This window comes from Desulfovibrio sp. Fe33 (assembly GCF_028532725.1).
In the GTDB taxonomy this organism is placed as follows: Bacteria; Desulfobacterota; Desulfovibrionia; order Desulfovibrionales; family Desulfovibrionaceae; genus Pseudodesulfovibrio.
Genome location: NZ_JAQKGU010000004.1, coordinates 57,672 through 253,825, shown reverse-complemented (window position 1 = coordinate 253,825; position 196,154 = coordinate 57,672). Strand labels below are relative to the sequence as shown.

At 60.6% G+C, this 196,154-nt stretch carries 182 protein-coding genes, 5 tRNA genes, 1 other RNA gene, 1 pseudogene and 1 riboswitch; of the genes and pseudogenes, 67 read left to right on the top strand and 122 right to left on the bottom strand.

Annotated elements, in window-relative coordinates; genetic code table 11:
* Window positions 1-146: 146 nt before the first annotated feature.
* The 5 genes from PSN43_RS08150 to PSN43_RS08130 all read right to left on the bottom strand — a co-directional run bounded on the left by PSN43_RS08150 (window position 147) and on the right by PSN43_RS08130 (window position 6,763).
* The gene (locus tag PSN43_RS08150; RefSeq protein ID WP_272700230.1) at window positions 147-1,118 is read right to left on the bottom strand and encodes a hypothetical protein; all 972 of its coding nucleotides are present in this window, start codon (window positions 1,116-1,118) and stop codon (window positions 147-149) included.
* 108 nt (window positions 1,119-1,226) lie between these two features.
* The gene (gene mutY, locus PSN43_RS08145) at window positions 1,227-2,321 is read right to left on the bottom strand and encodes an A/G-specific adenine glycosylase (RefSeq protein WP_272700229.1); all 1,095 of its coding nucleotides are present in this window, start codon (window positions 2,319-2,321) and stop codon (window positions 1,227-1,229) included.
* A 12-nt stretch (window positions 2,322-2,333) separates the two neighbouring features.
* Window positions 2,334-3,080, bottom strand: coding sequence for a 2,3-diphosphoglycerate-dependent phosphoglycerate mutase (gene gpmA / locus PSN43_RS08140; RefSeq protein ID WP_272700228.1), 747 nt, complete (start codon window positions 3,078-3,080; stop codon window positions 2,334-2,336).
* Between the two features lie 82 nt (window positions 3,081-3,162).
* Window positions 3,163-5,823: a tetratricopeptide repeat protein gene (locus tag PSN43_RS08135; protein ID WP_272700227.1), complete on the bottom strand. Its 2,661-nt coding sequence runs from the start codon at window positions 5,821-5,823 to the stop codon at window positions 3,163-3,165.
* A gap of 79 nt (window positions 5,824-5,902) precedes the next feature.
* The gene (locus PSN43_RS08130) at window positions 5,903-6,763 is read right to left on the bottom strand and encodes a glycosyltransferase family 2 protein (RefSeq protein ID WP_272700226.1); all 861 of its coding nucleotides are present in this window, start codon (window positions 6,761-6,763) and stop codon (window positions 5,903-5,905) included.
* A gap of 72 nt (window positions 6,764-6,835) precedes the next feature.
* Here PSN43_RS08130 and PSN43_RS08125 point away from each other — a divergent pair, with 72 nt between their 5' ends.
* Window positions 6,836-7,945 (top strand): glycosyltransferase family 4 protein, encoded by a 1,110-nt coding sequence (locus tag PSN43_RS08125; protein WP_272700225.1) that lies wholly within the window; start codon window positions 6,836-6,838, stop codon window positions 7,943-7,945.
* 6 nt (window positions 7,946-7,951) lie between these two features.
* Here PSN43_RS08125 and PSN43_RS08120 read toward each other — a convergent pair whose 3' ends face one another.
* The 5 genes from PSN43_RS08120 to PSN43_RS08100 all read right to left on the bottom strand — a co-directional run bounded on the left by PSN43_RS08120 (window position 7,952) and on the right by PSN43_RS08100 (window position 12,093).
* Window positions 7,952-8,863 (bottom strand): lytic murein transglycosylase, encoded by a 912-nt coding sequence (locus tag PSN43_RS08120; RefSeq protein WP_272700224.1) that lies wholly within the window; start codon window positions 8,861-8,863, stop codon window positions 7,952-7,954.
* A gap of 19 nt (window positions 8,864-8,882) precedes the next feature.
* Window positions 8,883-9,089 (bottom strand): dual CXXC motif small (seleno)protein, encoded by a 207-nt coding sequence (locus tag PSN43_RS08115; protein WP_272700223.1) that lies wholly within the window; start codon window positions 9,087-9,089, stop codon window positions 8,883-8,885.
* Window positions 9,090-9,093: 4 nt separating this feature from the next.
* Window positions 9,094-10,455, bottom strand: a complete 1,362-nt coding sequence (locus tag PSN43_RS08110) for a TolC family protein (protein ID WP_272700222.1) — start codon at window positions 10,453-10,455, stop codon at window positions 9,094-9,096.
* 98 nt (window positions 10,456-10,553) lie between these two features.
* Entirely contained in the window at window positions 10,554-11,345 is a 792-nt protein-coding gene (locus tag PSN43_RS08105; RefSeq protein WP_272700221.1) for a MogA/MoaB family molybdenum cofactor biosynthesis protein, read from the bottom strand.
* 16 nt (window positions 11,346-11,361) lie between these two features.
* Complete coding sequence (locus PSN43_RS08100) at window positions 11,362-12,093, bottom strand: DUF1614 domain-containing protein (RefSeq protein ID WP_272700220.1); 732 nt, start codon at window positions 12,091-12,093, stop codon at window positions 11,362-11,364.
* Window positions 12,094-12,231: 138 nt separating this feature from the next.
* Here PSN43_RS08100 and rfbA point away from each other — a divergent pair, with 138 nt between their 5' ends.
* Window positions 12,232-13,113, top strand: a complete 882-nt coding sequence (gene rfbA, locus PSN43_RS08095) for a glucose-1-phosphate thymidylyltransferase RfbA (protein ID WP_272700219.1) — start codon at window positions 12,232-12,234, stop codon at window positions 13,111-13,113.
* Between the two features lie 110 nt (window positions 13,114-13,223).
* On the opposite strand, the gene PSN43_RS08090 is transcribed toward rfbA, so the two are convergent.
* Window positions 13,224-13,367, bottom strand: a complete 144-nt coding sequence (locus tag PSN43_RS08090; RefSeq protein ID WP_272700218.1) for a hypothetical protein — start codon at window positions 13,365-13,367, stop codon at window positions 13,224-13,226.
* A gap of 253 nt (window positions 13,368-13,620) precedes the next feature.
* Between PSN43_RS08090 and PSN43_RS08085 the strand changes: the two genes are divergently transcribed.
* Window positions 13,621-14,184, top strand: a complete 564-nt coding sequence (locus PSN43_RS08085; protein WP_272700217.1) for a PilZ domain-containing protein — start codon at window positions 13,621-13,623, stop codon at window positions 14,182-14,184.
* On the opposite strand, the gene PSN43_RS08080 is transcribed toward PSN43_RS08085, so the two are convergent.
* Window positions 14,181-14,594: a hypothetical protein gene (locus tag PSN43_RS08080; protein WP_272700216.1), complete on the bottom strand. Its 414-nt coding sequence runs from the start codon at window positions 14,592-14,594 to the stop codon at window positions 14,181-14,183. The two genes, PSN43_RS08085 and PSN43_RS08080, sit on opposite strands and share 4 nt — an antisense overlap.
* Before the next feature lie 135 nt (window positions 14,595-14,729).
* On the opposite strand from PSN43_RS08080, the gene PSN43_RS08075 reads away from it, so the two are divergent.
* From PSN43_RS08075 to PSN43_RS08060, 4 genes are all read left to right on the top strand, one after another.
* Window positions 14,730-15,344 (top strand): recombination-associated protein RdgC, encoded by a 615-nt coding sequence (locus PSN43_RS08075; RefSeq protein ID WP_272700215.1) that lies wholly within the window; start codon window positions 14,730-14,732, stop codon window positions 15,342-15,344.
* A gap of 9 nt (window positions 15,345-15,353) precedes the next feature.
* On the top strand, window positions 15,354-15,875 hold the full coding sequence (locus tag PSN43_RS08070) for a hypothetical protein (RefSeq protein ID WP_272700214.1): 522 nt from the start codon (window positions 15,354-15,356) through the stop codon (window positions 15,873-15,875).
* Between the two features lie 3 nt (window positions 15,876-15,878).
* A complete protein-coding gene (locus PSN43_RS08065; protein WP_272700213.1) occupies window positions 15,879-16,445 on the top strand; it encodes a GDSL-type esterase/lipase family protein in 567 nt (188 codons plus the stop codon).
* Between the two features lie 244 nt (window positions 16,446-16,689).
* Window positions 16,690-18,360 carry a YcaO-like family protein gene (locus PSN43_RS08060; protein ID WP_272700212.1) on the top strand — a complete coding sequence of 557 codons (1,671 nt, stop codon included), beginning with the start codon at window positions 16,690-16,692 and terminating at the stop codon, window positions 18,358-18,360.
* Here the strand turns inward: PSN43_RS08060 and PSN43_RS08055 are convergent.
* A complete protein-coding gene (locus PSN43_RS08055; protein ID WP_272700211.1) occupies window positions 18,344-19,660 on the bottom strand; it encodes an APC family permease in 1,317 nt (438 codons plus the stop codon). The two genes, PSN43_RS08060 and PSN43_RS08055, sit on opposite strands and share 17 nt — an antisense overlap.
* Window positions 19,661-19,920: 260 nt before the next feature.
* Between PSN43_RS08055 and PSN43_RS08050 the strand changes: the two genes are divergently transcribed.
* Window positions 19,921-20,007: transfer RNA gene (locus PSN43_RS08050), tRNA-Leu, on the top strand.
* A 236-nt stretch (window positions 20,008-20,243) separates the two neighbouring features.
* Here PSN43_RS08050 and PSN43_RS08045 read toward each other — a convergent pair.
* The 11 genes from PSN43_RS08045 to PSN43_RS07995 form a co-directional block, all read right to left on the bottom strand.
* A complete protein-coding gene (locus PSN43_RS08045; RefSeq protein ID WP_272700210.1) occupies window positions 20,244-20,948 on the bottom strand; it encodes a hypothetical protein in 705 nt (234 codons plus the stop codon).
* A gap of 54 nt (window positions 20,949-21,002) precedes the next feature.
* A complete protein-coding gene (locus PSN43_RS08040; protein ID WP_272700209.1) occupies window positions 21,003-23,414 on the bottom strand; it encodes an acetate--CoA ligase family protein in 2,412 nt (803 codons plus the stop codon).
* An 88-nt stretch (window positions 23,415-23,502) separates the two neighbouring features.
* On the bottom strand, window positions 23,503-26,001 hold the full coding sequence (locus tag PSN43_RS08035) for a 2-oxoacid:acceptor oxidoreductase family protein (RefSeq protein ID WP_272700208.1): 2,499 nt from the start codon (window positions 25,999-26,001) through the stop codon (window positions 23,503-23,505).
* A gap of 64 nt (window positions 26,002-26,065) precedes the next feature.
* Window positions 26,066-27,295, bottom strand: coding sequence for a Glu/Leu/Phe/Val dehydrogenase dimerization domain-containing protein (locus PSN43_RS08030; protein WP_272700207.1), 1,230 nt, complete (start codon window positions 27,293-27,295; stop codon window positions 26,066-26,068).
* 292 nt (window positions 27,296-27,587) lie between these two features.
* Window positions 27,588-28,502 (bottom strand): NAD(P)/FAD-dependent oxidoreductase, encoded by a 915-nt coding sequence (locus PSN43_RS08025; RefSeq protein ID WP_272700206.1) that lies wholly within the window; start codon window positions 28,500-28,502, stop codon window positions 27,588-27,590.
* A 17-nt stretch (window positions 28,503-28,519) separates the two neighbouring features.
* Window positions 28,520-28,834 (bottom strand): thioredoxin family protein, encoded by a 315-nt coding sequence (locus PSN43_RS08020; RefSeq protein WP_272700205.1) that lies wholly within the window; start codon window positions 28,832-28,834, stop codon window positions 28,520-28,522.
* Window positions 28,835-28,851: 17 nt separating this feature from the next.
* A complete protein-coding gene (locus PSN43_RS08015) occupies window positions 28,852-29,529 on the bottom strand; it encodes a Crp/Fnr family transcriptional regulator (RefSeq protein WP_272700204.1) in 678 nt (225 codons plus the stop codon).
* Between the two features lie 39 nt (window positions 29,530-29,568).
* Window positions 29,569-31,128, bottom strand: coding sequence for a sulfatase (locus PSN43_RS08010; protein ID WP_272700203.1), 1,560 nt, complete (start codon window positions 31,126-31,128; stop codon window positions 29,569-29,571).
* A gap of 17 nt (window positions 31,129-31,145) precedes the next feature.
* A complete protein-coding gene (gene nhaC / locus PSN43_RS08005; RefSeq protein ID WP_272700202.1) occupies window positions 31,146-32,573 on the bottom strand; it encodes a Na+/H+ antiporter NhaC in 1,428 nt (475 codons plus the stop codon).
* Window positions 32,574-33,650: 1,077 nt separating this feature from the next.
* Window positions 33,651-34,331, bottom strand: coding sequence for a PEP-CTERM sorting domain-containing protein (locus PSN43_RS08000; protein WP_272700201.1), 681 nt, complete (start codon window positions 34,329-34,331; stop codon window positions 33,651-33,653).
* Between the two features lie 409 nt (window positions 34,332-34,740).
* Window positions 34,741-35,802, bottom strand: a complete 1,062-nt coding sequence (locus tag PSN43_RS07995; protein WP_272700200.1) for a TOBE domain-containing protein — start codon at window positions 35,800-35,802, stop codon at window positions 34,741-34,743.
* Window positions 35,803-35,959: 157 nt separating this feature from the next.
* Here PSN43_RS07995 and modA point away from each other — a divergent pair, with 157 nt between their 5' ends.
* The 4 genes from modA (at window position 35,960) to PSN43_RS07975 (ending at window position 38,973) form a co-directional block, all read left to right on the top strand.
* A complete protein-coding gene (gene modA, locus PSN43_RS07990; protein ID WP_272700199.1) occupies window positions 35,960-36,694 on the top strand; it encodes a molybdate ABC transporter substrate-binding protein in 735 nt (244 codons plus the stop codon).
* Between the two features lie 3 nt (window positions 36,695-36,697).
* A complete protein-coding gene (locus PSN43_RS07985; protein WP_272700198.1) occupies window positions 36,698-37,366 on the top strand; it encodes a molybdate ABC transporter permease subunit in 669 nt (222 codons plus the stop codon).
* Window positions 37,367-37,374: 8 nt separating this feature from the next.
* Entirely contained in the window at window positions 37,375-38,100 is a 726-nt protein-coding gene (locus PSN43_RS07980) for a Rossmann-like domain-containing protein (protein ID WP_272700197.1), read from the top strand.
* Window positions 38,101-38,400: 300 nt separating this feature from the next.
* Complete coding sequence (locus tag PSN43_RS07975; protein ID WP_272700196.1) at window positions 38,401-38,973, top strand: DUF922 domain-containing Zn-dependent protease; 573 nt, start codon at window positions 38,401-38,403, stop codon at window positions 38,971-38,973.
* Between the two features lie 341 nt (window positions 38,974-39,314).
* Here PSN43_RS07975 and PSN43_RS07970 read toward each other — a convergent pair whose 3' ends face one another.
* The 6 genes from PSN43_RS07970 to PSN43_RS07945 all read right to left on the bottom strand — a co-directional run bounded on the left by PSN43_RS07970 (window position 39,315) and on the right by PSN43_RS07945 (window position 47,627).
* Window positions 39,315-41,645, bottom strand: a complete 2,331-nt coding sequence (locus PSN43_RS07970) for an FAD-dependent oxidoreductase (protein ID WP_272700195.1) — start codon at window positions 41,643-41,645, stop codon at window positions 39,315-39,317.
* A 30-nt stretch (window positions 41,646-41,675) separates the two neighbouring features.
* Window positions 41,676-43,310 carry a glutamate synthase-related protein gene (locus tag PSN43_RS07965; protein ID WP_272700194.1) on the bottom strand — a complete coding sequence of 545 codons (1,635 nt, stop codon included), beginning with the start codon at window positions 43,308-43,310 and terminating at the stop codon, window positions 41,676-41,678.
* A complete protein-coding gene (locus PSN43_RS07960) occupies window positions 43,274-44,410 on the bottom strand; it encodes a glutamate synthase (protein ID WP_272700193.1) in 1,137 nt (378 codons plus the stop codon). The genes PSN43_RS07965 and PSN43_RS07960 overlap by 37 nt, the downstream gene beginning before the upstream one ends.
* Before the next feature lie 449 nt (window positions 44,411-44,859).
* Window positions 44,860-45,261 carry a type II toxin-antitoxin system HicB family antitoxin gene (locus tag PSN43_RS07955; RefSeq protein ID WP_272700192.1) on the bottom strand — a complete coding sequence of 134 codons (402 nt, stop codon included), beginning with the start codon at window positions 45,259-45,261 and terminating at the stop codon, window positions 44,860-44,862.
* Window positions 45,262-45,294: 33 nt separating this feature from the next.
* Complete coding sequence (gene mltA / locus PSN43_RS07950; protein ID WP_272700191.1) at window positions 45,295-46,485, bottom strand: murein transglycosylase A; 1,191 nt, start codon at window positions 46,483-46,485, stop codon at window positions 45,295-45,297.
* A 32-nt stretch (window positions 46,486-46,517) separates the two neighbouring features.
* Window positions 46,518-47,627 carry an AI-2E family transporter gene (locus PSN43_RS07945; RefSeq protein ID WP_272700190.1) on the bottom strand — a complete coding sequence of 370 codons (1,110 nt, stop codon included), beginning with the start codon at window positions 47,625-47,627 and terminating at the stop codon, window positions 46,518-46,520.
* Between the two features lie 650 nt (window positions 47,628-48,277).
* Between PSN43_RS07945 and PSN43_RS07940 the strand changes: the two genes are divergently transcribed.
* The 3 genes from PSN43_RS07940 (at window position 48,278) to PSN43_RS07930 (ending at window position 50,921) form a co-directional block, all read left to right on the top strand.
* A complete protein-coding gene (locus tag PSN43_RS07940; protein ID WP_272700189.1) occupies window positions 48,278-49,102 on the top strand; it encodes a transporter substrate-binding domain-containing protein in 825 nt (274 codons plus the stop codon).
* 74 nt (window positions 49,103-49,176) lie between these two features.
* Entirely contained in the window at window positions 49,177-50,187 is a 1,011-nt protein-coding gene (locus PSN43_RS07935) for an amino acid ABC transporter permease (protein ID WP_272700188.1), read from the top strand.
* A 2-nt stretch (window positions 50,188-50,189) separates the two neighbouring features.
* Window positions 50,190-50,921: an amino acid ABC transporter ATP-binding protein gene (locus PSN43_RS07930; RefSeq protein WP_272700187.1), complete on the top strand. Its 732-nt coding sequence runs from the start codon at window positions 50,190-50,192 to the stop codon at window positions 50,919-50,921.
* 311 nt (window positions 50,922-51,232) lie between these two features.
* Here the strand turns inward: PSN43_RS07930 and PSN43_RS07925 are convergent, their stop codons facing one another.
* A complete protein-coding gene (locus PSN43_RS07925; RefSeq protein WP_272700186.1) occupies window positions 51,233-51,979 on the bottom strand; it encodes a glycosyltransferase family 9 protein in 747 nt (248 codons plus the stop codon).
* Between PSN43_RS07925 and PSN43_RS07920 the strand changes: the two genes are divergently transcribed.
* Entirely contained in the window at window positions 51,962-52,663 is a 702-nt protein-coding gene (locus tag PSN43_RS07920; protein WP_272700185.1) for a hypothetical protein, read from the top strand. The genes PSN43_RS07925 and PSN43_RS07920 overlap by 18 nt on opposite strands.
* A 251-nt stretch (window positions 52,664-52,914) precedes the next feature.
* On the opposite strand, the gene PSN43_RS07915 is transcribed toward PSN43_RS07920, so the two are convergent.
* Window positions 52,915-53,133: a hypothetical protein gene (locus PSN43_RS07915; RefSeq protein WP_272700184.1), complete on the bottom strand. Its 219-nt coding sequence runs from the start codon at window positions 53,131-53,133 to the stop codon at window positions 52,915-52,917.
* Window positions 53,134-53,373: 240 nt separating this feature from the next.
* On the opposite strand from PSN43_RS07915, the gene PSN43_RS07910 reads away from it, so the two are divergent.
* From PSN43_RS07910 to PSN43_RS07880, 7 genes are all read left to right on the top strand, one after another.
* Window positions 53,374-53,556: a FeoB-associated Cys-rich membrane protein gene (locus PSN43_RS07910; RefSeq protein WP_272700183.1), complete on the top strand. Its 183-nt coding sequence runs from the start codon at window positions 53,374-53,376 to the stop codon at window positions 53,554-53,556.
* A gap of 62 nt (window positions 53,557-53,618) precedes the next feature.
* Window positions 53,619-53,861 (top strand): FeoA family protein, encoded by a 243-nt coding sequence (locus tag PSN43_RS07905; RefSeq protein ID WP_207259712.1) that lies wholly within the window; start codon window positions 53,619-53,621, stop codon window positions 53,859-53,861.
* A gap of 3 nt (window positions 53,862-53,864) precedes the next feature.
* Entirely contained in the window at window positions 53,865-56,000 is a 2,136-nt protein-coding gene (feoB, locus tag PSN43_RS07900; RefSeq protein ID WP_272700182.1) for a ferrous iron transport protein B, read from the top strand.
* A 243-nt stretch (window positions 56,001-56,243) separates the two neighbouring features.
* Entirely contained in the window at window positions 56,244-57,377 is a 1,134-nt protein-coding gene (locus PSN43_RS07895; protein ID WP_272700181.1) for a glycosyltransferase family 2 protein, read from the top strand.
* A 151-nt stretch (window positions 57,378-57,528) separates the two neighbouring features.
* Window positions 57,529-58,494: a nucleoside recognition domain-containing protein gene (locus tag PSN43_RS07890; RefSeq protein WP_272700180.1), complete on the top strand. Its 966-nt coding sequence runs from the start codon at window positions 57,529-57,531 to the stop codon at window positions 58,492-58,494.
* Window positions 58,495-58,513: 19 nt separating this feature from the next.
* The gene (locus PSN43_RS07885; protein ID WP_272700179.1) at window positions 58,514-58,897 is read left to right on the top strand and encodes a Rid family detoxifying hydrolase; all 384 of its coding nucleotides are present in this window, start codon (window positions 58,514-58,516) and stop codon (window positions 58,895-58,897) included.
* A gap of 239 nt (window positions 58,898-59,136) precedes the next feature.
* Window positions 59,137-59,928, top strand: a complete 792-nt coding sequence (locus tag PSN43_RS07880; protein ID WP_272700178.1) for a 2-amino-3,7-dideoxy-D-threo-hept-6-ulosonate synthase — start codon at window positions 59,137-59,139, stop codon at window positions 59,926-59,928.
* Between the two features lie 266 nt (window positions 59,929-60,194).
* Here the strand turns inward: PSN43_RS07880 and PSN43_RS07875 are convergent, their stop codons facing one another.
* The gene (locus tag PSN43_RS07875) at window positions 60,195-60,503 is read right to left on the bottom strand and encodes an Hpt domain-containing protein (protein ID WP_272700177.1); all 309 of its coding nucleotides are present in this window, start codon (window positions 60,501-60,503) and stop codon (window positions 60,195-60,197) included.
* 119 nt (window positions 60,504-60,622) lie between these two features.
* Between PSN43_RS07875 and mltC the strand changes: the two genes are divergently transcribed.
* On the top strand, window positions 60,623-61,798 hold the full coding sequence (mltC, locus tag PSN43_RS07870) for a membrane-bound lytic murein transglycosylase MltC (protein ID WP_272700176.1): 1,176 nt from the start codon (window positions 60,623-60,625) through the stop codon (window positions 61,796-61,798).
* 12 nt (window positions 61,799-61,810) lie between these two features.
* Window positions 61,811-62,737: a hypothetical protein gene (locus PSN43_RS07865; RefSeq protein WP_272700175.1), complete on the top strand. Its 927-nt coding sequence runs from the start codon at window positions 61,811-61,813 to the stop codon at window positions 62,735-62,737.
* 107 nt (window positions 62,738-62,844) lie between these two features.
* On the opposite strand, the gene PSN43_RS07860 is transcribed toward PSN43_RS07865, so the two are convergent.
* From PSN43_RS07860 to PSN43_RS07845, 4 genes are all read right to left on the bottom strand, one after another.
* Complete coding sequence (locus PSN43_RS07860) at window positions 62,845-63,201, bottom strand: hypothetical protein (RefSeq protein WP_272700174.1); 357 nt, start codon at window positions 63,199-63,201, stop codon at window positions 62,845-62,847.
* A gap of 2 nt (window positions 63,202-63,203) precedes the next feature.
* Entirely contained in the window at window positions 63,204-63,806 is a 603-nt protein-coding gene (locus tag PSN43_RS07855; RefSeq protein WP_272700173.1) for a hypothetical protein, read from the bottom strand.
* Between the two features lie 78 nt (window positions 63,807-63,884).
* Window positions 63,885-65,429: a glycosyltransferase family 9 protein gene (locus PSN43_RS07850; RefSeq protein WP_272700172.1), complete on the bottom strand. Its 1,545-nt coding sequence runs from the start codon at window positions 65,427-65,429 to the stop codon at window positions 63,885-63,887.
* Between the two features lie 79 nt (window positions 65,430-65,508).
* A complete protein-coding gene (locus tag PSN43_RS07845; RefSeq protein WP_272700171.1) occupies window positions 65,509-66,567 on the bottom strand; it encodes a putative nucleotidyltransferase substrate binding domain-containing protein in 1,059 nt (352 codons plus the stop codon).
* A 194-nt stretch (window positions 66,568-66,761) separates the two neighbouring features.
* On the opposite strand from PSN43_RS07845, the gene PSN43_RS07840 reads away from it, so the two are divergent.
* The 4 genes from PSN43_RS07840 (at window position 66,762) to PSN43_RS07825 (ending at window position 71,839) form a co-directional block, all read left to right on the top strand.
* Window positions 66,762-67,028, top strand: coding sequence for a hypothetical protein (locus PSN43_RS07840; protein WP_272700170.1), 267 nt, complete (start codon window positions 66,762-66,764; stop codon window positions 67,026-67,028).
* A 1-nt stretch (window position 67,029) separates the two neighbouring features.
* On the top strand, window positions 67,030-68,604 hold the full coding sequence (locus tag PSN43_RS07835) for a sodium/solute symporter (RefSeq protein WP_272700169.1): 1,575 nt from the start codon (window positions 67,030-67,032) through the stop codon (window positions 68,602-68,604).
* A gap of 274 nt (window positions 68,605-68,878) precedes the next feature.
* Window positions 68,879-69,205: a hypothetical protein gene (locus PSN43_RS07830; RefSeq protein WP_272700168.1), complete on the top strand. Its 327-nt coding sequence runs from the start codon at window positions 68,879-68,881 to the stop codon at window positions 69,203-69,205.
* A gap of 87 nt (window positions 69,206-69,292) precedes the next feature.
* Entirely contained in the window at window positions 69,293-71,839 is a 2,547-nt protein-coding gene (locus tag PSN43_RS07825) for a TIGR03960 family B12-binding radical SAM protein (protein WP_272700167.1), read from the top strand.
* On the opposite strand, the gene PSN43_RS07820 is transcribed toward PSN43_RS07825, so the two are convergent.
* Complete coding sequence (locus PSN43_RS07820) at window positions 71,836-72,141, bottom strand: hypothetical protein (RefSeq protein WP_272700166.1); 306 nt, start codon at window positions 72,139-72,141, stop codon at window positions 71,836-71,838. The two genes, PSN43_RS07825 and PSN43_RS07820, sit on opposite strands and share 4 nt — an antisense overlap.
* A 339-nt stretch (window positions 72,142-72,480) precedes the next feature.
* On the opposite strand from PSN43_RS07820, the gene PSN43_RS07815 reads away from it, so the two are divergent.
* The 5 genes from PSN43_RS07815 (at window position 72,481) to PSN43_RS07795 (ending at window position 78,154) form a co-directional block, all read left to right on the top strand.
* On the top strand, window positions 72,481-74,106 hold the full coding sequence (locus PSN43_RS07815) for an ABC transporter substrate-binding protein (protein WP_272700165.1): 1,626 nt from the start codon (window positions 72,481-72,483) through the stop codon (window positions 74,104-74,106).
* A 166-nt stretch (window positions 74,107-74,272) separates the two neighbouring features.
* Complete coding sequence (locus PSN43_RS07810; protein WP_272700164.1) at window positions 74,273-75,250, top strand: ABC transporter permease; 978 nt, start codon at window positions 74,273-74,275, stop codon at window positions 75,248-75,250.
* 1 nt (window position 75,251) lies between these two features.
* Entirely contained in the window at window positions 75,252-76,169 is a 918-nt protein-coding gene (locus PSN43_RS07805; RefSeq protein ID WP_272700163.1) for an ABC transporter permease, read from the top strand.
* Window positions 76,170-76,172: 3 nt separating this feature from the next.
* Window positions 76,173-77,144, top strand: a complete 972-nt coding sequence (locus tag PSN43_RS07800; RefSeq protein WP_272700162.1) for an ABC transporter ATP-binding protein — start codon at window positions 76,173-76,175, stop codon at window positions 77,142-77,144.
* Between the two features lie 2 nt (window positions 77,145-77,146).
* On the top strand, window positions 77,147-78,154 hold the full coding sequence (locus PSN43_RS07795) for an ABC transporter ATP-binding protein (RefSeq protein ID WP_272700161.1): 1,008 nt from the start codon (window positions 77,147-77,149) through the stop codon (window positions 78,152-78,154).
* A 190-nt stretch (window positions 78,155-78,344) separates the two neighbouring features.
* On the opposite strand, the gene PSN43_RS07790 is transcribed toward PSN43_RS07795, so the two are convergent.
* Together PSN43_RS07790 and PSN43_RS07785 are read right to left on the bottom strand one after the other, a co-directional pair.
* A complete protein-coding gene (locus PSN43_RS07790; RefSeq protein WP_272700160.1) occupies window positions 78,345-80,054 on the bottom strand; it encodes an FAD-dependent oxidoreductase in 1,710 nt (569 codons plus the stop codon).
* A gap of 51 nt (window positions 80,055-80,105) precedes the next feature.
* On the bottom strand, window positions 80,106-81,284 hold the full coding sequence (locus tag PSN43_RS07785) for an aminotransferase-like domain-containing protein (protein ID WP_272700159.1): 1,179 nt from the start codon (window positions 81,282-81,284) through the stop codon (window positions 80,106-80,108).
* Window positions 81,285-81,644: 360 nt separating this feature from the next.
* Here PSN43_RS07785 and PSN43_RS07780 point away from each other — a divergent pair, with 360 nt between their 5' ends.
* Window positions 81,645-82,397, top strand: coding sequence for a substrate-binding periplasmic protein (locus PSN43_RS07780; RefSeq protein ID WP_272700158.1), 753 nt, complete (start codon window positions 81,645-81,647; stop codon window positions 82,395-82,397).
* A 108-nt stretch (window positions 82,398-82,505) separates the two neighbouring features.
* Here PSN43_RS07780 and PSN43_RS07775 read toward each other — a convergent pair whose 3' ends face one another.
* The 6 genes from PSN43_RS07775 to PSN43_RS07750 all read right to left on the bottom strand — a co-directional run bounded on the left by PSN43_RS07775 (window position 82,506) and on the right by PSN43_RS07750 (window position 87,622).
* A complete protein-coding gene (locus PSN43_RS07775; protein WP_272700157.1) occupies window positions 82,506-82,676 on the bottom strand; it encodes a hypothetical protein in 171 nt (56 codons plus the stop codon).
* Window positions 82,677-82,767: 91 nt separating this feature from the next.
* Window positions 82,768-83,319 (bottom strand): Fe-S-containing hydro-lyase, encoded by a 552-nt coding sequence (locus PSN43_RS07770; RefSeq protein ID WP_272700156.1) that lies wholly within the window; start codon window positions 83,317-83,319, stop codon window positions 82,768-82,770.
* Window positions 83,319-84,158: a fumarate hydratase gene (locus PSN43_RS07765; RefSeq protein WP_272700155.1), complete on the bottom strand. Its 840-nt coding sequence runs from the start codon at window positions 84,156-84,158 to the stop codon at window positions 83,319-83,321. Before PSN43_RS07765 ends, PSN43_RS07770 begins: the two co-directional genes overlap by 1 nt.
* Before the next feature lie 223 nt (window positions 84,159-84,381).
* Window positions 84,382-85,119, bottom strand: coding sequence for a fumarate reductase iron-sulfur subunit (locus PSN43_RS07760; protein ID WP_272700154.1), 738 nt, complete (start codon window positions 85,117-85,119; stop codon window positions 84,382-84,384).
* A gap of 3 nt (window positions 85,120-85,122) precedes the next feature.
* The gene (locus tag PSN43_RS07755) at window positions 85,123-86,958 is read right to left on the bottom strand and encodes a fumarate reductase flavoprotein subunit (protein ID WP_272700153.1); all 1,836 of its coding nucleotides are present in this window, start codon (window positions 86,956-86,958) and stop codon (window positions 85,123-85,125) included.
* Window positions 86,959-86,971: 13 nt separating this feature from the next.
* Window positions 86,972-87,622 (bottom strand): succinate dehydrogenase/fumarate reductase cytochrome b subunit, encoded by a 651-nt coding sequence (locus tag PSN43_RS07750; protein WP_272700152.1) that lies wholly within the window; start codon window positions 87,620-87,622, stop codon window positions 86,972-86,974.
* A 369-nt stretch (window positions 87,623-87,991) separates the two neighbouring features.
* On the opposite strand from PSN43_RS07750, the gene PSN43_RS07745 reads away from it, so the two are divergent.
* The 3 genes from PSN43_RS07745 to PSN43_RS07735 all read left to right on the top strand — a co-directional run bounded on the left by PSN43_RS07745 (window position 87,992) and on the right by PSN43_RS07735 (window position 91,909).
* The gene (locus PSN43_RS07745) at window positions 87,992-90,706 is read left to right on the top strand and encodes a M16 family metallopeptidase (protein ID WP_442874866.1); all 2,715 of its coding nucleotides are present in this window, start codon (window positions 87,992-87,994) and stop codon (window positions 90,704-90,706) included.
* A 249-nt stretch (window positions 90,707-90,955) separates the two neighbouring features.
* The gene (locus PSN43_RS07740; protein WP_272700150.1) at window positions 90,956-91,294 is read left to right on the top strand and encodes a hypothetical protein; all 339 of its coding nucleotides are present in this window, start codon (window positions 90,956-90,958) and stop codon (window positions 91,292-91,294) included.
* Window positions 91,295-91,297: 3 nt separating this feature from the next.
* Window positions 91,298-91,909 carry a DUF2238 domain-containing protein gene (locus tag PSN43_RS07735; RefSeq protein ID WP_272700149.1) on the top strand — a complete coding sequence of 204 codons (612 nt, stop codon included), beginning with the start codon at window positions 91,298-91,300 and terminating at the stop codon, window positions 91,907-91,909.
* Window positions 91,910-91,986: 77 nt separating this feature from the next.
* Here PSN43_RS07735 and aroC read toward each other — a convergent pair whose 3' ends face one another.
* The 4 genes from aroC to aroL are packed head-to-tail and all read right to left on the bottom strand — an operon-like array spanning window position 91,987 to window position 95,679.
* On the bottom strand, window positions 91,987-93,051 hold the full coding sequence (aroC, locus tag PSN43_RS07730; protein ID WP_272700148.1) for a chorismate synthase: 1,065 nt from the start codon (window positions 93,049-93,051) through the stop codon (window positions 91,987-91,989).
* A 17-nt stretch (window positions 93,052-93,068) separates the two neighbouring features.
* Entirely contained in the window at window positions 93,069-93,728 is a 660-nt protein-coding gene (locus PSN43_RS07725; protein WP_272700147.1) for a potassium channel family protein, read from the bottom strand.
* A 19-nt stretch (window positions 93,729-93,747) separates the two neighbouring features.
* A complete protein-coding gene (locus PSN43_RS07720; RefSeq protein WP_272700146.1) occupies window positions 93,748-95,112 on the bottom strand; it encodes a TrkH family potassium uptake protein in 1,365 nt (454 codons plus the stop codon).
* Window positions 95,113-95,148: 36 nt separating this feature from the next.
* Entirely contained in the window at window positions 95,149-95,679 is a 531-nt protein-coding gene (gene aroL / locus PSN43_RS07715) for a shikimate kinase AroL (protein ID WP_272700145.1), read from the bottom strand.
* 144 nt (window positions 95,680-95,823) lie between these two features.
* Here aroL and PSN43_RS07710 point away from each other — a divergent pair, with 144 nt between their 5' ends.
* A complete protein-coding gene (locus PSN43_RS07710) occupies window positions 95,824-96,837 on the top strand; it encodes a DUF933 domain-containing protein (RefSeq protein WP_272700144.1) in 1,014 nt (337 codons plus the stop codon).
* 94 nt (window positions 96,838-96,931) lie between these two features.
* Window positions 96,932-97,150, top strand: a complete 219-nt coding sequence (locus PSN43_RS07705) for a 4Fe-4S domain-containing protein (RefSeq protein ID WP_272700143.1) — start codon at window positions 96,932-96,934, stop codon at window positions 97,148-97,150.
* Window positions 97,151-97,186: 36 nt separating this feature from the next.
* On the opposite strand, the gene PSN43_RS07700 is transcribed toward PSN43_RS07705, so the two are convergent.
* From PSN43_RS07700 to PSN43_RS07615, 18 genes are all read right to left on the bottom strand, one after another.
* Window positions 97,187-97,432: a hypothetical protein gene (locus PSN43_RS07700; protein WP_272700142.1), complete on the bottom strand. Its 246-nt coding sequence runs from the start codon at window positions 97,430-97,432 to the stop codon at window positions 97,187-97,189.
* 291 nt (window positions 97,433-97,723) lie between these two features.
* Window positions 97,724-98,299, bottom strand: a complete 576-nt coding sequence (locus tag PSN43_RS07695) for a type I restriction enzyme HsdR N-terminal domain-containing protein (RefSeq protein ID WP_272700141.1) — start codon at window positions 98,297-98,299, stop codon at window positions 97,724-97,726.
* Window positions 98,300-98,362: 63 nt separating this feature from the next.
* Window positions 98,363-99,166: an EFR1 family ferrodoxin gene (locus PSN43_RS07690; RefSeq protein WP_272700140.1), complete on the bottom strand. Its 804-nt coding sequence runs from the start codon at window positions 99,164-99,166 to the stop codon at window positions 98,363-98,365.
* A 785-nt stretch (window positions 99,167-99,951) separates the two neighbouring features.
* Entirely contained in the window at window positions 99,952-101,409 is a 1,458-nt protein-coding gene (locus PSN43_RS07685; RefSeq protein WP_272700139.1) for an NADH-quinone oxidoreductase subunit N, read from the bottom strand.
* Window positions 101,410-101,421: 12 nt separating this feature from the next.
* Window positions 101,422-102,957 carry a complex I subunit 4 family protein gene (locus tag PSN43_RS07680; RefSeq protein WP_272700234.1) on the bottom strand — a complete coding sequence of 512 codons (1,536 nt, stop codon included), beginning with the start codon at window positions 102,955-102,957 and terminating at the stop codon, window positions 101,422-101,424.
* Window positions 102,958-102,980: 23 nt separating this feature from the next.
* Window positions 102,981-104,777: a Na(+)/H(+) antiporter subunit D gene (locus tag PSN43_RS07675; RefSeq protein ID WP_272700138.1), complete on the bottom strand. Its 1,797-nt coding sequence runs from the start codon at window positions 104,775-104,777 to the stop codon at window positions 102,981-102,983.
* Window positions 104,767-105,027 carry a hypothetical protein gene (locus PSN43_RS07670; protein WP_272700137.1) on the bottom strand — a complete coding sequence of 87 codons (261 nt, stop codon included), beginning with the start codon at window positions 105,025-105,027 and terminating at the stop codon, window positions 104,767-104,769. The genes PSN43_RS07675 and PSN43_RS07670 overlap by 11 nt, the downstream gene beginning before the upstream one ends.
* A 9-nt stretch (window positions 105,028-105,036) precedes the next feature.
* Window positions 105,037-106,584: a monovalent cation/H+ antiporter subunit D family protein gene (locus tag PSN43_RS07665; protein ID WP_272700136.1), complete on the bottom strand. Its 1,548-nt coding sequence runs from the start codon at window positions 106,582-106,584 to the stop codon at window positions 105,037-105,039.
* Between the two features lie 2 nt (window positions 106,585-106,586).
* On the bottom strand, window positions 106,587-106,895 hold the full coding sequence (gene nuoK / locus PSN43_RS07660; RefSeq protein WP_272700135.1) for an NADH-quinone oxidoreductase subunit NuoK: 309 nt from the start codon (window positions 106,893-106,895) through the stop codon (window positions 106,587-106,589).
* Window positions 106,896-107,405, bottom strand: a complete 510-nt coding sequence (locus PSN43_RS07655; RefSeq protein ID WP_272700134.1) for an NADH-quinone oxidoreductase subunit J family protein — start codon at window positions 107,403-107,405, stop codon at window positions 106,896-106,898. It lies immediately after the preceding gene.
* A 1-nt stretch (window position 107,406) separates the two neighbouring features.
* Window positions 107,407-107,994, bottom strand: coding sequence for a 4Fe-4S binding protein (locus tag PSN43_RS07650; RefSeq protein WP_272700133.1), 588 nt, complete (start codon window positions 107,992-107,994; stop codon window positions 107,407-107,409).
* 11 nt (window positions 107,995-108,005) lie between these two features.
* Window positions 108,006-108,980 carry an NADH-quinone oxidoreductase subunit NuoH gene (gene nuoH / locus PSN43_RS07645; RefSeq protein ID WP_272700132.1) on the bottom strand — a complete coding sequence of 325 codons (975 nt, stop codon included), beginning with the start codon at window positions 108,978-108,980 and terminating at the stop codon, window positions 108,006-108,008.
* A gap of 10 nt (window positions 108,981-108,990) precedes the next feature.
* A complete protein-coding gene (locus tag PSN43_RS07640) occupies window positions 108,991-110,163 on the bottom strand; it encodes an NADH-quinone oxidoreductase subunit D (protein WP_272700131.1) in 1,173 nt (390 codons plus the stop codon).
* 42 nt (window positions 110,164-110,205) lie between these two features.
* Window positions 110,206-110,733, bottom strand: a complete 528-nt coding sequence (locus tag PSN43_RS07635) for an NADH-quinone oxidoreductase subunit C (protein ID WP_272700130.1) — start codon at window positions 110,731-110,733, stop codon at window positions 110,206-110,208.
* 2 nt (window positions 110,734-110,735) lie between these two features.
* Window positions 110,736-111,281 carry an NADH-quinone oxidoreductase subunit B gene (locus PSN43_RS07630; protein WP_269942339.1) on the bottom strand — a complete coding sequence of 182 codons (546 nt, stop codon included), beginning with the start codon at window positions 111,279-111,281 and terminating at the stop codon, window positions 110,736-110,738.
* Window positions 111,260-111,637, bottom strand: a complete 378-nt coding sequence (locus tag PSN43_RS07625) for an NADH-quinone oxidoreductase subunit A (RefSeq protein WP_272700129.1) — start codon at window positions 111,635-111,637, stop codon at window positions 111,260-111,262. The genes PSN43_RS07630 and PSN43_RS07625 overlap by 22 nt, the downstream gene beginning before the upstream one ends.
* Window positions 111,638-111,926: 289 nt before the next feature.
* Window positions 111,927-113,261 carry a GGDEF domain-containing response regulator gene (locus tag PSN43_RS07620; protein ID WP_272700128.1) on the bottom strand — a complete coding sequence of 445 codons (1,335 nt, stop codon included), beginning with the start codon at window positions 113,259-113,261 and terminating at the stop codon, window positions 111,927-111,929.
* A gap of 8 nt (window positions 113,262-113,269) precedes the next feature.
* Window positions 113,270-113,974: a 2-phosphosulfolactate phosphatase gene (locus tag PSN43_RS07615; RefSeq protein ID WP_272700127.1), complete on the bottom strand. Its 705-nt coding sequence runs from the start codon at window positions 113,972-113,974 to the stop codon at window positions 113,270-113,272.
* A gap of 185 nt (window positions 113,975-114,159) precedes the next feature.
* Between PSN43_RS07615 and PSN43_RS07610 the strand changes: the two genes are divergently transcribed.
* Window positions 114,160-115,110, top strand: coding sequence for a UDP-glucuronic acid decarboxylase family protein (locus PSN43_RS07610; RefSeq protein ID WP_272700126.1), 951 nt, complete (start codon window positions 114,160-114,162; stop codon window positions 115,108-115,110).
* A gap of 89 nt (window positions 115,111-115,199) precedes the next feature.
* Here PSN43_RS07610 and PSN43_RS07605 read toward each other — a convergent pair whose 3' ends face one another.
* Entirely contained in the window at window positions 115,200-116,333 is a 1,134-nt protein-coding gene (locus PSN43_RS07605; protein ID WP_272700125.1) for a glycosyltransferase family 4 protein, read from the bottom strand.
* 96 nt (window positions 116,334-116,429) lie between these two features.
* Between PSN43_RS07605 and PSN43_RS07600 the strand changes: the two genes are divergently transcribed.
* The gene (locus PSN43_RS07600; RefSeq protein WP_272700124.1) at window positions 116,430-117,026 is read left to right on the top strand and encodes a phosphatase PAP2 family protein; all 597 of its coding nucleotides are present in this window, start codon (window positions 116,430-116,432) and stop codon (window positions 117,024-117,026) included.
* Here the strand turns inward: PSN43_RS07600 and PSN43_RS07595 are convergent.
* The 3 genes from PSN43_RS07595 to PSN43_RS07585 are packed head-to-tail and all read right to left on the bottom strand — an operon-like array spanning window position 117,023 to window position 118,708.
* The gene (locus PSN43_RS07595) at window positions 117,023-117,736 is read right to left on the bottom strand and encodes a TVP38/TMEM64 family protein (protein WP_272700123.1); all 714 of its coding nucleotides are present in this window, start codon (window positions 117,734-117,736) and stop codon (window positions 117,023-117,025) included. The genes PSN43_RS07600 and PSN43_RS07595 overlap by 4 nt on opposite strands.
* On the bottom strand, window positions 117,723-117,983 hold the full coding sequence (locus tag PSN43_RS07590; RefSeq protein ID WP_272700122.1) for a lipid A biosynthesis domain-containing protein: 261 nt from the start codon (window positions 117,981-117,983) through the stop codon (window positions 117,723-117,725). Before PSN43_RS07590 ends, PSN43_RS07595 begins: the two co-directional genes overlap by 14 nt.
* A 2-nt stretch (window positions 117,984-117,985) precedes the next feature.
* Entirely contained in the window at window positions 117,986-118,708 is a 723-nt protein-coding gene (locus tag PSN43_RS07585) for a glycosyltransferase family 2 protein (protein ID WP_272700121.1), read from the bottom strand.
* A gap of 161 nt (window positions 118,709-118,869) precedes the next feature.
* Between PSN43_RS07585 and PSN43_RS07580 the strand changes: the two genes are divergently transcribed.
* From PSN43_RS07580 to PSN43_RS07570, 3 genes are all read left to right on the top strand, one after another.
* A tRNA-Met gene (locus PSN43_RS07580) sits at window positions 118,870-118,946 on the top strand.
* Between the two features lie 264 nt (window positions 118,947-119,210).
* Window positions 119,211-119,287: transfer RNA gene (locus PSN43_RS07575), tRNA-Met, on the top strand.
* 259 nt (window positions 119,288-119,546) lie between these two features.
* A complete protein-coding gene (locus PSN43_RS07570) occupies window positions 119,547-120,950 on the top strand; it encodes an anion permease (RefSeq protein WP_272700120.1) in 1,404 nt (467 codons plus the stop codon).
* A gap of 102 nt (window positions 120,951-121,052) precedes the next feature.
* On the opposite strand, the gene PSN43_RS07565 is transcribed toward PSN43_RS07570, so the two are convergent.
* On the bottom strand, window positions 121,053-121,712 hold the full coding sequence (locus PSN43_RS07565; RefSeq protein WP_272700119.1) for a hypothetical protein: 660 nt from the start codon (window positions 121,710-121,712) through the stop codon (window positions 121,053-121,055).
* A gap of 410 nt (window positions 121,713-122,122) precedes the next feature.
* Between PSN43_RS07565 and PSN43_RS07560 the strand changes: the two genes are divergently transcribed.
* Complete coding sequence (locus tag PSN43_RS07560) at window positions 122,123-123,187, top strand: hypothetical protein (protein WP_272700118.1); 1,065 nt, start codon at window positions 122,123-122,125, stop codon at window positions 123,185-123,187.
* Window positions 123,188-123,340: 153 nt separating this feature from the next.
* Here the strand turns inward: PSN43_RS07560 and thiC are convergent, their stop codons facing one another.
* Genes thiC through thiS form a run of 6 tightly spaced genes read right to left on the bottom strand, consistent with a single transcriptional unit; the run spans window position 123,341 to window position 128,048 of the window.
* The gene (gene thiC / locus PSN43_RS07555; RefSeq protein WP_272700117.1) at window positions 123,341-124,645 is read right to left on the bottom strand and encodes a phosphomethylpyrimidine synthase ThiC; all 1,305 of its coding nucleotides are present in this window, start codon (window positions 124,643-124,645) and stop codon (window positions 123,341-123,343) included.
* A gap of 2 nt (window positions 124,646-124,647) precedes the next feature.
* A complete protein-coding gene (gene thiE, locus PSN43_RS07550; protein ID WP_272700116.1) occupies window positions 124,648-125,301 on the bottom strand; it encodes a thiamine phosphate synthase in 654 nt (217 codons plus the stop codon).
* A complete protein-coding gene (gene thiF / locus PSN43_RS07545; protein ID WP_272700115.1) occupies window positions 125,298-125,927 on the bottom strand; it encodes a sulfur carrier protein ThiS adenylyltransferase ThiF in 630 nt (209 codons plus the stop codon). Before thiF ends, thiE begins: the two co-directional genes overlap by 4 nt.
* On the bottom strand, window positions 125,924-127,060 hold the full coding sequence (gene thiH, locus PSN43_RS07540) for a 2-iminoacetate synthase ThiH (protein WP_272700114.1): 1,137 nt from the start codon (window positions 127,058-127,060) through the stop codon (window positions 125,924-125,926). Before thiH ends, thiF begins: the two co-directional genes overlap by 4 nt.
* Window positions 127,057-127,839: a thiazole synthase gene (locus PSN43_RS07535; protein WP_272700113.1), complete on the bottom strand. Its 783-nt coding sequence runs from the start codon at window positions 127,837-127,839 to the stop codon at window positions 127,057-127,059. The genes thiH and PSN43_RS07535 overlap by 4 nt, the downstream gene beginning before the upstream one ends.
* A gap of 8 nt (window positions 127,840-127,847) precedes the next feature.
* Entirely contained in the window at window positions 127,848-128,048 is a 201-nt protein-coding gene (gene thiS / locus PSN43_RS07530) for a sulfur carrier protein ThiS (RefSeq protein WP_272700112.1), read from the bottom strand.
* 78 nt (window positions 128,049-128,126) lie between these two features.
* Window positions 128,127-128,230: riboswitch (TPP riboswitch) on the bottom strand.
* A 112-nt stretch (window positions 128,231-128,342) separates the two neighbouring features.
* Between thiS and PSN43_RS07525 the strand changes: the two genes are divergently transcribed.
* A complete protein-coding gene (locus PSN43_RS07525; protein WP_272700111.1) occupies window positions 128,343-128,783 on the top strand; it encodes a hypothetical protein in 441 nt (146 codons plus the stop codon).
* A 174-nt stretch (window positions 128,784-128,957) separates the two neighbouring features.
* Here the strand turns inward: PSN43_RS07525 and PSN43_RS07520 are convergent, their stop codons facing one another.
* From PSN43_RS07520 to PSN43_RS07415, 22 genes are all read right to left on the bottom strand, one after another.
* Window positions 128,958-130,349, bottom strand: coding sequence for an SH3 domain-containing protein (locus tag PSN43_RS07520; protein WP_272700110.1), 1,392 nt, complete (start codon window positions 130,347-130,349; stop codon window positions 128,958-128,960).
* A gap of 12 nt (window positions 130,350-130,361) precedes the next feature.
* Window positions 130,362-130,871 (bottom strand): OmpH family outer membrane protein, encoded by a 510-nt coding sequence (locus PSN43_RS07515; protein WP_272700109.1) that lies wholly within the window; start codon window positions 130,869-130,871, stop codon window positions 130,362-130,364.
* A 69-nt stretch (window positions 130,872-130,940) separates the two neighbouring features.
* Window positions 130,941-133,304 carry a replication restart helicase PriA gene (gene priA, locus PSN43_RS07510; RefSeq protein WP_272700108.1) on the bottom strand — a complete coding sequence of 788 codons (2,364 nt, stop codon included), beginning with the start codon at window positions 133,302-133,304 and terminating at the stop codon, window positions 130,941-130,943.
* Between the two features lie 7 nt (window positions 133,305-133,311).
* Window positions 133,312-134,037: a hypothetical protein gene (locus tag PSN43_RS07505; protein ID WP_272700107.1), complete on the bottom strand. Its 726-nt coding sequence runs from the start codon at window positions 134,035-134,037 to the stop codon at window positions 133,312-133,314.
* A 61-nt stretch (window positions 134,038-134,098) separates the two neighbouring features.
* Window positions 134,099-134,971 carry a UTP--glucose-1-phosphate uridylyltransferase GalU gene (gene galU / locus PSN43_RS07500; protein ID WP_272700106.1) on the bottom strand — a complete coding sequence of 291 codons (873 nt, stop codon included), beginning with the start codon at window positions 134,969-134,971 and terminating at the stop codon, window positions 134,099-134,101.
* 25 nt (window positions 134,972-134,996) lie between these two features.
* Complete coding sequence (gene glmM / locus PSN43_RS07495) at window positions 134,997-136,349, bottom strand: phosphoglucosamine mutase (RefSeq protein ID WP_272700105.1); 1,353 nt, start codon at window positions 136,347-136,349, stop codon at window positions 134,997-134,999.
* A 29-nt stretch (window positions 136,350-136,378) separates the two neighbouring features.
* Window positions 136,379-137,284 (bottom strand): CdaR family protein, encoded by a 906-nt coding sequence (locus PSN43_RS07490; protein WP_272700104.1) that lies wholly within the window; start codon window positions 137,282-137,284, stop codon window positions 136,379-136,381.
* Window position 137,285: 1 nt separating this feature from the next.
* Complete coding sequence (gene cdaA / locus PSN43_RS07485; protein WP_272700103.1) at window positions 137,286-138,035, bottom strand: diadenylate cyclase CdaA; 750 nt, start codon at window positions 138,033-138,035, stop codon at window positions 137,286-137,288.
* Between the two features lie 9 nt (window positions 138,036-138,044).
* Window positions 138,045-138,887 (bottom strand): dihydropteroate synthase, encoded by an 843-nt coding sequence (gene folP / locus PSN43_RS07480; RefSeq protein ID WP_272700102.1) that lies wholly within the window; start codon window positions 138,885-138,887, stop codon window positions 138,045-138,047.
* 15 nt (window positions 138,888-138,902) lie between these two features.
* Window positions 138,903-140,927, bottom strand: a complete 2,025-nt coding sequence (gene ftsH, locus PSN43_RS07475; protein WP_272700101.1) for an ATP-dependent zinc metalloprotease FtsH — start codon at window positions 140,925-140,927, stop codon at window positions 138,903-138,905.
* 142 nt (window positions 140,928-141,069) lie between these two features.
* Window positions 141,070-142,455, bottom strand: a complete 1,386-nt coding sequence (gene argH, locus PSN43_RS07470; RefSeq protein ID WP_272700100.1) for an argininosuccinate lyase — start codon at window positions 142,453-142,455, stop codon at window positions 141,070-141,072.
* Window positions 142,456-142,458: 3 nt separating this feature from the next.
* Window positions 142,459-143,691 (bottom strand): argininosuccinate synthase, encoded by a 1,233-nt coding sequence (locus tag PSN43_RS07465; RefSeq protein WP_272700099.1) that lies wholly within the window; start codon window positions 143,689-143,691, stop codon window positions 142,459-142,461.
* Between the two features lie 25 nt (window positions 143,692-143,716).
* Window positions 143,717-144,616 (bottom strand): ornithine carbamoyltransferase, encoded by a 900-nt coding sequence (gene argF / locus PSN43_RS07460; RefSeq protein WP_272700098.1) that lies wholly within the window; start codon window positions 144,614-144,616, stop codon window positions 143,717-143,719.
* A gap of 130 nt (window positions 144,617-144,746) precedes the next feature.
* On the bottom strand, window positions 144,747-146,312 hold the full coding sequence (locus tag PSN43_RS07455; protein WP_272700097.1) for an AlbA family DNA-binding domain-containing protein: 1,566 nt from the start codon (window positions 146,310-146,312) through the stop codon (window positions 144,747-144,749).
* A 2-nt stretch (window positions 146,313-146,314) separates the two neighbouring features.
* Window positions 146,315-146,824 carry an rRNA maturation RNase YbeY gene (ybeY, locus tag PSN43_RS07450; RefSeq protein ID WP_272700096.1) on the bottom strand — a complete coding sequence of 170 codons (510 nt, stop codon included), beginning with the start codon at window positions 146,822-146,824 and terminating at the stop codon, window positions 146,315-146,317.
* Complete coding sequence (locus tag PSN43_RS07445) at window positions 146,821-147,753, bottom strand: PhoH family protein (RefSeq protein ID WP_272700095.1); 933 nt, start codon at window positions 147,751-147,753, stop codon at window positions 146,821-146,823. The genes ybeY and PSN43_RS07445 overlap by 4 nt, the downstream gene beginning before the upstream one ends.
* Before the next feature lie 52 nt (window positions 147,754-147,805).
* Window positions 147,806-148,549, bottom strand: coding sequence for an ABC transporter permease (locus PSN43_RS07440; protein ID WP_442874867.1), 744 nt, complete (start codon window positions 148,547-148,549; stop codon window positions 147,806-147,808).
* A gap of 14 nt (window positions 148,550-148,563) precedes the next feature.
* Complete coding sequence (locus PSN43_RS07435; RefSeq protein ID WP_272700093.1) at window positions 148,564-149,298, bottom strand: ABC transporter ATP-binding protein; 735 nt, start codon at window positions 149,296-149,298, stop codon at window positions 148,564-148,566.
* A 3-nt stretch (window positions 149,299-149,301) separates the two neighbouring features.
* Complete coding sequence (locus PSN43_RS07430) at window positions 149,302-150,228, bottom strand: ABC transporter substrate-binding protein (RefSeq protein WP_272700092.1); 927 nt, start codon at window positions 150,226-150,228, stop codon at window positions 149,302-149,304.
* Window positions 150,229-150,351: 123 nt separating this feature from the next.
* On the bottom strand, window positions 150,352-151,428 hold the full coding sequence (locus tag PSN43_RS07425) for an SO_0444 family Cu/Zn efflux transporter (RefSeq protein WP_272700233.1): 1,077 nt from the start codon (window positions 151,426-151,428) through the stop codon (window positions 150,352-150,354).
* Between the two features lie 80 nt (window positions 151,429-151,508).
* Window positions 151,509-151,865, bottom strand: a complete 357-nt coding sequence (locus PSN43_RS07420; protein ID WP_272700091.1) for an ArsR/SmtB family transcription factor — start codon at window positions 151,863-151,865, stop codon at window positions 151,509-151,511.
* Between the two features lie 112 nt (window positions 151,866-151,977).
* Window positions 151,978-154,935 (bottom strand): NAD-glutamate dehydrogenase domain-containing protein, encoded by a 2,958-nt coding sequence (locus PSN43_RS07415; protein ID WP_272700090.1) that lies wholly within the window; start codon window positions 154,933-154,935, stop codon window positions 151,978-151,980.
* Window positions 154,936-155,155: 220 nt separating this feature from the next.
* Here PSN43_RS07415 and PSN43_RS07410 point away from each other — a divergent pair, with 220 nt between their 5' ends.
* Complete coding sequence (locus tag PSN43_RS07410) at window positions 155,156-156,100, top strand: chemotaxis protein (protein WP_272700089.1); 945 nt, start codon at window positions 155,156-155,158, stop codon at window positions 156,098-156,100.
* The gene (locus PSN43_RS07405; RefSeq protein WP_272700088.1) at window positions 156,100-156,498 is read left to right on the top strand and encodes an Hpt domain-containing protein; all 399 of its coding nucleotides are present in this window, start codon (window positions 156,100-156,102) and stop codon (window positions 156,496-156,498) included. Before PSN43_RS07410 ends, PSN43_RS07405 begins: the two co-directional genes overlap by 1 nt.
* A gap of 126 nt (window positions 156,499-156,624) precedes the next feature.
* On the opposite strand, the gene PSN43_RS07400 is transcribed toward PSN43_RS07405, so the two are convergent.
* A complete protein-coding gene (locus PSN43_RS07400) occupies window positions 156,625-157,134 on the bottom strand; it encodes a hypothetical protein (protein WP_272700087.1) in 510 nt (169 codons plus the stop codon).
* 11 nt (window positions 157,135-157,145) lie between these two features.
* Window positions 157,146-158,990 carry a UbiD family decarboxylase gene (locus PSN43_RS07395; RefSeq protein WP_272700086.1) on the bottom strand — a complete coding sequence of 615 codons (1,845 nt, stop codon included), beginning with the start codon at window positions 158,988-158,990 and terminating at the stop codon, window positions 157,146-157,148.
* Window positions 158,991-159,606: 616 nt separating this feature from the next.
* Here PSN43_RS07395 and PSN43_RS07390 point away from each other — a divergent pair.
* Complete coding sequence (locus PSN43_RS07390; protein ID WP_272700085.1) at window positions 159,607-160,011, top strand: bacteriohemerythrin; 405 nt, start codon at window positions 159,607-159,609, stop codon at window positions 160,009-160,011.
* 285 nt (window positions 160,012-160,296) lie between these two features.
* Here the strand turns inward: PSN43_RS07390 and PSN43_RS07385 are convergent, their stop codons facing one another.
* From PSN43_RS07385 to PSN43_RS07370, 4 genes are all read right to left on the bottom strand, one after another.
* The gene (locus tag PSN43_RS07385) at window positions 160,297-160,713 is read right to left on the bottom strand and encodes a lipoprotein (RefSeq protein ID WP_272700084.1); all 417 of its coding nucleotides are present in this window, start codon (window positions 160,711-160,713) and stop codon (window positions 160,297-160,299) included.
* Window positions 160,710-161,414 (bottom strand): hypothetical protein, encoded by a 705-nt coding sequence (locus PSN43_RS07380; RefSeq protein ID WP_272700083.1) that lies wholly within the window; start codon window positions 161,412-161,414, stop codon window positions 160,710-160,712. Before PSN43_RS07380 ends, PSN43_RS07385 begins: the two co-directional genes overlap by 4 nt.
* 47 nt (window positions 161,415-161,461) lie before the next feature.
* Complete coding sequence (locus PSN43_RS07375) at window positions 161,462-161,908, bottom strand: hypothetical protein (RefSeq protein WP_272700082.1); 447 nt, start codon at window positions 161,906-161,908, stop codon at window positions 161,462-161,464.
* 306 nt (window positions 161,909-162,214) lie between these two features.
* Window positions 162,215-162,291: transfer RNA gene (locus PSN43_RS07370), tRNA-Arg, on the bottom strand.
* 164 nt (window positions 162,292-162,455) lie between these two features.
* Here PSN43_RS07370 and PSN43_RS07365 point away from each other — a divergent pair.
* The gene (locus PSN43_RS07365; RefSeq protein WP_272700081.1) at window positions 162,456-163,022 is read left to right on the top strand and encodes a UbiX family flavin prenyltransferase; all 567 of its coding nucleotides are present in this window, start codon (window positions 162,456-162,458) and stop codon (window positions 163,020-163,022) included.
* A gap of 10 nt (window positions 163,023-163,032) precedes the next feature.
* Window positions 163,033-163,710: a metal-dependent hydrolase gene (locus PSN43_RS07360; RefSeq protein WP_272700080.1), complete on the top strand. Its 678-nt coding sequence runs from the start codon at window positions 163,033-163,035 to the stop codon at window positions 163,708-163,710.
* Window positions 163,711-163,755: 45 nt separating this feature from the next.
* Here the strand turns inward: PSN43_RS07360 and uvrC are convergent, their stop codons facing one another.
* Window positions 163,756-165,570 (bottom strand): excinuclease ABC subunit UvrC, encoded by a 1,815-nt coding sequence (gene uvrC, locus PSN43_RS07355; protein WP_272700079.1) that lies wholly within the window; start codon window positions 165,568-165,570, stop codon window positions 163,756-163,758.
* 278 nt (window positions 165,571-165,848) lie between these two features.
* Here uvrC and PSN43_RS07350 point away from each other — a divergent pair, with 278 nt between their 5' ends.
* The 9 genes from PSN43_RS07350 (at window position 165,849) to PSN43_RS07310 (ending at window position 174,182) form a co-directional block, all read left to right on the top strand.
* Window positions 165,849-167,147: an outer membrane homotrimeric porin gene (locus PSN43_RS07350; RefSeq protein WP_272700078.1), complete on the top strand. Its 1,299-nt coding sequence runs from the start codon at window positions 165,849-165,851 to the stop codon at window positions 167,145-167,147.
* A gap of 174 nt (window positions 167,148-167,321) precedes the next feature.
* Window positions 167,322-168,626 carry a histidinol dehydrogenase gene (hisD, locus tag PSN43_RS07345; protein ID WP_272700077.1) on the top strand — a complete coding sequence of 435 codons (1,305 nt, stop codon included), beginning with the start codon at window positions 167,322-167,324 and terminating at the stop codon, window positions 168,624-168,626.
* Between the two features lie 24 nt (window positions 168,627-168,650).
* On the top strand, window positions 168,651-169,547 hold the full coding sequence (locus PSN43_RS07340; RefSeq protein ID WP_272700076.1) for a phosphoribosylaminoimidazolesuccinocarboxamide synthase: 897 nt from the start codon (window positions 168,651-168,653) through the stop codon (window positions 169,545-169,547).
* A gap of 264 nt (window positions 169,548-169,811) precedes the next feature.
* Window positions 169,812-170,102 (top strand): 30S ribosomal protein S6, encoded by a 291-nt coding sequence (rpsF, locus tag PSN43_RS07335; protein WP_272700075.1) that lies wholly within the window; start codon window positions 169,812-169,814, stop codon window positions 170,100-170,102.
* A gap of 11 nt (window positions 170,103-170,113) precedes the next feature.
* Complete coding sequence (rpsR, locus tag PSN43_RS07330) at window positions 170,114-170,377, top strand: 30S ribosomal protein S18 (RefSeq protein ID WP_014321549.1); 264 nt, start codon at window positions 170,114-170,116, stop codon at window positions 170,375-170,377.
* 12 nt (window positions 170,378-170,389) lie between these two features.
* Complete coding sequence (rplI, locus tag PSN43_RS07325) at window positions 170,390-170,941, top strand: 50S ribosomal protein L9 (RefSeq protein WP_272700074.1); 552 nt, start codon at window positions 170,390-170,392, stop codon at window positions 170,939-170,941.
* Window positions 170,910-172,364, top strand: coding sequence for a replicative DNA helicase (gene dnaB, locus PSN43_RS07320; RefSeq protein WP_272700073.1), 1,455 nt, complete (start codon window positions 170,910-170,912; stop codon window positions 172,362-172,364). Before rplI ends, dnaB begins: the two co-directional genes overlap by 32 nt.
* A 21-nt stretch (window positions 172,365-172,385) precedes the next feature.
* The gene (locus tag PSN43_RS07315; RefSeq protein ID WP_272700072.1) at window positions 172,386-173,675 is read left to right on the top strand and encodes a phenylacetate--CoA ligase family protein; all 1,290 of its coding nucleotides are present in this window, start codon (window positions 172,386-172,388) and stop codon (window positions 173,673-173,675) included.
* 9 nt (window positions 173,676-173,684) lie between these two features.
* Window positions 173,685-174,182 (top strand): DUF456 domain-containing protein, encoded by a 498-nt coding sequence (locus tag PSN43_RS07310; protein ID WP_272700071.1) that lies wholly within the window; start codon window positions 173,685-173,687, stop codon window positions 174,180-174,182.
* A gap of 178 nt (window positions 174,183-174,360) precedes the next feature.
* Here PSN43_RS07310 and PSN43_RS07305 read toward each other — a convergent pair whose 3' ends face one another.
* Complete coding sequence (locus PSN43_RS07305; RefSeq protein WP_272700070.1) at window positions 174,361-175,245, bottom strand: patatin-like phospholipase family protein; 885 nt, start codon at window positions 175,243-175,245, stop codon at window positions 174,361-174,363.
* A gap of 165 nt (window positions 175,246-175,410) precedes the next feature.
* Between PSN43_RS07305 and thrC the strand changes: the two genes are divergently transcribed.
* The 3 genes from thrC to PSN43_RS07290 all read left to right on the top strand — a co-directional run bounded on the left by thrC (window position 175,411) and on the right by PSN43_RS07290 (window position 178,635).
* Entirely contained in the window at window positions 175,411-176,859 is a 1,449-nt protein-coding gene (thrC, locus tag PSN43_RS07300) for a threonine synthase (protein WP_272700069.1), read from the top strand.
* A 146-nt stretch (window positions 176,860-177,005) separates the two neighbouring features.
* A complete protein-coding gene (locus PSN43_RS07295) occupies window positions 177,006-177,755 on the top strand; it encodes a TlyA family RNA methyltransferase (RefSeq protein WP_272700068.1) in 750 nt (249 codons plus the stop codon).
* Between the two features lie 4 nt (window positions 177,756-177,759).
* A complete protein-coding gene (locus PSN43_RS07290) occupies window positions 177,760-178,635 on the top strand; it encodes a DMT family transporter (RefSeq protein ID WP_272700067.1) in 876 nt (291 codons plus the stop codon).
* Between the two features lie 17 nt (window positions 178,636-178,652).
* Here PSN43_RS07290 and PSN43_RS07285 read toward each other — a convergent pair whose 3' ends face one another.
* The 4 genes from PSN43_RS07285 to PSN43_RS07270 all read right to left on the bottom strand — a co-directional run bounded on the left by PSN43_RS07285 (window position 178,653) and on the right by PSN43_RS07270 (window position 182,378).
* The gene (locus tag PSN43_RS07285; RefSeq protein ID WP_272700066.1) at window positions 178,653-179,477 is read right to left on the bottom strand and encodes a rhodanese-like domain-containing protein; all 825 of its coding nucleotides are present in this window, start codon (window positions 179,475-179,477) and stop codon (window positions 178,653-178,655) included.
* Between the two features lie 99 nt (window positions 179,478-179,576).
* The gene (locus tag PSN43_RS07280; RefSeq protein WP_272700232.1) at window positions 179,577-180,287 is read right to left on the bottom strand and encodes a cobalt transporter; all 711 of its coding nucleotides are present in this window, start codon (window positions 180,285-180,287) and stop codon (window positions 179,577-179,579) included.
* Window positions 180,287-181,027 carry an energy-coupling factor ABC transporter ATP-binding protein gene (locus tag PSN43_RS07275; protein WP_272700065.1) on the bottom strand — a complete coding sequence of 247 codons (741 nt, stop codon included), beginning with the start codon at window positions 181,025-181,027 and terminating at the stop codon, window positions 180,287-180,289. The genes PSN43_RS07280 and PSN43_RS07275 overlap by 1 nt, the downstream gene beginning before the upstream one ends.
* A gap of 139 nt (window positions 181,028-181,166) precedes the next feature.
* Window positions 181,167-182,378: an OmpP1/FadL family transporter gene (locus PSN43_RS07270; RefSeq protein ID WP_272700064.1), complete on the bottom strand. Its 1,212-nt coding sequence runs from the start codon at window positions 182,376-182,378 to the stop codon at window positions 181,167-181,169.
* A gap of 292 nt (window positions 182,379-182,670) precedes the next feature.
* On the opposite strand from PSN43_RS07270, the gene PSN43_RS07265 reads away from it, so the two are divergent.
* Window positions 182,671-183,108, top strand: coding sequence for a hypothetical protein (locus PSN43_RS07265; protein WP_272700063.1), 438 nt, complete (start codon window positions 182,671-182,673; stop codon window positions 183,106-183,108).
* A gap of 40 nt (window positions 183,109-183,148) precedes the next feature.
* Here PSN43_RS07265 and PSN43_RS07260 read toward each other — a convergent pair whose 3' ends face one another.
* Window positions 183,149-183,895, bottom strand: coding sequence for a DUF4198 domain-containing protein (locus PSN43_RS07260; RefSeq protein ID WP_272700062.1), 747 nt, complete (start codon window positions 183,893-183,895; stop codon window positions 183,149-183,151).
* Between the two features lie 132 nt (window positions 183,896-184,027).
* A complete protein-coding gene (locus PSN43_RS07255; protein WP_272700061.1) occupies window positions 184,028-184,951 on the bottom strand; it encodes a bile acid:sodium symporter family protein in 924 nt (307 codons plus the stop codon).
* Between the two features lie 237 nt (window positions 184,952-185,188).
* Between PSN43_RS07255 and ffs the strand changes: the two genes are divergently transcribed.
* An RNA gene (gene ffs, locus PSN43_RS07250) (signal recognition particle sRNA small type) lies at window positions 185,189-185,282 on the top strand.
* A gap of 41 nt (window positions 185,283-185,323) precedes the next feature.
* On the opposite strand, the gene PSN43_RS07245 is transcribed toward ffs, so the two are convergent.
* The 6 genes and pseudogenes from PSN43_RS07245 to PSN43_RS07225 form a co-directional block, all read right to left on the bottom strand.
* A complete protein-coding gene (locus tag PSN43_RS07245; protein WP_272700060.1) occupies window positions 185,324-188,743 on the bottom strand; it encodes a hybrid sensor histidine kinase/response regulator in 3,420 nt (1,139 codons plus the stop codon).
* Window positions 188,744-189,006: 263 nt separating this feature from the next.
* Window positions 189,007-189,726, bottom strand: coding sequence for a transporter substrate-binding domain-containing protein (locus PSN43_RS07240; RefSeq protein ID WP_272700059.1), 720 nt, complete (start codon window positions 189,724-189,726; stop codon window positions 189,007-189,009).
* Window positions 189,727-190,034: 308 nt separating this feature from the next.
* Window positions 190,035-190,112, bottom strand: a pseudogene (locus tag PSN43_RS15980) (DUF6538 domain-containing protein); the annotation flags it as partial.
* Between the two features lie 147 nt (window positions 190,113-190,259).
* Window positions 190,260-190,351: transfer RNA gene (locus PSN43_RS07235), tRNA-Ser, on the bottom strand.
* Between the two features lie 61 nt (window positions 190,352-190,412).
* Window positions 190,413-191,330, bottom strand: a complete 918-nt coding sequence (locus PSN43_RS07230; protein WP_272700058.1) for a dihydroorotate dehydrogenase — start codon at window positions 191,328-191,330, stop codon at window positions 190,413-190,415.
* A 9-nt stretch (window positions 191,331-191,339) separates the two neighbouring features.
* Window positions 191,340-192,125: an iron-sulfur cluster-binding protein gene (locus PSN43_RS07225; protein WP_272700057.1), complete on the bottom strand. Its 786-nt coding sequence runs from the start codon at window positions 192,123-192,125 to the stop codon at window positions 191,340-191,342.
* Between the two features lie 11 nt (window positions 192,126-192,136).
* Between PSN43_RS07225 and PSN43_RS07220 the strand changes: the two genes are divergently transcribed.
* The gene (locus tag PSN43_RS07220; protein ID WP_272700056.1) at window positions 192,137-194,125 is read left to right on the top strand and encodes a peptidase U32 family protein; all 1,989 of its coding nucleotides are present in this window, start codon (window positions 192,137-192,139) and stop codon (window positions 194,123-194,125) included.
* Window positions 194,126-194,172: 47 nt separating this feature from the next.
* Here PSN43_RS07220 and PSN43_RS07215 read toward each other — a convergent pair whose 3' ends face one another.
* On the bottom strand, window positions 194,173-195,957 hold the full coding sequence (locus PSN43_RS07215) for a methyl-accepting chemotaxis protein (RefSeq protein ID WP_272700231.1): 1,785 nt from the start codon (window positions 195,955-195,957) through the stop codon (window positions 194,173-194,175).
* Window positions 195,958-196,154 lie beyond the last annotated feature (197 nt).

The following is a 196,154-nucleotide window of genomic DNA, read 5'->3' as shown; positions in this document are numbered from 1 at the left end:
GGCCTGATCAGGCCCCCGGAGCCGAAACAGAAACGGTAAAAGTGTTACCTATGTTCCCGGGCAGAAGTGTTACCCATGTTCCTGGTTGCACAAAACCCTCTTCAAAGGGTTTTCCTTCCCCTTCCCCCGGCCGCCGGAGGCACCATCTACACAATGCGGTTGACGGACATTTTCTGGAGCATGTTGAGGGCGAGTTGTTTTTCGGAATCCATTCGATTGGCCACGCTGCGTTGGACGCGAGTGGTCGAGGAGCCGAACCGGCTTTTGCGGGATTCATAGACGCCCTTGATGAGTTGGGCGTTGAAATCGTCATTTTGGGGGGCTGCCAGGAACTTGTCGATGACCTTGTTGAAGATATCAGCCGCACCGGTGGGGCCGTGCTGAACCGAAGTGGACCAGAGGACCTCCTTGAGGGCCGGTGGAGCGTTGTCGAAATCGAGTCCGGTGCGTTCAAGGATCATGCTCCGGGCCGGGGCGTATGTCCGGCTGGCGATAAAGTCATGCTGTACCTTTTCGAATCCGGCCGGGTCCTCGTCGGCGAGGGTTTTCCAGACCGCGGGCATGTCGCCCTGTTTCGAGCCGGTGTCGGCGGGTCCGGCATCGCGCAGACGATTCGCCCATTCGGGATTGGCCTCGTCGAGATAATTCAGGAATTCGTCCATGGTGCCGGGTTTGGAGGCTATCTGGTACTTGCCGTAGGAAGTCCCGCCCACGCGATCATAGCCGATGGCCGCCCCACCCGCGTCGCCCGACTCGAACTGCGCCGAGAGTTGGCCGGGCACGTGGCTCGGCATGGCGGCTGAAGCCGTATTCCGAGTCGTCGAAGGAATGGATGGCGACGGGGCATTCGAACGTTGAAGCCCGGCCTCGTCACGCATAATTCGGGAGATGGCGGATAACGCTTCGAGAATTTGGGAATCATTGATGACGGAAACATCAAAGCTTCCGTTGCCGGAATCCGCGCCGGATTGCTCGGAACCGTCACCGAAAAGCGCCTTGGTCATACGCATCTGGTTGTCGAAGGAAGTCCGCAAAGCCAGTTGCCGGGCATCGCGTGCGGCGGAGGAATCCTGCGTTGCGTTAATGGTCTCGTAACCGTTTATCCTGCCGATGGACATGGGCTGCTCCTGCGCTGAAGACGTCAAAAAAATGGCCCCCGATTCGGGTCCGCAGAATGAGAAGCAAAGGCCGTGCCTACGGGCGCGGCATGGCGAATTGGATGGGGATCAATCCCGGAACAGGTGGACGAAGCGCATATCGGAGAGCATGTGGTCGACCAGCTTGCGATGGCCCGAAGGCAGCGCGTAGCCGGAAAGTTCGGCCGGACGCACAAAGCCGCCCCTGACCGCCTCGTGGAAGACTGGCTCGGTGGGGTCGCCGGAATACCGGCACAGAAAACAATCCATGGTTACGCGATAGCGGGTGTAGCTGTAGCGGACCACGGTGATTTTTTCGACGGGTTCCACGGCCAGCTCCACCTCTTCCAGATACTCGCGCCTGACGGCCTGTTCCGAGGTTTCGCCAGGCTCGACGCACCCGCCCGGGAACTCCCACAGGCCGGGCCAGACGTCGCTGAGCTTGCGCTTCTGGATGAGCACGCGGCCCTCGTGGACCAGGAAGCCGGTGGCCATGTCGATGCGGATGGGTTGCTTTGACGCGGGCAGCACGGGACGAAGCGGAACCGTCCCTCCCTCGTACGCCCGGCAGAATTCACGGACCGGACACGTTTCGCAAAGAGGATTCTTACGGCAGACCAGCGCGCCGAATTCCATGATCGCCTGGTTGAAATCACCGGGCCGATCGGCGGGAATAATCCGCCGGACGGCGTCCTCGATCATGTTGCGCCCGGCCCTGTCGCGGACCGGGATATCCATGTCCAGCAGACGGGCGAATACCCGCAGGACGTTGGCGTCCACAGCCGGTTCGCGCCGGTTGAAGGCGATGGACGCCACAGCCCCGGCCGTGTAGTCCCCGACTCCAGGCAGGGAGCGAATGCTATCGATGTCGGAGGGGAAATCGCCGTCGAACCGCTCCTCTATAAGCCGGGCGGCGCGGCGCATGTTGCGGGCGCGGGAGTAATAGCCAAGGCCTTCCCACAGATTGAGGACATCCTCCTCGTGCGCCTCGGCAAGGGAATGGATATCCGGGAAACGGTCCATCCACCGGGTGTGGTATTCCACCACCCGATCCATCTGGGTCTGCTGGGCCATTATCTCGGAAACCCACACGGCGTAGGGCTCGGGATGCCGCCGCCAGGGCAGGTCCCGTCCGTTGGCATCATACCAGCCCAGCAGCGCGCGAGTGAATCCGGTCTCATCCATGACCGGAGTTGTTTACCTTCCCTTCGCCTGGTTGGCAACCGCTTCGGCGGCCCTTGCCGCCTCCTCGGGATCTCCCAGATAGTAGCGCCTGACGGGACTCAAATCGTCGTTGAGCTCATAGACAAGAGGGAGTCCGGTGGGAATATTCAAGGCGGTGATCTCCTCGTCGGACATCCCGTCCAGGAACTTCACCAGCCCGCGCAGGGAGTTGCCGTGGGCCACGATGAGCACCCGCTTTCCGGCGCGCACCTGCGGAGCGACGGTGTCGAACCAATAGGGCATGGTCCTGTCGATGGTACGGCTGAGGCTTTCGCAACGGGGCAGGTCTTCCGGGGCGAGGGCCGCGTAACGCGGGTCTTTGCCGGGAAACCGGTCGTCGTCCGGGTCGAGTTCCGGAGGCGGGGTGTCGAAACTGCGACGCCATACGAAAACCTGTTCATCTCCGTACTTTTTCGCGGTCTCGGCCTTGTTCAACCCCTGCAACGCGCCGTAATGCCGCTCATTGAGCCGCCAGGTCTTGAAAACGGGCAGCCACATGAGGTCCATCACATCCTGAACGCGCCACAGAGTGCGGACGGCCCGCTTGAGCAGTGATGTATGGGCCACATCGAAGGTGAACCCCTGTTCGCGAAGCAGCCGCGCGCCATTCTCGGCCTCGCGCACGCCCTGTTCGGTCAGGTCCACGTCGGTCCAGCCGGTGAACCGGTTTTCCAGGTTCCACAAGCTCTGCCCATGCCGAATCAATACCAATTTATGCATGACGCCTCCGTTCCGCATTCGCTTAACGACATGACATCATAGCGCGGGAATGGAGGATTTGAAAAGAGACGGCGCGCCGAAGTCAATACCGCTTGGGAGCAGAACCGCGAATTTCCTTGTCGATCTGGTCGAAAAGCTCTCGCTTGCGCTTGTCGAAGGTCAGGGCGCTCTTGATGGCCGCCGCCGCCACGCACAGGATGCTCAAAATGATGACCAGTCCCTTGGATATTTCCCATCGCTGGCTCGGGTCCTTGATGGTGTCCAGGATGATGTTTCCCTCGATGCCTTGGGTAAAATAAATAAGCGAAGGTAAAGCGACGAGGAGGAACCCCAGGCCGATAAGTTCAAGCCAAATGAAACTGCGGCCGAGCATGAGGATGAACAACGTGGCGTCGCGGATGATGCGCAAGGTGACGAGACGGCCCTGAAGGCTGTCGATATGCTCTTCGATCTCATCGGAAAACCGCAGCGACTTGCGAAAATTGTCCGCATCCTGAAGCCGCTGGGTGCGAATCCAGTTGATCTTGTCCACGCAGTAGTTGAATTCCTTGTTGAATTCCCTAAGGAGCTTGGGAAACGGGAACCAGGCGGCCTCCCGCTGGATACCGCGCACACGCTCGGTCAGGTGGCCGATGTTCGCGTTGATCCGCTTGACCTCCCGCCGAATCTCGTCGTCGAGCCCGACCCGGAACTTTTCCGTTCCCTGGAGCAGTTGGTGATAGGCCACGTAGTTGTTGGTCCGTCCGTATCCGCGCAGCCGGTCCAGTTCCTCGTTGGCCGCTTCGAAAAAGGGATGGTTTTCGTCGAACCGTCTGGAAATATCGTCGGTCAGGTCCTCCACCCGCTTGCGGGTGCTCTCCACGGACTTCTCGGCATCGTTCCACTTCTCCCACATGGCGCTCAACAACTGCACCCGGCCCCGGTCCAATTCGGGATCGACGAGAATGCGGTTGAAGTAATTCGGATCGCGGTCCATGAGATCGAAGAGCGTGTCCATGGCCTGGCTGGTGAAGCCCATCTTGACCATGCAGACCGCTTGCCGATAGATGGGCTGGAGCCAACTCGGAGCCAAGCTGTTGACCCGCTTGTAGGTATTGATGGCGTCCTTGTAATCCCCCTCGACCTCCATGAGCCGCGCCTGGAGGAAAGCCATGCACCCCTGCTGCAACGGGGTGTAGCTCATGCGCTCGGCCTCCTGCCAATGGAACATGGCCCGAATCGGGTCGCCCTTCTCCAGGTACCAGTAGCCCCAAAGGGATTGAGGCTGATAACTCCTTGGATACTTGATCTGGGCGTCCTTGAGAAAATGTTCCGAATTGCCCATGTCGCCCTTCTCCAGGCACTCCAGGGCCTCCCAAATGTAATCCCCCTCCTGGGGGGCCAACTGCTTGAAGGCGCCGTCCCACTCCTTGCTCCGGCTGCGCCATACGAGCTTCAAGGTCCTGAGCTGAACCGGGACGTTGATTTCGAAAACCGCCCGCGCCAGGAGACTCTCCAGGTCGTCCCGGGACTCCATGACCTTGAGGATGCCGGAGACGAAATCCTCCTTGCTCAGATCGGCGTCAAGGCTGGCGAATCCGTCGGAAAAATCGTTGAAATCGGCCTTGGCCAACAACCGCCAGACCTGGGGTTGCGGAGTCGCAATATTTCTGCTCGGACAATGGGAGACCTCATGATTCTTGAGCCCGCAATAGAAGCATTCCCCACCCCCGTCGGAAGCCACCAGCGCATTGGGCAGAGCCACCTGCATGGTTCCATATCCGGTCTCCCCGTCGGCGTCCCTGAGGGACAGGGTGCACCACGAGTCCAGGGAAACCGGCCCGGCCCCGTAACGGGCCTCGTTCATGCGAAACCAGGCCGAAAGCAGAAACCCGTCCATGAAGCGCACATGGGGATAGTCAGGGGCGAGACGGTTCCAGTCCAGCCCGACCTTCCGGGGCAGATCGGCGGTAAAATGCAGATCGCCCTGGGGCACCGCGGCCATGACCACCGGCCAGTATTTCTTGTCCGGGGCTTCCTTGTTGCGGCGAATGAGATTCACCATCTCCGTGCAGAAGCTCTTGAGCAGCCGGAAATTGTCGAGAGGCAGGAAGAGCGCCCCTTCCTTGACGTCGGATATGTACTTGAGCCCGAGGCGTTGCAGCAGTTCGATGATATCGGTGGAAAAATCACGCCAACCAACGATGCTTTCCTTGTCCGACATGCGCCCCAGCGGCTTGACGATGAAGTACCAGCGCAGCACGGACTCATAGTCGAGCCCCTGGTCGACGACCAGCTTCAGCCACTTGACGTTGGCCAGCCCGTCCACGCTCCCGGCGGGTTCGGTGGACAGCCCGGCAACGGATTGAACGCGCTCCTTGAGGCCGGGATGGACAACCACTTCGAAATCGTTCGGCGGGGCCACCCGTTGGCGGTCCAGCTCCACGGACAAGGACACGGAATATTCAAGGTCGTAGCCCGCCAGAAAAGTCAGGGGCACCAACTGGCAGAAGACCGGCATGGGATTGACCCTTGCCCAGACCTGCAACCTTGCGACGGCCCGGAACACCTCCACGGTGTTGCAGAACCAAAGGGCCTGCTGGTCCTCCCGGGCCACGCACAAGGCTCCGAATTCCTGAAGCGTATTGTCCACCGCGCCGTGCAGGTCGCCCTTCCAGACCACCCATATGCCGAAGCCGGAGGCCACCAGCCGGGACTGGCTGATGACGGGCAGGGTCTCCAGAAGCTTGCTTATGTTCTGCACGGGGTCACCTCTCGCCGCTGACGGGCGCCGTTCTCCATGTGGACAAAGCATGTTGCGCGGCCGGACCGCGCGCCATGCGCTAACTCAACGTATTCAAGGGAATATCTTTCCCGTCGCGCACCATGCAAAACAGGTTCCAAACGCGTTCTGCCTCGTCCTTTTTCCCTCTTTTTTCACAGCCTTGCATGTATATCTCTACCTTTCTGCGCAAGGACTCCATGGCAAGTCCACGGTAGGCATCGTCAAGTTTTCGGCTTTGCAGGATTTTTACCAACGCCCGAATGCGATGCAAATCCGCGCAGGGCACGCAAACGGAGAGCTGATCCGGCCTGCCTCCATGCTTGATGGTCAGGGCTTCGCGAACCAGTCCCACCGGGAAATTCAGGCACGCCCGCAGCCACATGTCGTAATCCTCGCAGGAAGGCATGGCCGTATCGAAAGGTCCCATCACCTCCCACGCCTTCCGGGTGAACATGGTGCATGACGGGCTTATCAGGCACATTTCAAGGGAAGCCTCGAAGAACCATCCCTCGGGCTTGGCGTAACGCGCGGGCTGATTGACCCGCCTGCCGCCGCGATACCAGATTTCCTCGGTCTGGCAGATCTCATAGCCGTTCCCAGCCATATACGCGAGCTGTGTTTCAAGTTTGCGCGGCATCCACTCGTCGTCGGAATCGAGCAGAGCCACGACATCGCCGCGACACGCGGCGATACCCGTGTTGCGCGCTCCGGAGACCCCCTGGTTTTCCTGGCGGCTATAGTGAATGCGCGGGTCGTCGAACCCGGAAAGGACCGTTTCGGTTTCGTCCGTGGAGCCGTCGTCGATGATCCGACACTCCCAGTTGCCGTAGGTCTGCGACAGGACCGAATCGAGCGCCCTGCCTATGAATTCCGCCCGATTGTAGGTGGGCAGGATTATGGATACCAGACTGTTTTTCATGTATCAGAGCCCTTGCTTTCGCCGTCGTGAACTGTCATGTTGTGTATCCAACAGTCCACCCAGGCGCAATCAATGAGAATATTTCAAGTCATCAATGTCCGCTGGTTCAACGCGACGGCGTGGTACGCCATCACCCTGAGCAAACTCCTGGCCGATGCAGGCCATGAGGTCCTGGTCCTGACCCAGGCCGGAACGCAGTCCGAGGCCATGGCCCGTGAGGCCGGGCTCGAAACCGTGTCCGTCGACCTGAACACCACCAACCCCCTGCGTTTCGCCGCCGCCGCAAGGCATATCATACAACTCCTGCGGACGCACCGCCCTGAAATCGTCAATTGCCACCGGGGCGAAGGCTTTTTCCTGTGGGGGCTGCTCAAGCTCTTCGGTTTCCATTACCGGCTGGTGCGCACCAGGGGTGACCAACGCCCGCCCCGCTCCGACGCGGTCAACCGCTGGCTCCATTCGGGCGTAGCCGACGCCGTGGTGGTCACCAACCGGCGCATGGCCGAATATTTCCTGCAAAAAATGCGCACTCCCGGCCCCGGATTGTGGCTCATTCACGGCGGCGTGGACACTGCAAAATTTCATTTCGACCAGGCCGGACGCGACCGGGTGCGGGAAGAGTTCGGCTTCGTCCCGAACGATCTCGTCGTGGGGCTGGTCGGACGGTTCGACCGCGTCAAGGGACACAAGGAAACCATCGAGGCCGTCGCCGCCCTGAGACGGCGCGGCATGGAGAACATCCGCCTCCTGCTCATCGGTTTCGACACGGCCATGACCACCGACCAGATCGAAGAGCATATCCGGGATGCCGGGGTCGGGGACATCACCCGCATCAGCGGCAGGCGCGACGACGTTGCCGCCTGCATCTCCGCGCTGGACATCGGCGTGGTCGCCTCACTGTGGTCCGAGGCCATCGCCCGCTCCGCGCTGGAGATCATGGCCGCCGAACGGCCGCTGGTTTCCACCGACGTCGGCGTCATGCCCGATCTGGTGGACGCCTCCGTGCTGGTCAAACCCGAGGATGCGGATGGGCTGGCTGACGCCATAGAAGCCGTGGCGACCGATCCCGACCTGCGCGACCAGGTGCTGGCCGCCCAGAAGCGGACCATGTCCCAACTCACTCTGGACGAATTCCTCAAGCGGACGCTGAATCTTTACCAGAGTCTTCTGGAAGACGCCTGATCCGAATCAGCCCCCGAAGAGCTCCCGGGTCTTGGCGATCCTGTCCGCCACGGCCAGAACGGTCAGGGCGTAGCTCTCGGAGTGATTGTAGTGATAGATGACCCTGAGCTTCTGCTCCTGCGTCATGGAATCCTTCCAGCCATGCTCGGCCACGAAGTTGGCCATGCTGTAAAGGGCGTCCCTCGTCTCGAAAAGATCGATGCGTCCGTCTCCCGACCCGTCCCTGCCGTAATGCTCCACGCTGGTCGGCATGAACTGGCAGAGGCCGATAGCGCCATACACCGAACTGCGGATGGTCAGCGGGTCCTGCCCGTTGCGCTGTGCGTAGCGAATGAGCGCCTTGAGTTCCTCGTAGGCCCAATCGCCCTTCTCCCGGGTCCGCTTCCTGAGCCAATCCACGGTCTCGTCGGACAGGTCGGTCCGCTTGATGCGATCACTGATGAGATCAAAATCCCCAGCCAGGGCCATGGAGGCCAGAATGGTGAATCCATTGTGGTCGCCGACGCTCATGCCCAGCCGAGTCTCCAACAGCATGAGCGCGGTCAGAATCTCGCCCGGCACCCCGTATTTTTCGTGGATCAGGGTCAGGTCGGCGCGATGCTCGCGATAGAAGGCGTAGGCTCCGGCAATGAGCAGCGGATTCAGGTATCGGTCCATGACCTGCGGCTCCGGATGCGGCCCCGGCTCCCTGGAGGAAAGCCGGGTATTGAGCAGAACGTTCATCTTGCGGGACATGATCTCAGGCCGGAACTCAAGATCGGGGCTGGAAAACAGGTAGGCGATCTTGCGCCGCTCAAACCCATCGTCCGCGAGCCTATCCACCAGCGGGTCCCACAACCCGCCCGCCGCCGCAATGGACAAGCCGAAGGCGCATATGAAAACGGCGGCCAACGAGAATCCGATGGCCGCGCGTTTCATGCGCCTTTTTGGCGGAGAGTCAAATCCGGTCCATGGGCACAAAACCCATTTCCTCCTCGAAGTCCTCGTCCATCCTGGCCGAGAATTCCCTGAGATCATAGACCTCGCCGCAGGATGGACACTTCAGCGTCACCTCGCGGCATCCCCTGTACGTGGTCAGGTCAAGACCGCACTTCTCACATTTCATGCCCTTGGCGAGCCAGGTGCGCTTGCGCCCGAACGTCATGCGGCTACTTGACCTCCTTGAGGCCGAGATTCTTCTCGCCCATGGCCACGTAAAGCTTGGAAACGGCGGTACCGTAATCGGCCATTGCCTGGGAAAGCTGCGCTTCGGCCAGGCTCAGACGCTCCTGAGCGTTGAGCACGTCGGTGTTGGTGCCGACCTGCGCCTGATAGCGGGCCACGGCCATGCGGTAGGCCTCCTCGGCAGCCACCACGGACTTCTTGGCCACGGTAATGCGATCGGCCGCCTCCTGCAGATTCAGGATGGAGCTCTTGACCTCGAACCCTGCGTTGAGCCGGGTGTTTTCCAGGTCGGCCTGCATCTGATTGACCATCTCGTCGTAGCGCTTGGAATCGTAGTAGTCGGCTCCCCACTGGAAGATTTCCATGGAGGCGTCCACTCCGGCGGTCCAGTATTCACTGGCCGATTCGGAGTAGTAGCCGGAGCCGCTGACGGACGGATCGTCGCCGCGGGTGACGTAATCCCAACGACCGGTGACCGAGGGATAGAAGCTGCTCTCGGACATGGTCACGTCCTTCTGGGCAATTTCCACGCTCTTCTGGCCGATAATCAGGTCGGGACGGTTCGCGTAGGCCCTGGTCAGGCAATCCCTCAGGGTCAGATCAAAAGGAATGTATTTCAGTTCGCCCACGTACTGAACCGGGGATTCCAGGGGAATGTTCAGCAAGGTGTTGAGCTGGGCCTCCTGGGTGGAGACATTGTTGCGCGATTTGAGAAGCAACTGCTTGGCGGTGGCCAGGTCGACCTCCGCGTCCAGGACCTCGGCCTTGGGCCGCAGACCGACTTCGTAAAAAGCGTTGGTCACTTTGAGCTGAGACTCCAGGCGGGCAACCGAATCCTCGGCGCTCTTGACGTCCATGCGCGCCTTGAGCAGGGACAGGAAGTTGGCCTGGACGGACTCGATCAGGGTCAATTCCACATTGGTCAGCGAAGCCTCGGTGGACTCCCTGTTCAACTTGGCCTTCTGCCAGTTGGCCAGGAGGTTGAAGCCCTGGAAGATCGGCTGGGAAAGATTCAAGGAGGCGACCCAATCATCTTCCTTGCCGCTGTAGCTATTGCCCCGATTGTAATGGGTGTACCCGTAAGCGCCGCCCAAAGTCGGACCGAACTGGCCCAATGCGGACCTCTGGCCGAATTCCGCGCCCTTCAACTGGGCTCGGATGGCCTGCATGTTCGGATTGGCCGTCAAGGCCCGCTGAACGCATCGCTCAAGGTCGTACGGACCGGAGATGTCGTCCGTTGCCGCGCTGCTCATGGCGGGATCGGCATCCTGAGCGGAAACAATGCCGGCCGAAGCCAGGACGGTCGAGAGGATAAAAGCCAAAAACAAAAACCGGGTACGGTTCATATTCGGATTCCTGCCTGAAATTGCACGTTAAGTTGAACCATCAACAATCATCAATCCAACTATTTATCAACTCTCTTTGCTGGCTGCAACCCCAAAGGTCAATCGCGGCGCAACACAGCACAGTCGGACGGATCGCCCTGAAGCTTCTCCAATGTGTGGCGGAAGGTCGGCAGCAGCGGCGCGAGGCATTCGGCCACAGCCTTGGGACTGCCCGGCATGTTGACGATGACCGCGCGCCCCAGGGTTCCGGCCACGGCGCGGGAAATGGCCCCTTGCGGGGTCTTGGCCAGACTGGCCGCGGTCATGGCCCGCTCGTAGCCCGGCAGCCTTTTCTCGATGACCGCCAGTGTAGCTTCGGGAGAGACGTCCCGAGGAGCTACTCCGGTGCCGCCCGTGGTCAGGATGAGATCGAAGCCCTGGGTCAGGGCCAGATCGGCCAGGAGGGCTTTGAGCTCACCCTCCTCGTCCGGGATGACGAATCCCTGCACGCAATTCAGTTCCAAGGCCTCCGCCACGAGTCTGCCCACCAGCGGGCCGGACTCGTCCACCCGCTCGCCCCTGGCCCCCTTGTCGCTCAGGGTGATCCACGCCAGGGCGTAGCCGGTGCGCGAAACTTCGAAACGGCCTTCGCCAGGCGTCATGTCGTCGAGGGCCTCGACGAGATACAGGGGACGGGACGCGGCTTCCGCCCCCCCGGGCAGCCATCCCGACGAACGGACCAGGAATGCGCCGCCCTCTCCGGTCAGCCGGTCGCCCGCGCGCAGGCCGGGACGAATCGCATCCATGACCAGGGGGGCGGGAAAAGCTCCCCCGGCGGCGGAACAAAGATGAATAAGACCGCCCCGTTGTACGGGGGCCGCCAGCCGCAGATTCAGATTCTTGCAGGACATGATTCTCCTTTGCCTATCAGGCCAACAGAACCGACAGGATACCGGCCACGAACACGCCGCCGAAAGTGCCGGGACCGCCGATTGAGACCAACGGCGTGCCCACCTGGTTGCGGGTGCGCGGCACCAGAAGCGGGACGATATTGCCGCCGAGCACGGCCCCCATGGTTCCGGCCACATAGGCGGCCACGGGGCGGTACTCCTGGGGCACGAAGAAATATACGCACAGGAAGGTTATCAGGGCGGGCAGAACCAGGGGGATGCGTATGCCGGTGAACGGATCGGGCTTGGACATGGCGTAGCACCCGCCCGCGACCATGAGCATGACGAAACCGATCCACGGGTACACCCCGTCCGCCTGAAAAATCATGTGCTGGCGTATGATGAAGGTAATGCTCAAAAGCAGGGGCATGAGAAAACCGCCCACATTGATGGCGAAAACCTGCTTCTTCAGCTCGCTCTCACCACCCGCCTCGATGCGCACGGGACGGCCGCCCTCGTCCATGCCGAAGCTGACGGTGCGGGGCTTGCTGACCACCACCAGACGCTCGCTGGTATGGACCGGAATATTGACCATGCGCCCGAGCAGGATAGCGATGAACATGAGCACTCCCTGTGCCGGGGTCAGCCCCAGCTTGGAAAAGGCGTCGGCCACCAGAGACACGGGCAAAAAGACGAACAGAAAGAAAAGCGCCACCAGAAGAAGCAACGCGGGGAGGATGCCGCCGGAATATTGAAAATACGGATACATTATCTACACCTTGTATTGAGGATGCGCCCGGGCCTGTTGCTTTTGCTTTTATCCCGGCCCTATAGTAAGGCAACATTCACGCAGTTGGGATGTATCCTAACTCGAAATCGAAGTAAATCAAAGCACTCAGAGGCATACATGAAAGGCATCATCCTAGCAGGCGGCTCCGGCACCCGGCTCCATCCGCTGACCAGGGTAGTCAGCAAGCAACTGCTGCCCGTTTACGACAAGCCGATGATCTACTACCCCCTGTCCACCCTGATGCTGGCGGACATCCGGGACATACTGATAATCTCCACCCCCCACGACCTGCCCAATTTCCAAAAGCTCCTCGGCGACGGCTCCCAACTCGGCCTGAACCTGAGCTACCGCGAGCAGCCCAAACCGGAAGGGCTGGCCCAGGCGTTTCTCATCGGCGAGGAGTTCATCGGCGGCGACAACGTCTGCCTGGTGCTGGGCGACAACATTTTCCACGGCCACGGCCTCGGCTCCATCCTGAAATCCGCAGGCCGACTCCAAAAGGGCGGCCTGGTCTTCGCCTACATGGTCAAGGACCCGGAGCGCTACGGCGTGGTGGAATTCGACAAGAACTTCAAGGCGCTCTCCATCGAGGAAAAACCGGCCAATCCCAAATCGAAATACGCCGTCACGGGCCTCTACTTCTACGACAACGACGTCATCGACATGGCTCGCTCGCTCAAGCCGTCGGCACGCGGGGAGCTTGAAATCACGGACATCAACAAGCTCTACCTCGAACGCGGCGACCTGGAGGTCCAGACCTTGGGCCGGGGCTACGCCTGGCTCGACATGGGCACCCACGAGTCGCTGCACGGGGCGTCCGGCTTCGTGCGCGCGGTCCAGGCCCGGCAGGGATACGTCATCTCCAGCCCCGAGGAGATCGGCTACCGCATGGGCTTCATCTCACGCGACCAGCTCATGCGGCTGGCCTCGGAAATGAGCAACAACGACTATGGCCGCTACCTCATGGAGGTGGCCAAGGAAGCTCAGGGCATGTTCTGATCGGCCCTCCCGAATCTTGAAAACGACGAAGCCGCTTCCCCCGACAAAGGGAAGCGGCTTCTCAAAAATAGAGTCGGATACGCGATTCGAAAACCGCGTTTTCCTGCGTTCTAGTGGTGGCTGTCGTGCATGGCCTCGCGCACGCGGATGACGCCGATGGCGAGAATCCAGGCCAGATAAATGAAAATCAGGGACACGCCGACAAATCCGGCACCGGTGCTCTGAGTCATGCCGTGAAGCAGTTCGCCAATCATGTTATTCCTCCTCGATCGCCCAATTTACTTGAAAGATATACCTTATTGCCCCTCGAACAGGCTTGTTGTCAACCCCATATCGCCATTTGGGCGATTCCTCCGCCGCGCAACGGAACCGCAACCGTCCCCCGCTTGGCGCGGACAGACGGCAGGCTCCCCGCCGCGATAGTCCCCGCTGCCGTTCGCTTGTCAGAATCCGGGCTTTGGCCTAATATCGGCGACAGACGCGAAACCCTTCAACAAACGACAGCGCATGGGCATTCTCAACTCTCTGGGCAAGATATTCTCCCGATCCGGGAAAGACCGTCCTCAGGCCGCGCCCGATACGGTCAAACTTGCGGCAACCGACCGCAAAGGCAGCAAGAAGGCCGCGCCGCCGTCCGTAACGTCCCACGAAAACGAAAGTTCCCACTCCAAGCCGATCGACGATGCCGCCCTCGGTTTCAGCATCACCATAAAGGACGGCAGGATCACCAAGCGCAAGGCGTTCCGCGTCACGGTCAAGGGGCTTGCCGTCTTCATCCCCCGGTTGGGCAAGACGTATCCGGTGACGGACATCAGCTCGTCCGGCCTGGGCTTCCGCTTTGAGAAACCCCGAATCAAGACCGGAGCAAAGATCAAAATGGATTTGCTCTTGGACGGCGGGCGAGTGGTTGAGAGCGTCCCTTGCGAAGTCGTGCGCCACGAACGCGGCGTGGTCGGCTGCATATTCAAGGACATGGACCGGAAGCAGGAAGAAGCGGTTGACCACCTCGTCCTGGAAGGCGAAAAACAGCTCGCCGCCCGCAGGGTCGCCGCCAGGGGGACGAAAAGCTAGCCCTCGCCCCCGTTCAGCGCCCGCAATTCAGCAATATACGCCTCCAGGTCATTGGGCTCGCCCGGCTTGTGATCCTCGGGATAGAGCAGCGCCGTCATGAAAAAGACGCTGCCGATGCGAAGGGCCGTCGCCGCGCTCGCGGAGAACCGCTCAAGCCGCTCGGCTATATCGTCGCCCAGCGTTCCGGGTATCTCCTCCACGAATTCCCCTGCGTTTTCAGCCAGTCCGGCCAGCAACCCTGCCTTCCGTTCCAGGCAGGCCTGGAAGGCGGCCTGTCCCTCACCGGCCAAAGCGCGCTCTCCTTCCGCCTCGATGCGCCCGACCTCGCCGCTCACTTTTTCCAGATACGCTATCAATTCCGGCAACCCGTTGTTGGACATGATATTCTCCTGATTTTTAGCCTTGAGCATAGCCGCGAAACTCCTGGAAAACAAGGGAACGCGAAAGACGGCGGCCGTCTTCCCCCAGCTAAATCCGCTTTACACGAAGGCCAAGAGGTTTTACCTGAATGGGTCCCGGAACATGAACTCCCAAGGAGCCCTGAATTGAGCATTCTATCTTCCAGCCTCGGGCTGACACGATACCGCATCATAGAAGACGTGCCTACCGAACTTCTTCAGCAGGTGCCTGAAAAACTGAGGCAATTCTGCATGGTGGACATCGACGGCACAGCCGACGAGCGTTCCTTCGGATGGACCAACCTCGACGACATGCTGGACATGAACTGGACCGTGTCGCCGCCGGAAAAGGCCAACTATTTCGCCTTCTCCCTGCGGCTGGACACCCGGCGCATCCCGCCTTCCGTGCTCAAGAAGCACAACACCATCGCGGTGAACAAGGAACTCGCGTACAACAAGGAGCAGGGCAAGAACTTCGTCTCCCGCGACCGCAAACGCGAGATCAAGGAACAGGTAGCCCTCAAGCTTCGCGCCCGCACCCTGCCCATCCCGGCGGTCTTCGACATCATCTGGAACCCGACCGCCAACCGGATTTACCTGTCCACCACCAACGCCAAGGTCCGTTCCCTGTTCGAAGACCATTTCACCCTGACCTTCGACCTCCACCTGGAACCGCTGACCCCGTTCTTCATGGCCATGGACATCCTCGGCGAAGACGCCGCGCCCAGGCTGGAAAACCTCGACCCGACCATCTTCGTTTAGGAGCACGCCATGGATCTTTCACTCGTTGAACGCGAAAACACACTGCTCGGCCAGGACTTCCTGACCTGGCTCTGGTTCAAGACAGACCAGGATACCGTGCTCTTCAAGCTCGAAGACAACCGGACCTTCACCCTGCAAATGGAGCAGAAAGTCTCCGTTCAGGGCGGCGAGGGCGAAACCAAGGCCACGGCCACGGTATCCAGCCCGGCCGGCGAACTGTCCGAGGCCAAGACCGGCCTGCGTACCGGCAAAAAGGTCAACAAGGCGCAACTGCTCTTCTCCATGGACGAGGACGAATGGCTGGTCACGGTCAACTCCACGGACTTCGGCCTGTCCGGCCTGAAGACTCCGAAGATCAACACCAAGGACGACGAGGGCGACGACCCGGACGCCAAGTTCCTGGAAAAAATGTTCCTGCTGGAGCGTTGCCTCGAAATGATCGACGTGGCCTACACCCAATTCCTCAACCTGCGCCTGAGCAAGGACTGGGCCGAGGAATCCGCCAGGGTGAAGCTCTGGATCAACGGCTAGGCCATGCCCTCCCCGTTCCGTATAGCCTGCTTCGGCGACAGCCTGACCGAAGGCTACGGCCTCGCCCATGACGAAGCCCTGCCCGCCGTGCTGGAACGCTCCCTGCGCGATCGGGGAGTGGACGCCCGCTGTCTCAATTTCGGAGTGTCCGGCGATACCGCCGAAGACGGGCTGCGCCGTCTTGACCGGGTGATCGAGGCCGACCCGGACGGCGTGATCCTGGCCTTCGGGGCCAACGATTGCTTTCTGGACGAACCGGCCGAGGATGTCGAGTCGCGGCTCGCCCTCCTTATCGAGGCGTTCAGGAAGCGGAACATTCCGGTTCTGTTGGTGGGCGTAAACGCCGGTCTCAATCCGGACGAGGCCTACCGGACGGACTTTGAAGCCGTATTCCCGGCCCTGGCCGAGCGGTACGGCCTCCCCCTGTTCCCGGACATCCTCGCTCCGTATCAGGGCGACCCGTCCCTGACCCTGCTGGACGGCCTGCACCCCAATGCGGCCGGAGCTGCGGCCATCGGCCGCGCCCTGCTTCCCATGGCCGAGGAATTGGCCGTGTCCGCCAAGGCGTAGGCGGACTTCTCCGCCCGTTTCCATTTCCGCATCGTCAAGACAATTTCTTCCCGGTCCATGGTCGCGCGCTTCGATGACCATGGACCGGGAAGGGGGCGTCTTTCCCGGCCGCTTCATGTATCCCCCCGCCGGAACGGCCCTTGTACTCCATCGAGGAATGCCATAGCGTAGCGCCTTGCCCTGTGCGCCCCTCCTTCTCACGGGAACGGCGGCGAAAAACGAAGCGGGAAACCGGAGGAAGCCCATGCGCTACAAATTGCAGATGATGAATACGGATTTCGGGGTGGGGATGTTCGCCGCCCTGCCGGACGTGAACCTGAGCCACAACGAGATGCTCGACCACCTCCGCGCCCATCCCTTCGACGACTACATGCACGAATTCGTGCTCCAGGGCTTCAAGGAATTCCGTCCGCGCAAGCTGGAAAAGATGATTACGGAAATCATGCGCGACAAAGGCGAATCCGATCCGGCGGTCGCCGCAGTCATGTTTGAAGCGTGCATCTGCCACCAGCGGCTGAACCGGCTCCTGCCCCTGTTCGACGGCGTTGATCCCGAGTTTTTGCTGGACCATACACCGGCCATCCACATCCGTTCCCATCTACTCGAAGACCAGCCCCGGCACAGGGAATGGGCCCGCATCTTCGGCCGCAACATCTTCACTCTCGCGCCCCTGCCGACCCCGGAAGACGCGCCCGAGCCGCTTTTCGACGCGAAGGAGCTGGACGCGACCGAGCCGGTGAACGCCGCGACGATCCGAGCCGAAATGGACGGCGATCTTCCCGCGCCCCTGGCCCGCAGGCCGTTGCAGGAAACCATAGACACGGCCCTGCCCGCCTTGGACAAGGCCGACGCCTTCATGGGTCCCGCCATGGAGCACCGGGCCTCCCTGTCGCCCGTGGCCCGACTTCGCCACTGGTCCGTCAAGACGCGCACGGTCAACGGCAACCTGTCCAACTCCCTGCAAGGCTTGCAGACCTGCTACGGACGCGGGCTTTCCATGGAGCGGGCGGATGCCTCCTACGCCATGGAAATGGCTGAACGATTTTCCTCCTACGCCAGTTTCGGCCCCAAGGGAGTGCTGAACTACGCCCGCGAGTATCCGCTGACCTTCGCCGCCTTCGACGAACTGGACGCACCCGCCGTCAACCCCGCCGACATCCGTCTGGAAGTGCCCTATGCGGGCCAGAAACTCCACTGGATGGAGGGCCACGGCCACGGCGGCGAGCCCATTCTGGTTCCGGCCCAATTCGTGTTCCTGTTCTGCAACCTGGACGAACAGACCCTGTTCAGCGCGCTGGGCTCCACCGGTCTCGCTTCGGGCAACACCCTCTTCGAAGCCAAGGCCGCGGCCCTCACCGAAGTCATCGAGCGTGACTCGGACGCGACACAGCTTTTCGACCCCAAACGGTGTTTTCGCGTGCGGAGCTGCGACCCCGAAATCGGCTCGCTCCTGCAAAACTACCATGAGGACGGCATCGACGTCTGGTTCATGGACATGACCACCGAACTGGGCGTGCCGTGCTACAAATCCGTGGTGCTCGGCAAGCACGGCGACGTAAACAAGGGCGGCGGCTGTTCGCTGAACGGCAAGTCCGCCCTGATCTCGGCCATGACCGAAACGGCCTACCCCTACCCCGGCCCCAAGAGCGGCCCCGCGCCGGAAGGATTGCCCGTCCGCAACCTGGAGGACCTGCCCGATATGTCCACGGGCAGCGCCGAGGGCGATGTGATGGTGCTGGAAAAGACGCTCCTGGCCAACGGCTACCGGCCCACATACGTGGACCTGACCCGCAGGGACCTGAACATTCCCGTGGTCCGGGCCATCGTTCCCGGGCTGGAGCTGATATCCGACTTCGACCAATATTCGCGGATCAGCCCGAGGCTGTACCGGAACTACCTCAAAGCGTGCGAGTAACCCGGGCTTCCCGGCGGCGCTTGCGCGGCCCCTTCGTTCCGAGGGTCCGGTAGGTCACCTCCAGAACGCCCGCGCCGCCGAAGAGCGCGGCCAGCACCCAGGCATTGGCCGGATCGTCGCCGACGCTCTGCCAAACCATGGCCCCGAAAGCGGCGGCGCAGGCCACTACGCCCAGGGCGGACAGAGTCCGGCCCGCCCCGGCGTCCTCATCCTTGAAATTGGCCGCGTTGACCACGGCGAACACGGACAGGAACCCCGCGCTGCCCAGGGTGGAGATAAAAGAAAGATCGCCCACGTTGGCCAGAATGAGGGCGAGCGCGGACGTGACCAATAGGCCCTCGGCGGGCGCGCCCCACATCTGCCGTTCAAGCTGAACCGGCAGTTCCCCTTCCTTGGCTATGGTGTAGCAAAGCCGTGAGGAGCCGTAGAGGGTCGCGTTGATCGCGCTGAACGTGGACAGAAGCGCGGCTACGGCGATGAGGGTAAAACCGGTCTGTCCCAGGAACGGCCTGGCCGCTTCCGCCAAGGCGTAGTCACGGGCCCCCGCGATGGCGTCCAGCGGCAGGTTGCCCACCACCACGACGGCGATGGCCACATAAAGCAGGATCACGAAGCCCACGGATAGATAGAAGGCGAGCGGCAGGTTCCGCTCGGGATCGCGGATTTCCGCGCCGGTATTGGCAATGAGCTCGAACCCTTCGTAGGCCACGAAGATAATCATTCCCCCCGCCACCAGGGGCAGCATCGGAACCCAGGTGTCCGGGGCCAGCCGCGCGGGCTCCACGCCCTTGACGCCGACTGCCAGGAAGAAAAGCAAAATGGATATCTTGACGACCACCACGTAGGTCTCGGCCTTGCCGACCACTTTGGCGCTGGTCAAATTCAGGACTGCGGGCACGATGATCGCCAGGGATATCAGTCCGTGCCGCACCAGCCAACCGGTGTTCTCCGGAAAGAACACGACCCCGTATGAGCCAAAGGCGTGGGCATAGAGGGCGAGCATGACGACATAGGAAAACCACAGCAGCACATTGAGCGCGCCCACATGCATGGAGTTGCCGAAAATCCGATCCAGGAAGACCACGGTTCCGCCCGCCCCGGCGTATCGCACGGACAGCCGCGCATAGGAGGAGGCGGTGACGAGGGCGACCAGTCCGGCCAGCGCGAAAGCGACGGGTGTGCCGCCGCCCGCCAATTGCACGCTCAATCCCAGCACGGCGAATATGCCGCCGCCCACCATGCCTCCCACTCCGATGGAGACCGCTCCCCACAGGCCCATTTTGTTGTCCTTCACGACCATATCACGCTCCGTTTGCGGCTGTCGGCCGGGATTTCCCCGCTCCTGTGAGAGGACAGAATACTCCAATCCATCCCATCGATAAAGCCGACGCCGCCCTTCGCCTCGCCGCCCGGCCACAAACGGCCAAAAGCATTGACTCGCCGCAGGATTGCACGATACTGAAACTACCTCGCGCCGGGGGAAAATCCGATAGGCGAAACAAGCCGGTCCTTGAACCGGCCGGTTCGCATTTTCCTTCCCCGAGCGGATACCGACCATATGCCGGAGTGGTGGAATGGCAGACACACGGGACTTAAAATCCCGAGATCCTTAGGATCGTGAGGGTTCAACCCCCTCCTCCGGTACCATTTTTCATAACAAGTTAGGCCGGTTGCCCGGCCTAACTGCTTTTCTGCGACAGAAACGAAAACGTTCCGGTCCTGTTTTTCTCTTTCCCGTTCGGGAATGGCAACCGCTCTCCTTTTCAGACAAACGGAACAAGCCCGACGAGGGCCAAGTTGTTCTGTTCTTCGCCCAATGGCCGGTGCAAAGCTGCCGATCCGGCGGGATCGCGTTCACAGACTCATGAAGCCGCCGCCAAGCGCTATGCCCGCGCACGAACCGGCGTCTTGCTGCCAGCGAAAGCGAGAATCAGGCCCAGGGCGATGCCCAGCAGGGCCGCAAACAGAATGCGGAACTCGGCGGGGAGCATGAAAGTGATCGTGTGGGCGGGAATCCAGAAGAACGGGATCGTCTTCTTGAAAACGAATCCCCACATTACCCCCCAATCCATCCTTTGGAGAATTCCCGCCATGTCGACGGGCGACAGGGCACCGGCGAGCGTGCCGCCGGTGTCGTGGATGTGGGTGTCGGTGATCTTGTGCAACGTCATCATCCAGGGGGCGAAGATGATGTTGGTGAAGCAACTGATGGTGAACGCAGTGGCCGCCTTCGTTCCCAGCGATCCGGAGGACAAGCCGTCGACGCTCGGTAAAAGCCCGAACGAGGCGAGAACATGGGGCGTTCCCGCGGTGAATATGGTGAAGGCCGCGTTGATGCACATGCCCAGCCCTCCCCATACGATCATTTTAGGAAGGAGCCCGAACCCGGGCTTGCTGTATCGGCCGGTTGTAAGGCGCAGGGCGAGGCATTCGCCGAAAGTCGCCAGTATGGCGAACTTCACGAAGCTCATGCCGTACCCGTAGCGCCTGCTCAAAGAGGCAAAGATGTCGAGCGCGCCGGGAACCAGCCCCATAAAGGCGAGAACGCCGACAACGGCTGCCGCAACAATAATATCTGATCGTTTCATGATGAGGATATGCTTTTGGAGGGCGGCGGAGACTGTCCGCCGCCCCGGTGACGATTAACGGCCAACCCCGATGCGGATGGCCTCCGCATAGAGACGGGCTTCGATATATTGGGACAATGCCGCCACGGCTCGGTCGCACACTGAGAAGATCGGCACGCCGCTGTTGTTCAGCGCGTCGCGCATGGGGTCATACAGTCTGCCGCCGTCTATGACGCCGATAACGGGCTTGTCGCAGCGGCCGACTATTTCAGCCAGGCGCGGCACAATGCCGTCTTCCGCCTTCATGTCGAAGGCCGGGACATCCGTCTCCAACAGCGTGTGCATGGCCGGGGAAAGCGGATCAAGCCCGATGACGACGGCATCGACGCCCTCGTCATGCGCGAGGATGTCGGCAATCTCGGCATGGGCCTCGTCGTCGGCCGAAGGATTGATGTCCAGAGGATTGTGTACGGTGACAAGCCCGGACAGCCTCTTGGCGTCCAGGATCGCCGTGATCTTTCGATGAGACTCCTCGGAAAACGAAGCCAACTGCATCTGATAGTCGTCGGATTGAATGGAGTCCGCCATGCCGACGGTTTCGAATCCCGCGCCGGATACGGCCGCAAGACGATTGCCGTTGATGCGCTTACCGGCCATGTTCTCCGCCAGCAGGAAGAGGTCCTGGAATTCCGTGAAATTGCGGGCCACAATCGCGCCGGCCTGCCGTACGCATGATTCGCAGACCATGTAATCACCGGCCAGCGAGGCAGTATGTCCGGAGGTCGCGGTTTTACCCTCGGGGGTGCGCCCCGCCTTGTAGAAAACCACCTCCTTGCCCGCCAGCACGGCTTCCCGCACTGCTGTGCAAAATTCCAACCCATCGAGATCGTTGAATCCCTCAGCGTAGACGGCGATAACATCCACTTCTTCGGAATCCTTGAAGTGTTTGACCATGTCCCCCAGCGTCAAGTCGGTCTGATTGCCCATGGAAATCATGTAGGCGGGGTTCAGTTCCGGGCACTGGGAAGAACGATGCAGCATGAATGCGCCGGACTGGGACACCAACGCGGCGCGCCGATATGTGGATTCGCGATCCTTGGGCAGCTTTTCCTCGGGGATAAACCAGGTGTCATAGTTGCCGGGACGGGAAACCACGCCCATGCAGTTTGCGCCGATAAAAACCGGGCCGCCGTCGCCGTTCCCGTGGGCCTCGTCGATGGCCTCGATGACTTTTTGCGCACGCTCGCGGCTCTCTTCGGTCTCGCCCATGCCGCCAGGGATAAGCATGACGGCATTGGCGGCGTCCAGACGAATGACTTCATCCACCAAATCCGGCACCTGATTCGCCCCCACTGCCACGACGAACATGTCCATCTTTTCGGGCAGCGCCTCCAGGTTCGGATAGCACTTCACGCCGTCGATTTCGTCCTCGCCCTCCCTAAGCAGGAAGATGTCCTCCCTGGCGAATCCCTCGGCCAGGACGTTGTCGAGAATGATGCGGCCAAAATTCCTGCGCTTGGTGGAAGCGCCGATCAGGCCTATCTTTTTCGGGTGCAGCAGATTGTCGATCTTGGCGATGGGACGTTGGTTTTCCCGCGCGCGGGGAGTCCCGAACTTGCACATACCGTCCAAGGGAACCATGAGGAAATCCGTGAAGGCGTATGGATTGATTTCCATTTCATTGATGACGAATTCGGCGTCCGGGTTCGTCGGGGAATAATGGCGGCCCATTTCAATGAAGGAGGAGAAGCACTCCACCAGTTGCTCATCCGTAACGACTCGACGCTGCCCCCGGGTCAGCCCCGCCAGCTTTCTGTAGGAAATGGTTTTGCGGAAAAGTTCGAAGAAGGCGTTGCCGTCGATCAACTCGCAGGAGGCCGCCACGATGGCCTGCCCCTTGCGGAAGCGTTCGGCATAAAGTTCCGTATCCGTGCCGCCCAGGCCCGCCGAAACGACCATGCCGAATTCCCGCGTATTGCGCAGGCCGACAATGAGCTCATTGCCGAACGCCGAGGAGTCCGGCGGCATGAACTGGACCATGAGCACGCCCTTGAGGTCCCTGCTGATGGCGGCGACCAACTCCTCTCCGGCGAGTCCCCGGTATTCCGCGGGGGCGTGCTCGGGGGCGAGATTTATCATATTCGCGTAATTTTCCGGGACCTCGTACAGCATTCTCCGAACGGCCGAACGGATTTTGTCCGGATTCTTGGGAACAATGCGGACGCCGCCGACCTCGGTCTTGTGGATGATGGTAGGAGAAACGATCTTGAGAACGACCTTCTCACCGGGCAAAGCGTTCAATTCGTCATCGGACGAACGCGCTCCGCGGGGAAGCAGGATGCACTTGGGAGGCGTTTCCGCCCCCGACCGGCCCAGCAGGTTGTATACTTCGTATTCAAGGAGATAGTCGCGGCCTTCCTCTCTGGCGGAGCGGAAAAGGCCGGTAATGGCGTCAAAGTCGATGGAGACGCTATTCTGTAATTCCATGGTGAAACCTTTTTGGTTGTTCATTCTTCACGGTGCGAGTGCATGAAATACATGCGGCCGGGGCGTGGCCCCGGCCGCAGAAAGGGAGTTAAAGAAGCCTCGTCCCCGCCTTGAACGCCGCGTGGTTGGCGGTCCAGATGGCCGGTTTCGGGCTGATATTCTTGAGAGCCTGAAGCCACAGTCCTTCCGGGAATCCATTGAACGGCGACAGCGTCGACAAAGCGCCCATCATGATTACGTTGGCGATGCGGCCGGTGGCGTCGCCCAATTCCAGCGCCGCCTTGAGCACATCCACGATGATAACGTTGTACGCCTTGAGCTCGTCGGCAATGGCCTCGCGTGTCGGGTAGGCGGATTCGTCCACGCCATAGGGCAGAACCCGCGTCTCCGCCATCAGCACCGTGCCGCCGGGACGCAGCATGTCCACGAACCCGGGGCGCAGCACTTCGCTCATCTCCATGGAGACAAGGCAGTCGACGGTCCCGGGCAGCAGGACGGGCGAAACGACCTTGCCGCAACTGAAGGTGGAGATGACGGGACCGCCCATCTGGGCCATGCCGTGCGTCTCGCCCTTGATGACATTGGTGTCGCCGTATCCCGCCAGAAAGGCGAACTGCGTCAGGGCCTTGCCGAAGAACAGGTTGCCCTGGCCGCCGACGCCGCGGATGGCCACGGCTATTTTTTCCGGCATTGCATAGGAACCGGCTTTCGGCATGGCGATTTCTTCGGGAGCTTCGGGGAGCTCCACGCGGACGGCAGCTTCGGCCTTGACCGGCTCGGCCACGGAGATGGCTCCAACAGGACACATCTGACCGCAGGCGGCGTTTTGGCTCACGCAACCGGAACAGAGGTTGTTGAAGGAGGGCAAACCATCCTTGTCCGCGGTGATGCCGGGGCAGATCTGACACATGCCGCACCGTTTGCACTTGTCCGCGTCTACGGTCATTTTCACGCCCCAGGCCGATTTGGGAACCTTGCGGATGCAGGCCCCTGTAACGACCAGGGTCACGAATTTACCCTCCTCGGCCAGGGCGAGGGCCTCTTTCAGGCCCTTGCGAATGCCCTTGCGGTCATAGCCGCTGACCGTCATGACGGTTGCGCCATGGGCCGCCAGGGAAGCTTGCAGATCGAAGACGTTCTCATCTCCCGCCAAATTGACTGGAGAGGTAGGTCCGGGCTGCCCGCCCGTCATGGCGGTCCAGTAATTGTCGAGAATGACCTTCACGCCGGGGACTTTGCGAAAAACCGTGTTCCGGGTCGCATCCATGCCGGAATGACACTCCGTGCCGTCGCCCAAAAGGGAAATGCACTTTGCAGCCTTGCCGGGATCGGCTTGGACAAACCCCATGCGGTTGCCTTCGGATGCGCCCATGGCCACGTTGGTGTCCAGAGCGTCCATGAAGTAGAGCAAGGTGTTGCAGCCGATGTCGCCGAACACGGCCTCTATATGGCCTTTCGCCCTCATCTGGCGGACGGTTTCCCCGAACAGACGGTACGGACACCCGGCGCAGATCATGGGCGGTCGGCCAAGGGGCGCGATCTTGGCGGCCATGGGCTTTTCCAGGCAGTATCCCATGAGCCCCGCCACGGAGCTCGGGGTCCACTCGGTAAGCGTCTCGTCGCTCTTCTTCCCTTTCACCTTCAGTCCCATGCGTTCCAGCTCGCCTTGCAGATAGCGATAGCCGTCTTCCACCACGTAGACGTCGCCGTCGATGGAGCCGTGGAATTCGCGGATCAGGCTCTCCGGCAAGGGGAATGTGAAGCCGAGGGAAAGGATGTCGATGTCCTCCCCAAGCGACTGTTTCAATTCCCTGACCATCATTTCACTGGCACCGCATGTGATGACGCCGACCTTGCCGCCGCCCTTCTCCCATTTGTTGAGCGCGCTTTTCGCAACCATTTCCTCAAGGGCGGGAATTCGCTCGGTAACGACCTTGTCGTAGTTGCCGCGAGCGAGCGGAGGAAGCGTGTTGAACGCTTTGAGCGGCGTGTCCACCTGGACGCGATCGCGCTTCCGGATGTCCGACAGGCGGACGAGACCTTCGGAATGGCAAAGGGTCCCGCTGGCCAGAATGACGCAAGGAGTCTTGTACTTGCGGCTTACATCCGCCGCTATTTCAGCCGCTTCATGCATTTCCTGATGATTGCGCGGCTCGAAAATGGGAGTGAAGCAGCTTTTGATGAAGGGACGGGGGTCCACCAGGTGCTGGGTGGAACTCGGGGTGAAATCGGACGCCAGATAATACACGAGCGCCCCTCTTTCACCGTTGAAGAACGCGGCGCTCGAAAACGGGTCGCCGGCCTGGAACAGTCCGGGAATCTTCATCGTGACGACGCAGTCCTCACCGGCCAGGGAATGCCCGTGCGCCACGGAGGCCGCGACCGCTTCGCTGACGGACCAGCCCACGGTTATCATGTCCTGCACGTTGCTCAAGCCCTTGTCTATGACCTCGGTGGACGGGGTCCCGGGGTAGCCGTCGACGGCGTGTATGCCGGAACGGACACACCCCACGGCAAAGGCGATGTTGCCTTGCAGCACGTTGGCTTTTCCGGCCTCATCGGTACAAAGTTGTTTTATCGGGTTCATACCTCTATCTCCTGTTTGAAGCCTGCGGCTCCGAATGATTGGGGGGAAGAGAACACGAGCCGCGCTAGGCCATCAGTTTATGCAGGACGTTTTCCATTGCGGCCGCCGACAGGTGATTCCTCTCGGGCACATGCTGCATGGTCTCTTCAAGCGCGTGGCGAATGGTGTCCGACACGTCCTGGAAGATGGCGTCCGCATCCAGGTCGACCTTGTTGCTCATGAGATAGTTGAAGGCGCGGGCCATGCCGCAGTTGGCGATGAAATCGGGAATGACGTCGACGACGCTGTCCGCGTACTCCGCCGTTTCACCGAAGAAGATGTCTTCATCGATGAAGGGAACGTTTGCGCCGCAGGCTATGACTTCGAGGCCGTGGTCCTTCATGGTCTCCACCTGCGCCCGCGTGACCAGACGCGAAGCGGCGCACGGCAGGAAAATGTCCGCTCCGACCGACCATACGCGGGCTTGTGTTTCTTCCGCAGTGAGGAGGTCGTCCCCGACGAGAGTGTTGCCGGTCCGCTTGAGCAGCAGTTCCCGGACCTCTTCCACGGTCAGGCCCTCCTCTTTCACCAGACCGGCGTTGCGGTCGATGATGCCCACTATCCTGGCACCATTGGCGGCAAGATAGTAGGCGGCGGTTCCGCCCACGTTCCCCCATCCCTGGACGATGACGCGCTTGCCTTCAAGGTCCTGCTTGCGGAAGCCGTACAGATGACGGACCGATTCAGCGACGCCCCATCCGGTAATCAGGTCGGCGACCAGATACTTCTTCTTGGAGTCGGGGGCGTATTTGGGAGAGGTCACCGGCATACTGACGCCGCCGCGGAGCTGGCTGATCTTCTGAATTCGCAACATGTCGGTGGGATGGAAGTGCCCATTGACGATGCCTTCCTGGGGATGCCAGAGGCCGTAGCCCTCGGTGATGGGGATAACGTCCTTCACTTCACAGATGTTCATGTCGCCGCCGGTCCCGTAATAATTCTTCAGCAGCGGCATCACGGCCTTGTACCAACGCTTGAGGACATCAACCTTGCGCGGGTCCGCCGGGTCGAAATCGATGCCGGACTTGGCGCCCCCGATCTGCGGACCGGACACGGCGAACTTGATTTCCATCGTTTTGGCGAGAGAAACGACCTCATGCTTGTCGAGGCCTTTGCGCATCCGGGTTCCGCCGCCGGCAGCTCCTCCGCGCAGGGAGTTGATGACGAGCCATCCCTTTGCCTCCGTCTCGGCATCATTCCATTCGAAAACGATCTCAGGTTGCTTTTGTTCAAAGGTCTTAAGCAGTTCTTTCATTTTCTCAACTCCAAATCAGTTTACATGATGATTTAAATATTGAGCCAATTTGGCCGCAAATCCGGCAAGCAGGGAATCGTCCAGATTTTTACATTGGAAGTTAGCGCCATCTACTGAAATAACAGGCGTTTTACCTTTCAACCCCTGCCTTGCTATCTCCAGGTAACAGGTGGTTACTCGAACACAAACCGAGACCCCTTCGTTTTTCAGAAGGCTCCGGAGCCGCTTGGCGGCCCGTTCAGCTCGGTTTGTGTCAGGGTCCAGGATCGTGATCGTTAACCCTGACATGGACCTACCGCGTACTGTGTATGAAGCGTTCGGCTTCCAGCGCCGCTATAGTGCCATCCGCCATCGCCGTGGTGATCTGACGATATTTCTTGGGCCGCACATCTCCGGCTGCGAACACGCCGGGCAGGGAAGTCGCCATGACGTCATTCGTAATGATATAGCCATGTTCGTCGAGAAGCAGTTGCCCGGAAAAGGCGTCGGTGCCGGGCTGTTGCCCCAGGAACACGAACACGCCGTCACATTCCAGCTCCCTCTTTTCACCGGTCTTCATATCGCGAAGGGTAACGGATTCGAGTTTGCCGTTTCCGTTCAGCGACAGGACTTCCGTGGAGTGCAGCGTGGTGGCGTTTCCCCTGGCCGCCAATGCGGACTGCGTGGACTGTGCGGCGAAAAAGCAATCCATTCTTTCCACCAGGGTCAGCTCGCTGACGCCGAGATCGAGCAAGGAGATCGCCTCGTCGAACCCGCTGTTGCCGCCTCCCACGATGAGCACTTTTTTGCCGACGTAGGGCGCACCGTCGCAGATGGCGCAGTAATGAACCTGTTCACAGTCTCCGGCCGCCGGAAGAGGAACCGGCTTGCGGCCGGTGGCGACAATGACCGCCTTCGCCGTATAGGTCTCGTCGTCCGCCATGATTTTCTTTACACGCCCGGCAAGCTCCATGGAGTCGATGCAAGCGGCTTCCTCGACGGTCACTCCGAACGATTCCACCTGATTTTGCATTCTCTCCATGAGTTCCATGCCGCCGACGGAGACATAGGAAGGCATGTTCTCCACCACTCTTGTCCAGTTGACCAGCCCGCCACAGGCGTTTTCATCCAACAGCAGGACGTCCAGATTCGCCCGGGCCGCATATACGGCCGCGGTCATGCCCGCGACGCCGCCGCCAAGTATTATCACGTCATATTCGTTGTTCATGATCGACTCCGCCGCGATTACAGGGATGCATGGAGCGCTTTCAGCTCACGCGGATTCATGAGGCCGGAATGAATGTTCGCCACTTCGCCGTTCCGGATGAAGACCAGCGTGGGAACCCGCTCGAAACCAAGTTCCGCCATCAGCTCTCCCCTGACTTCGCTGTCGACGCTGTACAGTTCGGTTTCAGGGGACTTGTCGCCGAATTTCATCAACGCCTTTTCCATGTTCTTGCAGTGCGGGCAAAGCTCCTTGAAAAAGATGACGATGGCGTCATTGTAGGAACTGAAAAGCCCGGAAGAGGCCTGCTCTGTGATATTTTTTATTTCACTCATTGCTTTATCTTTTTCTGTTAATGGTATGCGATGGCAGTAAGGGCATCGATGTCCAGGATCTGCAATTTATTCTCGCGCAATATCCTTATGAGCCCATGGCTCTCCAGCGATTTGAACGTCTTGTACAAAGTGGCTCGGTGCACTCCCAATATGGAGGCAATATCCTGCATACGAAGCGAACCGAGCGAAACGATGTCATTTGAAGGCAACTCCATCGAGTTGAACCGCAGAAGCACGAACTTCACGATCCGCTGCTCCAGAGTGTCGAGCCCCAGCGAAGCCAACTGATTGCTGAGAACGTTCACCTTATGGGAAAGCGTGTGGATGATGTCCTTCGCAATGCAGGGGTGCGTTTCCAACATCCTGTCCACCGTCTCCTTGCAGAAGGAGTAGACCACGGCATCCTTGTGGCAAATAAAAGAACTGTCGATCGGTTCCCTGGTGAAAAAGGGCACTTCACTGAAGAGGGAATTCTGTTCCACATGCATGATGATCTTCTCATTGCCGTCCACGGACGTTCGCTTCATGGACACGGTGCCAGACTGAAGATACCGCAGCTCCGTCACCAGCTCCCCCGCAAAGACAATATGTTCACCGTGCTTGAACTCCTTGCGAACACCCAGGCCCAAAACCTTGTTCCAGGCGTCACTATTGACCTGGATTCGCCAGAACTCGTTTATGTGCGGCGTCTGCATATTGTCTCCTGTGCGGGGAAGCCTGCCTTGCGCGGATTCTTAGGTGGTTCGCAGTTCCCCGATGTACAATTTCAGTTTCTGAAGCAATTCCTTGGCCTTCTCGGGATTGCTCTTGATGATGTTCTCCAACTGGAAGGGGTCCTTGCGGCGATCAAAGAGTTCGTCGGTATGCGGCACCGAGACTTTCGCCCCGGGAACGCAAGTCCACATTTCCTCTTTCATCTCCAATTTCGCGGACTGCGCGCCCGCATTGCCGCCGGAACCGGAACCATCGTAGAATATCTTGTTCATGGAGTCCGTGTCGATTTCCTTTTGTATCCAGTGTATATAGCTGTAATCATGGTCAATAATAGACCAGGACATGCCATAGTAACCGGCAATGGCGAAGTCGCGGACCGTATCGGTCTGGCCGCGCATAATCGGCAGCAGGCTGATGCCGTGCATGTCGTCGGCATCGTAAGTGGAGATGCCCTCGTGTCCGGTCTGCTCCACCGCATCGGTGCCGAGGCCCAAGCCGTCGAGCACGGTGGCGGTAATATCCACGTTCTGGACGAAGGAATCGATGCGCTTGCCGCCCTTCAAACCGGGGACATGAACCATGAGGGGAACATGCACCAGCTCTTCATAAGGCCAGGGACGGCATTTACGCATCAGGCCATGGCCGTGTTCGCCGGCTCCCATGGGCTGGCCGTGGTCGGAAGTGACGATGACCATGGTATCGTCCCAGAGCCCCTGGGCCTTGAGCGAGTCGAAAAGCTTGCCGAGCCACTTGTCGACCAGGGTGACTTTTTCCGCGTAGAGCGCGCGGATGTGGGAGCATTCCTCTTCGGTCATGACCCCCTTGATCTCGGTCCACGGGGCGAGCAGCAGCGGATTGCCCTCGTAATCCGGATCGTACGGGCATGGCTCTTTCTCCCATACGGACGGCGGATCCCACGGCTCGTGGGGATCGAAGGAATCGAGCCAAAGGAAGAACGGCCGTTTGGGATCACGCTTTTCCTTCAGCCAACTGTCCGCCTCGGAGATAACCACCGAAGCATAGTTGTCCGCATCGGAGTTCCAGTTCTGGCGCTGTTTCAGATAGCACTCGGCTTCCCGGATCAAGGATTTGCTGGAGTCGTCGTACTCGCCGTCCTCGCCCTTCTTGAGCCAGTTGGGAGAAAGGTAGTCCTCTCCCTTGAATTCGGCCTTGAGCGGAACATGGCTGAAAGTTTCGTGATCCAGTTCATGGCCGTTACAAAAACGGACATAGTCGAATCCACGGGAATAACCATATTTGGGAAGACGCATCGGCGGAGTGTCATAGACCAACGCCGTCTGCACGTCGCGGCACCAGAGCACGTCGGTTATGGAGGTATCCTCCGTGGTCAGCGGACGCCACCCGCTCTCCGGCAAAGTGTACCGCCCGGTGAGCAGGGCTCGGCGGACCGGAATGGTCGGCAGTCCCTCGCTGTACGCGTTTTCAAACAGGAAACCGTCTTCGGCGAACTTGTCCATGTTCGGCGTTTTGACTTCCTTGTTCCCGTAACAGCCCAAGTAATTGAACTGTAGGGTGTCCAGCATGATGAACAGAACGTTTTTGATTTGGGATTTTGACATTGAACTACCTTATTGAGTTAAGCTGATTCGGAATCGGCCGAGGACTTCAACGAACGAACAGAAGTACCGTCAGTCTTCATGATTCCAAAACCGGTTGCGGCCAAGACCAGAGAGATGAAGGGAATGGTCACGTTAAAAAAGGCGAAGGGAACGTAATCCACCGCGCCTACTCCGAGTATGCCCAGAATATAAAAGGCATGGACCGACCAGGGGACCAAGGGACACCCCAGGGTACCGGCGTCTTCACAAGTGCGGGAAAGCACCTGGGGAGCGATCTTCGCGTCTTTGTAATTCTGGCCGAACGCCCTGCCCGGGACCACCACGGCGAGAATCTGGCTGCCGGTGCCCAGCAGGATGATGTAGGCGGCGCCCAGAGTCGCGCCGACAAGCGAAAGCGCGGAATTCGCGCCCCGCAGCATCGCGTCCAGCAAGACTTCGAGCACGCGGGCCTTTTCGAGAATACCGCCGAAAGCCATACCGCTGGTAAGCAGCAGGATCGTGACCATGACGGACATAAGTCCGCCGCGGGAAAGCAGCGCATTCAATTCCTGGGAGGGAGTCGCCGCCTTGTAGCCCGTCGTCAATTGCTTGGCCAAAACGGAGATGGAGGCTCCGTCATACAAAGCGATGGCCAATGCGCTGACAATACAGATGACCATGACGGGCAGGACGGGCATCCTTTTATAGGCCAGCACCACCATCAATATGGGAGGCAGAAAGGCAATGGGCGAAAGCGAGTAGGTCGCTTCCAGCGATGTGAGGATCGTGTTGATGTTCCCCACGCTGACAAGGTCCCCGGTGTGCATGGAGCCAAGGATGGCGTAACCTGCGATGGAGATGATGGCAGCCGGGACCGTGGTCCACAACATCGAGGCTATATGCGTGAAGAGCGGAACCTCGCAAACGGTGGCGGTGATGTTCGTCGAGTCGGACACGGGCGACATCTTATCCCCGAAGTATGCGCCGGAAACAATGGCCCCCACGGTCCACGCCGGGTTGAATCCCATCGCTCCCCCGACTCCGAGCAGGGCCACGCCGATGGTGCCCATGGTGCCGAAAGAGGTTCCCGTGGCCAACGAGGCCACGCAACACAACACGAAGGTGGACACGAGGAAATGTTCCGGGGCGATGAGCTTGAGCCCCCAGTAGATGATGGCTGGAATCGTGCCGGACGCCATCCAGGAAGCGATGATCATGCCGACAAGCATCAGAATAGCCACGGCGATTTGGATACGCCCCACGGCCGCGAGCATTCCTTCCTGCAACTCCTCCCACTTATAACCGATTTTCAGAGCCATGATGCCTGCGACGGCTACGGCCACAAGCAAAGGCAACACAGGCGGACGCACTCCAACCACGACCGTCCCATACAGAATAATTGCGACAGGAACTGCGAAGGTTAAGAAAGCCCACAGTAGAGATGGTTTTTTCCCGTCTGAACTCATTTCCTCTCCCTTTTTTGGCATATAGGTTACTGATTTCCCACAACATTATTTTGAGCAAATTGCCAAAACGCTTGTAAGATCCATGCAGTTCAGTTGCCTAGTCTTGCCTGTACGATAGGTCCAATTACAGAGTGTGTCTGTTGCCTAGGCAACATAGACTGAACAATCGGACTTTTTTTTTGCAGGCGCACAGCTTCAATCTTGAAAACGTGCGGCACTGCGGCAACCCACTGCGCAGCCAAGCCATCTGCTTCGGCTTGGCCGGGATAAAACGACGTCCCCCAAGAGGTATTCAATACGACCGAAAAGCCCGCCCCAAGTCTTTGGCGACAGCCCTTGCCCGCAAGACCTCGGCCGAACGCAGCAGGCCAAGGAATACTTCCCTTGGCTCTCTCGTTACGTGCAGTGCCGGGCACTTGCAGACTTTAATGGTATGGTATGCGCTGACGCGGAGGCTTAACCTGAAGTCGTTCTGATCTGACAAGTCCTCTTAAAAACGAAAGGTTCCCTCTTTTGATGAAAAGAGCAAAGAACCATCAAACCGAGCTCGTGGCTCGAAGGAAAACGCCGTGTCAGTTTCAATCACAACGACATAAAACACAAGGACGGCTTGCACTATCCCGAGGGGAAAACCAATCTCATCCCCGGGACATGCCGACCGAAATACATCATTTCACTTTTGAACCGACGGTTCGGCCCCAAGGGGCCGAAAAAGACTTGAAAGCAAAGGCATGACTAAGGGAAATTCAATTCCTCCATATCCGGCATCATCCCGCCAAAGCGGTCGTTTCCCGACGAGGCATTCCATGCGGCAGCCTCCCCCGATGGACAGGAAGAGGGAATTACCTTCAGCTTCCTGGAAAGGAGAATCAGGCGTTGAAAGCCGCTTCGCGGCAATAATCGGGTGATTTCGCCTCCGGCGGGCAAGGGTTCGCACCCTTGCATCCCATGTAAGCGCCTTTGGCGCGGGCTATTTTCGTCCCGCGGCGTTCCACCGCGCAAGCAAGGATTTGGATATATAGGTTCAAAAAAAAAGGGCTCCAACGAGTTGGAGCCCTTTGAATTCTTTTCGAATGACTAGGCGTTGCGACGCTTACGGGCGTAAGCCAGGAACCCGAGCAGGCCGATTCCCATCAGGATGAACGAACCCGGTTCGGGAACGGGAGCGCCCGGATCGCCGGGGGTAACGGCGCCAAAGGTGATGTCGTCAAAACCGATCTGATTGATGACACCCGCGAAGCTGACCGAATAGGCGGTTCCTTCAAAACCGACGCCGATGGGCACGAAGGGGCTGAAGGAGCCGTTGGGATCGCCTCCGTCCTGCGGAGTGATGGCCAAATCCAAGGTGGCGAGCAGGTCGCCGGTGCCGCCGAGACCGCTCCACACGCTCACTTGGCCAGGGTTGCTGATCGCGGAATAGAAGAAGGAGAAGCCGGTATCGAATCCCGCGGCGAGACTCATGACGGCCGCGTCACCGTTCAGGAAAAAAAGAATGGTGTCGGGACTGGGCTCGTTGCCGAAATTGCCGCTGCCGCCCGCGTCGGAATCGATGAGGCTCAAGGCGTTGTCGCTGAAAGAAACGCCGTAGTCCGTTCCGGAATACCCCATGGAACTTGTTCCACCGTTGTAGAAATCAAGAACCTGGTCCTGATTCCCCAAGCCCTCAAAATCGAGAACGAGCGCGTGGGAAGGCGTCACGAGAAACAAACACATGACCAATGAAGAGAACAATGTAGCAGCACAGTATACCTTATTCATAGCAGCCTCCTGGCGGTAGTATTCCCCAACTACCGACAGTTAAAGCAATCACTATACCAAAAATGAATACCATTTTATTTCAATTAGTTATCACGAAAAAAATAAAGACAACGCGTCGAATTTCTTTACATTTAAACAGAAAACTTTACTTTGTCGGCTGAATGCCATCCTCTTGAAGTCGGAAACCGACGGATATTCCTTGGACGGAATCCCCTGGACTGAGGATATATGGACTGCAACGAGGCATCTTTCCTTATAAACCAGCCGAGTTAGCCAATTCACCCGGGGCCCCATTCTCCGCTCACGCCAAACAGCGCAGGACAGCCGGGCGCGCCGAAAGGTCATTCGCCGTGTCCGACAAAACGCCGCTCGGGCACAATCTCGAAATGGGATTAACGTCCGTAACCGTCTATAATTGCACGGTATTCAAAACGACCGACATGGCTTTGAACCAAAACTCGACCTCGTCGCCGGGCTGAAGCGCCAGGTCCCGGGCGCTGAGGGCGGAAATAAGGGCGCAGACGTCGGTGCCGTCCGAAAGACGGCCCAGGACCTCGGTCAGGACAGGGGTATCCGTGACCCGGATAATTTGGGCCTCCAGCCGATTTCGCGCGCTGCCGGAAATTTGCTCGGCCCGACGCAGGACATTGACCAAAGGGGCCTTGACCGTGGCGACGACGGGGCTGCCCGGCTGAATTTTCAGGTTGCGCAAGGAATCCAGGGTGATAACCGCGCAAATCTTGAGATTGGAACGGGTCTCCAGGACCACCTGGGCCATGACCTGGTCCGTGTCGACCTCGATGACGTGTCCCAGGAAGGAGTTGCGGGCCGAAGTACGCCTGCGCATGGCCTCGTAGGCGGTGCGCACGATGGACTGTACATCACCCGGCGAGAACTGCTGGAAGTTGGCGGTCAAGTCCAGGGAGGACTGGCCCAGGACCTCTTTGACGATGGTGATGGGCACGCCGCTGCGCAGCATCTCCACGGCCCTGGTGTTGCGCAGGGACTTGGGACAGACAAGGTCCTTGGACAGACCGCACTCCTTGCCGCGCTCGTAGCAGATGCGCCGGAAATAACCGGGGTCCACCCTGAACAGCTCCCCGTGAAGCCCACAGCCCATGGGGCTTTCCAGGAATGCGGCCAGTTCGGCGAAAAACTCTTCGGGCAGCGGGACCTCGCGGACCCGATCCTCCTTCCCCAACCGCACGAAAGGCCCCTTGGCGTCGAACGCTTCGGCATCATCCAGGGACAGGATTTCCCCGAGGCGGGCGCCGGTATGGCGGACAAGCTGGAAGACCAGCCAAAGCCTGGTCCTGGCCCGAACGCTGTCCATGCGCCGGGCCGAATCCTTCCATTTCCTGAAGGATTCCTCCAGAGCATTCATCTGCGACGGCTCAAGGTAACTCACTTGATCCGAAACACTGAAAAATTCGCGGGGGCACACCTTGCCCGAAACCCTGTCTTCTCGCATGAAACGATCACCTGCCGTAGTATCACGCCTTTATCCATTCGCGTGACTTGGTTGCGACATAACAGCACAGAACATAGGTAATTTAACGACGGGGCACAACCCGTTCGCGAACCGCACACCCCGCCGCGTTCGGCGCGGCGACGCAAGGAGAACCGCCATGTACCGCTTTCGTATCTGTGCCGTCATGCTCACCCTGCTTCTCGCCCTGCCCACGAGCGCCTTTTCCGGCGACAAACTCGTCCTGGCGGCCGGAGCGGGCTACAAAAAAATGGTCAACGCGCTCAACGCGGCCTACGAGAAAAAAACCGGCCGGTCCATGGACCTCATTTACGGAAACATGGGGAGAGTGACCACGCTGGCCAAGGAAAGCGGCAAGGTGGACATCGTGCTGGGCGACCGACAGTTCCTCATTGTTCGCGCGGCCCTGCCCGTGACCGACGAAACCGAGTTGGGCCGGGGCAAACTGGTCCTGGCATTCGCCAAGGGGTCCGAATTCTCGAAGGAATCCGACCTGGACAATCCCAAGGCCGGGCGCATCGCCCTGCCCGACACGAGCAAGGCCATCTACGGGAAGGCGGCGCGGGAATATCTGCTGACGACCGGCAGGCTCCCGGACATCAAGCCGAGACTGGTGGAAGTCGCCACCGTGCCCCAGGTATTTTCCTACCTCGCCACCAACGAAGTGGACATGGGCTTCATCAATCTGACCCACGCCCTCAACGTCCAGGACAAGCTCGGCGGCTACATGGTCATCGACGAGAAGAACTACTCGCCCATCAGCATCATCGCCGCCGTTCTTGAAAGTTCCGCCAACAAGGAACAGGCCAGGGCGTTCCTCGATTTCGTCAAGACCGCCGAGGCCCAGGCCATCGTCAGGGCGAACGGCCTGTAACACATGGATTTCCTCGGAATACTGGCCCAGCCGGAAACCATCAACCCACTCCGGCTCACTCTGAAGGCGCTGGCCGCTTCCGGCGTCCTGCACCTGGTGGGCGGCGTGCTCATCGCCTACTACCTGACATCAGGCAAGGGACCGTTGCGCTCGGCCGTGGATTTCCTGGTCACGCTGCCCCTGGTCTTTCCGCCCGTGGCCACCGGGTTCATCCTGCTCATGCTCCTGGGCCGGGCCGGATGGCTCGGGCAGTACTCGCCGGTGGACATCGTCTTCAACTTCCCGGGCGTGGTCCTGGCGTCTTTCGTGTCCGGGCTGCCGCTCATGGTCAAGCCCGTGGAGGCCGCCCTCAGGGGCGATGTGCGCAGGCTGGGAGAGATATCCCAGGTCCTGGGCAAAAACGATTGGCAAACCTTCTGGCTGGTGCTGCTGCCCAACATCCGGCGCAACGTGACCGCGGGCTGGTTCCTGGCCCTCGGGCGATCCCTCGGCGAGGTCGGCGTCACGCTCATGCTCGGCGGCAACATCATCGGCAAGACGAACACCCTGTCCCTTGAAATCTACAACGCGGTCTTCAGCGGCGAATTCGATCGCGCCATGGTCCTGGCCGTGGTCATCGGCCTGTTCTCGCTGACCATCTTCGCCGCCCTGAAGAAACTATCCGCAGTCTAGGAGACGCAATGAAAACCATACTCGAAACAGTGCATGAACGAGCCCTCGAACTCTGGACCAAAGAAGATATCCTGAACGAGAGCATCACCGTGACCGCCGCCCCCCTGAGCGTGAAGGACGCCATCGGAACCCCCGAAGGGAACGACTTCCCCATCCAAAAAGGCAAGGAAAAACTCATGGAGGCCAATTTCCGGGGAGCGCGTGGCCAGGCGTTCACCGATCACTACGGCAACTATTCCGGCACATTGGCCCGAATCGCCGAGCTTCCCCTGGACGACAACTTCCACCGCGCCGTGTTCGTCTCCACCACCAATGCCGTATGCAGCTCCCTGGGGTTAACCGGAAACACGGTCCACTGCCGCGACAAAGGCCCCGCCGAATGCGCCAAGGGCGTCTTCCGGTACATCGACGAGCGGTACGGCAAATGCCGCGTCACCATCATTGGATTCCAGCCCGCGCTGGCCCAGGCCGTGAACGCGGAAACCGACGTGAGGCTGGTGGATCTGGACCCTGACAACATAGGGCAAACCAAACGCGGCGTGCTGGTGGAAGGCGGGGAGACATCCGCCGACGCCATCGACTGGGCCGACCTGTTGCTCGTCACCGGCACGACCCTGGCCAACGGCACCATCGACATGTTCCTCACAGGCAAACCCGTGCTGTTCTACGGCACGACCATAGCCGGAGCGGCCGCACTCATGGGATTTGATCGCTACTGTCCGCAGAGCAGCTAGGGGGTCTCCTCCATCACCTCCCCGGCTGCGGGGAAGGGTTTCCGTTTGCCGCACGGAAACCCTTTCCCAAGGCGGACAACGCACCTTTTCCTTTTTCGCCTCGTCAAAATCGGCGGCCAGTTACGGCCCGCCCCGGCAAAACAGTAGCCCCCCTCTCGACCATCCCGGCCTTCGATGATACCATGCGATCAGGCAACGGACCGAATCCCGGGCCGGACGACAGACGCCGCGCCGCCTGCCATGCCGCCCGATGCGATCCCAGGACACGGCATTTAAAAACCAACCCACGGACCAGAAAACATGATGAAACGACTGTCCGTCGCCCTTGCAGCCCTTCTCCTCACAGCCGTCCCGGCCCTGGCCGACGTGGTGCGCACCGTGTCCACGGAATACTATCTGGTGGAAGGCCTTGTGCCCTCGACCATAGCCCGAAACCTCAGGCACAGCTCCCCCCTGAACGAAGGGAGCAAGGCATACCAGGCCAACACACGGACCGACATCAGCACTTCCTACGAGATCAAACAGGAGGGAGGGCAATGCAGGGTCACAAACGTGGTCGTGCATCTCCACCTGACCTACCTCTATCCCCGGCTCAAGCACAGCGTGGACTTCGATACCCGAAAATGGTGGAAGAAATTCTACCGCAAGCTTGAGAACCACGAACTCATTCACGGCGAGATATCCACCAAGGCCGCGCATGAAATCAGCGACACCCTGGAAAACCTTCCGCCCGGCGACTGCGACAACTTCAAGAAAGAGGTCAGAGCCGAAATCCGGCGGCTCATGGACAGGATGAAACAGGATCAGATCGACTACGACAGACTGACCCAGCACGGCCTCAAACAAGAACGGAATATGGGCCGCTATCCTTAGCCGCCCCACTCCCCATCCATTCCACCCCCTCAACTCCAAACTCTTTCTGCGCCGTCCTCCCTCAATGGAGGCGGCAACACGAATTTCGGAGAAGCCCCAAAAATAATCTATATCCCCCGCTTTCACGGCGGGACGACGCGGAATCGAAAAAGCCCGCGCCGAAGGCGCATACATGGGATGCAAGGGTGCGAACCCTTGCCCGCCGGAGGCGAAATCATCCGGCTATCGCCGCAAAGCGGCTTTCAATCCCTGTTTTTCGCCCCAGGGAGTTAAAGGGATAATTCCCAAAAAAAGCCGACGGGAGAACTCCCGTCGGCTTTCTGTTTGTATCAACCGCACCGCTATTCCATGGGGGCCGGATTTTTCATGTCCCAGATACCACAGGGACAGGCGTCGGCGCAGAACCCGCAGGCGATGCACTTGTCGGGGTCCACGACCCGCTCGAAACCGCCGTCGGGCAGCTCATTGCGCCTGATGGCGTTCTGCGGACAAAGCGTGTCGCAGATGTAACAGTCGCGGCAGGAGCCGCAACTGGAGCATTCCGCGCCGCATTGATTGGCGTCGCTGAACTCGATAACGCGCGGATCGAAGTATTCGAGCGTCATGCGGGTGTAATCGATCATCTCGCGGGTGTCGCTTTGCGGGCGGCGGTTGTTGAAGATGTCGTCGATCACTTCGGCGGCGCGGCGTCCGTGTCCGATGGCATGGGTCAACAGACCGGGCCTCACGGCGTCGCCGATGGCGAAGACGCGGGAATCGGTGGTCTGATAGTCGTCGTTGACCACTATGTGGCCGCGGTCCAGGGCGATGTTGTCCGGCAGGAATTCCACGTCCGGCTGATCGCCGATGGACATGATGACCGTATCCGCCGGGAGCAGTTCCCCGGACTGGAGCAGGACGCCCTCTTCGGTGATCTCCTTGGTGAAGCAGGGCCACTTGAAACGCGCGCCCACGGCTTCGGCCTCCTTGCGCTCCTTGCCGAAGGAGGCGGGTTCCTGGATGTCGATGAGGGTGATGTCCTCGGCGCCCACGGAGGCGGACACGGTGGCCACGTCGCAGCCCACGTTGCCCGCGCCGATGATGACCACGCGCTTGCCGGAGCGCATCTCGCCCTTCTTCACCTCCTGGAGGAAAGTCAGGGCCGGAATGATACGCTCATGGCCGGGCACGGGTATCATGCGCGGCTTCTGCGCGCCCACGGCCAGGATCACGAAGTCGTACTCCTCGCGAAGCTCCTCGAACTCCTTGGTCTTGAGCTGCTGTTGCAGATGGACATGGGGAATGACCTTGGCGGCGCGCTCGATCTCCTTTTCCACGACCTCCCTGGGCACGCGGGTATAGGGAATGGCCGAGGCGATCTTGCCGCCCAGGGTCTTGGCCATGTCGAAGACGACGGCTTCATGGCCCTTCATGCGAATCTGCCACGCCACGGATATACCGGCTGGGCCGCCGCCGATGACGGCGACGCGCTTGCCGGACAGGGGCGGCAGGGCCGGAATCTTGGACTTGTGCCCTTCCCGGCCGAGCTTGGTGATGTCCACTGCCGCCATGTTCTGCTGGGTGGACCGAGTGCAGCCGTCCATGCACAGGTTCGGACAAAGATAGCCGCAAACCGTAGCCGGGAACGGCGTGTAGGCCAGGGCGAGGTCCACGGCCTCGTCCACCAGCCCGTCGCGGACCAACTGCCAGCGTTTCTGCACGGGCATACCCGTGGGACAACTGGCCTGGCACGGCGCCATGTACTTGCGGTTCTCCCAGACAGGCACGCGGCGGCGAAGATCGCCGTGAACGATAAGCGGGACAGGGGAACGGTCGAGATCGGTCAGGTCGCCGATGATGCCGCCCCTGCCGAGTTCGGCGTCCCATACATTGACCCGGAAGTCGTGCATGGCGCGGCGAACCCTGCCTTTTTTCTCAAAGGGGGTCTTGGCCCGGATGAGCTGCCACTCCTCGCGCCGGGTCAACCGTTTCAGGAGACGCGACCGCTTGATCTTCTTGAGGAACTGCTCGATATGTTCGGTCAGCCACGCCCAGGTGGGGTCATCGATGGGCTCCATGAGGGCATCGGACTGGGAGAAACCGTCGATGGGGCCGCGCACGAAGATGCGGCCTCCGACCATGCCCACGCAGGGACGGTAGCCGATGATGTTGCCGGGGTTCTGGGCCTCGTGGCCGCAGACTACGGCGGTGCCTCCGGCCATGAATTCGGCGAAGTAGTCGCCCACCGAGCCGAGCACCCACAATTCGGGCGCGTCGAAACGGGGGTTGGTCTTGGTCATGGTCATGCCGCGCGAGCCGATATTGCCCGCGATGAAGACCTTGCCCTGCGCCATGGCGTTGCACACGCCGTTGGAGGCGTTGCCGTGAACGATGACTTCCGCGCCCGCGTTCAGCCAGGCCACGTCGTCCGAGGCGGGCCCCATTACCTCAATGGTCGTGCCCGGGAACCCCTTGGAGCCGATGCGCTGGCCCGGGGAGCCGGTAATGGTCACGGAAATGGGCTCTTCCTTGGAAATCCAGAGCCTGCCTCCGATGCCGTGCTGGCCCATGGCGTCAATCTCCAACCGGCGCGCCCCCTGACGGACCGCGTTCTGGATGCGCTCCTCCAGGATGCGGGATTCCACGCGGACACCGTTCTCGTGTCCGTTTATGCGCTGTATTTTCTTAGCCATTGTGTACTCCGATATGTCCTGAGGCTTCGATTAGATAACGTACTTGATGTCCAGGCGGTCCGCAGCGTCCTTGTCCGAGATGCCCAATGCGTCGGACATGCCGACGGGCAGGGATGTGGAGCGGCCGAGGGGCGCGAAGACCTTACGCAGTTCCGTGTCGAAGCTCAGGTAGAAGTCCACCACCCGTTCGGCGACCTTTTCGGGATCGAGACGGCGGTAGACCCTCGGGTCCTGGGAGGTGATGCCCTTGGGGCAGACGCCGATGTTGCAGACGTTGCAACGGTCCTTTTCGCTGCCGAGGCAACCCGCGCCCGCCTGCATGACATACTTGCCGATCTGGACCATGGACGCGCCGAGCATGATAAGGGCTGCGGCGTTGGCGGCCAGATTGCCGTGTTTGCCGATGCCGCCGCCCGCGATGAGCGGAATCTCGTTCTGGGCTCCGGCCACGCAGAGCGCCTTGTAGCAGTCGCGCAGATTGGAGGCGATGGGATGGCCCATGTGGTTCATGGACACGTTGTAGGCCGCGCCCGTACCGCCGTCCTCGCCGTCGATGGCCAGACCCGCCGCATAGGGATTGCGGACCAGGTTGTTGAGCACGGCGAGCGAGGTGGAGGAAGCCGATATCTTGGGATAGACCGGCACGCGGAAGCCCCAGGCCATGGACATGGACTGGATCATCTTGGCCACGGCCTCTTCAATGGAATACTTGGTCTGGTGCGTGGGCGGGCTGGGCAGGGAAACGCCCTTGGGCACGCCGCGGATGGCGGCGATGAGTTTGTTCACCTTGTACCACATGAGCAGGCCGCCGTCGCCGGGCTTGGCTCCCTGGCCGTACTTGATCTCGATGGCGCAGGGGTCTTCCTTCATCTCGGGGATGGCGTGGATGATCTCGTCCCAACCGAAATACCCCGATGCGATCTGGAGAATGACGTACTTGAGGAAGCGGGAACGCAGCAGGCGCGGCGGACAGCCGCCCTCGCCCGTGCACATGCGCACCGGCATGTTCATTTCCTCGTTGAGGTAGGCCACGCCCATCTGGAGCCCTTCCCACATATTCGGAGAAAGCGCGCCGAAGGACATACCGCCGATGACCAGGGGATAGATTTCGCGAACCGGCGGTTTCCAGCCGTTCTCGCGGTAGCACTTGATCTCGGCCTCGGGCGAGAGAACCCTGCCGAGCAGGGTGCGCACGTCGAATTCGTGACGGCCCGCGTCGAGCGCCGGGTCCGTGAGCATGGAGATGCGGATGAACTTGATCTGATCGAGCAAGGATTCGGAATTGTTCCTGCGTCCGCCGCGGGTCCGGGGCTGGCCGCCACGGTTGTTCTGGAACTCGAGCGTGGTGGAATCGTACTGACGGTTCGGCTCGATGGCGTTGTTCGGGCAGACCATGTTGCACATGGCGCAGCCGATGCAGGCATAGGCCGGGTCCGTGCGCTGACGGATGCCGTAATAAGTGGAGAATTCCGTGGTCGGCTTGGCGTTGAGGCCCATGGGCGGCCTGACGTCCCGCTTGCGGAACACGCCCAGCTCAATGGCGTTGACGGGACAGACCGAAGTACACCGGCCGCACTTGGTGCAGGTGTTGATGTCCCACTTGATCTGCCAGGGCAGGTCCTTGCGGCTTAAAGTTGAGGGCGTAATGGGTCTTTCTGGGAGCATTGGAGAACCTCCCGGCAATCGGGTCCGACGATCGCCGTGTCGAGATGCATGGGTTGAAAATCCTTGGTCCTGTCACGATCGGGGATGGCGGCGTTAAGCCCGCATATCTCGGAGGAAAACCCGTAAATGCCGAGCTCTGGATTGCCGCCGACCACGCCGGGCCGGAACTTCTTGCGGTCCTGCGCCATGAACATGGAGCCGTCGGGCAGACAGCCGATGACGCAGTTGGGGCCGTCGATAATCAGCTTGCGGCAGGCGCGCTTGAGATCGGACAGGAATTCGCGGTCCGGGTGATCGCGCATCTCGTCGTCATTCATGGGAGTGATGACGTGCTTGTAGGCGCTGATGTCGAGCCTCAGCCGCTTGGTGGTGTAATGGGCGATGTGGGTAAACACCTCGGAGTCGGACTGATAGCCCTGATACCCCGTGACCCCGCGCGACATGAGGTATTCGCGGATGGGCACGAAGGCGGTGTTCTCGCCGTTGGTCATGGTGGAAATGCCTTCGATAAAGAAGGGATGGCAGGCGTACAGGTTGATGGCGTAGTTGGTGTTCTGCCTGCCCTGCGCCAGGATATGGCGGGCCTGGAGCTCCTCGCGGTCGAGTTTGAGATAGTCGGCCATGGCGAGCGGGTCGCCCACTTCCTTTATCATTATGGTGTCGGGCCAGAAGGAGAAGACCATGATGTCGCCGGACTCCTCGCCCATGGCCCGCAGGCCCAGGCGCATCCGGACCAGATTCTGACTCACCTGCTCCTCGGCCATGCCCTTCCACCCGTCGGGAATCTTAAAGGCGATGGAGGCGTAGGCGCCGCGCCGGGGCGTCCCGGCAGGCGGTTCCACATCAGGGGTGAACGTCGCGGAATACTTGGGCTGGAACCCGTTCTTGGTCATGTAGTCGGACATCCGCGAAAGCCCCTCGTCGGTAAAGATGCCGGACAGGATGGGGTATTCCTTGAGTTCCTCCCACGGTCCTCCCAGACCGCTCAGGAACAATCCCACGCCGGAGCCGTCGTGCCCTTCCTTCATGACGTTCAGGGCATCGATGGCGCGCATGGGTGACACAGGGTCACGGCTTGTGAGCGCAAACAAACGGCACATGGTCTCGATTCACTCCGCTGTTAAAGGTCCCTCGCCCGCGCCGCTTGCAATCGGCAGGACGTAAGTGCGGCACCGGAAAAAATCCAATGATCCCAAAAAATCCGCATCTCGATGGAGCGCATCCGGCAAGGGCAAAAAAGCCTGCGGACCAATCGTCGAATCGGTCGCGGCAGGCTCTTCGGCTCTAACTTTTCACAATTATGCAACTTCCAAGGAGCTATTTACCGTTGAATTGTATTCAGTGTCGATACAAATCCCGGAAGTTAACCATAAGTCAAAACCGCAAGACCTGCAACCGCAACGCATTCATGGTGTTTTACAATTTTGTAATACAGCAAAAGAAACCCCCAAAAACCGACCCATAGCATCCACAAATGACAGGAGAATTTAATTCTCGTCACAAGAAAAGGCCGTCCAAAAAACGGCTACGAAATGGTGGATTAGAAGACTCAGGAGGCGAAAATATCGTTCTTGAGCGCCATTCTCGACGCAGCGGAAAGAAAATCGGCTGGCGAAACTCCATATTCCCGGCAATATTTCTCAATTCTGCCCAAAAGATGAACGTGCATGACCATTTCAAACTCTTCGAAGTCGCTGCCATCCCCTTCAACCGAGATATTGATCGCCTTTTTGCCCTGGTTATCGGGTTGAGCAAGCAAAACCTTCTTATTCGTGGACTCGGGAAGGACTTCGCCGCCCTCAAGCCGCTCTTCAACGAACATCGCCAGAGCTTCGTGGGCATTATCCACGGCTTCGTCCAAATCCTCACCAAAGCTGGTGCATTCCGGGAAATCAGGGAATGTCGCGGAAAAGCCGTGTTTTTCCTCTTCGAACAACGCTACATACTGCATCCGCCGCCTCCTTGGGTGCAAAACAGGTGTAAATTATTGGGAATCGCCGGGCAGGGTCGCGAGGACGCGCTTGCTCAGGGGCATGTAAACCACGGCCCCTTCCTGGAGATGACCGGCCAGATGCTCGGCCTCCTCGCCCGTGCCGCAGAAAAGATCCATGCGCGTGCCCTGGATGGCCCCGCCCGTGTCCTGCGCAAGGACAAGGGAAAAGAAAGGCTCAGACCCGCCGGTTTCGTAGTCCATGAGCGCCGTCTGGAGAGCAACCACGCTCCCGAGCGGGATCATGCTCCGGTCGACGGCCACGCTGACCCGCGGGGTCAGGATGGCGTTGATGGAACCGAACGGCCCCTCGTCGGCCAGCCTGAAAAAGACGTAGCTCGGGTTCCGAAACAGAATATCCCTGGCTACATCCGGGTTTTCGTTCAGGAACTTGCGGATGCGCTGCATACTCATCTCCTCCTTGGGGACAAACCCCTTGTCGATGAGCACGCGGCCTATGGAAACGTATTGGCGGCCGTTTTTGCCGCCGTACAGGATATGCTTGTATGTGCCGTCGGGCAGGTCAAGCCTGCCGGACCCCTGAATCTGCAGAAAGAACACGTCCACCGGGTCCGCGGCCCAGGCGATCTCGTCGCCTCCTCCTTCCAGCGCGCCCAATCCGTCGATGGCGGAACGGTCGTAATACGGCTCGATACGGTCGCCGTCCACGCGGTAGATGAGTTTCTGCCCCGCCCAACGCGGGTGGAACTGGCCCAGATCGGCCACCTTGAGGTCGCCGGGAACACCGTACAACGGGTATTTGTAATCCTTGTCCTGGGTGAGGGAAGCTTTGAGCCAAGGCTCGTAATAGCCTGTCAGGAGCGTCCCGGGCTCAAGCTTGAACCAGGAAAACCGCTCAGCCAGCAGGTTCGGCGCGTGGTCGAGTTGATCGAGCATGGAAGCGAGTTCGCTCACCGAGTCGTACAACTGCCCCCAGGTCAGGACCAAACCGGGCCGCCTGACGCAGACCGCGTCCCGCGAACGGGTGCGGATGTAGCGCAAATTCGCCTCAATCCCAGGCCGTAGGGCCGTCCAGGAGCCGAGATTCTGCGCCTTGACCGAAAGTTGGGCCACCAGGCCGCGGGCCTCTCGCTCGCTCAGCGGCGCATAGGCCGGGGTCTCGGATACGGCGGCGGGAGGCGGAGGCGTTTCCTTGGCGCAACCGGCAGCCAAGAGCGTAAACACGAGAATGAAATGAACGAATAACTTTCGGGAAATCATTGGGCAGCCTCTTCGTGGTCATCCAGGTCGTCGGCGTATTCCTCCAAGTATATCTGCAACATGACCATGACAAAGCTCAGGATCAGCGGGCCGTAGAAGATGCCCAGCATACCGAAGGAGTAAATGCCGCCGAGAATGGCGATGAAGATGTAGAAGGTCGAAACGCGCGACGCCTCGCGCATGAAAATCGGACGCAGGATGGTGTCGATGCTGACCACGAAAAGTCCGCACCACAGGGACAGGAATATGGCCATTTTCCACTGCCCGGAAAGGAACAGATAGATCACGGCGGGCACCCAGACCAGGCCGGTGCCAAGCACTGGGATGAGTGAGGACAGGGCCATCATGCCGCCCCAGAAGAAGGCGGGAATGCCGGCCACGGCCAGCCCGAAGCCGCCGGCGATGCCTTGAAGGACCGCCACCAGCAGACACCCCATGAGAACGCCCCGCGCTACCCGCTTCAGGCTGTCGATGATATAGTCCTCCTGCTTGGGCCGCAGAGGCGAAAGCCGCTTGATGTAGGCGACCATTTTGGTGCCGTCGCGCATGAAATAAAACAGGATGAAGACCATGAGCAGGAAATGCAGAACGAGCTTCGCCCCGTCCCTGGCCAGCGATGTGCCGAAGGACAGCATGGATTGGGCGAACTCACGGGAATACTGAAGAATCCCCGCCTGAATCTGGACCTCGTCGATACGCAGGAACGGCAACTGCTCATGGAGCAAGGCCACGTATTTGTCGAGCATCTCAAGGCTGAGAAAGGTCTTGTAGGTTCCCTGGGCGATCCAGGCGTTCAGGGCGACGAGGGATTCCACGCCTTGGCTGATGAGGGCCATGAACAGAAAGGCCATGGGCAACAGCAGGGCGAAGATGATGATCGCTACGGTCAGGGCCGAGGCCACGGTCCGGCGGCCGTTGCACAGCTTCAGGACCCAGTTGAAAACCGGAGTGAACAGGACGGCCAACACCGTGGAGAATATCATTGTGTGCATGAACGGCTGCACCAGCGAAAACCCCAGGTACAGGGAAAACAGCAGGAGAATGATCATGAACACCTTATAGATGCCGCCATTGATCAGGGGAGTCGGTCCTTTGATTTCGCTCATACTCGCTTGGGCTCCATGGGAGGGAACAGCAATACAGGATATATTCCGTCTGCCAAGAAGGATTGTATGATTGCGGCGACGGTGTCAACGTCAACCGCCCGGCGCACGCGTCCGTCGGGACGGCCGGACGCCTTTTCCATCCCGCCGCGCCATGGCGGAAGGTTCGGACTCGCCGCCGAAAATTCGGCGTGACGCCCGATCCCGTCCGGCCGCAGCCCCTTATGACGGGAATCGCGCAAGCGGACACGCGTTCTCTTCCCCGGACGGCCGGGAGCTTCTCCGTGACTTCCTGAATATGGATTATGCGCCCGGGGGAAAACACCGATACAATTAATCGCGCATTTTCTTTTTCCAGCCCCTTCCCGAATGACCTCCGCCCTCCCACGGCATGGAACCGAAGCATCCTGACTCATATTCTGGGAATTAACAAAAATGCCGCAAAACATTCTGTTTGCATGATGCCGGACAAACTGCGGGAATGGAAAGCTCCCTTGAATTTTCCAACCATAGAGGCTATGGATGACTGTCGATCTGTGAACAAAATCGTTCAATGCAAAAACGACACAGACGAACCCGAGCCCTGGAACCGTGTACCCGGACGGAACCAGAGCGGCGGATATCAACCAACTTATGTTTCATTGGAGGAAAGGATGAAACGCATCATTACCATCGTGGCCGTACTGTCCGTGCTGCTTTGCGCCGCAATGTCCGCACAGGCTGCCGACATCGAACTCGCCAAAAAATCCACCCTGGAGCAGATCGTCCAGCGCGGCACCCTGCGCGTCGGCCTCGAAGCAGGCTACATGCCCTTCGAGATGACCGACAAGAAGGGCAACATCGTCGGCTTCGACGTCGACATGGTCAGGGAAATGGCCAAGGCCATGGGCGTCAAGCTCGAACTCATCAACACCGCCTGGGACGGCATCATCCCCGGCCTGCTCTCCGGCAAGTACGACCTCATCGCCTCCGGCATGACCATCAACCAGGAGCGCAACCTCAAGGTCAACTTCGCCACGCCGTACATCGTCGTCGGCCAGACCGCGCTGGTATCCGCGAAATCCGCCGACAAGATCAAATCCTGGAAGGACCTGAACCAGAAGGACGTCGTCATCACCTCCAAGCTCGGCACCACCGGTGAACAGGCCGCCAAACGCCTCTTTCCCAAGGCCACCTACAAGTCTTTTGAAATGGAAGACCAGGCCATGCTGGAGACCATGAACGGCAAAGCCGACGCCACCGTCTACGACCTGCCCATGACTTCCATCTTCTACACCCAGCACGGCAAGGAAGCCGGCATGAAGTTCCTGGACGAGCCCTTCACCTACGAGCCGCTCGGATGGGCCATCAACAAGGGCGACCCGGATTTCCTGAACTGGCTGAACAACTTCATCGTCCAGATCAAGAACGACGGCCGTTACGAGCGGATCTACAACAAGTGGTTCGGCTCCAACGAATGGTACAACGACGTCCAGTAACAACCGAATGATTCCCGGGGGCCGCTCCAAGCGGCCCCCGGTTTTTTTCGCGCATCCATCCCATCGAGCACGCAATGAATGATACCAAGACGGTCGAACCCAAAAAGGAATTCGACAGAGACTTGTTTTGGAAGGCGGCATACGCGGTCACCGTAGTCTGTGTATGCCTGGGCTTCTACTGGGCCACCACCCAGACCGACTACATCTGGCGCTGGAACCGTATTCCCAAATATTTCTACTACATCGACAATGTGAATGTGACCGCCGAGATTGAAGGCGAGGTCACATCCATCACCAAAAAGGACGACGACTCCGTGGTCATCGTCTCCGACGGAACAGACTCCGAATACTACACGATCCCCGGTTCCGACCTCCAGGTCGACGTTGGCCAGACCGTGTACATGGGCGACACCATCGGCACCTACTCCGAAGGCAGGATGGGCCTGCTGGTGGAAGGCACGATCATCACCATCGAGGTCAGCATCGTGTCGATCTTCTTCGGCATTCTCATAGGCCTGTTCACAGGGTTGTCGAGGATATCGACCAACCCGTTCCTGAAGATGTCGGCCATCACCTACATCGAGATCATCCGAGGCACTCCCCTGCTCGTCCAGATCATGATCTGGTACTTCGTGCTCGGCACGATCATCAACAACCTGCTGGTCAAGGCGGGGCTGTTCCAGATTCCGGAACTGTGGTTCGGCATCGCTTCCCTGGCCATCTTTGCGGGGGCGTACGTGGCCGAAATCGTCCGCGCCGGCATCCAGTCCATCCACAAAGGGCAGATGGAAGCGGCCCGGTCCCTGGGCATGACCAAGACCCTGGCCATGCGCAAGATCATCCTTCCGCAGGCGTTCAAGCGCATCCTGCCGCCTCTGGCGGGCCAGTTCATCAGCCTTATCAAAGACTCCTCGCTGCTCGGCGTCATCGCCATCCGCGAGCTGACCAAAGCCACCCGCGAAGCGGTCACCACCAGCCTGATGCCCTACGAACTCTGGTTCGTATGCGGCGTGCTCTACCTGGTCATAACCTTCACCCTGTCCATGTTCGTCCAATACCTCGAAAGGCGAACCGCGGAGGCCTAGTCATGATCGACGTAAAAAACGTACACAAGACCTTCTTCGTCCCGCACGAGGTCCAGGCCCTGCACGACGTGTCCTATCACATCAATCCCGGAGAGGTGGTGGTCGTCATCGGACCGTCCGGCTCCGGCAAGTCCACCTTCCTGCGCTGCCTGAACCGCCTGGAAAAGGCCGATTCCGGCCACATCATGATCGACGGCGTGGACATTCTCGACTGCAAGACCAACATCAACAAAGTCCGCATGGAAGTGGGCATGGTCTTCCAGTCCTTCAACCTTTTCCCGCACCTGACCGTGCTGGAAAATGTCACCGTGGGCCAAACTTCCGTGCGCAAACGCGGCAAGAGGGAATCCGCGGAAAAGGCCATGACCCTGCTCAACAAGGTCGGCATCCACGCCAAGGCGAACAACTACCCGGCCCAGCTCTCCGGCGGCCAGATGCAGCGCGTGGCCATAGCCCGGGCGCTGGCCATGGACCCCAAGGTCATGCTCTTCGACGAGCCCACCTCGGCGCTGGACCCCGAAATGGTCGGCGAAGTCCTGGACGTTATGAAGGCCTTGGCGAAGGAAGGCATGACCATGGTCGTGGTCACTCACGAAATGGGCTTCGCCCGCGAAGTGGCCGACCAGGTGGTGTTCATGGACGAAGGCAAGATCGTCGAAGTGGGCACCCCCGAGCACTTCTTCACCGATCCGCAGCACGAACGGACCAAGCTCTTCCTGAGCCAGATACTGTAACCCCTTCCGCCCGGCGGCAGAGGCTCCACAAAAGCATCTCCGCCAACGAGGCCCATTGAGCGGTCTCCCTGAGCACGGGAAAACAGCTTACATCGCACTGCAAAACAAGGCCGGAGGGAGAAACTCCCTCCGGCCTTGTTCACATCTCACCTCCACAATACGGCCCCTCGCCCGGATACGGCAACACCGACGATTCCGGAGTTTTTCCCATTAACGAAGGGAGGCAATTGCGAACGCGCGAGGACTGACGCCGAATGCGCTGAAGAAGTTGTGGAAAAGACGAGATAAAAAACAGCGGCCGAGAGTATCCTTTATTCTCCGCCTTCCTGGCGCTTCAGGCAGTCCTCCAGGAAATCGGAGAATTCGGAGAGCACTTGCGCGGGCGCATACTCCTTGAGACATTCAAACGTCCCGAGCTTGCAGACATTCCGGTTGCACCCGTAGCACCCCTCCCGCCGGATGAGACTCAAATGGTCATCGCCGGGGAATCGCCAAGCGTTAGTGGTCGCGCCTTGAATGGTCACGCTCGGCGTGTTGACGGCCACCGCGAAATGACGGGGCGAAGAGCAGTTGCCCAGATGCAGCACGGCTTTCTCCATCACCGCCGCCATCTGCCGCAGGCTCAGCATCGTCTCGGAAAGCACGACATTGTCGCCGCTCTCCGAATGAATGCGCTCCGCCAGTTCCTTCTCGCCGGGACCGTAAAGAAGAAAGACCTTCAACTTCGGGTATCGCTCCTCAAGCAGCTTGAACAGGCCCGCATAATGTTCCGCAGGCCACCGCCTGGTCTCGCGCCGATGGCTTGGCCCGACAGTGATGTACGGCACCCCGGACAGCCCTTCACTTTCGAGGAAAAGGGACGCCTCGGCTCGTTCTTCGCCGGTGAGGAAAATTTCCGGTTTTTCCTTGTCCCACGTGATCCCGAGGGGAGCGAGAACACTCGCCTTGGCCTTGGCGGCATAACCGGGCATCATGTCCGACCAGTGCGTATAGAGAGGTTTGTTGTACCACGGAGGGGTAAACGTCAATTTTACGGGAGCATGGGAAAACAGAATCACCCACTTGCATCGGGGAAGCTGTTGAAAATCCACTATCAGGTCATACCCGGCTCCGCCGACTTTCGCATAATAGCGCAGGGCCGTGAGAGGATTCTTCAAGGCCCTTTTATCAATAGGCCAAATCCGGTCCAGGTGAGGGTTGTTTTCCAACACCGGCGCGCACTTTTTTTCGGTCAGCATATCTATCTTCGCTTCCGGATACTTTTCCTTGAGCAGCCGGATTGCGGGAGTAGACAGCAGCACGTCTCCGATCTGCCTCAATTGACAGACAAGTATACGCTGCGGATCAATAGTGATGATATCTTCTTTCGTCATATAGCCCATAAGCAACAAACAAACTTCCCAAGCTATCAGGCGGAGGGATTCCGGGCTGATTGCGAAAATGCGTTATTGATCGGCACTCGTCACACGAATTTTCCAAACCGGAAAGTCCGTCCGAAAGTGTTCCCGAAAAGCGTCCGGCAGGGCGGAAAGGTCGCCCTCACGCCGCGCGGCGCACAATATCCACAATTTTTTCCTTGCTTACAACCACAAATTTCGGACGCAGTCGCATCCCGCGTAGCCGGGAGCAGGCTCAAAAAAAACGGTTCCGATTTCGATTCAGGAAGCGGCGGCGATGTCGAGGAACCATACAACGCATGTTTTTTCCCCGCCTCCCCTTTTCAAACTGTTCGACTATATTGACGAAACCGAAGAGCCCAAGGAATACATACCGACTCGTGGAGTTCGACTATGCCCTATAAAGAGCTCTCGGTTGAAACGGAATGGTCGGCGAAGAGGAGCGGCCCGAATGTCCTTCAATTATTTTGGAAGCGAGACCGGCATGGGTGCCGTCTCCACGGTCAGTTCCAAATCGCGGATCACTTGGTGGGCGGACGAAGAAGCATTACATATGAAGAAGAACGCGAGTCGAGGAAAGTGCAAAAATTGCCGATCTAATCCTTGGGGTCATCCTTGCGGTCATTCTTGCGGTCATCCTGGCGATTTTTGAAGGTAATGGACGCGAGGCAACCGGCAAGCCCGCCGAGAACCACGGCCTTGCCCGGGGCCATCATTCCCGTGAAGCTGAAGAGATAGCCGATGGCCGCCCCCGCAATGATGCCCTTGGCGAGGACATCGATCCACTGCATGAATTCTTTTCCGCCATCATCCATGGGGACTCTCCGCGACTGTTGCAAGGTTAGTGGTTGCCGGACGAGGCCAATGTCTTTATCATCCGCGTCCAAGCATCGGCATCTGACCATAAAAAAAACCGGAAGACAAGGAATACCGGGTCGTTCCACCCGAAGACGGGAAAAGCTTTTTTTGAGGCTTCTTGCTTGACATTGATTCTCAACATCACTATCACGAGGTTGTCCGGCATTGATGTCGGATGAAACTTTGAGGGAATCGTCATGCTCGACACCATAGTCGTCATTGCAATCGTTGCGGTTGCGGCCTTTTTCGTGGGGCGCAGGCTGCTGAGGACATTCACGGCCAAGCAACCTTCCTGCGGATGCAGCGGTTGCGGCCAGTCCGGCTCCTGCTCCGGCGGGAAGGACGGCCCGGGCGGCAACTGCGGTTGCGGCCAGCACTAATTTTTTTTGACCAACCATTGATAACAGTTCTCAACCAAACCGCTTTTCGAGGAAATACTGAAATGGCTCAAGACATGTGTTTACGCAAAGCCAAGGTCAACCAGAAACTCAAGATCAGGACAGTAACCGCAGACGGCGAGCTCGGCCGCCGCATTCGCGACATGGGGCTCATCCCCGGCACCGAGGTCACGGTCATCGGCAAGGCGCCCCTTCGCGATCCCGTCGCCCTGCGGCTCCGCGACTTCACCCTGACCTTGCGCAACAGCGAGGCCGACCACATCACCGTCACCCCCCTGGAGGACTAGCGCATGGGTAAATACACCATAGGCATCGCGGGCAACCCGAACTGCGGCAAAACCACCATGTTCAACGCCTTGACCGGGGCACGGCAACACGTGGCCAACTGGCCCGGCGTAACCGTCGAAAAGAAGGTCGGCCACATCCACATGGGGGAAGACTCCGTCGAACTCGTGGACCTGCCCGGCACCTATTCCCTAACCGCCTATACCCAGGAAGAGCTGGTCGCGCGCAACTTTCTCGTGGATGACCGGCCGCAGGCGGTCATCGACATCATGAACGCCGACGCGCTTGAGCGGAACCTCTACCTTGCCGTGCAGATCATGGAGCTCGGCGTGCCGCTGGTCCTTGGCCTCAACATGATGGACGAAGTGCGCAAGTCCGGCAAACGGATCGACAGCGCCCGCCTCCAAGCGCTTTCCGGTTGCGCCGTCATCGAAACCGTGGCCCGGTCCGGCCATGGTGCCAAGGAGCTGTTGGCCTCCACCCTCGAAGTGGCCAAAGAACAGACCGGTGAATGGAAACCCCTGAATATCTCCTACGGGCCGGACCTCGACCCGGTCCTCGGCCAGATGGAAAAAATCATCCAAGAGGCGCAGTTCTTGACCGACAAGGCACCCGCCCGCTGGACCGGAATCAAGTACCTGGAGCGCGACGAGGACGTCATCGTCAAGGGCCGAATGGCCAACACCGCGATCTCCGAAAAGCTTGAAGCCATGGCCGCCGAGGTTGCCGACCATACACGGAAGACCCTCAACATGCGGCCTGACGCGCTCATCGCCGACTACCGATACGGGTTCATCGCCTCCATGATAAAGAACGTGGTCACCTACCCCGCCTCCAACGCGGACCGCATCAGCCGGTCCGACAAGATGGACAAGGTCCTGACCCACAGATTCCTCGGCCCCCTGATTATGCTCGGCATCGTCTACCTCATCTACCAGGTGACTTTCGCCGTGGGCGAAATCCCAATGGGCTGGCTTGAAGCCCTCTTCGGCTGGATCGGCGACACCGCCACCAACCTCCTGCCCGAGGGGTATCTCCAGTCCCTGATCGTCTCCGGCATCATCGACGGCGTGGGCGGCGTCATGGGCTTCGTGCCGCTCATCATGTTCATGTTCCTGATGATCTCCGCGCTTGAAGACTCCGGATACATCGCCCGCATGGCCTACATGCTCGACCGCGTCTTCAAGATTTTCGGACTGCACGGCACCTCGGTGCTCCCCTTCATCGTCTCCGGCGGCATCGCCGGCGGCTGCGCCGTGCCCGGCGTAATGGCCAGCCGCACCCTGCGCTCGCCCAAGGAGAAACTGGCCACCCTGTTCGTGGCCCCGTACATGACCTGCGGCGCCAAGGTGCCCGTTTTCCTCATGCTGGCCGCCGCGTTCTTCCCCGAAGATTCGGCCACGGTCATGCTGATAATCACCCTGTCCGCCTGGGGCATGGCCCTGCTCGTGGCCCGGCTGCTGCGTTCCACCGTCATTCGGGGCGCATCCACCCCGTTCGTCATGGAGCTGCCGCCCTATCGTATGCCCACACTTCAGGGCGTGCTCATCCACACCTGGGAACGCACCTGGGAATACATGAAGAAGGCCGGTACCGTCATTCTCGGCATCTCCATCCTCATCTGGGCCATGATGACCTTCCCCGAGCTGCCCGCCGACCGCGTGGCTCATTATGAAGCGCAACGCGCCGCCGCCCAGACCGAAGAGCAGGTCGCAGAGATCGACAACACCCAGGCCGAGGAAGCCGTCCGCCACACCCTGGCCGGGCGCATCGGCACCGCGCTCGAACCCATCTCGGAACTGGCAGGCTTCAACTGGCGCGTGAACATCGCCCTGACCGGCGGCTTCGCGGCCAAGGAAGTCATCGTTTCCACCCTGGGCACCGCCTACTCCCTCGGCGAAGTGGACGCGGAGGAATCCCAACCGCTGTCCGAACGGCTGGTGGCCGATCCGGCCTTCTCCCCGGCCACGGCGATAGCCCTCATCATCTTCACCATGCTCTACGCGCCCTGCTTCGTGACAGTGGTCACCATGGCGCGCGAATCGAGCTGGCGCTGGGCCGCCTTCAGCGTGGTAGGCTCCACCGGCCTGGCCTACGTCATGGCCGTCATCGGATACAACGTCTCCAAGGCGTTCCTGTAACGCCAGGGAAATACGCTCACTCAAAGGGGGCCCTTCGGGGCTCCCTTTTTTTGCATCCGGCAATCCTTGCTACACAAAGCTCGGGAGGCTCCACGGATACGAATCGCAGCCTCTTGGACATCAAGCCACCGTCACATGCGGAGTGCGCGTCTCTTGCTTTTTGCAGCAATCCAATTTATGCGATGCACCATATAATTTCGAATTATTCCGTGCGCCGCAACGTAAACAGGACAATCCTCACACATGCCCAAAGTCACATTTGCCATTCCGTGTTACAATATGGAGTCTTTCCTCCCCGTTGCCCTGGAATCCTGCCTTGCCCAGTCCGAACGGGACATTGAAATCCTGGTGGTCGACGACGGTTCCACGGATCGCTCCGGCGAAATAGCGGATCGCTACTCGACTTTCGACCCCCGGATACGCGTCATCCACCAACCCAACAAGGGACTCGGCTCCGCCCGCATGGTGGGACAAACAAACGCCACCGGCGAATACGTCACCTGGCTCGACGCCGACGACTTCCTCGACATTCATGCCGCCCGCGACATGCATGGGACGGCAATCAGGGACGGCGTGGACGCCGTTTGCGGCAATGCCGTGGTGTTCTCCCACAAGACGTTCAATAGCCGCCAATACTTTTACAAGCCTGGTGCCTCGCATTTAACATTCGCCACCTCTCCGAAGTACTGGAAAAGCAAGGTCGTCTGGCGATGGATTTACAAGCTGGAGACCTTGAACGCTCTGGGCGTCCAGCATACCCACTTCAAAATGGGGCAGGACGTCTGTTTCAACTTCGAGGTGCTCCCGAGAATCAAATCTTTCTCCCAATGCCCCAATTTCTTTTATTATTTCAGACAAGAGCACAAACCATGCTCCACCAGCTTGGAAGTGCTCATGGAACACGAGTTGGGCCACTTCACCTATTGCAAGAAAATCTTATTCGAACAGGGACTCTACAAGCCTTTGGTCAAATACCTGCAGGAAAACTTCTTCCGGGACACCCGCAAAGCGGCCATAGCCATCGGGACCGAACAAGGACACTGGCGCGACCGCTGGCTTGAACTCGGACTCGAAGTCTTCGACAAGCTGGACCCGTCCTGGTTTTCCGACGAATACCTGCGGCCCGAGGTCAAATGCGACAATCATTTCGTTCCCCTGGCGCAGGCCCTGTGCGGCAAGGACAAACAAAAGGCCCTGGAAATCTTCGACTCCTACGCCTTCCCCGCCAAGCAACTGGTCGCCGCCGTGACCGGAGACAAAAGCAACGCCTTCCACTCCTGGCGGCGCAAAATCAAAGCCCAATTCAAACCGCTTTCCCTCAAGGCCCGATTCAAGCTCCGCGCCCTGGAGAAAGCCGCGGCGCAACGTTTGGCATAATTTCCACAAGGCGACTCGACAATTTCTTCTCCTCCGGCCGAATCCAGAACGGAGAGGGAAAACGACGGATGGCCTAGAGGCAACCCCATAGACAGGCCTTTTCTTTCCGGGGCGGAGGCTCTATTGTCCGCACGGCAAAAGGAACCCGATAATGAAGAAGATGATCTCCATATTAAAAACCATCTTCCGTGAGACGACCGACGCCTGCCTGCAGTTGTTCAAGGTCATGATCCCGATACTCATCCTGGTCAAGATTCTCCAGGAACTCGATCTCATCAAGTATCTCGCCTGGCCGCTTGAGCCCCTCATGGGAATCCTCGGGCTGCCCGCCGAGATGGGACTTGTCTGGGCCACAACCCTCATCAACAACATTTACACCGGCATGATCGTCCTGGCGTCCTTCACCGGCGAAGCCCCGCTGACCTCGGCCCAGGCCACGGTCCTCGGCGTGCTGATGCTCGTGGCGCACGGCTTGCCCGTGGAGACCGCCATCGCCGACCGCTCCGGCGCGCGCTTCCTTTTCCAATGCTGCGTGCGCATGGCCGGGGCGTTCGTCCTAGCCTGGCTGCTTCACCTGATCTACTCGGCCACGGGTACGTTGAACACCCCGGCGGTCATGCTCTTCCAGTCCGACCCGACCGCGGGAACGGGCTCTCTCATGGCTTGGGCGATCGGTCAGGCCAAGAATCTGCTGTCCATCTTCTGCATCATCTTCGCTCTCATCTCCATCATGCGGGTGCTCCGCGCCATCGGCGCAATCGACCTCATGAACCGCATCCTCCGGCCCGTGCTCAACCTCATCGGCATCGGCCCCAAGGCCTCGGCCATCACCGTCATCGGCCTGACCATGGGGCTCTCCTACGGAGGCGGACTCATCATCAATGAAGCGCGCAACGGCGTCCTGAGCAAAGAAGACGTTTTCTATTCCCTGACTTTCATGGGCTTGTGCCATTCGCTCATCGAAGATACCCTGCTCATTGCGCTCATAGGCGGACACATGAGCGGAGCGTTCTGGGGACGTTTGATCTTCGCCGTGCTGGCCATGGCCCTCATCGTCCAAGTCGTCCGCCGCGTACCGGAACGGGCCCGCACCGCCTTTCTGTGGGCTGAAAAATAACCCCGACAAGGAGAACTCCATGTCCGATATCCAACTGATCCATACGGATAAGGCCCCGGCCGCCGTGGGCCCCTACTCCCAGGCAACCGCCGTCAACGGCATGATCCACGTGTCCGGCCAGCTCGGCATCATCCCTTCCGAAGGCAAACTGGCCGAAGGGTTCAAGGCCCAGACCCGCCAGGCGCTGGAAAACCTGAAGGCCATCCTGGAAGAGACCGGTTCCTCCCTGGACAAGGTCCTTGCCGTGGACGTGTTCATCATGGACATGGGCCGTTTCGCCGACCTCAACGCCATCTACGCCGAATTTTTCACCGGCCACAAGCCCGCCCGCGCCGCCATCCAGGTGGCGGGCCTGCCCCTGGGAGGCCTGGTCGAATTCAAATGCGTGGCCGTCATCGACTAACGCGATCCGGCACGTTGCGAAAACTCTACTTGACAGGCTCTTCGCAAAATGGATACCTGAAAATCATGCACAACATCACCGCCCGTTTCTTTTTCTTTTTTAGCTTTATCAGGAACGCCTGCGGTCTTGGTGTGCGCTAGTCTTTATTCAATAGGGATCTAAACCAAGAGGCCGCGGGCATAGTCCGCGGCCTCTTTTTTTGGGCCGCGCCGCAGCCGAAAGCAACAAGGAGAAACGCCATGCATCTCGGAAAAGCCATTCGGATGGAACGCATCATGAACCGCAACGACGGCCGGACCATCGTGGTCCCCCTGGACCACGGCGTGACCGTCGGCCCCATCTACGGCATCGTGGACCTGCGCGAGACCGTCAACCAGGTGGCCGACGGCGGCGCCAACGCCGTGCTCATGCACAAGGGGATTCCCCGCTGTTCCCACCGCGCGGGCGGCAAGGACATCGGCCTCATCATCCACCTTTCCGCCTCCACCTCCCTCTCGCCGCACCCCAACGCGAAGACCCTGGTCGGCTCCGTCACCGACGCGCTGAAACTCGGCGCGGACGCCGTGTCCGTGCACGTCAACCTCGGCGATGAGACCGAACCCAGAATGCTCTCGGACCTCGGCGAACTCTGTTCCGAAGCCTCGGAATGGGGGATGCCCGTCCTGGCCATGATGTATGCCCGCGGCCCCAAGGTCGAAAACGAGTACGATCCCAAGGTGGTCGCCCACTGCGCCCGGGTGGGCGTTGAACTCGGCGCGGACATCGTCAAGGTCAACTACACCGGCGATCCCGAATCCTTCGCCCGCGTGGTGGAAGGATGCTGCGTGCCCGTGGTCATCGCGGGCGGCCCCAAACTCGAAAGCGAACGCGACCTCGTTCAGATGGTCTATGATTCCATTCAGGCAGGCGGCAGCGGCCTGTCCGTGGGCCGGAACATCTTCCAGCACCCGACCCCGGCCAAAATCGTGGCCGCCCTCAACAAGGTCGTCCACGAAGGCTGGGATGTCGACGCCGCCATGGAGCTGCTGTAGGCTAAACCGCCGAAGCCGGAAAAGGGGAATGAAGAAACCGTTGAATCGGGGACTTCATTCCCTTTTTTCATAACTTTCCTGTAGCCGCGCCTTCAAGCGGCAGTGTATGGAACGCTCGGTCGTTTTATTTGAAGCGGGTTGGATAAAAACGGATGGCGGGAAGAAAAGTCGATCGGGCGCGGCCTACGCGAAACATGCCTGAAAAGAGGAAAGACGAAGGACGCCTCCGCACGATTCCGGCCTGCCGGGGCATGGCCGGACGGGAATCAGCCGTCGAATTCCACCTGGACGGTGTCGAGATACCGGGCCAGGCTGTCCACATGTCTTTCGAGAGCGTCCGAATCCTGTTCGAGAGCGGCCAGTTCGATGTCATGGCCTATCCTCCCCATTCCCTTGAACCCGTAGCCGCTGCCGGTTCCGCGGGCGGTATGCCCCAGGCGGACCAGGGTATTGTAATCCCGGCCTTGCAGCGCGTCGCGCATCTGCACCACCTCCTGACGGCAGACAACGAAAAAACGATCCAGCAATTCTTCCAGGTCGGACGGAATCCGCTCGACCTCCGGGTATTCGGGCATGACATGATCCTCGGTGCAAAACGGTGCACCCGGTTGAATATGTGCCGATAAAAACGTAGGATTCGGCGAACACTAAGGACAGCCATGACGCTGTCAAACAAAACATTCAACACAAAGATATGACACGAACCCTTCTCTTTCTGGCCCTGCTCGCCCTGACCGCCCTGACCGCCCTGACTGCCTCCTGCTCGCGGTATGACGCCGTGCGTATCGCCCGCGCCGCGGCGACAGGCAATCCCGCCGCCGCGGCCGAAGCCCTGGCTCGGGACAAGGCCATCGGCTACGCTTCCAACCCGGCCGCCCTGGGCAACGACCTGAAGAACTTCAAGGAACTCGTGGAGACCTTCGTCAAGACCGTCGCCGGGGTCTGGGGCGAGGACGACGCGCGCATACCCGCTCCCAAACAGTACGTGAAATACACCGACAACTATCTCTCTCGGGCGAGCGTGGACTTCGACACGGGGCAAATCATGGTCGAAACCGTGGCGGACGACAATCCCCTCGGGAGCCTGCGCAACGCCATCGTCACCACCCTTCTCACTCCCGCCGATCCGCGCTCCGTGGACCTCTATTCGGCCAGCGCGGTAAAACTCGGCGAAACCCCCTTCCTGCTCGGCGAGGTCAAGGACGCGGACGGCAAGGACATCCGCTGGGAATGGCGGGCCAGGCAGTACGCGGACCATCTCGTGGACACGGCCTTGCAAACCCGCAAGGTCAAGGGGAAAACCGCCCGGTACGTCACCTTCCACATGGTCAGGGACCACCTCAATGTCCGCGCCGCCAAGTATCGGGAGCTGGTAAAAAGTACCGCCAAGCGGTTCCAGGTGAGCCGAAACCTGATCTACGCGATCATGAAAGTGGAATCCGACTTCAACCCGTTCGCGGTCAGCTCAGCCTCGGCCGTGGGACTCATGCAGGTGGTTCCGTCAACAGCGGGCAGCGACGTATACCGTTTCCTGCACGGCAAATCCGGACAGCCCTCGCGCCGGGACCTGTTCGAACCGCTCGCCAACATCACCTACGGCACGGCGTACCTCCACCTTCTCGACACGCGCTTCCTGGGCGGCGTCTCCAACCCGGTGTCCAGAGAGTATTGCGTTATCGCCGGATACAACGGCGGCGCGGGCAACGTGCTGAAGACCTTCGACGGCAACAAGACCCGAGCGGTAAAGAAGATCAATGCGCTTCCGCCCGCCGACGTGTACGGCACCCTGCGCCGGGAGCTTCCCTTCGCCGAGACGCAACGCTATCTTGGCAAGGTTCTTGAAGCCAAGAAACAGTTCGTCAATTTCTAACCGCCGCGCATCATGGACTTGCAGGAACTCATATCATCCGCCGGGGAGCAACTGGACCAGCTCATCACGCAGCTCTTCCCGGGCCTCTCCCCCGAACACCTCGCCCCGGCCGGGGCCGCACTGCTCGGCGCTCCAGCCCTCGCCCTGCTGCTCCTCGGCCTGCGGCTCCTGCTGCGTCCCGCCCGCAACTCCGAGTCCACGCGCACAGGCATCCCGCGCGTCCTGCAACACAAGGGTGTCGTCGTGGACATACTGGCGGGACCGGACGACGAATCCGTGGCCGCGCGCTGCGTGATAACCTCCGTAAAATCGAACCGCATCCGATGCGAAATCATCGAGCGGCTGGACGCCATCAAGACCAGGCTGGGCAATGATCTGGTCTGCGTCTTCGCCCCCATGAAAACGCGCAGCGGCCGAGTCAACTCCTTCACGGCGACCCTGCTGAAGCCGGATCACGGGGATCGGAAGACGGACCGCCTCATCCTGGCCGGCCCCACGGACTACGCGCTCATTCCGCGCCGCAAGCACCAGCGCAAGCGGGTGGCCGACCAGCAGTTCATCCGGGTCAAACTGTGGACCGCCTCCCCCGGCGACTCGGAACTGGCGTTCGAGGACGCGGCTCCGCAGATCGGGGTCAACACGTTCGCCCCGAACGGGCACGACCATAACGCCAACGCCGTCATCAACATTTCCGACGGCGGGCTCGGCCTGTCCGTGCTCAGCCGCCTCGTCCCCGAGAGCTGCACCGTGTCAACGCCCGTGGTCGTCAACCTGTTCATGTTCAATTTTCTGGAAAAGACGTTCCGGCCGTACTGGTACGCGGGCGAAATCCGCTCGCTCGAAAACGGCATCCCGGGATTCACCCGCATGGGCATCGAATTCACGGCCACCGCCGAGGCGGACCGGAACACCGGCCGCCTTCACTGGATCAATCTATAGCCGGGAAAAGGCTGCGGTCAGCCGAAAGACGCTTTCTGCGCGGTCGCCGCACGCAAAAAGCCCCGACCTGACGGCCGGGGCTTGGACTTTGTTCATCGGGGGAAAAATCAGCCTTTCTTGTTGAGAAACCGCTCCTTGGCGAGCCTCGACATATTCCCGGCCCCGAAGCTGTATCCGGCGATGCGGCGATTTTGCCGCTTCATGCTGGTCAAGTCGTTCTTCAGGGTCTGCCTGAGCTTCCTGGCCTCACCGGTAATTTCGTCGTGCAAAGATTTCATATCCACGAGCTTGTCGGCAAGAAGCTCCAGGTTGTCCTTGGAGAGGCCGCGAACGGCCGCATCCAGAACCTCCTCCCTGGACCGGGCGAACCTTTCGGCCTCGAACACGTCTCCGGCCACGAGGGAATCAAGTTCCCTGCGGCCGATGGCGATGGCCTCGTCAAGCATGTGCCTGCGTTCGGCCATGTCTACTTTTTCGCTTTGCGGATGTCGTCCCGCAGGGACTTGATGACCTTTTTCCATTTTTCCACCGCGGGCAGGAATTCGTATTCGAGCAGATCGGCGAGCAGAATCCAGTCCTCGTTTTCGAGCACGGTGCTCATCTCGGTAAACATGGCGTTGAATTCCTCGGCGCTCTCCAGGTAAACATGATTGTCCTTGAGGGAATACTCGTCGCGCAGGATGCCTATCATGTTCAGGAAGTTGCGCATGACGTCGATGAGATCCTGGTAGGTCTCCAGCGCAGCGGCGTCGTCCGCCTGGCGGAACAGCTCGGCCACGCGCTTGCCGCCCTCGCTCATGAGATTGACGACCTTGTAGAGTTCCAGGGTGATTTCGACGGCCATGTCCTCGGTGGCCATGGTCACGATCTCCACGGACTCGACCTCGGATATGTCGATATCCTCGGCCTGGTGGGGGTAGATCTCGGTGAACGGCTCCTTGTTGACCATGACGTCGGTCACGATGCGGTCTTCCAGATGGCCGTCCTCGACCACCTTGTTGAAGACCTGCTCCAGGTTCTCGAAATTATGTTCCCCGATATCATATTGTTTTCCATCGATGATGATCATGTTGACCTTCTCCTCCGTGAGTAGATAAAATTTGCCGATTGTACCGGTGTGACCCTAACGATTCAAGATTCATGCCGGTCATGCCATGTCATCCAGCAGCGCGGAAAGAAGCCTCAAATGGCGCTCCGCCACAGCCAGCAGGGAGTCGAGGTCGCCGCCCCGTCGCTGGCTCTCGAACATCAACAATAACGACAATACTTTCAAGTGATTGTTTGACGAAAGAATATTCTGCACCCGTTGCCATGAGGCCAGGAACTTGGTCTTGGCCTGAGGCCGTGGGTTCACCCGCAGGAGCGCGCCCTGTCTGGTGAGCAGGAAAAGCATGTCCCTGGCGCTCGTCAAAGTTTTGGACAAGTCCGACTTGAAGGCCGGACCGAGCCGAAGTCCAAGGCCGGTCCGCACGGCATCGCCGCCGTCCAGGAAGGAACGGAAATGCGCCCGCTGAAGCCCTATCCACACGGCCCTGTCCGTGGCGTCGTGGCCGGAAAGTGATTCGAGTTCCATGAACCCGTCGTAGCCGGTCCTCGTGCGCCACAGGCGCGAGCCCGGCGCGGGCTTCGGTTCGCAGCCGCGCAACAGGGATGCGGCGCAGGCATACATCGCCTCCGGGGTGACGGCCCTGCGGCACGCCTCCCCGGTGGCGCAGGCTTCGCCGAATTCGCAAGGATGGCAGTCCATGTCCGGCTCCAGACAGATATCGCCCGCCCGGTACGGGCCCGTATCCCAGGGTTGGGCCGTGGCCAGAAAGACCGCGCACAGAGGCACGTCCAGTCCGGCGGCCAGATGCATGGTCCCCGTGTCGTTGGTCAAAAGCAGCCTGCAACGGGTCAGGACGGCGGCCAGTTCGGTCAAGGAAGTTCGGCCGACGCAGTCCACAAAGGGAAAATCCGAACCTGCGGCAAAACGTTCCGCCAATCCCCTCTCGCCTTTGGTCCCGAGCAGCACCGGCGTCAGGCCGTCACGCTCAGAAAGCAGCCGGGCCGTATTAATGAAATGGTCCACAGGCCAACGGCGACGGTCTTCGCTGGCTCCCAACTGCACGGCGGCGAAGCCTCCCGGCCCCTCCCGGCCCGCAAGCAATTCGTCGGCCCGGGCAAACGCCTGCCCATCCGGCCTGGCCAGGGAGGATTCGTTCCCCTCGCGGCCGAGCCCGGCGGCCCGGCGAAAAAGGTCGCAAACGTTGAACGGGCTGGCTCCACGATTGGCCCCGGCCATTTGCAAAAATGCGGCCCAGGATGAAGTATCCGCGTTGAAGCCGAATTCGTCCACGGTGAAACCGGTGGTACGCCCGGATTCCGGCGTCAGGGCATAGGCAAGCAACCGGGAGGAAACCGACGGCGTCAGGTTGACGGTCTCGTCCGGCGGGAACCCGGCGAACACGCTCCGCCTGAACTCGGCGGCATCCCGTACGGCCAGACGCCAATCGGCGTCCAGCTCCGCGAGCAGCGCCGCGCCGGAAAGGGGAAATACCCGGTCCACGCCTTCGAGCAGGCGGGCCGCCGGAGCGAAGTTGGCCAGGCAGACCAGCCCCACGGCATGGCCCCGGCTCTTGAAACCGGCGATCACGGGCTGGGTCTGGATGAGATCACCAAAGCGGGTCAAATTGACAATCAAAACATTCACGAACCAAATCCTCGGGCATAACAGGGTGCGCCGTCGAAAAATCGCCGGACGGGAAGGACATTGCAAAAAGGGAGCCGAATCAAAGGCCGGAACCGGCCTGGACCAGTCTGACGAATTTCTCCACCGCATGGATGGCGGCCTTGAGCCGGAGCTGCTCGATCCGATCCAATGCTGTGGGATTCACATAGTTGTGGGGCGGCAATCCGTTCCGGTCGCAGTCCAGCCCGATATCGAGCCGCTTGCGCTGGAGATATTCCCAGCCGTCCAAGAGAGAACTGCCGTGATTGGCGGCGATGTGCCCGGCATCGGCCAAGGCCCGGATGCGGTCGCAGGTATTATGCGGGCGAACGCCGTGCTTGAGCGCAAGGATGCGCGCGCTGTTGGTCAGATGAGCCAGGACTGAATTTTTGATGTTCAGCCAGCCGTGCCACGGCCCTTCCCGCTCGGTGATAAACGCCCCGAACAGGGTCAGGGGCAGGCGGTAGGCCGTCAGTTCACTGACCAGCAGAGACAGCGCGATAGGCTTGGTGCGCACGTGCTCCCACAACCTCTCGCGCAGCCGCCCGACCTCCTCCTCCGCGCCGAACACCGGCTGGAAATCGAGGATCAGGCCGGACTGCCACGGTCCCTTCTCGGCGGGATTGGAAAGCCAGCCGGTCAACCTGGACAGCCATGTGTCGAAGTCGCCGCGCCACTCGGCGTTGCTGACCATGACCCCGCCGTCGCACAGGGGCAGCCCCGCGCCGTCCAGAGCCATGACAATGGATTGGGTACAGTCGTCCACCTCGCCCTCGTCCACCTTGACGGGAATGAGCAGCCCGTTGTCCTGGTCGGAGCCGAGCACCATCTCCCCGCGGCCGCCCGAGCCGAACTCCATGAAGGTGCACTGCGAAAGCCATGGAAACTCCAGGGCATGAGCTTCCAGCACGGCGGAGGCCACTTCTCGGTTGAATAGGGTCAGCCGCTTGCAGGTCTCCTCGGCGGACATCCCATGGTCGAGCCATTCCCCGACGAGATCAAGCCGGGTCCGGCCGAGGCCGGTCAGCTTGCCCTCGCGCGCCATGACGCGCAATTCGGCGAAAAGGCCGTCCGGGACGCCCGATTCGCCGTTCACGGGGATTTCTCCGTTCAAAATCATGTCCAACCTCACGCTCCGTGGCCGAAAGGCCGACCGTTGACCGGAAGAAACCGTCCGTTCGCCGCAGACACGAAAAGCCCGAATCCCGCGACCGTCCGGGTTCGACCGCTTACCTGAAAAGGTGTGCTTGTCTCTGTTTACCTACTTTAAAAGGGCATCAACGGCAAACTTTCAACCGTATCGGGGGTACAAAAATGGATCAGATCGAAAGGATCAGAAAACGGCAACTTCAGTTCGCCCTGGGCGTGGGCGTGCCCTACTTCGCCTTCGTCATCGGCATTTTCCTGCTCGTCTATCTGGCGGGGGCATGGGCGGCCGGAGTATCCATCCTCGGCTTCCCCCTGCACTATTGGCTGGTGGCCGTCGCCATCTATCCCATCACCTGGGGACTGTTCATCTGGTACGTGGGCAAGGCCAACCGGATCGAAGACGAAATAGCCGAAACCATCGAAGGAGAATAACATGGAACTCGGATACCAAATACCGGTCACAGCCCTGATCCTCATCGGGTGCATGTTGGCCTTCACGGTGGTCACCACCTTCATGTTCCGCAGCCAGAAAACCTCGGCCGACTATTACCTCGCCGGACGCAAGGTCAATTCCTTCATCAACGCCTCGGCGATCTCCTCGGACTACCTGTCCGCGGCCTCCTTCCTCGGCGTGGCGGGCGTGGCCTTCCTCTTCGGTTTCGACGGCATCATCTACGCGCTGGGCTTCTTCGTTGGCTACATCGCCCTGCTCCTCTTCCTGGCCAGCCCCCTGCGCAAATTCGGGCGGTACACCGTGCCCGACTTCGTCTCGGAGCGGTTCCACTCCAAACCGGCCCGCGTCCTCGGGGTCATCGGCGTGCTCTTCATCTCCCTCTTCTACATGGCCCCGCAGATGCTCGGCGCGGGCAAGGTCATGGGGCTCCTGCTCAACCTCGACTACGCCACATCGATCATCATCATCGCCTGCATCATCACCTTCTACGTCACCGTGGGCGGAATGAAGGCGACCACCGTCAACCAGCTTGTCCAATTCTGGATTCTGTTCGGAGCCATGTTCCTGCTGGCCTTCATCCCCTTCATGGTAAAAGGCTACACCTACGCCGACGTGGTCAGGTTCCTGCATGAATTCAAAGGCCCCGCGCCCATCACCGGCAAGGAATTCGACGGTGCGGCCTACACCAGCCCGGCCTACTGGCTGACCAGTCTCAAGGACACGCTTTCCCTGCTCCTCGCGCTCATGTTCGGCACGGCCGGGCTGCCCCACATCCTGGTGCGGTTCTACACCGCCCCCGACGGCAAGGCCGCCCGCAAGACCGTCATCTACGTGCTGTTCCTCATCGGCATGTTCTACATCATGAGCCCCTATGTGGGCCACGTCATCCGCTACATCTTCCTCAACGGCGAAGCCATGGGCGTGTCTCCGCACCTCATGCAGTGGCTGGCCGACAACGGCAAGAACCTCGCCGTGCCCGTGGCGGGCTCCTACTTCGGCGGGCAGGTCCTCCTGGGCATCGTGGTGGCCGGAGCCTTCGCCGCCATCCTGTCCACCGTGGCCGGATTGATAATCGCCTGCGCCGGGGCCATCGGCCACGACCTCGTGGTCAACGTCTTCAATCCGAACATGCCCGAACGCTCGCGCGTCATGGTCGCCCGCGTGGCCTCCGTCGGAGTGGGGCTGCTCGGCATTCCGCTCGGCTTCTGGGCCGAATCCATGCAGATCGCCATCCTCGTGGGACTGGCCTTCGCCATCGCCGCCTCCACCTTCTTCCCGGTCCTGGTCATGGGCGTCTGGTGGCCGAAAATGACCAAGAACGGAGCCTGCGCCGGACTTGTCACCGGCATCGTCGGCTCATTCTTCATGATTCTGGGCAAGGACATGCTGCCGCACTTCCTGCAATACAACAATCCCGGCGGATTCGTCATGGTCCTGACCTTCATCGCCATCTACGTGGCCTCCAAGATGGAATATGCCGCCAAGGGCGAAGCCGCGATCCCGCCGGACACCATGGAAGTCATGGCCCTGCTCCACGGCCCCGAAAAAGCTTAACGCAACCACAACCCTTCCCCTCAAAAGGGCGGGCCCGGCACCCCCGGCCCGCCCTTTTCCCTGGACATATGCGGGATATGCCGGCGGCAGACGGCGAACGAATGCAATATTCCGACCTCGGCGCGCGCTCCAGCGGCTACACGCCGTTTCGGGGGGTGAAATGAATCGCGGGTTCCGTTTTTCCTTCCGACAGCCCAAGGCATCATCACGCATTGCTTGACAGTATTGATGCCGATACCTACTTAATGGCTCACCACAAACCAAGGAGACCCACATGAGTTATGATATTCGGCTCGTCAAACTGGTCAGCGGCGAGATGGTCGTCGGCAACTTCGCCGGGAACGACATCGAAGAACCCGCCATCCTGCAGGCCATGCCCACCCAACAGGGCACCCAGATGATCCTCCTGCCTTACGGATACCCCTTCGACCAGGAAATGCAGGGCAAGATAGCTCAGGGCCACGTGCTGTTCGAATACAAGAACTGCCCTGAAGAGCTGAAAACCAAATATATCGAAGCCAAGACCAACATTTCCATGTCCAGCGGCGGACTCGACCTGTCCGGCCTGGGCGGCAAGGGCGGCGGCCTCGATCTCGGCTAGCCGACCCTCGCGAAACCTGCTATTCCGAACGGGGCTGGTTCAGAGAAGCCAACCCCGTTTTTTCCGTTCAACGACCGACCTGCGACAATGAAAGAATTATTGCCTATCCTCCCCCGCCCCTCCCGCTACATCGGCAGCGAATGGGGGGCCGTGTTCAAGGACCCGAGCAAGGTGACCGTACGGTGCGCCCTGGCCTTTCCCGACATGTACGAGGTGGGCATGTCCTACCTCGGCCAGAAAATCCTGGCCCAGGCCCTCAACGCCCGGCCGGAATTCTGGGCCGAACGGGTCTTCACGCCCGATGAGGAGGCCGGAGCCGTCCTGCGCGAGCATGGAGTTCCGCTGGCCACCCTGGAATCGGACACCCCGCTGGGGGAGATGGACGTCATCGGCTTCAGCCTGACCCACGAGCTTTGCTACACCAACATTCTGTACATGCTCGATCTGGCAGGCATCCCCTTCCGCAGCGCGGACAGGGAGGCCCCTTTCCCGCTCATCGTGGCGGGCGGAGGCGCGGCCTTCAACGCCGAGCCCATGGCCCCGTTCTTCGACGCCATGGTCATCGGCGACGGCGAGGAGGCCATGCCGCAGGTCCTTTCCACCGTGGAACGCGCCAAGAAGGAAAATCTTTCCAAGGGGGAACTGCTTTCCGCCCTGGCCGAAATTCCCGGCCTCTACATCCCGTCGTTCTTCGAGGACCAGGGACGCGACAAGCCGCTGAAGCCGTTGCGCGAGGGATACGAGACAGTGGAAAAGGCCGTGGTCGACGACCTCAACCGCGCGCCCTTCCCCACGGGCCAGGTCATTCCCTTTGGAGCCATCCACGACAGGCTGACCATGGAAATCGCCCGGGGCTGCACTCGCGGCTGCCGGTTCTGCCAGGCGGGCATGATCTACCGTCCGGTCCGAGAACGGTCCCTTGATGGCCTGAACGACATCCTGACCCACGGACTGGCCGAAACCGGGTACGAGGAAACCTCCATGCTGTCGCTGTCCACCGGCGACTTCTCCGGCCTGGATTCCCTCTTCACCCGCAGCTTCGACAAATGCGCGGCCGAACAGATCGCCATTTCCCTGCCGTCCCTGCGTGTAGGCTCCCTTTCCGCGCCGATCATGGAGCGAATCTCGTCAATCCGGCGCACGGGCGCGACCATCGCTCCCGAGGCCGGCAGCCAGCGGTTGCGCGACGTCATCAACAAGGGCGTGGACGAGGAAGGCCTCCTGGAGCACGTCCGGCTGCTCTTCGAGAACGGCTGGCAGGGCGTGAAGCTCTATTTCATGATCGGCCTGCCCACCGAGACGGACGAGGACCTGGATGCCATTCTGGACCTTTGCCTCAAGGTGCGCGACGCTGCCGGACGGCACATAAAGAGGCTCCAGGTCACGGCGGCAGTCTCACCTTTCGTGCCCAAGCCGCATACCCCGTTCCAGTGGGAGCCGCAGATTCCCCTGGACGAAATATATCGGCGCATCGCCCATCTGCGAAATATCTTCCGCCCGCACAAACGTATTTCCATCAAGTACCACGAGCCGGAAATGACTTCGCTGGAAGGCGTGTTCTCGCGCGGCGACCGGCGGCTGGCCGAGGTCGTGGAGCGGGCCTACGCAAAGGGCGCGCTCTTCTCCAGTTGGAAAGATCACCTGCGCCTCGAACCGTACCGCGAGGCCATGGACGAGGCCGGACTCGACTGGAATGAATACACCGGCCCGCGCGACCCGGAAGGCCCCCTGCCCTGGGACCACCTGTCCAGCGGGCTGACCAAACGGTTTCTGCTCAAGGAGCGCGAACGCGCCCTTGGCGGGAAGATCACCAATGACTGCCGCTACGGGGCATGTCGCAACTGCGGCGTCTGCCAGTTCGACGGACGGGTTTCCACCCTGAAAAACCAGGCGAAATACAAGGATATCCGCCCGAGGCTGGTCTTCCACAAACGGGACCAGGAAGGCGAGCAGCCGCCCTACACCGTCGAGAAGCCCGACCTGACCGGCAAAGCCGCCCACTATCGCATCTGGTACGAAAAGACCGGCCCCGCCGCATTTCTCAGCCAACTGGAGTTGCAGGCCGTATTCGAACGGGCCTTCAGACGGGCCGTGTTGCCCATGACTTTCTCGGCCGGGTTCCATCCCATGCCCAGACTCTCCTTCGGCAAGGCGCTGCCGGTGGGCGTGGAAAGCCGCTGCGAGTGGATCAACGTATTCCTGCGCGAAGACTTCACGCCGGAAGAAGTGGTCGACAGGCTCGCCCGAAACGCGCCCAGGGGAATCGTCCCGTTCAAGGCGGAGCGGCTGTCCCTGGGACGCAAGCAGTCCCAGGCCGTGGAGGAAGTCTATACGCTGCGTTTCGTCGGCGAAGACGAACGCCGCAAGGCGCAATGGCGGGCGTTCATGGCCGCCGACAATCATTTTATCGAAAAAACGACCAAGAAGGGCAAACCCAAGCAGGTGGACCTGCGGCCCATGGTTCGCGAAGCGGTCGAAACCGGAGACGAGCTGACTCTGGTGCTCGACTGGCGGGAACAATACATGAGCCCGCTGGCCCTGTGCTTCGCCGTCATGGAGGACGCGGGCCCGCTGGACTTCGCCCTGATGAAGACCGAACAGCGTTTCGAATCGGAACCGGACGAAACGGCCTAATCGAACCAGGCGCCGCCGGAGCCGATGCTCACGGCGACCTGCCGGTATACGACAGCTTCGCCCCCGCCCTCGGGTGTCATCCTGATGAGCACGTCCGTCGCGCCTTCCACAAGGGCCGAAAAAAGATACCGCGCCCGCGGGCCGCTGTCGCCGTCATACTCCAGATAACGCTCCATCCGCAGCATCTCCGGGTCGAAAGCCGCCCCGGAGATGCGGTACCCCTTGGACGACGGGCTGCTCACATCCAGAGCAAACACGTCGTTCTTTTTCACGTTGACGGCCGCACCGTATTCGTCGTCCAAGACAATTGTTTCGACTGGAGAAATCCCCCCATCGACAGACGAAACTCCGGAACATGCGGCAAAAGTCAGAATAAAATACAAAGATGCTGCTAAAAATGCGATTTTTTTGAACAAGATTCGCTCCCGCAAGTATATCGACAAATTCATTACGCTATTGTTAAAGCCTGGCGAAGCGTGTATGAATACTCCGTTTACGCCCATCAAAACTACGCCGTCCCAAGGGTTGTACGCAACCCCTTGGACGGGGGCGATTTTTGTGGGTTGCGCCCGGTGTGGTGCAAGAGAGGTATGGATCGCGCCGTGCTGGCGCATTCGGATCAATTTACGGAGGAACAACCAATGAAAGTGTCGACGTTCAAAGCCGCCGGCAAATTCTCCCTGCTCGTTCTCTCGCTCCTGGTGGCCGCCCTCATGCTGGTCGGCTGCGGCGGTGAAGAGAAAAAAGAAGCAGCCGAGAAAGCCGCTCCCGCTGCCCCTGAAAAAATCACCCTCAAACTCGCCATGGATGCCGACCCGGTATCCCTTGACCCGCATGTCCAGCTTTCCGGCGGCATGCTGCAGTTCTCCCATCTGGTCTTCGACCCGCTGCTTCGCTACGACAAGGACATGAATTTCGTGCCCCGTCTGGCCGAGAGCTGGGAGCGCATCGACGATTTGACCATGCGTATGCATCTGCGCAAGGGCGTCAAGTTCCATTCCGGCAACGACTTCACCGCCAAGGATGTGGTCTTCACCGTTGAGCGCCTGAAGAAGTCCGAAGACTACAAGGGCCTCTTCGAGCCGTTCACCGGCGCCGTGGCCGTCGACGACTACACCGTGGACCTGGTCACCAAGAAGCCTTACGGCCTGGTGCTCAACATGGCCACCTACATCTTCCCCATGGACAGCAAGTTCTACTCCGGCACCGACGACAAGGGCAAGGCCAAGGACGCCATCGTCAAGACCGACTACTCCTTCGCCAACGTGAACGAGTCCGGCACCGGTCCCTTCACCGTCGTCAGCCGCGAACAGGGCGTGAAGACCGTCTTCGCCCGGTTCAAGGACTACTGGAACAAGGACACCGGCAACGTCGAGGAAATCGTCCTCGCCCCGATCAAGAATGACGCCACCCGCACCGCCGCCCTCATGTCCGGCGACGTGGACTTCGTCATGCCCGTGCCTCCGCAGGACCTGGAACGCCTCAAGACCACCGACGGTCTGCAGTTGGTCACCATGTCCGGTTCGCGCATCATCTGCATGCAGCTGAACCAGAAGCGCAACCCGGCCCTGGCAGACCCGAAGGTCCGCCTGGCCATGGCCTACGCCTATGACAACCAGGGCGTGGTCGAAAAGATCATGAACGGCTTCGCCACCGCGGCCGGCCAGATGTCCCCCAAGGGCTATGTCGGCCACCTCGAATCCCTGGCTCCCCGCTTCGACCTCGAAAAGGCCAAGGCCCTGATGGCCGAGTCCGGCTTCCCCAACGGTTTTGAAGCGACCATGATCTCCCCGAACAACCGCTACGTGAACGACGAGAAGATCGCCGAGGCCTTCGCTTCCATGATGTCCAAGATCGGCATCAAGGTTTCCCTGAAGACCATGCCCAAGGCTCAGTACTGGGATCAGTTCGACGCTCAGGTCGCCGACATCCAGCTGATCGGCTGGCACTCCGACACCGAGGACTCCGGCAACTTCTTCGAGTTCCTGTCCATGTGCCGCAACTCCGAGACCGGCTACGGCCAGTACAACTCCGGCAACTACTGCAACGCCAAGGTTGACGAGCTGACCCTGGCCGCCCAGACCGAGACCGATCCCGCCAAGCGCGCCGCCGACCTTCAGGAAGCTGAAAAGATTCAGTACGACGAAGCCGGCTACATCCCGCTGCACTGGCAGAACCTGTCCTGGGCTTCCAAGGCCAACATGAACACCGAAGACATCGTGAACGTCATGAACTTCCCGTACTTCGGCGACCTGGTCATCAAGTAGCGCCCAAGCGACTTGCATTAATCAAAAAATAACAATAAAGGGGAACCCCGGCCTCGCCTGGGTTCCCCTTTCATACAAGAGTGCGCCCGGGGCCGGGATTGTTGCGGTCCTCCCCAAACTCCGGTCACAACCCCGTGCCTGGACAACATAAAGTCAACGAGTCGACATGTTTGCATTCACTGTAAAACGAATCCTGCAAGCCGTGGTCGTCATGCTGATCATCAGCTTCATCGGATTCGCCATCAAACACAACTTCGGCGATCCGGTCCGCGATCTGGTGGGCCAGCGGGTCACGGCGGCCGAGCGTGCGGAAATCCGCGACCGCCTCGGTCTCAACGATCCTTTCCCCGTGCAATACGCAAGATTCCTGCGTGACGCCCTGCACGGCGACCTGGGTCAGAGCTATTTCTTCAAAAAGCCCGCCACGGAAGTCATCATCAAGAAGGCTCCGGCGACCTTGGAACTGGTTTTCTGTGCGGCATTCATTATCGTGGTCCTGTCCATTCCGCTCGGCATTTACGCGGCCATCCGCCCCAAAAGCCTTTTCTCGCGGTTCGTCATGGGCAGCTCCATCGTCGGTGTTTCCATGCCCGTCTTTCTCACGGCCATCCTGCTCATCTACATTTTTTCAGTGGAGCTGCACTGGCTGCCATCCTACGGACGAGGCGAAACCGTGCTCCTCTTCGGCTGGTGGGACAGCGGGTTGTTCACCGTTGACGGCATCCTGCATCTGATAATGCCTTCCATCGCCCTGTCCTCCATCATGCTCCCGCTGTTCATCCGGCTCATCCGTTCCGAGATGATGGAAGTCCTGGAAACCGAATACGTCAAGTTCGCCTGGGCCAAGGGCATCAAGCCCTGGCGCGTCTGGCTGGTGCACGCCTTCAAGAACACCCTGCTCCCGGTCATCACCGTGGGCGGCGTGCAGCTCGGCATCATGGTGGCCTTCACCATCCTCACCGAGACCGTGTTCCAATGGCAGGGAATGGGCTCCATGTTCATCGAGTCCGTGGAACGTTCCGACACCTCGCTCATGGTTGCATACCTTGTTTTCGTGGGCATCGTCTTCGTGCTTGTGAACACGTTTGTGGACATCATCTACGGCCTGGTCAATCCCACGGTCCGAGTGGCAGGGAGGCAGTAGCATGAGATCCCGCTGGCAACGTTTCAAAGACTCCTACATGCTCTACAGCTTCCTGCGCGACCCCATGGCCGTGACCTGCTTCGTCATCCTGGCCATATTGATGGTCACGGCGTTCACCGCGCCGATCATTGCGCCGCACGACCCGTACGACCCCAAAACCATCGACATCATGAACGCCCAGCTTCCGCCCGTCTGGTCCGCCGGCGGCAACGCCGACTTCCTGCTCGGCACCGATGCCCAGGGCCGCGACATGCTGTCGACCATGCTCTACGGTATGCGCGTGTCCATCATCATCGGCATCGGCGCAGTCTGTCTCCAGGCGTTCCTGGGTATCGTGGTGGGCCTGCTCTCCGGATACATCAAGCGGCTGGACAACATCCTCATGCGTGTCGCCGACGTTCAGCTCTCCTTCTCGACCTACATGGTGGCCATCTTCATCGGTGCCATCGTCCAGACCGCGTTCGGCGTGGCCGGATACGACAAAGTCGCCGTACCGCTGATCATCGTCATCATCGGTTTGGCCGAGTGGCCCCAGTACGCCCGGACCGTCCGCGCCTCGGTGCTGGCCGAGCGCAAGAAGGAATACGTCGAGGCGGCCCGGGTCATCGGCCTGTCGAAGTCCCGCATCATGTGGCGGCACATTCTGCCCAACACCCTCTCCCCGGTGCTCGTCATCTCCACCGTCCAGGTGGCCAACGCCATCATGAGCGAGGCGGCCCTCTCCTTCCTGGGACTGGGAATGCCCGTGAGCAAGCCCTCGCTGGGATCACTGATCACCGCCGGTTTCGAGTACATCTTCTCCGGCTCCTGGTGGATCACCATCTTCCCCGGCTTCCTGCTGGTCACCCTGATCCTGGTCATCAACCTCCTGGGCGACTGGGTCCGGGACTTCCTCAACCCCAAACTCTACAAGGGGTAAGGTGTGGAAAAACTCATAGACATAAAGAACCTGCGCGTGGATTTCGCCCTGCGTTCCGGCACCGTCCGGGCCGTGCGCGACGTCAGCCTGGTCATCAATAAGGGCGAACGCCTCGGCATTGTCGGCGAATCCGGCGCGGGCAAATCCGTGCTCGGCTTCTCCATCATCAACCTCATCTCCAAGCCCGGCCGCATCACCGGCGGGCAGATCCTCTTCGAGGGCATGGACCTGGTCAAAATCAACGCCGACCAGATGCGCCACGTCCGCGGCAATGAGATCTCCATGATCTTCCAGGACCCCATGATGACCCTCAATCCGGTGCTGACCATCGGCACCCAGATGAAGGAAACCATTCTGGCCCACATGGATGTATCCGAGAAGGAGGCCGAGGCAATCTGTCTGGACAAGCTGCGCAAGGTCTACATTCCCTCCCCGGAAAAACGGCTCAAGCAATACCCGCATGAGTTCTCCGGCGGTATGCGCCAGCGCATCGTCATCGCCATCTCGCTCCTGACCAACCCCAAGCTCATCATCGCCGACGAGCCCACCACGGCTCTCGACGTTACCATTCAGGCCGAAATCATGGACCTGCTTCTGGAGCTCTGCGAGAAGGAGAACATGGGGCTTATCCTCATCACCCATGATCTGGCCGTTGTCTCCGAAGTGACTCAGCGCATCGCCGTGCTCTACGCGGGCAAGGTTGTGGAGCTCGGCGCGGCAGACCAGCTCATCTCCAATCCGCAGCACCCCTACACCAAGGGTCTCATCCAGGCCTTGCCGCAGATGGCGGGCGGAGCGAGAAGGCTCAACCAGATTCCCGGAATGATGCCGTCCCTGTTGAACATGCCCAAGGGATGCCCCTTCGAACCGCGATGCACCGTCAGCAGCGAACGTTGCAAGACCGAGATCCCCAAACTCCACGCACTCGAAAACGGGACGCAAGTCGCCTGTTTCAAATGTGAAGGAGGCGAATAGCCATGAGCGCCATCCTCGAAGTCAAGGACATCGACAAACACTTCGACATATCCGGCTCGGTCATCGACCAGCTTCGGCTTACCGGCGGCAAGATCAGCCGCAAGAAGACCGTGGTCAAGGCGGTCAACAGCGTCTCCCTGGACGTCCAGGCGGGCGAAACCCTGAGCGTGGTCGGCGAATCCGGCTGCGGAAAATCCACCCTGGCCCGCACGGTCATGGGCCTGTACCGGCCCAACAAGGGTGAAATTCACTATCGGGGCGCTCGCATCGACAACCTGAGTTCCCACAAGATGCTCCCCTACCGGACCAAAATGCAGATGGTCTTTCAGGACCCTTACGCATCCCTCAACCCGCGCATGACCGTGCGGCAGATTCTTGAGGAGCCGGTTCGTTTCCACAACCCGGACATGACCCGCGACGAGGTCAGCGACCGCGTTGCCGAAGTCATGTGCCAGGTGGGCGTGGACCCGGTTTGGGCCACCAACTTCCCGCACGAATTCTCCGGCGGCCAGCGGCAGCGCATCTCCATCGCCCGCGCCCTGGTCCTCGATCCCGAATTCATCGCGGCCGACGAGCCCATCGCGGCCCTGGACGTTTCCATCCAGGCCCAGATTCTCAACCTGCTCATGGACGCCCAGGAGCAGCGCGGCCTGACCTACCTGTTCATCAGCCACGACCTGAGCGTGGTCGAGCACATCTCCAACCGCGTGCTGGTCATGTATCTCGGCTGTGTCTGCGAGCTGGCCACGGCCAAGGAGCTGTTCTCCAATCCGAAGCACCCCTACACCCAGGCGCTGCTTTCGGCCATTCCCAAGCTCGGCGGCATGGCCGGCGGCCATGTCAGACTGTCCGGCGACGTGCCCACTCCCATCAACCTGCCGACCGGCTGTGTTTTCCACGGCCGGTGTCAGCACGCCAACGAGCGTTGCTCCAGGGAGATTCCCCGGCAGCACACGCTCGCCAACGGCACCGTTGTCGCCTGTCACGGCGTCGAGGAAGGCCGTCTGTAACCCCACGTCGTGAGCCTGAGTTGCCCCTCGCCCCCCGCCCTACCGGGCGGGGCTTTGCTCGAAGCATGAGGGGAAACAAACGACAGATCGATACGAAATAAAAAAGCGGCGCACCATTTAAGGTGCGCCGCTTTTTTATTGTCGATGAGCCGGGCGGGTAGCTTTTTCGCCGCCCCGCAGGCAATCAACCCTACAGGTCAATGCCATATTTCTTGATGGCCGCCATGCCGCCGTGGATATTGGTCACATCCTTGTAGCCCTTGTCGTCGAGCATGATCTGCGCCTCGTAGGAACGTGCCCCGGTATTACAGATCAGCACGATGGGCCGATCCTTGGGAATCTCGTCCAAGCGGTCGTAAATCTCGCCCTGCGGGACATTGTGCCAGAACTCCGGATTGCGTTCCATGAACGGCCCGGCGTCCCCCTTCTCCCGGCAATCCAGGAAGAAGCAGGCGTCCTCGCCGCGATTCTCCCACAACTCCTTGAATCCGGCCGGACCAACGCCGCGGTTGATGCCGCGCAGCGCGTTGTCGGCCAAGTTGGCCAGGGTGTTGAGGATATCCATGGCCGCGGCAAACGGCGGGGAATAGGCCAGTTCCATGTTGGACACGTCGTCGATGGTCGGAGACGATTTGAGGATGGCGGCCACAGCGTTGATGCGGCCCACCATGGCGTCTCCGGAGGAACCGAAGCCCTGGACGCCGAGCACCCGGCGGGTGGGCTTGTCCACTACCATCTCAAGCGTCATCAATTCCTTGGTCGGATAGAAATGCGCCCGATCCAGCTGGATGAGCAGCACGGACATGGCGTCGAAACCGGCGGCCTTGGCGGATTCCAAGCTCAAGCCTGTGCCCGCCATGGAGGTTTCGAACAGCTTGACCACAAAGGAGCCGACCACGCCATCGAACTCAGCCGATCCGCCCGCCAGATTGGTGCCGATGATGCGGCCCTGGCGGTTGGCCATGGAACCCAACGGCAGGAAGGCATCCGCGTCGGTGACGAGATTCCTGACGATACAGCAGTCTCCGCCCGCATAGATGTCCGGATCGTTGGTGCGCAGATATTCATCCACGTACACCCCGCCGCGCTCGTGCACGGCCAATCCGGCCTCCTTGGCCAGATCCGAGTTGGGGACAACGCCCGCCGAGATAATCACGGCGTCGGCGTCAAGCACTCGCTTGTCCGTGACCACGCGCTTGACCACGCCGTCTTCGCCCTCGATAGCCTTGACGGTCTCGCCGAAATAGAAGGAAACGCCGTTCTCTTCCATGTGCTTCCGGCCCATGGTGGCCAGGGTCGGACTCACGAGGCGAGGCATTATCTGGCCGGTGATCTCCACCACGGAGGTCTCCACGCCCCACATATCGGCGAACGCCTCGGCCATCTCCAGGCCGATGAAGCCCGCGCCGATAATCACGGCGTTGCTCACCTCGCCCTTGGAAATGGACTCGCGGATGCGGGTGGCGTCGCCGGGATTGGCCACGTAGTTGACGCCCTTGAGGTCCTCGCCGGGCAAGCCCAGCCTGCGCGGGGAGGCACCGGTGGCGATGACCAGCTTGTCATACCCTATGCAGTCCTTTTCGCCGGTCTCGACGTTCTCCACCTCGACGCACTTTTTTTCGCGGTCGATGAGCGTGGCCTTGGTCAGGACGCGAACGTCCACTCCCTTGACCTCCTTGAAGAACTTCGGATCGCGCAACATGTGGAAACTGGTCGTGCACAGCTCGGACGCGTCCGACACGTCGCCGGACACGTAATAGGGAATGCCGCACCCGCCGTAGGAGATCATGGCGGTCTGGTCGATCATGGTCACCCGGGACTCGGGCTCCAGCCGCTTGAAGCGGCAGGCGGCCTTCGGCCCGAGGGCCACACCGCCGATGACTACGATATGCTGAGACATAAAACCAATCCTTGGAATCTTGGGCTCCGGGCGTCCCTCAAACCCGGGGCGTTACTTCAGGAACGAACCGATGGCCCTGCCGAGCCGCTTGATGCCTTCCTCGATACGGACCTCGTCCGAATTGGAGAAGTTCAGGCGCAGGGTGTTGTCGCCGGAACCGTCCACGTAGAACGGCTTGCCGGGAACAAAGGCCACCTTGTCTTTCACGGCCATATCCAGGAGCTTCATGCTGGAACATCCATCGGGCATGGTCACCCACAGGAACATGCCGCCCTCGGGGCGGGTGATGGTGACGCCTTCCGGGAAGTACTTGCCGATCATCTCCACCATGCATTCGCGCTGGCGGCCGTACCGCTCGCGGATAAGCTCCACATGGGAGTTGATGTCGTTGGTTTCAAGATAGCGGCGCATGATCGCCTGGGACACTGTGGAAGTGTGAAGATCGGCGGCCTGCTTGGCGATGACCAGTTTGTCGTACACTTCCTTATCCGGCGCGACGACCCAACCGATGCGGAAGCCCGGCGCGGCGATCTTGGAGAACGAACCGCACAGGAGGCCCTTGTGTTCGCAGAATGAGAAAACGCTCGGCAGATCCTCGCCCAGGAAGCGAAGTTCGCCGTACGGGTCGTCCTCGACGAAAAGCACGCCATACCGGTCGCACAATGCCGCAACACCCTTGCGTTTCTCAAGCGAGTAGCTCACGCCCGACGGATTCTGGAAGTTGGGCACAGCGTAAAAACACTTGGCTCCTTCCTTGAAAGCCGCTTCGAGTTCCGCGAGATTCGGCCCGTCATCCTCAAGGGACACGGTCACGAACTCGGGTTCAAACAGAGAAAACGCCTGAATGGCTCCGAGATAGCCGGGCCGTTCGATAACGACCCTGTCGCCCCGGTCCAGGAAGACCTTGGCGCTGATGTCGAGAATCTGCTGGGAACCGGAGGTCACCAGAATGGTGTCCGGGTCCACGTTCAGGCCGCGTTGCAGATATCGCTGTGCGATGATGGCGCGCAGGCCCGCATCGCCTTCGGTGGTTGAGTATTGCAGAGCGCTTGCCCCGATGTTCTTGAAAACTTCGTGGGCGGCCGCGTCCATGGCGGGGACGGGGAAAAGTTCGGGATTGGGCAAACCGCCCGCAAAGGAAATAATCTCCGGATCAGCCGTGACTTTCAGTATTTCCCGGATGAATGAACGATGAACGGTGCCCATTCTCCGAGCGAAATGTTGGGACATGTTTTTTCCTCCAAGCCCTTACGGGTACTCCGAAAGCTATTGCCTTGCAAGAGGATGCTTCCCAAAGAGCGGATAAAAAACACAGCCTTCCGCTCAAAAGAGTGAGGACCGGGGATCAAGCCGGTCCTCAGGGGGCAAGAAGAGGAGAATATGCATGTACCATGCGGTTCAGCCGCTCCGTCCAAACGGACACGCTCCGCTCGGGAGTGAAACGACTACAGATCAATAATAACTATTGTTGATATTCTGTCAAGCCCGTCCAGGGCTAGTTTGCACAGAAGCTCCCACGCATCCGCGAGGCATGGAACGAATATTGCTTTTCCGCTACCGCCATTGAAACACGGACAAAAGGATATGTTCATGAAATACATCCTCTCCCTCGTTCTGTGCATCGGCCTTTACTCGGCCGCGACAATCCCCGCGCACGCCGGGGGTTTTATCGCCATGGCCGCCCCCTATCCTCCCTACGCCGAAAGCAATGGGCTGTCCGTCAAAGGCATGACGGTGTCCACCCTGACCTTCATCATGGACAAGTGCGGCTCCCCCATCGACGCCAGAGAAATCAAGCTCATGCCGTGGGCTTACGCCTGCGAAAGCGCGGCCCGGCAACCGGGGCGCATTCTGCTCAACGCCAACCGGACGCAGGAAACCGAATCCCTGTACAAATGGGTCGGGCCGGTCGCCACGGCCAGAATCGTGCTCATCGGGCGCAAACGCGACCGGCTATGCATTCCCTCCCGGGCGCACCTGAACGGGTACCGCATCGCCACGGTCCGCTGGAGCCGACCGGAAAAGAACCTGCTGGCAGGCGGACTGAAGGAAGAGCAGCTCATACGAAGCCCGAGCCACGTCCAGGCCCTGCGACAGCTCGGCAGCGGCGAGGCCGACCTCTTCGCCTCGACGGAGCTTGACGCGCCTCGGCTGCTGGAAGGGCTGGGGATGCGCTGGGAGGACTACACGGTCTACTTCGTCTTCAACGAAGAGTCCTTGTATTTCGCCTTCAGCCGCGACACGGACGACGGCCTCATCCACAAACTCAATAAAGCGCTGGAAGAGATCAGGGCCTCAAGGGGGCAAGGCGTAAACCGATTCGAAATGACGTGCGCCGAATAGAAAAGCGAGACAGATTCGAGAAAACGGATCCGAGCAAAGTGCCGAGGGAACCCGGCGCGGAGGGCGAGGCGGCAGAACGGAGAAAGGGGCCTGGCGGCCCCTTGTCATTTATTCCTTATCCGGTGACCAGTTCGGGTCGCGATATTTGTCGGGATTGTAAAGACGCCAGTCGGAACCGTCATCATACTTCTCATCCGCACCGGGATACGGAGTATAAATATTGTCGGTCTTGCTGGTTTCTTCGCGGCTATCCACATCTTCAATGAATGAATGTTCCATGACAAACCTCTGATATCCTGGACTTTATTCACCTCGATACGGATTGCGTTTCGAGGCGGGACGCCATGCGTCCCGCCCTTTCGTGAATCAATTACCCGGCAGTGTCAAGCTTGGGCTTGACGTACAATTCGCCCCCGTGACAGTCGTTGATGACCAGCAGCGGGAAATCCTTGACCTTCATGGCGCGAATAGCCTCGGGGCCCAATTCGTCGAAGGCGATGACCTTGGATTCCACGATGGAGTTCGACAGCAGCGCTCCCGCCCCGCCCGTGGCCCCGAAATAAACGCCCTTGTATTCCTTCATGGCTTCCCGAACCTCGTCCGACCGTTTGCCCTTACCGATGGACGCCTTCATGCCCAGGGAGTGCAGCCGGGGCGCATAGGTGTCCATGCGATAGGAAGTGGTCGGCCCGGCGGAACCGATGGGACGGCCCGGAGGGGCCGGACTGGGCCCGACATAGTAAATTGCCGAACCCTGCAACTCGAAGGGCAGCTCCTTGCCCGCGTCCAGCAGTTCGAAAAGCTTCTTGTGGGCCGCATCTCGCGCGGAATGAATGGTGCCGGACAAGAATACGACGTCTCCTGCCCTCAACTGCTCTATAGCCTCGTCCGTAAGCGGCGTGTTCAGCTTGTATTCCGCCATTACAGCTCGACCTCCTCGTGTCGCTGGGAGTGACACTGGACATTGACCGCCAGCGGCAGGCTGGCGAGATGGCATGGTTCCATGGTGATCTTGACGCCGAGCACGGTGGTCTTGCCGCCCAGCCCCATGGGCCCGATGCCCAACGCGTTGAGCGCCTCTTCCAACTCCTTTTCCATGGCCGCGACCGCGGGATCGGGATGGGTGTCGTCCAACTTGCGCAACAACGACTTCTTGGCGATCTTGGCCGCGTGCTCGAAGGTCCCGCCGATACCGATGCCGATAACTGTCGGCGGACAAGGATTCGGTCCCGCCTCGGCCACCCGCTCGACCACGAACTTCTTGATGCCCGCCCATCCTTGGGCCGGGGCGAGCATGGTCACGCGGGACATGTTCTCGGCCCCGCCGCCCTTGGCCATGTAGGCGATCTTCAGCCTGTCGCCGGGGACCATGTCGAAATGGATAATGGCAGGCGTGCCGTCGCCGGTATTGGCGCGGGTCAGGGGGTCACACGCCGATTTCCGCAAGAATCCGTCCGCGTATCCCTTGCGCACGCCTTCGTTGATCAGTTCGCGCAGATTGCCGCCCACAACCCGGCAATCGTCGCCGATTTCCACGTAAAACACGGCCAGTCCGCAATCCTGGCACAGCGGCAATTTGGTGTCGTGAGCCAGGTCCGCGTTTTCCAGCAACTGGCGCAGGACCTCTTTGGCCGAAGGAGAGTCCTCCTCGGCCATGGCCTGTTCCAGCCGCCTGCGGACATCCTGCGGCAGCTCCGTGTTCGCCCTCATGCACATGGCGGCCACGGCCTCCACCACGTCCTTTCCGTCAATTTCTCGCATTGGTTAACCTCCGATGATTGCCTCCGGCGGCCAGAGGGGAAACTTTTGAAAAAGTTTCCCCTCTGGACTCCCCTTCAAAACTTTTGCCGCTCGCTTCGCTCGAAGCCGTGCGAGCGCGTTGGTTCAAACCGCATATCCACCCATTGAGACGGCAGCGCGCAACGAGCTGACCGCCCGTCCCCTCTCCCGCAAAGCGGCACCCAGGGGATGGGGGCCGGAGGCGCTATTTACGAAACAAGCGCTTTATGGAAGTGATGCCCATTTTGCGCCGCAGGAACCCGAGCTGGTTCTGAAGCGGCAGATGTTTGGGACAGACGTCTTCGCAGGCGAGCAGTCCCATGCAGCCGAATATGCCCATATCGTTGCCGATAATCTCGTAGTAGTCGCGGTCGGTGCGCTCGTCGCGCGGATCGATGAGGAACCGGGCCACGCGGTTGAGCGCGGCCGCTCCCAGGAAGTCCTCGCGCAGCCGGGCCGTGCCGCAGGCGGCGATGCAGCATCCGCACTCCACGCACCGCTCCAACTCGTATATGGCCACGGCGTCCTTATTGTCCATGCGCTCTTCCAACGCCGTGGGGTCGAATATCTTATTGGTGTGAATCCAGGATTCGGTCTTGGTGTACATCTCGCGGAACCAGGTGCCGGTATCGACGGACAGGTCGCCCACGAGCTTGAAGACCGGAAGCGGCAGAAGGGTTATCTCGCCCGGAAGGTCGCGGGTCTTGGTGTGGCAGGCCAGGCCGGGACGGCCGTTGATGACCATGCCGCAGGAACCGCAGATGCCCGCCCGGCAACAGAAATCGAACTGGAGGGACGGGTCCTGCTCCTCGCGGATGCGGTTGAGCGCGATGAACAGGGTCATGGAGTCGGTCTCTTCCAGAACGAACTCCTGCATGTGCGGCATGGACAGCTCGTCCTCGGGATTATACCGGAATATGTTGAGTTTCAGTAATCTGGACATGATCTATTCCTTCTTGTCGTCGGCGCTGATGATTTGCGAATGGCCGTATCCCCGATCGCCCGGCGGGATTTCCACAACGGTGGTGGCGGGCTCGTATTCAAGCGTCGGGAGGGTGTCCTCCGGCTTCTTCCAGTAGGCCAGGGTGCGCGTCAGCCAGTCGCGGTCGTTGCGCGCGGGGAAATCCTCGCGGTTGTGCGACCCTCTCGACTCGGTGCGCATGAGCGCACCATAGGCGATCATCAGGGCGAGCTTGACCTGGCCTTCAAGCTTGAGGGCTGCGGCCAGCTCCGGATTGACGCCCTTGCCGTTGGAACGCAAGCCGACCTTCTTGGCCCGGATGAGAGCCTCCTGCAATTCGGCCACGCATTTTTCGAGCCCTTCCTGAGTACGGAAGATGTTCGCGCCCTTGTGCAGGGCCTCCTGCATGGCGGCCCGGACCTTGTAGACGTTCTCCGAGCCGTTGGCCCCGGAGATCAGCGCTTCGATGCGGGCCTGCTGCCTGCCGACCTCGTCGTTGATGAGCCCGGTTTTGAACTCGGTCTCGCATCCTTCGAGATATTCGGCTACCTTGCGGCCGATAATGCCGCCCGCGACCACGGTTTCGGCCAGGGAGTTGCCGCCCAGCCGGTTGAAGCCGTGCATGTCCCAACAGGCGGCCTCGCCTGCGGCGAACAGCCCCTTGAGACCGTAGGCGGCCCCGTCCTTGTTGGTGCGCACCCCGCCCATCGAATAGTGATGGGTCGGGCGCACCGGGATAAGCTGATGAATGGGGTCCACGCCCAGGAACGAGGTACAGATTTCGTAAACCTCGCGCAGCTTGCCGGTGATATGTTCCGCGCCCAGGTGGCGGATGTCGAGCCAGAGATGCTCGCCGTAGGGCGACTTCACGCCGTGCCCTTCGCGCATGTGATGGGTCATCCAGCGGGAAACCACGTCGCGGGAGGCCAGCTCGGCTTTCTCCGGTTCATAGATGTGCATGAACCGTTTCTCGTCCACATCAAGCAAGGTGCCGCCATCACCCCGACAGCCCTCCGTAACCAGGATGTCGGTGGGCACGATGCCCGTTGGATGGAACTGGACGGCCTCCATGTTGCCCATGGGAACCACGCCGGTGCCGACGCACATGGTATGCGCCCCGCCGTCGCAGATGACCGCGTTGGTGGTGTTCGGGTAGATGCGGCCGAATCCGCCCGCCGCGATCATGGTCGCCTTGGACAGGTAGACGCGCAATTCGCCGGTGCGCAGGCAGCGGGCGACCACGCCGAAGCAGGTCTCGCCGTCCTGGAGCAGGGCTATGGCTTCGGTCTTGTCGTGGACCTCCACGCCCTTCTCGGCGCAACGGTTGTCCATGGTGCACATGACCGCATGGCCCGTGCCGTCCGAGGTGTAGCAGGTGCGCCATTTGGCCGTGCCGCCGAAGGAACGGGCCATAATCAGCCCCTCTTTTTCCTCGGCCTCGACCTTTTCATACTGCTTGCCGCCCTTGTAATAGATGGATTTACCCGGAACCACGCGGTTCCACGGCACGCCCCAATGGGCCAGGCGGCGCATCTCGATGGGAGCGGTGTCCGCGAACAACCGGGCGACTTCCTGGTCGCAGCCCCAGTCGGAGCCCTTGACCGTATCCGCGAAATGAACGTCGGGACAGTCGCCCTCGCCCATGACGGAGTTGCCCAGGGAGGCCTGCATCCCGCCCTGCGCGGCGGAGGAATGGGACCGCCGGGCCGGGACCAGACTCAGACAGACGACGGAGAAACCGGCTTCGGCCGCTTCCACGGCAGCGCGCTCGCCTGCCAAGCCCGCGCCGACAACAAGAAAATCGGTGTAGACAGTTTGCATGGCGTATTCTCCGTTAGTTGACGCTCAGGAAAAGGAAACGGCCCAGGGTAATCAGGCCGATGCCGATGAATATGAAGGTGAGCAGGTTCTCGCCGCGCTTGAACTTGCCGCGCTCCCGATCCTTGACGAATCCCCACTTGACCCCGATGCGATAGAAGCCGATGCCCACGTGCAGTTCGGCGAGGGGGAGCAGGAACAAATAAAAGACGGCCCAGAACCCGCTCTGGACGCGGGCTGCGGACTTGGCGGCCGTAATGGGCAGGTCGGTCAGGACCACCCACATATGAATGGAGCCCATGACCAGGATGAGCATGGCCGAAACCACCTGGATCACCCAAAGCCAGGTATCGCCATGGTGCATCATCCGGGCATGTTGCCAGATGGTCTTCTGTCCTTCGGAATGAAAGGGAATCTTGCGGGCGGCCAGAACGAAGTGCGTCAGGAAAACGAGAAAAATAAGCGGGCCGCCCACCTGGGCCATTCTGGTCGCTTCGAAAAACTCGGCAATGGCGTTCATGAGCCGGGGACTGATGACCACGCTGGAAACCAGCAGCATGTGGCACCACATGAATAGAATCAGGCTGACGCCGGACAGCATTTGCAGCCAATCCAGGACACCGTCCCACTTGCCGGTTTTGCCAGCCGGCGCGTAACTTATGGACATTCATTCCTCCGTTTGGTTGGATACGGAAACACCTTGGATAATCGTTTGCATACGTAGGCCGGAAAAAAGAATTCTGTCAATATCTCCAAGGTCATCTCATCGACTCCTCACCGCCGGGCGAGAAAACGAAAACGGAATACCCCTTCGGGAAACGCGCCGCGGCTCCCTTTTCCCGCTCCGGAAACGGCAACGCTTACCGTCCCCTTTTCCGGTTTCCATTTCAGGCAGGCTCGGGTAGGGTCACTCTGCTCCGGCTGTGGCCCCTTCCGCCGACTTGCCATTCCGGCACCAGGACTTACCTTATTGGCCGTATTGAAATCGATTCAATGCGACCGCAAAAAGTAAGACCAACTTTATGGAGTCGTATCCATGTTCCGAAAACTGTTACTGCTCGCAGGGCTCACGCTGATCCTTGCGGCCTGCCAAACCGCGACTATGAATAAAAGAACCGAAACCGTTTCCTCCCCGACCCCGGCATCCCAGACCGCCACAGCGGCTACCCTCCCCTCCCTGGACGGTGACGACCAGGGCGCGACGCACATCGTCAAGCTCAAGAACGGCCTGACCGTGCTCATCAAGGAGGACGACAGGTTTCCGCTGGTCAACGTCCGCCTCTACGTCCACGCGGGCAGCGCCTACGAAACGCCCGAAATCGCGGGCATCAGCCATCTGCTTGAGCACATGGTCTTCAAGGGCACCGACAACCGAGGCCCCGGCGAAACAGCCCGGCAGATCGAATCCGTGGGAGGCAGCCTGAACGCGGCCACCAGCTTCGACTACACCGTCTACTACGTCGAAGTGCCCGAAACCCAATGGAAACTCGGCATGGACGTGGTCACGGACATGGCCTTCCACCAGACCATTGATCCCAAGGAGCTGGAAAGCGAAAAGAAGGTCGTCCTCGAAGAGCTTGAGCGCGGCGAAGACACGCCCACCAGCAAGCTGTTCAAGACCCTCCAGTCCATGGTCTGGAAGGACACCAGCTACGAATGGCCGATCATCGGCTTCCGCGACACGGTATCGGGCCTCACCCGGCCGCAGATAAAGCAGTACATCGCCACCCACTACCAGCCGCAGTCCATGCTCCTGGCCGTGGTCGGCAAGGTCGATCCCGACAAGATCCTGGCCGAGGCGAACGAGTTGGTCGGCGGCCTCTCCAACACCCGCTCCTTCACCCCGCCCGCGCCCCTGCCCATCCCCGAGGCGGGCGAAGGTCCGCAGGCGGTCAAGCTGACCGGCAAGTGGAACAAGGTCTACATGGGGGCGGCCTTCCCCATCCCCTACGGGACCTCGGCCGAAATCCCGGGCCTGGAGATGCTCTGCCAGCTCATGGGCGGCGACGACACTTCGCGGCTCTACAGGACTTTCAAATATGAGAAGCAGATGGTGGACGACATCTCCATCGCGCCGCTCTCCCTCGAACGCGGCGGGATGCTCTACGTCCATGCCGTGCTCGACGCCGACAAGGTCGACGAGTTCTGGACCGAGCTTAACAAGGAGATGGCTTCCTTCGATCCGGCGGACTTCACCGACCGCGAAATCGAACGCGCCCGCCTGAACCTTGAAAACAGCCTGTTCCTGGCCAAGGAGACCCTGTCCGGCCTGGCGGGCAAGCTCGGCTATTTCCAATTCCTCGACAACGGCGAGCAGGCCGAAAAGAACTATCTCTTCGCGCTGAGCCAGGTGAACCGCGCCGAGCTCAAGCGGCTGTTCGACGAATACATCCGGCCGGACCGTCTCGCCCTGGCCGTGCTCACGCCCGAAAACGCCGAGGTATCCGCCGAAGGTTTGACCGGCATCACCAAGGCCAACTGGCCCAGCAAAAAGGCGGCCGAAGCCAAGCAGGCCGCGGAACAGGCCGCGGGTCCGGCCGAAGTCGCCCTGCCCGGCGGCTCCAAGCTGATCCTCCTGCCCGACGACACCCTGCCCTACACGGCCATGTCCATGTACTGGACCGGCGGCGACGGCGAACTCACCCCCTCCCAGCAGGGATTGGCCGCCCTGACCGCCAGCACCCTGACCAGGGGAACCTTGCAGATGTCCGCCACCGAATTGCAGGATTTCCTGTCCGACCATGCGGCCAGCCTCGGCTCCACCGCCGGACGCAACGTCTTCGCCCTGGAGGCCAAGTTCCCCACCCGGTTCACCGATCAGGTGCTCCCGGTCATCGCCGACACCCTGACCTCTCCGGCCTTCAACCAGACCGAGGTGGACCGGGCCAAGCAGGACCAGATCGCGGCCATCAAGCAAAGCGAGGACAGGCCCCTCGGCCTGGCCTTCCGGCATCTCTTCCCGTTCCTCTACAAGACCGGCCCTTACGCCCTGCTTCATCAGGGCACTCCCGAAGGCGTCGAGCAGTTCACCACCGCCGACATCATGCGGTTCTGGGGCATCCAGTCCATGCAACCCTTCACCCTGGCCGTGTGCGGCCGGTTCGATCAGGCGTCCATGGAGGCCTTTGCCGAGCGCATAGCCCAAACGCTGACCGCGCCCACCGGCGAATATACCTTCGCCAATCCCGAATGGGGAGCCGAGAAGGAAGAGGCCCTGCACCTGCCCGACCGGAACCAGGCGCACCTCCTGATGGTCTTCCCCACCCCGGGCAAGACCGACCTGGAGGCTTCGTCCAAGCTCGAACTGCTGCGCGCCGCCCTGGCGGGCCAGTCCGGGCTGCTCTTCCGCGACCTGCGCGACAAGCAGGGGCTTGCCTACACGGTCACCGCCATGCTCTGGCAGAGCCGCAACACCGGGTTCATGGCCCTTTACATCGGTACTGGCCCGGATAAGGTCGACCAGTCCATCGCCGGATTCCACAAGGTGCTGGGCGAACTGGCCGCCAATGCCCTGCCGCAGGACGAGATCGACCGTGCGCGAAACATCCTCACCGGCGATTACTACCAGGAACATCAATCCCTGCTTTCCCGCAGCCGCGAGGCCGCCAGCCTCCAATCGCGAGGCTTCGACCTCGACTACGAGCGGAAGCTCATCGAACGGGCCCAGACCGTCACCCCCGCCGAAATCCAGGCCATGGTCAAGGAATACCTCGATCCGGCCAAGGCGTACCTCATGAAGGTCACTCCGTAGTCGCCATGACAACAAAAAAAAGAGAGGCCGGTGATACCGGCCTCTCTTTTTTCTTGCCCAATCCAGACCGGCCCCGGCCGCTTTGCCTCGTCGAGGAAAACACGCCGAGAGCCTCAATGCCGTGGTCCCCGGACGCCATCAGGTCGGCCCCAAGCTTCCGGCAGCCCGTCCAAAGGGTTGCCCCCCGTCTCCCGGTGCGCTACAAATCGCGAACGACAACTTTCAGTTACCTACATCGAGGGGAGACGCATGGCGTTTATATTCGGTTCGCCCAGGAAACAGGCAACAGACAAGGACGACATCAGTACGGACCAGCGCCTGACTGTGGCCAGGGACATTTACATGGCCGGGAAGATGAAGATCGTCACCACCGAAGGCGTGCCGGGCCGCGACATCCAGTCCGCTTTCGGACTTCTGGTCTGCCGCAGCTACGTCTTCGACAACGCTTTCTACGGCCTCATGGCCCAGGCCGTGGACGTCAACGCCGACGCCATCGTCGGCTACCGCGAGTCCGTGGCCTTCCATCCCGAGGGCGACAAGTACTACTCCTGCTACGGCACGGCGGTCCGCCTGAAAAAGCTCAAGTAAGACATGGGAAACGAATCCGTCCTGTCTCGCTGGTTCCCCCACGGCCTGGCCGCCGCGTTTCTCGTTCTCTGGACGGCGCTGGCGGTGAACCCCGTCATGCGAGACGTATGGTGGGCCGAGAACATTCCGGTCATGGCGGCCTTCCTGCTCTTGGCCGCCACCTACCGGGCCTTCCGCTTCTCCAACCTAGCCTATGCCCTCATGGCCTGTTGGCTGGTCCTGCACACCATCGGCGGCCACTACACTTTCGCCAACGTGCCCTTCGACTTCATCACCGACCTGTTCGGCTTCGAGCGTAACCACTTCGACCGGCTGGGACACTACTCCATAGGCTTCTATGCCTTTCCCATCGCGGAATTCCTGACCCGCAGGAACCTGGCGAAGCCGGTGGTGGTCCATCTCTTCTCCCTGTTCGCCATCATGGCCCTGGCCGCCGGTTACGAGATCATCGAGTGGTGGTACGCCGTGCTGGCGGGCGGCGAAGCGGGCATCGAGTTTCTCGGCTCCCAGGGCGACATCTGGGACGCCCAGACCGACATGCTCTGCGACACGCTGGGCGCGGTCACGGCGCTGATTCTCTTCGTCTTTTCCGGCATCAAGCCCGAGAGAGCCTGAGTACGCACCAGGTAAAGAAAACGGGGCCGACGCATTGAGATGCGTCGGCCCCGTTTTTTACGTTCTGCAAACGACGATTACTCGCGCACGCCCAGCCGCCTGTCGAGGAGCAGAAGGTCCGCGACGGTCAGGGCCATCATGGCCTTGAGTACCGGGTTGATGCGAGGGATCGCGCTGATGTCGTGACGGCCGCCGACCATGATGAAAGTCGGTTCGCCCTTGGTGGTGACGGTCCGCTGTTCTTGGAGAATGGACGGGATGGGTTTGACGTAGGCCCTGGCGATGACGTCCTGGCCGGAAGATATGCCGCCGAGAATGCCGCCCGCGTTGTTGGAAAGGAAGCCGTCCGGACCGATGGGGTCATTGTTCAGGCTGCCCAGCGAACGCGCCGCGGCCATGCCGGAACCTATCTCCACGCCCTTGACGGCGCCCACGGACATCAACGCTCCGGCGACGCGGGCGTCGAACTTGCCGAAGACAGGCTCCCCGAGACCGGCGGGAAGACCGGTGACGCGGACCTCGACCACGCCGCCCAACGTGTCCTCGTCGTCGCGGACCTCGGTGACGCGCTCGTTCCACGTTTCGACCACATCCGGGTCCGGACTGAAATAGGGCCTGTCCTGCGCGTTTTCGTAATCCCTCACCTCGGCCGGAATACCGCCCAGTTCGACGGTATAGGCGTGGATGGAAATGCCTTCGAGCCGAAGCAGTTCCTGGGCGATGGCCCCGCCCGCCACGCGGGACACGGTCTCGCGTCCCGAGGAGCGTCCGCCACCGCGATAATCGCGAAAGCCGTACTTGGCATTGTAGGTGAAGTCCGCGTGGCCGGGGCGGAAAACGTCCTTGATCTTGGAATAATCGTGAGAACGCTGGTTGGTGTTCTCCACGAAAAAGCCGATGGGCGTGCCGGTGGTCCGGCCCTCGAACACGCCTGACAGGATGCGCACCTGGTCCGGCTCCCGGCGGGTTGTCGAGGCGAGTCCTCCCTGGCCCGGCTTGCGCCTGTCCAGCTCAAGCTGAATGATGGATTCGTCCAGGGGAATGCCCGGGGGACAGCCGTCCACCACGCCGCCCAGGCCCGCGCCATGGGACTCGCCGAAGGTGGTCAGCCGAAAAATGTGCCCGAAGGTGTTGCCGCTCATACTCGCTCCATGCCTGACTAATATTTTTCCACGCGCATGATGTCCTCGGTCCTGCCGAGAATGACCAGCACGTCCCCTGCCTTGAGCGCCCTGTCCGCCTGCGGAACGAAATGGAATTCCGACTCCCCGGCCAGCCGAAAGGCGATAACCTGCACCTGATATTTGTTGGTCAGCTCAAGATCACGCAAGGTCTTTCCAACCCAGTTGTCCACGATAATCTCGCGCACCGCCACATCCTTGCCGAGCCCGAAGTATTCCTGCAGGCCGGGCGCGGTAAGACGGTTCGCCATCTGAGCCGCGACAAACGCCTCCGGGAAAACCACAAAAGGCACCCCGAGCTTGTACAGCACCCGCTCATGGGCCTCGCTGATGGCCTTGACCCAGATATTCTTGACCCCCACGGCCTGGAGATTCAGGACCACCAGGATGCTCGCTTCCATGGAGTCGCCCGTGGAAACGATGACTCGGTCCAACTCCTGAATGCCGATCTGGCTGAGCATCTTCTCGTCGGTCGCGTCCGCCTCATAGGCCTGGGCGATGATGTCCTGCGCACGGCGCACATACTCGGGGTCGATATCCACACCGACCACGGAATGACCGAGCTCGGTCAGGGCCTTGGCCAGGGAGAACCCGAACTTGCCCAGGCCGATGACGGCGATTTCCTTTTTATCAGCCATTGAAACTTCTCCTTGTCGTCTAACCGAAGGGCAGCGTGGAGGTCGGCACCTTGAAACGCCGCTCGGTCTGCCAGCTCTGAAGGGCCGACAGCATCCAGATCGGTCCCAGCCGCCCCACGAACATGAGCACGATGAGCGCCACCCGCTCGACGTCGTTGAGCAACGGGGTCATGCCCGTGGACAGGCCCACCGTCGCAAAGGCGGAAATGGTTTCAAACATGTCGGCGATGAACTCGCCGCGCGCCATGAGATAGGAACTGTCCCCGCTTTCCAGCGCGGTCAGGACCATGGTGCCGGCTCCCACCAGGAGCAGACTCATGGTCACCAGGGAAACAACCTTGTTCATGGCCTTCTGGTCCAGGGCGAACCGGCCGATGCGCACCTGCTCCCATCCCCTGAACTCCGCCCAGACGAAGCCGACCAGGGCGCGGAAGGTGGTGGTCTTGATGCCGCCCGCGCAGGACCCCGGCGAGCCTCCTATGAACATCAGGACCATCATGAAGGCCAGAGACACATTTGTCATGCCGCCGATATCCACGGTGTTGAAACCCGCCGTGCGGCACGTCACCGACTGGAACAGGGCGTTCCAGAAATGTTCGAGAAAATTATCCGGCGCGTTGCCCGCCGCGCCCTCGGCCGCAAATATCACCACCGTCCCGACGACCACCAGGATAAGGGAGGTCTTGAGCACAATGGACGTATGCCAGCTCATGCGCGGTCGGCCCAGCCGGCGTCCGTTCCGCCTGAAAATCGCACTCCAGATCAGAATGCCGCACTCGTTGAGCACGTAGAATCCCAGCCCTCCGGCCGTGATAAGCACGATAAAGACCATGTTGACCCCGCCGTTCGCGGACCATTGGGTCAGGGAATCGGGATACAGGGAAAACCCGGCGTTGCAGAACGCCGACACCGAGTGAAACACCGCCGAATATGGGGAAAAACCCACCGGGTCCAAAAGCCACAGGCAGATGGCCCCCGCAGCTTCGAAGGAAAAGGCCCAGGCCACCACGCGGACAATAAACCGGGCAAGGCTGAAGGACGGGTCGTGCAGCAGGGATTGACCCACGGCAAGCCGGTCCGTCAGGGAAACGTGCCGTCCGAGCAGATGGATAATGAGGGTAGTGAAGGTCATGATCCCCAAGCCGCCGAGCTGGATGAGGACAAGGATGACGTCCAGACCGAGGGTGGAGAAATAGGAGCCGGTATCCACCACGGCCAGGCCGGTGACGCACATGGCCGAAGTCGCCGTGAACACGGCGTCCACAAAGGACAGCGAGCCGCCGGGGTGGCTCACGTCCAGGTGCAGAATGATTGCGCCGATCAGTATGGCCCCGGCAAAGAACCAGACCGGCATCCAGTACGGCGAAAAGACTTTAGTGCGCATGGTCCTCCACGCTTATATGCCTGACGGGCCAACCTGTCAAAAACGCTCGGGAAAGGTCTTCACGATCGCGTACGCCCGCTCCGCGACACTATCCAGGTCCCCGCCTTCGACGACGTGATGCGCGCATCCTTCGTACAGATGGGCGCGTTCTTCCAAGACCTCACGGACTTCGTCAGCCAGAGATTTGCCGGTCAGGGATGGACGCTGGGAAGCGATCGGATCGGCCGACAGCCGCCGCGCCAGCTCCTCCGGGGCGGTCTTGAGATAGAGGGTCAGTCCCCCGGCCAGCACGGCCCGGTTCTCCGCGCGCAGGACAATGCCGCCGCCGCAGCCGATAACCCGTCCGCCGGGCGCGGCTTCGCGTTCGAGCGTTCTTGACTCCTCGTCGCGAAAGGCGTCCCAACCGTTGGCCTCGACAAACGACGCGATGTCCATGCCCACGGCCTCGGCAAAGGCGTGGTCCGTGTCCACGAATTTCAGCCCCAACCGTTCGGCCAGAGCACGGCCCACGCTGGTCTTTCCGCAAGCGCGCGGCCCGATGAGATAGATGTTCCTCGCCTTGTGCATTCCGAGCACCGTAAGGGAAAACCGCCCCGCATTCAATGATTTGCCCGGCCCCATCCGCTTTGCATTCCCGCCGATAGCTGATACCTTCCGCCATGCCCCCCATGGGCATTTTCCCAGCCACCCGTTTCAGCGAGGAAGAATTACATGAAAACCGCCATCTTCGGTTTCTCAGGCTCAGGCAAAACCGACCTCTTCGCCGCCCTCGCGGGCCCCGATGCGGCCGCTTCGGGCAATCGGGCCATGGTCAAGGTCCCGGACGCCCGGCTCGACCCGCTCATCGCGCTCTTCAACCCCAAGAAAGTCACCTACAGCGAAATCGAATACCTGGACATCCCCGGCGGAGGCGGCAAGGGCACGGGACTGGGCGAGCGGGTGCTCAACGAGGTTCGTCCCTACGACTGCTTCATTGGGGTGCTCGACGGCTTCTCGGGCATGAACGATCCGCAAAACCAATGGCAGGCCATTGAGGCGGACATGATGGTTTCGGACATGGCCGTCATCGAGAAAAGGCTGGAAAAACTCGCTGCCGACGGCAAGAAGAACAAGGCCCTGGTGGACCCCAAGGAGGAGACCGCCCTGAAACGCGCGCTGGCCATGCTCGAAGAGGAACGCCCGCTGCGCGCGGATGCTGAGATTTGCGGACTGCCCGAACTCCGGGGCTACAAATTTCTCTCCGCCCGCCCCATCCTCTACGCCTGGAACTGCCCCGAGGGCGAAGAAGCCGATTGCAAACTTCCTGAGGACACCCTCGGCATGGCCCACATCGCGGTGTCGGCCAAACTCGAACGCGAATTGGCCGAGGTCGACGATCCCGAAGAGAAGGCCATGTTCCTGAGCGATCTGGGCATTACGGAATCCGCATTGGACAAGGTCATCGCCAAGACCTACCAGCTCCTCGGGCTGATATCCTTCCTGACGGCGGGCGAGGACGAATGCCGCACCTGGCCCCTGCGCGTCGGCTCCACAGCGCCCCAGGCGGCCGGCGTCATTCACACCGATTTCGAAAAGGGCTTCATCCGCGCCGAAGTCATCGGCTACGACGACTTCCTGACCTACGGCGATTTCAAAAAGGTCAAGGAAGCGGGCAAGGCCCGGCTGGAAGGCAAGGACTACATCGTTAAAGACGGCGACATCATCGAGTTCCGGTTCAACGTATAGCCTGACCGTGACGGGGAAAAGCTGGCTTGGCCCGAACCTCTTTTATGGTGCGATTGCGCTTGCCAAAACGATCGTTGATAACTATTATTAATTTATGAGCGATACCAATACCTGTACAAAGCATCGTGAAGTGGCCATCGAGTTGGGGGACTGCCGCTCCTGCATGGGGTGCATCGACCTCAACCCCGACGTTTTCCAGTGGGATGATGCCCTGGACATGCCTTACGTGTGCCGTTCCAAGGTCACCGAGGAGGAAGTCCGCGACATCATGAACTCATGCCCCGAAGGCTGTATCGTCTTCGTGGACTGCTGACCCGCTCCAACCTCATTTCCACCAAAAAAGCCGGGCTTATGCCCGGCTTTTCCGCATCCGGTCCAGCTCCAGTTTCCAGCGCTCACGCAAAGCGTCCGTCAGCCTGTTACAGGACCATGACGTGTACAGCCCCGGCATGAGGTCCACCGGCAATTCGCTGGTGAAGTCTTTGCGCAGCAGCCGGAGGGACAACTTGTCGGAATAGACATTGCCCGAATCCTTCAAACGGATGGCGCAAACATCCCCCTTGTCTTCATCGCGGCGAATGGAGATATCTTCCACGTTCTCCCAAGGAATATAGCAATGCAGGCCCGCGCCGACGAAATACCGTCCTCGCTCGTCTCCAGATACGGCTTACCTGAAGCCAGAGCACGTATCTTCCAGACCGCCCAGACCACGCCGAACGCACCAAACCCAATGAACGCCTCGGGATTGTCTCGCGGCCCGGGATGGTCCAGCGTTCCCCAGCCGAACACTATCATCGCGCCGCTTATCAGGCACACAAAGACGCAACCCGCGATCAAGGGAGCGCATGTTGTATTTGACGATGATTTCTTCGGACACCTGACCACTCTATTTTTTCAACGGAAAGGACGGCATGGGTGGAAGCGAGCATTCGCAATGATCGCCGCACACAAAGCCGCAATAGGTGTGGAAGACGCGGGTCTGCCGTTCCCGCTGCTCATCGGTTAGAGGCGTGATTTTCGCTTCGTCCACCATCCGCATGAGGCGCTCGTAATCGGGGACGGCGTCCATGCTCCGGGCGACCTCCTCGCCGGTGCGGACATCCAGAAGAGTGGCATCCATGGTATCGGTGACCAACGCATAGGGGACGGGACCGCCCTCAATGAGCCGGGCCGCGCACACGGTTTCGCGCTCGAAGGTGGCCACTTCACCCGCGCAGAAGAGAACTAGAAATACGGGCCTGCCCTGCTCGTCATAGAGCACGAAATCGATGGGCCGCTCATACTCCTCTCCTTCAACGCAATACTTCAACGGGACCTTGGCCTTGAGCCGGTCCTTGGGATAGCCCTTCTCCTCCACCAGAAGCCTCGCCAGAAGTTGGCGGAACTCCTCGAAGGTGGTCTCGTCTATCTCCTCACCGGAAAGGTAATCGCGGAGCGTGCCGCCCAGGCTTGTCTCGTGCATGAAAATCCTCCCTTTCCCTTTAGGATAAATCGCCCGGAAGTCCGACGCAAGGCGGGACGCTGACTAGAGGAACCACACCGGTTCCTTCCGCTCCGCGCACGAAGCCGTCAGCCGCCTGCCGAATTCTGCGACCTGACTGTCGGCCCTGGCTGTACGCGCGCCCTCGGGACAGAACTTGATGCAGGCGCAGCACTTGATGCATTTTTCGGCGTCGGTCCTGTCGTATCCGCCCTCGGCAATGGCTCCGACAGGACACCGTTCTGCGCAGGTGCCGCATTGGATACAGGCGTCGCTGACTTCGATGAAATCCACGGGGACGCCCTTCTTCAACTCCCGATAGGGACGGTTGCCCGGCACGGCGAGGTCCGAGGCCTCATCCACGGACGAAAGGGAGTCCACGAGTTCGCGCACTTTGCTGCCGAAGGTCTCGGCCAGCCGAAGATCCTCGCCGTCCGGCCTGGAGACGGCTACAGGCGTCGCCGGAGTCGAGAAGGAATGCTCGCCGATAAAGGCCGCACAGGCCACCGGAACGCCGCCACGCGACCGGATGATATCGGTCAGTTCGAGCAGCGCGTCGTCATAGTCGCGATTGCCGTACACGACCACGCAGACCACGGGCGTCCGGTCCAGGCGTACCCCTTCGAGCCACCGGCCCAAAAGAACGGGAACCCGCCCGCCATAAACCGGCACGGCCAGCACGAGAAGATCGTTTGCGGATGCGCTCAGCGACTGGCCGCGCGCGTCCTCCATAGTAATATCCAAGTCTTCCGCATCGCCGTACCGCAGTCCGCGCGACAAGGCTTCAATAATGGATGCAGTGGTTCCGGTGGGGGAGAAATAAGCCAGTTTCAGGGAATAGATACGCATGAAAAGCCTTCCTGTTATTGAAATAATCGCGCCAATTTTACTTTTCCAAAAAGCGCGATCCCTCAACGCGCTCCCGCCAATGTCTCAACCGCCATGTATTGCAGCCCCATAGTTCTAGCCCCTCTCCCCCATGAGGGTCAATCGCGCCACGAAGAGCCAGGCTCCCTCTTGAACTCCGGATGAAGAAAATCAGGAGTTGAAAGCCGCTTCGCGGCCATAGTCGGAGGATTTCGCCTCCGGCGGGCAAGGGCTCGCACCCTTGCATCCCTTGTTTGCGCCTTCGGCGCGGGCTTTTTCGCTCTGCTGTGTTCTGCCGCGAAAGTGGGGGAATATATCAGGGCCAGAATAAGGGAGGTACTGTTTTGATTCTCTGAAGAGAAAAATCAGGTGTTGAAAGCCGCTTTGCGGCCATAGTCGGATGATTTCGCCTCCGGCGGGCAAGGGCTCGCACCCTTGCATCCCTTGTTTGCGCCTTCGGCGCGGGCTTTTCGCTCCGTGGCGTTCTGCCGCGGAAGTGGGTGAATATGTTAGGGTCCGAATAAGGGAGGTACTGTTTTGATTCTCTGAAGAGAAAAATCAGGTGTTGAAAGCCGCTTCGCGGCCATAGTCGGGTGATTTCGCCTCCGGCGGGCAAGGGCTCGCACCCTTGCATCCCTTGTTTGCGCCTTCGGCGCGGGCTTTTTCGCTCCGTGGCGTTCTGCCGCGAAAGTGGGTGAATATAGAGGTCCCAGAAAAAAAGGGCGGAAGCTCTGCTTCCGCCCCTTTCCTATTGGTAACGCAACCTGTTAGTGACCGCCGCCGCTGAAGGTGACGGTGATGCCGTACAGGGTCTTGCCCGCGTTGATGGCGAAGTTGAACAAAGGAGCCGGGATCATGCCGATAACGAGCACGGCCGCAGCGAGCATCCCCGCGCCTGCGGAGGCGAACCAGCCGTTGTCGGGCGGGGCCACTTCTGTGGGCGTCTTCTCTTCCGTGAAGGCGTGGCGGAACAGGGACAGGTAGTAGTAGATGGCGATGGCCGAGTTCAACACCAGGGTAATGACCAGCCAGTTGTAGCCGTGGTCCCAAGCCGAGGTGATGAGGAAGAACTTGCCCATGAAGCCCATGGTCGGCGGCAGGCCGACAAGGGCAAAGGCCCCTGCGGCCAGCGAAAACGCCAGGGCCGGAGCCTTCTTGTACAGGCCGTTCAGGTCGGTCAGCTTGAGATTGCGGCCATCCGAGGCCACACGGCTGACGACCCAGAACACGAGCAGGTTCATCACGAGATAGGCCATGCCGTAGAAGGCGGCCGCGCCGATACCTTCGGGGGTGCCGGAGACCAGGCCGACCATGATGTAGCCCGCATGGGCCACGGACGAGAAGCCGAGCAGCCTCTTGATGTCCGTCTGGGCCAGGGCCGACAGGTTGCCGAAGGTCATGGACAGCGCACCCAGCACCGCCAGGATGGTGGTGATCTCCAGACCGGGCTTGAGAAGCACGGCCAGGCGGCACAGGACCACTATGGCGCCCATCTTGGGCATGGTCGCCACGAAAGCGGCGGTCTCGTTGCTGGCGCCCTGATAGACGTCCGGGCACCAGAAGTGGAACGGGAACAGGGCCAGCTTGAAGAACATGCCGCCCAGGAAGAGCGACAGGCCCACAACAGCCATGGGCTGGTCGGCGAACGACCAGGACTTGTTCATGAGCTCGGCGATGTAGGTCGTGTGCTGGGTGGCCATGATGTAGGACAAGCCGTACAGGGCCAGAGCCGTGGCGACCGCGCCGAACATGATGTACTTGATGCCCGCCTCGGCCGCGCCCTTGTCCTTGGCGCGCAGCGGGATGACCGCATACATGGAGTAGGAGGCCAGCTCCAGGGCCAGGTAGATGGTGATCAGCTCCACGGAGGAGGCGAGCAGCATCAGGCCAAGGGTGGAGAAGCCGAGCAACATGTAGTAATCGGCCCGTTTGCCCTCCTCAAGGGTGGGCTGGCGCGAGGCGTTGAGGACGACCACGTAGAAGCCGAACGTGATGACGATCTTGAAGAACTGGGACATGAGGTCCACTTTGTAGACGTCCCAGAACATGGTCCCGTGCAGATGGAAGCCGGTGATGGTCACGAAGAAGGCGGCGCAGGCGCCGAAAGGCAGCCACCGCTCGACAGGCGGTTTCCACTCCCTGCTGCCGAGGGACTGGACCATGAGGGCCAGCACCATGCAGAGGAAGAACAGCTCCGGGACAAGCGCAGTGATGTTGAAGTTCACGTCGTTATCCCCCTATTCCTTTTCCGCCGTAGCGTTCAAGACGTCAGCGGCGGCTGTTTGCAACGGTTGCACGATTTCCACGACAGCCACCTTCCGGCTGTCGAAGTCTTCGAGCAGCTTGTTCACGGAGGGATCGATGATCTTGAAGAACGGGGTGGGCGCAAGGCCGATCCAGAACACGAACACGGCCGGAATGGTCAGGTAGATCCACTCGCGGGCGTTGAGGTCGCGCCAGGTCTTGGCCGTGCTGGGCTTGCCCCAGGCCAACTTCAAAGACACTCGGAACATGTAGGCCGCCCCCAGGAGCGCACCGGGAACCAGGAGCATACCCAGAATCGTGGACTGCTCAAAAGCGCCGATGAACACCAGAATCTCGCCGACAAACCCGTTGGTTCCCGGGAAGCCGAAGGACGCAAGCGCCATCAGCCCCCAGAAGAACATGAAGGCGGGCAGGTACTTGCCCAGGCCCATGTTGTTCGAGATTTCACGGCTGTGGCTGCGTTCGTAGACCGCGCCGATCATCATAAAGAGCGCGCCCGTGACGATGCCGTGGTTGAGCATCTGGAAGAGCGCGCCTTCAACACCGCGCTGGTTGAACAGGAATATACCCAAGGTGACGAAGCCCATGTGGCCCACCGAAGAGTAGGCGACCAGCTTCTTGATGTCCGTCTGGCCCAGGGCGATGGCTCCGCCGTACAGGATGGACACGATGGAGATCGCGATCATCATGGGGGCGAAGTATTCCGAAGCCGCCGGGGTCAACGGCAGGCAGAAGCGCAGGAAACCGTAGGTTCCCATCTTCAGCAGGACTGCCGCCAGAATGACGGAACCCGCCGAAGGCGCCTGCACGTGAGCCGCGGGCAGCCAGGTATGGAACGGGAACATGGGGACCTTGATGGCGAAGGCGAGCGCCATTGCCAGGAAGGCCCAGAACTGGAAGCGGAAGCTGAAGTTCATCTGCATCAGGTCCGGAATGGAGAAGGTCCCGCCCGTGACCCTGAAGGCCACGATGGCCGCCAGGAGCAGAGTGGACCCCGCCAGGGTGTACAGGAAGAACTTGAGCGACGCGTACTTGCGGTCGTCGCCGCCCCAGACCGCGATGAGCAGGTACATGGGGATGAGCATGGCTTCCCAGAACACGTAGAACAGGACCAGGTCCAGGGCGCAGAACACGCCGAGCACCGCGGATGTCATGAACAGCAGGCAGAAGTGGAATTCCTTCACCCGCTTACCGATGTAGGTCCAGGAGCACATGACGCACAGCGGCAGGACCGCGATGGTCAGCAGGACCATGAGTATGCTGATTCCATCCACACCGAGGTAGTACTGCAGGCCCCACTGGTGGACCCAGTCTATCTTCTCGACGAACTGGAAATCGGCGTTGAGTTTGAAGCCCGTGAGCGGCACTGCGAGCAGACACTCGATGAGGGACACCGCCATGGTGTAGTATCTCACCACCTGCGGAGCCCGCAGGAAGAAGAGTCCGCACGCCGCAACGAGCGGGAATGCGATCAATATCGTGAGTACCGGATATCCGAAGTCCAAAATGAGCTCTCCTTAGATTGTCCGGCTTAGCCGAAGTACCATACCAGGGCGAAGATGCCCAAACCCAGAACGGCGGCCAACGCCAGGTAGTCCTGCAGGTTGGCTGTCTGGACCTTGGCCCCCAGCCTTCCGAGGTTCCTGACGGTGTAGGCGCTGCCGTCCACCACCGTATCGATGCCCTTCTTGTCGAACCAGGAAGTGCCGTCACCCATGCCGATGAGCGCCCGCAGGCCGACGGTCCGGTAGACCTCGGTCCAGATGTCGTCCACCTTGGCCGAAGGCCAGCAGAAGACCTTCATGGTCACCTTGCCTATGAGGCGGTAGAACCAGTCGAAGTCCAGGTTGAGCGCCTTGTGCGGGGTGATGATGTAGCGGGTCAGGTAGAAGGCCAGGCCGGAGAAACCGAGCAGCAGGCCCGAGTTGATGACCTTGTCCATGGTCCAGGGAACAAAGGCGTGCTCCACTTCCATGGGGAGGTAGCGATAGAGCATATCGGGGTAGACGCCCTGTGCGATGCACAGCAGGCCGCAGATGGCCATGCCCACGTACATGTTGACGGGCAGCGGCTTGACCTCGCCCGTGAACTCCTTCTTGCGTCCCCAGAACGCGAAGTACGGGAGCTTGATGCCCACCGAGATGAACGTACCGACAGCCGCGATCTCCATGCCCAGGGCAAGGAAGGTGCGGTGGTGTTCGGCTGCGCCGGCAATGGTCATGGTCTTCGAGATGAAGCCGTTGAACAGCGGCATTCCGGAGATGGAAAGAGCCGCGACCATGTACCAGACCATCACCCAGGGCAGCTTGGTGGCCAGGCCGCCCAGTTCGTCCAGTTTGGCCGTGCCGACCGAGTACAGAATCGCGCCGGTGCCCATGAAGAGCAGGCCCTTATACAGGATGTGCGCGTAGGCGTGGGCCACGGCGCCGTTGAGGGTCATGGCCGTACCGATGCCGATGCCGGCCACCATGTAACCGACCTGGGAAACGATGTGATAGGACAGAATGCGCCGGGCGTTGTTCTCGATGCACGCGAAGAGCACTCCGTAGATGGCCATGACCGTACCGGCTATGGCCAGAACCTCCCAACCGGCGAAGCCCCGGCAGAGGACGTAAACCGCGGTCTTGGTGGTGAAGGCGCACATGTAAACGGCACCCGCCACGGAGGCGCGGGGGTAGGCGTCGGGCAGCCATGCGTGCAGAGGCACCACGGCGGCGTTGACGCAGAATCCGGCCAGGATCAGCCAATCGTAGAGATGGGCCTCGGCCGGGTTGACGCCGTCAAAGGCGAATCCGCCGGTGGCCTTGTACTTGAGCAGCAGGCCGGCCAGCAGGAAAAGGCCGCCCACGGTGTGATACAGGAAGTAGCGGAAACCGGCGTTGACGGATTCCTTGGTTCTGGCCTGCCAGATAAGGAAGGTGGAACCGATGGACATCAGTTCCCAGAACAGGAAGACCGCCAGCAGATCGCCCGCGAACACGCAGCCGAATCCGCCCGCCACGTACAGGGAGGCGCAGACATAATGCCCCCTGTCCTCCACGTGCATCCCGTAGATGCAGCCGATGAAGGATATGACGGCGAAGACCTGGCCGAAGACGATGGACAGTTTGTCCACGCGCCCGAAGGTCAGCGTCTGGTCAAGGTAATGCAGGTTTCCATAAAGCCCCGGCTCCACCGAAAAGATGGAGTAGATGGCGACAAGCGGCGGTATGATGGCCAGCGCTCCCCGCAACGCCTTGTTCTTCCACAGGCTTGTGGGCACGAACGGCACCAGCAAGGCCAGAATGAGGAAGCCCGCGGCGGGGTGAATGAAGATATCAGTCCCCATAGTAGTCCTCCTTGCGGGCGATGAACGGCTGGACGATCTTCTTCATGATGATGACCATGGCCAGCCCGACGACAAGGCCGAATCCGGCAAAGAACCCGGGGTACTTATCGAGGCCGAAGTGCGGGTGATGCGTGACGAACGGGACGTTGAGCAGCAAAAGCACGCCCAGCGTGACGAAGAAGATGGTCCTCCACGTCTTCCAGTTGTCTCTCCATTTGGCGAGGATCTCGCCTAAACCTTTCTGACTCATATATACCCCCTAGAACTTGCCGAAAGCGTTGACGAAGTTCAGGAACGTCTGCGGATACAGACCCAAGAACACCGAGATGAACGCCGTTACGCACAGCGGAATGACCATGGTCATGGACGGCTCGTTGTACTGGCCGATATTGGCCTCGGGCCGGGGCTTCTTGAAGAAGGCCCGGTAGGTGATGGGCACGAAGTAGCCCGCGTTGAGCGCCGTCGAGAGGAGCAGCGCGCAGAGCAGCGGCCACTGGTGCGAATCAAGCGTGCCGTTGACCAGGTACCATTTGGAGACGAAGCCGCACGCCGGCGGCATACCGATCATGGACAGGGAGGCGATGCCGAATGCGCCGAAAGTCAGCGGCATACGGCGTCCCAGGCCGTCCATGAGGCTGATCTTCTTCAGGTGGCAGGCGACGTAGATGGCGCCTGCGGCCATAAAGAGCGTGATCTTGGAGAAGGCGTGGTGAGCGATGTGCATGACGCCGCCCTGCACCGCCGTATCCACCAGCATGGTCACGCCGATGACGACGTAAGAGAGCTGGGCCACGGTCGAGTAGGCCAGCCGCGCCTTGATGTCGTCCTTGGTCAGGGCGATGAACGAGGCCACGGTCAGGGTGAAGGCCGCGATGTAGGCCGTGCCCAAACCGATGCTCAGGTCGCCGAGCCAGGTGCCGGGCGAGCCGACGTAGATCTGGCTCATGGTCAGGGCCGCGGCGGTCTTGGTGCCGAAGGCCGATAGCACGATGCGGCTGACGCAGAAGACGCCCGCCTTGACGACCGCCACAGCGTGCAGCAAGGCCGAAACCGGAGTGGGCGCGACCATTGCCGACGGAAGCCAGTTATGGAACGGCATGAGAGCCGCCTTGCCGATGCCGAAGATGAACAGCCAGTAGGTGAGAGCCACCAGTCTGGGATGCTCGGCCACGACCTGGGCGGAGAACATGCCGTGCTGAATGTCGGTGAGGTTGAAGTCGAGGTTGCCGACCAGCACGTAGGTCAGGACCATGGCGGGCAGGAGGAAGAGCTTGGAGGTACCCATCAAGTAGATGATGTACTTGCGGGCTCCGATCTTGGCCTCCTGATCCTCATGGTGATAGACCAGCGGGTACGTGAACACGGTGATGACCTCGTAGAAGAGGTAGAGCGTGAACACGTTGGCCGACAGGGCCACGCCCACGGCGCCGAAGATGGCCACCGCGAAGCAGACGTAATAACGGGTCTGCGCGTGCTCGTTCAGCCCGCGCATGTAGCCGATGTTGTAGCTGGTCACGAAGAACCAGAGGAACGGGGCGATCAGGGCGAAGACCATGGACAGCCCGTCCGCCGCGAAGGCTATGTTGATGCCCGGCAGGATGGTGGTTACGTGGTAGTACAGGACCTGTCCGGAGAGGACTTTCGGCGCCATCCAAAGCACCGAAACGAAGGTCAGGAACGCACCGATGAAGCTGATCGCCTCACGCCGGTTATCATCCCCCCGACAAAGGTAGATGAAAAGAGGCGTGAGGAGCGTGAACACCACCGGCAGAAGAATTGGGCTGTATGTAGTTACACCTTCCATCATAGCTATTCCTTCAGGGTAGTGATGTCACTGGATTTGGCGGATTTGAAACGTCTTGCGACCACCACGATCATGGCCAGGACCAACGTGGCTTCGGCAGCGGCCAGCCCCATGACGAACAGGGTTCCGAGCTGCCCCAGGACCGCGCTGAAGTCGGTCAGTTGCGCCGCCGCCACCATGGACAGGCCCGCGCCGTTAAGCATCAGCTCCACCGAGATCAACATGCCGACAAGGCTCCTGCGCTGGGTCAGGCCGTACAGGCCCGCGCACAGGAGAATCAGTGCGACGATTTGGTATAAGGTCAATGCGCTCATTTATTTCTTCCCCCTCTTTTCCCAGACCAACAGGACGGCGCCGGACATGGCGACCATCAGGATGACCGAGATAAGTTCGAAGGGCAGGAAGTAGGATTCGAGCAACCCTTCACCGAGCTGCTTGATGGTCACTTCCACCGGCACGGACACGGACTCAGAGGGCCGGGTCAGGACCAGCCAGCCCAACAGGGCCGCCGGGGCCATGGTGGCAGCCAGTCCGTAGACATAGCGCTTCATGGGCGCTGCGCCCGCCTCGTCGCCGCCCTTCTCCGCCCGGGTCAGCATGACCGCGAAGAAGATCAGGACGCTGACCGCGCCGACATAGATGAGCAACTGCATGAAGGCCATGAACGGGGTCGCCAGAAGGAGATACATCCCGGCCACGCCGATGAGCGTGGTAATCAGGCCGATGAGGGCCCGCACCAGGCTGCTGCTCGACACGGCGAGAACGGCCCCGCCCAAAATGACGAGCGTGTACACGCCGAATGCTATTTTTGCCAAGACTTCCATATTACGCCTCCTTCTCCGCCGCGGCCGAAACGGCCTCGGTCTTGGGGACAGGCGCGGAAAGCTCCGTGGCCTGTTCCTTGAGCCGGGCGAGAAGATCGATTTTCATCTCTTTCCTGGAAGTCGCCACCCAATAGATATTATTGGAGAATTTGAGCGACTTTGCCGGGCAATTCTCAATGCAGGTGCCGCACAGCGAGCACAGGGAATAATCGTAGAGGAATTTGGCCGGATTCTTGGGGGCCTTGGGCTTCGAAACCTTTTCCCCCGCTTCCTCGGCCGCCTTCATGGCCGCTTCCTCCTCGGCGGTGAGCTTGGGAGGCTTGGACTTGACCACGGTCAGACATTTGCTCGGGCAGTTGGTCACGCACATCATGCAGGAGATGCACTTGGGCGTGGCCGGATCCTTGGGCTTGCCGATAAGCTCGACATGCCCGCCGTATGTTTCCAGATTCTCGTCGTCGATGACCTGGCGCGGATAGTGGACCGTGACCAGGGGCTTGCAAAAATACTTGCCCGTGATCTTGAGGCCGACAATCAGGGACCAGCAGTCAATGAGCGGCTGAATTACATTTTCCTTGAATTTACCCATTGTTACTCCCCCTACAACTTCATGATCAGCGCGGTGGCCAACAGGTTGGCGGTGGCCAGCGGCAGCAACCATTTCCAGTTGATGTTCAGCAGTTGGTCGAACCGAACGCGGGGGAAGGTCCAACGTGCCCAGACCATGAGCGTCAGCAGCGCGTAGGTCTTGATGAGCATCCACCACCATCCCTCAATGCCGGGGAAGGGGCCGTTAAACCCGCCCAGGAACAGGACGGAACAGACGGAACACATGACCACCATATAGCCATACTCGGCCATGAAGAAGAGGCCGAAGCCCATGGACGAATATTCGGTGTGGAAACCGGCGGTCAGCTCGGACTCGGCCTCGGCCAGGTCGAACGGAGCGCGGTTGGTTTCGCCGAACATGGCGATGATGAAGATGATGAAGGCCAGGGGTTGCTTCCAGATAAACCAGTTGCCGATATGGCCGTCCTGCATGTGAGTGATATCCAGCAGGCTCAGGCTGCCGGTCATGAAGGACACGGTCAACACGGTCAGCAGCAGCGGGATTTCGTAGGCCACGGTCTGCGACACGGCACGGGCCGCGCCGAGAACGCCCCACTTGTTGTTGGAGGCCCAGCCCGCCAGGATGACGGCCAGTCCGTTGAAGCTGGAGAAGGCCAGGATCAGGAGCAGGGCAAGGTTGACGTCCATGCCGATCAGCACCGGGCCGTACGGGATGGGCAGGAAGAGCAGCAGCACCGGCAGCATGGACAGGAGAGGCGCGAGCCAATAAAGGACGGCGTCCGCGTTGTCCGGGGTCAGGAGTTGCTTGCCCATGAGTTTCAAACCGTCGATGAGCGGCTGCAACACGCCGTGGGGGCCGACCTCGAAGGGACCGGGGCGGCGCTGGATGTGGCCCGCGAACTTACGCTCGCAGTAGACCCACACCAGGGCGTTGAGCCCCAGCCAGATCATGGCGGCAACCGCTGCAATGATCAACGGTATCAGATTACTTAAGAATGCATTCATTGATTTCCCCCTACCGGTCGATTTCAGGAATAATCAGGTCCAAGCTGCCCAGGATGGCAACGGCATCCGCCAGGAGCGTGCCGTTGGCGGCCTCGGCGAACGCGCTCAGGTTGGAAAAACCCGGTGCGCGCAGCTTGATACGGTACGGGACCTTGCCGCCGTCGGAAGCGACGTAGACGCCGATCTTCCCGCGGCCACCTTCCACATTGAAGTAGGCCTCGCCCGCCGGCGGTTTCATCGCCGGTTTGGGAGCCTTGTCCACGATGTAGCCGCCCTCGGCGGAGGGCAACTGTTCCAACGCCTGCTCGATGATGCGCATACTCTGCTCCATCTCGGCGAGACGGACCTTGTAGCGAGCCATGGAACAGCAGGAATCCTGCGTGGGAATCTCGAAATCGAAACGGTCGTAGACCGAATACGGTTCGGCCCTGCGCACGTCGTAGGGGACTCCGGCGCCACGCAGCACGGGACCGGTACAGCCGTAACGGCGGCACATGTCCTGGTCGATGATGCCGATATCCTCGACTCGACGCCGGAGGATAAGGTTTTCGGTGACGAGATCATGATACATGGGCAGTCTCGCGCGGAAGTGCGGGATGAATTCCTTCATCAACTCTATGCACTTGTCGTCGAGATCCATCTGCAGGCCGCCGACGCGGAAATTGCTGTAGGTCAGCCTGGAGGCCGACGGCCTCTGCAGGATGTCCAGAATCATTTCACGATCATCGAAGGCGTACATGATGGGCGTAAACGCCCCGAGGTCGAGGATGTAGGCGCCCCACCACAACAGGTGGGAGGTCAGACGGTTGAACTCGGTCATGATGACCCGCAGATACTCCGCCCTTTCCGGCACCTCGATGCCCATCAGTTTTTCGACAGCGCCCACGTAGGCCCAGTTCCAGGCCATGGCGTGGCCGTAGTCGACGCGGCCCATGTTGGGGATGAATCCTCCCCAGGTCTGGGTCTCGCCCATTTTTTCATGCATTCGGTGCAGGTAGCCCAGCACGGGCTCGGCGCGAACGATGTATTCGCCGTCAACCTCGATCACGATCCGCAAAACGCCGTGCGTGGACGGGTGTTGCGGACCCATGTTGATAATCAAGGTACCGTCCTGCTTCCCGGCCTCGAACTTCTGGGTGTAGAAATCACCCTTCATCTGTTCTAAATTTTGGTAAGCCGACATATACTCTCAGTCCGGTTTTTAATACCGACCGGTCGCCCCGGCCTACGCATCGGAGGCCTCCCCGGCCTCCGCTTCCGCAAACAATGCTTCCACTTCCCGTGAACAGGACACGACTTCACCCAAGGCGAGCACATCCTTGATGGATTTGCGCGTCTTGGCGTCCTTGCGCAACGGGGAGAGATCCTTGTCCTCCACCGCCAGGAGCAACGGCACGAGGTTCGGATTGCCCTCGAAGACCACGCCGTGGAAATCACGGGTCTCGCGTTCATGCCATTCGGCCCCGGAAAAAACGGAGTCGATGGACGGGACCACCGGATTGTCCTTGCTCAAGAGCACGCGGAGGACGATCCGTTCGTTTATGGTCCATCTGTTGAAATGGTACTGCACGAGGAACCCCTCCTCGAAGTCCATGGCGAATATATCCTCAAGGGAATACTCGGCTTCGCGCAGTTTCCTCGCGGCCTTGACGATCTGGCCCGGAGCCAGAAAGACCGACCACACATGCCCCGTAACGGCCGGGTCCTGTTTGGCAACGCACAGTGTCGCCACCCCTTCCAAAGCCTGCAACATGGCTAGCCCTCCACCTTGGCGGCGACGGGCCACCAGCGTTTACCTGTGATCAGGCGCTGCAGCTCGAAAAACCCTTCGAGAAGACCTTCGGGCCTGGGCGGACAGCCCGGCACGTAGACATCCACGGGAATGAGCGTGTCCACACCCTGGATCACGTTGTAGTTGTCCTTGATCTTGAAGGGACCGCCGGAGATGGCGCAGTTGCCCATGGCGATGACCCACTTGGGACCGGGCATCTGCTCATAGAGCCGGACCACGGACGGCGCCATCTTCTTGGTCACGGTGCCCGCCACGATCATCACGTCGGACTGGCGCGGCGAGGGCCTGAAGACCTCCGCCCCGAACCGGGCCATGTCGAACCGGGCCATGCCGGTGGCCATCATCTCGATGGCGCAGCAGGCCAGACCGAAGGTCATGGGCCACAGGGACATGGAACGGCAGACGTCGAAGATGTCCTGAGCCAGTTTCATGTTGACGATGGGCGGATCCATATGGTGACCGCCGGTCGTCAGCATATCCTGTTGCACTACTGAATCCTGCGCGGCCATGTGAACACCCCTTTCGCCCAAAAATAGATGACGGAAAGAATAAGGAAAAACAGGAAGATGAAAACCTTCACGAACGGAACCCAGCCCTCGGCGTCAGCATACGCCGTGGAAACCGGGAAGAGGTAAAGGACGTCAACGTCGAAGGCCAGGAAGATCAGGGCGTATACATAATAGGATACACCCCACCTAGCCCACGAACTGCCGTAGGGGACCATGCCGCACTCGTACGGCATTCCGATATCCCCTCCCCTCGCTTTGGGGGCGAGCAGTCCTGCCAGGATCAACGGCCCGATGGCAAAGAGCAAGCCAGCGAGCAAAAACAAAACGATTGCAAAATGCAGCCAGTCGAAAATCATACCCCATCCTTTGGCAGTAAAATTGCGGGAATCCTGAAACAAAAAATTTTCAAGAATTAACGAGTTCCATGCCCCGAAAAAAGGGCTAAGTCAAGCACCTTGCGCTTTTTTTCGTTTAGAACCCACCTCCTAAGTATGTAATTTTCCACAATCTGCTACGCGGTCCGCGGAACCGCAATCCAACGCTCTATTTCACCCCCGCCAAGGCGCTGAATATGGATTGCGGACAACAAAAAGGGCGTTTCCCACACACGAAACGCCCACGAAAATCCGCCGAAAAACAAACCGTCTATTTTGATGAATCATATTCGGCGAAGGTGCCGAAGTCCGCGCATCTCTTTTTCTTGGCTCCGTACATTGCCGCGTCAACGCGGCTGATGAGGGTCACGGTGTCCTTGCCGTCCTCAGGGTAGAAACTGATGCCGACGGTCGCGCCGATGGTCAGCGTCCGGCCGTCGATGTCGTAAGGCCGCCGGACCACGTCGAGGAGGCTGCGGGTGAAGTTGAAGACCCCTTCCTGATCCGTGATGCCGGACAGAAGAATGCCGAACTCGTCTCCGCCCAGACGCGCCAGCGTGTCGGATTCCCTGGTCCGGCGCTGCAGCCGCTCGGCGACCATGCGCAGCAGATCGTCCCCGGTCTGGTGCCCATAGGTGTCGTTGACGCTCTTGAAGGCGTCGAGATCGACGAACAACACGGCGGCCCTGGTTCCATACCGCTTCGCCACGGCCAGCGTGTGCTCCATCCGGTCGAAGAAACGGTACCGGTTGGCGACGCCGGTAAGGCTGTCGCGGGTGGCCAGCCGTTTGAGCTCCAGCTCGACCATCTTGCGTTCGGTGACGTCCTCTAGGACTCCTTCGACGAATTCGCCTTCGGCTGTCCGGATCAACCTGGAGGATTCCGAGCACCATACGACCTCGCCGTCACGCCTTCGCAGACGAAACTCGAAACCGCTCACGGCCCCTTGCCGGTGAAGGAGATCCTGATAAACGCTCTGCTCGCTCTCGTCCGCCATGAACAATTCCCTGAAGCCGGGTCTGCCGACCACATCCTCCACGCGCTCGTACCCAAGGATACGCAGCATGGCGGGGTTGACCTCCAGGAACTCGCCGTTCGCGCCGCTCTGGAAAATCCCCTCGATGGCCCGCTCGAAGATGGAGCGGTACTTTTCCTCGGCCACGATCAACGCGGCTTCGGTTTTGCGCCGCTGCTCCACTTCCCGCTCAAGCAACACCTTTCGGCGATGCATTTCCAGAAACGCTTTGACCTTGCTGAGGAGGATATTCCCGTCCACGGGCCGGAGAAGGTAGTCCACGGCCCCGGTTTCGTAGCCCTGGCGCACGTTGTCGTCATCCTGGAAGATGGCGGTGATGAAGATGATGGGCACGTGACGGCTGCGCTCGTGCTCCTTGATTTTCGACGCGGCTTCATACCCGTCCATGCCGGGCATCTGGATGTCGAGAAGAATCAACGCGAAATCGTTATCGCGCGCCAACTCCACGGCCTCGCCGCCGCTTTCCGCCGCGATCACCCGGCAATCAACGTCGCGCAGCATGTGGCCGAGCAGAGCGAGATTGGTCCGGGAATCGTCGACTATGAGAATTTTCTGCTCAAGGTCACTCATATTGCCCCCTAGGCGATTTGTCCTCCCGGCACGGGAACCTTTACGAGCCGCACGCCGCCCTCGATCGGCTCTCCCTTAAGCACAAAGTCGAAGCGGTCGAGATCCATGCACAAATCAAAGTCCTCTTCCGGGCAGTCCTCTCGGGCGTCGTCGAAGAACTTGGCGGCGGTGTCCACGTCGTGAAGAAAATTCTTCAATGTCTTGAAGCTGTTGGGATATCCTTCAATCTCATTTTTGATATACATGGCGCACATCATGTCTTCCTGGGCGCGCATGGTCCCGCCGGTGCCCATGGCCACCAGGGTGACGACTTCGGGCTGTTTGGCCCGAACGTACTCCACCACGGCATTGGCGTTGACGAAGGAGCCCATGAGGACCTCGTCCGCTTCGGTGCAGACCATGAGCCCCCGAGTGCCCGCGTTGGTCACATGCAGCAGGGTCTCGCCCCGGATGTCCACCTTTTCGATGAGCGCGGGAGAGTTGAGGTAATCGAATTCACTGGTCGGAACGTCGACCAGTTCGCCGATGACCTTGCCTCCGCGCTCGGCGGCCATGGCCCGCGCCCTGTCCAGACTGTCGGTGACGATGTATTCGGCCGCGCCGCCGGCGACCAGGAAGCAGCCCAGAGTGGTGGAACGGAAAACGTCCACGATTATGACCAGCCCCTTGGCGCGCTTTGCGCCGGATAAGCACTCAACAACATTTACTATCATCGGACAATCCTGTCGGTTTTGCGCCGGACCGCACCCGCTCCGAAAGACCTCGTCAACCAGTTGAATCCAAAGCGAAACACGGAGCCCGGAATTTATTTACAATTTCTCTTAAACCGTCCGCCCCCGAACAGTAAAGGGCTTTCCTCCCGGTTGACGGACCGCCGAATATCATGCAAACGGGCGGCATGATGAAAAATCGCGTACTCGTTACCGGCGGCTCGGGATTCCTCGGCTCGCACCTGTGCGAACGGCTTTTGGACATGGGCCGCGAGGTCATCTGCGTGGATAATTTCTTTACGGGAAGCAAAAGCAACATCCTGCACCTGCTGGACAACCCCTATTTTGAAGTGGTCCGGCACGACGTGACCTTCCCGCTCTACGTGGAAGTGGATGAAATCTACAACCTGGCCTGCCCGGCCTCGCCCATCCACTACCAACACGATCCGGTGCAAACCACCAAGACCTCGGTTCACGGGGCCATCAACATGCTCGGGCTGGCCAAACGGCTCAAGGCCAAGATTTTCCAGGCGTCCACCTCGGAGGTGTACGGCGACCCCGAAGTCCATCCCCAGCCCGAGGGATACTGGGGCAACGTCAATCCCATCGGCCTGCGGTCGTGCTACGACGAAGGCAAACGGTGCGCGGAGACCCTGTTTTTCGACTACCATCGCCAGCACAACCTGCGCATCAAGGTTTGCCGCATCTTCAACACCTATGGGCCGCACATGGCCATGGACGACGGGCGGGTGGTTTCCAACTTCGTCATCCAGGCGCTCAAGGGCCAGGACATCACGGTTTACGGAGGCGGAGAGCAAACCCGCAGCTTCTGCTACGTCACCGACATGGTTGACGGCATGATCCGGTTCATGGAGGACACGGACGACGAATTCATCGGCCCCATGAATCTGGGCAATCCCGACGAATTCACCATCCGCGAACTGGCGGAGGCGGTCATCGACCTGACCGGCTCGAAGTCAAAAATCGTCAACAGGCCCCTTCCCTCGGACGACCCCATGCAGCGCAGGCCCGACATCTCCCTGGCCCGGGAAACGCTGGGTTGGGAGCCCACCGTGGCCCTGCGAACCGGGCTTTCCCGGACCATCGAATACTTCGAGGGCAAGCTCAATTCCCTATAATCCGGAATTGAGAAGACGGATGACGAGGGTCCAACGCGAAGCGGCCGGGGGAGAATATCCCCCGGCCGCTTCGCGTTGGACCGGACCCGCTATTTTCCGGCGAGCTTCGCTTCTATCATCATTACATATGGTTCAAGGCCCGAAGGCAGGTCCTCCGGCCACTGGAAGAGCCCGGGCCTCGGTTCTCCGGCCACGCGGGCGACCACTTCCGCCATGGCGCGTTCGTCTGCCGGATCGGGGAAAATCCAACGCTGCGGCAGGAAATACGCGCTGCCGTTCATTGCGCTCGACACGGACCGGCAACCGCAGGCCAGGGCTTCAAGCACGGCGTTCGAACAGGCGTCGTAAAAGGAGGCCAGGATGAAGACGTCGGCGGCGCGGTAAAAGGCGGGCATATCGTCCACCCGGCCCAGGAACCGCACCCTGTCGGCCACCCCGAGCTCCCGGGCCTCCCGCTCATACTTGGCGGGGTTGCGCCCGCCAGCCACGTGCAGGACGAAGTTCTCGGGCAACAGGGACAGCATCCCCACGAGATGCCGCACGCCCTTGAGGGCGAAATTTGTTGCCGCCGTGGCCACGACCACCTGGTCCTCGCGGATGCCGGACGCGGCGCGCAACCGCAGCCGCTCCTGATCTTCGACCGGCGAAAACCGCTCAAGGTCGGGACGGTTGTAGATCACGTCGATACCCTCCGTGCGGAGGAAGGGATGGGCCTCGACCAGCCAGTCGCGGACCAAATGAGAGACGCAAACGATGCGCGGAGTCCGCTTCATGCGAATGCGGTCGATAGCGAAAATAGCCCAGTTGCCGGGAGAAAGTTTCCGGCGGAACATCTTGAAGGAACGGGCGAACCCCTCGGGCCACGCGCGCCGGGAGAGTTCCCAGAACTTGGAGATGGGGCCGCCGCCGATGCGCAGGATATCCTGATTCAGGGTTTTGCCCATGCCGAAAACCAGATCATAACCGCCCCGCCGACACGCCCTGTCCGCCGCATAGGCGAACCACAGCAGCTTGACCAGCCTGAAGGCCCCGAATCTGCCCAGCACCACGGGCTCCACTCCATCCGGCGGCTCGGTCTCGCAGCGGGCGCAGATGAAATCCACCTCATGCCCGCGCGCAGCCAGCGCCTCGCTCAAACGCCAGGCAAAGGATTCCGCGCCGCCGTACCGGCTCAGCCGGGGCATGGTCACAGCCAGCCGCCCTCGTTTCACCGCTTTATCCATAGATCGGACTCTCAGTCGTTTCTCGATGTTCGCCAACCCAAAGGTTGCCCGCCGGGCCAAAGACGGCTATGCATTCCCAAATTCGAGGGGAACGCCATGTTTTTCGCCACACCCGCCTGGGACCTGCAACTTTTTCTGCTCATCAACCAGCACTGGCATTCGGGTCTGCTGGATTTCATCATGCCGCTCTTTTCGTCCATGGCGGTGCTCATGGTCATTCTCGCCGCCGCCCTGATCGCGGCCGTAATCAAGGGCGGGAAAAAGCAGATCATATTCTTTCTCGTCCTGCTTGCGGGCATGGGCATGTCGGATTTCACCACCAAGCTGGCCAAGGACCAGATTTTCCGGCTCCGTCCGCTCAACGTCGTGGCCGGGACCCGCTTCGTCGAGAACGGGCGCTGGCAGGCGCGACCGGACAATTTCGTCCGCACGAAGGAACGCGGCACGTCTTATCCCTCGGCCCATTGCGCCAACACCATGACCCTCGCCATTCTCGCCCTGCTCCTGTGGCCGGGCCTCAAGGGATGGCCGATTCTCGTGTCGCTCCTGTCGGGCTATTCCCGCATCTATCTGGGCAAGCATTTTCCCACGGACGTCCTGGCCGGATGGCTATGGGGCGTGGTCGTCGCCGGGGCGGTCTGGCTTCTCTGGAAGGAGCTTTCGCGCCGATACCCGGCCCTGCGCCCGGACTAATCCTCTATATCATCCGGGACGCCTGCCTGCCTGCGATAACGCCGGTAGACACGAATGCCCAGCCACCCGGAGACCACGAAAAGCACGATGCTCATGCCCACGGACAAGGCCACGCCCGTGGCGGATTCACGGTTCATTCCCGCGCCGAACAGTGCGAAGATGAAATTCTGCGGAATGTAGCCCAGGGTCGAGCCTACCACAAACGGCATAAGGGGAATGGAGCTGACCCCGGCGGCCAGATTCGTAATCAGGTTGGAGCCCAGGGGAAACAGCCGAATGGCCAGGGCCGTGTTGAACGGTTCGTGCTGGAGAAAACGGTTGATCTTGTGCACGCGGGGGCCGAGCTTGCGCTCCACCAGATCCCGTCCGCCCATGCGGGCGTAGAGGGCGGCCGCGGCGCATCCCAGGCCCGCGCCCAACGTGGACAGCACCGTGCCTCCGATGGCGCCGAAAGCAAAGCCGCCCAGAAAGCCGACAAGCTGGCGGGGAAGCCCCACGGCAGTGAAAGCCGCGCCCACGGCAAGAAAGATGACGACAGAAAGCGGCCCGCTCCCGAGCACATGGTCGTTGAACCACTGGGTGTCCGAAAGCATATCGCCCAATCCGATGGCCCTGGAGAGATACACGGCTCCGCCGAGAGCGGCGAGCATGATCAAGCCCTTGGCCAGGGATTTGTAATTCAGATTGGATTCTCGTTTATCCAAGGTCATTTTGCTCCCGCTGTATGCGGTAGTAGAGAATCAGCAAACAAACCTGGCCCAGGAAAAACAGCGGATCGCGCTGCAACCATCCGTAGGCCAACCCGGCCAGACCGGAAACCGCCAGGGCCGCCTGCGCCGGACGCGACAGGGAATATACCTCTTTGCCGCGCATTCGTAAAATCATGATTCGCGCGAAAAAAAGTCCCTGAACGGCCGCGGCCAGAAACAGCAGCCACCAGTACTCGGGCAGGCTCATGCCTATTTTTGCTCTTTGACGGTATAGCCGATGTGCCGCTTGATGAGCCACTTGACGCCGATGAGGTCATAGATGCCCGCCATGGCCCGATCCAGGGTGCCGTACTTGGACACGCCCGCCCCACGCTCCCGGTGGTTGACCTTGACCTCGCGGATGCGCGCGCCTTCCATCTTCATCAGAATGGGGAAGTAACGGTGCATGTTCTTGAACCGGGGAAGTCGGCGCAGCAAATCCGTACGCATGACCTTGAGAGAACAGCCGGTGTCGTGCACGCCGTCGTCCACGATGGAATCGCGGATCTTGTTGGCGATCCTCGACGATATGCGTTTGATGAAGGTATCCCTGCGCCTGGCGCGCCAGCCGATGACCATCTCGCAGTCATGGCCGAATGCGGCGAGCATGTCGGGGATGTCCGCGGGATCGTTCTGTAAATCCGCGTCCATGGTGACCACTATTTCCGACTCGACCGCGTCGAACCCGGCGCAAAAGGCCGCGGACTGGCCGCGGTTCTCGGCAAAGGCGACATAGCGCACTTCGGGATGTCTCTCGGCCAGCTCCCGGATCATGGAAAGGCTTCGGTCCGTGCTGCAGTCGTCCACGAACACGGCCTCCCAGGGGCGGCCCGTGGAGTCGGCCGCAGCCCTGATCTCGGCGAACAGGGTCTGCAGGTTGTCCTGCTCGTTGAAAACAGGCAGGACCACGGAAAATTTTTCTGCGTTGCTCATAGGGGTGATTCTCTACGGAATTCGGCTGCGGTTGTAAACTTCTAGCTTGCCCTTCCCCGGCCGGACAACGGCTCCGCCGGTTCATAAAACTATTTTGGAATTTTCTAGATTTTGTTGTTGACAATTTTCCGTCACCAACCTAGAAACCTCTTCTCACGTGACGCGGGGTGGAGCAGTACGGTAGCTCGTCGGGCTCATAACCCGAAGGTCGTAGGTTCAAATCCTGCCCCCGCTACCAAGGAAATCAAGCGGTTGCATCAAATCTGATGCAACCGCTTTTTTCTTGCCCTCCCATTTTCGCCAGCCCGCAGCGATTTTTTCCCCAACAAAAAAACACCTCTGACGACGATCGAAAAAATGCCGCAACCGCCCGCCGTATCCGGCTCATTCCACACGGTTCCCGGCCCGCCCCGGATTGTTTCAACCTCTCCCCGCTCCAACATAACGTATTTTTCCTGTTGACAATTCCAGCTGCCCAACTTAGATACTCCTTCTTACATGACGCGGGGTGGAGCAGTACGGTAGCTCGTCGGGCTCATAACCCGAAGGTCGTAGGTTCAAATCCTGCCCCCGCTACCAGGAAATCAAGCGGTTGCATCAAATCCGATGCAACCGCTTTTTTCTTGCCCCCCGGCTAAGAACCGCCATCCCGCCCATTCCGGCACTATTCAGAGACCGACACACCCTGACAGATCTGGAAGACGCATTGACGCTCCAACTTGGTTCAGGCATGTAGGAAAATAGGGGCGCAGGGTGTTCCGCGCGTCTCGATGAGCCCCGTCAACAGGTCATCTCTTCAGCTTCACCGCCAAAAGCGCGCTAAATCGAGGTTGATGCCATGAAGACTCTCTTGAAATTCTCCCCGGTAATCGTGGCCGTCATTCTGGCCATCCTGCCGACGCCGGAAGGTCTGAGCCCCCAGGCGTGGTATTTTCTCGCCATATTTGCGGGCGTCGTGGTCGGACTCATCATAGAACCGGTCCCGGCCGCCCTGGTGGGCCTGTCCGGCGTCGCCCTGACTGCGGTTCTCGGACTCATCGGCCCCACTCCCGAGGTCAACCGCAGTTGGGCCTTGTCCGGCTTCTCCAACGGCGTCATCTGGCTCATCTTTTCCGCCTTCATGTTCGCCCTGGGCTATCAGAAGACAGGGCTGGGCCGAAGAATCAGCCTCCTGCTCATCCGCCATCTGGGACGGTCCACGCTGGGCCTGGGCTACGCCATCGCCTTCTCCGACGCCATCCTGGCCCCGTTCATGCCGTCCAACACGGCGCGCAGCGCGGGCACCATATACCCCATCGCCAGCAATATACCGCCCATGTTCAATTCAACCCCGGAAAACGAACCGCGCAAAATGGGCGCATACCTGACCTGGGTCGGCATCAGCTCCACCTGCGTGACAAGCTCAATGTTCCTGACCGCCCTCGCACCCAACCTGCTGGCCGTGGACATGATCCAGAAAAGCGCCGGAGTGGCCATTTCCTGGGGCGATTGGGCCGCGGTCATGATCCCCGCCATGCTGCCCCTGTTCATCCTGACCCCATGGCTGGGCTACGTGATCTACCCGCCCACATTGAAGCACTCTCCCGAAGCCCCGTCCTGGGCCGCCGAGGAGCTGCGCAAAATGGGCCGCATCAGCACCAAGGAATTGATGATGCTCGGCTATGCCCTCCTGGCCCTCGTCTTCTGGGTATTCGGCAAGCAACTGCATGTGGATTCCACCGTGGCCGCCATCTTCGTTCTCGTTCTCATGGTTCTCACGGGCATCATATCCTGGGAGGACGTCATCACCAACAAGGGGGCATGGAACGTCCTGACATGGTTCGCCACTCTGGTCGCCATGGCCGCCGGGCTCAAGCAGACCGGAGTACTCGCCTGGGTGGGCAACATGATATCCACCAACCTGGCGGGCATGGCCCCGGCGACGGTGGTGCTCCTGCTGGTCGTCCTCTTTTTCGTGCTCCACTACTTCTTCGCCAGCACCACGGCGCACACCACGGCCCTGCTTCCCCTGTTCATGGCCACGGCCGCCCCGCTGGTGCCGCCCGAAATGCTGCCCAAGATCGCCCTCATGCTGGCCGGTTCCCTGGGCCTCATGGGCATCATCACGCCCTACGCCACCGGGCCGTCGCCCATATGGTACGGCGCGGGCTACATCAGCCAGGCGCGCTGGTGGGCGCTGGGCGGCATATTCGGCCTATTCTACCTGCTGTCGATGATCGCGGTCACGGCAATCTATCTCTAATCGTCCGACGCGCCCGGCGGCTTCACCGGGACAACCGTCGAATTCACGACGAAAAAGGCCCGGTCCATGGCCGGGCCTCCGCTTGTTCGACAAAAAACGGCTCTAAAGGGAGTGGTGGAACTCGATCAGATGCTGCAACGCGTCATCCATGGGATCGAAAATATCGGACAGGGTGACGGCATAAAGGCCGGCCGCCGCCCCGTGGGGCTCCGCACCGAACAGCGAGGGCAGATAGCCCGGTTCGTCGATATGGCTGGAGGAAAAGTCGGAACGGCCGTCGGAAAAAAGTTCGTTGTAGGTCAGGATATCGCCCCCGCGCCCGCCTTGCACACCGTGAAGATGAACCCCGCCCGGCGCCGCATGGTCTTCCATTTCCGGAATCAGGCCGCCCTTGGAGTCCGTGTGGTCCTGAACCTCGACGCCCTGCGGCTTGCCCGCATCGGCCCCTGCGGCGGTCTCCACATCAAGGGAGCCGTCGGTGAAGGCGAAAAGATAGATGCTGCCGGGCACGATTTCCCCGCCGTGCAGCTCGAAATCGGGCAGAGCCCCTTCCCGGGCCATTGTCAGGTAATCCTTGAAGACGACCACACCGCCGTCTTCGCCGGTCAGAATGAGATCAGCGCCTTCGCTGGAAAAAACGACTTCGGAAACAAAGAAGCCGAAAACGACCGGCACTCCGGGATGAAGCGTAAACTCGGCCACCTTTCCGGGGGCGGGAAGCTCCACCAGCATAGGGTTGTAAGAAGGTACTGATTCCGCCACGAGAGCCTCCTGATAATCAGAGACGGCACCTCCCAAAAGATGCCTTTCTTGAACCCTTCCGCCGCTGTCGTCGACACAGGCCGTGTAATGAATTCAGTCTCTTGAAGGAAATGACCGCCGGGATACATGAATGACGTCATCCGACGGGAGACCGTTGCGCCAGGTTGAAGCGAGACCATGCATATCGACTACAGGATTGACACCATAAAACTCTATACCACTTTACGACTGGCGGCAACCCCGGGCGGTTTTCCCGGCGGCCCGATTCGATATTCGGCGAGAAAAAACGCAGTCAACTGATCCGTTCGCCCACGCAGTCGGGTGCGCTTACCCGGTGGATTGTCGGGGAATATCCATGACAGGGCTTGCAACCCCGCCTTTTTTATGTCCATTATCCGCGCATTATGATTGTGTTCAACGACAACGCTGTGGGTGCGCTGGAATTCACCGTCACCTGGGAACAGGACGGCGAACAGCATGAGGAACGGTTCCTGGGCCGCAAAGTCAACCCGGTGAACGACATCTTTCCGCGCGACATGCGCGACGCCCTCGAGGGCAAGCGGGCCGGTGAATCCGTACGGTTCACCTACGAGCCGCGCCTGTGCATACCCCGACGCAAGGAAAGCCTCGTCCTGACCCTCGGCCGCGACCGGCTGCGCCGCAAGACCGTCTCGGGAGAACCGATACTCCCCCGCGTGGGCCGCTTTTATCCCCAAGGGCACATCGACGGCCTCCTGGACATCTACCCTGAGACCCTCACCCCGTTCAGGCTGACGGATATCGACGACGACACCTTCACTGCCGACCGCAACCACCCGCTGGCCGATATTCCGGTGACCATCGAAGCCAGAATCCAGTATCTGGAACCGCGCGAGACCGGCTCTTACGGTTCCCTGACCCACTGGCGCGAAGCAATCTGCGACTGGGGGCCTGGAATGCAGGCCATGCTCGACGGCGAGCCACCGGACTTCTTCCACCCCGCCTTCTTCGACCGGGAAAGGGACTTGGACGAGAATTGCCGCATTTCCACCCCGGACGGTGCGGCCCTGCGCAACTACCAACGCGTTCTCGACAGGTTCATCACCCCGGACATGCGCGTCCTGGATCTTTCCCCGGAGTCCGAACGACCTTCCGGAAAATACGACGCCGCCGTCTGCCTCTGTACGCTCGAATACATGGATCGCCCCGTAGATATCCTGCGCTATATCGCTTACTTCCTGTCCCCCGACGCGCCCGTGATTCTGGCTTTCACGAACGACTTCGATCCGGCCTGCGCCATCCGGGGCTGGCGGGAACTCCATTCCTTCGAACGCATGGGGCTTGCCCTCGAATACCTGCGCATGGCCGGGTTCACCGGCAACCCCGGCACTATTTCCATCCGCAACGACTGGCGCGACCGCGACGATCCCAGGTTCCTCGAAACCAAGGGAGTCAGCGACCCGCTGTTCGTGGCTTACGCGCACAAGCCCGAGTAGAAACCGCCGTACAGGAAGGTCCTCCCATACTTGAAGGCGGAACGGGAAACCGCCTTCGGCGGGCTTGTCGGATGATTTCGCCTCAAGCGAAAATAAAAAACTCCCGGAGGACGAATCCTCCGGGAGTTTTCATATACGGTCTTCTGCGGACGACTAGTCGTCGAGCTGAATGTCCTTGCCTTCGAGAACGCGGTTCATATTGCGCACGGCGCACATCTTGCCGCACATGGTGCAGGAATCCTTGTGCTCCGGCTCGGAGGACTTGCGGTATTCGGTGGGACGGACCGGGTCAATGGCCAGCTTGAACTGGGCGTCCCAGTCCAGGGCGGCGCGGGCCTTGGCCATGTTGTTGTCCCAATCCACGGCACCGGGGTAGCCCTTGGCGATATCGGCGGCATGGGCGGCGATGCGGGTGGCGATGATGCCTTCTTTCATGTCTTCCAGGGTGGGCAGACGCAGATGCTCGGCCGGGGTGACGTAGCAGAGGAAGTCCGCTCCGGACGCGCCTGCGATGGCGCCGCCGATGGCGGAAGTGATGTGGTCATAGCCCGGAGCCACGTCGGTGACCAGGGGGCCGAGAACGTAGAACGGCGCGTTATGGCACAGCCGCTTTTCCATCATCATGTTGCCGGCGATTTCATTCATGGCCATGTGGCCGGGGCCTTCGATCATGACCTGGACGTTGCGCTCCCAGGCGCGCTTGGTCAGCTCGCCCAAGGTGATGAGCTCCTCCACCTGGCAGGCGTCGGTGGCATCGTACAGGCAGCCGGGACGGCAGCCGTCGCCGAGGCTCAAGGTGACGTCGTACTGCTCGCAGATGTCGAGCAGGCGGTCAAAATGCTCGTAGAACGGATTCTCGGCGTTGTTGATCTCCATCCAGGTGAACAGGAGGGAACCGCCGCGCGAAACGATGTTGGTCAGCCGCTTGGCGGACTTGACCTTTTCGGCGGTGTGCTTGTTCAAGCCCGCATGGATGGTCAGGAAGTCCACGCCGTCCTCGACATGACGCTCGACCACCTTGAAGAACTCGTCCACGGTGATGTCCTGGAGATTCTTGTCGTAGAAGCCCACGGCGTCATAGATGGGCACGGTGCCGATCATGGCCGGGGACATTTCGACCAGCCTTTTGCGAAATTCCTGGGTCTTGCCGTAGCAGGACAGGTCCATGATGGCCTCGGCCTTCATGTCCAGGGCGGCGCGAACCTTTTCCAGCTCGGGCTCGACGTCGCAGCAATCCTTGGAAATGCCGAGGTTGACGTTGATCTTGATGCGCATCCCCTCGCCCACCGCCTCGGCGTCGAGGCTCTTGTGGTTCTTGTTGGCGGGAATGATCACCGAGCCTTTGGCCATCCGCGCCATGAGATCCTCGATGCGGATATTCTCCTTGCGGGCCACAGTCTCCATTTGGGGGGTGACGATGCCCTTACGAGCGGCGTCCATCTGTGTAGTGTAAGACATGGTTACTCCTTCGCCGCTTCGATCTTGCTTCGGAGGGCGGTTATTTTCGCTTTGATATTCTTCTCGCCGACAATTTCGGTGACCAGCGCCACGCACCGCGCGCCGCGCCGGACCACCTCGCCGATATTGTGTTCCTTGATGCCGCCGATGGCCACGAAGGGAATGTCGTGGTTGGCGACCACGTGGTCGAGGTATTCGAACCCCACCGGGTCCACCACATCGTCCTTGGTGAAGGTGCGGAAGACCGGGCCGACGCCGATGTAATCCGCGCCGCGCCGTATGGCGTCCAGGGCCTGCTCGGGGCTGTGGGTGGACAGGCCGATGGCCATATCCTCGCCGACGAGCCTGCGCACATCCTCCACGGGGATGTCCTCCTGGCCGACGTGAACGCCGTCCGCGCCCACCAGGATGGCGATGTCGATGTCGTCGTTGACGATGAAGGCGGCCCCGGCCTCGCGGGTCATCTCCCGGATGGCGCGGCACTCATCGAGCTTCGCGCCCGCCTTCTTCTCCTTTTCCCGGTACTGGACCAGCTTGATGCCCGCGTCGAGCATCTCCCGGACAACCTCCACGTTGGAGCGGCCCAGCGAGAACTTCTCGGCGGTCAGGCAATAGATGTCCGTATCCAGAATATTTCGCCTCGTAAAAGCCGTCATGCTTTCTCCTTTTCATCGGAAAGGGACAGGAAATGAGACAGGATCACGTCCGCCTGCTTGGCCGCGGCGAGCCCGACCCGGGGCGACAGAGGCGGCGTTTCCGCATTGCACTCGGTAAGGCCGTCGCCGACGACGTAGAAGTTGTCCCGCACCCTGCGGGTAACGAGGGCGTCGGCATCACCGCAACCGCCGATACCGGAAGCGGAAACCAGCAGCCGTCCAAGGGGAAGCAAGGTTTCCACCAGCCGTTTCTTGGCTTCCACGCGGTCGAACGCTTCCACCACGGCGTCGCAGTCGCCGAACAGACGCTTCACGCGGGTCACGTCGACCCGCTCCACATACACATCCAGGTCGAGATCGGGGTTCACGGCGCACATGTTGGCGGCCAGGGCTTCGGCCTTGAACACCCCCACCTGGTCGCGGAAGAACGCCTGGCGGTTCAGGTTGGAGAACTCCACCCGATCGAAATCCACCAGGACGAAGCGGACGAATCCGCTCCGCACCAGGTGCATGGCGCAGTTGGAGCCGAGCCCGCCGCAACCGGCGATGCCGATTTTCACGGACCGCAGCCGACCAAGGGCGTCTTCGCCCAGGTACCGCGCAAAGCCCTGCTCCACCTCGTTCATGCGCCCTCTCCCTTGGTCTCGAATATAGGCTCCCAGTCCTTGAAGACCGGCTGGTACCCCCTGTCGCGCAGGGCGGCGCAGACTTCATCCACGCTGCGGCCGTCGCTGATATCGAACTGACCCGTATTTTCCTCGTCCCTGGTCTCGTCGGCATGGCCGCCCACGGCCGTGGACACGCCTGCCGACATGCGGGTCACGCCCAGCGGCAGGATATTCTCGCGGAACTCGGCGTCTTCCCGGGTGGAGATGGTGATTCCCACCCGAGGCATGAAGAGGCGCAACGCCATGAGGAATTGGACCATATCGTGATCGGAGACGATGGAAGCAGGCTCCCAGTCGCCCACATGCGGCCGCATACGCGGCAGCGAGACGGCGATATCCGTCTCCGGGTACCGATGCATGAGATACGCCGCGTGCAGGCCGGTCAGGAGCGCATCGCGCCGCCAGTCGCCGAGTCCGAGCAACGCGCCGATGTTGACCACGCGCATACCGGCCTTGCAGGCCCGCTCAGGAGCGTCCAGACGGAACCGGAAGTCCCGCTTGGGGCCTTTGGGATGCAGCACGGCATAGAGCTCCTCGTCGTAAGTCTCCTGGAACATGGTCATGCCGTCCACACCCGCCGCCACCAGCCGTCCGTACTCTTCCTCGGTCATGGCGAAGACCTCGATGGACACGGACGGAAAGTGCTTGTTCAGGACTCTGGTGCACGCTTCGAGATAGTCCACCCCGGTCTTCGCCGGGGCGTCTCCGGTGAGAATGAGCAGGTTCTTGAGTCCGGTGGAGGCGATGGCCTTGCCTTCGACGTCCACCTCTTCCAGGCTGAGCATGGAGCGGTGAATCGAGTTATTGCAGTTGAAACCGCAGTAGACACAGTGGTTGGTGCAGAAGTTGGCGAGATAAAGCGGCGTGAACAGGCTGACGGTCCGCCCGAAATGCTGCACGGTCAATCGGCTGGCCTTCTGCGCCATTTCTTCGAGCAGCCCTGATGCGGCCGGACTCATGAAAGCCATGAAGTCCTCCACCGTGGCCGTGGTCCGATGCAGGGCCCGGCGCACGTCCTCCTCGGTGAAGTCGTTGAAGCGCGCGTCGGGCAAGCCCTCCGCATACGCCTCTATCTGCGGGTAGAAGCTCATGCCCCTGCCCCCCCGAGGAAGCCCGTCAACGGCGAGGAAGCGGAGGCCAGGACCCTTTTCGCGCCGGGGCCAGAAAGGAACGCCTCGCGTCCGGCCCGGACCGCCCGGCCAAAGGCGCGGGCCATCATGACCGGGTCCGCGGCCGTGGCGATGGCCGTATTGACCAGCACCGCGTCCGCGCCCATCTCCATGGCTTCACAGGCTTCGGAAGGACGGCCGATGCCCGCGTCCACGACGATGGGCAAGTCGATCTCCTCGATAAGTATGCGGACCATCTCGCGGGTCTTCAGCCCCCGGTTGGTGCCGATGGGCGCACCGAGCGGCATGACCGCGGCCGCGCCCGCATCCGCCAGCGCCTTGGCGACGTAGAGGTCGGCATTGACGTACGGCAAAACCACGAACCCCTCCTTGGCGAGGATTTCGGTGGCCTTCACGGTCTCGTAGCCGTCGGGCAGCAGGTAGCGGTTGTCGGAGATGACCTCGATCTTGATCCAGTCGCCGCACCCCATGGCGCGGGCCAGCCTGGCGATGCGCACGGCCTCGTCGGCGGTACGGGCGCCCGAGGTGTTGGGCAAGAGCTGCATGTGTTTAGGGATGAAATCCATGACGTTGCCGGTGGTCGATTCCAGATCCACCCGGCGCAGGGCCACGGTGATGACCTCGGAGCCCGAGGCCTCGCAGACATCCGGAATGACGCTGTCGTCGCCGTATTTCCCGGTGCCTGTAAACAGACGGCTGGAAAAGCTCCGGCCGCCGATGGTGAGAATATCCTTGCTCATTTTCTCTCCTAGCCTCCGCCCACGAAGCGGAGGACCTCCAGATGGTCGCCGTCTTCCAGGCGCATCTCGCCGAACAGTTCGCCGGGAACGATTTCCCCGTTGCGCTCGACGACCACGGCCCGGGGCGCGATCTCTTTGGATTCAAGCAAGGCGAGAATGGTCAGGGGCTCGTCCAGCTCCGACGCCTTGCCGTTAATGGTGACGATCATAATTGTCTCCTTGCAGGCGCGTCGGTATAAAAAAAACGCCTGCCCCCGATGTGGGCAAGCGCGGCATGATGACGAGAATCCATCCTGTGGCAGCTTCCCTACGTCGGTATTGTCCGAATCAGGTTCGAAGGGTCAGATCGTTTCGATCCATCTCAGCCACAAGGGCCCCCCTAGCTGCAGGTGACCCTATGCGCTTTTGGCAGGCCTGTAAAGTTATTCATGAAGACTAAAGTCCTCCGCGGCACCGGCCGATAAGGACTTCGTGCCATGTCAACATAACGGGGGATGTCGTTCATGTTTTCCACACTGTTTCAGGCGACCGGCTTCAAGCGGGCTTTCGACCTGTTCGAGGCGGGCCGGTTCGACGAAGGCAAGGTGTTGCTGAAAAGCCTGCAAGACGAATTTATGGCTGTCTGCGACGAGAATGAAGCCTTGAAACGGCAATTGGCCGAGGTTGCGGAAGTCCTCGACCTCGCGGAAAAAGTCCGGTTCGACGGCCAGAAATACTGGCTGGAGGAGGACGGCGAACGCAAAGGACCGTTCTGCCAGGTCTGCTACGACCGCGACGGATTGCTCGTCCATCTGCACAAGCATGAAAACCACTGGGAGTGCCGGAGCTGCCACGGCCTGTACATGCTCCCCCGAGAGGCGGACACCAGCCATGACAAGAAGCCGCGCCTGCGTGCGGCCATGGAAAAGACGGTGCCCCTGTTCATGGAACGGGAAATGAGCTGACCTGTCCCAAGGCACGAAAAAGCCCCCGCGCGGCATTCCGCGCGGGGGCTTTTCTTTGGCAATTATTCCTTGGACTCACTGAAGCCGTATGCGCCTTCGGCGCGGACTTTCCCCGCTCCGCGGCGTCCTGCCGCGAAAGCGAGGGAATATATTGAGTCCTTTTCTTTTGTCGCGCTACATGAATTTAGTCCCGAACAACGTGGCCCGACGGACGAACAATTCGGTCATTCCGTCATAGTCGAACTTGGCCACTCCCCAGGCGAGGTCCTCCTGGTCCATGCCCGGCAGATAAACCTCCACAAGCACGTTCTTGGTCACCCGCCGGTGGTCCTTCCACAGGCTGGCGGCAAAGTCCTTGAGAGCCTCACGGTCGGGCACCTTGGTGGTGGACAGGAACACCTTGAGGGTTATCCAGACCTGGCCGTATTCGCGGGTCTCGGACTTTTCCAGAAACTTGAACCGATAGCCGTGCGCGGTCTGGTCCGGCGTGGGGTCGGGGCGCTTGGTCTTGTGGAAGGCGGACCGGTCTATGACCATGGTCTGTTGCGTTTCGGACCGGGCCGGAGCCGGGGCCGCAGATTTCACGGCTTCGGCCTTGATGTCCTCCACCGAAACAACGGGCCTGGCAGGCTCTGTCCGGGGCGCGGCAGGCTTGGCAGCGGGGGCGGCCTTGGCCCGGGGGGCGGCAGGCGCGGCAACGGGCGCGGGTGAAACGGCCACGGGCGCGGCCACGTCATCGGCCAGCCGCGAGTTGGCGTCCATGACGGTCTTGAGGGAATATCCCAGGGAACTGCTCTCGGAACGGATCATGTCGCTGGCCTTGAAAACCGCGTACCAGCCGTTCCCGAGCAGGCCGAGCTGCACCACGTCCCCCGGCCTCAGGGTGCGGACCAGCGGAGAGGTCGTGGTCCGGCTCTGGTGCACGTTGACCTCGTTGGTCAGGGCCACCCGCTGAAATACAGCGGCCTCAGACTGCGCGGCCCGGCTGAGGGACCGAGGCTCGGCCGGTGCGGGCGTAGCGGCCCGGGCCGGAACCGGAGCGGCTCCCGCCGGGACAGGCTCCAGATACTTGGCGCTGCAATAGCCGATGCCGTTCAGCTTGGAACGAATGGTCGCGTCGGCCGAAAACACCATTATCCATTCGTCTTCGGGAAAATCAATAAGCACGCGCTCCATGGGTTGCAGCTCGCCGACCTTCCCGCTCCGGGAGTCCGGTTTGGAGCGAATATTCAGCTTGGTGACCGAATAGGCCGTCTCGCCCCACGGCTGGGGTTCATACCGCCCCCGCGCCGGTTTGAGAAACTTTGCGTTGGAATAGCCGGCGGGACCGGCCGCATCCGGATCGGTCGCGCCGGGTTCGTACACGGCCACCCAGCCGTCCTCCTCGAAGGCGACCCGGACTTTCTGCCCGGCGTAGAGACTGCCGACCCACTCGGCCTTGGGCGAGCGTCCGTCACGCAGGTTGAGGGGACGGTCCGCATACACGATCTTGCCGAAGGCGAAGACGGGGGACGCGGACAGGATGAAAAAGACTGCGGCAACAATGGGGAAAAGTGTTTTACGCATGGGTATCACCGCCTACATCAGGGAGTTGAGTTCGCGGATGACCCGGTCGGTGATATCCATGGAATGGTCCACATAACCGATAATTTCCGGGTCGGTCAGGATCATGGTGAAGCCCTGTTCGGCGGCAATATTCCTGAGGATGGAATCGGCGTGGCGCATGACGAACCTGATGAGTCGGCGCTCCTCCGCCTGAATCTCCTGATTGCTGACCTGGACCAACTGCTCATAGTCGCGCACGGCCTGGCGCAGGCCGTTTTCGCGCGCCTGCTGCTCGCTCACGGACAGGGCGTCCTCCGTCAGCCCAGCCTGCAACTTGTTGACCTTGTCCAGGGCCTGGCGGACACGACGGTCCTTTTCCTTGCCGAGACCGGCCAGGTCCTCCTGGGCGATCTTGCCTATCTTGGATTCGTTGACGATCCGCTGCGGATTGACGAACCCAACCTTGGAGGGTTGAGCCGAGGCCGGAACCGCAAGCAGAAGCAGAACGGCCGCCAGCCACAGGGACGGAGTGATATGTTTCATCAGGATGATTACCTCATTGCGTTGAATAATGGCGACAGCGTAGCCGAGAACACCGTTCCCTGTCGACTCCTAGAGGGTGGACAGAGGATCGAGGTCGAGCGCGGTGCGCACCTCGCGCGGCTCGGGGTTGGCGCGGGCCATGGCCGCGTACAACCCGCGGACCTTGCCCCAATCGTCGGACTTGAGCAAACAGTTGAACCGCTTGCGGCCGCGTAACATGGAGAGCGGAGCCGGGGCCGGGCCGAGCACGGCGATGCCGAGCGCCCTGCCCTGCTCGCGCAGGATTTGGCCAAGAAGATTCACTGCGGCCTGCCCGTTCTCGGAATCCGCCGGATAACTGATGCGCACAAGGGCCATCCGCGAAAACGGCGGATAGTGGAAAAGAGTGCGCCGGGACACTTCCCGGGCGAAAAAGCCCTCGTAGTCGCCGCCCAGTATTTCCTTCCAGATCGGATGATTGGGATTGCGCGTCTGGATAAGCACCCTGCCCGGATGCTCCCCGCGACCGGCCCGGCCGGCCACCTGGACGAGGAGCTGGAATGTCCGCTCCGACGACCTGTAGTCGGGCAGGTTCAGGCCGAGATCGCCGTCGGCGACCACCACCAGGGTCACGCCGGGGAAATGATGGCCTTTCGAAATCATCTGGGTTCCCACCAAGACCTGTGCCTCGCCCCTGCCGAAGGAGCCGAGGATTTCCTCCAGCCGCTCCTGCCGCCGCGTGGCGTCCCGATCCAGGCGCAGGACCTTGGCGTCATCGGGCAGCAGGTCGCTCAGCGCCTCCTCCAACTGCTCGGTGCCTTCGCCCATGGGGATGAAGTTCGCGCCGCCGCACTTGCGGCAGGTCAGGGGATAGGAGTAGGTCCGCCCGCAATAGTGGCAAACCAGCCGCTCACGGCCCTTGTGGTAGGTCATGCCCACCTCGCAGTCGGGACAACGGACGGTCTCGCCGCAATCCAGGCAGTACATGAGCGGGGCGTAACCGCGCCGGTTGAGCATGACGATAACCTGCTCCCCGGCCGCAACGGTCTCGCGCACGGCCTCGCGCACGCGATTCGACAAAAGCTGTTTGGAACTGCCCAGGTCGGTGATGTTCACCAATTCCACCTCGGGCAGGCGGCTCTCCCCCACTCGCTCCTTCAGGGTGGACACGCGAATAAGCCCCTGGCTGGCGGCGTGGAAAGTCTTGACGTCGGGCGTCGCCGAACCGAGCAAAAGCAGCCCCTTGCTCCGCCCCGTCCGGAACCAGGCCACCTCCTTGGCGTGGTAGGCCAGCCGGTCCTCCTGCTTGAAGGACTCGTCGTGCTCCTCGTCCATGACCACCATGCCCAGGTCGGGCAGGGGCAGGAACACGGCGGACCGTGTGCCAACCACAATGACCGGGTCCGCGCTCCCGGCCAACTCGCGGAAGGACGCCTCCCGCTTTCCGGGGCTCTGGTAGCCGTGATAAAAAATGGTCCGGTACTGCGGGAAACGGCGGGCCACGGTGCGATAGAGCTGACAGGCAAGGGCCACCTCGGGTGCGAGAAACAGCACCGACCGTCCCTGCCGGAGCAGCCGGTCGGCCATTTCCATGTAGAGCACGGTCTTGCCGCTGCCCGTCACACCATGGACCAGATGCGCGCCGCCGCCCCCCTCAAGGGTCTCGGTCATTTCCCGCAACGCAACCTGCTGCTCGTCGGTCAGGGCATACTCGCAACCAGGATCGTCGCCGCCCTTTCCGACCTCGTCCATCTGCGCCAGAAGATCGGCGGTCGGCTCGCCCACGCGGACCACGCCGACCGCTTCGAGCGTGGAGGCCACATCGGGTGCCCAGTCGCCCAGGGTATGCCGCAGAGAATAGAGGCTCTGCGGCCCGTTCTCCATGAGATGCTCCAAAAGCCGGAGCTGCCGCTTGGCGTTGGGACGAACGGGCCACGGCGGGTCGGATTCGAGGGAGACGAACCGCTCCTCTGCCTCCTTCTTCGCATTGACGCGCACGCGCATACGGTCGCCAAGCCAAAGCTCCAACAGCGCGGCCCTGTCCTCGTCCCCCGCCCGCGCCAGGTCCGAAGGCCGCATGGACGCGGGCAGGTTGCGGCCGGTCATGTGCCGGTCCACCTTGAAAGTCACCGAGGCCGTGCGCAGGCCGCGCGGCAGGGCTATCTCCAGGATGCGGCCCACATGCACCATCTGTCGGGCAGCCAAATTCACGGCCATGTCCACGAAGTCGCCGTCGAGAAGCGGCGTGTGCTCAAGAGGCCAGATCATGTCCTTGATGGCGACACCCTTGGGGGCCTCGCCCGCCGGACCGACCACCACGCCAGCACGGTGCGACTTGCCGAAAGGAATGATTACGCGCTGTCCGGACGACAGGGAGGGGAAATGGGAGGGCCGCCCGTAGGTCCATGTCTCATAGGGCGGACTGACGAGCGTTACCTGCCAGAGATCGGCCATGACCGACCTACTCTGCCCCGGGATAGCGGAAGGACTCCCGCAGGATGCCGAACGGCTGCGGCGGCTCGGCGCACGGAGCGGAATCGAGCGCGTCCCCGGCGTACAGCTCCTCGCTGTCCGCGCCGTTGAGCCTGACCCAGTCCACATCGGCCGCAATCTCGACGCCGCCCGCCCGGACCGTGACCTTCCGGGGCACCCGGTATCCGGCAAAGGTCCGATAGTCCGAGAACGCCACGGAGATCATGCCCGCATTCGACGGGTAACGAATCAGGAGCGGAGCGAGGTCCTCGTTGTTGAGCTGGACCGAAGGACCGGTCCCGTCCGCCGGGGACGAGCCGAGCATGAGGCACGGCGCATCGCCGCAAAAGCCGTAGCTGCCCGAGGTCACGTCCACGCCCCAGGATTGCCAGGTCTGAACGGGATTGGGGACCATCCAGATAAACAGGGGCGACAACGGGAAATCGCCGGAAGTGCACGCCCCGGCCACGTTGCCGAGGGAACCCACGGCCGAGGCCTTGTCGCCCGCGCGCCACTCCTGCCGCCACCGGCCCCGCGCGAACCACAGGTCGACCGACACGCCGGGATAGTCCGGAAAAGTCATCTTGGCCTGCCAGGAATGCATGGGGCCGTAGTTCTTCCGCAGGCGCGCGGCCAGCTCCTCGCCGTCGGGCACGAAGGCGAGCGAAGGCAACGCGGTCAGACACACCAGCAATAGCGCGAAAAGAGTCTTCATGTTCTCTCTGGATTCCGGGTCGGAAAGGCGGGCGCTTTCGCGCCCGCCGATTCAAAACGCTTTAGGATGAACAGGGAAGCAGGTCCCGGAGCCGCTTGACGAGATCGTAGCGCAACTCCTCGTCCTGCAGGGCGAAGTAGATGTTGGCAGTAAGGTATTCCACCCAGTCGCCTGCGTCAAACCGCTGGCCGCCCAGCCTGACGGCGATAAGCTTATCCTGGTCGGCCAGTCCCTGCAGCGCGTCGGTAAGCTGAATCTCGCCGCCGACGCCCGCCCTCTGATCCTCAAGAATATCAAAGATTTCCGGCAGGAGCACGTAGCGGCCGATGATGGCCAGATTGGAAGGAGCCTCTTCGGGCTTGGGCTTCTCCACCAGATTGGTCACGCGGAAGGTGTGCGAATCGATGACATCGCCCTGGATAACGCCGTACCGGCTGACCTTCTCCTTCGGGACTTCGATAACGCCGACAACGGCCTTCCCCGTTTCCTTGGCGGCCCGTATCAACTCGCCGATGCCGGTGTTCACGCCGAACATGAGATCGTCGCCGAGCATGACCGCGAAAGGCTCGTTGTTGCAGACCTCGCGGGCGGTGAGCACGGCGTGTCCGAGGCCGAGCTGCTCCTTCTGGCGCACGCCGATGACGTTGACCAGCCCGGCGATGCGGCGGACCTCTTCGAGAAGAGCCGTCTTGCCCGCTCTTTCCAGAAGCTGCTCCAAAAGGAAGTTGCGGTCGAAATGATCCTCAATGATGGTCTTGTTCTGGTTGGTGATGAAAACGACATCGCTCACCCCCGCGCTGATACCCTCTTCGACGATATACTGCACGATGGGTTTGCGGAAAATGGGCAACATTTCCTTGGGTACGTTTTTGGTAGCCGGGAGCGAACGTGTGCCCCAGCCTGCGACCGGGATGACTGCTTTTTTGATTTCCATACTGTCCTCCGCTGTGGAAGTTGACCTATTTCAGGTGCTTCTCGCACGCCTCGACGATATCGCCGGTATACTTCTCGACTAAATCCGTGTCCGGCCCCTCGACCATGACTCGACAGACGGCCTCGGTGCCCGAGTAGCGCAGCAGGACGCGGCCCTTGCCCTCCAGGGCGGCCTCGACCTTGCGCACTGCCTCCTGAACCAGCGGGGCCTGATCAAACGGAATCTTGCGCTTGACGTGGACGTTGCGCAAAACCTGAGGGAAAGGCTCAAGCAGACCGGCCAGTTCGGACAGGGGGCGGTCCCGCTCCCGCATGATGCGAAGGAGCTGGAGCGCGGCCAGCAGACCGTCGCCGGTGGTGGAATGATCCATGAAAATGAGATGCCCGGACTGCTCGCCGCCGAGGGTCGCCCCTTCGCGGCGCATGGCCTCGACTACGTAGCGGTCGCCCACATCCGTGCGCAGGAGCCGTCCGCCATGATCCTTCATGAACAGTTCCAACGCCATGTTGCTCATGACCGTGGCCACGAGCATGTTGCCGGGAAGCCTGTTCTTCTCCATGAGCTCCAAGGCGCAAAGGGCCATGATCTGGTCGCCGTCCAGGATGCGGCCGTTCTCGTCGCAGACGATGAGCCGGTCCGCGTCGCCGTCCAGGGCGATACCCAGATCCGCCCCCTCCTCCACGACCATCCGGGCGATGACTTCGGGGTAGAGGGAGCCGCATTTCTGATTGATGTTCAGGCCGTCCGGGGTCACGCCTACGGTAACGACCTCGGCCCCAAGCTCCTCCAGGACGCAGGGAGCCACGCCGTAAGCCGCGCCGTGGGCGCAGTCCAGCACGATCTTGAGGCCGTCCAAGGTCAGGTGCGGTGAAAAGCTGTTCTTCAGATAGACGATGTACCGCCCGGGCGCGTCGCCGATGCGATGGGCGCGCCCAACGTCCTCGGCCGCGGGATAGTCCCACTTGGTGTCGTCGCCAAGGACCAGTTCGCTGATCTCGTCCTCAACCTCGTCGGGCAGCTTGAAGCCGTTGCGGTCGAAGAACTTGATGCCGTTGTCCATAAACGGGTTGTGCGAGGCGGAGATGACCACGCCGAGATCGGCGCGCATATTCCGCGTCAGAAAGGAAATGGCCGGGGTGGGCAAGGGACCGACCAGAAAGACGTCCATGCCGTTGGCGCAAAGCCCGCTGGTCAAAGCGGTCTCGAACACGTAACCGGAGAGCCGGGTGTCCTTGCCTATGACCACGCGATGGTGTTTGTCGCCGTTGCGAAAATATTGACCGGCGGCCAAGCCGAGCCTGAGCGCGATCTCGGGGGTCATGGGAAAGATATTCCCCTGCCCCCGCAGGCCGTCGGTTCCGAAAAGCCTTTGTTTCATGGGATGCTCCAGATGGCCGCCTCGGGCGGCTAATTCTTCTTGATGACGGTCGTGACCGTCTCCGGGTTCTTCTTTTCGAGTCTGCACCCCTCGGGGAGGGTGACTTCGTAGTTAAGCTCGAATTCGCCTTCGGCCACCTTCTTGCCAAAGGAAACCGTGGCGATGATTGATTTCCGGTAATCGTCGTCATGGAACAGGAAGACCGGCCCTTCCAGCAGCAATCTGACATAGCGCTGCTGCACCGTGGCCTTGAAGCCTTCCGGGTCCTGAAATTCAATCGGCACCTTGACCCATATCTCGCGGGTCTTGGGCTCGAAGAAAGCCTCCGCGTTGACCTGGCCGGGCGACGCCTCGATCTCGTCGGGCACCTCCACGGCAACGTCCTCGGCCCATGACCGGGGCACATCCTCGGGGAAATCGCCCTTAAGCACCACGCGGGTCTTGGAAATCTTGCGCAGCAGGGTTTCGGGGCCGCGAATGACGACTACATCGGGCGAAGCCGTGACCTCCTGCAACCGGTAATCGGAATTCAGATTGCCCGCCCAGGCGGCCTCCACCGCGATCTTCTTGGAGATGCGCCGGTCCACCGTGAGTCGAAGCCGGTTGGGCCTGACCTCGATGATTTCGTAAGTGGAAGACAGGGGAATCTTGGAAGTATCGATGTCCACTACCTGCTCGCCCACCTTGAGGTTGCTGACGTTCGCCGGATAAACGAGATTCTGGGATGAAAGGTTGCCCACGAGTCCCTTGGGGCCGCGCAGACGCACCTGAATCTTGTCCACCAGGCCGTCCTCGATAATCAGCCCTTCGGGCGGGTTGGTCATGACCACGGGCATGTCCACCCAGGTTTCGACCACCTCCCGGCCGGTGACCAGGAACCAGGTGAACACGGCCAGCGCTATGGACAGCAATATGGTTTGCCAGTTTCGCAACATGTCAGCGCCCCAAAGCGTTCTTGAGCACGCGGCGCAACCGCGTCTCGTCCAGACTGGTCGTCAGGCGGCCGTTCATGGCCACTGAGACTTCGCCCCGTTCCTCGGAAACAACGATGGTGATGGCGTCCGACCCCTCGGAAATGCCAAGGGCGGCCCGGTGCCGGGTGCCGTACATGGGTTGGCCGCGCAGCTTGTTGGACAGGGGCAGGATACAGGCCGCGGCCACAATGCGGTCGCGGCGAACGATAATCGCCCCGTCGTGCAGAGGCGTATCCGTAAAGAAGATGGTCTTGATGAGTTCCTTGTTGACCTTGGCGTCCAGCTCCACGCCGCGCTCGATGATATCACCGAGCGGCATGTTCTTCTCGATGACGATGATCGCCCCGGTGGAAGAGCGGGACATGCTCATTACCGCCTGGGTCAACTGGTCCAGGGTGTCGTCGCGCACGTTGGACTTGGTCCAGAACCGCTTGGTGCCCACCGAGGCGAGGGCCTTCCGGATATCGGTCTTGAACAGGATGACCACCACCAGGAACAGTGATGTCAGGAACTCGCCGAGCAGTGCGTTCAAGGTATAAAGATTGAACTTCTCGGCGATGTAGTAGACCACGAGCACGACCACCAGGCCATAGAGCACGGCGGCCGCCCGGGTCCCCCGGACAAGCACGATGATATTGTAATAGATGAAGGCCACCAGTCCGATGTCGACCAGTACCCTCCAGGTAACTTGAATGCCGAAAAGCTCAAACATGCTGTTTAACTACGCCAATTCACGAGCTATGGTCAACGTTTGTCGAGTCAATTCCACTTCATGCACGCGGTGAATGGGCACGCCCTTCGCCGCCAGCAGCGCGGTGGCCGCCTGGGTGGCGTTCCGCCGCTGTCCGACCTCGAGCCCGAGAAGCCCCTGCCACAGGGACTTGTTGGACAGCCCCATGTAAAGCGGCAGGCCCAGTTCATTGAAACGCTCGATTTCCCGCAGGATGGTCAAATTGTGCTCAAGCTTTTTGCCGAAACCGATGCCGGGGTCAAGGACTACCCGATCAAGGGGCAGGCCTGCGTTCTCCAGAACAGTCAGACGCTCCTCGAAAAAGGCCATGATATCGGAAACGACGTCTTCATAACGGGGCTCGTCCTGCATATCCTCGGGGCGGCCCAGGGAGTGCATGAGCACATAGCCGGGCTTGTATTCGACGAGCACGTCGAGCAATTCTGGCTCGAAAGAGAAGCCGGACACATCATTGATGATGTCCGCCCCGGCCTCCAGGCAGCGGGCGGCCACCTTCGCCTTGTATGTGTCCACGGATATGACCGAACCCGTCCGGGCTTTGACAAGCCCCTCGACCACGGGCAGGACCCGGCGAAGCTCCTCGGCCTCGTCGACCGCGTCGCTGTACGGCCGGGTGGACTCTCCCCCCACATCCAGGATATGCGCGCCCTGCCGGGCGAGCTCAAGTCCATGCGCCACGCCCGACTCGGTGTCGGGATGCGTCCCGCCGTCATAGAAGGAATCCGGGGTCACATTGACGATCCCGGCAATAAAGAAGGGGGCAGGTCCCAAGACCTTGCCCCCCTTAACTGTCCATGTGGTATCGTTCATCATTTGCGCGCTTGTTGATTATTGGAGCTTGTTCTTGCCGTCATCCCCGTTGGGCTCGTCCTCGCCGCCGTCATCGAGGATGAAGTCGTCCCCGGAATCGGCGGGTTTCTCGCTCACGGGCTCATAACCGGGTCCGGCGGACGAAGCGGCCCGGCCGTCGGCCGTGTAGCCCGAAGCGGTGCCGGAACCTCCGTTGCCGGATTTGCCGTTGCCGGACTTCCCGCCCTGCTCCATGGGGGGCAGTTCCTTGCCCGCCATAAGCAGATCGATGTCGGCGCCGGTGATGGTTTCGCGCTCCAGAAGCGCCATGGCGATGGCGTCGAGAATCTCGCGGTTGTCCTTTACGATGGCGGTGGCCTTTTCGTAGGCCTCCTCCACGAACCGGCGAACCTCGGAGTCGATCAGCTTGGCCGTATCCTCGCCGTAGTTCTTGTTATGAATGAGCTCGCGGCCCAGGAAGACCTGTTCCTGGTTGTCGCCGAAGCTCATGGGGCCGAGCTTGTCGGACATGCCCCACATGCAGACCATGTTGTGCGCGGTCTTGGTGGCACGCTCGATATCGTTGCTCGCGCCGGTGGTCAACTGGTCGAGAACGACCTCCTCGGCCACCCTGCCGCCCATGAGCACTGCCATGTTGTTGCAGAGATAGTTCTTTGAGTAGTTGTGACGGTCCTCGCCGGGCAACTGCATGGTCACACCAAGAGCGCGTCCGCGCGGGATGATGGAGACCTTGTGGACGGGATCGGTGCCGGGCAGAAGCTTGGCCACCAGGGCGTGACCGCCCTCATGGTAGGCCGTAGTCCGCTTGTCCTCCTCGGAGAGGATCATGGACCGCCGTTCGCGGCCGCCCATCATGACCTTGTCCTTGGCCTCCTCGAAATCGTCCATGTCCACCCGATCCTTGCCCAGCTTGGCAGCGCCGAGCGCAGCCTCGTTGACGAGGTTTTCCAGGTCGGCGCCGGAGAATCCGGGGGTGCCCTTGGCGATGATTTCCAGGTTCACCTCGGGGGCCAGCGGCGTCTTGCGGCTGTGCACCTTGAGGATGCGCTCGCGGCCGCGCAGGTCCGGATTCGGAACCACCACCTGACGGTCGAAGCGGCCGGGCCGAAGCAGAGCCGGGTCGAGCACATCGGGGCGGTTGGTGGCCGCCACCAGGATTACGCCCTCGTTGGACTCGAAGCCGTCCATTTCAACAAGCAACTGGTTCAGGGTCTGCTCGCGTTCGTCATGACCGCCGCCGAGCCCAGCGCCACGCTGACGGCCCACGGCGTCGATTTCGTCGATGAAGATGAGGCAGGGGGCGTTTTTCTTGCCCTGTGCGAACAAGTCGCGCACGCGGGACGCGCCCACGCCGACGAACATCTCAACGAAGTCCGAACCGGAGATCGAGAAAAACGGGACATTGGCCTCACCAGCCACGGCCCGCGCCAGAAGCGTCTTACCCGTACCCGGGCTGCCCACCAGGAGCACGCCCTTGGGGATGCGGCCGCCCAGTCGGGTGAACTTGCGCGGCTCGCGCAGAAAGTCCACCACCTCGGAGAGTTCTTCCTTGGCCTCGTCCACGCCGGCCACGTCGTCAAACGTGACCTTGGCGGTCTCCTCGTTTATCAGGCGCGCCTTGGAACGGCCGAAGCTCATGGCTCCGCGCCCTCCGCTACCGCCGCCCTGCATCTGGCGCATGAAGAAAATCCAGACGCCGATGAGCAGGATCATGGGGAACCAGGACAGAAGCAGGGTCATATACCACGGCGACTCGTCCGGCGGCTCGGCCTTGACCTCAACACCCTTGGAGATGAGGGTCTCGATCATGCGGGGATCTTCGGGAGCGTAGGTCTGGAACTGCTCGCCGGAGCTCTTCAGTCCGACGATCTTCTGGCCCTGTATTTTGACTTGGGCCACGGAGCCGCTGTCCACCATGGCCAGGAACTCGCTGTAGGAAGGCGTGTCCTTGGGTATTGGAGGCTGGTTGAAAAGGTTGAACAAGACGACCATCAAGATGAATATGATCGCCCAGATGACAAGATTTTTCATATGGTTGTTCAAAGGAGAGTCCTCCGTAATGGTCTAAGGAAAGGCCCGGGGGGCCCACTTGAAACCGCGTTACTGCGATTTCAGGTATCTAGAGTAATGCCGTCGTTTCAAAAATCAAGAGGATCGGCAAAAAAACTCGGATTACGGATATCCCCTACAGGGAACCCAGCCACTCCCGCAATGCCTTGATCTGTGCGGCCACGGATGCCGGGCCTGTGCCGCCCGGGGTGATTCGCCGTTTAATGGCCGCTTCGTAATCAAGCACTCCGTAGACGTCCTCACCGATTTCTCCGGAAAACCGCTTCAATTCCGAGAGCTCAAGCTCCTCGAGCCCAACGCCCTTGCCCTCGGCGTAGGCCACGGCCGCGCCAGTGATATGGTGCGCTTCCCGGAAAGGCACGCCCTTGGCCGCCAGGTAGTCGGCCAGTTCCGTGGCGTTGAGGAAACCGCGCTTGACGGTTTCGGCCATCTTGCCCGGCACGAACTCCATGAGCCGGAGCATGTCGGCCATGATGCCGAGGGACGCGACGACCGTATGGTCAGCGTCGAAGAACGGCTCCTTGTCCTCCTGGAGGTCCCGGTTGTAGGTCATGGGCAGTCCCTTCATGAGGACGAGCAGCCCCATGAGGGAGCCGACCACCCTGCCGGTCTTGCCGCGCATGATCTCGCAGGCGTCGGGATTCTTCTTCTGCGGCATGATGCTCGAACCCGTGGAATACTGGTCGGGCAGCTTCACATAACCGAAGTTCGGATTCGCCCAGATGATGAACTCCTCGCACATGCGCGACAGGTGCGTCATCACCAGGGAACCCGCGAACACGGCCTCCAGCACGAAATCACGGTCGGACACGGCATCCATGGAGTTGGCGAAGGTCGCCTCAAGGCCGAGATCGTCGGCCACGAGTTTCGGGGCCACCGGGTGGGTGGTTCCCGCCAGGGCGGCCGCGCCGAGCGGCATGACCCGGACCCTTTTCAGGGCGTCGGACACGCGCTCGTAATCACGCTTGAACATCTGGCAGTAGGCCAGCAGATGGTGACCGAGAGTCACAGGCTGGGCGGGCTGGAAGTGGGTGCAGCCGGGCAGCATGGTGTCCCGGTGCTCCTCGGCGCGGTCCACGTAGACCTTGATGAGTTCGGACAAAGCCTCCTGCCATGCGGCCAGCCGGGTCGCAACGTACAGGCGGAAATCCAGGGCCACCTGGTCGTTGCGGCTGCGCGCGGTGTGCAGCTTGCCGCCCAGGGGTCCGATGATCTCGGTCAGCCGGGACTCGACGTTCATGTGCACGTCTTCCATCTCGGCCTTCCAGACGAACTCGCCGGACTCGATTTCCGCCTTGACCTTGTCCAGGCCGTCGCAGATGGTCCGGGCCTCATCCGCGGTCAGAAAGCCCTGCTTCGCCAACATGCGGGCATGGGCCTGGGAACCGCGTATATCCTCGGCGTAGAGAAGCCGGTCAAAGGACACGGATTCGGAAAACGCCTCCATGGACGCGGCCGTCGCCTCGGCGAACCGGCCGCCCCACATCTTCTTGTCTGCCATAACTTACTCGCAGGAGTCTTCGGACTCTTTGCCGCCCCACTTGGACTGCTGCATACGTCCCTTGAGCCGCAGGCCCACCAGCTTGATGAACCCGGCGGCGTCGGCCTGATCGTACACGTAGTCTTCCTCGAAGGTAGCCAATTCGGAATTGTAAAGAGAGAACGGGGACCTGCGGCCGAGAGGCACGCAGTTGCCCTTGTACAGCTTGACACGCACGGTGCCGGTGACCTTCTCCTGGGACTTGTCGATCATGGCCTGCAAGGCCTCGCGCTCGGGCGAGAACCAGTACCCGTAATACACCATTTCGGCGTACTTGGGAATGAGGCTGTCGCGCAGGTGCATCATCTCGCGGTCCATGCACAGGCCTTCCAGGTCGCGATGCGCGGCGGCAAGAATGGTTCCGCCGGGGGTCTCGTACACGCCGCGGGACTTCATGCCCACGAAACGGTTCTCGACCATGTCGACACGTCCGATGCCGTGCTTGCCGCCCAGCTCGTTGAGCTTGGCCAGCAGGGCCGCCGGGGAATACTTGACGCTGTTGATGGCGATGGGATCGCCCGCCTCGAAATCAATGGTGATTTCCTCAGGCTCGTCCGGGCACTTCTCCGCCGGCATGATATTGCGGTAGCAGTCCGGGCCGGGCGCGTTCCACGGATCTTCCAACTCGCCGCCCTCGAAGGAGGTGTGCAGCAGGTTGGCGTCGATGGACCACGGCTTCTTGCGGCTGACCGGAATGGGAATGTCGTTTTCCTGGGCGAAATTCATCAGATCGGTGCGAGACTTGAGCTCCCATTCGCGCCAGGGGGCGATGGTGACCAGTCTCGGGTTCAGGGCCATGGTGGCCAATTCGAAGCGGACCTGGTCGTTGCCCTTGCCGGTGGCGCCGTGGGCCACGGCCTGGGCGCCTTCCATTTCGGCGATCTCGACCATGCGCTTGGAGATCAGCGGCCGTGCGATGGCCGTGCCCAGCAGGTAGCGGCCCTCGTACAGGGCGTTCGCCCGGAACATGGGGAACACGTAATCACGCACGAATTCCTCGCGCAGGTCCTCGACGTAAGCCTTGACCGCGCCGGTCTTGAGCGCCTTGGCCTCGATGCCGTCCATCTCCTCGCCCTGGCCGAGATCCGCAGTCATGCAGATCACGTCGCAATCGTAGTTGTTCTTCAGCCACTTGAGAATGATGGAGGTGTCCAGGCCGCCGGAGTAGGCCAACACGACCTTGTCTATCTTCTGCATTGAATAGTCCTCGTTGCTTGTCGAATTATTTAAAGACCCACTCAAGGATCGCCTTTTGCGCATGAAGCCGGTTCTCGGCCTGGTCCCAGACGATGGAGGCCGGGGATTCGAACACGGCCTCGGAAACTTCCTCGCCGCGATGGACGGGCAGGCAGTGCATGAAACAGGCGCCGGATGCGGCCCGGCCCATGAGGGCCTCGTCCACCATGAACCCGACGAACGCGGCCTCGCGTTTCTTCTGCTCCTCTTCCTGGCCCATGGACGCCCACACGTCGGTGTTGACGTAGTCCGCCCCGGCCACGGCTTCCTTGGGATTGCTGGTCAGGGTGATCTTGGCGCCCATGTTCACCGCCTTGTCCATGATGGCCATGTCGGGGGTGTACCCTTCGGGGCAGGCGAGGCGCAGTTCGTATCCGAAGGCGGCCGCGCCGTTGATGAAGGAATGGGCCATGTTGTTGCCGTCTCCCACCCAGGCCACCTTGACCTTTTCCAGATCGGGGGTGCGCTCGTACATGGTCAGCACATCGGCCATGACCTGGCACGGGTGGTATTCGTCGGTCAGGGCGTTGACCACCGGGATATCGCCGAAGTCGACCAGGGTTTCCAATTTCTCCTGGCCAAAGGTTCGCACGATGAGCCCGTCGGCGTATCGGGAGAGGACGCGGGCAGTGTCCTTGAGCGGTTCGCTGCGGCCGAGCTGGGAGTCGCGGGCGGTGATGAACACCGGGTCCCCGCCCAACTGGCGCACGCCGACTTCAAAGGACACGCGGGTCCGGGTGGACGCCTTCTCGAAAATCAGCAGCAGGGTTTTGCCGTCCAGAAGATCGGTGCGGACTTTATTGTCCTTCATTTCCTTGGCGCGCAGAATGACCTGCTTCGCCTCGTCCCTGGGCATGTCCAGAATGGTCAAAAAATGTTTGGGCATCGTACGGTTACTCCATCATCTATTGCCGTGATATCAGGAAAGAGATGGATTTTGGCCCAGATTAATTTGAATGTAAAGGAATTTGGCCGGCCGAAAACCGGCGGAACCAAGGCGGGCCGGGGCGCGCGGTTCAGGAGTGCTTCTTGAGCCAATCGTAAAACTGCTTGAGAGTCAGGGACCTGCTGGCCGGTCCGCTGCGAACGTAAAACTCCTCGCCCTTGGACGCGTCGAGGATAACCGGGGCCGAAGCCGGGACGCAATGCACGCGCAGCACCCGTTTTCCCTCCACCTTGATGATCCGGCTGTCCATGTAACGCGAGAATTCCGCTCCGATGTGCCGGTCCACAAGGTTGTTGAAGTGCAGAAGCGCCTTGTCGTCGCTGTCGAACCCGTCCTCGTCGAAGCCGGTCACGGAGCCGTCGTCGGCCACGCCCACAAGCAGGGTGCCGCCCTCGGTATTGAGAAAGGCGGACACGGTTTTAAGGCTGGCGTGTTCGATCTCCTTGCCGTTCTTGCCGGATTTGAGATTGAAACGCAAAGTCTGCTTGAATTCGAGCCTGCCGCCCTCGCCCGAGCGGATGAGCGCCTGCACATCCGTCCCCGAGACAGCGGCCTCGCGCTTCATGCCCATGGCCTCGATCCGCGCCCTGTTGCGGTGCAGGACAAAGAGCACGCCGAAGGCGATAAGAATGAGGACCACCGCCCCGGCCTGAAGGAAAGAATCGCTGGTCAGGGTGGAGAGGACGTTCTTGCGGGGAACGGCCACCCCCAGGGAAAGGGTGTCGCCGAAGATGGACAGCGGTTTTGCCCAGGTCCACCAGACTTCACCGTCCACGATAAAAGGAAACGGCTTGACCTGATCGCCCTTGAAACGGGCGGCCAGCCCGGTCACGGCCTGCCGGACCACTGGATCGGTAAGCTCTTCCGCCGTCAACACCTGCCCGACGGCCCCCACGGGCGCATCCGCGCCGAGGCCGCTGACGGGTATGGCCCGGCCGTCGCCCCAGTAGAGAAAAATCCGTTCGGCTCCGCCGTGCTCGGCCTCGTTGAGATGGGAAAGTATGGCCTCGGCCTGGAAGGCGAAGGAAAGCATGAGCCGCTCGCCGTCGCCCGACGACACCAGGGTGGATGCCGTGAGCCAGGCCGCCTTGACGTTATGGAACCGGCCCGCGCTGCGCCAGTTGACCTGGCCGGGCTCCAAGTGATTGAACTCTTCGACCAGGACCTGATCCACCTGGGAAAGATCGAGTCCGCCGTCCGAAAACGGCGCATCGTCCGGCTTGCCGTTCTTGATAAGCTTGGAGGTCACGGCGCTGTGCATCTCGTCGGGCACGGCCTCGACCATGCCCCCGTACCGCCGGGTAAGCAGATAGCGCAACCCCTGCCCGTCGCTGACCATGATGGCGGTCAGCGACTCGTGCTGCCTGAGGACAGCGCCCAACTCATTGCGCAGGGCTTCGGGCTTGAGGCTCTTGAGCAGTCCCGCGCCGATCTCCTGATTGGTGCTGCGCACCGCATTGAGCAGCACGGTCACAGCTCCGGACAAGCCGCGCGCCGAATTCTCCACGGCCACCACGGCCGCATCGCGCCGGATCTCCCGCACGCCCAGGTAGGCCAACCCGCCAATGGCCGCCACCGTGCAGATGACGCCGTAAAAAACCAGCAGATAGAGTTGCCTGCCCCGGAGAGCGCGCATTGCTAGCCGACCTCCCCGGCGTCCCCGTATTCGAGGAGGACCTGATCCACGGCCGCATCGGTCATGTCGAACATGACTTCACCGTGATCGAACCCCGCCAGGTGAAGCATCCCGTGGCCAAGCAGCCTGGCCAGATGCTCCAGCGGAACCTGGCCGTACAGGTCGGTCTCGCGGGCTAACGCGTCCACGGACAGGGCCAGTTCGCCAAGGTACTCGCCGTCGGAATCGTCTTTCCCTTCGTCCATGCCGTCGGCATCCTCTGTGTCCTCGGCATCATCGAAATCATGTGCCGGAAAGCTCAGGATGTTGGTCGGGCCGGTGCAGCCCAGGAATTCCCGGTTGAGCCGCGCGATCTCGCGGTCGTCCACCAGCTTGAGAATGAAGGTGCCGCCGGTCAACCCCAGGGCGTCCAGCAAAGTCCCGGCCAGCGCGCCCAGTTCACGCCGGGAAAGGGGGAACCTCGGATCGAGCCGGGTCTCGCAAAGGATATCCGCCGGTCCGCTCACGATCACTCCCCGTTGCCTTCGTGGACCTCGTAGGCCCTGACTATGCGCCCCACCAGGGGATGGCGGATGACGTCCTTCTCGTCGAAGGCGACGAACTTCACGCCCTCGACCCCTTCCAGGATACGCCGTGCGTGGAGCAGGCCGGACTTGGAATGGACCGGCAGGTCGATCTGGGTGACGTCGCCGGTGACGACGGCCTTGGAGCCGAAGCCGAGCCGGGTCAGAAACATCTTCATCTGCTCGGGAGTCGTGTTCTGGGCCTCGTCCAAGATGATGAAGGAGTCGTTCAAGGTACGGCCGCGCATGAAGGCCAGCGGGGCCACCTCAATCACCCCGGACTCCTGATAGTCCTGTACCTTGGCGAAATCGAGCATGTCGTGCAGGGCGTCATACAGCGGGCGGAGGTACGGATTGATTTTCTCCGCCAGATCGCCGGGCAGAAAGCCAAGTTTCTCCCCCGCCTCCACCGCGGGCCGGGTCAGGACGATGCGCTTGACCTCTCGGCGGACCAGCGCCCCTACGGCCATGGCCACGGCCAGATAGGTCTTGCCCGTGCCTGCGGGGCCGATGCCGAACGTCATGTCCGAATCGCGGATGGCGTCGAGATATTCACGCTGGTTCAGAGACTTGGGCGACACGGTCCGTTTTCCCGAAGTTGCATAGACGTCGCCCTTGAAGACCTCGCCCACGTCTGCCGAAGGCTGACGCTCAAGGATACGGCAGGCGAAATCCACCTCCTGCGGGTACACGGACTTGCCGCGCCGAATCATGGCGTAGAGCTGGGTCAGGACCTGGGCGGCCAGATCGCCCTTGTCGTCCTCCCCTTCCCCGGTCTGGATGATGAGAGTGTTGCCCCGGCTTTCGATGCGCACCCCGAGGCGTTCGCCCAACAATTTCAGGTGCTGCCCCTGAGGACCGAAAAGCTGACTGGCCATCTGGCCGTCGTCGAATTCTAATTTGGTTGAAGACAGAACGGTTTCCTCCGTATCAATCCTTGGCGCGCAGGAACATCCACCTGCACGCCTTGCGCTCCAGCACGTTGGCGACCTCATACAAGGCCGCGCCCATGATGGACATTCCCAGGATACCCGAGAACATGGTCAAATAATCCATGGCCCCCCAGGCATCCATAATCATATAGCCCAGCCCCCTGGTGGTGGCAAAGGATTCCACGAAAAAAAGCACGGCCACGGACACGCCGGTGCCGAGCCGGAGGGCCGTGAATCCATGCGGCAGGGCCGCCGGAAGCAGGACCTCAAGCAGAACGTCCATCCTGGAGCCGCCCAGGGAGCGGACCGAGTCGAAATACTTGGGATGGATGGAGCGCACCCCGTCGCGGGTTGTGACCAGGATCTGGTAGCCGAGGATAAGGGCTATCATGGCGATCTTGGAAGTGTCGCCCAACCCGAGCAACAGCAGAAAGATGGGCAGAAGCACGATCTTGGGCACGGGATAGGTCAAAAAAACGAAAGGAGCCATGATCTTGTCCACCCGCCTGACGCTGCCCATAACCAGCCCCAGGGGAAAGGCGATCACCCAGGCCAGCGCCATGGCGGTCACCGAACGGTACAGGCTGACCCCGAAATGCTCCCAGAAAATTCGCGTGGTCATGGCCTCGGCGAGAGCGGCCAAAGCGTCCTCGGGATGCGGCAGGACGACTCCGCCCAGGGACAGGGCCGCCAGTTTCCACAAGACGCCCAGGACCAGGATCACGAGGCCGTAGCGCAACATGGCGGTGAACAGCTTCACCACTGGGCCTCCACGGTATGACGCAGCTCCCTGAGCAGCGAGAAGCACGCCTCGGTGTCGCGGATGCGCGCGTCGCCGAAGCCCGGATTGTCGAACACGGCCACGGGCCGGGCCGGACGGGCGGACATGACCATGATCCGCTGCCCGAGCATGACCGCCTCCTCCAGGGAATGCGTGACCAACACATAGGGCACCCTGCGCGCCTGCCATGCGTCGAGCAGAGCCAACTGCAAACGCTCGCGGGTCAAGGCGTCCAGAGAGGAAAAGGGTTCGTCCAGGAGGGTCAGCCGGGGACGGGTGACGAAGGCCCGGGCGATGGCCACCCGCTGCTGTTCGCCGCCCGAGAGGTTGGCCGGGTAGTCGTCGTCCCGCCCGACGATGCCGACTTCGGCAAGCTGGGCGCGCGCCAGCTCCATACGTTCCTTCCGGCCCACGCCCTGAATCTTGAGCCCCAGGGCGACGTTGTCGATGACAGTGCGCCAGGGGAGCAGGCCATAGTCCTGAAGGATGATGGAGATGTCGGAAGCCGGGCCGGTTATGGGCCTGCCGTCCAGAAGCGCCCGTCCCACGTCCGGAGAAGACAACCCGCTCAACAGATAAAGCAGAGTCGTCTTGCCGCAGCCGGACGGACCGACAACGGCCAGGGTCTCCCCTTCCGAAAGGGTGAACGACACGTCCGAAATGACGGACTTCCCGTCATAGGACTTGCCCAGATTCTCCGCAGTCAGCATGAGCTACTTGATCTCCGGGGGCAGCGCCACGGCGTCGGGCACGCGCTTCTTGAGCAACCCCTGGGCCACCATCCAATCCTGGACCTCGGCCAGCTCCGACGACGCGGGCAGCGCGGGCGCGGGGAACGGATACACCGGGAACCGGGAAATCAGCGGTTTGGGAATGCGGCAGGTCTCGGCCATCAGCGGACGGTACTTCTCCGGGTTCTCGGCCAGGAGACGGACCGCCTCGCCGTAGGCGGCCATGAACTTGGCATAGGCGTCCCCGCCGTTGTCGAAATATTGCTTGTGCAGGCAAAGCACGGTCAGGGGCAAATCCAGATTCTCGGCAGTGGTCAGGACGCTGCCGCCCTTGAGTCGGGCCAGGGAGAGAAGCGGCTCGGGCAACAGTGCTGCGTCCATCTGGTCGGTCAGGAGCATCTGGAGGCGGATGGGCAGTTTCTTGACTTCCACCCGCTCGAAATAGTCGTGCCCCACGCCGAAACGATCCTCCAGCTTGTCGGCCAGAAACTCCATCACCGTGGATTTGGACAACGTCAGGGTGCGGCCCTTCATTTCGGCCAGAGTCCGGTCGCGCCCGGCGGGCGACAGCGCGATGCCGAACATGGGATAGCCCGGCGTGGTGCGCCAGGATGTCAGGACGATGTGCATGGGCACACCCCGGTCCAAAAGCAGATATGTGGCGACCAGATCACCGAAATAGCCGTCGATCTGCCCCGCCTGCATGGCCGTGTCGCGCTCCAGCGCGGACATGAAGCGGACCAGGCTCACGTCCAGCCCATGGCGGGAGAACAGCCCTTCCCTGTCGGCCACCTGCAACGGCAACGTGTCGATAACCGGCAGGATGCCGAAACGAATTTTGATATTTTCCGCGCGAACGGTGGTGGCCAGGGCCAGAACCACGGCCACGGCGAGGAGTATTTTCTTCATGCCTCTTCCCCTTGAATTTGCTGGCGGAGTTTTTAACATGATGCGCAGAGAAAGGAAAGACGGGGCAACCTGCGCCGCCCCGTCCGAAAATGCGTACCGGCCCTGCCGTCGGCCAGCTTCATGCTAATGGCCGTGGGAATGACCATGGGAATGGCCAGGCAGGAAGCTCTTGGCCACCAGCGCCAAGGTAAGCAAGGCGGACGCCACGCCAATCCAGTGCGGCAACAGCTCGCTCACATCGGACACCACGGCGCGGATGTCCAGGCCGAGCGCGACATAGATGTGGTCCGTAACCCAGGCCAGGACCAGGGAACAGACGACGATTGAAGCCACATACAGCCCGGCGGCCCGCTTGCCCAGGGTCTTGAGCATGACCGTGATGGTCGCCCCGTTGGTGGCCGGTCCCGCCAGAAGAAAGACCAAAGCCGCACCCGGCGAAAGGCCCTTGAGCAAAAGCGAGGCCGCTATGGGAGTGGAGGCCGTGGCGCAAACATAGAGCGGCAGGGCCACGACCAGCATAACAAGATAGGAAAACATGCCGGTGCCCACATAACTATCCAGCGCATTCTCGGGAATGGCCGCCGAAATGATCCCGGCGATGACGACGCCAACCAGCAGCCAGCGGCCGATATCCTCTATCATCTCTCCGAAGGCGTGGCGCATCCCTGCCATGAAACGCCCCGCCACGGTCGGAGAGGGCGCGGACGCGCAGGAACCGCCACAGCCGCAGCCGGTGCAGCCTGCCGAACTCCCTGCGAGACCGGCGAGGGGCTGGGCCTCCGCCTTGTCGTCAGGGAAGGCGTTGATGAGCAGCCCCGCAAAAACGGCGGTGATTGTCGCGGCCACGGGACGGATGACGGTCATTAGCGGATCGATGAGCGCATACGTCACGGCCATGGAATCCACGCCCGTCTCGGGGGTGGAGATCATGAAGGCCGTGGTCGCCCCCTTGCTGGCGCCCTGCCTGCGCAGACCGAGCGCCGCAGGCAGCACGCCGCAGGAGCACAGGGGCAGCGGCACGCCGATGACCGCCGCCTTGAGCACCGCGCCCAGCGATTTTCCGCCCAGATGGCGGGCCATGAATGAATCGGGGACGAATCCCTTGAGCAGACCGGCCACGAAAAAACCGAAGAGCACATACGGTGCGGCCTCAACCAGAACATGCCATGACTCGGCAATAATATTGACTAAAATATCGATCATGCGGGAACCTGCGGTCACACTTTATTCACAATTGAGCATCTATTCATAAGACTAGGCAAAAAAAAGGAGGAGGCGGGCTACGCCTCTTCCTTGATGTGATCCAATCCCTGGGAGACCAGATTGCGCACATGGTCGTCGTCCAGGGAATAAAAGACGTTCTTGCCTTCCTTGCGGTAGCGCACCAGCTTGGCGGCCCGGAGCAGCCGCAACTGATGGGATATGGCCGACTGGGACATATCCAGGACCTCGGCCAGGGCGCAGACGCACAACTCGCCGAGGGACAAGGCATACAAAATTCGAACCCGGGTGTAATCGCCCAAGGCCTTGAAAAGTTCTGCCAAAAACAGGAACTCCCGCTCCGAAAGCATGGAATCACGGGCGGCGGACACGTTTTTAGCGTGCTGTTCGGTATCGCTGCAAGCTACGTTCGACATTTCTTCCCTCACATGAATATTCACTCATTTGTCATAACAATACGGTCATACAGGCCGGATGTCAAGTCCGGCCCGTTTCAAACGACCAAAATGAGCGGTCCGTGGCGCCTCCCTATCCCAAGCCGAGGCTGTCCAAAGTGAGGACCTTGCGAGCCGCGCGATCCAGAATGCGGTCGAGGAGTTCGGCGTGTTCCAGGCCCGAGGCCCGCACTTCCGCCATGAGTCCGGCCACGATCTTTTCCTGGGCGAGATAGCCGAGGACGACTTCGCGCACGTCGCGCAAAGAGACAAGACGGTCGGCCCACCCCAGCCCCTCCTGATAAAGCATCTTGGCGGAGAGGAAGGAAGCGAGCAAGGCCAGTTGATGAGCGCGCGGCAAGTCGTTCACCAACCGGTCGCGGTACCGTTCCGCCAGCACGGCCGGGCAGTAGGCCAACAGGACCTCGACCAGGGCCGGATCGTCGGCCACCCGCTCAACGGACTCCTTGAGCACGGCGTCCACGTGGTCCGCCAGGGAGTTGATGGACTCGGACAGAGCGTAGGAGAGCTGGGTGATGGTCCGTTCCCCCCCGGCCAGTTTGTATTCGCGCATGAGCAGATGCGCTTCGGAGCGCGCCCGCTGTCGGAGAATGACCAGAAGCTGCGCGATGTACTGCTCCTTGATTCCGATGAACTCCTCTTCGCTGAGGACGAGCCCGGCGAGGATTTCGTAGGAGGAGCAGATGACGCCCGTCTTGTTGGCCGAGGGGCCGGGCACGGCCAGGACCCCTGCCCGCTCGAGCATGGCGCGCGCGTCCGGCGAGATGAAGATGTTCGCCCCTTCGACGATGCCGCGCGCCGAAGGAGTGCCGTCCTTTTGCAGGAACTCCTTCCAGTTGGACATGTTCATCGTATCCGGCCTACCGCCTGACGGGATGAAGATGTCGGCCACGGCCGTGTTGTGGAGGGTGTTGCGGATGCGGGTGCCTTCCGGCTCCGCCGTGGAGACCACGAAGGCCCCTTCGCCCCTGAGCTCCGCACGGCTGAAATCGGCGGCCTTGAGATTGTTGTCCATGAGCCTGAGCAGTTCGCCGTGGTTCATGCCCTCTGGATCATACACCGCGCCGTGGCCGTCGGTCATGGCGACGATCTTCGCGTTCCCGCCGAACTCCCGAATAAGGATGCGCATGACGTTGGAGGCCACGTCACCGGCCGGTCCGCCGGTGATCTTGACCGAGAACGGTTCGTTCGCCGGGTCGATGCCGAGCGTGCGCAACAACTCCTCGGCGAAGACGATGACCCCTTCGGATGTGACGCCGTACTTCTTGTGGGGAATGCCCGCGCCGGGTTTGGAGCTCATGAAGGCACTGGGCCACTTGTAGCCGCGCCGGGCGGCCCTGTCGGCCATCCACTGGATGTGCTCCGGGGTGATGTTCTCGTCCGGGCCGAGGAAAATGATCTCCTCGCGGCCCAGATAGTCTACGATGCCGGGTTGGACAAAGCCGTTGCTCCCCTCGGGCGCGACGAGCAGGTCCAGGAAGGAGTCGACCATGGACTTGACCGCCAGGTCGATGTCGCCATCGGGTCCGAGCAGGATGACCGCCTTGGAACCGCCCTCCGGAATGTCCTTGTTCTTGAACTGCTGGGCGCGCGCCAGCTTGGTGACTTCGTCGAGCAGACGGTTGGACTCCACCTCGAACTGCTCCTGGCTCCATGTGCGAACCACGCGGACTCCGCCCCGGGCCATGTCGCGATAGCGCACATGGAAGGCCCAGCTGTACGGACCGTGGAAGCAATACACGCCGAAGGGACGCTCCTTCCTTGGCAGCGGAGCCAGAATCAACGGATCGAGACGGAAGCTCAATCCGAGCTTGTGCTCAAGATAATAGTTGGTCCGCAGGGTATAGCGGAAGAATTTATAAACATAAGTCAGGATGTCGCGATGAATGGAGTTGTCCACATCCCTGATTGCCGAACGCACCAGCTCACGCTGCTCGCGCATGGCGGCGGCGCGGTCTCCGGCGAAGGCCGGATCGAAACGGACCTCGAAATACCGCATGAGCAGACGGGTGACCGCCCGATGCTTGAGGAGGGCGTAAACGATGCGCGACGAAGTGTAGGCATGGAGATCCTTGCGAATGAGGAACTGGTGGGCGAACTCCCCGGCGGCCTGCATGAGCATGACCTGTCCCAGCTCCCAGCCGTCGTCGTACGCCAGAGCCTCCAGGCCGTGCGGCGCGAACCACTTGCACATCTCAAGCTGACGTTTGAGCCGCAACCACCGCTCGTCTCCCTCGTTGAGGTCGATACGCTTCCTGTCGAGATAAAAGCTCATGATGGAAATGGCGGACTGGCCCGGTCGCTCGAACTCGTCGGCATACGCCCTGTCCACGGGCACCCCTTCCCGCCCGAAAACGTTGACCACCGTATGCAGCAGCCCCTTCTTGGGCGGCTGGACCATGGCCACGCCGACGCGGTCGAAACCGGGGCGCACGTCCTTTTCAAGCTGAACCTGCACCCGTTCCTGATTCTCCAGGCAGCCGCAGGTCTTGAAGTGACGCACGGCGCGGCCCGGCTCGAACTTCTCCATGTAATCGTCGCTGACCCAGCCCAGGAACCGCTCGAAACCGTTCAGGTCGGCGGCGGCGAGCCCCATTTCCCCGGCCTTCGCCCTTTCCAGGACATCCTTCACCGTGGCGTTGTCCGCCGCGCAGGCAGGCTGCGGCGCGAGGACAAAGGTATCCAGCCTGAGGGAATCGTCCCGGCTGGAATAGAGACGCGCGTGCTGAATGTCCTTGTCCCTGTACTGATCGAGCACCCGGCCGAGCGTGTCCATGTCTCCGCCATGGGATATATGCGTCACCCGCGAACCACACGGGCTGTGCAGAGCGAGGGCCTGTCTTTCCTTGCGGACCATGCCCGAGACGAGCGCCATCAGATGCCTGACCTGTTCGTCTTCGCTGTGGGTCTGGAAATAGTACTCGGGCATATTGCCGTAAAACCAGGGCACCAGTTCGGCGGCCGAGCCTTCCAGGGTTTTCAGAAGCTTCTTCCTGACCTTCGCCGGATCGTCGTGAGTCTCGGTATTCATCGCGCATCATCCTTTTGTTCAAGAATTTTTTACACGTATCCGCCGATTGTGCCTTCGCGCCACCCCTGCGTCAACCCAATAAGGCAAATCACATTCACACCTTCAACCCGTTATAAATGTCCATCCCCGCAATCTAATGGCGTGGACAGGAAACGGGTGACGTCGTATGGGAAAAGACAAACGTCCACCGTAACAGGAACCCGATTCGGGAGTAAAAAATATGAGTAGAAACGCCATAGATACCGGCATTCTCCTGGAGACGGGAACCAACGAGCTCGAAATACTCGAATTCTACATCAACGAGGTTCGCGAGCCGGGAAAGGAACCCGTACCCAACTTCTTCGGCATCAACGTGGCCAAGGTCATGCAGGTCATCGAGACGCCCAACCTCGACCCGCCGGAATCCGCCCCGCATCCTTCGTTCATGGGGACCATCCCGCTGCGCGACCTCATCCTGCCGGTGCTGGACCTGTCCGTCTGGCTCGAATTGGACATGCCCAAGACGGAGCGCGACATCGTCATCGTCACCGAATTCAGCAAATCCGTGACGGGATTCCTGGTGTCGGGCGTAACCGAAATCCACCGCGTCGGCTGGGGCGAGGTCATCCCGCCCTCCAGCATCATCTCGACCAACACCGACGCCATCGTCGGCCTCATCGACAAGGGCGACTACTTCGTCCAGCTCCTGGACCTCGAGACCATCCTCTCGCAGTTCGAACCGGACGACGGTGTGGAAATGGCCGTCTCCGCCAACGAATACACGGTCCTCGTGGCCGACGATTCGGCCACCATCCGGGCCATGATAAAGGCCAACCTGACCGAGGCCAATTTCAAGCCCATCGTCACCAACAACGGCGACGAGGCCCTGCGCGCCATCATGGACATCAAGGCCAGGGCCGAAGCCGAGGGCAAGGACGTCACCGAATATGTGGATCTGATCATCTCCGACATCGAGATGCCTCTCATGGACGGCTTCAGCCTGACCAAACGGATCAAGGAAGACCCGGTCCTGCAAGCGCTGCCGGTCATCCTGTACTCGTCCATCATCACAAACGAGTTGCGGCACAAGGGTGAATCGGTGGGCGCGGACATGCAGATATCCAAACCCGACCTGCACACAATCCCGCAGGTGGCCCTCGACCTCATCGAAGGCGGTGCCCGCTGATGGCGATGAACGATCAGGTGATCGAGATTTTTCTGGAGGAAACTGCGGAGCGGCTCGACTCCATCGAATCGGGCCTGCTCCATTTGGAGACCTGCGGCCTCGACTGCGGCGACGAGACCATCAATTCAATCTTCCGCGACGCCCATTCCGTCAAGGCAGGCTCCAACCTGCTCAAGCTGACGAACATCGAGGACCTGGCCCACAAGCTGGAAAACGTCCTGGAGATGATCCGCCGAAAGGAAATAGCCCCCTCGGAGATGGTCGTCACCGCCTGCCTCGAATCCGTGGACAAGCTCCGCGAGCTCATCGAGAACGTCGAGCAGAGCGAAACCATCTCCACCCGCCTCCACCAGCACATGCTCGATGTGGCCGTACAGAAGACGCTGAACGGGGAATGATCTCGCCGCGCCCTTCCCCTCCGGGCTGCCCGCCGCTTCGCGGGAGACGACCGCGGAGGGCCGCGCACGGCAACGGACGCGGCGCGGCCAAGAGCGGATCGCCCGCCCTTTCGCGATGATTCGGCGTCAGTTCTCCAAAGTCGCCAGGAGCTCCTGCGCCTCGGTCATGCGGGTGAACGACGTATTCTTGAAGACCTCGCTCTCCGCGGCCTTGACGAACTCGTCATAGGTCATGATCCGGAAATTCATCATCACCCCCCTGGCCTTGAAATACATTTCAAGAAAGGCGAAGACCTGCTCGTCGGCCAGCCGCCCGGCAAGCTCGCGGCCGTTGTTCAGAGAGGTGAAAGGCTTGTTCATGCCGCCCAGGAGAAACATGTCCAGGCCGGACGCGCCGTCCGTGACCACCCCGAGCAAATTGAAGGTATGCAGCCGGGCCGCGAACTCTTCGGTCATGTTCGGCAGGTCGAGAAGGTCCTTCTTCGGGTACATGCCCACAAAGACCATCTGCCCGCCCTCTTCGGACATGGTATGACGAAAGACATGCTCGTCCCGGTTTTTCCGGGCGGCCTTGACGGTTTCGTAGAGGTCGAGGGCAAAGGCGAGTTTCAAGTCCCGCGCGACTTTTTCGTCCATGTGAATCTCCGTTAGATGATGCCGTGCAAGGGGCCGCCCTTGGCGCCCAGTTCGTCCACCCGCTTCTCCACTTCCGGGTCTTCCTCAAGGGGCGGGGCGTGATAGGTCTTGAGGCGGGCGTCGACGACGAGCGCCTTTTCCGCGCCCCAGTGCTTGGCGTGGGTGAATGCGCCCGCGCCGTAAATGTCGGTGGCCGGATCGGACCGGGTGAAGGCCACCCAGAGGAAATTATCCCAGTTCTTCGCAGCGAATTCCGCGTCGTCGGCCACGACGATCAGGGGGAACCCCTCGATGCCGGGGACCTTCCCCAGCATTTCGCCCAGCCGCTCCAGGGCGGGGTCCTGCTGGTCCCGCTTGCGGCGATGCTTGGGCCCCTTGATGACCAGAATCCCCGGCGCAAAGACTTGCGGATCGCGGAAACCGCGCGGCAGGTCGAGTCCGCCAGGCACTTCCGAGGCCAACTCGCGCTTGCGGCTTCCGGCCACGGCCAGGATGAGCTTGGAGCCCTGGTTCAGGCTGATGCCGGAGTAATCCAGGGTGTCTATGGTGGTCCGGGTGATGAAATGCAGATCGCGGGTCAAATCCGCCCGTTCCAACAAATGGCGGAAAAACTCCGGCACGTCGTGGCAGCCGATCCCGGCGGGCAGATCCTCCCGCGCGACGATGAGCACATACTTGGACAGCGACGTCTGGGTGTTGCCGAGCAGGGCCATGGCGTTGGTCAAGAGTTCCTGGGGCTGCCGCTCGGCCGCGTACGGCACATACCGTTCACTGCCAACGGCCAGAAGCAGCGGGTGCACGCCTGCCGCATCCACCGCATGGACTTCGTGCACGCCGGCGAAAACCGACGGGACCAGCTCGGCGGTCAGCTCATGAACAAATGCGCCGAACAGGGTGTCTTCCTGAGGAGGACGTCCCACCGTGGTGAAAGGCCAGACCGCGTCGTCGCGATGGTAGACCTTGTCCACCCTGAGAACGGGAAAGTCGTGGGCCAGACTGTAGTACCCCAGATGATCGCCGAACGGCCCCTCGGGCCTCTCCAAGCCCTGGATCACGGTTCCGCAAATGCAGAAATCGGCTTCGGCCGGAATGGGCAGACCGCCGGGCCGCCTGACCATGGGAATGCGGTGGCCGCCCAGCGCCCCTGCGAAAAAGAGTTCGGCCAGCCCCTCGGGCAGGGGCATCATGGCTGCCACGGTCATGGCGGGAGCACCGCCGACCGCGATGTTCACCTTGAGGGACTCGCCCCGCTTGATGGCCTCGGCATGATGATGTCCGATGCCCCGGTGAATCTGATAGTGCAGCCCCACCTCACGGTCTTTTTCAAACTCGTTGCCCGAAAGCTGGACGCGATACATGCCCAGATTCGATCCGGCAAAGCCCGGCGCGGAGGGATTTTCCGAATACACCTGGGGCAACGTCACGTAAGGGCCGCCGTCCATGGGCCAGGACTTGAGCGCGGGCAGACTGGAAATGGCCGTTTCGTTGGCCATGACCGGCCCGTTCGAGACGGTCCTGGGCATGGTGTGCCAGGCGGTTTTAGGCGCGCCGAGGTATCGCCAGGGGTGACGCAAACACTCCATGGGATCAAGCTTGAGCTTCATCAACCGCTCCACCATTTCCACGGTGTCGCGAAAGATGAAGCGCATCCGCTCGCGAGTGCCGTACAGGTTGGCGGCCATGGGGAATCGGCATCCCCGGACATTGCTGAAGAGCAGGGCCGGGCCGTTGGCCTTGAAAACCCTGCGCTGGATGGCTCCTATCTCCAGGTCCGCGTCCACACTCTTTTCGATGCGGACGAGGTCCCCCTCTGCCTCAAGGGCGTCGAGGCATTCACGCGTATTCCTGTATCCCATTGCGGTTCCCGTTTCTTTGACTTGTGGCGAGCAATCTAGACGGAAATAGAGGAAAAGTTAAGCGGAGAATCCATCCATGCGGAAACCATGAAGCAAATGCCGCCGGGGCTAGTGCCTGGTCGGCAACGGCTCCCATACGCATTCGTAGCGTGTAAACGACAGGCGGCGGCAGGAAAGGTGCGGGTCTTCGCTCAAGGGGCGCATCCATCTCGTGGCGAGATTGCGGCACGTGTTGCAAAATTCCTCGGGGTAGCTGCACACAAGGCAATAGGGCTGATAATCGTCGCAGCTCGCTGAATTCCAGGGACGCTGACGGCCAAGAATGCACCTCTTGTGATAGAAGACGCATTCCTGGCAGTTGTTTGACATTGTTAATATTTTACGCATTTCCAAGTCCTCCGAACCGGGTATTGTCTCAGTATGGCTGTAAGCACGGCGAGAAAGTTTTTAGTATTATAATTTTTATCGCCACACCGACGAATTCGCCACGCAAAACACCCGAAGACTTCCAACTCGGCGAAATACCGCCGATCTCGCCGGACAACTCGGTCTTGTCATTTGCAGGGCATCTGCTAGGTTGCCATGGCAAACAACACATCGTGCTCGGAGGAAAACGATGCCCCTGATTCAATGGGACGAAACCATGGCCGTCGGCATGGAAGAGCTGGATGAACAGCACATGGAACTCATCGACCTCATCAACGAGGTTTATGAAGCCATCCAGCGCCACGACGAACCGATGATGTCCCGGATTCTCGAAAAGACGCGCAACTATTCCGACGCCCATTTCGAAACCGAAGAAGCGATCCTGCGCAGTTACGGCTACCCGAAAACCGAGGAGCACGGCGAACAGCATCGCACCTTCACCGCCAAATTGGACGAGTTCAAGCGCAACATGCACACCACGGCCAACCTCTCCCAGGTCTTCATTTTTCTCAGCCGCTGGCTAAGCAACCACATCATGAACGAAGACCGGGAATTCATCCCCTGGCTTCCGGAAACGAACGACGAGGGAGCGTAAGGCGAACGTCCTGAAGAAGAAAAGCAGGCGTTGAAAGCCGCTTTGCGGCAATAGCCTGGTGATTTCGCCTCCGGCGGGCTAGGGTTCGCCCCCTTGCATCCCCTGTATGCGCCTTCGGCGCGGACTTTTTTTCCGTTCCGCAGTGTCCTGCCGTGAAAGCGGGAAATTGATTATATGGGTCCATAATAAAAGCCCCCGCCGATCGGCAGGGGCTTTTATCATGCGTTCTATCCGGACCCGGCGGCCGGGCGGACTCCCCAAGCGGAAAGCCTGTCGGCGACGCCTCTACTCGTCCGTATGCGCCGTCAGGAACATGCTCTTCTCCAACGCCGCAAAAAACTGCTGGTAAATGATGGGATCGGAGATCGGCTCAATGTTGTATTGAGCGTTGGCCCTGACCGTCATCTGATCGGTTCCCCGGGGATACGTGTTCACGGTCATCCGCACCCGATATCCATGCAGCTTGGTTCCCGAAACCGAACCGAGCTCATAGGACGCCTTGTCAATGACGAACCCCAGGTCCTGCAGGGTCGCGATGACCGTCTGCAACGTTTTTTTCTTGTCTCCGGTGTCGAAGTAGCGCGTCTGCATGGCGCGCAGCTTGACCTGAGACTCGCCGTCGCTGTCCAGAATATTTCTTTGGGCCGTCTGGCAGCCTGCGAAAAACAAGAGAGCGACCAGAAGCAAAAGCGATTTCTTCATATTGTGTTAGCCTCTAGGAATAACGATTTCGACAATTTTTCAAAGAACTCTTTGTAGATCTGCTCATCATTAACCTGCCGCTGAGAATTGACCTGGCCCAACTTGTTGTAGATGACCTGCTGGAAGGTCACCCGCACAGCGGTGCTGCCCGGCGTATCCTTGACGGCAAGAAGCGCATCCAGATCGTTTGCCAGGGTATTCGCCGTATTTTCGGCGATGGTCTTGGCGATGCTTTCGCACGCATCCTTCGGGAATGCGTCCAACAGCCCTTCGTAGATCGCGTCGTGAACACGCCGTTTGACATCGGCGATCCGCTCCGGCGACAAATCCGTATCAGGCGTTTCGCTGTCCCCGTCCAAATGCCGAATTACCAGTGAGACCTTGACGAGCTGGGTCGCGTCCGCCGAATTCACCGCGTTGGGATTGTTGCCCAACGCCCCAAGCACGGCCAGCAGGAAGACCTGGCCGCCGTCGGTTGCGTCACGGTTCTTGGAAGCCACGACCACGCCCAACTCCGGATCGGTCTCGTCCAAATTGAAACCAAGGTCCTGGAGAACGGCGTTGGCAGCGACGAGAACGGCCATATCGTTGCCAGTGTCATACTGCCTGGTCTGAAGCTGCCTGTCGGCGAGAGACTCGGGCGATAATTGAAGAGCGTCCTGGGGGATGCGCGCGGCGCACCCCGTCGTCAGGAAAAGCATAAGTAATAAGCTAAACCATTTCCGGTACATAGCCACATACCGCCCGGCTAGAAACTGGACTGCCGATAAGCGAAGTCCCGAACGAGATTGTTCTCGTCATACTTGATGATGATCGTAAGCGTCCTCTGGGTCGAACTCGCGGCTCCGCTGCTGCCGCTATAGTTGCCGCCTCCGGCCGCCCCTCCGACGCCTCCGAAGACAAGGCCCAGAACGCCGACGCCGCCCGAAGAAGATGAGTACACATGTTCGGTGGACACCTTGTCATAAACCCAGACTTCTCTCCGTTGGGAATCGGTCGTGACCATATTGGGAGCCCCCAGGATGCCGGCCACGTCCGCGCTGGACATCCCGACCTTGATCTCCTTTTGGACTGTTCCCACGGTCAGCTTGTCGCCGGAATCGTCACGCACGTCGTCCCGGTGCTGCTTGGCGGCCATACACCCGGCGCTCGCCAACAATGCAAACGTCAGGATCATAGACAGAAATACTCTCATACTCACCTCTAATCGCGGCTTTATGTTGAACAAGGATGCAAATCTAACTTTCGACTTAAGGAAATGTCTAGAGATTTATCGATCTCATTGTGCTTCCATGATAAGAAGAACTGTTTGGGCTTCCCTGACTAATCCTTCGGATATGTGAATATGATTCAAGCGATGACATCCCTCACACGCTGCGACATTTGCGTCGGAATGGGGACGGCGGCGAGCAGAAGAGTAAGGGATAGGGCGCAAAAGCAAAAAAGCCACCTGAAATAAGGCGGCTTTTTGAACAGCATGGTATGCTGTGAGATAACGCGGTGGCGGGCTATACAAGATTCGAACTTGTGACCTCTTGCTCCGGAGGCAAGCACTCTATCCAACTGAGCTAATAGCCCGCGGGAAGAAAGTAGCTATACTTCGCTCAACCCTTTGTCAAGGCCATACTGTCGACCGGATAAAGGAAACCTGGGAAGCCCGGAAACCACGCCGGGCGGTTTCCCCTTGCGGGCAAGTATCATAAAAGTCTATACGTCTGACAAATCGAACATGTGGGAGAACCATGGACATCAAACGGATTATTCTCGCGGTCAGCGGCGCCAGCGGCACCGTGTACGCGGCGGCTCTTGTCGACGCCTTGACCGGACGTGAAGACGTGGAACTGCACGTCATAGTATCGGACGCCGCGCGACGGGTTCTCGCGGTTGAGACCGACCTTCCCCCGGACGCATTGGAACGCGGCGCAGCCGCGTCCTATTCACAGGACGACATAGCAGCCCCTCCTGCCAGCGGCTCCTGGAAGCATAGCGGCATGATCGTCTGCCCCTGCTCCATGGCGACCATGTCCGCCGTGGCGACCGGCTTCGGCCACACCCTCATTCACCGGGCCGCCGACGTCTGCCTCAAGGAACGGCGCAGACTGATCCTGGTCCCCCGCGAAACCCCCTTCACCACCATCCATCTGCAAAACATGCTCACGGCGACCCAGGCCGGAGCTGTCGTGTTACCGGCGAGTCCGGGCTTCTACCACCGCCCGGAGACCATCAAGGATCTGGCAAGCCAGGTGGCGGGCAAGATTCTCGATCAACTGGATATCCCCCACAACCTTTTCAAGCGGTGGGGAGACTAGGAGAAGCGCCATGGAGATAACCTGGTTCGGCCACGCGAATTTCAGAATCAAGGCCGCAGACGCAACCCTGTTCATCGACCCGTTTTTCGTGGGCAATCCCAGCGCCCCCACGTCATACAAGGACGTGGACGAATGCAACCTCATCCTGGTGACCCACGACCACCACGACCACATCGGCCAGACCCTCGAACTTGCCGTCAAGCACGACGCCGAGGTGGTGGCCATGTTCGACGTCATCCAAAATCTAATTGAAATGGGCCTGCCCGAACACCTGGGCGTGGGCATGAACATCGGCGGCACGGTCAATCGCCTAGGACTGGACATTCAGATGGTCCAGGCCATGCACTCTTCGGCCACAGGTATGCCCGCAGGCTTCATCATCACCGAACCGGGCGGTCTGTGCATCTACGATTCGGGCGACACCGGCCTGTTCGGCGACATGGAATTATTCGGGGCGTTCCACGATATCGACGTGGCCATCCTGCCTATCGGCGGAAGGTTCACCATGGACTCCGTCCAGGCGGCCTACGCCTGCAAGCTGCTCAAGTGCAAGAAGATCATTCCCCAGCACTGGGGCACCTGGGGCATACTGGACCAGAACACCCGGTCCCTGGCCGAACAACTGACCCTAATCGCCCCGGCCACCGAGATGCTTGAACTGGAGATCGGCAAACCCGCAATCCTCTAGCGGATCGACGCGCATCGCGCCCCGCAGGGATTCACTCCGATGCGGTCACGAATCCCGCGTCGCCTTGAGAGCCTGCAAAGCGGCATGAATTTTCTCCCCGCGCTTGGGGCCGATGCCGGACAATCCGCCGAGGGCGTCCGGCCCGGCTTCGAGCATGGCGTCCAGCGACTCGAAGCGGTCCCACAAGATGCGGGCCGTCTTGGGTCCGATGCCGGGCAAGGAGGTCAACTCGCTGCTCAGGACAGCCTTCTTGCGCGCCCTGCGCTGCCTGCCCAGGACAAATCTGTGAGCCGCGTCACGAATCATTTGCAGGAACAGCAATTCCGGGCTGCCGGGCTTGAGCGGCATGGGGTTCTTGCGCCCGGGCCGGAAGACAACGTCACCCAGCTCGCCCGCCCTGCGCGATTCGCCCTTGGCGATGGCGGCCAGCTCCCAGCCGCACTCCACGGTGCATTCCGCCAATCCCTTTTCCACGGCGGAAAGCTGCCCCCGGCCGCCGTCGATCAGCACCAGATCAGGCCACGGGGGGCCGGACTCCACGCGTCGACGGGCCCATCCGGCCAAGGCCGCGTAATCGTCCGCCGCGCCCTCCAGCTCGGGAAAGGCATAGAGCCGGGATGCGTCGGGATTGCGCCGCCCGTCCTCGAAAACCACCTGCCCCACGCGCATGTCCTTGCCGGACAGGTGCGAAGCGTCCACGCACTCGATGCGCACGGGCTCCTCGGGCAGACGCAGGACCTTACGCAGCCTTGAAGTGATGGTCTCCTGCGACTCCATGGCCTGCGCCGCGACGTTGCGGGCGATGCCGAGCAATTGTTTTTCCTGGGTATTCCTGGGTGAAACGATGCGCACGGCCGCTCCGCTCCGCTCGGCCAGGACCTCGGGAAGCGGAGATTCCTCCAACTCCATGGGCACGATCACCATGGACGGGATAAACCGCCCCGGCCCGTAGAACTGACCGATAAAACTCTCCACCACCTCCGGGCCCTCGTCCAATGTCAGTCCGGGCCAGAAGAACTGCTTCTGGTCGAGCAGCCGCCCCTGACGCACGAAAAGCAGCCCGAGACCGAGACCCTGCCCGTTTTCGGCAAGACCGATCACATCACGGTCGCGGTTGTCGTGAATGACTGCGGCCTGCCCTTCCACGGTCTTTCCCACAGCCCGGATCTGATCGCGGTACTCGGCGGCCCGCTCGTACTCCATATCCCGGGAAGCCTCCTTCATCTTGCGGGTGAGATCATCCACAAGTTCCATGCTCCTCCCGGAAAGCAGCATCTCCACACGATGAACCATCTCCGCATAGGCGGCACGGTCCACGTCCTTGACGCAGGGGCCCCAACACTGGCCGATGTCGTGATACAGGCAGGGGCGCACCCGGTTGCGAAAGGCGGTGTCCTTGCATTTACGCAGGGGAAACACCTTGCCGAGCAGCTTCCAGACAGTGCGCGCGGCCGAGGCGGAAGTGAACGGCCCGAAATAGACCGCCCCGTCGCGGACCACCTTGCGGGTCATGGCCAGACGAGGAAACTCCGACTGGCGGTCAAGACGGAAAAGGACATACTGCTTGTCGTCCTTGAGGACGATGTTGTAGCGCGGCCGATGCTTCTTGATGAGCCCGGACTCCAGGAGCAGGGCCTCCTTCTCGGTGGCCGTGAGCAGGATGTCCACATGCCGTATGTGGCTGACCAGGGCCCGCGTCTTCGGAGTATGGGCGGCGGTGTTTCGGAAATAGGAAGCAAGCCTGCGGCGCAATCGCTTGGCCTTGCCGACATAGAGAATGCGGCCCCGCCCATCCTTCATTAAATATACGCCCGGAGTGTCCGGGAAGTGATCGGCAAAAAATTTGTACTCGGTGTCCATGGCGATGCGTTTTCTTCAATAATTTTTTAACTGCATTAAACCATATCGGAAAAAGCGGCGTAAATCACTCCCGAAAATCAACTATACAACACATTGTTTTATAAGTATTAATTTTGCATCAACAAACAGAATGGCTCAATCGTTTGGCCGGTAAAAAAATTTTTACTCTGTTGCATTTTTTAGCCGGAATTCCTTGCAAAAAGATATGGGCTGGGATAAACGGTAGCCAGTTAAGGCGTTAACTTGGTCTCTAATTGCAAAAAAAAGGAAGATCACAAATGAAACGTTTGACTCTGCTCGCAGTCGCCCTGGTTATGGTCCTGGGCATGGCTGTGTCCGCTTCCGCGGCTCCCGAGGTTTCCATCTCCGGTAACCTCCTGATCAACGCCATCTGGAAAGGCAACTGGGACTTCGACAAGAATGCTGGCGAAAAGGCCACCGAAATCCGTCAGCGTGCCGACCTGTACTTCACCGTTACCGCCAACGAGAACCTGAAAGGCGTTCTCGGTTTCCGTTCCGTGAAGGCTAACTGGGGCCAGGCTGGCTGGGAACTGGACGGCGCTGGTGGCGGCAAGACCAACACCATCGACATCCGCGATGCTTACATCGACTTCAACTGGCCGGGCACTGACGTCAACGTCAAGGCCGGTCTGTACACCGTCGCTCTGCCCGCTTCCGTGGGTGGCGCTTCCATGATCCTCGGCGAGCGCGCCGGTGCCGTCATGGTTTCCGCTCCGATGACCGACAACGTCTCCGTCCTGGCTGGTTACACCCGCCTGTTCGACCTGGACGACAACGAGGACAGCGCTGCCGCTCTCGACAATTCCTACCTGGACGGCTACCTGGTCGCTCTGCCCCTGAACTTCGAAGGCTTCGCCGCTACCCCGTTCTTCCTGTACGGCAACGGTGGCAAGAACTTCCCCGAGTCTGGTGAGGATGTTTCCGCCTACTGGCTCGGCTCCAACTTCACCATGTCCATCCTGGATCCCTTCATCGTGAAGGCTGACATCAACTACGGCAACCTCGACGCCGACACCGATGCTCTTGACGCTTCCGGTTGGCTGTTCGACCTGGGTCTGGACTACACCGGTTTTGACTTCATGACCGTGTCCACCTACTTCGCTTACTCCACCGGTCGTGACGACGATGCCAGCAACGGCTCCGAAGCCATGCCCATCCTGAACTCCGACTGGGCTGTTGGTTCCTTCTTCTTCGGCGGCGGTTCCATCACCTCTGACGACATCAACGGCGGCGACGTCGAAGCCGGCTTCTGGACCATCGGCGCCTCTCTGCTGGACATCCAGTCCTTCGCTGAAGGCCTGACCCACACCGTGCACGTCCTGTACGCCAAGGGTACCAACGACAAGAAGGCTCCTGGCCTGACCTACGGCAAGGGCCTGACCGAAGACGACTCCCTGTGGGAAGTTGACTTCAACACCGACTACAAGATCTACGACGAGCTGACCCTGTACACCCAGCTGGGTTACATCAACTCCGACTTCGACAAGGACGTCTGGGGCGACGATGTCAAGAATGACGCTTGGAAGGTCGCTACCGGTGTTGTCTACAAGTTCTAAGCTCGCTTAGAACCGTAAGCTGAAAAGCTTATCTGCCAAGTAACGCCAGAGGGCCGGGGAGTGCAAACCCCGGCCCTCTTTCTTTGTGAGCCCGCCCTCGACTTTTGATCTTCGCTCGGCTATTAAATATCCCCTTGGACGAACAATCAGACAACCGCCTTTCATGAGGTCGACATGCCCTGTAGAGATTTGACATACACCAACCCGGAAGACTGGACCGCCATCGGCGCGTGGCTTGAAAAACGCAAGGACCCGGATACCAAGGTGGACTCCATCGTGCGGAACATCCTCGCCGATGTCCGCGAGCGCGGTGATGAAGCTCTGGCCGAATACACCCGCAAATTCGATTGCCCGGACTTCGACAAGGCCGCCCTTCGAGTTCCCGCCGAAGCCATCACCGCCGCCCTTTCAGACATCCCCGCAGAAGACGCGGACATCCTCCGGGAAGCCATTGCCCGTGTCCGCGCCTTCCACATGAACCAGAAGGAAAAGTCCTGGTGGACCACCGCCGAGGACGGCACCATACTCGGACAGATGGTCCGGCCCGTCGACCGCGTCGGGCTGTATGTTCCCGGCGGACAAGGCGGGGAGACCCCGCTCATCTCCAGCCTGATAATGAATGCCATTCCGGCCCAGGTGGCGGGCGTCGAATCTATCGCCGTGACCTCGCCGCCGCGCAAGGACGGAACGCTCAATCCCTACATCCTTGCCACGGCCGCCCTGCTCGGCCTGGACGAAATTTATCTCGCAGGTTCCGCATGGGCCATTGCGGCCCTCGCCTTCGGCACCGAAGCCATCGCCCCGTGCGACGTGCTGGCCGGGCCGGGCAACATCTTCGTGGCCACAGCCAAAACCCAGCTCATAGGCCAGGTTGGCATAGACATGGTAGCCGGCCCCTCTGAAATCGTCATCCTTGCGGACGATTCGGCCAATGCCGACTGGCTGGCCGCCGACATGCTGTCCCAGGCGGAACACGATCCTCTTGCCGCGTCCATACTCGTCACCCCGGACACAGACCTGGCCGCGAAGGTGCGCGAGGCGCTCAAGACACAGTGCAAGGCCCTGCCACGCTGCGACATCGCCGCAAAATCCCTGGAAAACTGGGGAGCAATCATCACCGTGCCCGACATCGCGACCGGCGCGGAAATGGTCAATCATCTTGCTCCCGAACACCTTGAACTCGCGGTGGCGGACCCTTGGTCCATTCTCGGTTCCATCCGCCACGCCGGGGCCATCTTCATGGGGCACAATTCTCCCGAGCCGGTAGGCGACTACTTCGCCGGGCCCAACCACGTTCTCCCCACACTGCGTACGGTCCGTTTTTCCTCGGCTCTTTCCGTGCAGAACTTCTGCAAGAAATCCAGCGTGATCGCAGCCAGCCCGAGCTATGTCGCCGAACATGGCGCCAAGATCGCCCGCCTGGCCAGGCTGGAAGGGCTCGAAGCCCACGCCCGCAGCGTGGAACAACGCAACAAGTAACAATACCTTAAAAGAAGGAATACCATGGCTGCCGTTCTTGAAACCAACATTTCCGAGTATCCGCTCATTTCCAGGGGCAAGGTCCGCGACATCTACGAAATTGATGCGGACACCCTGCTCCTGGTGACCACCGACCGCATCTCCGCCTTCGACGTGGTCATGCCCGACCCCATTGAGGGCAAAGGCAAGGTGCTCAACCAGATCACCCTTTTCTGGATGAAGATGATGGAGGACCTGGTCCCCAATCATGTCATCGCCACCAACGTCGACGACTACCCTGAGCCGCTGCGCAAGTATCGCGATCAGCTTCAGGACCGTTCGGTGCTGGCCAAAAAGGCCAAGCCCCTGCCGATCGAATGCATCGTGCGCGGCTTCATCACCGGCTCGGGCTGGTCAGACTACCTCAAGACCGGTGAGGTCTGCGGCCACAAGCTGCCCGAGGGACTGAAGGAATCCGAGATGCTCGAAAAGCCCCTGTTCACCCCCTCCACCAAGGCCGAACTGGGCGCGCACGACGAGAACATCTCCCTGGACAAGGCCGCCGACCTGCTCGGCGAGGAGATGATGCGCAAGGTGGAGAAGCTGGCGCTTTCCATCTATACCCGCGCCCGCGACTACGCAAAGGAACGCGGCATCCTCATCGCGGACACCAAATTCGAATTCGGGGTCATCGACGGCGAACTGATCTTCATCGACGAAGCCCTGACCCCCGACTCCTCCCGCTTCTGGCCCGAGGAAGGATATGCGCCCGGCAAGTCCCAGCCGAGCTTCGACAAGCAGTATTTCCGTAACTGGCTGATGGAGATTGGCTTCAACAAGCAGCCGCCCGCGCCGCGCATCCCTGCGGATATCGCCGAGCGGACCCGCGAAAAATACCTCGAAGCCTACAAGCTCCTGACCGGAGAAGACCTGAACCTGTAGGAGGTCATATGCCTGAATGGCTGCAACTCGTCCTGCTGGTGATCCTGGGCCTGGTCATAGGCCGGGTCCTGCGTGGGAAATTCGGCGGGGGATGAGGCCCCGGCCCGAATCAGTGCGGCTGGACGCCGCCTGACGACAAGGATAAGAAATAAGGGAAACGGGAGCGGGCGCGCCCTTGACAGGCGCGTCGAATCCCAATATGTAACCTCTCTTGCCTTGCTCTCCGCCACGTGGCGGAGGGCCAATGACCAAAAGGAGAATGAAATGGCAAACAATTACGAGACGCTCGTCCTGCTCTCTCCGGAGCTGGCTGAGGAAGACAGGAAATCTATCCTGGACACCCTCACCGGCATCGTGGATCGCGATGGCGGCAAAATGGTTGAGACCGACGATTGGGGAATGCGCCAGTTGGCCTACCCCGTCCAGAAGCAGACCCGTGGATACTACGTTCGCCTGGTGTTCGAAGCCCCCGGCGCGCTGGTTGCCGAGCTTGAGCGCAACATCCGCATCACCGACGGCATCTTCAAGTTCATGACCGTCAAACTGGCTGCCTAGGAGGTTTCACCATGGCTTTCCGCAAAAAATTCACCCCGAGGAAGAAGTTCTGCCGCTTCTGCGCGGACGCAGAACTGCCCCTGGACTACAAGCGTCCGGACATCCTCCGCGATTTCGTCACCGAGCGCGGCAAGATCATTGCCCGCCGCATCACCGGCACCTGCGCCAAGCACCAGCGTCGGCTGACCAACGAAATCAAGCGCGCCCGTCAGATGGCCCTGCTTTTCTACACCACCGTTCACAGCACTGATGTGAAGAAACGGAGCTCCATGTAGGAGGGAGGACAAATGAAACTTATTTTACGCGCTGACGTCGACTCTCTGGGTCGACTCGGAGATATCGTTACCGTCAAGCCCGGTTTCGGCCGCAACTACCTGATCCCTCAGGGTCTGGCCAAGCCCGCTACCACCGCCAACCTGAAGGCCTTCGAACTGGAGCGCCGCAAGCTGCAGGAACAGGCTGACTCCCTGCGCGCCCAGGCCCAGGGCCTGGCCGAGCGCATCGCCGCCACCCCGATCGAGATCGAGGTGCGTGTCGGCGACGGCGACAAGCTGTACGGCTCCGTCACCACCGTCAACATCGGTGACGCCATGGAAGCCGCCGGCATCGAAATCGATCGCCGCAAGATCATCCTGCCCGAGCCCATCCGCTCCTTGGGCGAATACGAGATCGAAATCCGCCTGCACCCCGACGTTCGCGGCGAGCTGAAGCTCACCGTCACCCGTCACGGCGGTTCCGTGATCGAAGAAGTCCTGGAAGTTGAAGAAACCGAAGAAGTGGCCGAGGCCGTCGAGGAATCCGTAGAGAATGCCGAAGACGCCGAGACCGCAGAGGCCTAGTTCGGGCCAATACGCAGATAATCCGGAAGAGGCCCTGGAAAGGGCCTCTTCCGATATCCTACGCAAAGTCCCCCCCCACTCTTTCGAAGCCGAGCAGGCAGTGCTCGGCGGCGTGTTCCAGTCCGAAAGCATGTTCCACCAACTGGTGGACATCATCGGTCCGGATGATTTCTATTCGCCTGTCCATCGGGACATCTTCAAGGCGTTCACGCAGCTTTACGACGACCATCAGCCCATCGACGTGATTACCGTGGCCAACCAGTTGGCCAAGAACAACACGCTCGACACCGTGGGCGGCCCGGTCTATCTGGCCGAGCTGTCCGACTCCGTGGTCAGTGCGTCCAACGCCCTCTATCACGCGCAGATCGTCCGCGATAAGCACACCTTGCGCGAACTCATCGACATTTCCAGTGGCATCATCTCCAACTGTTTTTCCTCGCGCGACGTGGGGGAGGTCCTGGACGAATCCGAAAAGGAAATCTTCCGCATCGCCCAGAGCAAGGAAATGCGCGGGATGCAGTCCAGCGGACAGTTGGTGCCCAAGGTCTTCGACGAACTGACCGCCCGGTTCAACAACAAATCCGTGGTCACGGGCATCCAGACCCACTACCACGAATTCGACAACATGACCGCGGGCTTGCAGAACTCGGACCTCATCATCATCGCGGGCCGTCCGTCCATGGGCAAGACCGCCTTCGCCCTGAACGTGGCCCTGCGCGCGGCGGCGCGTTCCGAATGCCCCACGGCCATATTCTCTCTAGAAATGTCCATGGAACAGCTCATGACCCGTCTGCTCGCCGTGCAGAGCAAGGTCGAGCTATCCAACCTGCGTACCGGCTACCTCGACGACTCCGACTGGAACAAGTTGTACGAGGGCGCTGACGTGCTCAGCAAGGCCCCCATTTTCATCGACGACACCCCGGCCCTCTCCACGCTGGAATTGCAGGCCCGTTGCCGCCGCCTGAAAGCCGAGCACAACCTCGGGCTGATCGTGATCGACTACCTTCAGCTCATGCGCTCCAGCGCGCGGCCGGACTCCCGTGAGCAGGAAATTTCTGATATTTCCCGCCATCTCAAGGCGTTGGCCAAGGAACTGAACGTACCTGTCATCGCCCTGTCCCAGCTCAACCGCAAAGTGGAAGAACGCACGGACAAACGCCCCATGATGTCGGACCTCCGCGAATCCGGAGCCATCGAGCAGGACGCGGATATTATCATTTTCCTTTACCGCGACGCCGCCTACAACAAGAGCGAGGACAACCCGCTCAAGAACCACGCGGAAGTCATCATCGGTAAGCAGCGTAACGGTCCCACGGGCCGATGCGAGCTCTTTTTCAAGAAGGAATACACACTTTTCGAAAACATGGACGCCACGGCCTATCCTTCCGAACTGCCTGAGGGATTCCACCAGGACGGCGACTAACCTCAATCTCGCGGAACCGCTATGTACTACGATCCAGTAGAGACCATGGACCGCGCCGCCCTGGAAGAGCTCCAGGCCGAACGCCTCAGAGAGACCATCGAAATCGCCAAACGTTCCCCCTTCTATGCCGAACGGCTCAAGGGAATCGAACCCGGCGACATCAAGACCCCCGCGGATGTGACAGGCCTGCCCTTCACAACCAAGGACGACCTGCGCAACCAGTATCCGCACGGACTGCTGGCGCGCCCGCTTGAGGATTTCGTCCGCCTGCACGCTTCCAGCGGCACCACGGGATCGCCGGTGGCCGTTTTCTATACCCGGAAGGACCTGGAGACCTGGGCCGACCTGATGGCTCGCTCCATGTTCTGCTGCGGCTGCCGCCGTACCGACGTCCTGCAGAATACCGCCGGATACGGCCTGTTCACAGGAGGACTCGGCATCCACTACGGCTCCGAACGGCTGGGAATGCTGACCATCCCGGCGGGCACGGGCAACACCAAGCGCCAAATCAAGATGATCCTCGACCACAACGTCACGGTCCTGCACATCATCCCTTCGTTCGCTCTTTATTTCGCCCAAAAGGTACGTGAGGAAGGCTACGATCCCAAGGACATGCCGTGGCGCATCGCACTCATCGGAGCCGAGCCCCACACCGAGCAGGCCCGCGCGAAGATCGAGGAGCTCATGCACATCAAGGCGTACAACTCCTACGGCCTTTCCGAGATGAACGGACCGGGCGTCGCCTTCGAATGCGAGCAGCAGAACGGGATGCACCTCTGGGAGGACGCCTACATCGCCGAGATCATCAATCCCGAGACCGGGGAGCATGTGGCGGAAGGCGAAATCGGCGAACTGGTCATGACAACCCTCCGCCGCGAGGGAATGCCGATCATCCGTTACCGAACCCGCGACCTGACCCGCTTCGTGCCGGGCAAATGCGAATGCGGCCGGACTCATCGGCGCATCGACCGCATCACCGGCCGGGCGGACGACATGATGATCCTCAAGGGCGTGAACATCTACCCCATGCAGGTCGAGCAATGCCTCATGGCCATGCCCGAGGTGGGACAGAACTACCTTATCGAGCTCATCCGTGAAGGCGTTTCCGACCAGATGCGGGTCAAGGTCGAAATCAAGGACGAATACTTCGTGGAAGACATGCGCGTCCTCCAAGGATTGCAGAAGCGCATCGCCAAAAACCTGTGCAACGAAATCCTCGTCACGCCGCGAGTCGAGCTGTGCCAGCCCAACTCCATTCCCAAGGCGGAAGGCAAGGCCGTCCGCGTGGTGGACCTGCGGGACAAGGAATAGGGAACGGCCGTGGAATACGTCTGGGCCATTCTGCTCATCCTGGGGCTGATGCTCTCCCAGGTCCTCCAGCTCTTCAGTATGCCCGCCAACTGGGTGGCGCTGGGACTGGTGGCTCTGTGGAAATACATCTACCCCGAGTCCATGGCCTGGAACTTCGTCATCGTGCTCGGCGTGGCCGCGGCACTGGGCGAAGCCCTGGAATTCGGGCTTCAAGCCTGGGGCGCGGGCCGCTACGGCGCATCCGTACGCGGCAATGTGGGCGGTATAATCGGGGCCATAGCCGGAGCCATCTTCGGCGCGCCCTTCTTCCTGGGCTTAGGCGCACTTCTCGGCGCGCTGGGCGGGGCGTATCTCGGCTGCCTCGTTGCCGAGATGCCAGGCCGCACCCGGCCCGAAGCGTTCCGCGCCGCCAAGGGCGCATTCGTGGGCAAGGCGCTCGGCTTCACGCTCAAGACCGCCATCGGCGCAACCATGGTCATCCTGGCCATCCCCCGCATCTGGCCTTAACCACCGCACGACCGACCAGGCAGGCCGGAAACACGCCCATCCCCGGCCCGCCGCCTCTTTTCGACCACTGTTTCCGCAAATACGCAGGGCATTCAGCCCGGCACCAATCAGAAAAAGACGCGACCCGAAGGACTCGGGCCGCGCCAGGCGTCAGGCGACGGCAGGAATTTCTTGCGGATTAGCGCGACGCGAAAACGGCCGGAAGATTCGCGGCGGCCAGATTGTAGCCGTGCTCGATGATCGGCGCGGCCTTGTCGAAGTCCATCATGTTGCACAGATTGATGGGAATATTCAGGACCGCATCCGGGGGATAGGCCGCGATCTTTTGCCGGGCGATGGAGCCCTGCATGGCGTCGAAGGATTTGTACAGGATGTCGTAGGCGCGGATATCCTTACGCTTCATGACGATCTTGTCGGTCATGGAACCGAGGAACTCGGACACGGCATGAGACATGCCGGAATTATTTTCATCTTCGTTGATCTTGTCGGCAGTGATCTCGACCCCCTTGACCGGTGGCGCGCACAGGTTCACGGCAATGGTATAGTCGGTGAGATCGCTGAAGGTCGGCGCGATGGGCACGGGATTGAGAATACCGCCATCAATGATGTCCTCGCCGTTTATCACCACAGGCTTGAAGAAAAGCGGCAGGGCGATGGACGCCTTGATGGCGTCGAAGATGGGCCCCTTCCTGATCCAGACCTCCTTGCGGCGGGAAATATTCGCCGCCACCGCCGTGTAGCTGACGGACAGGTTCTCGATGCGCTCCTCGCCGACCACGTGACGCAGGGTGTCGATGAGCCGGTCGCCCTTGATGAGCCCGTCCATACCGAAGGAGACATCCATCAAGGCAAGCATGTCGCGCTTGGTGATGCCGCACGCCCACCGTTCGTACACGTCGAGCTTGCCGATGGCGTGAATGCCGCCGACCAGCGCGCCCATGGAGGAACCGGCGATGGACTTGATCTCGCAGCCGTGCTCCTCCAGCCAATGAATGACACCGATGTGCGCGAGTCCGCGCGCGCCGCCGCTGCCCAAAACCAACGATACCGTTTTCTTTTTCATGCAATGATTCTCCGATGTGGGCGTCCGGCCGGGAAAAGGCCCGACGTCCCGTTGTTCGCGGCGCCACCCTACACAATTTTGACTTGCCATACACTACCTTTTAAGCGAACCTTTGACGCCTTTATGGCGAGCTGAAAGAGAACCTTATCCCCACCGGGTGAACCAATGACTGCCGATCTTTTTCCCTCCTACCGCGGACACATGGAATACTTCTGTCTTGGCTGCGGCGAGCGATTCCCCACTGACGAGCTGTACTACACCTGCCCCAACTGCGGCGGCGTGTTCCTGCTCGACAACCTGAATTTCGACGAGCTGAAGAAGACCAGCGGCGAAGAGTGGCGCGCCATCTTCGACGGCCGGGCCGCTTCCAAGCGAACCGCCCTGCGCGGCATCTTCCGTTTCTATGAGCTCATGGCCCCGGTGCTTGAAGAAGAGGACATCGTCTACCTCGGCGAGGGCAACACCCCGCTGGTGGCCTCGAGCCCGTCGCTCAACGCGGCCACCGGGCTGACCACCGCCTACAAGAATGACGGCCAGAACCCTTCGGCATCCTTCAAGGACCGCGGCATGGCCTGCGGCTTCTCCTACCTGCGCTCGCTGATCCGCCGCCATGGATGGGACCAGATTCTGACGGTCTGCGCCTCCACGGGCGACACCTCGGCCGCTGCCGCGCTCTACGCCTCGTATGCGGGCGGCGCAATCAAGTCCGTGGTCATCCTGCCTCACGGCAAAGTCACCCCGGCCCAGCTCGCTCAGCCCCTCGGCTCCGGCGCGGTCGTCCTCGAAGTACCCGGCGTCTTCGACGACTGCATGAAGGTGGTCGAGCATCTTGCCGATAATTACCGCGTGGCCCTGCTCAACTCCAAGAACGCCTGGCGCATCCTCGGCCAGGAGTCCTACGCCTTCGAATGCGCTCAATGGTACGATTGGGACATGAAGGGCAAATGCATCTTCGTGCCGATCGGCAATGCGGGCAACATCACGGCCATCATGGCGGGTTTCCTCAAGCTTTACGATCTGGGCATCATCGCCGAACTGCCGCGCATCTTCGGCGTCCAGTCGCACCATGCAGACCCGGTCTACCGCTACTACGCGGTGGACGACCCCAACGAGCGCGAGTTCCACCCCGTGAAGGTCGGCGCGTCCGTGGCCCAGGCGGCCATGATCGGCAATCCGGTTTCCTTCCCGCGCGTAAAATACTTCGCCGAGAAGTTCGAAGCCGTGGGCGGCAAACGGGCCTTCCAGGTCATCCAGGTGACGGAACAGCAGATCATGGACTCCATGATCCAGGCCAACCGCAACGGCCACATCGCCTGCACCCAGGGCGGCGAGTCATTCGCCGGCGCCAAGCGCGCCCTGGAACTGGGCCTGGTCTCCAAGGAAGAACTGTGCGTACTCGACTCCACGGCGCATCAGCTCAAGTTTGTGGATTTCCAGAATATGTACTTCGACAACAGCTTCCCGCCCGAGTTCGGGGTCACGCCGGACATGACGCTCGCCAACAAGCCTGAGCTGATCATCACCCCCGAGGAAAAGGACGCCTTGTCCGAGGCCGACTTCACCCGCAGGACCGCCGACAACGTGGTCGCCAAACTCGGTCTCGAAAAAAAGTAACCCCACTTCCACGTTCCCCTGCCCCGCCGCAAGCGGCCCAAGACAATTGGAGAAGGGAGGGGATGGATGGCCGTGGGAAGAGGACCGGCAAAGCCCCTGCACAGGGGCCTTCCGCTCCTTCCCACGACCGCCGGAGGCACACCCACATGCCGAAAAAACAGCGTGCGGATCAACTCCTGGCCTCGCAGGGCCTGGTGGAGAGCCGGGAAAAAGGCAAACGGCTGATTATGGCCGGCAAGGTTCACTTCCTGGACCGCGGCCAGAAAACGCCGGTCAGCAAGCCGGGTCAGCAATTCTCGGAAGACACGGAGTTCGTGGTTCCCGAAGATGATCGCTTCGTATCGCGCGGAGCGTACAAGTTGCTCACGGCCATCGAAGAATTCGCCATAGATTTCATGGGAAAGATCGCGCTGGACGCAGGCGCGTCCACGGGCGGCTTCACGGATTGCATGCTCCAGCACGGAGCCGTGCGGGTGCACGCCGTGGATGTCGGCTATGGGCAGTTGCACGAAAAGCTCAGGCAGGACGAACGCGTGGTCAACCTGGAACGGACCAACGTGAGACATGCGAAGCCCGACCTCATCTCCGATCCGGTGGACGTCATCGTTGCCGACGTATCATTCATTTCCCTGACCAAGATTCTGCCCGCGTGCCTGCAATTCCTCAAGCCGGGCGGAGAACTGGTGGTGCTGGTCAAACCTCAGTTCGAGGTGGGACCGGGACTGACCGACAAAGGCGTGGTCCGCAGCAAGCGGCTACAGCAGGAGGCCGTTGACACGGTCATCGGATTCTGCGAAGCCGAACTCGGACTGATCGTGCGGGGCGTGGTGCCCTCCAAAATACTGGGCCCCAAAGGCAACCAGGAATACATGGCCTACATGGCCCTTCCGGAATAACTCAATGCTTCAGGGCCTTATTTATGCGGTAATATCCGCAGCCTGTTTCGGTTCCATGGCCATCCTGGTCAAGCTCGGCTATGCCGCGGGCATGGACGGTGCGGTCATGATGCAAATGCGCTTCTCCGTGGCAGCTATTCTGCTTTTGTTCTACCTGCTCGCCAAGGACAAGCAGATGCTGCGCATATCCATGCCGGAGTTGGCCAAATGCGCCTTCCTGGGACTCGTGGTCTACTGGACGCAGACCACCTGCTTCGTCAACGCCTTGGCGACCATTCCGGCCTCGACCACGGCGCTGGTCCTGTACGGCCACCCCGTGGCCGTGACCCTGCTCGCCTCGATGTTCCTGAGTATGCGGATCAACCGAACGGTCGTCCTCTCCCTGCTCCTGGTCATGGCCGGATGCTGCCTGGTCTTCTATGACGCCTTCCTGCGCGAAGTGGACGCCACGGGACTGGCTTACGCCCTGGGGTCCATGGCCACCTTTTCCGTGTATCTCGTCCTCGTCCAGGTGTTGCTCAAGGGACTCAAACCGCTGACCGCGACCTTCTACGTCCTGGCCTTCGCGGCGGTGTCCTTCACCCTTTCCGGCGACATCCGCGCATGGGGAACAACGGACCTGGAACAGGTCGGCCTCAGCCTCGCGCTGGGCGTTTTCCCCGGCCTGATCGCCATAACCTTCCTGTTCGCGGCCATCGAAAAAGTCGGCAGCGCCTACGCCTGCATCTTCTCATCCGTGGAGCCTGTCGTCACCCTGTTGGCTGCGGCGGCTTTCCTCGACGAATCTGTGGTCTGGCTGCAAATATGGGGAGCGTTCCTGATAATCCTCGGGATCGTGGTGCCGAACCTGCGCTTCGGGCACCGGCCCGTGACGAACTGACCGCGCCCCGAACCGGTTCAGCTCCGCCTGTCCATCTGCTTGCCGAGCAGCTTGAGATGGGCCTTCTCTTCCCTGGCCAGAAGCTGGAAGATATCCCGGCTGTCCTTGTTTTGGGCGCGCATGGCGCAACGCAGATAATAATCCAGGGCCTGGGCCTCGACCATGACGGCCAACTCCAGGACTCCCAGGTCGCTGTCAAACGCGCCCGGAAAACGGTCCATGAACTCGCTGACGGGCACCCCGCCCTCGGCCAGCTCTTCGGCATTGCGCAGGGCTACAGCCTCGAACTCCACGCGGCTCATGACATCCTCGACGATGCGGGTATACAGCTCGTACAGGACATCCTTGTGCCGGTCTTCGAACCCGGCCAGCTTCATGAACAGCTCGATGCGGTCCGGGGTTTCGGCGATGTCCGCCCGCTGTGAATAGAACGCCTGGAGAGTGTCCTCCATGGCATAGGCCTTGAGAAGAGCCTCGGCAGGGCTTTCCGCGCCGGTAAAGGCGATCATGCCCAACTCCATGGGGCCAAATGCGGACGCACCCTCCCAGGCGGAAATGCCGCCCACCAGGTTGTTGACGTCCCTAAACCCCTGCCCTTCAAGAAGCACGGCGGCGGCCATTGAGCGCCCCCCCGACGCGCAGTAGACCAGCAAGGGCATTTCCCTGTCCAACTCGTCCAGGCGGTCGGGCAATTCCGGCAGGGGCACAAGACGGGCCCCCGGAATATGATCCGCCTCGTACTCCAACTCCTGTCGCACATCGAGGAGAGTATAGGCATCGGGTTTGCCCGCTTCCATGAACTTGCGGGCCTGGTCCGGCGTCATCTGGGTGATGGTGGGCATGATTTCCCCTTGGCATTGCGGTCTGAAGGATGAAAAACAACCTATTACCATAAATACTATGGGGGACGGCGCATTCCGTCAATATGGCTGGAGCGTTTGCTACACCAAAAACATGGCCGACGCGACCAGCAGCACGAAGGCGGAGGCCAGGGAATCCCGGCCGGTCCAGGAAAAATCGGGTTCCCACGCCCCGGCACGGTCCAATCCGCGACAGGCCACGGCCAGGGTCTGATTCCAGGTCTTTTGCCCAAGATTGCGGACGACCGCCTGGGGAATCATGCGCATACGCCGGAAAAATCCGGCATCGGGACACCGCCGCGCAGCCACCTCGCGCACTCCGGACATGGTGGCGAGACAGGTCGGCAGAAAATGAACCATCAGCGAAAGGGACAGGGCCACGCGCCAGGCCCGCTCCGCGCCGAGCAAAGGCTTGAGCGCCCAGGCGACAGCCAGCCCGAGCGCACGGGCCGAAGTGGAAAGGGCCAGGCTCAGCCCAAGCATGAGCAAGGCGACCAGCCGCACGGTCAACTGGGCCGCGTCCGAGGCGATATACTCAGGCGGAACGCCGGAAATACCATCCAGAACGGCCTTGACCGCGACCCAAAAAAACACGAAGCCGAGCAGGCTGCGGACCATCTTTCCGCCACCGGGCAGCCCGGCCGCCAGCGGCAAGGCGAGCAAGAGCAGGAACACGGCGCAAGCTGCCGCCGCCAGGACATGCACCTTCCACAGGCAGGGTCCAATCAGCAAGGCGGCCGCCAACTTGAGGCGGGGGTCCAAGGAGCGGACCAGAGCCGCAAAGTCATGCATCACCGTTCCTCCCCGTCCCAGGGAACAATGGTCCGGCAGGCGGTCCAGGAGCCCGGCGCGCGGACTCCATGCGCCGTGACCTCGTCAAGCACGGCCTCAGGCGGGCCGTCCAAAGCCAGAATGCCGTTGTCGAGCACAACCAGTTCGTCCACCAAGTCGATAAAGCTGTCCAAGTCATGGCTGGAGACCACCTGAGTCAATCCCGCCTCTCGGTTGGCCCGGATCAGAGCGCGCATCTCGCGCACGCCGGGATAATCCAGGCCGCTGAACGGTTCGTCCAAAAGGAGAACGCACGGCCTGTCGAGCAAAGCCGCGGCCAAACAGAGCTTGCGTTTGGTGCCCCAGGAAAGGGTCTGCACCGGGCGGTCCCAGTACTTCAACAGATTGAGCCGCTCCGCCATGCCGCGGGCCTCGGCCGTCACAGCCTCGCTCCGTTCACGGCCCAGCAGGAGATCCTCCTCCACCGTGGCCCCGAGAATCTGCAAATCGGCATCCTGCATGACCAGCCGACAAACCGAGCGGATGCCGCTTTCCTTGCCCGGACTGACACGTCCGGCCACTTCAAGACTACCGCTGACGGGGGCGTACAAACCGGCCATCAACGCAAGCAGGGTGGACTTGCCCGAACCGTTGGCTCCGGCCAGGCCGAGCAGGCCGCCCTTGCCCACTTTCAGGGACACCTCTGACAACACCTCTTCCCCTGCGGGATAGGCAAACGTAACCGTATTGAGTTCTATCATTGCATTCCTCGATCACAACACTCCATCATCCCAATCACACTGTCAACGCCACGATACAAAAAGGTCGCAGCCGGAAACAGGGGAACAGTAACAAAAAACCCCGCCGAAGCGGGGTTTGTCATTTTCCGTTCGGCGGAGCCTAAAAGTGGTAGCCGATGGAGGTACCGAGACCCCAGGTCCTTCCGTTCTTGAAATCCGCGTCGAAATGATGGGAGCCGTCGCTCATGGTCATACCTTTGCGGTTTTTGCTGACGATATACATACCGGCCACGTCCACGGTCCACTTGTCCCACTTGTAGCCTGCGCCCAAGGTGAACATCTGGCGGTCGTTAACGGGCAGCATGGGGGAAGCGTAATCATGCCGGATGGGAGTCTGATCGTAAACGTATCCGGCACGCACGGCGAAGGCGTCGGTAAGCAGATATTCCGCGCCGATCTGGAAGCGCCAGGTGGACTTGTAGTTGAAGTCCATCTCCTCCTTGCTCAGGATAAAGTTATCGAAATCGAACTCGATACGGTCGAACTGTTCCCACTGCGTGTAGACCACATCGAATTCAAAGGTCAGATTCTCTATGGGCTTAAATCCAAGGCCAACGCTGTAGCTCGCCGGGAAATCGGCGGTCATGGTACAGTCGCCTTCGGAATTCAGCACGGGAATGGGGTTGCCGGAAGAGGAGACGTCGCCTGTCCCTTCGAAATGCACGGGAGAGCGGTACATCAGGCCCAGGGAAAACATGTCGTTGATGTCATAGAGCAGGCCCATGTTCATGCCGAAGGACGTGCCCTCAACATCGGTCATGAAAGTCCCGCCGAAAGCGGTGGCCTTGTGGAATTTGAAGGACCCCTTGATAACCTCGAGTCCTCCGCCCACGGACAGGGAATCGTTGATCTTATAGGACACGGTCGGAGTCAGGGAAAAGGACTCCAGCAGGGCATCCTGAATCAAGGTCTTGCCGGGCCAGGTGCTGTCGTAGTCGGTGCCGAGGCCGAACCGGGTGTACACGCCCACGCCGATCGTCCAGTCTTCGTTGAGCTGGTGAGTCGCGAAGCCGTGCGGCACGCCGAAAACCTGGTTCTGGGTCTGGCTCTTTGCACCGTTGATGTAGACGTCGGAAGACGGAGAGACCGCGGTCACGCCGCCATAGACATTGGTTCCTTCAAGACGGGACATCTGCGCCGGATTGTAGGCGATGACCGAAGCGTCATTGCCGGTGGCGTAGTTGGCGGTCCCCATTCCCAGGGCGCGGTTGCCCCATTCGTACAATGCAAAACCGCCTGCATGGACCACATCCGCGGTCGCCAGCAGGCAGGCCAGAAAACCGAGCGCAAAACATGCGTAAACGCGTTTCATCCTTCCCCCTTAGATTGATCCGCCGCACCTCCGCGGCGTTCGATTGAATGCCTCCGGCACCCTCCCAGATGCCTTGGTGTCTTCCCACCAAGGAAACATTGCGTTACCTTATGCACAAACTGCACCCTCATACACGCCACCCCAAAAAATGTAAAACCAAAAAGTCTTTTCAAACAACTGTTTAACTTATTTTCCCAAAGGGTAAAACAAGGGGCTGAGACACGGCACGATTCTGGCACAAAACAGAGGCAAGCGGCGGGATGCGGCACAATTTACCGGCGCTGGAGGTCGCATGAAACGTTTCATACCCAGGCTGGACGCCAAGGAAAAAAGCTTCCACGGACTGTTGGCCGTAGGAGGACTGGCCGGGATTATCGAAGGCTCGATCCGATACGGGTTCACCCTGCACACGGCATTCCCCGGCATGTTGCTGACGCTGCTCGGGGCGTTCCTCGGCGGGTTCACCGGTTTTTTCCTGAAAGATTGTTTCCGCGCCTGGCGGGGCCTCAAGCCCTACCGGGGGGTAAACAATGACGGCTGGATGCTGGGCGGATTTTTGGGTTCCTTCGCGGGCGCCCTGTTTCAGGTCGCGGCAAGCGCGGACGGAGCCAACCTGGTCATAGGCTCCATAGCCGGAGCCTTCCTCGGCGCGGCGTGCGGGGCGTTGCCCGATGAATTCGTCACCCCCATACTGGGCAGGATGACGGAAAAAACGTCCGACAGGCCCTGACGCCGTTTGACGACGTTGAGAGCCTGCCGGACGAAACGGACTACTGCATGTTGACCCAAATGACCGCGCCCATTTCGAGCTCGCGGCCTTCATAAGGCTGCTCGGCGGTGTTCAGGCCGGCGAATCCCCACCATCCCTTCCACGGACATACGAACGTGAAGACGCCCTGGCCATCGGCGAGCACTTCCTGCGTGACCATGCGTTCGTTGGGAGCCTGCCGCTTGCCGTCCTTGTTGTAATACTCCACTTCCACACGGGTGTACGGAGCGGGCTTGCCGTCGAGCATGACCACGCCCTGGAAGACGTTGCCCGCATAATTGCCGAAGGGCCTCGTCAGAGGCACGATCTCGGTGTCCAGGCCAAGCGGAGTGTTCCACTCCTCGCCCTCGCCGTAGGCGTCGATCACAACCTTGGTGATATGCCGAATGTAGTTATTCTCGGCATCTTCCTTATACGGGACCGGGTCAAAAACGAAGGTATACATCCCCGGTGCCTTGGGCGTGAAGGAGGTCTTCCAGGCGGTGTGCCCCATGACTTCGGTTTTGGTCAACGAAGACAGCAGGTCCACCTTCTGTTCATTGTTCACGGCCACGAAAAAGGCGGCGGGCTTTTCCAATTCCATCCCCTGTCCCTCGAAGGGATGGGAAAAGGACAGGGTGAGCTCTACGGTCCGCTTGTCCTGACTCAGTTCATCCGTGTCCGGAATCAACATGCCGAAATGGGCCGAAGCCTGGCCGGCAAACAACGCGACGCAAAAGACCGCCAGAGCGAAAGTCAATTTCTTCATCACACACTCCTCAATGATTATTGCAGAATAAATCCAGACCCTTGATCTTTTGATGCTACTAATATCAAATTGGTAACACAAGTCAAGCAAGAATGAGGATTTAATACTTGCAAAAACCTCCGAGTTCGCGGCTCAATCCACCCGATTGCGCCAGCGGCGGGCAAGGGCCACGCCGGTGATGTTGTGCCACAGGCTGAAGAGCGCGCCGGGCAGCGCCGAGGCTGCTCCAAAGTGCTTCACAGCCAGGGCCACGCCCAGGCCCGAGTTCTGCATCCCGACTTCTATGGCCAGCGTCCGGGCATCGCGCCGGGAGCACCTGGCGGCCCGGGCCAGGCCGTACCCGGCCGCCAGCCCAAGGGCATTATGCAGGACAACGGCCAGCAGGGCCATGAACGGCAGCGCGAGAAGGGTCGTTTGGTTCAAGCCTATGATGCAGGCGATAAGCAGCGCGATGACGATAATGGACAGAGACGGAAACCAGCGCAGGAACGGCTCAAGCTGATGCCGAAAGAAACGGCGCAGAATGAGCCCGTCGATAAGCGGGAAGACAACTATCCAGAATACGGATTGCACCATGGCCCAGAATTCGATCTCCACCTGCCGCTCAAGCAGCATATAAATGATGGCCGGAGTCAATAGCGGAGCAATGCAGGTTGAAGCCAGGGTCATGGTCACCGAAAGGGGCACGTTGCCCTTTGCCAGATAGGTGATTACGTTGGACGCGGTGCCGCCCGGGCAGGCTCCGACCACGATCATGCCCACGGCGATTTCCGGAGGAAGACCGAGAACCCGGGAAATGACGACGGCAAGAACAGGCATAATGAGGTATTGCAGGGCCATGCCCAGGCCCACCAGGGGCCACTTCCGCAGGATTTCGGCGAAATCCCCGAATTCCAGGGTCAGCCCCATGCCGAACATGATTACGCCCAACCCCAAGGGAATGTGCGGCTTCACCCAGGTGAATACAGGGGGATGCGCCAGGGCCACGGCGGACATGACGACGGCGATAAGCAAAAATTTTTTTTCGATAAAATGAGGTATGGAGTCGATTTTCATGCCCGTGGGGTGGCCCAAATATAACTTCTTGTCAACGCCGGAGCCAAAAAAACGGTCCGGCTTGAGCCAGGAGCGCCGCCTCCGCGCCGGAACATGGGCGGCGAAAGGCCCATTCCTCTTCCGGCGCCGCGACAAATCGATCAAAACCCGACATGCTCCGAAAGCATCCTTGAATATCCGGGCAAGGGAAGTGTTGACGAACGGTCTGGAACGCTGTAGGAAAACGATTCCCGAACAGAGGGAAGCCGGACGGCGGTTGCGTTGAAAACTCCGTCAGGTCCGAGAGGAAGCAGCGGTATCGATTGCTGCCGGGTGTCCGGTTTCCACTCAAAGGCGCGTTCAGCCATGAACGCGCCTTTTTCATTTGCGGAATCAGCCGTTCTCCGTATTTCTGCGGAGTTCCGCCTCGATCTCCTGCAGAAGCGACAGCGCCTTCTTGAAATCGTACTCGGCGATGAGCTTGAGCAACTGGGCGGCTTCTCCCTGAAGACGAACGGGCCAGACCAGCCCCTTTACCGCCTTGCTCCGCTCTCTGCACTCCACCGGCGCGCCCTGGGAAAGGGGGGACCGAAGGCCATCGAGGCTGCTCAGAAGCTCCGCCTGCGAGGCGACCTCCCCTGCCTGTGGGAACTCGGATTCCTCCGGCTGGGCCGCCCTCAACGCGCCGATGCTGCCGATCACCTCGGACAGCTTGATAGTGAACGCGGCCAACGGTTCGACGAAGTCCATCCCTTCCTGCCCTACAGCCTTTTCCAAAACGCCCGCAGCCTCGAACAACGCCATGGCGCCGAGCATCCCGGACGTTCCCTTGACCGCATGAGCCAGGGCCACGGCCTCGGAGCGACGCCCCGCGGACAAATGCTCCCCGATCAGCACCGCCGCATCGGCGTACTTCTCGTCGAGCAAAAGGAGCAAGGTCCGATAGAGCTTCTCGTTGCCCCTGGCCCGCCTGAGGCCGAGCTGCACGTCGATGCCCTTCATGATCGCGGGAACGGCCGACTTGTCCACGACGGAACGGACACCGCCCTTGCTCCTCGGGGCCGCTGCCGTCACATCGCCGCCGGCCAGCCACTTGGTCAGAACCGCGAACAAATCCTCCGGGTCGAAGGGTTTGGCGATATGATCGTTCATGCCCACTTCCCGGCTTTTCTCGATGTCGGCAAGCATGGCGTGGGCGGTCATGGCGATGATCGGCAAATTCTTGAATCGTTCCTGGGCGCGAATGCGCCGGGTTGCCTCGTGCCCGTCCATGACCGGCATCTGAATGTCCATGAGCACCAGGTCGACGTCGTTTTCACCAAGCGATTCCAGCGCCATTTCGCCGTTAAGGGCTTCAAGGACATCCACCCCGACCGACGCCAGAATCTCCTGGGCCACCTGACGGTTGATCTCGTTGTCCTCCACAAGCAGTATCCGCTTGCCGGAGAGTTGATCCAGCGACCGTTCCGGCCGTGGGGATTCGTTCAACGTGACCATGCCCTTGCCCAGCGTCTCCACCACCAGGTTGAACAGGAAGGATTGGTTGACGGGCTTGAACAGCAGGCCACGGAAGCCCAGTTCATTGGTGCGCTTGACCAGCGAAGCGTTGCCGTAGGCCGAAACCATGAACATGGGCGGCTTGGTCTTGATGGCATCGTCTCCGAGAACAGCCTCCGCGGTCGCCAGCCCGTCCATTTCGGGCATTCGCCAGTCCACCACGAGCAGGCTGAAGCCGCCCTCCTCCTCGTGTCCTCGCAGGATGTCGAGCGCCTCGCGGCCCGATCGGGCCGTGGTCACGGAAAGCCCCATGTATTCGAGCATCCCCTTGAGAATGAGCCGGGAGGTGGGGTTGTCGTCCACTACCAGAGCGGGCTTCCCCTGCAACTCCTGCGGCAATGTCACGCTCACCGCATCCTCGCGGAAGATGGGGAAATTGACCTCGAACCAGAAAAGGCTGCCCTTGCCGAAGTCGCTCTCGACCCCGATCTGACCGCCCATGAGTTCGACCAACTGGTTGCAAAGGCTCAATCCCAAGCCCGTGCCCCCGTATTTCCGGGTGGTGGACGCGTCGGCCTGGGTGAACGGCTGGAACAGATCCTGAATCTGCTCCGGCTTGATGCCGATGCCGTCGTCCCTGACCGTGAAACGCAACCGGGCCTGGTCCGCTTCCTTTTCCACGGTGGAGATGCCCACAACCACCGCCCCTTCGTCCGTGAACTTCACGGCGTTGTTGCAGAGGTTGATGAGAATCTGGGCCAATCGCATGGGGTCGCCCTTGATGGAGGGCGGCACGTCGCGGTCCACGTTGAGGAGAAATTCGAGCTTCTTTTCGTTGGCCCTCGGCGAAACGATTGAGGTCAACTGCTCAAGCACCTGCTCAAGCTTGAACCCCACGGACTCCACCATCAGCATCCCCGCCTCGATCTTGGACAGGTCGAGCACGTCGTTGATGATGCCGAGCAAGGACTTGGCCGAAATGTCTATCTTGTTCAAGTAATCCCGCTGGGCGGCCGAAAGATCGGTCATTTTGATGAGATGGGTCATGCCGATGATGGCGTTCATCGGCGTGCGTATCTCGTGACTCATGTTGGCCAGGAACTCGCTCTTGGCCTGGGTGGCCGTCTCCGCAGCCTCCTTGGCCTTGATGATTTCCTTTTCGGTCTGCTTGCGGATGTAGATTTCGGAGGTGAGCAGCCGGTTGGTCTTGTTCAGCTCGTCTGTGCGCTCCACAACCCGCTTCTCCAGTTCGTCATAGGCGATCTTGAGATTCGCCTGGGCAATGCGCACCGGAGTGATGTCCGTAATCATGGAAAACACGCCGCTGAACCGTCCTTCGGCATCAAGCTGCGGGCTGGCGGAAATGAGTGTCCAGACTTCCGAACCGTCCTTGCGGACGAACCGCCGCTCGTACTGGGACGCCTCCCCCGCCCGTCCCTTCTCAATCGCCTTTTCGTGAGCGTTCAGCTCCTCGGGAGGAATGAAGGTCACCACGTCCTTGCCCACCAGTTCCTCTTCCGAATACCCCAACATATCGGAGAAAACCCGGTTGACCTGAAAAATCCGCTGATTCACGTCAATCATGACGATGCCTTCGATACTCGTCTCGAACAGGCGGCGATACTTCTCTTCGCTTTCCCGCAGTTCCGTCTCCCGCGATTGGATTTGCGTGCTCATCTCATTGAACTTGGAAAGAATGAGCTGAATTTCCTGAAATCCCTCCTCCGCGTCCGGGTCCTCCGTGTACTGACCGGCCGAAAGCCCTTCAATGCGCTGCATGAGCCGCCCCAAAGGCACCCGGAGATTGCGGTTCAGGACGATCCTTGTGGACAGGCCGAGAACAATGACGACGGAAAGCAGGGACAGAAGGCTTATCCAGGTGGTCTCGTAGACCTTTTCGCGGAAAATGGCCGGGGTCAGCCCCAGCCGGACCAGGCCGACCTCGACATTGTCGTAACTGACCCGCTTTTCCTTGATGATGGTCTGCCCCTCGGAGATCTCGCCATACTGATAGATATCGTTGCCGCGGTGGTCGCGGACCTCGATGAAAACCACTATGTCCAGATTGGCGAAGGTGTTGCAAAGATTGACAACGGACTCCTCCTCCATATGCCAGAGGTAGGATTCCAGGCTGTTGGACAGATGCGTCAGGGCCTCGTCGGCGCGCTGTCTGAACTGCGCCTCGGACTTCTCGTAAAGAAGCAGGAAGATGATGGACGAAACGGCGAAGGACGAGAGCACCACCACGGCGACCAGGCTCGCGGTCAGGTGTTGCACCAGGGAGCGTCTGCTCCGACTCTTATGCAGCAACGGCATTCTCGTACCTTTTCTCCCGGGATTATTCGAGAACCGGGCTCAGCCTCTTTACACGCCACCTTATATGTCAACCGGCCAAAAGGGAACCTATCGACACATTCGCCGACATCCCCAGGCACAAGATACATACCCCGGCAATTGACGACAGTCGATTATAGTTACACGCAATTCGGGCCAATACAGCAAAAAATGATACCCGACGCTTTGTGGACGGACCGGGGAAACGAAAGGCGACCCCACAGAACGGAACAAGGGGACTCCCATCAATCGGCAGGCCCAGAGACAGGGCCAGCCAGGCAGGGGGCTGGCAGACGACGGGACGACGACGAACTCAGCGCCCCCCAGCGGGCCAACACCGACTTCAACGCCCCCTCGCGCTTCAACGCCTCAAGAGCCTCCTCCAACCGTAGACGCAAGTCCTCATCGCCTTTTTCCACGGCAAAACCCACGGGCGACCCCGGGTCGCCCACGTCCATGATCCTGACGGAAACGCCATGCCGCTCGGCCAGAAGCAACCCGACGGCCATGGGCGCAATGACCGCCACCACTCTGCCCTCGGCAAGCAATTGCATGGACTGGTCGATGCCCTTGGTCTTGACTATGCGGATGGACTTGAGCAACCCCCGGAGATACAGGTATTGCTCGACATAGGAGGACCGGTCCCCGGCGACCACCTTGGATACGAGATCGGCGGCCTCGAAAATATCGGGGTCGCCCTGATGGACGAAAATAACGGCTTTTCTATTGTAGTAAGGCGAGGTGAAGCTGAAGTTGCCGCGCCCATGATTTCGATAAATCTCAACGCCGGTCACGCAGTCCATTTTCCCAAGACGCAAACCGGCCAAGGTGTCGCCCCAATCCCCGGCAACAAAGGCGACCTCTCGCCCAAGTCTGGAAAAGACAAGCCGGGCCACCTCCACATCCAGCCCCCATGGCTCCCCTTCGCCGTCCAGGAACTGGTAGGGCGGATGCTCCCGGGCCATGCCGCAACGAATGGACTCCTCCGCCTGCGCCGGACAAGCCGCGGCAAGCGTCCAAACGCAATACGCCAACAAACAACAAAACAATTTCCGCCCCATCGGCGTCCCCCAGGACCGTTTTCACCCCGCCGATCGAAATACGGACAGGATGGAATCAAACCGTACCACACGCTCCACTGCGAACCAACAGTATTATATCCTGCCTCAAAAGATGACCCTCCCTCCTTGCAGTGCCCTGCCTCCTTCACGGCCCATACTACCAACATTCGATATGGGCCATTTTTTGGGTGCAGGCCATTCAGCGAACAACGGATTTCAATTTTCCCATAAACAGAGCGCAGGTCCTTAGGTACTCCCATGCGGAAATGCCAAATGGAACCCTGCCGCAAAAAAACTTGGAGTTGAAAATTTATGCACGGGCAGCCGTCCTCGCCTCATGTTTTGAGGCTACTTTGACTACCGCATGGATGAAAATGGGGATGTAGCGGGCTACAAAAGAAAAACCCCCTGAAAATTCAGGGGGCATATTCTCTAAGTGGCGGAGAGGAGAGGATTTGAACCTCCGGCTGAGTTTCCCCAGCACACGCTTTCCAGGCGTGCTCCTTAAGCCGGACTCGGACACCTCTCCGCGTCGAGAGGCAGTAACTAACTAATCTGACGGAGCTTGGCAAGTAAAAAATTTAACCTTTTTAAATCGGCAGTTGCAGACTACCGCGAAACTCGTCCAAACTCGCCGCGCCGAGCTCCGAGAGCAGGGATTCCATCTCGTCGGCCAGGCCGAAGGCAAAATCCGGGCGCAGGAAATTGGCGGTTCCCACCTGCACGGCCTGAGCGCCCACCAGGATGAACTCCAGGGCGTCCTCGGCCGAGGCGATGCCGCCGATGCCGACCACCGGAATATCAACGGCATGTACGACCTGGTGTACGCAACGCAAGGCAACGGGCTTGATGGCGGGGCCGGACAGCCCGGCGATGACGTTGGCGATGCGCGGCTTCCTGTTCCGAATATCCACGGCCATCCCGGAGAGGGTATTGATAAGCGACAGGGAGTCCGCTCCGCCCTCGGCCGCAGCCCTTGCGCAGACCGCGATGTCGGTGACATTGGGCGAAAGCTTGACCATAACGTGCTTGTCGCCCGCCTTCTTCTTGACCGCCTCGGTAACTCTGCCGATCTGGACAGGGTCCTGGCCAAAGGCGATGCCGCCCTCTTTCACGTTGGGGCAGGAGACGTTGACCTCCAGCGCGGCCACGCCCTCCTCGCCGGCCAGCACCCCCGCCAATTCGCCGAACTCCGTGGCGTCGCAGGCATACAGGTTGGCGATCACGGCCACATCCTTCCAGGGAAGCATGGGCAGGGCCTTGGTGACGAAGTGCTCGACGCCGGGATTCTGGATGCCGATGGCGTTGAGCATACCGCACGGCGTCTCTGCGATGCGCGGCATGGGATTGCCCTCGCGCGGCTTGAGCGACAGCCCCTTGGCGACAATGCCGCCGAGGCGGGTAAGATCGCCGTAGGGCGCGAATTCAAGGCCGAAGCCGAAGGTTCCGGATGCGGTCATGACCGGATTCTTGAGAGAAAGACCGCCGAAATTGACTTGCATATCCATGGCGGCCTCCTAAATCTCCACCTGGTCGGCCCAAAACACCGGGCCGCGCGTGCATACCTGAACATGATGGCCTTCGCCGTCCTTGATCACGCACCCCAGGCACGCGCCCACGCCGCAGGCCATGCGGTTTTCCAGCGACACCTGCGCCCTGGCCCCGTACTCCTTGGCGAACCGCTGCACCGTGCGCATGAACGGCGTCGGACCGCAGGACAGGACCAGCCCGCCTTTCCCGGCAAACTCCTCGATCAGGCCGCGCATGGTCTCGATTATGCAGTCCAGGTCCGAGGGTTTGGCTTCCAGCATACAGCGGCTGGGAACGGTCCGGGACATCAGCTCAAAGGGGTAGCAATCGAGCGGCAGCCGATGCGCCAGAAAGAGGGACAGATTCTCGGGGTGCGGATGTTGCTCGACATATCCGCGAAAAGGTGCGATGCCGATGCCCCCGGCAAGCAACAGGGTCGGCGTGTCCGGCTCGACGGCAAAAGAGTTGCCGAGCGGTCCCCACATGGACACCTTGTCGCCGGGTTCAAGCGCCGCGATGCGCCGAGTTCCCCGTCCGACGGCCTGAATGAACAGGGTCACGGACGCATCGTCCCCGGAGCAGATGGAAAAAGGCCTGCCCCAGACCATGTCGAGATCCCAGGCTGTCGGCCGGATCATGACGAACTGGCCGGGTTTCCATCCGCCCCAGTCCGGACGTTCGAGCGTCAACTCGAAGAACTCGCCGGCCGTTTTTGATTGACCGATCGGGGAAACATTCAATACCTTGACAGTGCGGCAATTCCTCAAGGACATACAGATACCTTATGAGCAATAAACATATTCCAGAAATAATGGCCCCCGCCGGGGACGGAAACGCCTTTCTGGCGGCCGTCGCAGCCGGGGCGGACGCGGTCTACGTGGGTTTGAAACACTTCTCGGCCCGTATGCAGGCCCAGAACTTCTCTATCAGCGAGCTGGCGAGGCTGGCAAGCCTGGGCCGCGATCGCGGAACCAAGACCTACGTTGCCATGAACACCCTGGTCAAGCCCCAGGATGTGGAATCAGCAGGACGCCTCATCGATCGGCTGCAAAAAAACGTCAAGCCCTTCGCCCTGATCGTCCAGGATCTGGCCATGCTCACCCTGGCCCGCCAGGCCGGTTTCACCGGCGAGCTGCACCTGTCCACCCTGGCCAACGTCACCCACCCGGCAGGGCTGGAGATAGCCAAGAAATTGGGCGCGAACCGCGTGGTGCTTCCCCGCGAGCTGAACCTGGACGAGGTCAAGCTCATGGCCGAGGCGTGCCCCAAAGACCTTGACCTGGAAATTTTCGTTCACGGCGCATTGTGCCACTGCGTGTCGGGCCGCTGCTACTGGTCCAGCTACCTGGGCGGCAAATCGGGCCTGCGCGGCCGTTGCGTGCAACCCTGCCGCCGCCTGTACACGCAGGGCAAGGACAAGCCCGAACGGCTCTTTTCCTGCTCGGACCTCTCCCTGGACGTCCTGACCAAGCCGCTGCTCTCCATGAACCGCGTGACCGCCTGGAAAATCGAAGGCCGCAAAAAGGGGCCGCACTACGTCTACTACACGGTCAAGGCATACCAGATGCTGCGGGACAATCCCCAGGACGGCCAGGCCAAGAAGACGGCCATGGAGCTGCTCGACCAGGCCCTGGGCAGGCCATCCAGCCACGCCCTGTTCCTCCCCCAGCGTCCGTTCCAGCCCGTCCAGCCCAAGGAGGAAACCAGCTCCGGACGGCTTATCGGCGAAATCAAGCGCGATCAGAAAAAACTCTTTTTCGAGCCGCGCGAGCAGCTTGAGACGGGCGATCTCGTACGCGTGGGCTATGAGGACCAGCCCGGCCACAGGACCATTCCCATCCGCCGCCGCGTACCCAAACGCGGACGCATGGACATTCCCTTTTCCAAGCAGCACACCGGCCCAGCCCTGCCGACTGGAACCAAAGTCTTTCTGGTGGACCGACGCGAACCGGAACTCATGAAGCGGATAAAGGAACTGGAGAAGGAACTCGATTTCTTCCCGGCGCCGGAGCCCAAGGAATCCACCTTCACGCCGACTTGGCCCAAGGCCGCCCCGCGCAGCCGGACCAGGACGCGGTCCGAAGCCGTGACCCTGTATCGTCAGCCGTCCAAGGGCAAGATATGGGACCGCGCCGCCTACTGGCTCGAACGCTCCATCGTCGGCAAGGTGCCGTCCAAAATCGCCAGCCGCGCGCAATGGTGGCTGCCTCCGGTCATCTGGCCCGACGAGGACAAGAAATACCGTTCCGTCATCAAGGAGGCCGTGCGCAAAGGCGTGCGGGAGTTCGTACTGAACGCCCCCTGGCAGGCGGCCTATTTCGAAGACCGCAAGAACGTCACCATCATCGCCGGGCCGTTCTGCAACATCGCCAACAAGTTCGCCCTGGACGTCCTGCGCGACCTCGGGTTCTCCGGGGCCATCATCAGCCCGGAGCTTCCCCTTGAGGATCTCCAGGCGCTCGCCCAGAACCCGCCCCTGCCGCTCGGCTTTGTCGTCAAAGGCATGTGGCCCTTCGGCATCTCCCGCTTCCTGGCGGACACGGTGCCCTTTGACGAAGCCGTCAAATCGCCCATGCACGAAGTCGCCTTCGTCCGCAAATACGGGCAGAACAACTGGATCTTCCCCGGCTGGGAACTGGACCTGACCAAGGAAACCCGTACCCTTGAGAAGCTCGGCTTCAAGACCTTCGTGACCATGCTCGAACCATGGCCGCGCAACGTCCCGCGCCCCAACCGCACCAGCGAATTCAACTGGCGGCTGAAGCTGCTATAGAAAGAAAAAGGAACCCGCCCCTGCTTCGGCAGAGGCGGGTTCCCTGCTTAACGGCTCACCGCTTGGGCAGGCTCATTCCCGGTGTTTCGATTTTCAACGCCCAGATGCCCGATGATCGCCTGTATGGTTTCGGCCAGGGACGCCAATTTCGCAATGACGGAGGCCGAATCCTGCACGGCCTCGGCGGTGCCGGAAGCCAGCCTGCTCACCTCCAGCACCGCGCCGCTGATCTGCTCGGTGGCGACGGACTGCTGGCGGGCGGCGATGGCGATGCCTTCGACCCGCTCGGCCACATTGACCGAAAACTCCTGAATGTTGCGGAATGCCCCCACGGAATTCTCGACCTCGCCGTTGGCCTCGGCCACATGGGACAGCGTTTCCTTCACATCGTTGATATTGCGATTCGTCGCGTCCTGGATGGCCGTGATGCGCGTCTCCACTTCCTTGGTGGCGACCATGGTCTTCTCGGCGAGCTTGCGTACTTCATCGGCGACCACGGCGAAGCCTTTGCCCGCCTCGCCCGCGCGGGCGGCCTCAATGGCCGCGTTCAAAGCGAGCAGATTGGTCTGGTCCGCAATCTCGTTGATAACGCTGATGACCTGCCCTATGGACTCCGTATCTGCACCGAGCCTGGCCACTCCTTCCCGGAGCACGGAAACCGTTCCGGCCACGGCAGACATTGACCGTTCGGTCCGCTGCACCACTTCGATGCCCATGCTCGCCTCATTACTGGCATCGCCCGCCATGGCCGAAGCGTCGCCGACGTTCCGGGCCACCTCGCTGACCGTGACGTTCATCTCTTCCATGGCCGTTGCGGACTCGGCCATACGCTCCTGCTGAAGGACCGCGCTCCGGGCTATCTCCCCGGTGCGCTCCTTGAGGTCGAGAGACACCGTCGTCAACTCCCGGGACACTTCGCCCGCCCGGCCAGCCGCCTCATTCATGCGCACCAGCAAGGCCTGAACGCGCTCCTGCTGGCCCACGGCCTCGTCACGCGCCTGGTCGGCCGCTTCCGCCTGACTGCGCGCGTCACGCTCCATATCGCGGGCTTCCCCGATGGCGGAGCGCAGATGTGCGACCATCTCGACCAGCACATCCTTCAGTTCTCCGAGTTCGGCGGCGAATTTACCCTTCGGCTCAGCGTCGAGGTCGCCGCGCGACACAGCCCCGGCGAAAGCGTTGAGCCGCATCAGGGGCTGATTGATCGATCGCATGACCCACAGGAGAAGGATAAGAATGGCGACGCCCACGGCCAGTTCCACGCCGACCACGTAGTAGTCGATCATCCGGGCGTCATGCTGCGACTGAGCCACACTGCTGTCCGCGATCTCTCCATAGATCGGCTCCAGGGCGCGCGCCGCCTCAATGAGTCCGGCGGTTATGGCGGCGATGCTCTTTTCATTGTCCACATATTTGCCGAAAGCGTCGAGATACGCCTGGAGGGCCTTCATCCGCCCTGCCGCTTCCTCCGGGGGATAGAGGGCGGAAAGCATCCCGCCCAACGCCTTCGCTCCTTCGGTCACGCGATCCACATACATCTCGCCGCCACGAATGATGTAATTTTTTTCCTGCCGCCGCATCTGGAGCAGCTTGATTACCAAATCCGCCGCCATCTCCCCCTTTCCGAACTCGGCCTCAAGATTGCGGGCCGCCTCGATGAACTCCCAACGCAGTCCCTCTTTCATGGTCAACCCCATGGCCACGTAGAGATCATTGACCCCGATCAACGCTCCCCTGTACTGCTGAAGAACGGTCAACGCATTCCCGCAGTTGTCGGCAAGTCCGGGGTTGATCCGGGCTATTTCCTCCAGAACGGCTCCGGCCTTATCCACATTTTCCAAAGCCTTGCGCGTATATTGCTCGTCTTTGCGCAACAAAAAATTCTTTTCGTGCCGTCTTGCCTGAAGAAACAGCGCATTTCCTTCATTGGCCAGAGTAGCCAGCTTCCTGGCCTCAATCACGTATTGGCCCCCGACATAGTTCACAACAAAGATTCCGGCCAATCCAGACAAAACGGAAACGAAGATCA

Excerpts from the sequence above, each read along its gene's own strand:
- PSN43_RS08150 (WP_272700230.1), bottom strand. The coding sequence starts at position 1,118 with ATGTCCATCGGCAGGATAAACGGTTACGAGACCATTAACGCAACGCAG.
- mutY (WP_272700229.1), bottom strand. The coding sequence starts at position 2,321 with ATGGATGAGACCGGATTCACTCGCGCGCTGCTGGGCTGGTATGATGCC.
- gpmA (WP_272700228.1), bottom strand. The coding sequence starts at position 3,080 with ATGCATAAATTGGTATTGATTCGGCATGGGCAGAGCTTGTGGAACCTG.
- PSN43_RS08130 (WP_272700226.1), bottom strand. The coding sequence starts at position 6,763 with ATGAAAAACAGTCTGGTATCCATAATCCTGCCCACCTACAATCGGGCG.
- PSN43_RS08125 (WP_272700225.1), top strand. The coding sequence starts at position 6,836 with ATGAGAATATTTCAAGTCATCAATGTCCGCTGGTTCAACGCGACGGCG.
- PSN43_RS08120 (WP_272700224.1), bottom strand. The coding sequence starts at position 8,863 with ATGAAACGCGCGGCCATCGGATTCTCGTTGGCCGCCGTTTTCATATGC.
- PSN43_RS08115 (WP_272700223.1), bottom strand. The coding sequence starts at position 9,089 with ATGACGTTCGGGCGCAAGCGCACCTGGCTCGCCAAGGGCATGAAATGT.
- PSN43_RS08110 (WP_272700222.1), bottom strand. The coding sequence starts at position 10,455 with ATGAACCGTACCCGGTTTTTGTTTTTGGCTTTTATCCTCTCGACCGTC.
- PSN43_RS08105 (WP_272700221.1), bottom strand. The coding sequence starts at position 11,345 with ATGTCCTGCAAGAATCTGAATCTGCGGCTGGCGGCCCCCGTACAACGG.
- PSN43_RS08100 (WP_272700220.1), bottom strand. The coding sequence starts at position 12,093 with ATGTATCCGTATTTTCAATATTCCGGCGGCATCCTCCCCGCGTTGCTT.
- rfbA (WP_272700219.1), top strand. The coding sequence starts at position 12,232 with ATGAAAGGCATCATCCTAGCAGGCGGCTCCGGCACCCGGCTCCATCCG.
- PSN43_RS08090 (WP_272700218.1), bottom strand. The coding sequence starts at position 13,367 with ATGATTGGCGAACTGCTTCACGGCATGACTCAGAGCACCGGTGCCGGA.
- PSN43_RS08085 (WP_272700217.1), top strand. The coding sequence starts at position 13,621 with ATGGGCATTCTCAACTCTCTGGGCAAGATATTCTCCCGATCCGGGAAA.
- PSN43_RS08080 (WP_272700216.1), bottom strand. The coding sequence starts at position 14,594 with ATGCTCAAGGCTAAAAATCAGGAGAATATCATGTCCAACAACGGGTTG.
- PSN43_RS08070 (WP_272700214.1), top strand. The coding sequence starts at position 15,354 with ATGGATCTTTCACTCGTTGAACGCGAAAACACACTGCTCGGCCAGGAC.
- PSN43_RS08065 (WP_272700213.1), top strand. The coding sequence starts at position 15,879 with ATGCCCTCCCCGTTCCGTATAGCCTGCTTCGGCGACAGCCTGACCGAA.
- PSN43_RS08060 (WP_272700212.1), top strand. The coding sequence starts at position 16,690 with ATGCGCTACAAATTGCAGATGATGAATACGGATTTCGGGGTGGGGATG.
- PSN43_RS08055 (WP_272700211.1), bottom strand. The coding sequence starts at position 19,660 with ATGGTCGTGAAGGACAACAAAATGGGCCTGTGGGGAGCGGTCTCCATC.
- PSN43_RS08045 (WP_272700210.1), bottom strand. The coding sequence starts at position 20,948 with ATGAAACGATCAGATATTATTGTTGCGGCAGCCGTTGTCGGCGTTCTC.
- PSN43_RS08040 (WP_272700209.1), bottom strand. The coding sequence starts at position 23,414 with ATGGAATTACAGAATAGCGTCTCCATCGACTTTGACGCCATTACCGGC.
- PSN43_RS08035 (WP_272700208.1), bottom strand. The coding sequence starts at position 26,001 with ATGAACCCGATAAAACAACTTTGTACCGATGAGGCCGGAAAAGCCAAC.
- PSN43_RS08030 (WP_272700207.1), bottom strand. The coding sequence starts at position 27,295 with ATGAAAGAACTGCTTAAGACCTTTGAACAAAAGCAACCTGAGATCGTT.
- PSN43_RS08025 (WP_272700206.1), bottom strand. The coding sequence starts at position 28,502 with ATGAACAACGAATATGACGTGATAATACTTGGCGGCGGCGTCGCGGGC.
- PSN43_RS08020 (WP_272700205.1), bottom strand. The coding sequence starts at position 28,834 with ATGAGTGAAATAAAAAATATCACAGAGCAGGCCTCTTCCGGGCTTTTC.
- PSN43_RS08015 (WP_272700204.1), bottom strand. The coding sequence starts at position 29,529 with ATGCAGACGCCGCACATAAACGAGTTCTGGCGAATCCAGGTCAATAGT.
- PSN43_RS08010 (WP_272700203.1), bottom strand. The coding sequence starts at position 31,128 with ATGTCAAAATCCCAAATCAAAAACGTTCTGTTCATCATGCTGGACACC.
- nhaC (WP_272700202.1), bottom strand. The coding sequence starts at position 32,573 with ATGAGTTCAGACGGGAAAAAACCATCTCTACTGTGGGCTTTCTTAACC.
- PSN43_RS08000 (WP_272700201.1), bottom strand. The coding sequence starts at position 34,331 with ATGAATAAGGTATACTGTGCTGCTACATTGTTCTCTTCATTGGTCATG.
- PSN43_RS07995 (WP_272700200.1), bottom strand. The coding sequence starts at position 35,802 with ATGCGAGAAGACAGGGTTTCGGGCAAGGTGTGCCCCCGCGAATTTTTC.
- modA (WP_272700199.1), top strand. The coding sequence starts at position 35,960 with ATGTACCGCTTTCGTATCTGTGCCGTCATGCTCACCCTGCTTCTCGCC.
- PSN43_RS07985 (WP_272700198.1), top strand. The coding sequence starts at position 36,698 with ATGGATTTCCTCGGAATACTGGCCCAGCCGGAAACCATCAACCCACTC.
- PSN43_RS07980 (WP_272700197.1), top strand. The coding sequence starts at position 37,375 with ATGAAAACCATACTCGAAACAGTGCATGAACGAGCCCTCGAACTCTGG.
- PSN43_RS07975 (WP_272700196.1), top strand. The coding sequence starts at position 38,401 with ATGATGAAACGACTGTCCGTCGCCCTTGCAGCCCTTCTCCTCACAGCC.
- PSN43_RS07970 (WP_272700195.1), bottom strand. The coding sequence starts at position 41,645 with ATGGCTAAGAAAATACAGCGCATAAACGGACACGAGAACGGTGTCCGC.
- PSN43_RS07965 (WP_272700194.1), bottom strand. The coding sequence starts at position 43,310 with ATGCTCCCAGAAAGACCCATTACGCCCTCAACTTTAAGCCGCAAGGAC.
- PSN43_RS07960 (WP_272700193.1), bottom strand. The coding sequence starts at position 44,410 with ATGTGCCGTTTGTTTGCGCTCACAAGCCGTGACCCTGTGTCACCCATG.
- PSN43_RS07955 (WP_272700192.1), bottom strand. The coding sequence starts at position 45,261 with ATGCAGTATGTAGCGTTGTTCGAAGAGGAAAAACACGGCTTTTCCGCG.
- PSN43_RS07945 (WP_272700190.1), bottom strand. The coding sequence starts at position 47,627 with ATGAGCGAAATCAAAGGACCGACTCCCCTGATCAATGGCGGCATCTAT.
- PSN43_RS07940 (WP_272700189.1), top strand. The coding sequence starts at position 48,278 with ATGAAACGCATCATTACCATCGTGGCCGTACTGTCCGTGCTGCTTTGC.
- PSN43_RS07935 (WP_272700188.1), top strand. The coding sequence starts at position 49,177 with ATGAATGATACCAAGACGGTCGAACCCAAAAAGGAATTCGACAGAGAC.
- PSN43_RS07930 (WP_272700187.1), top strand. The coding sequence starts at position 50,190 with ATGATCGACGTAAAAAACGTACACAAGACCTTCTTCGTCCCGCACGAG.
- PSN43_RS07920 (WP_272700185.1), top strand. The coding sequence starts at position 51,962 with ATGGGAAAACAGAATCACCCACTTGCATCGGGGAAGCTGTTGAAAATC.
- PSN43_RS07915 (WP_272700184.1), bottom strand. The coding sequence starts at position 53,133 with ATGGATGATGGCGGAAAAGAATTCATGCAGTGGATCGATGTCCTCGCC.
- PSN43_RS07910 (WP_272700183.1), top strand. The coding sequence starts at position 53,374 with ATGCTCGACACCATAGTCGTCATTGCAATCGTTGCGGTTGCGGCCTTT.
- PSN43_RS07905 (WP_207259712.1), top strand. The coding sequence starts at position 53,619 with ATGGCTCAAGACATGTGTTTACGCAAAGCCAAGGTCAACCAGAAACTC.
- feoB (WP_272700182.1), top strand. The coding sequence starts at position 53,865 with ATGGGTAAATACACCATAGGCATCGCGGGCAACCCGAACTGCGGCAAA.
- PSN43_RS07895 (WP_272700181.1), top strand. The coding sequence starts at position 56,244 with ATGCCCAAAGTCACATTTGCCATTCCGTGTTACAATATGGAGTCTTTC.
- PSN43_RS07890 (WP_272700180.1), top strand. The coding sequence starts at position 57,529 with ATGAAGAAGATGATCTCCATATTAAAAACCATCTTCCGTGAGACGACC.
- PSN43_RS07885 (WP_272700179.1), top strand. The coding sequence starts at position 58,514 with ATGTCCGATATCCAACTGATCCATACGGATAAGGCCCCGGCCGCCGTG.
- PSN43_RS07880 (WP_272700178.1), top strand. The coding sequence starts at position 59,137 with ATGCATCTCGGAAAAGCCATTCGGATGGAACGCATCATGAACCGCAAC.
- PSN43_RS07875 (WP_272700177.1), bottom strand. The coding sequence starts at position 60,503 with ATGCCCGAATACCCGGAGGTCGAGCGGATTCCGTCCGACCTGGAAGAA.
- mltC (WP_272700176.1), top strand. The coding sequence starts at position 60,623 with ATGACACGAACCCTTCTCTTTCTGGCCCTGCTCGCCCTGACCGCCCTG.
- PSN43_RS07865 (WP_272700175.1), top strand. The coding sequence starts at position 61,811 with ATGGACTTGCAGGAACTCATATCATCCGCCGGGGAGCAACTGGACCAG.
- PSN43_RS07860 (WP_272700174.1), bottom strand. The coding sequence starts at position 63,201 with ATGGCCGAACGCAGGCACATGCTTGACGAGGCCATCGCCATCGGCCGC.
- PSN43_RS07855 (WP_272700173.1), bottom strand. The coding sequence starts at position 63,806 with ATGATCATCATCGATGGAAAACAATATGATATCGGGGAACATAATTTC.
- PSN43_RS07845 (WP_272700171.1), bottom strand. The coding sequence starts at position 66,567 with ATGATTTTGAACGGAGAAATCCCCGTGAACGGCGAATCGGGCGTCCCG.
- PSN43_RS07840 (WP_272700170.1), top strand. The coding sequence starts at position 66,762 with ATGGATCAGATCGAAAGGATCAGAAAACGGCAACTTCAGTTCGCCCTG.
- PSN43_RS07835 (WP_272700169.1), top strand. The coding sequence starts at position 67,030 with ATGGAACTCGGATACCAAATACCGGTCACAGCCCTGATCCTCATCGGG.
- PSN43_RS07830 (WP_272700168.1), top strand. The coding sequence starts at position 68,879 with ATGAGTTATGATATTCGGCTCGTCAAACTGGTCAGCGGCGAGATGGTC.
- PSN43_RS07825 (WP_272700167.1), top strand. The coding sequence starts at position 69,293 with ATGAAAGAATTATTGCCTATCCTCCCCCGCCCCTCCCGCTACATCGGC.
- PSN43_RS07815 (WP_272700165.1), top strand. The coding sequence starts at position 72,481 with ATGAAAGTGTCGACGTTCAAAGCCGCCGGCAAATTCTCCCTGCTCGTT.
- PSN43_RS07810 (WP_272700164.1), top strand. The coding sequence starts at position 74,273 with ATGTTTGCATTCACTGTAAAACGAATCCTGCAAGCCGTGGTCGTCATG.
- PSN43_RS07805 (WP_272700163.1), top strand. The coding sequence starts at position 75,252 with ATGAGATCCCGCTGGCAACGTTTCAAAGACTCCTACATGCTCTACAGC.
- PSN43_RS07795 (WP_272700161.1), top strand. The coding sequence starts at position 77,147 with ATGAGCGCCATCCTCGAAGTCAAGGACATCGACAAACACTTCGACATA.
- PSN43_RS07790 (WP_272700160.1), bottom strand. The coding sequence starts at position 80,054 with ATGTCTCAGCATATCGTAGTCATCGGCGGTGTGGCCCTCGGGCCGAAG.
- PSN43_RS07785 (WP_272700159.1), bottom strand. The coding sequence starts at position 81,284 with ATGTCCCAACATTTCGCTCGGAGAATGGGCACCGTTCATCGTTCATTC.
- PSN43_RS07780 (WP_272700158.1), top strand. The coding sequence starts at position 81,645 with ATGAAATACATCCTCTCCCTCGTTCTGTGCATCGGCCTTTACTCGGCC.
- PSN43_RS07775 (WP_272700157.1), bottom strand. The coding sequence starts at position 82,676 with ATGGAACATTCATTCATTGAAGATGTGGATAGCCGCGAAGAAACCAGC.
- PSN43_RS07770 (WP_272700156.1), bottom strand. The coding sequence starts at position 83,319 with ATGGCGGAATACAAGCTGAACACGCCGCTTACGGACGAGGCTATAGAG.
- PSN43_RS07765 (WP_272700155.1), bottom strand. The coding sequence starts at position 84,158 with ATGCGAGAAATTGACGGAAAGGACGTGGTGGAGGCCGTGGCCGCCATG.
- PSN43_RS07760 (WP_272700154.1), bottom strand. The coding sequence starts at position 85,119 with ATGTCCAGATTACTGAAACTCAACATATTCCGGTATAATCCCGAGGAC.
- PSN43_RS07755 (WP_272700153.1), bottom strand. The coding sequence starts at position 86,958 with ATGCAAACTGTCTACACCGATTTTCTTGTTGTCGGCGCGGGCTTGGCA.
- PSN43_RS07750 (WP_272700152.1), bottom strand. The coding sequence starts at position 87,622 with ATGTCCATAAGTTACGCGCCGGCTGGCAAAACCGGCAAGTGGGACGGT.
- PSN43_RS07745 (WP_442874866.1), top strand. The coding sequence starts at position 87,992 with ATGTTCCGAAAACTGTTACTGCTCGCAGGGCTCACGCTGATCCTTGCG.
- PSN43_RS07740 (WP_272700150.1), top strand. The coding sequence starts at position 90,956 with ATGGCGTTTATATTCGGTTCGCCCAGGAAACAGGCAACAGACAAGGAC.
- PSN43_RS07735 (WP_272700149.1), top strand. The coding sequence starts at position 91,298 with ATGGGAAACGAATCCGTCCTGTCTCGCTGGTTCCCCCACGGCCTGGCC.
- aroC (WP_272700148.1), bottom strand. The coding sequence starts at position 93,051 with ATGAGCGGCAACACCTTCGGGCACATTTTTCGGCTGACCACCTTCGGC.
- PSN43_RS07725 (WP_272700147.1), bottom strand. The coding sequence starts at position 93,728 with ATGGCTGATAAAAAGGAAATCGCCGTCATCGGCCTGGGCAAGTTCGGG.
- PSN43_RS07720 (WP_272700146.1), bottom strand. The coding sequence starts at position 95,112 with ATGCGCACTAAAGTCTTTTCGCCGTACTGGATGCCGGTCTGGTTCTTT.
- aroL (WP_272700145.1), bottom strand. The coding sequence starts at position 95,679 with ATGCACAAGGCGAGGAACATCTATCTCATCGGGCCGCGCGCTTGCGGA.
- PSN43_RS07710 (WP_272700144.1), top strand. The coding sequence starts at position 95,824 with ATGAAAACCGCCATCTTCGGTTTCTCAGGCTCAGGCAAAACCGACCTC.
- PSN43_RS07705 (WP_272700143.1), top strand. The coding sequence starts at position 96,932 with ATGAGCGATACCAATACCTGTACAAAGCATCGTGAAGTGGCCATCGAG.
- PSN43_RS07695 (WP_272700141.1), bottom strand. The coding sequence starts at position 98,299 with ATGCACGAGACAAGCCTGGGCGGCACGCTCCGCGATTACCTTTCCGGT.
- PSN43_RS07690 (WP_272700140.1), bottom strand. The coding sequence starts at position 99,166 with ATGCGTATCTATTCCCTGAAACTGGCTTATTTCTCCCCCACCGGAACC.
- PSN43_RS07675 (WP_272700138.1), bottom strand. The coding sequence starts at position 104,777 with ATGGGGACTGATATCTTCATTCACCCCGCCGCGGGCTTCCTCATTCTG.
- PSN43_RS07670 (WP_272700137.1), bottom strand. The coding sequence starts at position 105,027 with ATGAGTCAGAAAGGTTTAGGCGAGATCCTCGCCAAATGGAGAGACAAC.
- PSN43_RS07665 (WP_272700136.1), bottom strand. The coding sequence starts at position 106,584 with ATGATGGAAGGTGTAACTACATACAGCCCAATTCTTCTGCCGGTGGTG.
- nuoK (WP_272700135.1), bottom strand. The coding sequence starts at position 106,895 with ATGAGCGCATTGACCTTATACCAAATCGTCGCACTGATTCTCCTGTGC.
- PSN43_RS07655 (WP_272700134.1), bottom strand. The coding sequence starts at position 107,405 with ATGGAAGTCTTGGCAAAAATAGCATTCGGCGTGTACACGCTCGTCATT.
- PSN43_RS07650 (WP_272700133.1), bottom strand. The coding sequence starts at position 107,994 with ATGGGTAAATTCAAGGAAAATGTAATTCAGCCGCTCATTGACTGCTGG.
- nuoH (WP_272700132.1), bottom strand. The coding sequence starts at position 108,980 with ATGAATGCATTCTTAAGTAATCTGATACCGTTGATCATTGCAGCGGTT.
- PSN43_RS07640 (WP_272700131.1), bottom strand. The coding sequence starts at position 110,163 with ATGTCGGCTTACCAAAATTTAGAACAGATGAAGGGTGATTTCTACACC.
- PSN43_RS07635 (WP_272700130.1), bottom strand. The coding sequence starts at position 110,733 with ATGTTGCAGGCTTTGGAAGGGGTGGCGACACTGTGCGTTGCCAAACAG.
- PSN43_RS07630 (WP_269942339.1), bottom strand. The coding sequence starts at position 111,281 with ATGGCCGCGCAGGATTCAGTAGTGCAACAGGATATGCTGACGACCGGC.
- PSN43_RS07625 (WP_272700129.1), bottom strand. The coding sequence starts at position 111,637 with ATGATTTTCGACTGGCTGCATTTTGCAATCGTTTTGTTTTTGCTCGCT.
- PSN43_RS07620 (WP_272700128.1), bottom strand. The coding sequence starts at position 113,261 with ATGAGTGACCTTGAGCAGAAAATTCTCATAGTCGACGATTCCCGGACC.
- PSN43_RS07615 (WP_272700127.1), bottom strand. The coding sequence starts at position 113,974 with ATGATAGTAAATGTTGTTGAGTGCTTATCCGGCGCAAAGCGCGCCAAG.
- PSN43_RS07610 (WP_272700126.1), top strand. The coding sequence starts at position 114,160 with ATGATGAAAAATCGCGTACTCGTTACCGGCGGCTCGGGATTCCTCGGC.
- PSN43_RS07605 (WP_272700125.1), bottom strand. The coding sequence starts at position 116,333 with ATGGATAAAGCGGTGAAACGAGGGCGGCTGGCTGTGACCATGCCCCGG.
- PSN43_RS07600 (WP_272700124.1), top strand. The coding sequence starts at position 116,430 with ATGTTTTTCGCCACACCCGCCTGGGACCTGCAACTTTTTCTGCTCATC.
- PSN43_RS07595 (WP_272700123.1), bottom strand. The coding sequence starts at position 117,736 with ATGACCTTGGATAAACGAGAATCCAATCTGAATTACAAATCCCTGGCC.
- PSN43_RS07590 (WP_272700122.1), bottom strand. The coding sequence starts at position 117,983 with ATGAGCCTGCCCGAGTACTGGTGGCTGCTGTTTCTGGCCGCGGCCGTT.
- PSN43_RS07585 (WP_272700121.1), bottom strand. The coding sequence starts at position 118,708 with ATGAGCAACGCAGAAAAATTTTCCGTGGTCCTGCCTGTTTTCAACGAG.
- PSN43_RS07570 (WP_272700120.1), top strand. The coding sequence starts at position 119,547 with ATGAAGACTCTCTTGAAATTCTCCCCGGTAATCGTGGCCGTCATTCTG.
- thiC (WP_272700117.1), bottom strand. The coding sequence starts at position 124,645 with ATGTCTTACACTACACAGATGGACGCCGCTCGTAAGGGCATCGTCACC.
- thiE (WP_272700116.1), bottom strand. The coding sequence starts at position 125,301 with ATGACGGCTTTTACGAGGCGAAATATTCTGGATACGGACATCTATTGC.
- thiF (WP_272700115.1), bottom strand. The coding sequence starts at position 125,927 with ATGAACGAGGTGGAGCAGGGCTTTGCGCGGTACCTGGGCGAAGACGCC.
- thiH (WP_272700114.1), bottom strand. The coding sequence starts at position 127,060 with ATGAGCTTCTACCCGCAGATAGAGGCGTATGCGGAGGGCTTGCCCGAC.
- PSN43_RS07535 (WP_272700113.1), bottom strand. The coding sequence starts at position 127,839 with ATGAGCAAGGATATTCTCACCATCGGCGGCCGGAGCTTTTCCAGCCGT.
- thiS (WP_272700112.1), bottom strand. The coding sequence starts at position 128,048 with ATGATCGTCACCATTAACGGCAAGGCGTCGGAGCTGGACGAGCCCCTG.
- PSN43_RS07525 (WP_272700111.1), top strand. The coding sequence starts at position 128,343 with ATGTTTTCCACACTGTTTCAGGCGACCGGCTTCAAGCGGGCTTTCGAC.
- PSN43_RS07520 (WP_272700110.1), bottom strand. The coding sequence starts at position 130,349 with ATGCGTAAAACACTTTTCCCCATTGTTGCCGCAGTCTTTTTCATCCTG.
- PSN43_RS07515 (WP_272700109.1), bottom strand. The coding sequence starts at position 130,871 with ATGAAACATATCACTCCGTCCCTGTGGCTGGCGGCCGTTCTGCTTCTG.
- priA (WP_272700108.1), bottom strand. The coding sequence starts at position 133,304 with ATGGCCGATCTCTGGCAGGTAACGCTCGTCAGTCCGCCCTATGAGACA.
- PSN43_RS07505 (WP_272700107.1), bottom strand. The coding sequence starts at position 134,037 with ATGAAGACTCTTTTCGCGCTATTGCTGGTGTGTCTGACCGCGTTGCCT.
- galU (WP_272700106.1), bottom strand. The coding sequence starts at position 134,971 with ATGGAAATCAAAAAAGCAGTCATCCCGGTCGCAGGCTGGGGCACACGT.
- glmM (WP_272700105.1), bottom strand. The coding sequence starts at position 136,349 with ATGAAACAAAGGCTTTTCGGAACCGACGGCCTGCGGGGGCAGGGGAAT.
- PSN43_RS07490 (WP_272700104.1), bottom strand. The coding sequence starts at position 137,284 with ATGTTGCGAAACTGGCAAACCATATTGCTGTCCATAGCGCTGGCCGTG.
- cdaA (WP_272700103.1), bottom strand. The coding sequence starts at position 138,035 with ATGTTTGAGCTTTTCGGCATTCAAGTTACCTGGAGGGTACTGGTCGAC.
- folP (WP_272700102.1), bottom strand. The coding sequence starts at position 138,887 with ATGATGAACGATACCACATGGACAGTTAAGGGGGGCAAGGTCTTGGGA.
- argH (WP_272700100.1), bottom strand. The coding sequence starts at position 142,455 with ATGGCAGACAAGAAGATGTGGGGCGGCCGGTTCGCCGAGGCGACGGCC.
- PSN43_RS07465 (WP_272700099.1), bottom strand. The coding sequence starts at position 143,691 with ATGCAGAAGATAGACAAGGTCGTGTTGGCCTACTCCGGCGGCCTGGAC.
- argF (WP_272700098.1), bottom strand. The coding sequence starts at position 144,616 with ATGCCCAAACATTTTTTGACCATTCTGGACATGCCCAGGGACGAGGCG.
- PSN43_RS07455 (WP_272700097.1), bottom strand. The coding sequence starts at position 146,312 with ATGCGCGCTCTCCGGGGCAGGCAACTCTATCTGCTGGTTTTTTACGGC.
- PSN43_RS07445 (WP_272700095.1), bottom strand. The coding sequence starts at position 147,753 with ATGGCCAGTCAGCTTTTCGGTCCTCAGGGGCAGCACCTGAAATTGTTG.
- PSN43_RS07440 (WP_442874867.1), bottom strand. The coding sequence starts at position 148,549 with ATGTTGCGCTACGGCCTCGTGATCCTGGTCCTGGGCGTCTTGTGGAAA.
- PSN43_RS07435 (WP_272700093.1), bottom strand. The coding sequence starts at position 149,298 with ATGCTGACTGCGGAGAATCTGGGCAAGTCCTATGACGGGAAGTCCGTC.
- PSN43_RS07430 (WP_272700092.1), bottom strand. The coding sequence starts at position 150,228 with ATGAAGAAAATACTCCTCGCCGTGGCCGTGGTTCTGGCCCTGGCCACC.
- PSN43_RS07420 (WP_272700091.1), bottom strand. The coding sequence starts at position 151,865 with ATGTCGAACGTAGCTTGCAGCGATACCGAACAGCACGCTAAAAACGTG.
- PSN43_RS07415 (WP_272700090.1), bottom strand. The coding sequence starts at position 154,935 with ATGAATACCGAGACTCACGACGATCCGGCGAAGGTCAGGAAGAAGCTT.
- PSN43_RS07410 (WP_272700089.1), top strand. The coding sequence starts at position 155,156 with ATGAGTAGAAACGCCATAGATACCGGCATTCTCCTGGAGACGGGAACC.
- PSN43_RS07405 (WP_272700088.1), top strand. The coding sequence starts at position 156,100 with ATGGCGATGAACGATCAGGTGATCGAGATTTTTCTGGAGGAAACTGCG.
- PSN43_RS07400 (WP_272700087.1), bottom strand. The coding sequence starts at position 157,134 with ATGGACGAAAAAGTCGCGCGGGACTTGAAACTCGCCTTTGCCCTCGAC.
- PSN43_RS07395 (WP_272700086.1), bottom strand. The coding sequence starts at position 158,990 with ATGGGATACAGGAATACGCGTGAATGCCTCGACGCCCTTGAGGCAGAG.
- PSN43_RS07390 (WP_272700085.1), top strand. The coding sequence starts at position 159,607 with ATGCCCCTGATTCAATGGGACGAAACCATGGCCGTCGGCATGGAAGAG.
- PSN43_RS07385 (WP_272700084.1), bottom strand. The coding sequence starts at position 160,713 with ATGAAGAAATCGCTTTTGCTTCTGGTCGCTCTCTTGTTTTTCGCAGGC.
- PSN43_RS07380 (WP_272700083.1), bottom strand. The coding sequence starts at position 161,414 with ATGCTTTTCCTGACGACGGGGTGCGCCGCGCGCATCCCCCAGGACGCT.
- PSN43_RS07375 (WP_272700082.1), bottom strand. The coding sequence starts at position 161,908 with ATGAGAGTATTTCTGTCTATGATCCTGACGTTTGCATTGTTGGCGAGC.
- PSN43_RS07365 (WP_272700081.1), top strand. The coding sequence starts at position 162,456 with ATGGACATCAAACGGATTATTCTCGCGGTCAGCGGCGCCAGCGGCACC.
- PSN43_RS07360 (WP_272700080.1), top strand. The coding sequence starts at position 163,033 with ATGGAGATAACCTGGTTCGGCCACGCGAATTTCAGAATCAAGGCCGCA.
- uvrC (WP_272700079.1), bottom strand. The coding sequence starts at position 165,570 with ATGGACACCGAGTACAAATTTTTTGCCGATCACTTCCCGGACACTCCG.
- PSN43_RS07350 (WP_272700078.1), top strand. The coding sequence starts at position 165,849 with ATGAAACGTTTGACTCTGCTCGCAGTCGCCCTGGTTATGGTCCTGGGC.
- hisD (WP_272700077.1), top strand. The coding sequence starts at position 167,322 with ATGCCCTGTAGAGATTTGACATACACCAACCCGGAAGACTGGACCGCC.
- PSN43_RS07340 (WP_272700076.1), top strand. The coding sequence starts at position 168,651 with ATGGCTGCCGTTCTTGAAACCAACATTTCCGAGTATCCGCTCATTTCC.
- rpsF (WP_272700075.1), top strand. The coding sequence starts at position 169,812 with ATGGCAAACAATTACGAGACGCTCGTCCTGCTCTCTCCGGAGCTGGCT.
- rpsR (WP_014321549.1), top strand. The coding sequence starts at position 170,114 with ATGGCTTTCCGCAAAAAATTCACCCCGAGGAAGAAGTTCTGCCGCTTC.
- rplI (WP_272700074.1), top strand. The coding sequence starts at position 170,390 with ATGAAACTTATTTTACGCGCTGACGTCGACTCTCTGGGTCGACTCGGA.
- dnaB (WP_272700073.1), top strand. The coding sequence starts at position 170,910 with ATGCCGAAGACGCCGAGACCGCAGAGGCCTAGTTCGGGCCAATACGCA.
- PSN43_RS07315 (WP_272700072.1), top strand. The coding sequence starts at position 172,386 with ATGTACTACGATCCAGTAGAGACCATGGACCGCGCCGCCCTGGAAGAG.
- PSN43_RS07305 (WP_272700070.1), bottom strand. The coding sequence starts at position 175,245 with ATGAAAAAGAAAACGGTATCGTTGGTTTTGGGCAGCGGCGGCGCGCGC.
- thrC (WP_272700069.1), top strand. The coding sequence starts at position 175,411 with ATGACTGCCGATCTTTTTCCCTCCTACCGCGGACACATGGAATACTTC.
- PSN43_RS07295 (WP_272700068.1), top strand. The coding sequence starts at position 177,006 with ATGCCGAAAAAACAGCGTGCGGATCAACTCCTGGCCTCGCAGGGCCTG.
- PSN43_RS07290 (WP_272700067.1), top strand. The coding sequence starts at position 177,760 with ATGCTTCAGGGCCTTATTTATGCGGTAATATCCGCAGCCTGTTTCGGT.
- PSN43_RS07285 (WP_272700066.1), bottom strand. The coding sequence starts at position 179,477 with ATGCCCACCATCACCCAGATGACGCCGGACCAGGCCCGCAAGTTCATG.
- PSN43_RS07280 (WP_272700232.1), bottom strand. The coding sequence starts at position 180,287 with ATGCATGACTTTGCGGCTCTGGTCCGCTCCTTGGACCCCCGCCTCAAG.
- PSN43_RS07275 (WP_272700065.1), bottom strand. The coding sequence starts at position 181,027 with ATGATAGAACTCAATACGGTTACGTTTGCCTATCCCGCAGGGGAAGAG.
- PSN43_RS07270 (WP_272700064.1), bottom strand. The coding sequence starts at position 182,378 with ATGAAACGCGTTTACGCATGTTTTGCGCTCGGTTTTCTGGCCTGCCTG.
- PSN43_RS07265 (WP_272700063.1), top strand. The coding sequence starts at position 182,671 with ATGAAACGTTTCATACCCAGGCTGGACGCCAAGGAAAAAAGCTTCCAC.
- PSN43_RS07260 (WP_272700062.1), bottom strand. The coding sequence starts at position 183,895 with ATGAAGAAATTGACTTTCGCTCTGGCGGTCTTTTGCGTCGCGTTGTTT.
- PSN43_RS07255 (WP_272700061.1), bottom strand. The coding sequence starts at position 184,951 with ATGAAAATCGACTCCATACCTCATTTTATCGAAAAAAAATTTTTGCTT.
- PSN43_RS07245 (WP_272700060.1), bottom strand. The coding sequence starts at position 188,743 with ATGCCGTTGCTGCATAAGAGTCGGAGCAGACGCTCCCTGGTGCAACAC.
- PSN43_RS07240 (WP_272700059.1), bottom strand. The coding sequence starts at position 189,726 with ATGGCCCGGGAGCATCCGCCCTACCAGTTCCTGGACGGCGAAGGGGAG.
- PSN43_RS07230 (WP_272700058.1), bottom strand. The coding sequence starts at position 191,330 with ATGGATATGCAAGTCAATTTCGGCGGTCTTTCTCTCAAGAATCCGGTC.
- PSN43_RS07225 (WP_272700057.1), bottom strand. The coding sequence starts at position 192,125 with ATGTCCTTGAGGAATTGCCGCACTGTCAAGGTATTGAATGTTTCCCCG.
- PSN43_RS07220 (WP_272700056.1), top strand. The coding sequence starts at position 192,137 with ATGAGCAATAAACATATTCCAGAAATAATGGCCCCCGCCGGGGACGGA.